Source organism: Hydrogenophaga taeniospiralis CCUG 15921, assembly GCF_001592305.1.
GTDB classification, from domain to species: domain Bacteria; phylum Pseudomonadota; class Gammaproteobacteria; order Burkholderiales; family Burkholderiaceae_C; genus Hydrogenophaga; species Hydrogenophaga taeniospiralis.
Window position 1 is genome coordinate 1 of the sequence record NZ_BCWR01000019.1, and the last position, 214,923, is coordinate 214,923.

The 214,923-nt window shown below is 67.5% G+C and carries 229 protein-coding genes and 5 tRNA genes; 129 read left to right on the plus strand and 105 right to left on the minus strand.

Translation table 11 applies throughout. The features are described from left to right. The first annotated feature begins 65 nt into the window (after positions 1–65). From rpsJ to HTA01S_RS20255, 12 genes are all read left to right on the plus strand, one after another. Entirely contained in the window at positions 66–380 is a 315-nt protein-coding gene (gene rpsJ / locus HTA01S_RS20200) for a 30S ribosomal protein S10 (protein WP_068174613.1), read from the plus strand. A gap of 226 nt (positions 381–606) precedes the next feature. Further along, positions 607–1,281 (plus strand): 50S ribosomal protein L3, encoded by a 675-nt coding sequence (gene rplC, locus HTA01S_RS20205; protein ID WP_068174615.1) that lies wholly within the window; start codon positions 607–609, stop codon positions 1,279–1,281. After that, entirely contained in the window at positions 1,281–1,901 is a 621-nt protein-coding gene (rplD, locus tag HTA01S_RS20210; protein ID WP_068174616.1) for a 50S ribosomal protein L4, read from the plus strand. The genes rplC and rplD overlap by 1 nt, the downstream gene beginning before the upstream one ends. Further along, entirely contained in the window at positions 1,898–2,212 is a 315-nt protein-coding gene (gene rplW / locus HTA01S_RS20215; protein WP_068174618.1) for a 50S ribosomal protein L23, read from the plus strand. The genes rplD and rplW overlap by 4 nt, the downstream gene beginning before the upstream one ends. A gap of 2 nt (positions 2,213–2,214) precedes the next feature. After that, positions 2,215–3,039 carry a 50S ribosomal protein L2 gene (gene rplB / locus HTA01S_RS20220; RefSeq protein WP_068174621.1) on the plus strand — a complete coding sequence of 275 codons (825 nt, stop codon included), beginning with the start codon at positions 2,215–2,217 and terminating at the stop codon, positions 3,037–3,039. 12 nt (positions 3,040–3,051) lie between these two features. Beyond that, positions 3,052–3,327, plus strand: coding sequence for a 30S ribosomal protein S19 (gene rpsS / locus HTA01S_RS20225; protein ID WP_068174623.1), 276 nt, complete (start codon positions 3,052–3,054; stop codon positions 3,325–3,327). A gap of 9 nt (positions 3,328–3,336) precedes the next feature. Continuing rightward, positions 3,337–3,672, plus strand: a complete 336-nt coding sequence (rplV, locus tag HTA01S_RS20230; RefSeq protein WP_068174624.1) for a 50S ribosomal protein L22 — start codon at positions 3,337–3,339, stop codon at positions 3,670–3,672. Between the two features lie 15 nt (positions 3,673–3,687). Next, a complete protein-coding gene (gene rpsC / locus HTA01S_RS20235; RefSeq protein WP_068174626.1) occupies positions 3,688–4,563 on the plus strand; it encodes a 30S ribosomal protein S3 in 876 nt (291 codons plus the stop codon). A gap of 2 nt (positions 4,564–4,565) precedes the next feature. After that, on the plus strand, positions 4,566–4,982 hold the full coding sequence (gene rplP / locus HTA01S_RS20240) for a 50S ribosomal protein L16 (RefSeq protein WP_068174628.1): 417 nt from the start codon (positions 4,566–4,568) through the stop codon (positions 4,980–4,982). 16 nt (positions 4,983–4,998) lie between these two features. After that, positions 4,999–5,205 carry a 50S ribosomal protein L29 gene (gene rpmC / locus HTA01S_RS20245; protein WP_068174629.1) on the plus strand — a complete coding sequence of 69 codons (207 nt, stop codon included), beginning with the start codon at positions 4,999–5,001 and terminating at the stop codon, positions 5,203–5,205. Positions 5,206–5,214: 9 nt separating this feature from the next. Next, positions 5,215–5,484, plus strand: a complete 270-nt coding sequence (rpsQ, locus tag HTA01S_RS20250; RefSeq protein WP_068174632.1) for a 30S ribosomal protein S17 — start codon at positions 5,215–5,217, stop codon at positions 5,482–5,484. A 137-nt stretch (positions 5,485–5,621) separates the two neighbouring features. Further along, entirely contained in the window at positions 5,622–6,134 is a 513-nt protein-coding gene (locus HTA01S_RS20255) for a peroxiredoxin (RefSeq protein WP_068174634.1), read from the plus strand. A 78-nt stretch (positions 6,135–6,212) separates the two neighbouring features. On the opposite strand, the gene HTA01S_RS20260 is transcribed toward HTA01S_RS20255, so the two are convergent. Then, on the minus strand, positions 6,213–6,710 hold the full coding sequence (locus HTA01S_RS20260; protein WP_068174636.1) for a GNAT family N-acetyltransferase: 498 nt from the start codon (positions 6,708–6,710) through the stop codon (positions 6,213–6,215). Positions 6,711–6,791: 81 nt separating this feature from the next. Continuing rightward, positions 6,792–7,466, minus strand: coding sequence for a cytochrome b/b6 domain-containing protein (locus tag HTA01S_RS20265; protein ID WP_068174638.1), 675 nt, complete (start codon positions 7,464–7,466; stop codon positions 6,792–6,794). Positions 7,467–7,615: 149 nt separating this feature from the next. Here HTA01S_RS20265 and HTA01S_RS20270 point away from each other — a divergent pair, with 149 nt between their 5' ends. Next, on the plus strand, positions 7,616–8,068 hold the full coding sequence (locus HTA01S_RS20270) for a c-type cytochrome (RefSeq protein WP_068174640.1): 453 nt from the start codon (positions 7,616–7,618) through the stop codon (positions 8,066–8,068). Between the two features lie 98 nt (positions 8,069–8,166). Here the strand turns inward: HTA01S_RS20270 and HTA01S_RS20275 are convergent, their stop codons facing one another. From HTA01S_RS20275 to HTA01S_RS20285, 3 genes are all read right to left on the minus strand, one after another. After that, positions 8,167–8,697: a TlpA family protein disulfide reductase gene (locus HTA01S_RS20275; protein WP_068174642.1), complete on the minus strand. Its 531-nt coding sequence runs from the start codon at positions 8,695–8,697 to the stop codon at positions 8,167–8,169. A 158-nt stretch (positions 8,698–8,855) separates the two neighbouring features. Then, on the minus strand, positions 8,856–9,323 hold the full coding sequence (locus HTA01S_RS25415; protein WP_245638160.1) for a thioredoxin fold domain-containing protein: 468 nt from the start codon (positions 9,321–9,323) through the stop codon (positions 8,856–8,858). A gap of 43 nt (positions 9,324–9,366) precedes the next feature. Next, on the minus strand, positions 9,367–10,632 hold the full coding sequence (locus HTA01S_RS20285) for a CaiB/BaiF CoA transferase family protein (RefSeq protein WP_068174644.1): 1,266 nt from the start codon (positions 10,630–10,632) through the stop codon (positions 9,367–9,369). A 69-nt stretch (positions 10,633–10,701) separates the two neighbouring features. Here HTA01S_RS20285 and HTA01S_RS20290 point away from each other — a divergent pair, with 69 nt between their 5' ends. The 6 genes from HTA01S_RS20290 (at position 10,702) to gloA2 (ending at position 15,542) form a co-directional block, all read left to right on the plus strand. Next, a complete protein-coding gene (locus HTA01S_RS20290) occupies positions 10,702–11,265 on the plus strand; it encodes a hypothetical protein (RefSeq protein WP_068174645.1) in 564 nt (187 codons plus the stop codon). An 89-nt stretch (positions 11,266–11,354) separates the two neighbouring features. Beyond that, positions 11,355–12,623, plus strand: coding sequence for an MFS transporter (locus HTA01S_RS20295; protein WP_068174647.1), 1,269 nt, complete (start codon positions 11,355–11,357; stop codon positions 12,621–12,623). 11 nt (positions 12,624–12,634) lie between these two features. Continuing rightward, positions 12,635–13,081: a PTS sugar transporter subunit IIA gene (locus tag HTA01S_RS20300; RefSeq protein ID WP_068174649.1), complete on the plus strand. Its 447-nt coding sequence runs from the start codon at positions 12,635–12,637 to the stop codon at positions 13,079–13,081. Continuing rightward, positions 13,050–13,319, plus strand: coding sequence for an HPr family phosphocarrier protein (locus HTA01S_RS20305; protein ID WP_068174652.1), 270 nt, complete (start codon positions 13,050–13,052; stop codon positions 13,317–13,319). The genes HTA01S_RS20300 and HTA01S_RS20305 overlap by 32 nt, the downstream gene beginning before the upstream one ends. Before the next feature lie 4 nt (positions 13,320–13,323). After that, entirely contained in the window at positions 13,324–15,090 is a 1,767-nt protein-coding gene (gene ptsP, locus HTA01S_RS20310; RefSeq protein ID WP_068174654.1) for a phosphoenolpyruvate--protein phosphotransferase, read from the plus strand. A 29-nt stretch (positions 15,091–15,119) separates the two neighbouring features. Further along, positions 15,120–15,542 (plus strand): SMU1112c/YaeR family gloxylase I-like metalloprotein, encoded by a 423-nt coding sequence (gloA2, locus tag HTA01S_RS20315; RefSeq protein ID WP_068174656.1) that lies wholly within the window; start codon positions 15,120–15,122, stop codon positions 15,540–15,542. Between the two features lie 56 nt (positions 15,543–15,598). On the opposite strand, the gene HTA01S_RS20320 is transcribed toward gloA2, so the two are convergent. The 7 genes from HTA01S_RS20320 to HTA01S_RS20350 form a co-directional block, all read right to left on the minus strand. Further along, a complete protein-coding gene (locus tag HTA01S_RS20320) occupies positions 15,599–16,816 on the minus strand; it encodes a DegT/DnrJ/EryC1/StrS family aminotransferase (RefSeq protein WP_245638161.1) in 1,218 nt (405 codons plus the stop codon). Beyond that, entirely contained in the window at positions 16,795–17,763 is a 969-nt protein-coding gene (locus HTA01S_RS20325; RefSeq protein WP_068174658.1) for a Gfo/Idh/MocA family protein, read from the minus strand. The genes HTA01S_RS20320 and HTA01S_RS20325 overlap by 22 nt, the downstream gene beginning before the upstream one ends. Positions 17,764–17,808: 45 nt before the next feature. After that, on the minus strand, positions 17,809–18,684 hold the full coding sequence (locus tag HTA01S_RS20330) for a sulfotransferase family protein (RefSeq protein WP_068174659.1): 876 nt from the start codon (positions 18,682–18,684) through the stop codon (positions 17,809–17,811). A gap of 17 nt (positions 18,685–18,701) precedes the next feature. Further along, positions 18,702–19,253 carry an adenylyl-sulfate kinase gene (cysC, locus tag HTA01S_RS20335; protein ID WP_407656126.1) on the minus strand — a complete coding sequence of 184 codons (552 nt, stop codon included), beginning with the start codon at positions 19,251–19,253 and terminating at the stop codon, positions 18,702–18,704. After that, positions 19,243–20,019, minus strand: coding sequence for a hypothetical protein (locus tag HTA01S_RS26070; protein ID WP_068174662.1), 777 nt, complete (start codon positions 20,017–20,019; stop codon positions 19,243–19,245). Before HTA01S_RS26070 ends, cysC begins: the two co-directional genes overlap by 11 nt. Then, positions 20,016–21,332 (minus strand): glycosyltransferase family 4 protein, encoded by a 1,317-nt coding sequence (locus HTA01S_RS20345; RefSeq protein WP_245638163.1) that lies wholly within the window; start codon positions 21,330–21,332, stop codon positions 20,016–20,018. Before HTA01S_RS20345 ends, HTA01S_RS26070 begins: the two co-directional genes overlap by 4 nt. Before the next feature lie 342 nt (positions 21,333–21,674). Beyond that, on the minus strand, positions 21,675–22,514 hold the full coding sequence (locus HTA01S_RS20350) for a DMT family transporter (RefSeq protein WP_068174668.1): 840 nt from the start codon (positions 22,512–22,514) through the stop codon (positions 21,675–21,677). 104 nt (positions 22,515–22,618) lie between these two features. On the opposite strand from HTA01S_RS20350, the gene HTA01S_RS20355 reads away from it, so the two are divergent. Beyond that, a complete protein-coding gene (locus tag HTA01S_RS20355) occupies positions 22,619–22,969 on the plus strand; it encodes a carboxymuconolactone decarboxylase family protein (RefSeq protein WP_068174669.1) in 351 nt (116 codons plus the stop codon). A gap of 125 nt (positions 22,970–23,094) precedes the next feature. Here the strand turns inward: HTA01S_RS20355 and HTA01S_RS20360 are convergent, their stop codons facing one another. From HTA01S_RS20360 to HTA01S_RS20380, 5 genes are read right to left on the minus strand one after another with little or no spacing between them, the layout of a single operon-like run. Continuing rightward, positions 23,095–23,778, minus strand: a complete 684-nt coding sequence (locus tag HTA01S_RS20360) for an AraC family transcriptional regulator (protein WP_068174671.1) — start codon at positions 23,776–23,778, stop codon at positions 23,095–23,097. Between the two features lie 2 nt (positions 23,779–23,780). After that, complete coding sequence (lipA, locus tag HTA01S_RS20365) at positions 23,781–24,809, minus strand: lipoyl synthase (protein ID WP_068174674.1); 1,029 nt, start codon at positions 24,807–24,809, stop codon at positions 23,781–23,783. Between the two features lie 38 nt (positions 24,810–24,847). Then, complete coding sequence (gene lipB, locus HTA01S_RS20370) at positions 24,848–25,540, minus strand: lipoyl(octanoyl) transferase LipB (RefSeq protein WP_068174675.1); 693 nt, start codon at positions 25,538–25,540, stop codon at positions 24,848–24,850. A gap of 2 nt (positions 25,541–25,542) precedes the next feature. Continuing rightward, entirely contained in the window at positions 25,543–25,827 is a 285-nt protein-coding gene (locus HTA01S_RS20375; RefSeq protein WP_068174677.1) for an HP0495 family protein, read from the minus strand. Between the two features lie 11 nt (positions 25,828–25,838). Next, positions 25,839–26,750 (minus strand): D-amino acid aminotransferase, encoded by a 912-nt coding sequence (locus tag HTA01S_RS20380; RefSeq protein ID WP_068174679.1) that lies wholly within the window; start codon positions 26,748–26,750, stop codon positions 25,839–25,841. A 134-nt stretch (positions 26,751–26,884) separates the two neighbouring features. On the opposite strand from HTA01S_RS20380, the gene HTA01S_RS20385 reads away from it, so the two are divergent. The 10 genes from HTA01S_RS20385 to HTA01S_RS20430 all read left to right on the plus strand — a co-directional run bounded on the left by HTA01S_RS20385 (position 26,885) and on the right by HTA01S_RS20430 (position 34,986). After that, complete coding sequence (locus HTA01S_RS20385) at positions 26,885–27,385, plus strand: ATP synthase subunit I (RefSeq protein ID WP_245638164.1); 501 nt, start codon at positions 26,885–26,887, stop codon at positions 27,383–27,385. 29 nt (positions 27,386–27,414) lie between these two features. Next, a complete protein-coding gene (gene atpB, locus HTA01S_RS20390) occupies positions 27,415–28,290 on the plus strand; it encodes a F0F1 ATP synthase subunit A (RefSeq protein WP_068174681.1) in 876 nt (291 codons plus the stop codon). 79 nt (positions 28,291–28,369) lie between these two features. Further along, on the plus strand, positions 28,370–28,615 hold the full coding sequence (atpE, locus tag HTA01S_RS20395) for a F0F1 ATP synthase subunit C (protein ID WP_068174683.1): 246 nt from the start codon (positions 28,370–28,372) through the stop codon (positions 28,613–28,615). A gap of 118 nt (positions 28,616–28,733) precedes the next feature. After that, entirely contained in the window at positions 28,734–29,204 is a 471-nt protein-coding gene (locus HTA01S_RS20400) for a F0F1 ATP synthase subunit B (RefSeq protein WP_068174685.1), read from the plus strand. 53 nt (positions 29,205–29,257) lie between these two features. After that, on the plus strand, positions 29,258–29,788 hold the full coding sequence (locus tag HTA01S_RS20405; protein ID WP_068174687.1) for a F0F1 ATP synthase subunit delta: 531 nt from the start codon (positions 29,258–29,260) through the stop codon (positions 29,786–29,788). A 62-nt stretch (positions 29,789–29,850) separates the two neighbouring features. After that, entirely contained in the window at positions 29,851–31,407 is a 1,557-nt protein-coding gene (gene atpA, locus HTA01S_RS20410) for a F0F1 ATP synthase subunit alpha (RefSeq protein WP_068174688.1), read from the plus strand. A 30-nt stretch (positions 31,408–31,437) separates the two neighbouring features. After that, entirely contained in the window at positions 31,438–32,304 is an 867-nt protein-coding gene (gene atpG / locus HTA01S_RS20415; RefSeq protein ID WP_068174691.1) for a F0F1 ATP synthase subunit gamma, read from the plus strand. Between the two features lie 44 nt (positions 32,305–32,348). Beyond that, positions 32,349–33,755 carry a F0F1 ATP synthase subunit beta gene (gene atpD, locus HTA01S_RS20420; RefSeq protein ID WP_068174694.1) on the plus strand — a complete coding sequence of 469 codons (1,407 nt, stop codon included), beginning with the start codon at positions 32,349–32,351 and terminating at the stop codon, positions 33,753–33,755. A gap of 121 nt (positions 33,756–33,876) precedes the next feature. Beyond that, positions 33,877–34,293 carry a F0F1 ATP synthase subunit epsilon gene (locus HTA01S_RS20425; protein ID WP_068174696.1) on the plus strand — a complete coding sequence of 139 codons (417 nt, stop codon included), beginning with the start codon at positions 33,877–33,879 and terminating at the stop codon, positions 34,291–34,293. Positions 34,294–34,413: 120 nt separating this feature from the next. After that, positions 34,414–34,986, plus strand: a complete 573-nt coding sequence (locus HTA01S_RS20430; RefSeq protein WP_068174698.1) for a cyclic nucleotide-binding domain-containing protein — start codon at positions 34,414–34,416, stop codon at positions 34,984–34,986. Positions 34,987–35,062: 76 nt separating this feature from the next. On the opposite strand, the gene HTA01S_RS20435 is transcribed toward HTA01S_RS20430, so the two are convergent. From HTA01S_RS20435 to HTA01S_RS20445, 3 genes are read right to left on the minus strand one after another with little or no spacing between them, the layout of a single operon-like run. Further along, positions 35,063–35,590 (minus strand): TPM domain-containing protein, encoded by a 528-nt coding sequence (locus HTA01S_RS20435; protein ID WP_068174700.1) that lies wholly within the window; start codon positions 35,588–35,590, stop codon positions 35,063–35,065. Between the two features lie 13 nt (positions 35,591–35,603). Further along, positions 35,604–36,509, minus strand: a complete 906-nt coding sequence (locus HTA01S_RS20440; RefSeq protein ID WP_068174702.1) for a TPM domain-containing protein — start codon at positions 36,507–36,509, stop codon at positions 35,604–35,606. Next, positions 36,506–37,114, minus strand: coding sequence for a LemA family protein (locus HTA01S_RS20445; RefSeq protein ID WP_068174703.1), 609 nt, complete (start codon positions 37,112–37,114; stop codon positions 36,506–36,508). The genes HTA01S_RS20440 and HTA01S_RS20445 overlap by 4 nt, the downstream gene beginning before the upstream one ends. Before the next feature lie 178 nt (positions 37,115–37,292). Here HTA01S_RS20445 and HTA01S_RS20450 point away from each other — a divergent pair, with 178 nt between their 5' ends. The 3 genes from HTA01S_RS20450 to HTA01S_RS20460 are packed head-to-tail and all read left to right on the plus strand — an operon-like array spanning position 37,293 to position 39,492. Further along, positions 37,293–37,730, plus strand: a complete 438-nt coding sequence (locus HTA01S_RS20450; protein WP_068174704.1) for a YybH family protein — start codon at positions 37,293–37,295, stop codon at positions 37,728–37,730. A gap of 15 nt (positions 37,731–37,745) precedes the next feature. Next, positions 37,746–38,882, plus strand: a complete 1,137-nt coding sequence (locus HTA01S_RS20455) for a YheT family hydrolase (RefSeq protein ID WP_245638165.1) — start codon at positions 37,746–37,748, stop codon at positions 38,880–38,882. Between the two features lie 34 nt (positions 38,883–38,916). Further along, on the plus strand, positions 38,917–39,492 hold the full coding sequence (locus HTA01S_RS20460; RefSeq protein ID WP_068174706.1) for a DUF2946 family protein: 576 nt from the start codon (positions 38,917–38,919) through the stop codon (positions 39,490–39,492). 67 nt (positions 39,493–39,559) lie between these two features. Here the strand turns inward: HTA01S_RS20460 and HTA01S_RS20465 are convergent, their stop codons facing one another. Next, positions 39,560–40,411 carry a c-type cytochrome gene (locus tag HTA01S_RS20465; RefSeq protein WP_068174708.1) on the minus strand — a complete coding sequence of 284 codons (852 nt, stop codon included), beginning with the start codon at positions 40,409–40,411 and terminating at the stop codon, positions 39,560–39,562. Between the two features lie 140 nt (positions 40,412–40,551). On the opposite strand from HTA01S_RS20465, the gene HTA01S_RS20470 reads away from it, so the two are divergent. Beyond that, positions 40,552–40,627, plus strand: a tRNA-Arg gene (locus tag HTA01S_RS20470). Positions 40,628–40,808: 181 nt separating this feature from the next. Here HTA01S_RS20470 and HTA01S_RS20475 read toward each other — a convergent pair. Continuing rightward, on the minus strand, positions 40,809–41,435 hold the full coding sequence (locus HTA01S_RS20475; protein WP_068174710.1) for a TetR/AcrR family transcriptional regulator: 627 nt from the start codon (positions 41,433–41,435) through the stop codon (positions 40,809–40,811). A gap of 109 nt (positions 41,436–41,544) precedes the next feature. Between HTA01S_RS20475 and HTA01S_RS20480 the strand changes: the two genes are divergently transcribed. From HTA01S_RS20480 to HTA01S_RS20510, 7 genes are all read left to right on the plus strand, one after another. Beyond that, positions 41,545–42,447 (plus strand): crotonase/enoyl-CoA hydratase family protein, encoded by a 903-nt coding sequence (locus HTA01S_RS20480; protein ID WP_068174712.1) that lies wholly within the window; start codon positions 41,545–41,547, stop codon positions 42,445–42,447. Positions 42,448–42,559: 112 nt separating this feature from the next. Beyond that, the gene (locus tag HTA01S_RS20485; RefSeq protein WP_084236373.1) at positions 42,560–43,549 is read left to right on the plus strand and encodes a 3'-5' exonuclease; all 990 of its coding nucleotides are present in this window, start codon (positions 42,560–42,562) and stop codon (positions 43,547–43,549) included. 166 nt (positions 43,550–43,715) lie between these two features. Next, on the plus strand, positions 43,716–44,954 hold the full coding sequence (locus tag HTA01S_RS20490; RefSeq protein ID WP_157572202.1) for an NnrS family protein: 1,239 nt from the start codon (positions 43,716–43,718) through the stop codon (positions 44,952–44,954). A gap of 17 nt (positions 44,955–44,971) precedes the next feature. Beyond that, positions 44,972–45,295, plus strand: coding sequence for a ferredoxin FdxA (gene fdxA / locus HTA01S_RS20495; RefSeq protein WP_068174714.1), 324 nt, complete (start codon positions 44,972–44,974; stop codon positions 45,293–45,295). 318 nt (positions 45,296–45,613) lie between these two features. Beyond that, positions 45,614–46,918, plus strand: coding sequence for a sugar phosphate nucleotidyltransferase (locus HTA01S_RS20500; protein WP_068174715.1), 1,305 nt, complete (start codon positions 45,614–45,616; stop codon positions 46,916–46,918). Positions 46,919–47,179: 261 nt separating this feature from the next. Further along, entirely contained in the window at positions 47,180–47,704 is a 525-nt protein-coding gene (locus HTA01S_RS20505) for a hypothetical protein (RefSeq protein WP_068174717.1), read from the plus strand. An 18-nt stretch (positions 47,705–47,722) separates the two neighbouring features. After that, on the plus strand, positions 47,723–48,400 hold the full coding sequence (locus HTA01S_RS20510) for a hypothetical protein (RefSeq protein WP_068174719.1): 678 nt from the start codon (positions 47,723–47,725) through the stop codon (positions 48,398–48,400). A 63-nt stretch (positions 48,401–48,463) separates the two neighbouring features. Here the strand turns inward: HTA01S_RS20510 and HTA01S_RS25420 are convergent, their stop codons facing one another. Further along, positions 48,464–48,604: a hypothetical protein gene (locus HTA01S_RS25420; RefSeq protein WP_157572203.1), complete on the minus strand. Its 141-nt coding sequence runs from the start codon at positions 48,602–48,604 to the stop codon at positions 48,464–48,466. A gap of 235 nt (positions 48,605–48,839) precedes the next feature. Here HTA01S_RS25420 and HTA01S_RS25725 point away from each other — a divergent pair, with 235 nt between their 5' ends. The 6 genes from HTA01S_RS25725 to HTA01S_RS20540 all read left to right on the plus strand — a co-directional run bounded on the left by HTA01S_RS25725 (position 48,840) and on the right by HTA01S_RS20540 (position 58,096). Further along, positions 48,840–51,089, plus strand: a complete 2,250-nt coding sequence (locus tag HTA01S_RS25725) for an autotransporter outer membrane beta-barrel domain-containing protein (RefSeq protein ID WP_176579531.1) — start codon at positions 48,840–48,842, stop codon at positions 51,087–51,089. A gap of 61 nt (positions 51,090–51,150) precedes the next feature. Then, positions 51,151–51,654 carry an OmpA family protein gene (locus HTA01S_RS20520; protein WP_068174721.1) on the plus strand — a complete coding sequence of 168 codons (504 nt, stop codon included), beginning with the start codon at positions 51,151–51,153 and terminating at the stop codon, positions 51,652–51,654. A 64-nt stretch (positions 51,655–51,718) separates the two neighbouring features. Then, a complete protein-coding gene (locus tag HTA01S_RS20525; protein WP_068174723.1) occupies positions 51,719–53,428 on the plus strand; it encodes a hypothetical protein in 1,710 nt (569 codons plus the stop codon). Further along, positions 53,425–55,260, plus strand: coding sequence for a peptidase domain-containing ABC transporter (locus tag HTA01S_RS20530; RefSeq protein ID WP_084236375.1), 1,836 nt, complete (start codon positions 53,425–53,427; stop codon positions 55,258–55,260). Before HTA01S_RS20525 ends, HTA01S_RS20530 begins: the two co-directional genes overlap by 4 nt. Next, positions 55,257–56,585: an HlyD family type I secretion periplasmic adaptor subunit gene (locus tag HTA01S_RS20535; RefSeq protein WP_068174725.1), complete on the plus strand. Its 1,329-nt coding sequence runs from the start codon at positions 55,257–55,259 to the stop codon at positions 56,583–56,585. Before HTA01S_RS20530 ends, HTA01S_RS20535 begins: the two co-directional genes overlap by 4 nt. A gap of 2 nt (positions 56,586–56,587) precedes the next feature. Next, entirely contained in the window at positions 56,588–58,096 is a 1,509-nt protein-coding gene (locus HTA01S_RS20540; RefSeq protein ID WP_068174727.1) for a TolC family protein, read from the plus strand. 114 nt (positions 58,097–58,210) lie between these two features. Here HTA01S_RS20540 and HTA01S_RS20545 read toward each other — a convergent pair whose 3' ends face one another. The 17 genes from HTA01S_RS20545 to HTA01S_RS20625 form a co-directional block, all read right to left on the minus strand. After that, positions 58,211–59,596, minus strand: a complete 1,386-nt coding sequence (locus tag HTA01S_RS20545; RefSeq protein WP_068174729.1) for a sigma 54-interacting transcriptional regulator — start codon at positions 59,594–59,596, stop codon at positions 58,211–58,213. A gap of 114 nt (positions 59,597–59,710) precedes the next feature. Further along, complete coding sequence (locus HTA01S_RS20550) at positions 59,711–61,387, minus strand: pilus assembly protein TadG-related protein (protein ID WP_068174732.1); 1,677 nt, start codon at positions 61,385–61,387, stop codon at positions 59,711–59,713. Between the two features lie 128 nt (positions 61,388–61,515). Continuing rightward, positions 61,516–62,013 carry a TadE/TadG family type IV pilus assembly protein gene (locus HTA01S_RS20555; RefSeq protein ID WP_157572204.1) on the minus strand — a complete coding sequence of 166 codons (498 nt, stop codon included), beginning with the start codon at positions 62,011–62,013 and terminating at the stop codon, positions 61,516–61,518. Positions 62,014–62,039: 26 nt separating this feature from the next. Continuing rightward, positions 62,040–62,561 carry a TadE/TadG family type IV pilus assembly protein gene (locus HTA01S_RS20560; RefSeq protein ID WP_068174736.1) on the minus strand — a complete coding sequence of 174 codons (522 nt, stop codon included), beginning with the start codon at positions 62,559–62,561 and terminating at the stop codon, positions 62,040–62,042. 5 nt (positions 62,562–62,566) lie between these two features. Further along, a complete protein-coding gene (locus HTA01S_RS20565) occupies positions 62,567–62,875 on the minus strand; it encodes a DUF3613 domain-containing protein (RefSeq protein ID WP_068174738.1) in 309 nt (102 codons plus the stop codon). Positions 62,876–62,921: 46 nt separating this feature from the next. Beyond that, on the minus strand, positions 62,922–63,710 hold the full coding sequence (locus HTA01S_RS20570) for a tetratricopeptide repeat protein (protein ID WP_068174740.1): 789 nt from the start codon (positions 63,708–63,710) through the stop codon (positions 62,922–62,924). Next, the gene (locus HTA01S_RS20575; RefSeq protein WP_068174742.1) at positions 63,707–64,654 is read right to left on the minus strand and encodes a type II secretion system F family protein; all 948 of its coding nucleotides are present in this window, start codon (positions 64,652–64,654) and stop codon (positions 63,707–63,709) included. Before HTA01S_RS20575 ends, HTA01S_RS20570 begins: the two co-directional genes overlap by 4 nt. Positions 64,655–64,659: 5 nt before the next feature. Beyond that, positions 64,660–65,601: a type II secretion system F family protein gene (locus HTA01S_RS20580; RefSeq protein ID WP_084236379.1), complete on the minus strand. Its 942-nt coding sequence runs from the start codon at positions 65,599–65,601 to the stop codon at positions 64,660–64,662. A 1-nt stretch (position 65,602) separates the two neighbouring features. Next, on the minus strand, positions 65,603–66,910 hold the full coding sequence (locus HTA01S_RS20585; RefSeq protein ID WP_068174744.1) for a CpaF family protein: 1,308 nt from the start codon (positions 66,908–66,910) through the stop codon (positions 65,603–65,605). Between the two features lie 12 nt (positions 66,911–66,922). Further along, positions 66,923–68,203 carry an AAA family ATPase gene (locus tag HTA01S_RS20590; protein WP_068174745.1) on the minus strand — a complete coding sequence of 427 codons (1,281 nt, stop codon included), beginning with the start codon at positions 68,201–68,203 and terminating at the stop codon, positions 66,923–66,925. A 22-nt stretch (positions 68,204–68,225) separates the two neighbouring features. Continuing rightward, positions 68,226–69,545 carry a type II and III secretion system protein family protein gene (locus HTA01S_RS20595; protein ID WP_084236381.1) on the minus strand — a complete coding sequence of 440 codons (1,320 nt, stop codon included), beginning with the start codon at positions 69,543–69,545 and terminating at the stop codon, positions 68,226–68,228. 35 nt (positions 69,546–69,580) lie between these two features. Then, complete coding sequence (gene cpaB, locus HTA01S_RS20600; protein WP_068174749.1) at positions 69,581–70,579, minus strand: Flp pilus assembly protein CpaB; 999 nt, start codon at positions 70,577–70,579, stop codon at positions 69,581–69,583. Positions 70,580–70,633: 54 nt separating this feature from the next. Then, positions 70,634–71,131 carry a prepilin peptidase gene (locus HTA01S_RS20605; protein ID WP_068174751.1) on the minus strand — a complete coding sequence of 166 codons (498 nt, stop codon included), beginning with the start codon at positions 71,129–71,131 and terminating at the stop codon, positions 70,634–70,636. A gap of 15 nt (positions 71,132–71,146) precedes the next feature. Next, positions 71,147–71,374: a Flp family type IVb pilin gene (locus HTA01S_RS20610; RefSeq protein ID WP_322788368.1), complete on the minus strand. Its 228-nt coding sequence runs from the start codon at positions 71,372–71,374 to the stop codon at positions 71,147–71,149. Between the two features lie 687 nt (positions 71,375–72,061). Beyond that, positions 72,062–73,744, minus strand: a complete 1,683-nt coding sequence (locus HTA01S_RS20615) for a SulP family inorganic anion transporter (RefSeq protein ID WP_174545211.1) — start codon at positions 73,742–73,744, stop codon at positions 72,062–72,064. A 246-nt stretch (positions 73,745–73,990) separates the two neighbouring features. Beyond that, positions 73,991–75,316 (minus strand): sulfatase family protein, encoded by a 1,326-nt coding sequence (locus tag HTA01S_RS20620; protein ID WP_068174754.1) that lies wholly within the window; start codon positions 75,314–75,316, stop codon positions 73,991–73,993. Between the two features lie 7 nt (positions 75,317–75,323). Next, positions 75,324–76,295, minus strand: coding sequence for a Bug family tripartite tricarboxylate transporter substrate binding protein (locus HTA01S_RS20625; protein WP_068174756.1), 972 nt, complete (start codon positions 76,293–76,295; stop codon positions 75,324–75,326). Positions 76,296–76,415: 120 nt separating this feature from the next. Between HTA01S_RS20625 and HTA01S_RS20630 the strand changes: the two genes are divergently transcribed. Further along, the gene (locus HTA01S_RS20630; RefSeq protein WP_068174758.1) at positions 76,416–76,919 is read left to right on the plus strand and encodes a MarR family winged helix-turn-helix transcriptional regulator; all 504 of its coding nucleotides are present in this window, start codon (positions 76,416–76,418) and stop codon (positions 76,917–76,919) included. A gap of 22 nt (positions 76,920–76,941) precedes the next feature. Here HTA01S_RS20630 and lhpI read toward each other — a convergent pair whose 3' ends face one another. From lhpI to HTA01S_RS20675, 9 genes are all read right to left on the minus strand, one after another. Then, on the minus strand, positions 76,942–77,901 hold the full coding sequence (gene lhpI / locus HTA01S_RS20635) for a bifunctional Delta(1)-pyrroline-2-carboxylate/Delta(1)-piperideine-2-carboxylate reductase (RefSeq protein ID WP_068175020.1): 960 nt from the start codon (positions 77,899–77,901) through the stop codon (positions 76,942–76,944). 53 nt (positions 77,902–77,954) lie between these two features. Next, the gene (locus tag HTA01S_RS20640) at positions 77,955–78,701 is read right to left on the minus strand and encodes an ABC transporter ATP-binding protein (protein WP_174545212.1); all 747 of its coding nucleotides are present in this window, start codon (positions 78,699–78,701) and stop codon (positions 77,955–77,957) included. Next, positions 78,698–79,888: an ABC transporter permease gene (locus tag HTA01S_RS20645; protein ID WP_068174762.1), complete on the minus strand. Its 1,191-nt coding sequence runs from the start codon at positions 79,886–79,888 to the stop codon at positions 78,698–78,700. Before HTA01S_RS20645 ends, HTA01S_RS20640 begins: the two co-directional genes overlap by 4 nt. Next, positions 79,885–81,096 carry an efflux RND transporter periplasmic adaptor subunit gene (locus HTA01S_RS20650; protein WP_068174764.1) on the minus strand — a complete coding sequence of 404 codons (1,212 nt, stop codon included), beginning with the start codon at positions 81,094–81,096 and terminating at the stop codon, positions 79,885–79,887. Before HTA01S_RS20650 ends, HTA01S_RS20645 begins: the two co-directional genes overlap by 4 nt. Further along, complete coding sequence (locus HTA01S_RS20655; RefSeq protein ID WP_068174765.1) at positions 81,093–81,725, minus strand: TetR/AcrR family transcriptional regulator; 633 nt, start codon at positions 81,723–81,725, stop codon at positions 81,093–81,095. The genes HTA01S_RS20650 and HTA01S_RS20655 overlap by 4 nt, the downstream gene beginning before the upstream one ends. A gap of 179 nt (positions 81,726–81,904) precedes the next feature. Further along, entirely contained in the window at positions 81,905–82,819 is a 915-nt protein-coding gene (locus tag HTA01S_RS20660; RefSeq protein WP_068174767.1) for an alpha/beta hydrolase, read from the minus strand. Positions 82,820–83,017: 198 nt separating this feature from the next. Further along, positions 83,018–84,112 carry a patatin-like phospholipase family protein gene (locus HTA01S_RS20665; protein ID WP_068174769.1) on the minus strand — a complete coding sequence of 365 codons (1,095 nt, stop codon included), beginning with the start codon at positions 84,110–84,112 and terminating at the stop codon, positions 83,018–83,020. Positions 84,113–84,167: 55 nt separating this feature from the next. Next, positions 84,168–86,570: a zeta toxin family protein gene (locus HTA01S_RS20670; RefSeq protein ID WP_068174771.1), complete on the minus strand. Its 2,403-nt coding sequence runs from the start codon at positions 86,568–86,570 to the stop codon at positions 84,168–84,170. Between the two features lie 18 nt (positions 86,571–86,588). After that, positions 86,589–86,933 (minus strand): hypothetical protein, encoded by a 345-nt coding sequence (locus HTA01S_RS20675; RefSeq protein WP_068174773.1) that lies wholly within the window; start codon positions 86,931–86,933, stop codon positions 86,589–86,591. Positions 86,934–87,142: 209 nt separating this feature from the next. Between HTA01S_RS20675 and dinG the strand changes: the two genes are divergently transcribed. From dinG to HTA01S_RS20700, 5 genes are all read left to right on the plus strand, one after another. Then, complete coding sequence (dinG, locus tag HTA01S_RS20680) at positions 87,143–89,524, plus strand: ATP-dependent DNA helicase DinG (RefSeq protein ID WP_068174775.1); 2,382 nt, start codon at positions 87,143–87,145, stop codon at positions 89,522–89,524. A 105-nt stretch (positions 89,525–89,629) separates the two neighbouring features. Then, positions 89,630–91,126: an MBOAT family O-acyltransferase gene (locus tag HTA01S_RS20685; RefSeq protein WP_068174777.1), complete on the plus strand. Its 1,497-nt coding sequence runs from the start codon at positions 89,630–89,632 to the stop codon at positions 91,124–91,126. A 134-nt stretch (positions 91,127–91,260) separates the two neighbouring features. Continuing rightward, positions 91,261–92,703 (plus strand): alginate O-acetyltransferase AlgX-related protein, encoded by a 1,443-nt coding sequence (locus tag HTA01S_RS20690; protein WP_407656128.1) that lies wholly within the window; start codon positions 91,261–91,263, stop codon positions 92,701–92,703. Positions 92,704–92,846: 143 nt separating this feature from the next. Beyond that, positions 92,847–93,317: a CopD family protein gene (locus HTA01S_RS20695; protein ID WP_068175023.1), complete on the plus strand. Its 471-nt coding sequence runs from the start codon at positions 92,847–92,849 to the stop codon at positions 93,315–93,317. Between the two features lie 96 nt (positions 93,318–93,413). Then, positions 93,414–94,028 carry a LysE family translocator gene (locus HTA01S_RS20700; protein ID WP_068174780.1) on the plus strand — a complete coding sequence of 205 codons (615 nt, stop codon included), beginning with the start codon at positions 93,414–93,416 and terminating at the stop codon, positions 94,026–94,028. Between the two features lie 22 nt (positions 94,029–94,050). On the opposite strand, the gene HTA01S_RS20705 is transcribed toward HTA01S_RS20700, so the two are convergent. Next, on the minus strand, positions 94,051–94,371 hold the full coding sequence (locus HTA01S_RS20705; protein ID WP_068174782.1) for an EthD family reductase: 321 nt from the start codon (positions 94,369–94,371) through the stop codon (positions 94,051–94,053). A gap of 130 nt (positions 94,372–94,501) precedes the next feature. Between HTA01S_RS20705 and HTA01S_RS20710 the strand changes: the two genes are divergently transcribed. Then, positions 94,502–95,044, plus strand: a complete 543-nt coding sequence (locus tag HTA01S_RS20710; RefSeq protein ID WP_068174784.1) for a cysteine hydrolase family protein — start codon at positions 94,502–94,504, stop codon at positions 95,042–95,044. 33 nt (positions 95,045–95,077) lie between these two features. Here HTA01S_RS20710 and HTA01S_RS20715 read toward each other — a convergent pair whose 3' ends face one another. The 4 genes from HTA01S_RS20715 to HTA01S_RS20730 all read right to left on the minus strand — a co-directional run bounded on the left by HTA01S_RS20715 (position 95,078) and on the right by HTA01S_RS20730 (position 100,387). Then, positions 95,078–96,163, minus strand: a complete 1,086-nt coding sequence (locus HTA01S_RS20715) for a metal-dependent hydrolase (protein WP_068174786.1) — start codon at positions 96,161–96,163, stop codon at positions 95,078–95,080. Positions 96,164–96,345: 182 nt separating this feature from the next. After that, positions 96,346–97,005 (minus strand): dioxygenase family protein, encoded by a 660-nt coding sequence (locus HTA01S_RS20720; protein WP_456318563.1) that lies wholly within the window; start codon positions 97,003–97,005, stop codon positions 96,346–96,348. 53 nt (positions 97,006–97,058) lie between these two features. Beyond that, a complete protein-coding gene (locus HTA01S_RS20725) occupies positions 97,059–99,755 on the minus strand; it encodes a bifunctional acetate--CoA ligase family protein/GNAT family N-acetyltransferase (protein ID WP_068174788.1) in 2,697 nt (898 codons plus the stop codon). Between the two features lie 20 nt (positions 99,756–99,775). Further along, positions 99,776–100,387 (minus strand): DUF502 domain-containing protein, encoded by a 612-nt coding sequence (locus tag HTA01S_RS20730; RefSeq protein ID WP_068174790.1) that lies wholly within the window; start codon positions 100,385–100,387, stop codon positions 99,776–99,778. Positions 100,388–100,593: 206 nt separating this feature from the next. On the opposite strand from HTA01S_RS20730, the gene HTA01S_RS20735 reads away from it, so the two are divergent. Beyond that, complete coding sequence (locus HTA01S_RS20735) at positions 100,594–100,953, plus strand: DUF485 domain-containing protein (protein WP_157572205.1); 360 nt, start codon at positions 100,594–100,596, stop codon at positions 100,951–100,953. A 40-nt stretch (positions 100,954–100,993) separates the two neighbouring features. Here HTA01S_RS20735 and rsmI read toward each other — a convergent pair whose 3' ends face one another. Beyond that, entirely contained in the window at positions 100,994–101,926 is a 933-nt protein-coding gene (gene rsmI / locus HTA01S_RS20740) for a 16S rRNA (cytidine(1402)-2'-O)-methyltransferase (RefSeq protein WP_068174793.1), read from the minus strand. On the opposite strand from rsmI, the gene HTA01S_RS20745 reads away from it, so the two are divergent. From HTA01S_RS20745 to HTA01S_RS20755, 3 genes are read left to right on the plus strand one after another with little or no spacing between them, the layout of a single operon-like run. Next, the gene (locus HTA01S_RS20745; protein ID WP_068174794.1) at positions 101,926–102,396 is read left to right on the plus strand and encodes a YraN family protein; all 471 of its coding nucleotides are present in this window, start codon (positions 101,926–101,928) and stop codon (positions 102,394–102,396) included. The genes rsmI and HTA01S_RS20745 overlap by 1 nt on opposite strands. A gap of 27 nt (positions 102,397–102,423) precedes the next feature. Next, positions 102,424–103,044, plus strand: a complete 621-nt coding sequence (locus tag HTA01S_RS20750; RefSeq protein ID WP_068174796.1) for an SIS domain-containing protein — start codon at positions 102,424–102,426, stop codon at positions 103,042–103,044. Continuing rightward, positions 103,041–103,688, plus strand: a complete 648-nt coding sequence (locus HTA01S_RS20755) for a BON domain-containing protein (protein WP_068174798.1) — start codon at positions 103,041–103,043, stop codon at positions 103,686–103,688. Before HTA01S_RS20750 ends, HTA01S_RS20755 begins: the two co-directional genes overlap by 4 nt. A gap of 130 nt (positions 103,689–103,818) precedes the next feature. Here the strand turns inward: HTA01S_RS20755 and HTA01S_RS20760 are convergent, their stop codons facing one another. The 3 genes from HTA01S_RS20760 to HTA01S_RS20770 form a co-directional block, all read right to left on the minus strand. Continuing rightward, the gene (locus HTA01S_RS20760) at positions 103,819–104,721 is read right to left on the minus strand and encodes an NAD(P)-dependent oxidoreductase (protein WP_068174800.1); all 903 of its coding nucleotides are present in this window, start codon (positions 104,719–104,721) and stop codon (positions 103,819–103,821) included. Positions 104,722–104,889: 168 nt separating this feature from the next. Next, entirely contained in the window at positions 104,890–106,026 is a 1,137-nt protein-coding gene (locus HTA01S_RS20765) for a PilT/PilU family type 4a pilus ATPase (protein ID WP_068174801.1), read from the minus strand. Between the two features lie 159 nt (positions 106,027–106,185). Beyond that, positions 106,186–107,229 (minus strand): type IV pilus twitching motility protein PilT, encoded by a 1,044-nt coding sequence (locus tag HTA01S_RS20770; protein ID WP_068174803.1) that lies wholly within the window; start codon positions 107,227–107,229, stop codon positions 106,186–106,188. A gap of 37 nt (positions 107,230–107,266) precedes the next feature. Between HTA01S_RS20770 and HTA01S_RS20775 the strand changes: the two genes are divergently transcribed. From HTA01S_RS20775 to HTA01S_RS20785, 3 genes are all read left to right on the plus strand, one after another. Then, positions 107,267–107,995 (plus strand): YggS family pyridoxal phosphate-dependent enzyme, encoded by a 729-nt coding sequence (locus tag HTA01S_RS20775; RefSeq protein ID WP_068174804.1) that lies wholly within the window; start codon positions 107,267–107,269, stop codon positions 107,993–107,995. Positions 107,996–108,105: 110 nt separating this feature from the next. Beyond that, positions 108,106–108,513, plus strand: a complete 408-nt coding sequence (locus tag HTA01S_RS20780; RefSeq protein ID WP_068174806.1) for a hypothetical protein — start codon at positions 108,106–108,108, stop codon at positions 108,511–108,513. Positions 108,514–108,521: 8 nt separating this feature from the next. Beyond that, a complete protein-coding gene (locus HTA01S_RS20785) occupies positions 108,522–110,069 on the plus strand; it encodes a phosphatase domain-containing protein (protein ID WP_068174808.1) in 1,548 nt (515 codons plus the stop codon). 19 nt (positions 110,070–110,088) lie between these two features. Here HTA01S_RS20785 and HTA01S_RS20790 read toward each other — a convergent pair whose 3' ends face one another. Together HTA01S_RS20790 and HTA01S_RS20795 are read right to left on the minus strand one after the other, a co-directional pair. After that, positions 110,089–110,646, minus strand: coding sequence for a DUF3617 domain-containing protein (locus HTA01S_RS20790; protein WP_068174810.1), 558 nt, complete (start codon positions 110,644–110,646; stop codon positions 110,089–110,091). Between the two features lie 47 nt (positions 110,647–110,693). Beyond that, positions 110,694–111,167 (minus strand): Lrp/AsnC ligand binding domain-containing protein, encoded by a 474-nt coding sequence (locus tag HTA01S_RS20795; RefSeq protein ID WP_068174812.1) that lies wholly within the window; start codon positions 111,165–111,167, stop codon positions 110,694–110,696. A gap of 105 nt (positions 111,168–111,272) precedes the next feature. Here HTA01S_RS20795 and HTA01S_RS20800 point away from each other — a divergent pair, with 105 nt between their 5' ends. Both HTA01S_RS20800 and HTA01S_RS20805 read left to right on the plus strand, forming a co-directional pair. Next, entirely contained in the window at positions 111,273–114,245 is a 2,973-nt protein-coding gene (locus HTA01S_RS20800) for an L-glutamate gamma-semialdehyde dehydrogenase (protein WP_068174814.1), read from the plus strand. An 83-nt stretch (positions 114,246–114,328) separates the two neighbouring features. After that, positions 114,329–116,158, plus strand: a complete 1,830-nt coding sequence (locus tag HTA01S_RS20805) for a carboxyl transferase domain-containing protein (RefSeq protein ID WP_322788369.1) — start codon at positions 114,329–114,331, stop codon at positions 116,156–116,158. A 37-nt stretch (positions 116,159–116,195) separates the two neighbouring features. On the opposite strand, the gene HTA01S_RS20810 is transcribed toward HTA01S_RS20805, so the two are convergent. From HTA01S_RS20810 to HTA01S_RS20820, 3 genes are read right to left on the minus strand one after another with little or no spacing between them, the layout of a single operon-like run. Further along, positions 116,196–116,681: a response regulator gene (locus tag HTA01S_RS20810; RefSeq protein WP_068174817.1), complete on the minus strand. Its 486-nt coding sequence runs from the start codon at positions 116,679–116,681 to the stop codon at positions 116,196–116,198. Further along, on the minus strand, positions 116,678–119,737 hold the full coding sequence (locus HTA01S_RS20815) for a PAS domain-containing sensor histidine kinase (RefSeq protein ID WP_068174819.1): 3,060 nt from the start codon (positions 119,735–119,737) through the stop codon (positions 116,678–116,680). Before HTA01S_RS20815 ends, HTA01S_RS20810 begins: the two co-directional genes overlap by 4 nt. Before the next feature lie 51 nt (positions 119,738–119,788). Continuing rightward, positions 119,789–121,291: an FAD-linked oxidase C-terminal domain-containing protein gene (locus HTA01S_RS20820; RefSeq protein ID WP_068174821.1), complete on the minus strand. Its 1,503-nt coding sequence runs from the start codon at positions 121,289–121,291 to the stop codon at positions 119,789–119,791. Between the two features lie 219 nt (positions 121,292–121,510). Here HTA01S_RS20820 and HTA01S_RS20825 point away from each other — a divergent pair, with 219 nt between their 5' ends. Further along, on the plus strand, positions 121,511–121,939 hold the full coding sequence (locus HTA01S_RS20825; protein WP_068174823.1) for an Hsp20/alpha crystallin family protein: 429 nt from the start codon (positions 121,511–121,513) through the stop codon (positions 121,937–121,939). 250 nt (positions 121,940–122,189) lie between these two features. Here the strand turns inward: HTA01S_RS20825 and HTA01S_RS20830 are convergent, their stop codons facing one another. The 5 genes from HTA01S_RS20830 to HTA01S_RS20850 all read right to left on the minus strand — a co-directional run bounded on the left by HTA01S_RS20830 (position 122,190) and on the right by HTA01S_RS20850 (position 126,045). Continuing rightward, positions 122,190–123,059 (minus strand): LysR substrate-binding domain-containing protein, encoded by an 870-nt coding sequence (locus tag HTA01S_RS20830; RefSeq protein ID WP_068174824.1) that lies wholly within the window; start codon positions 123,057–123,059, stop codon positions 122,190–122,192. A 210-nt stretch (positions 123,060–123,269) separates the two neighbouring features. Then, a complete protein-coding gene (gene purU, locus HTA01S_RS20835) occupies positions 123,270–124,118 on the minus strand; it encodes a formyltetrahydrofolate deformylase (protein WP_068174826.1) in 849 nt (282 codons plus the stop codon). A 61-nt stretch (positions 124,119–124,179) separates the two neighbouring features. Then, positions 124,180–124,914 carry an anti-sigma factor gene (locus tag HTA01S_RS20840; protein ID WP_068174827.1) on the minus strand — a complete coding sequence of 245 codons (735 nt, stop codon included), beginning with the start codon at positions 124,912–124,914 and terminating at the stop codon, positions 124,180–124,182. After that, positions 124,911–125,480: a sigma-70 family RNA polymerase sigma factor gene (locus HTA01S_RS20845; protein WP_084236392.1), complete on the minus strand. Its 570-nt coding sequence runs from the start codon at positions 125,478–125,480 to the stop codon at positions 124,911–124,913. Before HTA01S_RS20845 ends, HTA01S_RS20840 begins: the two co-directional genes overlap by 4 nt. Before the next feature lie 163 nt (positions 125,481–125,643). Next, positions 125,644–126,045 (minus strand): COG4315 family predicted lipoprotein, encoded by a 402-nt coding sequence (locus HTA01S_RS20850; RefSeq protein WP_068174831.1) that lies wholly within the window; start codon positions 126,043–126,045, stop codon positions 125,644–125,646. A gap of 259 nt (positions 126,046–126,304) precedes the next feature. Here HTA01S_RS20850 and HTA01S_RS20855 point away from each other — a divergent pair, with 259 nt between their 5' ends. Continuing rightward, positions 126,305–127,375 (plus strand): SPFH and helix-turn-helix domain-containing protein, encoded by a 1,071-nt coding sequence (locus HTA01S_RS20855; protein ID WP_068174834.1) that lies wholly within the window; start codon positions 126,305–126,307, stop codon positions 127,373–127,375. Positions 127,376–127,477: 102 nt separating this feature from the next. Then, complete coding sequence (locus HTA01S_RS20860; protein WP_068174837.1) at positions 127,478–128,536, plus strand: hypothetical protein; 1,059 nt, start codon at positions 127,478–127,480, stop codon at positions 128,534–128,536. Positions 128,537–128,544: 8 nt separating this feature from the next. Here HTA01S_RS20860 and HTA01S_RS20865 read toward each other — a convergent pair whose 3' ends face one another. Then, entirely contained in the window at positions 128,545–129,414 is an 870-nt protein-coding gene (locus tag HTA01S_RS20865) for a ChaN family lipoprotein (protein WP_068174840.1), read from the minus strand. A gap of 59 nt (positions 129,415–129,473) precedes the next feature. On the opposite strand from HTA01S_RS20865, the gene HTA01S_RS20870 reads away from it, so the two are divergent. After that, positions 129,474–130,556, plus strand: coding sequence for an AbrB family transcriptional regulator (locus HTA01S_RS20870; protein ID WP_068174842.1), 1,083 nt, complete (start codon positions 129,474–129,476; stop codon positions 130,554–130,556). Between the two features lie 138 nt (positions 130,557–130,694). Here HTA01S_RS20870 and HTA01S_RS20875 read toward each other — a convergent pair whose 3' ends face one another. The 3 genes from HTA01S_RS20875 to HTA01S_RS20885 all read right to left on the minus strand — a co-directional run bounded on the left by HTA01S_RS20875 (position 130,695) and on the right by HTA01S_RS20885 (position 133,337). Then, entirely contained in the window at positions 130,695–130,979 is a 285-nt protein-coding gene (locus HTA01S_RS20875) for a BTH_I0359 family protein (RefSeq protein ID WP_068174844.1), read from the minus strand. Between the two features lie 220 nt (positions 130,980–131,199). Continuing rightward, positions 131,200–132,396 carry a DUF3108 domain-containing protein gene (locus HTA01S_RS20880; RefSeq protein WP_068174846.1) on the minus strand — a complete coding sequence of 399 codons (1,197 nt, stop codon included), beginning with the start codon at positions 132,394–132,396 and terminating at the stop codon, positions 131,200–131,202. A gap of 32 nt (positions 132,397–132,428) precedes the next feature. Further along, positions 132,429–133,337: an IclR family transcriptional regulator gene (locus tag HTA01S_RS20885; protein ID WP_084236394.1), complete on the minus strand. Its 909-nt coding sequence runs from the start codon at positions 133,335–133,337 to the stop codon at positions 132,429–132,431. A 252-nt stretch (positions 133,338–133,589) separates the two neighbouring features. On the opposite strand from HTA01S_RS20885, the gene HTA01S_RS20890 reads away from it, so the two are divergent. Next, the gene (locus HTA01S_RS20890; protein ID WP_068174848.1) at positions 133,590–134,600 is read left to right on the plus strand and encodes a fumarylacetoacetate hydrolase family protein; all 1,011 of its coding nucleotides are present in this window, start codon (positions 133,590–133,592) and stop codon (positions 134,598–134,600) included. 48 nt (positions 134,601–134,648) lie between these two features. Here HTA01S_RS20890 and HTA01S_RS20895 read toward each other — a convergent pair whose 3' ends face one another. The 4 genes from HTA01S_RS20895 to HTA01S_RS20910 all read right to left on the minus strand — a co-directional run bounded on the left by HTA01S_RS20895 (position 134,649) and on the right by HTA01S_RS20910 (position 137,354). Further along, positions 134,649–135,806: an ABC transporter substrate-binding protein gene (locus HTA01S_RS20895; protein ID WP_068174849.1), complete on the minus strand. Its 1,158-nt coding sequence runs from the start codon at positions 135,804–135,806 to the stop codon at positions 134,649–134,651. Between the two features lie 173 nt (positions 135,807–135,979). Beyond that, entirely contained in the window at positions 135,980–136,423 is a 444-nt protein-coding gene (locus HTA01S_RS20900; protein ID WP_068174851.1) for a VOC family protein, read from the minus strand. Positions 136,424–136,493: 70 nt separating this feature from the next. Further along, positions 136,494–136,943, minus strand: coding sequence for a hypothetical protein (locus HTA01S_RS20905; RefSeq protein WP_068174853.1), 450 nt, complete (start codon positions 136,941–136,943; stop codon positions 136,494–136,496). Positions 136,944–136,994: 51 nt separating this feature from the next. Further along, entirely contained in the window at positions 136,995–137,354 is a 360-nt protein-coding gene (locus tag HTA01S_RS20910; protein WP_068174855.1) for a TraR/DksA family transcriptional regulator, read from the minus strand. Between the two features lie 267 nt (positions 137,355–137,621). Between HTA01S_RS20910 and HTA01S_RS20915 the strand changes: the two genes are divergently transcribed. Genes HTA01S_RS20915 through HTA01S_RS20925 form a run of 3 tightly spaced genes read left to right on the plus strand, consistent with a single transcriptional unit; the run spans position 137,622 to position 140,989 of the window. Then, entirely contained in the window at positions 137,622–138,461 is an 840-nt protein-coding gene (locus HTA01S_RS20915; RefSeq protein WP_218017374.1) for an enoyl-CoA hydratase/isomerase family protein, read from the plus strand. A gap of 34 nt (positions 138,462–138,495) precedes the next feature. Then, a complete protein-coding gene (locus HTA01S_RS20920; protein ID WP_084236396.1) occupies positions 138,496–139,641 on the plus strand; it encodes a PhaM family polyhydroxyalkanoate granule multifunctional regulatory protein in 1,146 nt (381 codons plus the stop codon). Positions 139,642–139,684: 43 nt separating this feature from the next. Beyond that, entirely contained in the window at positions 139,685–140,989 is a 1,305-nt protein-coding gene (locus HTA01S_RS20925) for an FIST signal transduction protein (RefSeq protein WP_068174857.1), read from the plus strand. A 128-nt stretch (positions 140,990–141,117) separates the two neighbouring features. Here the strand turns inward: HTA01S_RS20925 and HTA01S_RS20930 are convergent, their stop codons facing one another. From HTA01S_RS20930 to HTA01S_RS20940, 3 genes are all read right to left on the minus strand, one after another. After that, the gene (locus HTA01S_RS20930) at positions 141,118–142,386 is read right to left on the minus strand and encodes an MFS transporter (protein WP_068174859.1); all 1,269 of its coding nucleotides are present in this window, start codon (positions 142,384–142,386) and stop codon (positions 141,118–141,120) included. After that, positions 142,383–143,249 (minus strand): ProQ/FINO family protein, encoded by an 867-nt coding sequence (locus HTA01S_RS20935; protein WP_084236398.1) that lies wholly within the window; start codon positions 143,247–143,249, stop codon positions 142,383–142,385. Before HTA01S_RS20935 ends, HTA01S_RS20930 begins: the two co-directional genes overlap by 4 nt. Positions 143,250–143,537: 288 nt before the next feature. Next, entirely contained in the window at positions 143,538–144,269 is a 732-nt protein-coding gene (locus HTA01S_RS20940; protein ID WP_068174861.1) for a helix-turn-helix domain-containing protein, read from the minus strand. A gap of 171 nt (positions 144,270–144,440) precedes the next feature. Between HTA01S_RS20940 and HTA01S_RS20945 the strand changes: the two genes are divergently transcribed. The 12 genes from HTA01S_RS20945 (at position 144,441) to HTA01S_RS21000 (ending at position 156,567) form a co-directional block, all read left to right on the plus strand. Further along, positions 144,441–145,325, plus strand: coding sequence for a hypothetical protein (locus tag HTA01S_RS20945; protein WP_218017375.1), 885 nt, complete (start codon positions 144,441–144,443; stop codon positions 145,323–145,325). Positions 145,326–145,351: 26 nt separating this feature from the next. Beyond that, a complete protein-coding gene (locus HTA01S_RS20950; protein WP_068174865.1) occupies positions 145,352–147,322 on the plus strand; it encodes an MFS transporter in 1,971 nt (656 codons plus the stop codon). A gap of 31 nt (positions 147,323–147,353) precedes the next feature. Continuing rightward, positions 147,354–147,992, plus strand: coding sequence for a CDP-alcohol phosphatidyltransferase family protein (locus tag HTA01S_RS20955; protein WP_068174870.1), 639 nt, complete (start codon positions 147,354–147,356; stop codon positions 147,990–147,992). Beyond that, on the plus strand, positions 147,989–149,749 hold the full coding sequence (locus tag HTA01S_RS20960) for a bifunctional alpha/beta hydrolase/class I SAM-dependent methyltransferase (protein WP_068174872.1): 1,761 nt from the start codon (positions 147,989–147,991) through the stop codon (positions 149,747–149,749). Before HTA01S_RS20955 ends, HTA01S_RS20960 begins: the two co-directional genes overlap by 4 nt. After that, a complete protein-coding gene (locus tag HTA01S_RS20965; RefSeq protein ID WP_068174874.1) occupies positions 149,746–151,122 on the plus strand; it encodes a phosphatase PAP2/dual specificity phosphatase family protein in 1,377 nt (458 codons plus the stop codon). Before HTA01S_RS20960 ends, HTA01S_RS20965 begins: the two co-directional genes overlap by 4 nt. After that, positions 151,119–151,556: a hypothetical protein gene (locus HTA01S_RS20970; RefSeq protein WP_068174876.1), complete on the plus strand. Its 438-nt coding sequence runs from the start codon at positions 151,119–151,121 to the stop codon at positions 151,554–151,556. The genes HTA01S_RS20965 and HTA01S_RS20970 overlap by 4 nt, the downstream gene beginning before the upstream one ends. A gap of 55 nt (positions 151,557–151,611) precedes the next feature. Beyond that, entirely contained in the window at positions 151,612–152,352 is a 741-nt protein-coding gene (locus HTA01S_RS20975) for a lysophospholipid acyltransferase family protein (RefSeq protein WP_084236400.1), read from the plus strand. Beyond that, entirely contained in the window at positions 152,349–153,311 is a 963-nt protein-coding gene (locus tag HTA01S_RS20980) for a phosphatidate cytidylyltransferase (RefSeq protein ID WP_068174878.1), read from the plus strand. The genes HTA01S_RS20975 and HTA01S_RS20980 overlap by 4 nt, the downstream gene beginning before the upstream one ends. 151 nt (positions 153,312–153,462) lie before the next feature. Next, positions 153,463–153,963 (plus strand): YiaA/YiaB family inner membrane protein, encoded by a 501-nt coding sequence (locus HTA01S_RS20985; protein WP_068175032.1) that lies wholly within the window; start codon positions 153,463–153,465, stop codon positions 153,961–153,963. 57 nt (positions 153,964–154,020) lie between these two features. After that, positions 154,021–154,479 (plus strand): hypothetical protein, encoded by a 459-nt coding sequence (locus HTA01S_RS20990; protein ID WP_068174880.1) that lies wholly within the window; start codon positions 154,021–154,023, stop codon positions 154,477–154,479. Positions 154,480–154,608: 129 nt separating this feature from the next. Then, positions 154,609–155,415, plus strand: a complete 807-nt coding sequence (locus tag HTA01S_RS20995) for a DUF2145 domain-containing protein (RefSeq protein WP_068174882.1) — start codon at positions 154,609–154,611, stop codon at positions 155,413–155,415. Positions 155,416–155,460: 45 nt separating this feature from the next. Further along, on the plus strand, positions 155,461–156,567 hold the full coding sequence (locus HTA01S_RS21000; RefSeq protein ID WP_068174884.1) for a zinc ribbon domain-containing protein: 1,107 nt from the start codon (positions 155,461–155,463) through the stop codon (positions 156,565–156,567). Between the two features lie 24 nt (positions 156,568–156,591). Here the strand turns inward: HTA01S_RS21000 and yiaA are convergent, their stop codons facing one another. After that, the gene (yiaA, locus tag HTA01S_RS21005) at positions 156,592–157,035 is read right to left on the minus strand and encodes an inner membrane protein YiaA (RefSeq protein WP_068174886.1); all 444 of its coding nucleotides are present in this window, start codon (positions 157,033–157,035) and stop codon (positions 156,592–156,594) included. A 32-nt stretch (positions 157,036–157,067) separates the two neighbouring features. Further along, complete coding sequence (locus HTA01S_RS21010; protein WP_068174888.1) at positions 157,068–158,261, minus strand: MFS transporter; 1,194 nt, start codon at positions 158,259–158,261, stop codon at positions 157,068–157,070. 193 nt (positions 158,262–158,454) lie between these two features. Between HTA01S_RS21010 and HTA01S_RS21015 the strand changes: the two genes are divergently transcribed. Further along, the gene (locus HTA01S_RS21015) at positions 158,455–158,922 is read left to right on the plus strand and encodes a hypothetical protein (RefSeq protein ID WP_245638166.1); all 468 of its coding nucleotides are present in this window, start codon (positions 158,455–158,457) and stop codon (positions 158,920–158,922) included. A 24-nt stretch (positions 158,923–158,946) separates the two neighbouring features. Here HTA01S_RS21015 and HTA01S_RS21020 read toward each other — a convergent pair whose 3' ends face one another. From HTA01S_RS21020 to queA, 6 genes are all read right to left on the minus strand, one after another. After that, complete coding sequence (locus HTA01S_RS21020; RefSeq protein ID WP_068174891.1) at positions 158,947–159,732, minus strand: C40 family peptidase; 786 nt, start codon at positions 159,730–159,732, stop codon at positions 158,947–158,949. A gap of 31 nt (positions 159,733–159,763) precedes the next feature. Then, positions 159,764–160,930 (minus strand): tRNA guanosine(34) transglycosylase Tgt, encoded by a 1,167-nt coding sequence (tgt, locus tag HTA01S_RS21025; RefSeq protein ID WP_068174894.1) that lies wholly within the window; start codon positions 160,928–160,930, stop codon positions 159,764–159,766. Positions 160,931–161,088: 158 nt separating this feature from the next. Further along, positions 161,089–161,457, minus strand: a complete 369-nt coding sequence (locus HTA01S_RS21030; RefSeq protein ID WP_068174896.1) for a c-type cytochrome — start codon at positions 161,455–161,457, stop codon at positions 161,089–161,091. Positions 161,458–161,593: 136 nt separating this feature from the next. Then, positions 161,594–162,946: a PQQ-dependent sugar dehydrogenase gene (locus tag HTA01S_RS21035; RefSeq protein WP_157572206.1), complete on the minus strand. Its 1,353-nt coding sequence runs from the start codon at positions 162,944–162,946 to the stop codon at positions 161,594–161,596. A gap of 38 nt (positions 162,947–162,984) precedes the next feature. Continuing rightward, entirely contained in the window at positions 162,985–163,140 is a 156-nt protein-coding gene (locus HTA01S_RS25425) for a hypothetical protein (RefSeq protein ID WP_157572207.1), read from the minus strand. 86 nt (positions 163,141–163,226) lie between these two features. Next, entirely contained in the window at positions 163,227–164,348 is a 1,122-nt protein-coding gene (gene queA, locus HTA01S_RS21040; RefSeq protein ID WP_068174900.1) for a tRNA preQ1(34) S-adenosylmethionine ribosyltransferase-isomerase QueA, read from the minus strand. 79 nt (positions 164,349–164,427) lie between these two features. Here queA and recG point away from each other — a divergent pair, with 79 nt between their 5' ends. Next, positions 164,428–166,527 carry an ATP-dependent DNA helicase RecG gene (gene recG / locus HTA01S_RS21045; protein ID WP_068174903.1) on the plus strand — a complete coding sequence of 700 codons (2,100 nt, stop codon included), beginning with the start codon at positions 164,428–164,430 and terminating at the stop codon, positions 166,525–166,527. Positions 166,528–166,543: 16 nt separating this feature from the next. Here the strand turns inward: recG and HTA01S_RS21050 are convergent, their stop codons facing one another. The 3 genes from HTA01S_RS21050 to HTA01S_RS21060 form a co-directional block, all read right to left on the minus strand. Then, entirely contained in the window at positions 166,544–167,095 is a 552-nt protein-coding gene (locus HTA01S_RS21050) for a hypothetical protein (RefSeq protein ID WP_157572208.1), read from the minus strand. Positions 167,096–167,245: 150 nt separating this feature from the next. Continuing rightward, entirely contained in the window at positions 167,246–167,722 is a 477-nt protein-coding gene (locus tag HTA01S_RS21055; protein ID WP_068174906.1) for a hypothetical protein, read from the minus strand. A gap of 172 nt (positions 167,723–167,894) precedes the next feature. After that, complete coding sequence (locus HTA01S_RS21060; RefSeq protein ID WP_157572209.1) at positions 167,895–168,353, minus strand: hypothetical protein; 459 nt, start codon at positions 168,351–168,353, stop codon at positions 167,895–167,897. Positions 168,354–168,517: 164 nt separating this feature from the next. Between HTA01S_RS21060 and HTA01S_RS21065 the strand changes: the two genes are divergently transcribed. Further along, complete coding sequence (locus HTA01S_RS21065; protein WP_068174910.1) at positions 168,518–169,486, plus strand: hydrogen peroxide-inducible genes activator; 969 nt, start codon at positions 168,518–168,520, stop codon at positions 169,484–169,486. A 115-nt stretch (positions 169,487–169,601) separates the two neighbouring features. Beyond that, positions 169,602–170,537: a 4-hydroxybenzoate octaprenyltransferase gene (locus HTA01S_RS21070; protein ID WP_068174912.1), complete on the plus strand. Its 936-nt coding sequence runs from the start codon at positions 169,602–169,604 to the stop codon at positions 170,535–170,537. A 136-nt stretch (positions 170,538–170,673) separates the two neighbouring features. Here the strand turns inward: HTA01S_RS21070 and proC are convergent, their stop codons facing one another. The 3 genes from proC to HTA01S_RS21085 are packed head-to-tail and all read right to left on the minus strand — an operon-like array spanning position 170,674 to position 173,826. Continuing rightward, entirely contained in the window at positions 170,674–171,501 is an 828-nt protein-coding gene (gene proC / locus HTA01S_RS21075; protein ID WP_068174914.1) for a pyrroline-5-carboxylate reductase, read from the minus strand. Positions 171,502–171,523: 22 nt separating this feature from the next. Then, positions 171,524–173,017: a glycerol kinase GlpK gene (gene glpK / locus HTA01S_RS21080; protein WP_068174916.1), complete on the minus strand. Its 1,494-nt coding sequence runs from the start codon at positions 173,015–173,017 to the stop codon at positions 171,524–171,526. A 26-nt stretch (positions 173,018–173,043) separates the two neighbouring features. Further along, complete coding sequence (locus HTA01S_RS21085; RefSeq protein WP_068174917.1) at positions 173,044–173,826, minus strand: DeoR/GlpR family DNA-binding transcription regulator; 783 nt, start codon at positions 173,824–173,826, stop codon at positions 173,044–173,046. A 156-nt stretch (positions 173,827–173,982) separates the two neighbouring features. Here HTA01S_RS21085 and HTA01S_RS21090 point away from each other — a divergent pair, with 156 nt between their 5' ends. From HTA01S_RS21090 to HTA01S_RS21210, 26 genes are all read left to right on the plus strand, one after another. Next, entirely contained in the window at positions 173,983–175,065 is a 1,083-nt protein-coding gene (locus tag HTA01S_RS21090; protein ID WP_068174918.1) for an ABC transporter ATP-binding protein, read from the plus strand. After that, positions 175,062–176,132 carry an ABC transporter ATP-binding protein gene (locus HTA01S_RS21095; RefSeq protein WP_068174920.1) on the plus strand — a complete coding sequence of 357 codons (1,071 nt, stop codon included), beginning with the start codon at positions 175,062–175,064 and terminating at the stop codon, positions 176,130–176,132. Before HTA01S_RS21090 ends, HTA01S_RS21095 begins: the two co-directional genes overlap by 4 nt. Further along, the gene (locus HTA01S_RS21100) at positions 176,129–177,022 is read left to right on the plus strand and encodes a carbohydrate ABC transporter permease (protein WP_068174922.1); all 894 of its coding nucleotides are present in this window, start codon (positions 176,129–176,131) and stop codon (positions 177,020–177,022) included. Before HTA01S_RS21095 ends, HTA01S_RS21100 begins: the two co-directional genes overlap by 4 nt. Then, positions 177,015–177,827: a carbohydrate ABC transporter permease gene (locus HTA01S_RS21105; protein WP_068174926.1), complete on the plus strand. Its 813-nt coding sequence runs from the start codon at positions 177,015–177,017 to the stop codon at positions 177,825–177,827. Before HTA01S_RS21100 ends, HTA01S_RS21105 begins: the two co-directional genes overlap by 8 nt. A 120-nt stretch (positions 177,828–177,947) precedes the next feature. Then, positions 177,948–178,256: a DUF2160 domain-containing protein gene (locus HTA01S_RS21110; RefSeq protein WP_068174927.1), complete on the plus strand. Its 309-nt coding sequence runs from the start codon at positions 177,948–177,950 to the stop codon at positions 178,254–178,256. A 108-nt stretch (positions 178,257–178,364) separates the two neighbouring features. After that, a complete protein-coding gene (locus HTA01S_RS21115) occupies positions 178,365–180,098 on the plus strand; it encodes an ABC transporter substrate-binding protein (RefSeq protein WP_068174930.1) in 1,734 nt (577 codons plus the stop codon). 68 nt (positions 180,099–180,166) lie between these two features. Continuing rightward, complete coding sequence (locus HTA01S_RS21120) at positions 180,167–181,759, plus strand: glycerol-3-phosphate dehydrogenase/oxidase (RefSeq protein ID WP_068174932.1); 1,593 nt, start codon at positions 180,167–180,169, stop codon at positions 181,757–181,759. Positions 181,760–181,957: 198 nt separating this feature from the next. Then, on the plus strand, positions 181,958–182,326 hold the full coding sequence (gene rplN / locus HTA01S_RS21125) for a 50S ribosomal protein L14 (RefSeq protein WP_056268999.1): 369 nt from the start codon (positions 181,958–181,960) through the stop codon (positions 182,324–182,326). Between the two features lie 9 nt (positions 182,327–182,335). Beyond that, complete coding sequence (rplX, locus tag HTA01S_RS21130) at positions 182,336–182,656, plus strand: 50S ribosomal protein L24 (RefSeq protein WP_068174934.1); 321 nt, start codon at positions 182,336–182,338, stop codon at positions 182,654–182,656. 2 nt (positions 182,657–182,658) lie between these two features. Continuing rightward, on the plus strand, positions 182,659–183,198 hold the full coding sequence (gene rplE / locus HTA01S_RS21135; protein WP_068175034.1) for a 50S ribosomal protein L5: 540 nt from the start codon (positions 182,659–182,661) through the stop codon (positions 183,196–183,198). 8 nt (positions 183,199–183,206) lie between these two features. Beyond that, entirely contained in the window at positions 183,207–183,512 is a 306-nt protein-coding gene (gene rpsN / locus HTA01S_RS21140; protein ID WP_068174937.1) for a 30S ribosomal protein S14, read from the plus strand. 18 nt (positions 183,513–183,530) lie between these two features. Next, a complete protein-coding gene (rpsH, locus tag HTA01S_RS21145; RefSeq protein ID WP_068174940.1) occupies positions 183,531–183,926 on the plus strand; it encodes a 30S ribosomal protein S8 in 396 nt (131 codons plus the stop codon). A 23-nt stretch (positions 183,927–183,949) separates the two neighbouring features. Next, positions 183,950–184,483: a 50S ribosomal protein L6 gene (gene rplF, locus HTA01S_RS21150; protein ID WP_068174942.1), complete on the plus strand. Its 534-nt coding sequence runs from the start codon at positions 183,950–183,952 to the stop codon at positions 184,481–184,483. Between the two features lie 11 nt (positions 184,484–184,494). Beyond that, positions 184,495–184,860 (plus strand): 50S ribosomal protein L18, encoded by a 366-nt coding sequence (rplR, locus tag HTA01S_RS21155; protein ID WP_068174944.1) that lies wholly within the window; start codon positions 184,495–184,497, stop codon positions 184,858–184,860. An 18-nt stretch (positions 184,861–184,878) separates the two neighbouring features. After that, on the plus strand, positions 184,879–185,397 hold the full coding sequence (gene rpsE, locus HTA01S_RS21160; protein WP_068174947.1) for a 30S ribosomal protein S5: 519 nt from the start codon (positions 184,879–184,881) through the stop codon (positions 185,395–185,397). A gap of 11 nt (positions 185,398–185,408) precedes the next feature. Further along, positions 185,409–185,591, plus strand: a complete 183-nt coding sequence (gene rpmD, locus HTA01S_RS21165) for a 50S ribosomal protein L30 (protein WP_068174949.1) — start codon at positions 185,409–185,411, stop codon at positions 185,589–185,591. A gap of 16 nt (positions 185,592–185,607) precedes the next feature. Beyond that, positions 185,608–186,039 carry a 50S ribosomal protein L15 gene (gene rplO / locus HTA01S_RS21170; protein ID WP_068174950.1) on the plus strand — a complete coding sequence of 144 codons (432 nt, stop codon included), beginning with the start codon at positions 185,608–185,610 and terminating at the stop codon, positions 186,037–186,039. A gap of 23 nt (positions 186,040–186,062) precedes the next feature. Further along, positions 186,063–187,376: a preprotein translocase subunit SecY gene (gene secY, locus HTA01S_RS21175; protein ID WP_068174952.1), complete on the plus strand. Its 1,314-nt coding sequence runs from the start codon at positions 186,063–186,065 to the stop codon at positions 187,374–187,376. Positions 187,377–187,385: 9 nt separating this feature from the next. Next, a complete protein-coding gene (gene infA / locus HTA01S_RS21180; RefSeq protein WP_066267877.1) occupies positions 187,386–187,604 on the plus strand; it encodes a translation initiation factor IF-1 in 219 nt (72 codons plus the stop codon). A gap of 43 nt (positions 187,605–187,647) precedes the next feature. Continuing rightward, positions 187,648–187,761 (plus strand): 50S ribosomal protein L36, encoded by a 114-nt coding sequence (gene rpmJ / locus HTA01S_RS24885; protein WP_084236402.1) that lies wholly within the window; start codon positions 187,648–187,650, stop codon positions 187,759–187,761. Positions 187,762–187,783: 22 nt separating this feature from the next. Next, entirely contained in the window at positions 187,784–188,149 is a 366-nt protein-coding gene (gene rpsM / locus HTA01S_RS21185; RefSeq protein ID WP_068174954.1) for a 30S ribosomal protein S13, read from the plus strand. A gap of 18 nt (positions 188,150–188,167) precedes the next feature. After that, on the plus strand, positions 188,168–188,572 hold the full coding sequence (gene rpsK / locus HTA01S_RS21190) for a 30S ribosomal protein S11 (RefSeq protein ID WP_068174956.1): 405 nt from the start codon (positions 188,168–188,170) through the stop codon (positions 188,570–188,572). A gap of 163 nt (positions 188,573–188,735) precedes the next feature. After that, on the plus strand, positions 188,736–189,359 hold the full coding sequence (rpsD, locus tag HTA01S_RS21195) for a 30S ribosomal protein S4 (protein WP_068174959.1): 624 nt from the start codon (positions 188,736–188,738) through the stop codon (positions 189,357–189,359). A gap of 93 nt (positions 189,360–189,452) precedes the next feature. Next, the gene (locus tag HTA01S_RS21200; RefSeq protein ID WP_068174961.1) at positions 189,453–190,439 is read left to right on the plus strand and encodes a DNA-directed RNA polymerase subunit alpha; all 987 of its coding nucleotides are present in this window, start codon (positions 189,453–189,455) and stop codon (positions 190,437–190,439) included. Between the two features lie 74 nt (positions 190,440–190,513). After that, positions 190,514–190,909: a 50S ribosomal protein L17 gene (rplQ, locus tag HTA01S_RS21205; RefSeq protein WP_068174962.1), complete on the plus strand. Its 396-nt coding sequence runs from the start codon at positions 190,514–190,516 to the stop codon at positions 190,907–190,909. Positions 190,910–190,926: 17 nt separating this feature from the next. Beyond that, a tRNA-Met gene (locus tag HTA01S_RS21210) sits at positions 190,927–191,003 on the plus strand. Positions 191,004–191,100: 97 nt separating this feature from the next. On the opposite strand, the gene HTA01S_RS21215 is transcribed toward HTA01S_RS21210, so the two are convergent. After that, a complete protein-coding gene (locus HTA01S_RS21215; RefSeq protein WP_068174965.1) occupies positions 191,101–191,730 on the minus strand; it encodes a hypothetical protein in 630 nt (209 codons plus the stop codon). Positions 191,731–191,811: 81 nt separating this feature from the next. Beyond that, a complete protein-coding gene (locus tag HTA01S_RS21220) occupies positions 191,812–193,431 on the minus strand; it encodes an FMN-binding glutamate synthase family protein (RefSeq protein ID WP_068174967.1) in 1,620 nt (539 codons plus the stop codon). Between the two features lie 57 nt (positions 193,432–193,488). Between HTA01S_RS21220 and HTA01S_RS21225 the strand changes: the two genes are divergently transcribed. After that, positions 193,489–194,298 carry a UPF0149 family protein gene (locus HTA01S_RS21225; protein ID WP_068174969.1) on the plus strand — a complete coding sequence of 270 codons (810 nt, stop codon included), beginning with the start codon at positions 193,489–193,491 and terminating at the stop codon, positions 194,296–194,298. Between the two features lie 8 nt (positions 194,299–194,306). Here HTA01S_RS21225 and HTA01S_RS21230 read toward each other — a convergent pair whose 3' ends face one another. Together HTA01S_RS21230 and HTA01S_RS21235 are read right to left on the minus strand one after the other, a co-directional pair. Then, positions 194,307–194,972, minus strand: coding sequence for a glutathione S-transferase (locus HTA01S_RS21230; protein ID WP_068174972.1), 666 nt, complete (start codon positions 194,970–194,972; stop codon positions 194,307–194,309). Positions 194,973–195,004: 32 nt separating this feature from the next. Continuing rightward, entirely contained in the window at positions 195,005–195,895 is an 891-nt protein-coding gene (locus tag HTA01S_RS21235; protein ID WP_068174974.1) for a LysR family transcriptional regulator, read from the minus strand. Positions 195,896–195,998: 103 nt separating this feature from the next. On the opposite strand from HTA01S_RS21235, the gene HTA01S_RS21240 reads away from it, so the two are divergent. Further along, on the plus strand, positions 195,999–197,054 hold the full coding sequence (locus HTA01S_RS21240) for an NAD-dependent epimerase/dehydratase family protein (protein WP_068174976.1): 1,056 nt from the start codon (positions 195,999–196,001) through the stop codon (positions 197,052–197,054). Between the two features lie 32 nt (positions 197,055–197,086). Beyond that, positions 197,087–198,247: an Acg family FMN-binding oxidoreductase gene (locus tag HTA01S_RS21245; protein ID WP_068174979.1), complete on the plus strand. Its 1,161-nt coding sequence runs from the start codon at positions 197,087–197,089 to the stop codon at positions 198,245–198,247. Between the two features lie 19 nt (positions 198,248–198,266). Here the strand turns inward: HTA01S_RS21245 and HTA01S_RS21250 are convergent, their stop codons facing one another. The 7 genes from HTA01S_RS21250 to apaG all read right to left on the minus strand — a co-directional run bounded on the left by HTA01S_RS21250 (position 198,267) and on the right by apaG (position 205,105). Next, the gene (locus HTA01S_RS21250) at positions 198,267–199,184 is read right to left on the minus strand and encodes an alpha/beta fold hydrolase (protein ID WP_068174980.1); all 918 of its coding nucleotides are present in this window, start codon (positions 199,182–199,184) and stop codon (positions 198,267–198,269) included. A 10-nt stretch (positions 199,185–199,194) separates the two neighbouring features. Then, complete coding sequence (locus tag HTA01S_RS21255; protein WP_068174983.1) at positions 199,195–200,343, minus strand: DNA alkylation repair protein; 1,149 nt, start codon at positions 200,341–200,343, stop codon at positions 199,195–199,197. Between the two features lie 17 nt (positions 200,344–200,360). Next, entirely contained in the window at positions 200,361–200,855 is a 495-nt protein-coding gene (locus HTA01S_RS21260; protein WP_068174985.1) for a CinA family protein, read from the minus strand. A gap of 117 nt (positions 200,856–200,972) precedes the next feature. Beyond that, positions 200,973–201,515, minus strand: a complete 543-nt coding sequence (locus tag HTA01S_RS21265; RefSeq protein WP_068174988.1) for a phosphatidylglycerophosphatase A family protein — start codon at positions 201,513–201,515, stop codon at positions 200,973–200,975. 71 nt (positions 201,516–201,586) lie between these two features. After that, positions 201,587–202,561, minus strand: a complete 975-nt coding sequence (gene thiL, locus HTA01S_RS21270) for a thiamine-phosphate kinase (protein WP_068174989.1) — start codon at positions 202,559–202,561, stop codon at positions 201,587–201,589. Then, complete coding sequence (locus tag HTA01S_RS21275) at positions 202,554–204,656, minus strand: site-specific recombinase (RefSeq protein ID WP_084236404.1); 2,103 nt, start codon at positions 204,654–204,656, stop codon at positions 202,554–202,556. Before HTA01S_RS21275 ends, thiL begins: the two co-directional genes overlap by 8 nt. 47 nt (positions 204,657–204,703) lie before the next feature. Then, positions 204,704–205,105 carry a Co2+/Mg2+ efflux protein ApaG gene (apaG, locus tag HTA01S_RS21280; protein ID WP_068175035.1) on the minus strand — a complete coding sequence of 134 codons (402 nt, stop codon included), beginning with the start codon at positions 205,103–205,105 and terminating at the stop codon, positions 204,704–204,706. An 89-nt stretch (positions 205,106–205,194) separates the two neighbouring features. Between apaG and rpe the strand changes: the two genes are divergently transcribed. Together rpe and gph are read left to right on the plus strand one after the other, a co-directional pair. Next, positions 205,195–205,875 (plus strand): ribulose-phosphate 3-epimerase, encoded by a 681-nt coding sequence (gene rpe / locus HTA01S_RS21285; protein WP_068174991.1) that lies wholly within the window; start codon positions 205,195–205,197, stop codon positions 205,873–205,875. A gap of 105 nt (positions 205,876–205,980) precedes the next feature. Further along, positions 205,981–206,679, plus strand: a complete 699-nt coding sequence (gph, locus tag HTA01S_RS21290; RefSeq protein WP_068174993.1) for a phosphoglycolate phosphatase — start codon at positions 205,981–205,983, stop codon at positions 206,677–206,679. A 112-nt stretch (positions 206,680–206,791) separates the two neighbouring features. Here the strand turns inward: gph and HTA01S_RS21295 are convergent, their stop codons facing one another. Next, positions 206,792–207,319: a chalcone isomerase family protein gene (locus HTA01S_RS21295; RefSeq protein ID WP_245638167.1), complete on the minus strand. Its 528-nt coding sequence runs from the start codon at positions 207,317–207,319 to the stop codon at positions 206,792–206,794. Positions 207,320–207,804: 485 nt separating this feature from the next. Here HTA01S_RS21295 and trpE point away from each other — a divergent pair, with 485 nt between their 5' ends. The 11 genes from trpE (at position 207,805) to HTA01S_RS21345 (ending at position 214,885) form a co-directional block, all read left to right on the plus strand. Continuing rightward, positions 207,805–209,304 (plus strand): anthranilate synthase component I, encoded by a 1,500-nt coding sequence (gene trpE / locus HTA01S_RS21300; protein ID WP_068175039.1) that lies wholly within the window; start codon positions 207,805–207,807, stop codon positions 209,302–209,304. A gap of 5 nt (positions 209,305–209,309) precedes the next feature. Beyond that, entirely contained in the window at positions 209,310–209,903 is a 594-nt protein-coding gene (locus tag HTA01S_RS21305) for an anthranilate synthase component II (protein WP_084236418.1), read from the plus strand. Further along, positions 209,900–210,973, plus strand: coding sequence for a low-specificity L-threonine aldolase (gene ltaE / locus HTA01S_RS21310; RefSeq protein WP_068174994.1), 1,074 nt, complete (start codon positions 209,900–209,902; stop codon positions 210,971–210,973). The genes HTA01S_RS21305 and ltaE overlap by 4 nt, the downstream gene beginning before the upstream one ends. Before the next feature lie 20 nt (positions 210,974–210,993). Beyond that, complete coding sequence (locus HTA01S_RS21315; protein WP_068174996.1) at positions 210,994–211,644, plus strand: LysE family translocator; 651 nt, start codon at positions 210,994–210,996, stop codon at positions 211,642–211,644. 16 nt (positions 211,645–211,660) lie between these two features. After that, positions 211,661–212,728, plus strand: coding sequence for an anthranilate phosphoribosyltransferase (gene trpD, locus HTA01S_RS21320; protein WP_068174997.1), 1,068 nt, complete (start codon positions 211,661–211,663; stop codon positions 212,726–212,728). Between the two features lie 11 nt (positions 212,729–212,739). Next, a complete protein-coding gene (locus HTA01S_RS25585; RefSeq protein WP_169804797.1) occupies positions 212,740–212,901 on the plus strand; it encodes a hypothetical protein in 162 nt (53 codons plus the stop codon). Continuing rightward, positions 212,894–213,694, plus strand: coding sequence for an indole-3-glycerol phosphate synthase TrpC (gene trpC, locus HTA01S_RS21325; protein ID WP_068174999.1), 801 nt, complete (start codon positions 212,894–212,896; stop codon positions 213,692–213,694). The genes HTA01S_RS25585 and trpC overlap by 8 nt, the downstream gene beginning before the upstream one ends. Before the next feature lie 49 nt (positions 213,695–213,743). After that, positions 213,744–214,451, plus strand: a complete 708-nt coding sequence (locus tag HTA01S_RS21330) for a uracil-DNA glycosylase (protein ID WP_407656127.1) — start codon at positions 213,744–213,746, stop codon at positions 214,449–214,451. 61 nt (positions 214,452–214,512) lie between these two features. Continuing rightward, positions 214,513–214,598 (plus strand) — tRNA-Tyr (locus HTA01S_RS21335). A gap of 74 nt (positions 214,599–214,672) precedes the next feature. Further along, positions 214,673–214,746, plus strand: a tRNA-Gly gene (locus HTA01S_RS21340). A 64-nt stretch (positions 214,747–214,810) separates the two neighbouring features. Next, positions 214,811–214,885: transfer RNA gene (locus HTA01S_RS21345), tRNA-Thr, on the plus strand. Positions 214,886–214,923 lie beyond the last annotated feature (38 nt).

Consider the following 214,923-nt stretch of genomic DNA (forward strand, 5'->3'; position numbering starts at 1 on the left):
GATTTGTTTGCGGGACCGGGCCCTGGGCCTGGTCCACAAGCGATTGACCAAACAAAGGAATTACCATGTCTTCCAAGCAAAAAATCCGCATCCGCCTCAAGGCCTTCGACTACAAGCTGATCGACACCTCGGCCGCCGAGATCGTTGACACCGCCAAGCGCACCGGCGCCATCGTCAAGGGCCCCGTGCCCCTGCCGACGCGCATGAAGCGTTTCGACATCCTGCGTTCGCCGCACGTCAACAAGACCAGCCGCGATCAGCTCGAAATCCGCACCCACCAGCGTCTGATGGACATCGTGGATCCGACCGACAAAACGGTGGATGCCCTGATGAAGCTTGACCTGCCGGCCGGCGTGGACGTCGAAATCAAGCTGCAGTAAACACTCTGCGCGGTTCCGCTGGCAAATGCTGCCGGTGGACTTGCAAAAAAAAAGCCTGCTGGTTATACTGGCAGGCTTTTCAAGCTTTGGCTTGAGAGGTTCGGCTTTGCGCCGATGCGGCCTGTCAATTTTGCAGTTGCCGTATTCCTAAAACGTGTCGGTGCCCTCTGGGGCGGGCCGATGCACCATCAGCCCCGGCCAATTGAAGTCGGGAACGGAGAAAACAATGAGTCTTAGCAACTCCCTCGGGTTGTTGGGTCGCAAGGTGGGCATGATGCGCCTGTTCACCGATGACGGGGACGCAGTTCCTGTCACGGTGGTCGACGTGTCCAACAACCGTGTGACACAAGTCAAAACTCAAGCCAACGATGGCTACGATGCGCTGCAGGTCACCTTTGGTGTCCGCCGTGCTTCCCGCGTCACCAAGCCCGAAGCGGGCCACCTGGCGAAAGCCGGTGTTGAAGCGGGTGAGATCATCCAGGAATTCCGCGTCGCCTCCGACGTCGCTGCCCAGTACCAGCCTGGTGCCGTGGTGGCTGCCAATGCGATCTTCGCAGCGGGCCAGAAGGTGGACGTGCAAGGTACTTCGATCGGTAAAGGTTTTGCCGGCACCATCAAGCGCCACAACTTCAAATCCCAGCGCGCCTCGCACGGCAACAGCCGTTCGCACAACGTGCCGGGTTCGATCTCCATGGCCCAGGATCCGGGTCGCGTGTTTCCGGGCAAGAAGATGACCGGCCACATGGGCGATCAGACCAAGACCATCCAGAACCTGGACATCTTCCGCGTTGACGAAGCCCGCCAACTGCTGATGATCCGTGGCGCTGTGCCGGGCTCCAACGGCGGTTTCCTGACCGTTCGCCCCGCTGTCAAAGCCAAAGTCAACAAGGGAGCTAACTGATGCAAGTTGAACTCCTGAATGACCAGGGTCAAGCCTCGTCCAATGTGGACGTGCCCGAGACCGTGTTTGGTCGCGACTACAACGAAGCGCTGATTCACCAGCTGGTGGTGGCTTATCAAGCCAACGCCCGCCAGGGTACGCGTGCTCAAAAAGACCGTGAAATGGTCAAGCACTCGACGAAGAAGCCGTTCAAGCAAAAAGGCACGGGCCGCGCCCGCGCCGGTATGACGTCTTCCCCGCTGTGGCGCGGAGGCGGTCGCATTTTCCCGAACAGCCCCGACGAAAACTTCACCCAGAAGCTCAACAAGAAGATGTACCGCGCCGGCATGGCGTCCATCTTCTCGCAACTGGTGCGTGAAGGCCGCCTGGCCGTGGTCGATTCCATCAAGGTGGACTCGCCCAAGACCAAGCAGCTCGCCGACAAGTTCAAGGCCATGAACCTGAACCACGTTCTGGTGATCGCCGAAGAAATCGACGAAAACCTGTACCTGGCTTCGCGCAACCTGCCCAACGTGCTCGTCGTTGAGCCGCGTTACGCCGATCCGGTGTCGCTGGTGCACTACAAGAAGGTGATCGTCACCAAGGGTGCCATCGACCAGCTCAAGGAGATGTTCGCATGAGCGTCACGAAATACGACGAAGGCCGTCTGATGCAGGTTCTCGTGGCACCCATCGTGTCCGAGAAGGCCACTCAGGTCGCCGAGCAGACCAACGCCGTGATGTTCAAGGTGTTGCGCGATGCTTCCAAGCCCGAAATCAAGGCCGCTGTTGAACTGATGTTCAAGGTGCAGGTCAAGGGCGTTTCCGTGCTCAACCAGAAGGGCAAATCCAAGCGTTTTGGCAAGACCGTTGGTCGTCGCGACCACGTGCGCAAGGCCTACGTGACGCTGATGCCGGGTCAAGAGCTGAACTTCGGCGGAGAGGGCGTTTAATCATGGCAGTCATCAAGATGAAACCGACCTCACCAGGCCGTCGCGGCATGGTGAAGGTCACGCGTGACCACCTGCACAAGGGTGAAGGTTTTGCGCCGCTGCTGGAGCCCCAGTTCCAGAAGGCTGGCCGCAACAACAACGGTCACATCACCACCCGCCACAAAGGCGGTGGTCACAAGCACCACTACCGTGTGGTCGACTTCCGTCGCAACAAGGACGGCATTCCGGCCAAGGTCGAACGCATCGAATACGACCCGAACCGCACCGCCCACATTGCGCTGCTGTGCTACGCCGACGGCGAGCGTCGTTACATCATCGCCCCGCGTGGTGTTGAAATCGGTGCCACGCTGTTGTCCGGCTCGGAGTCGCCGATTCGTGTCGGCAACACCCTGCCGATCCGCAACATCCCGGTCGGTTCGACCATCCACTGCATCGAGCTGCAGGTTGGCAAGGGCGCGCAAATCGCCCGTTCCGCTGGCGCTTCGGCTGTGCTGCTGGCCCGCGAAGGCATCTACGCCCAGGTGCGCATGCGCTCGGGTGAAGTGCGCAAGGTCCACGTGGACTGCCGCGCCACCATCGGCGAAGTGTCCAACCAGGAGCACAGCCTGCGCCAGTTGGGCAAGGCCGGTGTGAAGCGTCACATGGGCATTCGTCCGACCGTTCGCGGTACCGCGATGAACCCGATCGACCACCCGCACGGTGGTGGTGAAGGCAAGACCGGCGAAGGCCGCGCGCCGGTGGATCCGTGGGGCAACCTGACCAAGGGCTATCGCACCCGCAACAACCGCCGCACGCAGTCGATGATCGTGTCGCGTCGCAAGAAGTAAAGGGTTGACAACATGACACGCTCACTCAAAAAAGGCCCCTTCGTTGACCATCACCTGATGGCCAAAGTGGAAAAGGCCGTGTCCAGCAAGGACAAAAAACCTGTCAAGACCTGGTCGCGTCGCTCCATGATCCTGCCCGATTTCATCGGACTGACCATCGCCGTTCACAACGGCAAGCAGCACGTGCCCGTGTACATCACCGATCAGATGGTTGGACACAAGCTCGGCGAGTTCTCGCTGACGCGCACGTTCAAAGGCCATCCGGCCGACAAAAAAGCGAAGAAGTAAGGACCAACCATGAGTACAGAAACCCGCTCTGTCGTTCGCGGCGTGCGCCTGTCGGTGGACAAAGGCCGACTGGTTGCCGACCTGATTCGCGGCAAAAAGGTCGACCAGGCCCTGAACATCCTGGCGTTCACGCAGAAGAAGGCCGCTGGCATCGTCAAGAAGGCCCTGGAGTCTGCCATCGCCAACGCTGAACACAACGATGGCGCCGACATCGACGAACTGAAGGTCACCACGATCTACGTCGAACAAGGTGCCACGCTCAAGCGCTTCTCGGCCCGCGCCAAAGGCCGCGGCAACCGCATCAGCAAACCCACGTGTCACATCTACGTGACGGTTGGCAACTGAAGAGGTCACAGGAATATGGGACAGAAAATCAACCCGACCGGGTTCCGCCTCGCAGTTTCCCGCAACTGGGCCAGCCGTTGGTATGCCAGCAACCGCGATTTCGCGGGCATGCTGGCCGAAGACATCAAGGTGCGTGAGTACCTGAAGGCCAAGCTGAAGAACGCCGCCGTCTCACGCGTCGTGATCGAGCGTCCTGCCAAGAACGCACGCATCACCATTTACTCGGCACGTCCGGGCGTGGTGATCGGCAAGAAGGGCGAAGACATCGAGAAGCTGAAGAAAGAACTGGCCGCCAAGCTGGGCGTGCCGGTTGCGGTCAACATCGAAGAAGTGCGCAAGCCTGAAATCGATGCCAAGCTGATCGCCGACAGCATCACGCAGCAGCTCGAAAAGCGCATCATGTTCCGCCGCGCCATGAAGCGCGCTATGCAGAACGCCATGCGTCTGGGTGCTCTGGGCATCAAGATCATGTCGTCCGGTCGTCTCAACGGTATCGAAATCGCTCGTTGCGAGTGGTACCGCGAAGGCCGCGTGCCGCTTCACACCCTGCGCGCCGACATCGACTACGGCACATCCGAAGCCAAGACCACCTACGGCATCATCGGTGTCAAGGTCTGGGTCTACAAGGGCGACACCCTGGGTCGCAACGATGCGCCCGTGGTCGCAGAAGCGCCGCGTGCCGAAGAAGAGCGCCGTCCGCGTGGTCCGCGCCGCGAGCGTCCGGCAGGTCCTCCTGCCCGCGCAGCGGTTCGCCGCCCTGGCGCCAATGCCGCCCCGGCCGATGGCAGCGACAAGCCTGCCGAAGCCACGGGTGGTGACACCAAACCCGCCGTTAAGCGCGTTCGTAAAGACGCACCCGCATCTGCAGCTGCGGACGGCAAAGGAGAATAAACATGTTGCAACCCGCTCGTCGCAAATACCGTAAAGAGCAAAAAGGACGCAACACGGGCGTCGCCACCAGTGGCGCCACCGTGGCGTTCGGTGACTTCGGTCTGAAGTCCACCGATCGCGGTCGTCTGACGGCCCGCCAGATCGAAGCCGCACGCCGTGCGATTTCCCGTCACGTCAAGCGTGGCGGCCGTATCTGGATCCGCGTGTTCCCGGACAAGCCGATTTCCCAGAAGCCTGCCGAAGTCCGTATGGGCAACGGCAAGGGCTCGGTGGAGTACTACGTGGCTGAAATCCAGCCTGGCAAGGTGCTCTACGAGATCGTGGGTGTGCCCGAGCAGCTGGCGCGCGAAGCGTTCACGCTGGCCGCCGCCAAGCTTCCGCTGCGCACCACGTTCGTGACGCGCCTGTTGGGTCAGTGATTCAGGAGAACACAAGATGAAAACTGCTGAACTGCGCCAAAAGGATGTGGCCGGCCTCGAAGCCGAAGTGAAATCGCTGCAAAAGGCCCACTTCGGTCTGCGTATGCAAAAAGCCACGCAACAACTCAACAACAACGCCACGCTGGGCGACACCCGTCGTGCGATTGCCCGTGCCAAGACCATCCTGTCCGAGAAGCAGCGTGCTGCGGCCGCGGCCAAATAAGGAGTGACCATGACGGAAGCTAAAACATCCCTCAAGCGCACCTTGGTTGGCAAGGTGGTCAGCGACAAGCGTGCCAAGACCGTGACGGTTCTGGTCGAGCGCCGTGTGAAGCACGAGCTGTACGACAAGATCGTTGCCAAGTCGAGCAAGTACCACGCACACGACGAAAACGGCGAATACAAGACGGGCGACGTGATCGAGATCACCGAAAGCCGTCCGCTGTCCAAGACGAAGAACTGGGTGGCCACGCGCCTGGTGCAGAAAGCCGCACTGGTGTAAGCCTCTTTGTGCTGCGCGCAGCACAGATCCGAAAAGCGACCGACAATTCGGTCGCTTTTTCTTTTTCCGATCCACTTTTCTGTGGGGCGGGACGGCTGGCCTTCGGGCCTTATCTACACATATACGAGGAGCAACACATGATCCAGGTGGGTGACAAGATTCCGGCGGCCACGCTGATGGAGTACATCGAGGTTGAAGGCAATGGTTGCAGCATCGGACCGAACCCGGTCGATACGCAGAAGGCCAGCGCGGGAAAGACGATCGCTGTGTTTGGTTTGCCCGGCGCATTCACGCCCACCTGCTCGGCCAAGCATGTGCCCGGCTATGTGGAGCAGTTCGACGCGTTCAAGGCGGCGGGCGTGGACGAAATCTGGTGCCTGAGCGTGAACGATGCGTTCGTGATGGGGGCTTGGGCGCGCGACCAGAAGACCGGCGACAAGGTTCGCATGCTCGGTGACGGTGATGCCGCCTTCGCCAAGGCCACCGGTCTGACGCTGGACCTGACGGGCAAGGGCCTCGGCCTGCGCAGCAACCGCTATTCGATGCTGCTCAAGGATGGCGTGGTGCAGACGCTGAACATCGAGGGGCCCGGCAAGTTCGAAGTGAGCGATGCCGCCACCCTGTTGGCACAGGCACGCGCAGCCGGCTGAATGGGCTGAAGAACCCCAAAAGAGGGGGCAGATCGCCATCGGCGGTCTGCCCCTTTTCTTTGTGATCGCGCCCGCGGGTCACAGCGCGACTTTGAGGTAGTGCGCCCCGGGCAATGGGTTGTGGTAGTAGGGCGGGACCTCAATGAATCCGGCTTCCTGGTAGAGCGCGCGTGCGGCTTCCATGTCGCTCAAGGTGTCGAGCAGCATGGTGGTGTAGCCGGCCAACTGCGCGCGCGACATGATCTGTTCGACCAGTTGCCGGCCCAGGCCAAAGCCCCGAAATGCGCGGCGGACAAACAGGCGCTTCATTTCGCAGGCGTTGAGGTGGTCGCTGTTGGCCAGTGGACGAAAAGCGCAGCAACCCGCTGGCGCGCCGTCCACCCGGGCCAGCATCAAGCCTCCCGCCGGTTCCGCGTAGTCGCCGGGCAGGTTGTCGAGCTCGGCCTCGAAACCCTGGAAACACAGATCAATGCCCAGATCGGCCTGATAGTCGAGGAAGAGTGCACGCGCGGCTTGCAGATCTTCCGGCGTCTGGGCCAGGTGCAGGGTGATCTCGGCGGAAACAGGCTCGGTCATGGACACGACAGGATGCGGCAGGGCATCGGCGGAAGTCAGTCGGCCTGTGACTATACGACAAGGCGCCGGGCGCGGGGTGGGTCAGAAGGTCGTGGCCGCACCGAGCCCGACCAACCGATTCACCGCCACCGCACACAGCACCAACACGCCCAAGGCGAACAGGCGGGTGCGCACCGTGTCCCGTGCGCTGGGCATGGGCGCCTGCACCTGCTTGTCGCCGTCGATCATGGGACGGACCAGCCGCTCCTTCTTGACCAGCTTGTAATAGCCGATGGCCAGCAGATGCAAGGCCACAAGCGCCACCACGAACAGCTTGCCAACACTCCTGTGGTAGGTGGTCGCCAGACCCACGGTGTCGCCCGAGACCAGGGCCACCAGCGGTCCGGAGAAGGCGATCTCGTCGTCGCTGAACAGGCCGCTGCCCACCTGGGCCAGCAGGATGGCCAGCAAGGCGAACACCGACAAGGCGCCCAGCGGGCTGTGGCCCACCCGGTGCTCGGGCCGGGCCTGGCCCCGGAGATATGCCAACACCGTTCCCGGCGCGTAGACAAAGCTGGAAAAGCGCGACCAGTGCCCGCCCACAAAACCCCAGACCAGTCGGAACAACAACAAGGTCAGCACGGCATAGCCCAGGCGCAGATGCCAGTTCATCCAGTTGCCGCCGACATTGGCGGTGATGATCTGTCCGATGACGCAGAGCACCAGGGCCCAGTGAAACAGGCGGGTCGGCAGATCCCAGACGCGTACGGTGTGCATGGCAGGACTCCAGACAATGGGTCGACGCCGATTATGGAGACGATCGCACGAATCCGGTTCCCGAGGAACCAAAGTGCCTGTGCCACACTCTGCGCGGTGTAGCGCTCAACGCCTACATCCTGTCAGATCCCCACCGCAAAGGAGTTCACATGAAGGCTCTCGCATCGCTTGCATTGGTCGTTCCCCTGGTTGGACTGTCTGCGCCGGCCATGGCGCAGTTCCAGAAAGCCGAGGACGCGGTCAAGTACCGCAAATCGGTCCTGACGGTCATGGGCCATCACTTTGGCCGGATCGGCGCCATGGCCAACGGACGGGTTCCGTTCGACGCCCAGGTGGCGGCCGACAACGCCGCGCTGGTGGAGACGCTGAGCAAGCTGCCATTCGTGGCCTTCGGCGAGGGGACCGACAAGGGCGAGACCCGGGCCAAGCCGGACATCTGGACCGACCAGGCCAAGTTCAAGCAGGCGGCCGAGAAAATGCAGGCCGAGGTGGCCAAGCTGTCGGCCGCGGCCAAGACCGGCAACCTGGACAGCGTGAAAGAGGCCTTTGGCGCCGCGGGAAAAAGCTGCAAGGCTTGCCACGACGCGTTCCGCAAGGACTGAGAGGCCCGGCGCTGGGCCAGGGCCAAGCCGGAAAATCAAAGAGGGGCTGACGCCGTTCAACGTCAGCCCCTCTTCTTTGGACGGCATGCTCCCCGGGGTCAGCTCTGGGCCAGCAGTTCCTCGATCAGACTGTGCAGGGCCGTGAAGTCGGGTTCGCCGACAAAGCGCTTCACGATGCGGCCTTGTTTGTCCAGCAGGTAGGTGGTGGGCGTGAGCCGGACGTCGCCCCAGCTTTTGGCCAGCTCACCCGTGTTGTCGAACGCCACCTTGAAGGGCAACTGCCGGGTCTGGGTGAAATTGAGCACCCAGGCGGGCGGGTCGTAGCTCATGGCCACCGCAACGGTGTCGTAGCCCTGACCCTTGTATTTGTTGTGGGTGTTGACCAGCGACGGCATTTCCTTCACGCAGGTCACACAGGTGGTGGCCCAGAAGTTCACCAGGGTCACCTTGCCCTTGAAGTCGGCGGTGGTGGTGGTCGTACCGTCGAGCAGCACGAAGGTGGACGCGGGGGCGTCCTCCCGAGCGGCGCAGCCGGTCAGCGCCAGCACTGCGGAGACGCTCAGGGCCAGCAGGACGGCAAAGAACGGGCGCCTGGAAGCCTGGAGGGGAAGGCGGAATGCGTGGATCATGGTGAGGCGGCGGCGGGGGGAAACGTGGAGCGATACCCGGCGGATCGGATGGGCGTCAAGAACGCACCGTTTTGAGATCGCGTTGCTCACCGGGAGTTCCATCCACGCTGTGGGCGTTGCAGTTTAACGAAACGGGCATCACCCGTGTCTGCGCCAGGTCAAGCTCGTTTCAGCGCCTGGCGGGCCGTGGTCAGTCGTGCGTCCAGGTAGTCGCCGTAGAAGTCGGGCACGGCAACGCCGACCAGGCGCTCGGCCAGTTCGCGACCGTCCGGGCCCAGGAACAACACCGTGGGCGCAAAACGCGCATTCCACCGCCGCGCCTGTTCGGCCGGGGTGGTGTTTTCCCCGCCAAAGCCCTGCAGGTTGCTGGTGCGGTCCCGGATGTCGATCTGCACCGCGTGCACCAGGCCGTCGCGCCGCATGGGCAGCAGGTGGTGGTTGCGCACCAGATCGCAGTACGGGCAGCCGGGCAATGTGGTCATGACCACCAGCGGCTCGCCCCGTGCGGCCGCGGCCTGGGCGGCCGCGCGCAGCGACGCGGGGCTGGGCAATGCGGCTTTGGTGTCCGACGCCGGGCGGGATGTGGGCTCCGTGGCGGGCGGGGCGGCGGTTGTGGGCGTGGTCATGGGCGGTCGGCTGGGTGGATGTGGGGCGGTTGCAGTGTCCCTTTCAGACGATGCCACGCCGTTGAAGTTCAGACAAGCGTTGCGGTGAATCGCCCAGCCAGTCGTTCAACACCTCGGCCGTGTGCTGGCCCAGCAGCGGTGGCGGTAGATCGTTGCGAACGGGGGTGGCGCTGAGTTTGAGCGGGCTTGCCACCAGGTCCAGCGTGTCGGCCAGCGGGTGCGCCCAGGTGTGGACCATGCCACGCGAGCGCACGTGTTCGTCGGCAAACACCTCGGCCAGGTTGTTGATCGGGCCGCAGGGCACCTTGGCCGCTTCAAGCGCGCCGAGCCAGTCGGCCTTGCCACGGGTCTTCATCAGCGACGCCAGCTCGGGCACCAGGGTGTCGCGGTGGCGCACGCGGTCCTGGTTGCGGGCGAAAAGCGCGTCGGCGGCCAGCTCGGGCCGACCGGCCACCTCGCAGAACTTGGCGAACTGGCCGTCGTTGCCCACGGCCAGGATGATGTGCTGTGGTGCGCCCTGGGCGTCGGGCGCCACCTCGAACACCTGGTACGGCACGATGTTGGCGTGCGCGTTGCCGGCGCGGCCCGGCACCTTGCCGTCTTCGCGGCCCCGCACCAGGTAGTTGGCGCCCAGGTTGGCCAGCATCGCCACCTGGGTGTCGAGCAGCGCCATGTCGATGTGCTGTCCTTCGCCGGTGCGCTCGGCGTGGCGCAGCGCGGCCTGGATCGCCACGGTGGCGTACAGGCCGGTGAACAGGTCGGCCACGGCCACACCCACCTTTTGCGGTCCGCCCCCGGGCAGGTCGTCGCGCTCGCCGGTCACGCTCATCAGGCCGCCCATGGCCTGGATCGCGAAGTCGTAGCCGGCGCGGTCCTGGTAGGGGCCGGTCTGGCCAAAACCGGTGATCGAGCAGTAGACCAGCCGGGGGTTGATCGCCCGCAGTCGCTCGTAGTCCAGCCCATAGCGCGCCATGTCGCCGACCTTGTAGTTCTCGACGAACACGTCGGCCTTGGCCGCCAGTTCGCGGATCAGGGCCTGGCCTTCGGGCTGGGCGATGTCGCAGGTGATGGAGCGCTTGTTGCGGTTGGCGCCCAGGTAGTAGGCGGCCTCGGCGGTGTCGGCACCGTCGTGCCCGCGCAGAAACGGCGGACCCCAGCCACGCGTGTCGTCGCCGCCGGGGTGTTGGGGGCCAGGCGGGCGCTCCACCTTCACCACATCGGCGCCCAGATCGGCCAGCGTTTGCGTGCACCAGGGGCCGGCGAGCACGCGCGACAAATCAAGTATGCGGATACCATCCAGAGCGTTCATTTCGCCATTGTGCGCGACCCGGCCTGCGCCGGCCGTCGCCGACGCAAGGCCGACTTCCGCTGGAATCCCATGCTGCTCCCTGTCCTGGCCGGTGTGCGTCGCGCGTGCCGTCGTCTGCCCCGTGTCGCCGGCCTGGCCGTGCTGGCTTTGTGTGCCTGCAGCCCCACGTTCAACTGGCGCGAATTGCGCCCTGAGGGCTCGCCCTTGCTGGCCCTCATGCCCTGCAAGCCCGAGAGCGCCGTGCGCGCCGTGCCGCTGGGTGGCGCGCCGACCGAGCTGCACATGCACAGCTGCGACACCGGCGGCCTGACCTTTGCCGTGGCTTGGGCCGACATGGGCGAGGGGGCCCATGTACCCGAGGCACTGGCGCAGTGGCGCGTGGCCACGCTGGCCTCGATGCGGGTGGACCCGGCACTCGCGGATGCGCCGCAGACGCAGTGGAGTGCTGCGGTGCCGGGGGCCGAGCGCGTGCAGGGGCTGGTGGCGGCTGGCACCGGCCACGACGGTCGGGTGGTGCACGCGCGGGCCCTGTATTTCGCGCGTGGGGCGCAGCTGTACCAGGCAGCGGTGTACGGCCCGACCCTGCCCGACGCCGTGGTCGACACCTTTTTCGAAGGGCTGCGCTTGCCGTGAAGCCACCGATCGAGCCAGACGTCGCCACCCCGCCGCACCGAGAGCCCGGGCCGGTGCGCTACCTGGCCACACCGCACGGTGTACCCCCATTGACCGCGCCGGATGTGTTGGGCGCGCGGGCGGCGGTGCTGGTGTTTCTCGCATTCGCGCTGGCCTACTTTCTTTCAGCGCTGGTGCGCGCGGTCACGGCCACGCTGTCACCCATCCTGAGCGTCGAACTCGCCCTGCAGGCCAGCGACCTGGGACTGCTGGCGGGCGGCTACTTTCTCGGTTTCGCGCTGACCCAGCTGCCGCTGGGCAACTGGCTGGACCGCCACGGACCGCGGCGGGTGATCCTGGGCTTTTTGGGCGTGGCGGTGCTGGGCTGCGTGGCGTTTGCGCTGGCCACCGGTTTTTCGGGCCTGCTGGCCGCGCGCGTGCTCACCGGCATGGGCGTGAGTGCCTGCCTGATGGCGCCGCTCACCGGCTACCGCCGCTGGCTCACACCCGCGACGCAGATGCGCACCAACTCCTGGATGCTCATGACCGGTTCGCTGGGCATGGTGGCGGCCACGCTGCCGGTGCAATGGTTGCTGCCGCTGACCGGCTGGCGTGGCCTGTTCTGGGCACTGGCGGCGCTGTTCGTGCTGGCCATGACCGGCATTGCGCTGGCGGTGCCTGCGTGGCGCAAGGCCGCCACCCTGTCGACACCGGAGGGGCCACGCGAGGCCGGCACGCCAGCGGGTTATGGCCTGGTCTGGCGCCATCCCTACTTCCAGCAGATGGTGCCGATCGGCTTCTTCAACTACGGCGGCATGGTGGCCGTGCAAACGCTCTGGGCCGGCCCCTGGATGGTCAAGGTTGCGGGCTATTCGCCCCAGCAGTCGGCGGCCGGCCTGTTCGGCATCAACCTGTCCATGCTTTGTGCGTTCTGGCTCTGGGGCATGATCAACCCGGGTCTGGCGCGGCGTGGCCTGCGCGCCGAGCGGCTGATCGCCTGGGGCTTGCCGCTGAGCCTGTGCGTGTTGCTGAGCATCGTCTGGCTGGGGGCCGGCGCGGGTTGGCTGCTGTGGGCGCTGTTTTGTGTCTGCAGCACCTTTGTGGCGCTGTCGCAGCCGGCGGTGGCGCTGGCGCTGCCGGCCGAAGCGGCCGGGCGGGCGCTCTCGGCCTACAACCTGATCATTTTCGCGGGGGTGTTCACCGTGCAATGGGGCGTGGGCTTGGCGATCGACGCGCTGGCCGTGTTCGGCTGGAGCGAACCCGACCGCTACCGGGGCGCGGTGGGCGTGTTCCTGGGGTGTTGCGTGCTGGCCTATCTGGCCTTTTTGCGCTTGTTGCTTCGTGCCCGAAGGCGTGGCGCGCTGCCCCAACACCGCTAAACTGCTCTGCTATGAACGGCATCCTCATCATTGCACACGCCCCGCTGGCTTCGGCCTTGCGCCAATGCGTGCTGCACGTGTTCCCCGACAGCGCGAACGCGGTGTCGGCGCTGGATGTCCAACCCAATGTACCGCCCGAAGAATCGCTGGCCCAGTCGCGCGCGCTGATGCGCCAGCTCGGCCTGCCCAACACCCTGGTCGTGACCGACGTGTTCGGCGCCACGCCCTGCAACGTGGCGCAGAGGCTGGTCGACGGCGTGAGCTCCAAGCTCATCACCGGCGTCAACCTGCCCATGCTGCTGCGTACCGTGTCCTACCGCCACGAGTCGCTCGATGCGCTCGTTTCGCGCGCCATGATCGGCGCCACGCAGGGTGTCATCCAGGTGGCGGTGACCGCTCCCCAGAACCAGGCCCGAAGAGCCACCCATGATCAAGACCACCGTGACCATCAGCAATAAGCTCGGGCTGCACGCACGCGCCTCGGCCAAACTCACCAAACTCGCGGCCAGCTTCGCCAGCGAAGTGTGGATGTCGCGCGGCGAGCGCCGTGTCAACGCCAAGAGCATCATGGGCGTCATGATGCTGGCCGCCGGCCTGGGCAGCACGGTTGAGATCGAGACCATCGGCAGCGACGAGCAGGTGGCCATGGACGCGCTGGTGGCGCTGGTGAACGACAGGTTCGGCGAAGGAGAGTGAGCGCATGAGCTTCACGGTCCACGGCCAGGCGGTCTCCCGGGGCATCGCCATCGGGCGGGCCGTCATCGTCGCCTCCAGCCGCGTGGATGTGGCGCACTACTTCGTCACGGCCGACCAGACCACCGCCGAAATCGAGCGACTGCGCCAGGCGCGCAACGCGGTGATGGAAGAGATCGTGCGTGTGCAGCAAGGTTTGGGTGAGCTCGGTTCCAACGACGCCCATCCCGAACTCAGCGCCTTGCTCGACGTGCATCTGATGCTGCTGCAGGACGAGCAGCTCATCAGCGGCGTCAAGCACTGGATCGTGGACCGGCACTACAACGCCGAGTGGGCACTGACGACCCAGCTGGAGGTGATCGCGCGCCAGTTCGACGAGATGGAAGACCCCTATCTGCGCGAGCGCAAGGCCGACCTGGAGCAGGTGGTCGAGCGCATGCTGCGGTTCATGCGTGGCGTGGCCTCGCCCATCATGGCGCCGGTACGGACCGAGGCCCGGCGCGATGCCGCGCACGACAGCGTGGTCGATGTGCCCCTGGTGCTGATCGCACACGACCTCTCGCCCGCCGACATGCTGCAGTTCAAGCAGAGCGTGTTCGCCGGCTTCGTGACCGACGTCGGGGGCAAGACCAGCCACACCGCCATCGTCGCGCGCAGCATGGACATCCCGGCGGTGGTCGGCGCGCGTTCGGCCAGCCACCTGGTCGAGCAGGACGACTGGGTCATCATCGACGGCGACGCCGGCGTGGTGCTGGTGGATCCTTCGCCCGTTCTGCTGGCCGAATACGGCTTCAAGCAGCGCCAGGGCGAGGTCGAGCGCGAGCGCCTCTCGCGCCTGAAGAACACCCCGGCCGTCACGCTCGACGGCCAGCGGATCGAACTGCAGGCCAATATCGAGCAACCCGACGATGCGGTGGCTGCCCTCAAGGCCGGCGCCGTGGGCGTGGGCCTGTTCCGCACCGAATTCCTGTTCATGGGCCGCAATGGCAAACTGCCCGACGAGGAAGAGCAGTACCAGGCCTACCGCCGCGCGGTCGAAGGCATGCAGGGCCTGCCGGTGACCATCCGCACGGTGGACGTGGGGGCCGACAAACCGCTGGACCGCACGCCGGTGCGCGCGGGCGAAGACCACCTCAACCCCGCGCTGGGTCTGCGCGCCATCCGCTGGAGCCTGGCCGACCCGGCGATGTTCCTCGCCCAGTTGCGCGCCATCCTGCGCGCGGCCGCGCACGGCTCGGTCAACCTGCTCATTCCCATGCTGGCCCACGCCAGCGAGATCCGCCAGACCCTGGTGCTGGTGGACCGGGCGCGCGAGCAGCTCAACACCCGCGGTCAGGTCTACGGCCCGGTGCGGCTGGGCGCGATGATCGAAATCCCCGCGGCGGCGCTGACCATCCCGCTGTTCCTGCGGCACTTCGACTTCCTGTCCATCGGCACCAACGACCTGATCCAGTACACCCTGGCGATCGACCGCGCCGACGAGGCCGTCGCCCATCTCTACGACCCGGTGCATCCGGCCGTGCTGCAACTGCTCGCGAGCACGATTGCGCAGTGCCGGGCGCAGGGCAAGGGGGTGAGCGTGTGCGGCGAAATGGCCGGTGACGTGACCATGACGCGTCTGCTGCTCGGGCTGGGTCTGCGCACGTTTTCCATGCATCCATCCCAGATTCTGGCGGTCAAGCAACAGATCCTGCGCAGCGACACCGCACGGCTGCAGGTCTGGGCGCAAAGCGTGCTGGTCGCCGAGGACCCGGCGGCCCTGATGGCCGACTGAGCGGCACAGAAGCCGAGGGCACCCGCGCCATGCTGCTGCGCATCCACCACGCCGCGATCATCTGCGCTGACTACGAGCGGTCCCGGCGCTTCTATACCGAGGTGCTGGGCCTGCGCGTGCTCGCTGAGCACTACCGCGAGCCGCGCCAGAGCTGGAAGCTTGATCTGGCCCTGGCCGACGGCTCGCAGATCGAGCTGTTTTCGTTCCCGAACCCGCCGCCAAGACCGTCTTTCCCGGAAGCGCAGGGCCTGCGGCATCTGGCCTTTGAGGTAGACGATGTGGCGCAGTGCAAGCAGGGGCTGGAAGCGATGGGGGTGGCGGTGGAACCGGTGCGTGTGGACGAATACACCGGCCGGCGTTTCGTGTTTTTCTCTGACCCCGATGGCTTGCCTCTGGAGCTGTACGAAGCAGCCCAGGGCGAAGAGGTGGCTGGTGGGTCTGAGATGGGCTAAAGCGCCGACGACAGGCACGACGGTCCGCCAGTTGTCGCAGGGCGCTGCGCGGAATGTCAGGATTCCGAGCGTGCGGTCATTGCCGCTGCCACCGTCGCGTGCCTCAACGCCATGGGAAGGATGTCGACGATCCGGTTGATTTCCCCCTCGTTCAGTGCCGGATACAGCGGCAGGGCCAGCGAACATTGCGCCAGGCGCTCGCTGTGTGGCAGCGAAGCGCCGCCGTGCACCGCGGCCAGCGCACGGTGGCGGTGCAGCGGTATCGAGTAGTAGACCCGGGTCGCGATGCCTTCCTGGGCCAGTGCGTCCGCCAGGGCATCGCGATGCACACCGGAGTCGAGCGTCACGACGAAGTAGTTCCACGCATGCCCCACGTGGTCGGGCGGCAGTGTCAGCCCCGGCACCGCGGCCCAGGCTGCGAGATAGCGCGAGGCGATCCGGCGGCGTCGCGCGAGTGCCTCGGGAAACGTCTCCAGCGCGATCTGCAGCAGGGCTGCCTGCAGTTCGTCCATGCGACTGTTGCGACCCAGGCACAGGTGTTCGTTGGCCTCGTGACCGTGGTTGCGAAGCAGGCGGGCCTGTCGCGCGTGCCGTGCGTCGGCAAACGCCAACGCACCCGCGTCCCCCGCGGCTCCCAGTGTTTTGGTGGGGTAGAAGCTCATCGCTGCCGCATCGCCCCAGGTGCCGGCCATGCGGGCCGGTTCGCCCGGTGCGGCGCAACTGGCGCCCAGGCACTGCGCGATGTCCTCGACCAGCCACAGCCGGTGCATGCGGCAGTAGGCGGCAAGCGCGGGCAGGCCCGAGGCGTCGCCGAACAGGCCGACCGCGAGCACGGCACGGGTACGCCCGCCATGGGCCGCGCGGTGCGCTTCCAGCGACGGCAAGAAGCCGCCCGCGCCACAGTCCACGAACACCGGTTGAGCGCCGGCGGCGAGCACGGCTTCGGCGCATGCCACGAAGGTGTAGGCGGGCAGCATGACTTCATCGTCGGCCCGGCCACCGCCGAGCGTGCCGACACCGAGTGCGGCGAGCGCCAGGCACAAGGCATCGGAGCCGGAACTGACGGCAACCACCTCGCGCGCGTCGAGCATCGCCGACAGCGACGCCTCGAAGGCGCGCACCTGCGGGCCGAGCACGTACACGCCGCTGCGCAGCACGTCCGCGCAGGCGCGGGTCATGCGCGCGGCCAGGTCGGGATCGTCGCAGAGCGGCGACAGGAAGAAGGGGATGGCGGCTCTCGCGGTGTAGGGTGTCATGCGTCGAGGATGCGGCATGCGCGGACCACGGCGGCCAGCCCGTCGCCTCCCGTGGCGACGGCGCTGGCCTCGCCACGGATGGCCCGGCTGAACGCCACGTATTGTCGGCACAGCGCGTCCATGTCGGCGTGGCGCCGGGCCTCGGGGCAGCGCAGATCGAGCGTCAGCGGACCGTCCTCTGCCTGCACCTGCATCACGGCTTCGGGCGCGGTGGCGCCAAACCCACTTTCGAAAACGGCCACCAGTCCACCGAGCTGCACACGCGCGCGCACCACGGTGGCGCTCACCCGGCGTTCGATCAGTTCCAGCGGAGCGTCGTTGGAGATGCCGCACAGCCAAGCCATGAGATCTATGTCGTGCACCATCAGGTCCAGCACGCTGTCCGTCGCGGCGCTTTGGCGCGAAGAGCTGCGCCGGAAATGCAGGAACGGGTCGCGTCGGCCCCGGTGACGTTGCGCGGCTTCTTGCAACGCGGCTCGGCGCGCGTCATGCAGCAACGGATTGAAGCGCTCGATGTGGCCGGTGCACAGCATCACTCCCTGTTGACGCGCGGCACGCAACATGCGGATGCCATCGGCCGCTGTCAGGCACAACGGCTTCTCGACCAGCACATGGCAGCCACGCGCCATCAGCGCGATGGCCACCTCGGCATGTGCTGTGTCGCTGGTGGCGACGGTCGCCGATGCGATGTCCGGAGGCAACTCGTCGACATGGCGCAGGAGCGGCAGCAAACCCAGGACGGGGTCCGGCGGCAGCGTTGCGGAGGGGTCGACCATGGCCCGAAGATGAAAGCCCGGCAGCCCGGCCAGCTTGCGTGCATGGGTACTGCCGAAGCGTCCCAGGCCGACGACCGCATGCGCCAGCGCGGTGGGGGCGGGAACCAAGGTGATGGCGGTCGCGGCATCGGCTTCGTTGCCTCTGGAAATCGCCAGATCTTCATTGAATGAAAGGGGCGTGGAACTCATTGCCGAGGCGTCTGGTACCACCGGCGCGCGATGCCTGAGGCCGGATCAGTGGTGGTTGTGCAGTTCATATCCCAGCTCGACAAGGAGGCCGCCCGCAACACGTTCGAAGTCCCGGACTTCTTCTTCGCTCAATTCTTCCCGCCAGGAACCGATGCGTTCAACGCCCGGTCGTTCCATTGTTCTGCGCTGCTGGCGCAGGCGCTGCGCATGGCTCGCGATGACCGTGCCATCCAGTGAGCGACGAGTCCGGTGTTCTTCCAGCCTCTGGGGTGCGCGCTCCTGGTGGTTCAGCAGCTGGTTCGACCAGGGCAGATCCAGGAAATCGCACAGTTGCCGCAATACGGCCTCCGGCCGCGCCACCAGATCTTCGTAGAAGATCTCGATGTAGTGGGTGCGGCCGAGGCCTGCGTTGCGGGCGGCCAGCACACGGTCCATCCAGGCACGCGCCAGGACTTCGGGTTCGTGGCCCGGCGAGAACCATTGCTGGCGCCATGACGCCACCACATCGCGGCCGTCGCGAATGAGATGGATGAACCGGGCCTCTGGCAACAGCGTGGCAATCGCGCCGATGTGCAGCGAATAGTCCGGCGTCTTTTCGCCCCAACGTGGCTTGCCGAAGCGTTGCGCGTAGAGCCGGTAAAAAGTCCGCAGTCCGTCAGCCACGGTGAAAGGTTCCAGGGCTTGCACGGCCTCGGCCAGTGCCTCGCGCGCGAGGCCGAAGTCCTCCCAGTTGGGGGCGTGGGGCGGATAGGCGGTGACCGTGTCGACAAAGCGTGCGCGAAGATCGTTCGTCGATCCGTTCAACGCCGAGGCGGCAACGACGAAACTCGTCTCGGGCGGGATCGCGAGGTCGGGATGGGCGTCGAGCATCAGCCGCAGCAGCGTCGTGCCCGAGCGAGGCGCGCCCACGATGATCGGCATGCGGAGATGGTGGTGGCTCATGGCGTCGTGTCCCCGATCAACGCGAGCAGTTCGCGCACGGCGGGCTGCAGCCCCATCCGCATGGGGTTGATTGCCAGGCGGGGTGCCTCCGGCGCCTCATAGGGCGCGCTGACGCCGGTGAACAAGGCGAGTTCGCCTCGCCGGGCCTGGCGATACAGGCCCTTGACGTCAGCGGCCTCGCACACTTCCAGCGGTGTGCTGACGTGGATTTCCAGGAAACGATGCGCCCCGATGATGGAACTGGCATGTGCCCGGTCGGCGCGCAAGGGCGAGATCAAGGTCGCAATGACGATCAGGCCGGCGTCGTTCATCAGCCGGGCGACCTCGGCGGCGCGGCGGATGTTCTCGCTGCGCTCGTGTGGGAGAAAACCAAGGTCCCGGTTCAGCCCGCGGCGCAGGGTGTCGCCGTCGAGCATGACGCATCGGCGGCCGCTGTCATTCAATGCCAGGGACAGTGTCCGGCCCAAGGTGGTCTTGCCCGCGCCGCTCAGGCCGGTGAGCCACAGGGTGAGGGGTAAATCGGCAGGCATCGATGCTTCAGCGAGCATGGCCTCGCAGATGCTCGGCCACAGCCTGCAGGTGGGCGCCCCGAATGACGTGCTTGTAGATGCCGGCCGCAACGCGCTCTTCGCCGGCACTCTCGAAGAAGGGCTTGGTAGCGGGCGCCTCGGCCTGCTCATAGCGCGTGGGTTGGGCCGTGAACAGGCACTCTCTGCCATAGGCTTCAGCGCCGAATTCCGCAATGAAGCCCTCAAACTCGCGCTGCAGTTGCCCGCCAAAGGAGCGGGTGTAGCCGTACAGGTCGTCCAGCTTGGATCGCCACTCCTGGACCCCCAGTTCGACCACGACATGCTCCTCGGCCGCGAGGCGTGCCGGCGGGCAGGGATGCCCGACGGTCGGGTAGCCGAAGCTGAGCACCGGATGGCCGTTCGCCTTTGCTTGGAGGGCGACCTGATTGGCCAGCACGCGGCACAAGTCGTGGGAGGGGTTGTAGTCCTCCGCTTCGTCCGCGACGATGCATTCGATGTTCTGTTCGATCACATGGGCTGTCAGCGCGTCGAGCCATCGCGCGAACATAGCCGTGTCGCCGTCCAGCAGGGCCTGGTAGATCGCCGTATCAGCCACCGGCGCGAGCACCTGCGGAAGCCAGCTGGCGCCTGCACGCTCCAGGTTGTCGACCGTGGAGCCCAACCGTGGCACGCCGTTCGATCCGGCGCCGTCGGTGAGCACCACCACCTGCGGTCGCTCTTTCCGAAGCCATTTCCACAGCAGCAACTCATGCCCTGGATGGGCAGCAATCAACAAGTGTTTCATGTGCGCTGACTTTTCGCCTGAAGGTAGGTGGAAATCCGCCGTAGCGGCGCAGTGAGGCGCCACGATCGGCTGGCATGGATCTCGCGCAACTGCGCGCGCATGCCGGTGATCTCGTCGTCCCACTGCGCGCGCACCTCGGTGACCTCGTTTCGCGCTTGCCGCTCGGCGTCAACCAGGCGCGAACTGGTCTCGTCGATCCGCGCGTGGAGCGCGGCGGCATGCTCGGTGAGCCGCTGAATTTCGGCGCGCCAGGCATCGGCCTGAACCTGATGCGCGCGCTGCTGATCGTTGAATGCCTGTTGCAATCCCGCGATGTGCTGGTGCAGCGCGGCAAGGCCCATGTGCGCGGTGGTGGCGTTGCCGCGCCGGATCCAGTCGTCCACGTAGCGCGCCATCTCCAGTGCGCGCTGCTCCGCCGGGACCAGGATGACTGCATGGGTGTCGATCATTCGGTGCACGCAGTGTTCCAGCGCGGACAGCGTGGTGTCCAGTCCGCAGTGCCTGCGGGCCCAGTCTGCGGCTTCGCGTGCATCCTTCGCATTGAACTTGTCGAGTTCGGCCATCACGTTTTGCCGCGTGATCGGCCGCGTCATGAGGGCTCTGCCAAAATTCCAGCGACGTGCATGCGCCACCGTGGCGGTTGTCACCATCTCCCCCATGCCCACGCTCGGATCGAGTGCCACCACCGCGTTGCCGGTGACCAGCGCCTCCGTGGCACAGCGCCCCTTGCCGAAAACGATGTCGTACCGCCCCAGCGCGGCGGCCGGGTCCGGCAGGTGGTTGCCGCTGCCGCTGCCTATCACGTCCAGCGCAAGACCTCGTTCGGTGCATGCGGCGCGAACCTCTTCGAGCTGGGCATCGTGCGATGCATAGTTGCTGAAAACCAGCGCCGTACGGGGCGTGGCTGGCAAGGGCGCGCGTGGCAGGAAGCGCGAGAGGTCGATCCCGTTCTGGATGAGTTCGATGCGCTGGCGCTCGATGCCGAACTCGTGCATCAACCGCTCGGCGCAGTTCTCGTCGACCGCAACATGACGCACCACCTGGGAGAACTGTGGCGGTCGGCCATGGTCCGCGCTGCGGTCGTGGCAGATCGACAGGACAGGGACATCATGGAAATGCAGCAGCGCGCGAACCGTTTCGTGGTGCGTATTGCCAATGATGACGTCGGGTCGCGCGGCCATGTCTGCGACGTCGGTGATGCACGCGATCGAAGCGTGGCGCAATTCGTCGGCCATGTCGCCAAAAGCGGTGGCGAAAACGGTCACCGCGTGGCCACGCCGACGCATCCAGAGCGCCAGGTCGCGCGTGAACATCTCGGCTCCCGTGCGATGCACGAGGTAGCACATCGCGATCAGGATGCGTAGAGGTGGCGCAGACATGGGGGTCAGGCGCCCGGCGGCAAATCGCTTGTCAATCTGTCGAACTTCATGAGAAAAATAGCTTGATTCATGGTTCGATTCCTGAAATTAACAGCAATTATTGTCGAAGTGAATGCGACCGCATGGACCGTCTCCACCCGTGCCGATGTCGAGTCTTCACTCAAAGACGATAAGTCCGATCTTGCTTGATTTCCACACTCAGGTCGAGCACTGCAAAGTCCAGCCGAGATCCTTCCCGGCGGGTGAACGCCTTGTAAGCAGTTCGTATGGGAGCCCTCAACGGCTCCGTGTGGCCATCACCGCCGCGCCGATGATCATCACCGCCGCCAGCGCCACCGAGGTGCTCGGCGTCTCGCCGCGCACCCAGAGCAGCGCGAGGGTGGACAGCAGCGGCGTCAGGAAGCTCAGCACCCCGATCTGCCGCGCATCACCCCGTTTGAGGGCGGCATCCCAGAGGAAAAACGCGCCGCCCAGCGGGCCCAGGCCCAGTACCACGATCAGGCCCCAGTCACGGGCCGACAGCGTGGTGGAGGGCTCCAGCCAGACATGGCACAACACTGAGAGCAGGCCCGATGCGAGTGCAAAGCTGCCGATGGCCGCGGTGGGGAAAGCCCGCACGCGTTGAGTCAGCAGCGAGTAGCTGGCCCAGATGAAGGCCGAGCCCAGCGCGGGGACGTAACCCCAGGCCCAGACCGCTTCGGTACCCGCGCCGCGCCCACCCAGGATGGCCAGCGCCGCGCCGGCAAAACCGATCAGCGCGGCCAGCACGTGGCGGGCGGTGAGCGACACACCAGGCAGAAACCAGGGCGCCATGGCCACGATGCCCAATGGCCAGAGGTAGTTCACCAGATTGGCCTGCACCGGCGGCGCGTGGCGCAGTGCGATGAATAGCAGGAAGTGGAACCCGAACAGGCCATAGACACCCAGCGCGAGCGTGGCGCTGGGCACACGCCACTGGCGGACATCCCAGCGCGACAGGGGCAGGGCGATCACGCTGCCCACCAGCAGGGCCAGCCCCGTGAGCAGGAAAGGGGGCACGTGCGACAGCGACACACCGAGCGCGGCCAGGGAGGCCCACAGCGCAATGGCGCCCAGCGCCAGCAGGTTGGCCGTCATGCGCTCACCCCGACGGGCGCGACCGGGCCTTGACCCATGACAAGGCGGGATGTCTGGCTCATGAGTGATACTCCACTGGGTATTATTTCTGCAAAGGACATTTCTTGAGCACGTTCAATCACAACGACCTGATGCGCGACATCAACGAGAACCTGGCGCCGTTCCGCAAGGCCCAGCCCACCGCCATGGCGGGCTTTGGCCAGTTGGCCAAAGCCGCCATCACCGATGGTGAGCTCAGCGCCAAACACAAGGAGCTGATCGCGCTGTCGATCGCGGTCACGCAGCGCTGCTCGGGTTGCATCGGTTTCCACGTCAAGGCCCTGGTCCAGTTGGGCTGCACGCGCGCCGAACTGGAAGAGATGCTGGCCGTGTGCGTGTACATGGGCGGGGGGCCGGCGCTGATGTACGCCGCCGAGGTGATCGCGGCCTGGGAAACGATGAGCGCCAAGGGCTGAGGGACCGAGGGCCAGGGGGGCCGCCGTGGGGGTGATCGCGGTGAGCCAGGACGCATGCGGCCAGCATAGCGGGCCGCATCGTCGGCGCACGCGGGTGGATCGTCGCGATCCGTGGGTCTTGGTCGTCAGTGGTCCGCTTGCTTGCGCAGGGCGGCGGTGAGCGCCGACGGCGAGCGGTAGCCCGTGCGCCGCGCTACCTCGGCCACGGGCAGGCCCTGGTTTCTCAACTGGCGTGCTTCGGCCAGCCGCAGCCCGCGCAGCCATGCCATGGGGCTTTGTCCCAGGTCTTCTCGGCAACGGGTGGTGAACTGAGCGGCACTCAGGTGCACGCGCGCCGCCAGGTCGTTCACCTGCAGGGCCTCATGACCGCGGGCCTGTGTCCAGGCGGTCAGTGCCACCCAGTCGATGGCGCGCCGTGCCCGCCGCACCACGGCGGGCGGTGTCCAGGCTTCCAGGAGAAGGGCCGGGCCGAGCAGCCGGGCGCGGGGCAGGGCGCTGTCGCAGGCAGCGGCGAGGTAGCTGGCCAGGGGGGCCAGCGTCCGTGGCTCGGGGCTGTGGTGGGCGTGTTGCCAGCGGGCGTCGCGGGAGTCCAGCACCAGGCAGCGCGCCGAGCCGCTGGCTTCGAAGTCGTGGCGATCCCCGGGGAAGATCACGGCGCCATCGCCGGCCGCGACGCGCCGGCCATGACCATCCACTTCCAGTTCCAGCACGCCGTCCAGCCCAAGCAGGATCTGGAAGTGGTCGTGCGCATGGCTGCCGTGCGAGGCGCCGTAGCACCGGACCGACAGGGCATCGGCCGGGCGGTTCATGCTCAGGCCTTGTTGGCGCTGAGCGCGTTGTGCGCCTGCTGGTCGGCGTGGTACGAGCTGCGCACCATCGCGCCCACGGCGGCGTGGGTGAAGCCCATCTTGTAGGCCTCGGCCTCGAACATCTTGAAGGTGTCCGGGTGCACGTAGCGGCGCACCGGCAGGTGGTGGCCGCTGGGGGCGAGGTATTGGCCGATGGTCAGCATCTCGATGTCGTGCGCGCGCATGTCGCGCATGACTTCGAGGATTTCCTCGTCGGTCTCGCCCAGGCCGACCATCAGGCCACTCTTGGTCGGTACGTGAGGGAACAAGGCCTTGAACTTCTTGAGCAGGTTCAGGCTGAACTGGTAGTCCGACCCAGGACGCGCTTCCTTGTACAGGCGTGGCGCGGTTTCCAGGTTGTGGTTCATCACGTCGGGTGGCGCGGCCTTCAGGATCTCCAGCGCTCGGTCGTCGCGGCCTCGGAAGTCGGGCACCAGCACCTCGATCTGCGTGCCCGGTGACAGCTCACGGGTCTTTTCGATGCAGGCCACGAAGTGGCCGGCGCCGCCGTCACGCAGGTCGTCGCGGTCCACGCTGGTGATCACCACGTACTTGAGCTTGAGCGCGGCGATCGTTTTGGCCAGGTTCTCGGGCTCGTTCACGTCGAGCGGGTCGGGGCGGCCGTGGCCCACGTCGCAGAACGGGCAGCGGCGGGTGCACTTGTCGCCCATGATCATGAAGGTGGCTGTGCCCTTGCCGAAGCATTCGCCGATGTTGGGGCAACTGGCCTCTTCGCACACGGTGACCAGCTTGTTGGCGCGCAGCACGTCCTTGATCTCGTAGAAGCGCGTGGTGGGCGAACCGGCCTTGACGCGGATCCATTCGGGCTTCTTCAGCACCTCGGCCGGCACGATCTTGATCGGAATGCGTGAGGTCTTGGCCTGGCTTTTCTGCTTCGCGGTGGCGTCGTAGCCGGCGGCGGGCTGGGCTTCGCGGACCGTGTTCGTGTCGGCGGCCGTGAGGCCAAGCGTGGAAGAAAGGGGGCTGGTCATGGCGTGGGCGCGGGTGGCGCAATGAATGAACGGGAGGTTCAGGGGCTGAGGATGGTGCCGAGCTTCTGGCTCAGGACCTGGGCCGCTTCATCCCATGAAACGGCGACTCCGATTGTAGAAAGGTCCACCGTTTGCAGTCCCGCATACCCACACGGGTTGATGCGCCAGTAGGGCTGCAGGTCCATGGCGACGTTGAGCGCCACGCCGTGGTAGGTGCAGTGGCGACTGACCTTGATGCCCAGTGCGGCGATCTTGCCCAGACCGGTGAAGTCGGGGTCGGCCGCAGGCTGGCCTTCCACCTTCTTTTGCGGTCGCTGGGGCAGCAGCGCATGGCTGGTCGGGTCGTCCAGCCTCACGTAGATGCCGGGCGCACCGGCCACGCGGTGGCCGGTCACGCCGAAGTGGTCCAGTGTGCGGATCACCGCCTCTTCGATGCGGTAGACGTATTCCTTGACGAAGTAACCGGCGCGCTGCAGATCGATCAGCGGGTAGGCCACCACCTGGCCCGGGCCGTGGTAGGTCACCTGGCCGCCCCGGTTGGTCTTGACCACCGGGATGTCGCCCGGCGCGAGCAGGTGGTCGTCCTTGCCGGCAATGCCTTGCGTGAACACGGGGGGGTGCTCGCAGACCCAGAGCTCATCGGGCGTGTCGGCGGTGCGCGCCTCGGTGAACGCCACCATGGCGTCGTGGGTGGGCGCGTACTCCACCCGGCCGAGGTTGCGGATCTGCATGCTCAGAGAACGATCTTGACCATGGGGTGCGTGGTCAGTGTGCGGTACAGCTCGTCGAGCTGCTCGCGGCTGGTCACGTACACCGACAGGGTGAGACCCATGTAGTTGCCGGCCTTGCTCGGGCGCAGTTCGATGGTCGAGGCGTCGAAGCTGGGGTCGAAGGCTTTGGCCACGTGTGTCATGGCCGTGACATAGCCGTCCACGTTGGCGCCCATCACCTTGATGGGGAAGTGGCAGGGGTATTCGATGAGCGATTGTTCGGGCGGGATCTCGCGGGGCAGGTCCATGGCGATGTTCCTCAGATCGATTGCGCGGCCTTGGCGCGCTGGTATCCGGCGTAAAGCCGTTCGTACACCGGACCGGGGCGGCCACGCTGCGCGCCATGCCCCACCGGCTGGCCGTCCAGCATGGTGATGGGCAACACCTCCTTGGTGGCCGATGACAGCATCAGTTCGTCGGCGTCCTGCACCTCGGTGCGGCCGATGCGGCGCAGCTCAAAGGGGATGCCCTGTTCCCGGCACAGGTCTTCGATCAGGTCGAAACGGATGCCTTCGAGCACCAGATGGTCCTTGGGAGGTCCCATGACCACACCGTTCTTCACCACCCAGACGTTGCTGGCGGCGGCCTCGCTGAGAAAGCCATCGCGGAACATCACGGTCTCCACGGCATCGGCGTCGGCGCTGATCTGGCGGGCCAACACCGCGCCCAGCAGGCTGGTGCTCTTGATGTGGGCCTTCTGCCAGCGGAAGTCGTCGGCGCTGACGCAGGACACGCCGAGTTGCCGTTGCTCCGGCGTCGCCAGCTTCATGTCGCCCGCCATGACAAACACCGTGGGCCGCAGGCCGGGTGGCATCACGTGGTCACGCACCGCGACCCCGCGGGTGACCTGAATGTAGACCAGTTGGTTGACTGCTCCGGTGGATTCCATCAGCGCCTGAATCAGACGGCGCGCAATGGCCAGCCACGCTTCGGAACTCAGAGGATTGGTGATGCGCAGTTCGCCCAGTGAGCGCTCCAGCCGGGCCATGTGCTGCTCGAAACGGAAGATCTTGCCGCCGTAGGCCGGCAACACTTCGTAGACACCGTCGCCGAAGATGAAGCCTCGGTCCAGCACACTCACCTTGGCGTCGCGCAGAGGGCCGAACTCGCCGTTGAGATAGCAGAGTGAGTCGGGCAGCACGGACGTGCTTGTTTCGGGGGGGGTGTTCATTTTTGAGATTATCGGACGCAGCGAGAGCTGCCTGCCGTGGTCCGGCCAGCAGTCTTGACGAGCCCATGGGGTTTCTACGTATAATCAACGGCTGTGCTCAATCGCATCCATCTGTAACCCGCCTGTAATTTGCCATGTCGACAATGCCTCCGGTCGGGTCGACGACGCAAGCCACTGATGCTTGGGAAGATGGGGCGAAGGAAGCCGATTTCAAGCCACTCACGCACGAAGAGGCGTTGCAGTGGCGGTCCAGCCAGCCGGCGCTGTCGGCTTGGCGTCTGGTGGGTGTGCAGTTGCTGGTCGGCCTGGCGGTCGGTGCGTTGACATGGTTGTTCACGCAGTCGGTGTCGCTGGCGTCGTCGGTTCTGTATGGCGCCGCTTCGGTGGTGATCCCGACGGCCCTGATGGCCTGGGGCATGACGTCGAGTGCCTTGTCCCGCCGGGCGGCGGGGCATGTGATCTCGATGTTCATGGGTTTTGTTTTGTGGGAGGGGGTCAAGATTCTGCTGTCGGTGGCCATGTTGTGGTCGGCGCCCAGAATCGTCCCTGACCTGAATTGGCTCGCCCTGGTGGTGGGCTTGGTGGTGGTACTCAAGGTGTACTGGTTTGGATTCTGGATCCAGACCCGGCGTTGAACTCAAACGGTTGATGGATACAAACGAACATGGCTGCTGAAGGACACACATTGACCCCGGGTGAATACATCCGGCACCATCTGGTTCACCTCAACAACACCGGCCACAAACAGGAGTCCATCGTGGACTTCTCCGTGATCAACCTCGACTCCGTGGTGATCAGCGTGCTGCTGGGGGCCTTTGTCTGTTTTCTGCTGTGGCGCGCCGCGCGGGCTGCGTCGGCGGGAGTCCCCGGGCGCTTTCAGGCGGCGGTGGAAATTCTCGTGGAGATGGTGGACAACCAGGCCAAATCGGTGATCCACAATGCCAACAGCCGCAAGCTCATCGCTCCGTTGGCGCTGACGGTGTTCGTCTGGATCTTCATGATGAACTTTATGGACATGCTGCCGGTCGATGCGCTGCCGGGCCTCTGGCACAAGGCTGGTCCGGCCCTGGGCTTTGCGGACTATCTGCGCGTGGTGCCCACCGCCGATCTGTCCACCACGCTGGGGATGTCGGTTTCGGTGTTGCTGCTCTGCCTGTTCTACAACATCAAGATCAAAGGCCTGGGCGGCTGGACCCACGAGCTGGTGACGGCGCCTTTTGGCACCAGTAAGAACCCCATCGCGGCACTGCTGCTGGGCGTGGTCAACTTTTCAATGCAGATGATCGAGTTCGTGGCCAAGACGGTTTCCCACGGCATGCGGTTGTTTGGCAACATGTTCGCGGGTGAGCTGGTGTTCATGCTGATCGCGTTGCTGGGTGGTTTTGCCGCCTTCTCGCTCAGTGGTGGATTGTTCTTCGTCGGACATGTGATCGCAGGCACGGTGTGGACCATCTTCCATATTTTGATCATCACCTTGCAGGCGTTCATTTTCATGATGCTGGCCCTGATTTACCTCGGGCAGGCGCATGACGCTCACTAAGCGGCGCGGTTCCACCTCGCTCTGAGTTTCGTTTCTCTCCCTTTCTTTCTCAACTTTCGTTCATCTCATAGGAGTCATCATGGAAAACGTTCTGGGTCTCGTCGCACTGGCTTGCGGTCTTATCGTCGGTCTGGGTGCCTTGGGCGCCTCTGTCGGCATCGGCATGATGGGCGGCAAATTCCTTGAATCCGGCGCGCGTCAGCCCGAGCTGATGAACGACCTGCAAACCAAGATGTTCCTGCTGGCCGGTCTGATCGACGCCGCCTTCCTGATCGGTGTGGCCATCGCCCTGCTGTTCGCGTTCGCCAACCCCTTCACGCTGTAATCGGGTTTGCTGCCCTGCGCAGCGCTGGTGATGGGGGCCTGGGGCTCAGTCACCGTGCGTGGCGCTTCGCGGCAGCAAGTGCGTCACCACCTTTGTTAACACACAGAAAGGCGTTGCGATGAATATCAATGCAACCCTCTTTGCGCAGGCCATCGTCTTTGCGATCCTGGTGTGGTTCACGATGAAATTCGTGTGGCCCCCCATCGCCAAGGCACTGGATGAGCGTGCGTTGAAGATCTCCGAAGGACTGGCTTCCGCCGAGAAAGCCAAGTCCGAACTGGCCGTGGCCAACAAACGTGTGGAAGAAGAGTTGAGCAAGTCGCGCAACGAATCCGCCACCCGTCTGGCCGATGCCGAACGCCGCGCCCAGATCGTGATTGAAGAGGCCAAGGCGCGAGCCACCGAAGAGGCTTCCAAGATCGTGGCCACCGCCCGTCAGGAAGCCGATCAGCAGGTCATCAAGGCGCGCGAATTGCTGCGAGAAGAAGTCGCTGCGCTGGCCGTCAAGGGTGCAGAGCAGATCCTCAAGCGCGAAGTCAACGCCGGCATCCATGCCGAGTTGCTGGGCCGTTTGAAGAGCGAACTCTGATCCGCCCCACGCTGACGCAACCAACGTTAACCGCAGGCATCCCAAGGTAGACCATGGCCGAAATCGCAACAATAGCCCGCCCTTACGCGGAAGCGCTGTTCAAAGTGGCAGGCGCGGACGCAGCCGGTGCAGCCGCATGGCTGGACGAATTGGCGGCCGTTGCTTCCAACGAGCAACTGCGCCAGTTCGCTGACAGTCCCAAGTCCTCGCCCGAGCAGGTGTTCGGCGTCATCTCCGGCGTGCTCAAGAGCAGCCTGCCCGCCATGGCGCAGAACTTTCTGCGCACGGTGATTGACAACGGACGCCTTGCCGCCTTGCCCGAAATTGCCAGTCAGTTTCGCGCATTGAAGAACGCGCAACTGGGCTCCTTCGACGCCATCGTGTACAGCGCTTTTGACATGGACAACGCTGCCTTGGCTGACCTCTCCGGTGTGCTGGAAAAGCGGTTTGGCCGCAAGCTCAACTTGCAGGTCACGCTGCAGCCGGAGCTGATCGGTGGTGTTCGCGTGGTGGTGGGTGACGAGGTGCTCGACACTTCGATCAAAGCCCGCCTGGAACAAATGAAAGTTGCCCTCACGGCCTGAAGGCCTTTTGGCTGACTGCACGGGCGCGCCCTCATCCCATTTAACGAAAGAAGGAAAGAGTCATGCAACTCAATCCCGCCGAAATCTCTGAACTGATCAAGTCCCGTATCGAGGGTCTGGGCGCATCGAGCGATGTGCGCAACCAGGGCACCGTGGTGTCGGTGACCGACGGTATCGTCCGCGTCCACGGCCTGTCCGATGTGATGCAGGGCGAAATGCTGGAATTCCCGGCCAACAAGGATGGCGTGCCCTCCTTTGGTCTGGCTCTGAACCTGGAGCGCGACTCCGTCGGCGCCGTGATTCTGGGTGAGTACGAGCACATCTCCGAAGGCGAGACCGTCAAGTGCACGGGCCAGATTCTGTCGGTGCCGGTCGGCCCCGAACTGATTGGCCGCGTGGTCAACGCCCTGGGCGCTCCGATCGACGGCAAAGGCCCGGTCAACGCCAAGATGACCGACGTGATCGAAAAGGTCGCTCCGGGCGTGATCGCCCGCAAATCGGTGGACCAGCCGGTGCAGACCGGTCTGAAGTCGATCGACTCGATGGTGCCCGTGGGCCGTGGTCAGCGCGAGCTGATCATCGGTGACCGCCAGACCGGCAAGACCGCCGTGGCCATCGACGCGATCATCAACCAGAAGGGTCAGAACATGACCTGCGTTTACGTCGCGATCGGCCAGAAGGCCTCGTCGATCAAGAACGTGGTGCGTGCCTTGGAGCAGGCCGGCGCGATGGAGTACACCATCGTTGTGGCGGCTTCGGCCTCTGAATCCGCTGCCATGCAGTACCTGTCGGCCTATTCCGGCTGCACCATGGGCGAGTACTTCCGCGACCGTGGTCAGGACGCGCTGATCGTGTACGACGACCTGTCCAAGCAGGCCGTGGCCTACCGCCAGGTTTCGCTGCTGCTGCGCCGCCCGCCAGGCCGCGAAGCCTACCCCGGCGACGTGTTCTATCTGCACAGCCGTCTGTTGGAGCGCGCTGCCCGTGTGAACGCCGACTACGTCGAAGCCTTCACCAAGGGTGAAGTCAAGGGCAAGACCGGTTCGCTGACTGCACTGCCCATCATCGAAACGCAGGCCGGCGACGTGTCCGCTTTCGTGCCGACCAACGTGATCTCGATCACCGACGGCCAGATCTTCCTGGAAACCAGCCTGTTCAACGCTGGTATCCGCCCCGCCATCAACGCCGGTATCTCGGTGTCCCGCGTCGGTGGTGCTGCGCAGACCAAGCTGATCAAGTCGCTGTCCGGTGGTATCCGTACCGACCTGGCCCAGTACCGTGAACTGGCTGCGTTCGCGCAGTTCGCTTCCGACCTCGACGAAGCCACCCGCAAGCAGCTGGACCGCGGTGCCCGCGTGACCGAACTGCTCAAGCAGGCCCAGTACTCGCCCCAGTCGATCGGTCTGATGGCCTCCACGCTGTTTGCCGTGAACAAGGGCTACCTCGACGACGTCGAAGTGAAGAAGGTGCTGTCGTTTGAAGCGGGCATGCACGCTTACTTGAAAGACAAGTACGCGGCCTTGCTGGCCAAGATGGAATCCGACAAGGCCATGGACAAGGACGCTGAAGCCCAGCTCGCCGCCGCCATCGCTGAGTTCAAGAAGACCGGCACGTACTGATCCGTCCATTGACCCGATAAAGGAGCAGCAATGGCAGTAGGCAAGGAAATACGCGGCAAGATCAAATCGGTGGAGAACACCAAGAAGATCACCAAAGCCATGGAAATGGTCGCCGCCTCCAAGATGCGCAAGGCGCAGGACCGCATGCGTGCGGCCCGGCCCTACGCAGAGAAAGTGCGCCAGATCACCGGCAACCTGAGTCGGGCCAACCCGGAGTACACGCACCCGTTCATGCAGATCAACACCGCCAAGGCCGCCGGCTTTGTCGTGGTGACGACCGACAAGGGTCTGTGCGGGGGCCTGAACACCAACGTGTTGCGCGCGGTGACCAACCAGCTCAAGGACCTCCAGTCCCAGGGCGTGAGCGCCGAAGCCGTGGCCATTGGCAACAAGGGTCTGGGCTTCCTCAACCGCATCGGCGCCAAGGTGGTGTCCAGCGTGACGGGTCTGGGCGACACGCCCCACCTCGACAAGCTGATCGGCCCGGTCAAGGTGTTGCTCGACGCCTATACCGAAGGCCGGATCAATGCGGTCTACGTCTGCTACACCAAGTTCATCAACACGATGAAGCAGGAGTCGGTGATCGAACAGCTGCTGCCGCTCAACGCGAGCACGCTGCAGGACGGTGCCGGTGGCCGCGACTGGGATTACATCTATGAACCCGATGCCCCTGCCGTGATCGACGAGCTGCTGCTGCGCTATGTGGAAGCCCAGGTGTACCAGGCGGTGGCCGAGAACATGGCTTCCGAGCAGTCCGCCCGCATGGTGGCCATGAAGGCCGCCACCGACAACGCCGGCAGCGTCATTGGTGAACTCAAGCTGGTCTACAACAAGACCCGCCAGGCCGCGATCACGAAAGAGCTTTCGGAAATCGTGGCCGGTGCCGCAGCGGTCTGAAGCAGCCGCCCAACAGAATCCAGAGAAAACAGAAGGTATCCATCATGTCTCAAGTACAAGGCAAGATCGTCCAGTGCATCGGCGCCGTCGTGGACGTGGAATTTCCGCGCAACCAGATGCCGCGCGTTTATGACGCCCTGAAAATGGAGGGCTCGGCCCTGACGCTGGAAGTCCAGCAGCAGCTCGGCGACGGCGTGGTGCGCACCATTGCGCTGGGCTCGTCCGACGGCCTGCGCCGTGGCATGGTGGTGTCCAACACCTCCAACCCCATCATGGTGCCGGTGGGCAAGGCCACGCTGGGCCGCATCATGGACGTGCTGGGCACGCCCATTGACGAACGTGGTCCGGTGGACCAGACCCTGACCGCTTCCATCCACCGCAAGGCTCCGGCCTACGACGAACTGTCCCCTTCGCAGGAACTGCTGGAAACCGGCATCAAGGTGATTGACCTGATCTGCCCGTTCGCCAAGGGCGGCAAGGTGGGTCTGTTCGGTGGCGCCGGTGTGGGCAAGACCGTGAACATGATGGAACTCATCAACAACATCGCCAAGGCCCACTCCGGTCTGTCGGTGTTCGCTGGTGTGGGCGAGCGTACCCGTGAGGGCAACGACTTCTACCACGAGATGGCCGATTCCAAGGTCGTGGACCTTGAGAACCTGCCCAACTCCAAAGTGGCCATGGTCTACGGCCAGATGAACGAACCCCCGGGCAACCGTCTGCGCGTGGCCTTGACCGGTCTGACCATTGCCGAGTCGTTCCGCGACGAAGGCCGTGACGTGCTGTTCTTCGTGGACAACATCTACCGTTTCACGCTGGCCGGTACCGAAGTGTCCGCCCTGCTGGGCCGCATGCCTTCCGCCGTGGGCTACCAGCCGACGCTGGCCGAAGAAATGGGCCGCCTGCAAGAGCGCATCACCTCCACCAAGGTCGGCTCGATCACCTCCATCCAGGCCGTGTACGTGCCGGCCGATGACTTGACCGACCCGTCGCCTGCCACTACCTTCGCCCACCTGGATTCCACCGTGGTGCTGTCGCGTGACATCGCTTCGCTGGGTATCTACCCCGCCGTGGATCCGCTGGACTCCACCAGCCGCCAGCTCGACCCGCTGGTCGTGGGCCAGGACCACTACGAAACCGCCCGCGCCGTGCAGAACACGCTGCAGCGCTACAAGGAACTGCGCGACATCATCGCCATCCTGGGCATGGACGAACTGGCACCGGAAGACAAGCTGGCCGTGGCCCGCGCCCGCAAGATCCAGCGTTTCCTGTCGCAGCCGTTCCACGTGGCCGAGGTGTTCACCGGTTCACCCGGCAAGTACGTGCCGCTGTCGGAAACCATCCGTGGTTTCAAGATGATCACCAACGGCGAGTGCGATCACCTGCCCGAGCAGTCGTTCTACATGGTCGGCACGATCGACGAAGCCTTCGAGAAGGCCAAAAAGGTGGCGTAAAGCAGCGCCTAGGGGCGTCTGGCGTTGTGGCCGTGTTCGCCGTACGCTGGTACGGTGCCACACGGTGTCTGGCCGGTCACCCCGCTGCTTGCTTTCACTCACCTTTTTTATTGGAGTAACTATGAGCACCATCCGCGTCGATGTGGTCAGCGCCGAAGAGTCCATCTTTTCGGGCGATGCCAAGTTCGTGGCGCTGCCGGGTGAAGCCGGTGAATTGGGCATTCTGCCCGGTCACATTCCGCTGATCACCCGCATCAAGCCCGGTGCCGTGCGCATCGAAAAAGCCGACGGCGGCGAAGAGTTCGTGTTTGTGGCGGGTGGCATTCTGGAAGTGCAGCCGAACCACATCACCGTGTTGTCCGATACCGCCATCCGCGGCAAGGATCTGGACGAGGCCAAGGCCACCGACGCGCGCAAGCAGGCCGAAGAAGCGGTCAAGAACGCCAAGAGCGATATCGATCTGGCCAAGGCCACCTCGGAACTCGCGGTCATGGCGGCCCAGATCGCAGCGCTGCGCAAGTACCGTCAGAAAAAGTGAAACGCCACGCTGTGGTGTTCCAAAAAAACCGGCTGCGGCCGGTTTTTTTTCGCCGGGGGTTTGCCGGGCGAACACTGCATGGGAAGATAGCGGACTCCATAACCACAATGAGCGCGCGGGATGTCGTCGATCTTTGAGAACCCCGATATGGCCCCCGAAGAAGTGGCGGCCCGGCTGCTGGTGACGGCGTCCGCTCTGGACGACCTGACACTGGCCGACGCCATGAAGGTGGTGGGATACATGCGGCCCAAGCGCATCAAGGCGGGGACCGTGTTCATCCACGAGGGCGAGGTGACGCACAACGACTACATGTTGCTGGTGCTCGAGGGCGACATCGCCGTGGCCAACGACCTGCCGGGACTGCACGAGAGCATCGTGGTCAACATCCTGGGCCCCGGGCACCTGATCGGTGAAATGGGGGTGCTCGACGGCGCACCCCGCTCGGCCACCTGCACCGCCACCACCGACATCGCCGCGGCGGTGCTCTCGCGTACCGCCTTGATGCGTCTGCTGCGGGACGAGCCTCGCGTGGGGGCGCGCTTGCTGCTCGCCATCTCCAAGCGCATGGCCGACCGTCTGCGCGACACCACACGCAAGCTCAGAACGTTTGCGCTGATGAACAAGGCGCTGCAGGAAGAGATGCAGGTGATCATGAACAGCCGCGTTCCGGTGCCCAAAAAAACCATCCGCTGAACCGGGCCGCCGTCCGGTGGCGTACCGCTCGGCCGCGAACCGAAAGTCTGCGGCAGGCGTCCGGATAGCGATGGTCCTAGACCCGCACCACGGTGTCGGCCAATTCGTTGGCGGACTGCGCGCCGGGCTCGGCCGGGAAGTGTTCCACCAGCAGGGCCGACACCTCTTCCAGGGCCTGGGTGAGTCCATCCTCGAACGCCCCTTCGTGCAGACGGGCGCCCAGGCGGTCGACGATGCCCTGCCACTGGGCGGCGCTCACGCGCTGGCTCAATGCCCGGTCGGCCACGAATTCGATCGCGTGTTCGGCCAGCAGCAGGTAGATCAGCACACCGTTGTTGCACTCGGTGTCCCACACGCGCAAGCGGCCAAACCAGGCCAGGGCGCGCTGGCGCGCCACCGCCTTCAAGGGGGTGGCGGCCTGGATGCGCCAGAGGTAGCTGGTGGGCAGGGCCGCCTCCACACACAGGCGTACCTCGCCGGTGTGGCGCAGTTCGCTCGCGGCCACACGCCGTGCGAGGCGGGCGGCCATGTCGTCCGGGATGGCGCGCAGCGTGTCGGCGCGGTCCCGCCAGCGGTGTTTGAGGATGCGAAGCAGTTTGTTCATGAGCGTGTCAGAATCACCAGCCACCGGAAGCGCCACCGCCGCCAAAGTTGCCCCCACCGCCGGACCCAAAGCCACCGCCCCCTGAACCGAAACCGCCACCCCCGAAACCACCAGTGCTTCCCCAGCCACCGTGTCCGCCCCGCCCGGACCGGGGCGTGGTGGGCAGGAACTGCATGAAGAGCGCCGCCAGCATGCCCAGCAGGCCGGCCCCGATCGCGATCCACACCACCGATGTGAGCAGCCAGGCCAGGCCCCCGGCACCCAGGCCGGTGAGCAGGCTGCCGAAGCGGTTGCCGAAGATGCCGCGCAACACGCTGGCGATGAGGGGCACGGCGAATACGATGAAGATCAACAGGTCCATCGGCTGGAATCCGTCCGCGGCGGACGCGGTCGCGTCGGGCAGTGGCAGGTCTTCGCCGGCAATGCGGGCCAGGATCTGGTCCACGCCGGCCTGGATGCCGCCGGCGTAATCGCCGGACCGGAACGCCGGCGTCACGGCCTGGTCCAGGATGCGCCGCGCCATCAGGTCGGGAATGGCACCTTCGAGCGTCTTGGCCGTGGCGATGCGCAGGCGCCGATCGTCCTTGGCGATGACGAACAGCACGCCGTCGCCCACCTCCTTGCGCCCGATCTTCCAGGCGTCACCCAGGCGCTGGGTGTAGTCGGCGATGTCTTCGGGGGCGGTGGTGGCCACCATCAGCACCACCACCTGCGAACCGCGCGACCTCTCGAAGGCCGCGAGCTTGGCTTCGATGGCGGCCAGGGCGGCGGCGTCCAGCGTGCCGGTCTGGTCCATCACCCGGGCCCGCAGCTCGGGCACCGGCTGCAGGCCCTGCGCAGTGGCCAGGCCGGCGCACAGCCAGAGCCCCAGCGCGGCGAGCCAGTGGCCGAGCCCGGTACGGGACCTTTGCAGACTCATTGCTTGTTGAAGTCCACCGTCGGCGGGGTCGAGATCGCCGCCTCGTTCTGCACCTGGAAGTTCGCCTTCGGCGCGTAGTTGAAGACCATGGCCGTGAGGTTGGTCGGGAAGCTGCGCGCGAGCACGTTGTACTCCTGTACCGCCTGGATGTAGCGGTTGCGCGCCACCGTGATGCGGTTTTCCGTGCCTTCGAGCTGCACGCGCAGATCGCTGAAGCCCTGGTTGGCCTTGAGGTTGGGGTACTGCTCCACCACCACCATCAGGCGGCTGAGCGCGCTGCCCACTTCGCCCTGGGCGGCCTGGAATTTCTGCATCGCGGCCGGGTCGTTGAGCATTTCGGGCGTCATCTGGATCGACGTGGCCTTGGCGCGCGCCTCGATCACCTTGGTGAGCGTTTCCTGCTCGAAGTTGGCCTCGCCCTTGACGGTGGCGACGATGTTGGGGATCAGGTCGGCGCGGCGCTGGTACTGGTTGAGCACCTCCGACCAGGCCGAGCGGCTCTGCTCGTCGAGCCGCTGGAAATCGTTGTAGCCACAGCCCGTGAGGCTGGCGCCGAGAAGCAGGGCCGTGGCCCAGGTGAGCAGGCGTCGGACGAATGGGGACATGAAGAACCTCCACAGGGCCGCAGGGGCCGGATGAACAAGACATGGGCCGTTGGCGCGACGCAAGCAAGCAAGATCGCAGACGCGCGCCTGAAATGCCCAAGGCACTATACCCCGGCGTCTGGTCGCCATGACGCGGACAAAGCACCATGGGAGCGGGGTGCACGGCAAAATAGCCCGCATGCGCAAACCCAAACTGCCCCCCAGCTCTGCGGACGACACCGAGACGGCTTTCTACGACGCCCTGCAGAACGCCGACATCGAACGGCTCATGGCCTGCTGGGCCGACGATGACGAGATCGTCTGCGTGCACCCGGGCGGCCCGAGGCTGGTCGGGCATGCGGCGGTGCGCGCGGCCTTCGAGGCCTTGTTTTCCAACGGCAGGGTGATGGCCCAGCCGGAAAAAGTGCGCCGGCTCGACGCCGGGGCCTGCAGCGTGCACAGTGTGGTCGAACGGGTCTCGGTGATGAGCGACGACGGCCCGCAGCACGCCTGGGTGGTCGCCACCAACGTCTACGCCAAAACCGCGCTGGGCTGGCGCATGGTGGCGCACCACGCCAGCCCGGGTTCCCGCTCAGAGCCCCTGGATGTGTTGACGGTGCAACCGGTCCTCCACTGAGACAGGGGGGGTGCCATGAAACGCGAAGACGCGGCCTGGATGGGCCACAGCATCCATACCGGGGGCTTCGACTACCGCTCGCCCTGGTGGCTGCCGGGGGGCAATGCCCAGACGCTGTGGGCCGCGCTGGCCGCGCGGCGCCACTTCGGCCCCGCGCCGCGCTGGCAGCGCAGCCGCTGGGCCACGCCCGATGGCGACTTCATCGACGTGGACCGGGCCGACCATCCCAGCGCGCCCGGGGCTCCCCTGCTGGTGCTGTTCCATGGTCTGGAGGGTTCGTCCCGCAGCCAGTATGCCGTGGCCTTTGCCGACTTTGCCGCGGCCAGGGGGCTGGCGCTGGCCGTGCCGCATTTCCGGGGCTGCTCGGGTGAACTCAACCTGGCCCCGCGCGCCTACCATTCGGGCGATTTCCGCGAGATCGACTGGGTGCTCAAGCGCTTTGCCCATGAACACCCCGACCGGCCCATGATCGCTGCCGGTGTGTCGCTGGGTGGCAATGCCCTGCTGCGCTGGGCGGGCGAAATGGGCACGGAGGCCGGCGCCGTGGTGCGGGCCGTCGCGGCGGTCTGCTCACCGCTGGACCTGGCGGCCGGGGGGCATGCCATCGGGCGCGGCTTCAATCGGCTGGTCTACACCCGCATGTTCCTCGCCAGCATGGTGCCCAAGGCCCTGAAGAAGCTGGAGCAGCACCCCGGCCTGTTCGACAGCGAGGCCCTGCTGGCCGCGCGCGACCTGTACGAGTTCGACAACCTGTTCACCGCGCCGCTGCACGGCTTTCTCAACACCGACGACTACTGGTCGCGTGCCTCGGCCAAGCCGCTGCTGTCCAGTATCCGCGTGCCGGCGCTGGCGCTCAACGCCCGCAACGATCCTTTCGTGCCCGCCGCCTCGCTGCCCACGGCGCACGAGGCCGGCCCCTGCGTCACGCTGTGGCAACCCGAGGGCGGTGGGCACGTCGGATTTCCCGTGTCGCACGGGCGCCTGGGCTGGCCTGGCCATGTGCGGGCCATGCCCGAGGCGGTGGGCGGCTGGTTGCTCCAGCACACCCCCGATGTGCCTTCGGCGCTTCCCCCTCAGGGGGCAACATCAGCGGCCCGGCAAAGCCGGTTCCGCGGTGTTCCCGGTGACTCCCCTTCAGCCACTACCCGGTGATAGCGGAAAAGAAAACCGGGGTGTAATCTGCGTCATGGACGACATCGTCAAAGCCGCTCTGGCCAAATGGCCCAACGTGCCGCACTGCTACGGCTGGCTCGGGCTGGACGCGCGGGGCCAGTGGTTCATGCGCGACGACCGCATCCAGGCCGCCGGGCCGTTTGCACCGACACCCGGCGAGACCAGCGCTGCCAACAAGGGCTCGCTGCTTCGGCACGACAAGCTGATCGAGTTCATCCACCGCAACTACGGCGCCGACGAAGCCGGTCAATGGTTCTTCCAGAACGGGCCGCAGCGGGTCTATGTGGAGCTGGAGTTCACGCCCTACATCTGGCGCCTGCAGCCCGACGGTACCGTGCGGGCCCACACCGGGCAGCCGGCCGGCGCCGTGCAGCGCTGCCTGCTGGACGAAGCGGGGCGCCTGTACCTGCAGACCGGGCTGGGGCTGGGGCTGGTGCACACCAGCGACATGGCGCTGGCCGCCGACGCGGTGGATGCGGGCACCTGGCACCCCGACGCCGTCGTCACCGCCGAGTTGCCCACGCGGTTTGGTTTCGTGCGGAGTCCGCAGGGCCGGTTGGCATCGGCCCGCGCTGTTGGCGAGGGGTGAAGCCAGGAATGGCGGACGAAAAAAAGCCGGTCAGTGACCGGCTTTTTTGTCTGAGGTCGTTGCGGCCTTACTTGACGGCGGCGACCATGTATTCCACGGCGGCCTTGATGTCGGCTTCCGAAGCGGTGCTGCCCCCCTTGGGCGGCATGGCGTTCTTGCCCTTGATGGCGCTGGCGGTGAGGCCATCCATGCCGAGCGTCAGGCGCGCAGCCCAGGCGGCCTTGTCGCCGAACTTGGGCGCACCGGCCACACCGGCCGCATGGCAGACCGCGCAGGTTTGCTTGTACAGAGCCTCGCCAGCACCGGCCGCCACCGTGGTGGCCGCAGCGGGAGCGGCAGCCGCTTGCGGTGCTGCGGCGGGCGCGGGGGCTGCTTCGGCTGCGGGCGCAGGCGCTGCGGCCGGTGCGGCAGCGGCATCCGCGGCGGCGGGCGCCTGGGGTTCTTCGAACTTGCCGCCAGCGGCGTTGGCCATGTGCACCACGGCACGGCCGATTTCCAGATCGCTGAAGGCGCCACCACCCTGGGCCGCCATCGCGTTCTTGCCCTTGAGCGCGGAGTTCAGCAGGGCCTCGTAGCCGGTGCCGATGCGGGGACCCCAGGCGGCGGCGTCGCCGAACTTGGGTGCACCCACCACACCGGTGGCGTGGCAGGCCGAGCACTGGGCCGTGTACACCGCTTCACCCGACTGCAGCGGGCGGTTGGCGTCGCGCAGTTCCACCGAGCCCACGCGCTGGATGCGCTGGGCCGTCGCGAGTTCCGGGTCCACCGAGCCGGCCGCGGGCTTGTCACCGGTGGTGACGTAGTACACCAGGCCAATGATGATGAAGATGGGAGCCACAAAGGCAAAGAACGACGTCCACAGCAGCTGGGCGGGCGTCTTGATCGGGCCGGTGTGAGATTCGTGCGCGTGGTCGCTCATGTTGTCCTCAAGGGTGCGGAACGGGGCCAGGATTGGGGGTTGGCGGGCCTGCACCGGGTGGGCAGACAGCCCGCGATTATAGCCAGCGGCCCCTTTGCACCCACCTGACAAGGGCCCCGCCTGCTAGAATCGTTCGAGTTGCGGCTGTAGCTCAGTGGATAGAGTATTGGCCTCCGAAGCCAAGGGTCGTGGGTTCGATCCCCGCCAGCCGCACCAAGTCTTGCGTTGCACGCAAGTGGTTGCCTCATCATCTGGGCAACACAACTCCCCCACTCATGTCCGTTGCTCCGGCGCGCTGCGCGCGTGCTGCGACGCATGCTGATCTCGCCGCACATCGGAGGCGTCCTTGGATGTCATCTACCCACGTTGCGCAGGCGCGTACCGGGTGGGCGTCGGTTCAGGGCAGCTGCTCCAGCAGGATGCGGGCCGCACGGATCCATTGCGCCAACAGCTGCTGGCGGCGCACGGGGCTGCGCAACACGCTCGACAGCGCCAGACCGCGCACGAACTCGTTGGTCAATGCCATCACGGTGGCGTTCGCCGGACGGTCGCTCGTCGCGGCGAACAGCGAGGACAGGACCCGCTCGCTCTCCTTGCGTGCCGTGCGTTCGGCCTGCAGCAGGGCCGCCCGGAGTTCGGCGTCGGTGCGCGCCACCGCCCACAGCTCCAGCTCGGCCAGGTAGGCGGGGCGGGTGGACGCGACCGCCAGCACGCGGATGGCGCGCTCGGTGGCGTCCTGCGTGCCTTCGAGCTTGGCCAGGCTGTCCTGCACCGCCCGCTCGTTGCGGCGCACGAGTTCCTCCACCGTCGCCGAGAGCAGGGCCGCGTGGGTCGGGAAGTGGTGCAGCAACGCCCCCCGGCTGACGTCGGCACGCTGCTGGACCTGCAGCGTGGTGGTGCGAGCGCTGCCTTGTTCGACGAGCAGCGCCACCGCCGTCTGCAGAATGTGCTGGCGGGTGGTCGGCGCCGCGGTGTCGGCCGTTGATGGCTTCCTGGCGAGGGTGGTTCGGACGGGTTTTGTCATGGGCGAATTGTAGTGACCGTCAGCATTGACGTTATGTCTCTCTCGTGACGCCAACAGTCAGCACTGACTGGTGAAATGGGCGACCTCCATACAGCCCCAAGGAACCGAGATGCCCCACTACAGCACCGTCCAGATCGAACAGGATGCGCAGTTTCCGCGCGTGGCCCGCCTGCTGCTGAACCGGCCCGAGCGCTTGAACGCCATCAACGAGCACATGCCCGCCGAGATCCGCGCCGCCGTCGAGTGGGCCAACACGAACGACGAGGTTCACGTGATCGTGGTGGAGGGGGCCGGCAAGGGCTTCTGTGGGGGCTACGACCTGGCCGACTTCGCCGAGCAGCACAAGGACCACCCCTGCCAGCAGGAAGGCCACCCCTGGGACCCGATGGTCGACTACGGGCAGATGAAGCATTACACCGACGACTTCATGAGCCTGTGGCGCAGCGCCAAGCCCACCATCGCCAAGGTGCATGGCGCGGCGGTGGCCGGTGGCAGCGACATCGCGCTGTGCTGCGACCTGCTGGTCATGGCGGAGGACGCGCGCATCGGCTACATGCCCACGCGTGTCTGGGGTTGCCCCACGACCGCCATGTGGACGTTCCGCCTGGGCCCCACGCGGGCCAAGCAGCTGATGTTCACCGGCGACGTGCTCGACGGCCGCACGGCGGCGGACTGGGGCCTGGCCAACACCGCCGTGCCCGCGGGGGAGCTGGAGTCGACCACCATGGCGTTGGCCAACCGCATCGCGGGTGTGCCGCGCAGCCACCTGGCGATGCACAAGCTCGTCGTCAATCAGGTCATGCTGAACATGGGGCTGGAGCAGACGCAGATGCTCGCGACGCTGTTCGACGGCATCACCCGCCACAACCCCGAGGGGCTGTGGTTCCGGCGGTATGCGCAAGAAGCGGGCTTCAAGGCCGCGGTGGCGTGGCGCGACAGCGGCCGCCCCATCCCGCAAGCCGACGAGGCGCGTGCCCTCATCGCGCAGATGGAATCCGGACCGCCGCGGTAGCCACCCGTGCGCAGGGGGCGCGCGCCTGTGCTCGACCGGGTCTCCGTCCAGCGGTGCCACGGAGATTGGGGCACACGGTCGTTCGTGCAACGCGCTCGGGTAGGCTTCACGGATGCAACAGTTCAGTTTCGAGTTTGACCCACCCCGCCCAGCGCAGCCGGCGGCCACCCCATCCACGGCTCCCGCGGCCGAGCCGAGCCTGGAGGCGATGGCGCAGCGGCTGGAGCAACACCCCGACTTTCGCGTCTTGCGCCGCCTCGTGCCCATCCTGGACTTCGGGCCCGCCGCGTCGCCCACCACCGCCCGCCAGCGCGTGCTGGTGCTCGACACCGAAACCACAGGGCTGTCGCACCCGACCGACCGGATCATCGAGCTGGCCATGCTGCTGGTGGAGGTGGACACGGCCAGTGGCTCGCCGGTGGGGCCGGTGGCCTGCTTCGAGGGCTTCGAAGACCCCGGCATGCCCATTCCGTCGGTGGCCCGGGAGGTGACGGGCATCACCGACGAGATGGTCAAGGGCCACCGCCTGGACGACCCGCAGGTGGAGGCGATGGTGGCCCAGGCCGACCTGATCGTGGCGCACAACGCGGGCTTCGACCGCCCCTTCGTGGAAGCCCGTTTTCCCTGCTTTGCCGGGAAGGCCTGGGCGTGTTCGTTCATGGACATCGACTGGAAGGCCGCCGGCGCGGGCTCGTCCAAGCTGAGCGCCCTGGCCAACGACCAGGGCTGGTTCTACGACGCCCATCGGGCCCTGGTGGACTGTCACGCCTTGCTGCAGGTGTTGGCCAGGCCGGTGGGCCACAGCGCCACCACGGGCCTGAGCCAGCTGATCGCCGCCGCCTCCAAGCCCAGCTTCAAACTGCGTGCGACGGGTTCGCCCTTCGAGTCCAAAGACAAGCTCAAGGGCCGGGGCTACCGATGGGATGCCGACGCCAAGGTCTGGACCTGCACGCTGGCCAGCCAGGAACAGCTGGATGCCGAACTGGCCTGGCTCAAGGCCGAGGTCTATGGGCGGCGCGCCGCGCGCCTGGAGATCGAGGTGCTGGACAGTCTGGTGCGCTATTCGGCGAGGCGGGGAGAGGCCGCCGACCGGAGCCTGTAGGGTCGCGCGGGGGGCAGCGGCGGGCCTCGCCCGCCGAGGCGCATCAAAGCCCTTGAAGAAGTGCGCGATAGCTTGATGTCGATCGGTATCGGCATTAAGATTCATGCAAAATGAATCTTATGAACGCCGAAACAGAAGCCCGACAGCGCTGAACCCTCGCCTCCCCATGCCCACCCCGACGCTCACCCCCATCTTGTCCCTCACCCCGGCCGGCCCGCCCGCGGCCCCCGGCGCACCGGCGCCCGAAGGCTGGCCGCTGCTGCGCCTGGGGTTCCGGCCGTTTTACCTGGGGGCCGCGTTGTATGCCCTGCTGGCGGTACCGCTGTGGACGGCCCTGTTCCTGGGGCAGGTGACGCTGGCGCTGGCGGTGCCCCCCTTGCTGTGGCATGCGCACGAAATGTTGTTCGGGTTCGCGGTGGCCGTCATCGTTGGCTTCCTGCTGACCGCGGCCAAGGTCTGGACCGGTCTGGCCATGCCGCGCGGCGCCCTGCTGGGTGCCCTGGTGGTGGTCTGGCTCTCGGCCCGCCTCGCGGCCGTGCTCGCACCTTACCCGGTGTACGCCGTGCTCGACCTGGCCTTGCTGCCGCTGGTGGCGGCCGTGCTGATCGAGCGGCTGCTGCGTGCGCGCAACCGCCGCAACCTGCCGTTGGCGGCCCTGCTGGTGCTGCTCTCGCTGGCCAACCTGGCCTTTCACCTGAGCGTGTCCGGCGCCATCGCGTGGCCACCCCTGAAGGCCCTGTACGCGGGTCTGGCGCTGATCGTGATGATCGAGTGTGTGATCGCCGGGCGGGTGGTCCCCGCGTTCACCATGAGCGCCACGCCGGGGCTGAAGCTGGTCGCCCGGCCGTGGCTGGAGCGCGCCACCCTGTCGATGACGGCGCTGGCCCTGGCGCTCTGGCTCTTCCTGCCGGCGGGGCCCACCACCGGCCTCGTCAGCGGCGGGCTGTTCGCGCTGGCCGCGGCCTTGCACCTGCGCCGGCAGTGGCACTGGAAACCGGGGACGACCCGGGGCCGGCCCATCCTGTGGATCCTGCACGCCGGCTACGCTTGGATACCGCTGGGCCTGGCGCTGCTGGCCCTGGCACAGGCCGGCTGGGTCGGCACCTCGGCGGGCGTGCACGCGCTGGCGGTCGGCGCCACCGGTGGCCTCATCATCGGCATGATCACGCGCACGGCCCGCGGCCACACCGGGCGGCCGCTGCAGGCGTCGAAGGCGGAAGTGGCGGCCTATGCCCTGGTGATGGCGGCCGCCACGCTGCGCGTGCTGCTGCCGCTGGTGGCGCCGCAATGGCTGCCGCTGGCCCTGGTGGGCGCGGCGCTCGCGTGGTGTGCCGCGTTCGCCATCTATCTCTTCATCTTTGCGCCGTGGCTGGCCCAGACCCGCCACGACGGCAAGGACGGCTGATCCACAGGAGCCCCGTCATGACCTTTGTCGTCACCGAAGCCTGCATACGCTGCAAGTACACCGACTGCGTGGACGTCTGCCCGGTCGATGCCTTTCGGGAAGGGCCGAACTTCCTCGCCATCGACCCCGATGAATGCATCGACTGCGCGGTGTGTGTGCCGGAATGCCCCGTGGCCGCCATCTATGCCGAGGGCGATGTGCCCGCGAACCAGCAGAGCTTCATCGCGCTGAACGCGGAACTCTCCCGCGAGTGGAAACCGATCACCCGCACCAAGCTGGCCCTGCCCGACGCCGACGAGTGGGCCAAAGTCGAGGCCAAGCTGGGCGAACTCAAACGCTGAGCCCGGGCGCGGCCGACCGGGCCGGCGCCGGTCAACGGTGGCACTTCGCCACCGCGTTCCCTTCCGCCGTTACGTGACGCGTCGCCTCGACCGGGTAACGCCGTCGCCTCGGTGCGCGGCCGGGCCGCCCCGCCTGCGGGCAATGCAGAGAAAAGTCTTTTCAAATCAAGCCCTTGATGTGGCCCGGGCGGGGCCCTGAGCGGCCCGGCGCGCGGCCGTGGCCGCTGGCGCGAAACCTGCACCGGCCCATGGCAGAAGCGGCAAACCTGCCTGCGGCACCTGCCCAGGCGCGTTGCCTCGCCCACCACCGGACGACCCATGACCATCATCCCCGTCATCTTGTGCGCAGGGGCCGGCGCCCAGCTATGGCCCCTGAGCCGGAGCAACCGGCCCGCGCCGTTCGTGCCACTGATCGACGGCCGCAGCCTGCTGCAGCTGACCCTGCAGCGCCTGGCCTGGTGCGGTGCGTCGGTGATCTGCGTGGCGGACGAGGCGCAGCGCTTCCTCGTGCAGGACGCGCTGCGCCAGGAGCGCCTGCACGGGCCGATCGTGCTGGGGCCGGATGGCGCCATGCCCGCGGTGGCCATGGCGCTGGCGGCGCTGCAGGTGCGCACCCTTGAGGGGGGCGACCCCTTGCTGCTGTTTTCCCCGGCCAACCACCATGTGCCCGACTGCGTGGCGTTTCGCGAGGCGGTGCTGGAGGGCGTGGAGGCCGCGATGTCGGGTGCCATCGTCCACCTCCGTGCCCGGCCCGGGCTGCCCGGCCCCGTCTGGCACCGCGGCGTGGTGCTGGCCCGGGCCAGCACCGTGCTGGCCGCGCTCTCGGCCCACGCGGAAGGCACCCTGCTCGCCTGCGCCAACGCCATGGTGGGGGTGGCGTGCGAAACCCCGGCGGGCGATGCGCGCATCCGGTTCGTGCGGCCCCAGCCGGTGGACCTGCGGTGTTGCCGCCAACAAGCGGGGGAGCGCGACTTCATGGCGCGGTACGCGCGGGTGGTGGAGCAAGCCTTCGCCGGGCCATGGACCCAGGTTGACGGCTGGAACGACGTGGCGGCGCTGCTGCCGGCCGACACCGCGGGCAACCACATCGCCGGCCCGGCATACACCGTGCACGCCAGCCGCAACCTGATCCACGCCCACGGCCGCACGGTGGTCGCGCTCGGTACCCAGGAACTGCTGATCGTCGATACCCGGGACGCCTTGCTGGTGGCGCGCCGCGACCAGGTGCACGCGATGGACGAGGCGCTGGCCCAGCTGCGCCACCAGCAGGCCTCGCTGACCGCCCGGCCTTCACAGGTGGTGGAGCAATGGGGGCAACTCAGCAGCGTGGACCAGGGGGAGCGCTTCGGGATCCACCACCACCGGGTCAAGCCGGGCGGCTGCCTGGGCCTGCGGCTGCACCACCACCGCTCGGAACACTGGATCGTGCTCCGGGGCACCGCGGAAATCACCCACGGCGAGCAGTGCCAGCTGTTGCACGAAAACCAGTCCACCCAGATCGCCGTGGGCCAGGCCTACCAGGTATGTAACCCCGGGAGCATCGAGCTGGAAATGATCGAGGTGCAGACCGGCAGCTTCATTGGAGACCAGGACGTGATCCACCTGGAAAGCGCCACGGGGTAGGGCGTTGCGTTTCCTGTTCCCGGTGCCGTGGGCCGAGGCGTTACGTAACGGCGGTGCCCCGGGGCCATTGAAAACCGTTCCCGGCCCGCTGCCTGCTGCTTTCAGATCGGGTTCCTGCGAAAGCAAGGCCTTGAATTCAAACGGAATTTTTCTATTTTGGGGTGATCGGCGATCGGTGGCACCCAATTTGCTTTGTTGTCACAAATTGTGTGCTTTGTGCAAGTCCGTGGCCGCAAGCCGGCGTGAATGGAGAAATCCGAAATGACCGAAAAGAACATGGTGATGGGTTACGTGGTGATTTCCCGTGTATTGGCGCTGTTGACCGATCATCGCGCCCCTGAAGAAACCCGAACTGAGGGTCTTCCAAGCGAATTGCATTGCCTGGACGATACCCAATTGGTTGAACTTTTTGGTTCCGTCATGGCGCGTGGATTCATCGGCATTCTGGATGTGTTCAGAAAAGCACAAAGCCTGGCCCATGCGGGAAAATTTCCGGTGATGGGATTGGTGTTGGATACCTCATTGAGCGCCAATGCCATGGAGCAGATGGAAATCTCTGGGGTGCTCAAGACATTGCTGTCAAAGAAATATGCGGTGGTGTTGGTGGGGGCCGGCGGGGTGCGAGTCGATTTGCACGAATTGAGCGAATGTTGCACCAACTACGATTTCGTCCACATGTACATGAGCGACATCTTTTCCAGTAGCAAACCCGCCGAGCGGCGCGGCAGCGAGGCGCGCAGCAGCTGGGTGGAGCAGGCCTGGAAACAGTCGGCCCAGCTCGCCTGAGCGGGTCCGGTCTGACCCATGCAGCCGGACCCGCCCGGGGCGATCATCTTTTCGGATGAGCTGAAAAAAGCCTACCCCTCCGAAGACGTCAAGGACCTCATCCGCTCGGGCAGCCTGCGGAAACTGGCCCGGGGTGCCTTCACCACCGAGCGCCACAAACCACTGGACGTGGTCGTGCTGGAGAACTGGTGGCGGCTCGCGGAGCGCTGGTTTCCGGGCGGCCTGGTCGTGCGGCGGTCGGCCGTGCCCGGGATCATCGAACGCGAGAAAGTGGTGTACCTGACGTTTGGCCGGATGAATGGCACCACCCTAATCCACGGATTCCGATTCACCGTTTCACCGGGGCGGCCACCGGTCAAAGGCATGAAAAACATGCTCAATGACCACCGGCTGGGCAAGCTGTTTGTGTCGTCGCGCGCGCGGGCCATGCTGGAAAACCTGGAATTCGATATTGACCACCCCGAAAGCATTCTCGGGTATGGCTGGGTGGAAGACGAATTGCGCAGGCTGTACCGCCATCAAGGGAATGCCGGGCTGGTGGCGTTGTGCATGGATGCAGGTGCATTGGCCAGCCATTTCGGCATGGAGAAATCCCGGGATGAATTGGCCCTCTGTGTGGAAAGGGTACTGGCCGCATCGGGGAATGGGCGTGCCTCGTTGCCCCGGCCGCCGGCCAGGCGTGGGACCGTTACGTAACGCGGAGCACACCGCTGGCGTAACGCCGGCGGGGCCGGAACCCGGTGACCCGCAGGGTGAGGCTCAGGAGTGTGAAGTTTTTCCGGAAATGCCGTTGAAATGCGGCATTTTTACCCATTTTTGGGGGTTGGCGGGGCGTTGTTGGGGCTTTGGAATGCCTGGCATGCAAGTTGCGATTTGAAGGGCGTTGAGCGATTGTTTCATGGGTATCCATTCCATTGACCGGGTCCATATACCGGAAATTGAATGGCCCGTGCATGGCATGGGCATTGGGCATGAATCCGGCGGAATTGTGCCGTGTGATGGCCTTTGGCGGCAATCGATGGGTGGTGTACTTTTAACTGGAGAGGGTGTTATGGCGACTGAAACTGTATTGAACCAAGGGGTGGCCGGTGCTGCGGCGAATTCGGCGTCTGCGTCGGTGGCGGAGCTGGGCGTCTTGTCCAACGCATCACCGGGGGTGGTGGTGGTCCGTGAGGGGCAGCGCATGGCCGTTCAGGACAGCGTGGCCCTGAAGGTGGGCGACCAGGTACTGGTGCCCCAGGGAGGCCAGGCTGCCGTGACATTCCCGGGTTCGGCCGCCAACCAGGCGCCCTTGCAGGGGACGCTGGTGGGCGGGACGGACGCCACCATCGGCGTCGCATCGCTGCCCAACGGCGCGCAGCAGGCGGTGATCGACCTCGCGGCGGGCGACTTTGTCCCCACGGGAGAGGGTGCCGCGGAAGCGGCCGTGCTGATGGTCAAGAAAGCCGCCCCGTCCTTGTTGGGTGGCGGCCTGGCCCTGGGCGAGTTTGCCCTCGGTGCCCTCGGCGTCGGGGCCGTCGCCGCGATGCTCAATGACGATGGCGATGACTCGGATGCCGATGCCGATGCCGATGCCGATGCCGATGCCGATGCCGATGCCGATGCCGATGCCGATGCCGACGCCGACGCCGATGCGGATGCTGATGCGGATGCAGACGCCGATGCCGATGCCGATGCCGATGCCGATGCCGACGCTGACGCCGACGCCGACGCCGATGCCGATGCCGATGCCGATGCCGATGCTGACGCCGATGCCGATGCTGACGCCGATGCCGATGCCGATGCCGATGCTGACGCCGATGCCGATGCCGATGCTGACGCCGATGCCGATGCCGACGCCGATGCCGATGCCGACGCCGATGCCGATGCCGATGCCGATGCTGACGCCGATGCCGATGCCGATGCCGATGCTGATGCTGATGCTGATGCCGATGCCGATGCCGACGCTGACGCTGACGCTGACTCCGATTCGGACGCGGACGGCGGCGACAAGCTGTTCGATCCGGGCAGCGACCTGGCCGACGGGACGGTGGATTCTCTCGACAGGACTTTCGTGCTTGAAGGGGTCCTGGACCCGGTGGCGTCCACGACGGGCGAGCTGACCGACACCCTGAGCGATGCCTTGGCGCCGCTGGTGGGTGACGAATTCACGGAGGACGATCCGAACGGTCTGGAGCCGGCCGACGACTTCGTGGACCAAGTGGCCGACACCGGTGAAAACCTGCTGGAGCCGGTCGTGGACGGCCTGCTCGGTGACGGGGCGACCGACATGCTGCTGGGCTCGACGGTGGGGCAGGTGGACTACCTCACGGATGCGGTCGGCAACCTGGTGGACGACGGCACGCTGGTCGGTGATGCGCTGGACGGCCTCGGCCTGGGCGGCCTCACCGACGGGCTGCTGGACGAAGGCGGTGTGGTCGATGGCGTGCTGGGCGCCACCGTGGGCGACGACGGTCTGGTGGGGGGCCTGCTGGCCGACGATGGTCTGGTGGGCGAGCTGCTGACCGACGACGGTCTGCTCGGTGGCTTGCTGGATGTGCAGGAGCCCACCACCGGCGACGCGCTGCTCGATCCGTCCGAAGGGCTGCTGGGCGGGGTGTTGGACGGCACGGACCTCCTGGGCCTGGGCGACACCCTGGCTCCGGTGGTGGACGTGGTTGACAACGTAACCGACACCACCAGCGGCCTGCTGGCCCCGGTGCTGGGCACCGATTTCGAGGCGGACGACCCCAACGCGCTGGACGGCGTGGATGGCGTGGTCGGCACCGTGACGGACACGGCGGGCGACCTGCTGGCACCCGTGACCGATGGCCTGCTGGGCGACGGTGCGCTGGACGGCACGCTGGGCGCCGTGGACACGCAGGTGGACTACGTGACCGACGGCGTCGTCAACGTGTTGGAGGGCGATCTGCTGGGAGGGGACCTGCTCGGTGGTGTGGTCGGCGGCGACTTGCTCGGCGGCCTGACCGAGGGCGATCTGCTGGGTGGCGTGGTCGGCGAGGACGGCCTGCTGGGTGGACTGACCGACGGCGATCTGTTGGGCGGCGTGACCGATGGCGACTTGCTAGGCGGCGTGGTCGGTGAAGACGGCTTGTTGGGTGGTCTGACCGACGGCGATCTGCTCGGTGGCGTGGTCGGTGAAGACGGCCTGCTGGGCAGCGTGACCGACGGCGACCTGCTCGGTGGCGTGGTCGGTGAGGACGGCCTGTTGGGCGGTGTGACCGAAGGCGATCTGCTCGATGGCGTGGTCGGCGACGACGGCCTGCTGGGCAGCGTGACCGACGGCGACCTGCTCGGCAGCACCCTGGAGCCTGTGACCAGCATGGCGCCGCTCGACGGGGCGCTCACGCCGGTGGTGGACCTGACCCAGGGCCTGCCGGTTTGATCCGATCCATCTCCACAACGGGCCTTCCCGGCGCTACCGCCGGGAAGGCGGGAGGAAACTCATGAAGACGCAGCTTTTTCTATGGACCTGTGTGGCCGCTTTCGCCAGCGGCTGCGCGACCCAGCCCCAGGAGGGCGCCACGCAGCAGGTGTATTACCAGGCCTACAAGCGGCAGGACGCCGCCGTGGTCCGGCGGGTGGAACCCGCGCCGGTGCCGAGCGTGCTGGGGCCGATGGGCGTGTCCGGCACGGTCTATTTCGGCTTCGACCAGTCGACCCTGCAGCCGCAGTACCTGCGCATCGTGGAACAACACGGTGAGTACCTGCGCCAGAACACCGGCCGCAAGGTGCAGCTCGACGGCCACACCGACGAGCGCGGGGGCACGGAATACAACATCGGGCTCGGCCAGCGCCGCGCCGAGACGGTCCGGCAAGCGCTGATGCGCATGGGCGTGGCCGACAGCCAGCTGGAGGCGGTGAGCTTCGGCAAGGAAAAGCCGGCCTCCCAGCTGCAGACCGAAGAAGGCCACCAGCTCAACCGGCGGGTGGAGTTCAGCTACCGATGAGCCGGGCCGCTGCGGGCCCGCCCGCACCGCGGCCTGCCCCGCCAGCCTTCACACCCATACCGCCATGACCCTCCAGGACCAGTTGAGCATGTGCCGGCAGCTGCTGCCGGCCGGGAACACGTCGGTGGGCCCCTGGCCCGCGCAGACCCTGTTCTTTTCGGTCAGCGACCGGCGGTCGCGGGCCCGAGTGTTCCACGTCAGCGCCACCAGCCTCGACGAGGCCTGGCAGCAGGGCGTGGACTGGGTGCAGGCCTGGAGCGCGGCGACCCAGCGCAGCGAGCCCATGTGGCTGCGGGTGGACGTGGTCACCTCGGTGCGGGCGATGGCCTGGAGCCAGTTCCAGGAACAGCTCCAGCAGGTCAAGCGCAACTACCTGCGCTACGGCCTCGCGCTCGACGAAGGCTTTCGCCACGCCTTCACCGAGCAGGAGATCAACGCCAACGCCATGGTGTACGGCGGGGCCGCCATCGCGCACGCCGAGGTCAACATGGGCCACCTCCAGCGCTACGGCCGGATCCGGTTTGGCGAAGACTTCGCGCCGGTCCTGCTGCCCTCGTCGCCGGTCTACCTGCTGACCACCGCCGGGGTGTTCTGCGACGAGCAGGGCCGCGCCCATACCCTCAGCGGCCAGGGGCCGGACGCCGGCCGGCGGGACCTGGCCGAGCTCGACGCCGCCACCGTGCGTGGCCTGGTGCGCTCGGGCGCCGAGTACCTGGCGCGCCAGGTGCAGGAAGACGGGCGCTTCATCTACGGCCGCTTTCCCTGCTTCGATCGCCGGATCGACACCTACAACGCCCTGCGCCACGCCAGCTCCACCTACGCCATGATCGAGTCGTGGGAGCTGATCGAGGGCGGAGAACTCAAGGCCGCGATCGATCGTGCCCTGGTGTACCTGGTGGAGCGCCTGATCCGCACCTGCCAGCTGCCCGACGGCCGGCGCGCCGCCTTCCTCGTGGACGAGGTGGGCCAGGAGATCAAGCTCGGCGGCAACGCGATGGCGATCCTGGCGCTGGTCAAGTACAGCGAGGTCATGGGCACCAGCGCCTGTGCCGACCTGCTGGAGCGCCTCGGCACCGGCATCGAGCTGATGCAGGACCCCCGCAGCGGCGCCTTCACCCACGTGCTCCATGCGCGCAACCTGAAGGTCAAGGAGCCGTTCCGCATCATCTACTACGAAGGCGAGGCCGCGTTCAGCCTGTGCCGGCTCTACGGCTTCAGTGGCAACCCGCGCTGGCTGGCCATGGCCGAGAAGGCGTTCGAACACTTCATCGCGTCGCGGCACTGGCAGCACCACGACCACTGGCTGAGCTACAGCGTCAACGAGCTGACCCGCTACCGCCCCGAGGAAAAGTACTTCCGCTTCGGCCTGCAGAACATCGAGGGCCACATCGGCTTCGTGCGCCACCGCCGGACCACTTTCCCCACCCTGCTGGAGCTGATGATGGCCTCCAGCCAGATGCTGCGCCGCCTGCAGGACCGCCCCGAGCTGGGCCACCTGCTGGCCGATCTGGACCAGGAGACCTTCCGCGAAGCGCTGGTGCACCGGGCCCACCACATGCTCAACGGCCATTTCTGGCCCGAGATGGCGATGTACTTCAAGCAGCCCGACAGCATCGTGGGCTCGTTCTTCATCCGCCATCACTCGTTCCGGGTCCGCATCGACGACGTGGAGCATTACCTGTCGGGCTACGTCGCCTACCACGCTTGGCTGATGCAGCAGCAGACCCAAGTGGCCGTGGAGGCCTGCACCCCCCTGCCGGAAGGTTGCCCATGATCAAACTCCTGCTTCCGCGCCAACTCGTGGCCAGGGCGCCCACCGACGGCACCGAGAGCCCCTTTGCGCAGGGCCTCACGAAGGCCTTCGACGACGCCTACCCCCTGCTCAAGCGGGCCGCGTTGTGGTCGCTGCCGATCAGCCTGTTTGGCTTGCTGCCTTCGGTGTTCGTGCTCCAGGTCTACGACCGGGTGATCTCGCGCAGCGGCACGGCCACGCTGGTGGCCCTGGTGGCCGGCATCTTCGTGTTCCTCGGCATCGAGTTCTGGCTGCGCACCCGGCGCTCGCGCGACCTGCGCAACGCCGGCGCCACCATCGACCACCACGTCTCCGAGTCGCTGATGGGCTCCATGCTCAAGCGGCCCCTGATGGCGCTGGAGGCGCGGCCCGCGTCGGCCTGGTTCATGCTGTTCCGCGACGTGGGCGCCGTGCGCGGCACGGTCACCGGCGGGCTGCTGGGCTCCATCTTCGATCTGCCCATGGCGCTGTTTGCCCTGGCCGTGATCGGCGTGGTGGCGCTGCCGGTGCTGCCGATCGTGGTGCTGTTCCTGGCGGTCATGGCCTTCCTGGCCTGGTGGTGGGCCGACGAGGTGCGCGCCGGCCGCGTGGAAGAAACGCAGCGCGCGCGCGACGTGGACCGCGTGGTCTCCGAGATCTGCCGCGCACGCGAAACCATCAAGACCCTGGGGCACGACGCGCCGGTGGTCCAGATGTGGCTGCAGGCCTACCGCAACTGGCTGGCCGAGAGCTTCCGCAAGAACGGCGAGCTGGAGACCGCGCGCGACAGCAGCACCGTGCTGCTCACGGTGTTCTCCGTGCTGGTGGTCACCGCCGGGGCCGTGGCCGTCACCCAGCAGCTGATGACGGTGGGTGGCCTGATGGCCGTCAACCTGCTGGCGATCAAGGCGCTGTCGCCGGTGGCGGGCATGGCCTCGGGCTGGCGTGGGCTGGCGCGCGCGGCCGAAGCGGCGCAGCGGCTGGAGAAGGTGCTGGCCGAGCCGGTGGAGCGCGCCGCCAGCGGCGTGGAGCTGACCAAGCCGCCCGGCCTGCTGCGCCTCACGGACGTGAGCTTCCGTTTCCCCGACGCGCCACGCCCGGTGTTTGAAAAGCTCAACCTGGAGATGGGGCCGGTGGGCCTGCACGTGATCGTGGGCAAGAACGGCGCCGGCAAATCGACCCTGGTGAAACTGTTGGGCGGGCTCTACAGCCCCAGCGAGGGCGCGATCCACATCGGCGGCTACGACCTGGCCCAGTTCTCGCGCGAGGAGCTGGTGGGCTGGATCAGCTGTCTGTCGCAAGAGGTGTACTGGTTCGGCGGCGCGCTGATCGAGTCGCTGCGCCGGGCCGCACCCGGCCAGAGCGACGAACAGATCGTCTCGGCCTGCCGGCTGTCGGGCGCGCACGAGTTCATCTCGCGCCTGCCCCAGGGCTACCGCACCGAGGTGGGCGAGGGCGGCATGGGCCTGTCGGTGGGCGAGCGGCGCAAGCTCGCGCTGGCCCAGCTGTTCCTGCGCAAGCCCGCGGTGCTGATCCTCGACGAACCCAGCAACGACCTGGACTACCAGAGCGAGACCCACCTGATGACCGCGCTGGGCGCCGTGGCCAAGCGCCGCAACGTGGTGGTCGTGACGCATTCGCTGCGCATGGTCTCCATCGCCACGCAGATCTATTACGTGGGCGGCGACGGCACGGTGCAGCAGGGCACGCCGGCCGAGATGGTGCCGCGGCTGTTCGGCGTGCAGCGCCCGGTGCCGGTGCCGACGCCGGCCCGCGAAGCGGTCGCCAGCGGCGGCTCGGTGGTGCATCTCAAAGGCATGGGGGTGGGCACATGAAACATCCGGACAACTCGCCCGACCTGCCCGATGTGCTGCGGCGCCGTCCGGGCGGCGCGGTGGCGGGGCAACCCGAGCGGCGCGGCGTCTACTGGATGCTGTGGAGCGCGGTGGCCGTGCTGGCGGTGGTGGGCCTGGGCTACCCGGTCGAGACCGTGGTGGTCGCGCCCGGGCGGGTGATCCCGTCGGACCGCGTCAAGTCCGTGCAGCACCTCGAAGGCGGCATCGTCGCCGCCGTGCTGGTGAAGGACGGCGAGCGCGTGCGCGAGGGCCAGCCCCTGGTCGAGATCGACCTGGGCGGCAACGGCCTGAACCTGGAAGAGCTCTCGGCGCGCTTCGCCTCGAACCAGGCCGCGCGCATCCGCCTCAAGGCCGAAAGCCTGGACCAGCCTCTGCTGCGCGAGATGTTCCCCGCCGCGCTGGACGCCGCCGTGGTGCAGGGCGAGATGGGCGCTTTCGAAGCCCGCATGCAGGAGCAGCGCGGGCTGCTGGTGGGCGCGGCTTCGCAGCTGGAGCAGGCCCGCAGCAAGGAACTGGAGCAGCAGGCCAAGGTGGTGGGCCTGCAGCAGCGGGTGCGGCTGTTCCAGAACGAGGTCGAGATCTCGAACCAGCTGCTGCAGGAAAAGCTGGTGGGGCAGCTGGAGGTGCTGCAAAAGCGCCGCGAGCACGAGGCCGCCCGCAGCGAGCTGCAGGTGGCCCAGCAGTCCCTGGTGTCGGCGCGCGCGGCCATCGCCGAGGCGCAGGCCAAGGTGGCCGAGGTCACGGGGCGCTTTCGCCGCCGCGCGTCGGAGGAACTGGCCGAGGTCGAGCGCGACATTGCCAGCCTCAACGAGAACCTGGCCCGGGCCCAGGCCCAGCGCGAGCGCACGGTGGTGCGCGCGCCCACCGAAGGCATCGTCAAGGGCTCGCGCAACCCGAGCCCGGGCTGGGTCATCAAGCCCGGCGAGCCCATCATGGAGATCGTGCCCGACGAGGAGGTGATCATGATCGAGGCCAAGCTCAGCCCGAACGACCGCGGCTTCGTCTCGCCGGGCCAGACCGCCCAGGTGAAGGTCACGGCCTACGACTTCCTGCGCTACGGCACCATCGACGGCACGGTGACCCTGGTCGCGGCCGACGCCGATCGCGATGCCACGACGCCCAACGCGCCGCCCTACTACCGCTTGCTGCTGAGCACCAGCCAGTCCTTCATCGGCTTTCCGCAGAACCGCGTGACCCCGGGCATGGAGGCCGAGATCGATCTCAAGGTCGGGCGCGATCCCTTCATCTGGTACCTGCTGCGCCCGGTGCTCAAGCTGCAGCGCGAAGCCTTCCGGGAGCCCTGACCATGACCCACCCCCGTGCCTGGCCCCTGGGCCTGCTGTTGTGCTGCGGCCTGAACGCCGGCCCGCATGCCGCCGAACCGCCGCCGCTGGCGCTGCGCTCCGCGCGCCAGGTCAACCTGGAGGTGCTGGGTGTGAGCACCCAGCTCGGCCACCTGCGCAGCGGCCTGCTGCAGGCGATGCAGGCCCACCCCGAGGTGCTCTCGGCCAAGGCCGCGGCGGACAGCAAGGCGATCGAGCTGGAGGCGGCGCAGTACGCGCGCTACCCCCGCTTCCAGCTGGGCACGGGCGCGGGCTCGTCGAGCTCGCAGGGGGACGGCGGGAGCGAGAGCTACCGCGTGGTGTCCGCCACCGCGCGCATGACCCTGCTGGACGGCGGCGTCATCAGCTCCCGGATCGACGCCACCCAGGCCAACAGCGTGGCCTTCGAGATGGCCATGAAGTCCACCTCGCAGAAGGTCGCGCTCGACGCCCTGACGGCCTACATGCAGGTGCTGCGTTTCGAGAACAAGCGCACCGTGGCGCAAAGCGCCGTCGCCGCGCTCGACGAGCTCTCGCGCCTGGAGCAGCGCAAGGTGGACCTGGGCGCCGTGGGCGAAAACGACCTGCGCATGACGCGCTCGCGCCGCGCCGCGTTCGCGGCCAAGCGGCAGGAGTTCGAGGTGCAGCTGGCCGACGCCACAGCGAAGTTCGAGAGCTATTTCGGCTTTGCGCCCCAGCCCTCGCGCCTGCCGGCGCTGGCGATCCCGGCGCAATGGAAGCCGGTGTCGCAGCAGGACCTGCTGGCCCGGGTAGAGGCGCAGAGCACCGAGCTGGCCGAGGCGCGCAGCCGCATCGAACACGCCCAGGCGCTGGTGCGCCAGCAGGAGGCCGCGCGCTTTCCGGCGGTGGAGGTCGTGGTGGCCAAGACCCGCGACCCGCGCGGCGTGGTCTACGCCGACTCGACGCGCACCGGGCTGGAGTTCAACTGGAATTTCGGCAATGGTTTCGACCTGCAGCTCAAGGTGAAGACCGCGCTGGCCGAGCTGGCGAACCAGGAGGCCAAGCTGGAGGCGGTGCGGCTCCAGCTGGCGCAGCTGAGCAACACGGCCTGGGGCCAGGCGCAGGCGGGTGAACAGAAGGTGTCCGAGCTGGCCGGGGCGGTGCGCGAAGCGGCCCTGCTGGTGCAGGGGCGCCGGCGCATGCTGGAGGTCGGCCGCGAGACCCTGCTCCAGGTGCTGGACGCGCAGGTGGAACACGATCTGCAACTGCTCGACTTCGTGGACGCCGTGGCCGACCTGCGCACCAACGAGCTGCGGCTGGCCCGGGTCAGTGGCCGCCTGGCGCTGGACGCGGCCAGCGATGCCGGCTGGGTCGGCCAGCTGTTCGCCCAGGGCGGCTCGTCGGGGTTGCTGTGGCTGGCGCAGGGCCGGTGCCCGGTGACGGCGGGCTGCCCCGTGCCCGAGGCACCGCAGGGTGGTGTGGCCGTGGCGGCTCTGCGCCTTCACTTGGAGCGCGAGCTCGCTGCGCGATGAAACACCCCCGCCGCGCTGCGCGCGACCCCCTCAAGGGGGCGACACTGGCCGTCCGGCAAAGCCGGCCCGGCGGTGTCCCCGGTTGGGCCGTTTCGTGTACCGCGGGCAGGGCCGCTACGCCACGTCGGGGATGTCGGGAATGCCAGGCTCGCCGTCGATGATCTGGTACTTGCGCATCTTTTCCCACAGCACCTTGCGGCTGATGCCCAGGTGCTGGGCCGTGTCCTGGCGCCGCCACTCGTGCTCCTGCAGCGCTTCGATGATGCGGTTGCGCTCGTCGCCGTTCCAGCGGCGCCGGTCGGGCCGGTCGGCGCCATTGCCCAGCACCACGAGGTCGCGCGAATGGCCCATGGCGCGCTGGATCAGGGCCTGGTCCCAGCGGCGCACCTGGCGCACCACCACCCCCACCCGCTCGGCGAGGTTGCGCAGCTGGCGCACATTGCCCGGGTACTCCATGCTGGCCACGGTCTCCACCAGCCAGTAGGGGATCTCGGGGTCCACGTCGTCCACCCCGTCGATCACCGAGAGCAGGATGCTCTTGAAGATGGCGATCTTGTCGATCTCGCCGCGCTGCTCCAGGTTGGGCACGTGCAGCTCGATCACCGCCAGCCGGTAGAACAGGTCGGAGCGGAACTCGCCCAGGCGCACCAGCTCGCGCAGGTCGCGGTTGGTGGCCGCGACCAGGCGGAAGTCCAGCTTGATCGAGGTGGTCGAGCCAATGCGCGTGACCGCGTTGTCTTCCAGCACCCGCAGCAGCTTGACCTGCTGGTAGCGCGGCAGATCGCCGATCTCGTCCAGGAACAGCGTGCCGCCCGTGGCCTGCTCGAAGTAGCCCTTGTGGGCCGCCACCGCGCCGGTGAACGAGCCCTTGGCGTGGCCGAAGAACAGCGACTCGAACAGCCCGTCGGGGATGGCGCCGCAGTTCACCGCCACGAACGGGCCCTTGGAATAGTCCTGGTGGCCGATGTGCAGCTGCTGCGCGATGCGCTCCTTGCCCACGCCGGTCTCGCCGCGGATGAGCACGTTGTGGTCGCAGTTGGCGAAGGTCTGCGTTTCCTCCAGCAGCGCGCGCATGCACTCGGAGTTGGCGATCAGGGTCTCGGGCTTGTCGGGCGAGGACCCGTGCGCCTGCAGCTGGCGGACCACCTTGGTGACCATGGTGCGCAGCTCGGCGCAGGTGAAGTCGTAGGGCAGCACGTGCAGGTATTCGGCGGGGTAGGTGTGCGTGTCGCGGTCGCGCGTGGCCGCGCCCACCCACACCACCGGGATGCCGCGCAACACCTCCGAGGCCATGGTCAGCAGGCCGCTTTCGATGGCGGTGACGCTGATCACGGCCACCGTCATGCGGTGGCGCAGCCGCTCCTCGGGAATCGGGTGGCCGTCGGCGCGCACGATCTCCACGTCGAAGGTGGACATGCACTGGGCCACGCGGTCGTAGATGTCGACCTTGCCCTCCCAGACATAGATCTCCAGATCGTCAAGGGTCAAAAGCTCTTTCATGAGGCGGTTCCTCTCCCACCGGGCAGAGCCCGCCACCGGGCCTCGGCGTGGGGGGCTGTGACAACAGGGACGCGACAGGCGATGCGTGGCATGGACGGGGGTTTCTTCATGGTTTCAATAGACCAGCTTGGCTTTGCCGCAGCTCACCGAGAGCACTTCGACGTCGGTCTCCCCCAGGTTCAGGCCGAGCACGTCGAGCAGGCTCTGCACCACGGCGTTGAGGATGGGGTCGAGCGTGGCGAGCACGTCGCCGAGGCCTTCGCCCAGCAGGGCATCGGTGATGCTGGAGACGGTCTGGCTCACGCCAAAGGAGGCTCCGCCCACCGTGGCCTGGTGCGTGCCATCGGGCGGGTCCGACGGCTCGTTGAGCGGCCCGGTGTCCACGGGGGCTTGCGACGACAGCAGTGGCAGGGCCACCCGCGCGGGGGGAACGATCGGGACGCCAAAAAGATCCAGCACCGACAGGATCTGGTGTTCCCGCACACCGGCGGACGCATCGGGAATCACGCCGCTGCCGTCGGCGACGCAGCGGTTGTTCTCGGAGAAGAAGTGAAGCAGGTTGCTGTCGCTCACGCTGGTCATGTCCTGGAAGCGGCCGATGCACAGCGCCACCGGCGCGGCGCTCACGGCGATGGACGCGTTCTGGCGCTCGGACTGGCAATCGACGGCGGTCAGCTCACCCGTGGACTGCACCAGCTCCAGGATCAGCGGCAGGTCCAGGCCCGTGCCGAGCAGGCCCAGCAGGCCACCGACCAGGGGGATTTCGTCGGTCTGGGCGCGCAGGTAGAGACGGATCTGGGCCGTGCGGGCCACCGTGCCAATGCCCCCGATGCCCACGGCCGGGGGCTCGACGACGCTGGCCCGGGCCTCCACGCCCAGCAGGGGAATGCTCAGCTCGGGCAGGGCGACCAGGTGGGTGCCGTTGGCCACGCTCAGCGCGGTGCCCGCCAGACTCAGCAGATTCACCTCGGCGTCGAGCGCCGAGGTCCCGGTGTTGTCCAGCCCGAGCAGCACGCCGGGGGTGTCGTCGTTCCCGAAGAGCGGGATCTGCGTGGCCAGCGCGTCGGCGCTGAGGTGCGCGATCAGGTGCGAGAGCAGCGCCACCTGGGCGTTGGCCGCGTTGCCCTGGGCCTGCAGCGCGGTCAGGCTGGCGTTGAGCAGCTTGCCCAGGCTGAGGTTCTGGATGTCGGCCAGCGCGTTGAGCGTGCCCACGTCCAGATCGGTGGTCACCGGGATGCCCAGGGCTTCGAGCAGGCCGGCGGGCGTGATGGACGCGTTGCTCAGCCCCTGGTAGCTCAGGATGTCGACGTCGCTCAGGCCAACCCCGAGCACCCCCAGGATGGAGGGCAGCAGGCTGCCCGCCTCCAGCCGCAACAGCCGCGAGCCCACGGTGAAGGCCGCGACCGGCGGGTCGATCGAGGCCACCGCCGTCACGGCGATGGTGCGGTCCATGTCCAGAGGCAGCAGCGCCGGCGGCGTGGCGCTGAAGCTCACACGCACGGCGTTGAACGCGGTCTCGTCTGCGTTGAAATGCGCGTCGACGGCATAGGCCGGGTCCCAGCGCCCGCAGACCACCGTGGGCGTGTAGCCCTCCAGGTTGTGCGTGACGTGTTCCAGCGCCACGGTCTGGGCGGACGCGCAACTGCTCGCCTGCACGTGCGGCGCCGCGGCCAGGGCCGCGAGGTCGGCGGTCTTTTGCAGCTCACGCTTCATGAAGAACAGATAGCCCAGATCGAGCCCGACCAGCAGGATGGCGGCGATGCCCAGCGTCATGGCCGCCTGGACCAGCACGGAGCCGGACTGGCGATGCGCGAGATGCCTTAACCGGGAACCCGGCGGAACCGGCTTTGCCGGGCCGCACCGGGTTGCCCCCTTGAGGGGGTAGCGCGAAGCGCTGCGGGGGGGTGTCATCTCCAGTGTCATCTCAACTCCAGCGCCACCGAGGCGCGGCCTTCCAGGGTGTCGGCCATCCAGAGGCTGGTGTCGAGCAGGGGCAGGGAGGGCAGCACCCGGTTTTCGCTGTAGGGGTAGCTCACCACCACGTCGGCCCGGGACGACGGTTGCCCCGGTTCGCCCACGAGCTGCAACTGCACGTCCACCGCGTCGTCGAGCCAGGCCTGGCGCAGCGCCGGGCTGCCGTTCTGTGCCGGGGGCGCGATCAGCGACTGCGCCAGCGACTCCAGCACCACGCTGCGCACCCGGGTCAGTCCCACCGGCTCCAGCGGCGAGGGCATGCCCGCGGCGCGCGCGCCGTCTTCGGCCGCGCGCGAGACCGCCTGCTGCGTGTAGAGCACGGCGCCGAAGGTGGCCAGGCCGTACAGGAAGAGCAGGAGCAGCAGCGCGATCAGGGCGAACTCGACCGCCGCCACGCCTCGGCAACGCAGGCGCGCCGAATGCAGGCGGCAACGCTGGCGCATGAGATGAAGGTGGGTGGGCCGGGTGATCACAGGGCCCTTCCATCGAGCAGCATGCTGGCCTGCCCCACCAGGGTCTCGGGCATGAAGATGCCGAACCCGGGCAGGGCGGGCGCCACCGGGTGGGTGGCGTAGGGGTAGGTCACGGTCACGGTCATCTGGCAGCCGCTGGTGATGTGCACGCCGCAGTCCAGCACGGTCAATCCGTCTTCGGTGCAGGCGCCACCGTCGATCCGGCACACGCTGGCGCTGACCTGCGGGGCTTCGGGCAGCCAGGTCACGAGGCTGGTGGCCAGGTTTTTTGCGGCGTCGATGCGGGCCGGCAGCTGGCTCCCGCTCCCCGCGACCTGGTAGCGCAGGCCGGCGCGCGCGCCTTCTTCGGCCGCGTTCTGCAGGCCCAGGCGCAGGCTGAAGACGATGCCGTAGCTCAGCAGCGCATAGAGCAGCGCGAAAAAGACCGGGAAGATCACGGCGAACTCCACCGCGTACGCGCCGCCCTGGCGCGGGCGGCTGCCGCGGGGCTGGTGCGAGGGGGGGACGCCAGCGGCCATGCGCCTTATTCCTTGGCCGAGCCGGCGGAGGCGTCGCCCAGGCGGGAGCCGAACCACAGCGGCAGCTCGGTCTGGAAGCTCTTGAGATAACGCTGGTGGCTGATCTCGGCCACGCTGCCGTCGATGGGGCGCGGCACGGGGGAGGCGTCGCTGCCCTCGCGCTGGCGCTGCAGCAGGCTGCGCGTGGCGTCGCCCACGGCCACCCGGCTGGCCGCTTCGCCCGGGGCGGGCGCGGTCGTGGGCGCGGCGGGTTGCGCCCACAGGGGCGTGCTGGCGAGCAGCAGGGTCAGGAGCAGGGGGCGGTGGGTGTTCATGCGGAAGGCCCTTCGTGTGGATGGGTACAAGCCGTTCGTTGGGGGGTCATTGAGGCTTTGTGGCCTGGGCTTCGGCCAGGCTGGCCTGGCTCAGGCGCTGCGCGCTTTTCAGCACCAGGCTGGACGAGGGCGCGGGCTGCGAGGCGCCGGGGCGCAGCACCAGCGCCAGTTGCTCGATGGCCTGGCGCGTGGCCGGGCTGAGCGCGCGCTGCGCCATCAACCGCCGCGCGTGCTCCGGCTGGCCGGTGCTCAGGTGGTACAGGGCCACGTTGCTCGCCACCCGGGGGTGGCTGGGCAGCAGCTCCGAGGCTTGCATGAGCGGCAGCCGGGCTTCTTCAAAGCGCTGCGCCAGCAGGTAGGCGTAGCCCAGGTCGTTGAGCACCAGGCCGTCGGTGGGCAGGAGCTGGCGCGCCTTCTCCAGCATCAGGATGGCGCGGGGGAAATCCTCCTGGCTTCCGGCGATCAGGCCCAGGCCCCGGTAGGCGGCGCCGCGCACCGGGGTGTCGAGCAGCTGCTCGTACAGGCGGCGGCTCGCGCTCCACTGCGCGGTCTGGCGCAGCGCCTCGGCCTTGAGCAGCCGGGAGTCGGGCGAGGCGCCCCACTTCTGCTCCAGCGCGTCGATGTGCGCCAGCGACGCAAACCACAGGCCGTTGCCCTGCATCTGCCGCACCAGGGACAGGTAGGTGGGCAGGTTGTCGAGCGTGGGGCCGGGGCCCGTGCCCGTGGGGGCGGCGGCGCCGTCGGCGCCCGGTTGCGGCGGCGTGGGCCGCGCGGCGCAGGCGCCGAGCAGCAGGGCCGCGCACAGGGGAAGGGTCCAAGACCAGCGAGGGTTCATTTCACCATGCTCCCGAGAGACCGGATGACCGCGAGGAAGCCCGGCCCCGCGACGATGATCAGCAGGGCGGGCAACAGCGTGGTCACCATGACCACGGTCATCTTCACCGTGATGACGCCCACCCGGGTCTTCATCTCGGCCTTGCGGTGCACCCGCAAGCGTTCGCTGAACTGGCGGATCGGCTCCTGGATGGCGCCGCCGTGTTTGTCCACCTGGATCAGCAGCGAGATCAGGTCGGTGAGGTGCTGGTTCTGGTGCAGATCGGCCATGCGCTGGAACGCGTGTTCGCGCGTGCGGCCCTGGTTGTACTGGCGGTTCGCCGTCGCCACGTCGTTGCCGAGGATGGGGATCACGCCCGTGAAGTCCTTGGCGATGATCTGCAGGCTCTGGTCCAGGCTGAGGCCCACGCTCTGGAGCAGGCCGAGCAGGTCCACGAACAGCGGCAGCTCGTGCGAGACGCGGATGCGGCGGCGCGCGGCCAGGCGCTGCAGCAGCCACTTGGGCAGCATGAAGCCCACCACGAAGGCCATGGCCAGCAGCAGGAAACCCTTGCGCGAGGTGTCGGACCCGTGCACGAACAGCGCGTCCACCAGCAGGGGCAGGCCCACCGCCAGCGCGGCGCGGGTCAGCAGCAGGGTGAGCTGGGCCCGCACCGAGGGGAAGCCGCACTGGCTGATCAGCTGGCGGTCTTCGTCAGCCACCAGCAGGCGGCCCAGCCGGGTGTCGAGCCAGTGCGCGGGCAACTGCTCGTCGCGGTTGGGCGCCGCCGCGGCCGGGCCGTCGCTCTCCCGCGGCTGGCCGGCCGCGCTGCGGTCCAGCGCGTTCTGGATCACCTCGGCGCCGCGCCGCTGCAGCCGCTGGCGGCGCAGCAGCAGCGCGGCCATCAGCACCAGGGCCAGGCTCAGCAAGGCCAGGGACAGCAGCAGGAGGGTGTGGGCCGTCATGGGGGTCACTCCAGCCGGGACAGGCGGTAGAGCAGGTAGACGCCCAGCGCCTGCAGGCCGGCCGCGCCCAGCACCAGCTGGCGCCCGGTGCCGTCGTCCCAGAGGCGGGCGAAATACGCGCCGTTGATGGTGATGATGGCCGCACCCACCACCAGGGGCAGCAGGCCCAGCACCCAGGCCGACATGCGGGTCTCGGCCGACATGGCCACCAGCTCGTGCTCCATCTCCTCGCGGTCGCGCATGAAGTGCGCGACCCGCTCCAGCAGCACGTCCGAGCGGCCGCCGTAGCGCACCCCCAGGCCCATGATGGACGCGAGCAGCTGCATCTCTTCGAAGCGCACCTTGTTCGCGACCTGCTGCAGCGCCTGGTCGATGTCCAGCCCGGCGCGCACCAGGCTCATGGCGTTGTCCATTTGCTGGCGCAGCGGGGGCTGCACGCTGGGGATCGCCATCTGGAAGGCGGCCTGGGTCGAGTTGCCGACCACGATCAGGCGGGCAATGATGTCCAGGAAACCGGGCAGCTGGCGGATCAGTTCGGTGCGGATTTTCTGCACCCGGGTCCAGAGATAGAACGCGCCCAGCGTGAGCAGCAGCGCCAGCAGGCCGGCCGCGCCGATCCAGCTGGAGAGCGTGCCCGCGACCACCACCGCCGCCACGATCAGCAGCCCGCCGGCCAGCAGCTGGCGGGACGAGAGCGCGCCCAGCAGCCACTCGGGCATGGGAAAGAGCTCGCGCTTGCGCGCCACCTGGGGAGGCTCTTCCAGGGCGGGCGGCGCGCCAAAGCGCAGCTCGGCGGCCAGGGCCGCGCCCTCCCGTGCCATCTTCTTCGCCAGGGTCTGGTTGGCGGTCTGGCGCCGGCGCTGGCGCGCCGCCATGTCCCACAGGAGCAGCAGCGCGCCGCCCAGGGCCAGGGTCAGGCTGAACAGCAATACCCAGGGGCCGGTCATGTCAGCTGTCCTTGTGCTGACGCTGCAGCACCTGCCGCAGGCGCACGATCTTGGGCGAGTGCGGGCTGATGCCCAGCGAGATCCAGCGGTCGCGCTCGTCTCCGTCGGGCAGGGGCTGCGGCTCGTAGCGGAACAGCTCCTGCATGGCGACCACGTTGTCGTTCAGGCCGGTGATCTCGCTGATCGAGATGATGCGGCGCCCGCCGTTGGGCAGGCGCCCGATCTGGATGATGAAGTCGATGGCGTTGGCGATCTGGCGCCGCAGGCTGACCTCGCTGCCCTGGTAGCCGGCAAAGCCCGCGAGCATCTCCAGCCGGTACAGGCACTCGCGCGGCGAGCTGGCGTGGATGGTGCCCATGGAGCCGTCGTGCCCGGTGTTCATGGCCTGCAGCATCTCGATCACTTCGGCGCCGCGCACCTCGCCGACGATGATGCGGTCCGGGCGCATGCGCAGGCTGTTGCGCAGCAGGTCGCGGATGCTCACGTTGCCGGCTCCGTCGTAGCTGCCGGGCCGGCTTTCCATGCGGACCACGTGCGGGTGGTTCAGGGCCAGCTCGGCCGTGTCTTCGATGGTGACCACGCGTTCGTTGTCGGGCACGAAGCTCGCCAGCGCGTTGAGCAGGGCGGTCTTGCCCGAGCTCGTGCCGCCGCTGATCAGGATGTTGCAGCGCGCGCGCACCGCCATCTCCAGCAGTTGCGCCATGGCCAGGTCGAAGGTGCCCAGCTTGAGCAGGTCTTCCGGCGTGAGCGGGTCCTTGCGGAACTTGCGGATCGACACCACCGGGCCGTTGATCACCAGCGGCTCGATCACCACGTTGATGCGCCCACCGTCGCTCAGCCGCGCGTCGACCATGGGGTTGGACTCGTCTAGCCGCCGGCCGATGGGCGCGAGGATGCGCCGCACGATGCGCATCAGGTGCGCGTTGTCGGCGAAGTTGAGCACCGCCTTCTGCAGCACCCCGTGCTTGGAGACGTAGATCTGCTTGCTGCCGTTGATCAGGATGTCTTCCACCGCCGGGTCGTTGAGCATGTCCTCCAGCGGGCCGAAGCCGGCGAACTCCTTGGTCAGGGCCTCGGCCAGGAGCTGGGTCTCCTGGCTGTTGATCGGCACCCGGTGCAGCCGCACCAGGCTCTCGCACTCCAGGTTGACGAACTGCTGGATCGAGCTGCGCGACCAGCGGCCGAACTCGGCCCCGAGCTCCTCGATCCGGTTGAGCAGGTGTTCGTGGATGAAGGCCTTGATGGTCTGGAACTCCTGCGAGTTCTGGAAGGTCTGCCTGTCGTCGGAAAACTCAACGTCCAAAGTCATGGTGGTGCTTCCTTAACTCTTCCACTTGCCGATCAGCTGGGCCATGTACCGCGCCCAGATGCCGGGGCCGGCCGAGGGGGACGGGGTGCCGCCGGGCCAGGGCCCGAGGCTGCGGATCATCCCGCCCAGGGCCGTGACGTAGGGGTCGTTGCGGGCCACCCGCGAGATCAGTTCGCCCTTGCTCGCGGCGATCAGCAGCGGGGTGCTGCGGTCGGGGATCACATGCCCCAGCGGGATGCCCAGCCGCGCGGCGATGTCGCTCGCCGGCAGGCCGATGCTGGGGCTGTACTTGTTGAGCACGAGGGCGAAGTGCTGGGTGTCCAGGCCGCGGTCGCGCAGCTCGCGCAGCAGCGTGGAGGTGGACACGATGCCGCCGATGCTCTGGTCGCAGACCACCCAGACCTTTTCGGCGTCGCGCACCGATTGCGCCACGAAGTCCACTGTGCTGAAGCCGCCCAGATCGGTGATCAGGAAGTCGTAGAAGTCGGAGAGCCGCCGGATCAGCGAGACCGACTCCGCGTGCGACACCTCCTTGATCTGCGCCAGGCTGGCCGGCAGCGGCAGCAGCGCCATGCCGCTGGGGTGGTGGGCCAGCGCCGTCTGCAGCAGGGTCTGGTCCAGCCGCTTGAGGTTGCGCACGCCGTCGACGAAGCTGAAGCTGCTCTCCTGTCCCAGGTAGAGCAGACCGTCGCGCGCGGGCAGCCCCAGGTCGAGCAGGACCACGCCCAGGCGCTGGGCCAGCCGGTTCGCCGCCTGCGGCTGCGCCTGCGCCGCGTTGCGCATTTCCTGCAGACTCACCGCGAGGTTGCTCGCCAGGGTGCTGACCCCCAGGCCGGGGCGCGCGCCCAGCAGCGCGATGGTGCGGCCGCGGGCCTTCTCGCGGTCGCTCAGCCGGCGCACCATGAGCGCCTGCATGACCGACTGCACCGCCTCGTTCGACGCGCTGACGAAGACGAAATCGTCGACCCCGCTGCGCAGCGCGAGCAGCGTGCACTGGGTGTCGGTCTCGCGGCCCGTGCCGATCAGCAGCACCTCGGGCCAGTCGCGGCGCAACAGGTCCACGATGCGGCCGGCGCGCGCGGCGTCGACGTCGCTGAAGTCGAGGAACACACACTGGGGGTGCAGCATCGCGACCCGCTCGCCGACGGTGTTTTCGTCGACCGCGACCGTGGTCACCGAGCCCAGGTCCGCCAGCGCGTGGGTCAGCCAGCTGATGTGCGGGCCCTGCACCGAGACGTACAGGTAGACGCTGTCGGCGACGCTGTGAAGAGGGGTGAATGGGGCGTTTTTCATCGTGGGCATGCCGCGGGCGGCCTCATTGGGAAAAACCGGGCAGGGCTTCGTCGGCGGTGGTGCCGATGAAGTGGCCGCGCCAGACCGCGGGGTCCCGGATCTCGCGGGCGCCGGGCAGCGCGCTCTGGAGGTCGGTGCCGCGCGCCAGCGGCCTGACCAGGGTCGGCGTCACCACGATGACCAGTTCGGTCTCGTTCTGCTGGTAGTTCTGCCGCTTGAAGAACGCGCCCAGCACCGGGATGTCGCCCAGGCCGGGCACCTTGTCCACGTTGGAGCTCGTGGTGCGGCTGACCAGGCCACCGATGACGAAGCTCTCGCCGTCGCCGAGTTCGATGGTGGTGTCGGCCCGCCGGGTGGAGATCGCGGGCACCGACATGCCGCTGAGCGTGACGGCGTTGGTGTAGTCCAGATCGCTCGCCTCGGGGGCCACCTTGAGCACGATGCGCTCGTTGGACAGCACCGTGGGCGAGACCGTGAGGCCGATGCCGAAGGGCTTGAACTCGATGGTGGAGGTGCCCAGGCCCTGCGCGACCGGCACCGGGATCTCGCCGCCGGCCAGGAAATTGGCGCTTTGCCCGGACAGCGCCACCAGCGTGGGTTCGGCCAGCACGCGCGCCAGCCCGTTGCTTTCGAGCAGGCCGAGATTGAGGCCGAGGTTGGCCTTGCCGAAGCTCATCACCAGACCGAAGGCCTGCGCCAGCGGCGAGATGGACTCGGTGGCGAGCTCCCCGTTGGCCCCCCAGGTGGCTTTGGTCAGAGAGCTGGGGGAAAAGACGCCGAAACTGAAGCCGCGCTGGTTGGGCGCGGTGCTGAACAGGTTCAGGCCGGCCTGTTTGAGCACGCGCTTGTTGAACTCCACCACCTTCACGTCCACCTGCACCGTGTGGCTCTTCACGTCCACCCGGGCCTGGTTGACCAGCAGCTCGTCCTTGCCGCGCGCGGCCTCGGCCGAGCGGGCGGCCTGCAGGTAGGCCTGGGTGCTGGGGTGGGTCTGGTCCAGCGTCTGCTCGCGGCGCCGCACCTCGATGGCGTAGCGCCTGGCGTCCTTCTCGCCCGTGACCCACAGCATCAGCGAGGTGCTGCCCGCGGCCTTGGCCGTGATCAGCACGCGCACCGCTTTGCCGTTCAGGCCGGCGCGCGACAGCGCCATGCTGGCGACCGCTTCGTCGGCGATGGCGATGCGCTCGATGCCCTGGTCGAACAGCAGCTCGTGCATCGTCCCCTGGGTCAGCGACAACACTTGCTGCGATGCGGCCGGCTGGGCGGCGAAGGCCGGGCCGGTGGCGAGCAGCGTGGACAGGACGCAGGGCCCCAGGAGGGTGTGGCGGTGCAAGGGCTTCATGGGGGCGCTCTTTCGGGTGGGGCGGTGCGGGCGGTTCATGGCAGGCGCACCGTGTTGACCTGGCCCGCGCGGATCACCTCGACGCTGGGTCCCGCGGGCGGCGGGGCGGGGGCGCCGGCCCGGCCGGCGGGTGGCGCGGCCTGGAAGCGCCGCACCCCGACCGCCCCACGCTGTGCCTGGGCGCCCTGGGCCAGGTTTTCCATGGCGAGGCCGCCGAGGGCGCGGTCCGTGCCCTGCAGTTCGGCGACCGGGGTTGCGTCCTTGGCGCCGCGGTGGATCGCGGGTTGCAGCACCGTGGGCCACGCCGCGTACAGGTCGGCGGTGGGCACGGCCGCGTCCGTCGGGTTGCGCAGCGTCAGCGACAGTCGGCCGTTGGCCTCGGCCAGCAGCACCGCGTTGACCTCTTCGACCCGGATCGCCAGCACCGCCGTGCGGGCCTGCTCGGTGGGCTTGGGCGCGGCTGCGGGCGCCGCCGCCTTGCCGTTGGGGGGCGCGGGGCCGTCCAGCGAGCCGGGGCCGTAGGCCAGGACCCGTTTGCGCGAGAGCAGCATGCGGGCCTGGCTGCGGTCGATCTCGCCGTTGTCGCGCTTGAGCGCGAAGAACACGTCGACGTAGTCGCCCGGGCGCACCCGGTTGCCCACGCTGCTGACTTCGTCCATCTTGAGCGCCACGGCCCGTTCGCCCGGCTCGATCAGCGTGGCGAGCCCGGCCGCCAGGTGCTGGGCCAGCACTGGCGTGTCCACGCCCAGGGGCAGGGTCGAGGTCTGGCCGACGATGCCCTGCGTGTCCTTGAACGCGCCCACCGGGTTGATGCCCAGCTGGACCGTGCGCAGGTCTTCCGGCTGGATGGGCTGGCCGGCCGCGATGGGCCGGGCGGCCACCACCACCGTGTGCTGGGGTGGCTGGGGCGCGGTGCGGGTGGCCGCGGCCCGGGCGGCCGGGTCAGGCTGGCGGCTGAGAACCCAGGCGTATCCCCCCAGGACCAGCGCGGCCAGCACCAGCAGGGCCGCCAGGATTCTTGTCAGGTTGAACATAGGGCTCCCATGGAATGAAAAATGAACCTTCCGGCGGGGCGCCACGGTGCGGGCTCACGGCGGCACCGGCAGGTGCCGCCAGAGCGTGAACGCCAGGGCGACGATCGACATATAGGCCGCCAGCGGGATCTTTCGTCCCGGTGATCTGGCGTCCGTTGGACCGGGTGGGGGCATCGGGGCCCGGTGACGCAGCGCGGACAGCGAGAGCACCAGCAGCGCGTGCAGCAGGGCCAGCAGGTTGGCCCCCAGCCAGGTGGCCAGCATCAGCTGTGGCCCCAGCCACAGGCCCAGCACCGCGCCCAGCTTGACGTCGCCCGCCGCCATCGACCCCAGGCCGTAGAAGGGCAGCAGCAGCGCCAGCGCCAACAGGCCGCCGAGCGCCGCGCGGGCCGCCGTGAGCTCAACCGGGTTCAGGTTCAGTGCCAGGGCGGCGAGGGCGCCCAGAGCGCCGGCCACCACCATCGCGTTGGGGGCTTTGCGGCGGGTGGCATCGAAAAAGACGGCCACCAGAAGAAACGCCACAAAGCCCGCGAGAACCAGGCCCGCGGTCACACGGAGCTGGTTCTGCTAGCCGCCGGCCGCAGGAACGACCAGCGCGGCACTGATGGCCTGAAAGATGAGGACAAGCTTGTCCCCGACAGAAGTAAGGGTCAGCAGAATGGCGACCGAAATCAGGCCCGCAATGAGGCCGTATTCAATGGCGGTGGCGCCCTCTTCGTCTTGCCAGAAAGTCAAAAGCTTATTTTTCATCATCAAGTCCCTGGAAAAAGTGAATGCACGTTGAAGAAAGAACATTCCAAATTGCCTTGCGACAACTTGTAACAACTCAAAGCACTTTTAATGCCAGCCGAATTCAGGGCGGTTGGGGCAGGGTCTGATAGACCCCATGAACCCGATCCGCACGGGCCGCGCTCGCAGAAAACGCAGCACGCCGCCCTTGTGGGGCGGCGCGTCGGGCTGGAGTGTTGTGTGTACGGCGATAAGTCATGGGATGTGTTCCTGGCCAACGTAACGGGGGCGTAACGAGCAATCGATTGGGAATGTTACGTAACGATGCGGGCTTTGACTGATCGAAAAATTGGAATTCGTGAGTTACTTTACATCCCGTCACAGGCGGATACGGTCGAAGGGTTTTCCGGAAATATTTCACGCTTTTTTGCGGAAATCGGGGTGATCTATAAGTCAATGGACTACGTGGCTTTGCCAGGCAATCGTTGGCATTTGGGGGTTAAATGAGTTCTTTCCCATTAATGAATTCCGGAGCAATCGTTGGCGTTTTTGCGCAACGCCCGGGACGCCCCCTGGGCGCCATTCGTTGGATATGGCAGCCCGATCCGGCCTGAACGGGCGCCAAAAAAATGAGGCCACCGCGCGACAGGTGGTGAATGTGCGCCGCTGCGAAACGGCTCGCGAAGGAGAAGGGGCCAGCCGCAGGGGCGGCTGGTGCCTTACCGTTGTGTCGCCAAAGCGAAAACCGGTTGCTCAGCCTGGTTGTGTGGCGGGGCTGTCCGCCGCTTCCCGCCAGGTCTCGCTGGCGTGCAGGGCCTCGGCTTCCGTGCGGTACAACTTGAGCCGGGGGCCTTCCTGCAGGTGGCCGGCGGTGCGCAGCAGGGTCTCCACCGGCAGCTTGATGCCCACCAGATGCAGGGTCACGCCCTGCTCGTGCAACTGGGCGCTCAGGCGGCCGAAGGCTTCCGCGCCGGTGGCGTCGATCCAGTTGATGGGGTGCGCGATCAGCATCACGTGGCGCGTGCCGGGGTGGGCGGCGAGGTGTTCCGTCACGGCGCGTTCAAAGGCGTTGGCGGTGGCGAAGTCGAGCGCCGCGTCCATGCGCAGAGCGTAGGTGGCCGGCGCCACGGGCGCCAGATGCCAGAGGTGGCGGTCGCGCAGGCTGCCGTCGGCGTGCAGCCCCACTTCGATGATGCGCGGGTGCAGCCGCAGGTACAGGAAATGGCTGAGCGCGATCATCACGCCGGTGATCACGCCCCAGTACAGGCGCGGCGCGCTCAGCACCGTCACCGCGAAGGTGGTGCCCGCCGTGACCGCCTCCACCCGCGAGATCGCCCACAGCCGCATGAAGGCGCGCGGCTTGATGAGCCCCATCACCGCCACCAGCACGATCGCCGCCAGCACCGCCAGCGGCACGTGGTGCAGCAGCGGCGTGAGCAGGAGCAGCGCGAGCAGCACGACGACCACCGAAAACACCGTGGCCCAGCCGGTCTGCGCGCCGGCGTAGAGGTTGAGCGCCGAGCGCGAGAACGAGGAACTGGTGGGGAAAGCGCCGCTCAGCCCCGAGGCCAGCTTGGCCAGCCCCTGGCCGATCAGGTCCTGGTCCTGGTCCCAGCGCTGCCCGCGTTTGCCGCTGTCCACCTTGGCGCTGGACGCGGTTTCCAGAAAGCTCACCAGGGTGATCACCAGGGTGGGCAGCAGCAGCTGGCCCAGCGTGGCCCAGCCGGGCCAGCCCGGCAGGTAGGGCGTGGGCAGGCCCTGGGGCAGGGTGCCGATCACCGCGCCACCGCCGGCCTCGAAGCCGGTGGCCATGCTGATGGCGGCGCTGCCCACCACCACCGCGAGCACGGTGGGAAAGCCCGGGCGCCAGCGGCGCGCCAGCAACAGCAGCACCAGGCTGCCCAGCCCGAAGGCCAGTGCCGGCCAGTGCGGGCGCGGCAGCTGGGTCCACAGGTCCTGCTGGGCCAGGCCCAGCAGCGCCGGCAGCTGCGAGCCGATGATGAGCACCGCCGCGGCCTGCGTGAAGGCCATGAGCACGGGCGAGTTCACCAGGTTGAGCAGCCAGCCAAACCGCACGAAACCCAGCACGATCTGCAGCAGGCCCGAGAGCAGCGCGAGCCAGACGGCCAGTTCGATCCACTGCACGCTGCCCGGCTCGGCCAGGCCAGTGAGCGAGGCGCTGACCAGCAGACAGGTGAGCGCGGTCGGCCCCACCGACAGCCGCACCGAGGCACTGAACAGCACCGCGATCAGCGCCGGCAGCATGGACGCGTAGATGCCGGTGATCAGCGGCATGCCCGCCAGCGCGGCATAGGCCACACCCTGCGGAATCACCATCAACCCCACCGTCAACCCCGCCATGGCCTCGCTGCGCAACAAGGCCACCGTGGGGCGCGGCCAGTTCAGGAAAGGAAGAAGGCGGTGCAGGCGGGACATGGGCAATTATTGGCGATGGCAAGCAAGGTGCAGCGAAGCGCCACCGGCGCGAAGTGCCCCACCCAGCATGCGGCGGGTTGACCCTGTGGCCACCGGCGCGAAGTGTCCCAACCCAGCACACGGTGGATTGACTCCGCGGCCGCCGGAGCGAAGTGCTCCAACCCAGCATGCGGTGGAACCGGCTCCGCCGGGCCACTCGCATGGCCCCCCTGGGGGGGTGACGCCGCAGGCGGCGCGGGGGGGAGCCTATCTCGCGGGCATGTCTTTCACGCTGTACCCCAGACTCACCGTCGCGTCCGCCGGGATCGGCGGCATGGTCGCGTCCCAGGCCAGCCACTGTTCGCGCAGGCGCGCCAGCCGCCCGGGCTCGCGCTTCGCCAGGTTGGCGCGCTCGCGGGCGTCGGCCGGGAGGTTGAACAGGTACTCGTGGCCGTCCACCATCAGGTATTTCCAGTCGCCCTCGCGCAGCGCGCGCTGGCCGCGATGGTTCATGCGCCAGTACATGGGCCGCTCGAAGCGCTGCGCCGGATCGCGCAGCAGGGCTTCGAGCGACACGCCGTCGAGCGGGTAATCGGGGTGTGGCTGACCGCCACCGAGCGCGAGCAGGGTGGCGGACCAGTCCATGGTCATGGCGTGTTGCGCGCTCACGCGGCCGGGCGGGACGACGGCGGGCCAGTGCGCGATCCAGGGCACGCGGATGCCGCCTTCGGTCAGGTCCATCTTGCCGCCCACCAGCGGCCAGTTGTCGGAAAAGCGCTCGCCGCCGTTGTCGCTGGTGAAGACGATCAGCGTGTTCTCCAGCAGGCCTTCTTCGCGCAGTGCGGCCACCAGCCAGCCGATGCCCTCGTCCATGTGGTGGATCATGCGGCGGTAGGCGTTCACGCTGCCGCCGTCCAGGTGGAACAGGTTCTTTGCCACCTCGGGCGCCACGTGCGCGTCGTCGCGCGTCTCCCAGGGCCAGTGCGGCGCGGTGTAGTGCAGGCTCAGGAAAAAGGGCGTGCCGCTGCGCGCCTCGGTCGCGCGCGCCTTCACGTGTTGCACCGCCTTGTTCGAGAACACGTCGGTCAGGTAGCCGACTTCCTTGTGCGTCTCATCATTGATGTAGAGGTCGTGGTCGCCGCTGGAAGAGCAGTGGGTGAAGTAGTCCACCCCGCCGGCCATGATGCCGAAAAATTCTTCGTAGCCCGAGCGCAGCGGGCCGAAGTGCGGCGGGTAGCCCAGGTGCCATTTGCCGACCAGTGCGGTGCGGTAGCCCGCGTCTTTCAGCAGCGAGGGCAGGGTGGGGATGTCGGGCGGCAGGCCCAGCGTGGCGCTGCCCTTGCTGCGGCTGTTGATGGGCTCTTCCAGCGCGCCACGCAGGCGGTACTGGTAGCGCATGGTGGCCATGGCGAAGCGCGTGGGCGAACACACGGGCGAGTTGGCGTAGCCCTCGGTGAGCTTGAGGCCGCCCGCGGCCAGCGCGTCGATGTTCGGCGAGACCGGGCCGTCCGGCCCGTCGCGGCCGCCGTAGCAGCCCAGGTCGGCGTAGCCCAGGTCGTCGCTGACGATGTAGATGATGTTGGGGCGTTGCATGCCGGGGTCAGTCCAGCTGGATGCCGGTGGCCTTGATCGGGCCTTCCCAGCGTTTCAGGTCGGCGGCCTGGGCGGCGGCCAGTTCGGCCGGGGTCGAGCCCACCGGATCGTAGCCTTGTTCGATCAGCTTGGCCTTGAGCGCGGGCGTGCGCACCGCCTTGGCCACGGCGGCGCTCAGCCAGTCGCGCAGCTCGGGTTTCAGGCCGGCCGGGCCGTACATGGCAAACCAGGCGGTGGCTTCCATGTCCACGCCCTGTTCCTTGAGCGTGGGCACCTCGGGCACCTGCGGGTCGCGCTGGGGGCCGGTCACGGCGATGATGCGCACCTTGCCCGCGCGGTGCAGCTCGGCGGTTTCGGTCACCACGTCGAACTTGTAGTGGATGTGGCCGCCCAGCAGCGCCGTGTTGGCCGGGCCGCCGCCCTGGAAGGGCACGTGCGTGAGTTCGGCGCCGGCCCGCTGGCCGAACAGCACGCCCATGAAGTGCGGCAGCGTGCCCTGGCCCGGCGTGCCGTAGGTGGCCTGGCCCGGGGCGGCCTTGGCCTTGGCCAGCATCTCGGCGACGTTCTTGACGCCCGCCGCCGGCCCGGCCACCACGCTGAACTGGAAGTGCGCCAGCAGCGAGATGGGGGTGAAGTCCGTCACCGCGTCGTAGTCCAGCTTCTTGTACACGTGCGGGAACAGCACCATCGGCCCGCTGGGCAGCAGCACCACGGTCTGGCCGTCGGCCGGCGCGCGCTTGACCAGGCCGAGCGCGATGCGCCCGCCCGCGCCGGGCTTGTTCTCCACGATCACCGAGGAGAAGTCGTTCTTCAGGCCTTCGGCCAACAGCCGGGCCAGCAGGTCGGCCGAGCCGCCGGGCGGGAAGCCCACCACGATCTTCAGCGGCGGTGCCGGGGGCTGGGCGAGGGCGGGGAGGGCCAGGGCGGCCGTGGCGGCCAGGGCCAGTGCGCTGGCGGCGGTGAAGGTGCGTCGTTGCATGCTTGTCTCCTGATTGATGTGCATCAAGCGGGTGTTTCCCCGCTGCAAGGCGCGATGCTAGGGATTCACAATCAATTGCAGAAATCAATCATTCCGGGTGTTTTCCCTGAGGCCGTGCCCATGACCCTTCCCGACCGGATCAGTGAGCCGCAGCGCCAGGGCGACCTGCTGCTGTACCGGATCCACCGCATCCAGACCACCGCCGGGCGGCTGGTGGTGCACCTGTGCGAAAGCGAGTTCGGCATCACGCGGCGCGAGTGGCGTGTGCTGTCGGTGCTGAACGACCACGAGGGTGTGTTGTCGTCCGTGCTGGCCGAGCACGCCATGCTCGACCGCGCCCGCACCTCGCGCGCACTCACCTCGCTGGCGGCCAAGAAGCTGGTCACGCGCCAGCCCCGCCCGTCGGACCGGCGCGAGGTGCATGTGTTTCTGACCGACGAAGGTCGGCAGATGCACGCGCAGATATTGCCGCGCGTGATGGCGATCAACCGCGAACTGGTGTCCGGTCTTTCGGCCCCGCAGCGCCAGCAGCTCGACCAGACCGTGGACGCCCTGCAGGCCCAGGCCAGTCGCATGCTGGCGGCGTCGAAGGCCCGACTGGCGCCGCTGGACGGGGGCGACTGAGGCGCCGCCGAGCGACGGACGCTCAGCCGCGCGCCGACTCGTAGACCAGCACGGCAGCGGCCAGGTCTTCCAGCGCCGAGCCGACCGACTTGAACACCGTGCGCTCGTGTTCTCCCTTACGGCCGGTGGCCACGCCCTTGGACAGCGTGGTCAGCGTGCCGCGCACGTCGTCGGCGCGCAGCACGCCGTGTTGCATGGGCACCAGCAGGTCGCCGCTTTTCTGCAGCGCTTCGTCGGTGTCCACGAACACGCGCGCGTCCTGGAAGCAGGCGTCGTCGGCCTCGCGCATGGCCGGGGTGAAGCTGCCGATCAGGTCCAGGTGCGAGCCCGGCGCCAGCCAGGCGCCGCGCACCAGTGGCTCGGTGGACAGCGTGGCGCAGCTCACGATGTCGGCCTCGCCGCAGGCGGCGGCCAGGTCGGTGCTGGCAAAGGCCGGCAGGCCCGCGGCGCGCACTTGGGCGGCCAGGGCCTGCGCCTCGCTGGCGCGGCGCGCCCACACCGTCACGCGCTCCAGCGGGCGCACCGCGCGGTAGGCGGCGGGCAGCAGTTGCGCCACGCGGCCCGCGCCCACCACCAGCAGGTGTTTGGCGTCGGCGCGCGCCAGGTACGAGGCCGCCAGCGCCGACGCCGCCGCGGTGCGGCGCTCGGTGATCTGGTCGCCGTCGATCTGCGCCAACGGCGCCCCGGTGCGCGCGTCGAACAGCAGGTAGCTGCTGTGCAGGCCGGGCAGGCCGCGTTTGGCGTTGCCGGGGGCGATGTTCACGATCTTCACGCCGTAGTACTTGCCCGGCAGCCAGGCCGGCATGATCAGCGAGGTCATGCGCCGGCTCGCGGCGTCGCCGCCCTCGCTGATGGGGCTGTTGATCTCGTGCACATGGCGCGGCGGGACTTCGCAGCCGCCGGCAAAACGCTCGCGCAGCGCGGCGATCAGGCGGTCAAAGGGCAGGGCGGCCCGGGTGGTGTTGGCATCGAACAATTGCATGCAGCGATGGTAGCGCCCGGCCATGGCGCCCGTCGGCGCCCGGTGCACGCTGGTCAGGCGTGGGCGCTGTCTTCCAGCGCACGCCCTTCGCCCGCTTCCTCGACCGTCTGGCCGTCGCGGATGTGGTAGATCCGCCGGAAGGTGGGAATGATCTTTTCGTCGTGCGTCACCACGATGATCGCGGTCTGCGCCTGGCGCGCCATCTGGTTCAGGATGCGCATCACCGCCAGCGCGCGTTCGCTGTCCAGCGGCGCGGTGGGCTCGTCGGCCAGGATCACGGGCGGCTTGTTCGCCAGCGCCCGGGCGATCGACACGCGCTGCTGCTCGCCGCCCGAGAGCTGCGAGGGCTCGGCCCGGGCGCGGTGCTGCACGTCCAGCGCGGTCAGCAACTCCAGCGCGCGGCTGCGCGCCTGGGCGTTGGGCAGGCCCGCCAGCATGGGCAGCAGGGCCACGTTGTCGGTCACGTCGAGGAACGGGATCAGGTAGGGCGCCTGGAACACGAAGCCGATGCGGTCGCGCCGCAGCGCGCGCAGGTCTTTCACTGTCCAGCCGTTGTCGTAGATCACTTCGTTGCCCAGGGTCATCTTGCCGCTGGTGGGCTCGATGATCGCGCCCAGGCATTTCAGCAGCGTGCTCTTGCCCGAGCCCGACGGCCCGACCAGGCCCACCACCTCGCCGGGCGCCACCTGCATGTTCACGTGTTTCAGCGCTTCCACGGCCGTGTCGCCGTGGCCATAGACCTTGCGCAGGCCTTCGATCAGGATGCCGCCTTGGGCTGGTGGGGTGTTCATGGGGTTCATCCGATCGCCGCGCCCGGGTCGACCTTGAGCGCCACCCGGATCGCCAGCGTGCTCGCCAGCGCGCACATCAGCAGCGTGGCCACCAGGCCGGCCACCGCGTCGCCCGGCAGCAGCAGCACGTATTTCGGGAACGCCGGCCCCCACACCGTGGCCGCCACCTTGCCCACGGCGAAGCCGATCAGGCCCAGGCCCAGCGCCTGCTGCAGGATCATGCCGGCGATGGTGCGGTCGCGCGTGCCGATGAGCTTGAGCACCGCGATCTCACGCAGTTTGCCCATGGTCATGGTGTAGATGATGAAAGCCACGATGGCCGCGCTCACGATGGCCAGGATCACGAGGAACATGCCGATCTGCTTGGCCGAGTTGGCGATCAGCTTCACCACCAGGATGTCTTCCATGCCGTCGCGCGTGTACACGCTCAGGTGCTTCCAGCGCCGTATCGGCGCGGCCACCTGCTCGGGCGTGAAGCCCGGCGCGGCCTGCACCAGCACCGCGTTCACGCTGCGGCTGCTGGTCTGCAGGGCTTGCACCGCCTCCAGCAGGCCGGGGCTGCCGGGGCGGTTGAAGGCCGGGTTGGCGGCGGTGCGCGCGCGCTCGTTCACGATGGCGTCGTTGTCTTTGAGGAACTGCGTTTCCTGCGCGTCCTTCAGCGGCACGAACAGCATCGGGTCGCCGCCCGACGACACCATGCGCTGGGTCAGCCCCACCACCGTGTAATCGTGCCGCCGGATGCGCACCGTCTCGCCGAGCTGAAAACCGGTCTTCACGTCGGCCACCGCCTCGTAGTGGCTGCGCGTGAGGTGCCGCCCGGCCACCAGGTAACCCGGCGCGCCGGGCAGGCCGGGCTCGATGCCGACCACCATCACGCGGTTGTCCACGCCGTGGCGCGCCACCTGCATGGTGAGGTAGGTCACGTTGGCCGCCGCCGCCACGCCCGGCATGCCGCGCACGCTCTTCACCACGTCGTCCTTGATGCTCGACGACTCGGCGTACGGCCCCTGCGTGTCTTTCTGCACCACCCACAGGTCGGCGCGGCTGTTGGCCAGCAGCGCGTGCGCGTCGTCCACCATGCCGCGGTACACGCCTGCCATCGTCAGCGTCACGCCGATCAAGAGGCCCAGGCCCAGCCCGGTCAGCACGTACTTGCTCCAGCCGTGCAGGATGTCGCGGCCCGCCAGGCTGATCACTTTGCCGCTCCCGCCGGCGGCGCCAGTTGCTCCACCACGCTGATGCGCGCATCGGGCTGGAGCGCCTTCTGGCTGTACAGCACCACCGTGTCGCCCTCGCGCAGGCCGCCGTCCTTCGGCCCCGTCACCTGCACCGTGCCGTCCAGCCCCTGCACGCCCGCCACCACCGGCACGAACCGCAGCCCGCCGTCTTGCAGCCGCCACACGCCGGTGGCGCCCTGGTGCTGCTGCAGCGCCGCGTTGGGCAGCAGCAGGCCCTCGGGCGTGGCCGGCAGGGCCAGCGTCACTTCGGCCATCTCGCCCACGGAAACGCCCGCGGGCAGGGCGTCCAGCGCCACCATCGCCAGCCGCTCCTCGGTCACGCTGTCGGCCAGCGGCTCCACGCGCACCACCTGGCCTGGCAGCACCTCGCCCGGGCGCGAGCGCAGCGCGATGCGCGCTGCGAGCCCCGGCGCCAGCCCGGCCGAGCGGCCCTGGTCCACCCGCAGCTTCACCCACAGGCTCGCCGGGTCCACCAGCCGCAGCACCGCCTGGCCCGCCACCACCGTGCTGCCGCCTTCGGCGTCGCGGCTGGCCACCAGCGCCGCGGCCGGGGCCACCAGTCTCAAATTGCCGCGCTGCTGCGCCAGCGCCGCGCGCTCGGCCCGCAGCCGAGTGATGTCCTGTGCGCTGCCGCCCAGGTTGGCCTGCGCCGCCTGCAGCCCCGCGTTGGCCGACGCCACTTCCTGCGAGCGCGCTTCCAGCGCCGCACCGCTGATGAAGTTCTGCCGCGCCAGGTCTTGGTTGCGTTTGAAATTCGCCGCCGCGAGCGCGCGCCGCGCCATCGCGTCGCCCACCTGCGCCTCGGCCGCCTGCCGCGCGCTCTGCGCGCGGGCCAGCGAGGCGTCCAGCGCCGCCAGCCGCTGGTCCAGGTCCACCGGGTCCATCTCGGCCAGCGCCTGGCCGGGCCGCACCGTGTCGCCCACGTCCACCTGCACCGAGCGCACCCGCCCGGCCACCGTGGGCCCCACCAGCCAGCTGCGCCGCGCCTCCACCTGGCCAATGCCGAAGATCTCCGGCGTCACGCGGCCGGTCTTCACCGCCGTCACCTGCACCTTCACCGGCGCCAGCGGCCCGGTGCGCAGCGCCACAAAGGCCAGCGCGGCCACCAGCGCCAGCGCCAGGCTGCCCAGCAGCAGGCGGCGTGTGTTCGTGGGTTTCATCGTCATGGGGAGCCTTCCGGGGAGGGGTCGGGCGGCGCGGTCCGTGCGGCCACGCCGTTGTGAAAAATGCGGTACACCTGCGGCGCCTGAGCGGCCATGCCCGCCACCTGGCCGCTCAGCAGCGACTGCATCACCAGCCCCTGCACCGAGCCAATGAACAGCACCGCCGCCGCCGCCAGGTCGGTGCCCGGCGCCAGCTGGCCCGCGGCCTGCGCGCGCTGCAGCAGGCCGGTGAGCAGCGCGCGGTAGGCCTGCATGAGCTGGCGCACCCGCGCCTTCAGCGGCGTGTCTTCGGGGTGCTGCAGCTCCTGAAAGATCACCCGCGGCACGCCGGGGTGCGCCACCACGAAATCCACATGCGCCAGAAACACCGCGCGCAGCGCCGCCAGCGGCTGCGCCTGCGCGTCGGCTGCGGCCTGCAGCCGGCCCAGCAGTTGCTGGTGGGCCAGGTCGATCACCGCGACCCAGATCGCTTCCTTGCTCTCGAAGTGGCGGAAAACCGCGCCCTGCGTGATGCCCACCGCCTGCGCCAGGTCGGCGGTCGTCACGGCGGCCGGGCTGCGCTCGGCGGCCAGCGCCAACGCGGCGGCCACCAGGGCGGCCTGGCGGGTTTCGGTGGGTTGTTTGTGCGGCATGTGGGCAATGTAATTGATTAATTACTTATATTCAATGGCCAGGAGGCGGGATGAGTGATGAGGGGGGCTTGACGCTGCGCACGGAGGGCTCCACCGCAAGGCGGTGACCGGCGGGGCTGACAAGACTATGGGTGGAGGTGGTCACAGACGGTGACCATCTCTCCTTCACAAAGATCAGATCAAGTTGCTGAGCTGCATCGCAAGAGGTGGTCGCGGTCTGCGGCCATCTCGGCTTCCAGAAAGTCCAGCACGGCCTGCGTGGCCTGCGCGGGTTCGGCAAAACCTTCGTGCGAACCCGCCAGTTCGAGCAGGGTGGCGCGGGCTTTGCCTTTGCTCGCGATGAGCTGGCGCGCATCGGTCAGCGGCACGGTGGCGTCTTGCGCGCCGTGCAGCAGCAACACCGGGCATTGCGCGAGCCGCAAGGTGGCCAGCGGTGCGATGCGGTCGAAGCGCGCGCCGATCACCGACTCCACGTACCGGTTCACCAGCCAGCCCAGCGGCCAGTAGGGCACGCGGTAGGCCGCAAGCCAGCGGCGCATGACCTGCTCGGGGTGGGCGAAGGCGGACACGCTGACCGCGGTGGCCAGGCCGGGGCGGCGCGAGGCCACGAGCAGCACGGCCGCGGCGCCCACCGAATGGCCGATGGCGGCCAGCCGCTGCGGGTCCACCCCGGGCTGGGCGGCGAGCCAGTCGAGTGCGTGCTCCAGGTCTTCGGCGAAGCGGGGCAGGGAGCTGTGGCCGGCGCGGCTGCTGCGGCCGTGGTTGCGCGATTCGGGCAGCAGCACGGCATGGCCCGCTTCGTGCAGCGCCTGCGCGGCGGGCAGGAGCGTGCTGGCGTTGCCGCCCCAACCGTGCAGCAGCACCACGGCGGGGGTGGGGTGCGGGGCCGATGCGGGCGCGGGCAGGTACCAGGCGAACAACTGCAGGCCCTGTGCGCCGTGGATGCGAACATCCTGCGCGCTCAGCCCCAGGGCGGCCGGTGTCGGGCCATCGGTGCTGGCGGCCGGAGCCAGGCCACGGTGCAGCAGGTGGCGCACGCCAAAAAGGGCGGCGACGAACAGGGCAAGCCCGAACCAGGGGGACAGGAAGGTCATCGTGTGGTGGGTGGGCAGGGTGTGCCGCCCAGGGCACCGCCGGGCCGGCTTTGCCGGACGGCCAGTGCGCCTTGCAGGCCGCAGCCTCGCCAGAGGCGAGGCTTCTTCGGGCCGTCCAAGCCTGCGCAGGCAGGCTCGGAGCCGCGGCCCTCAGCCCCCTGGAGGGGGTCGCGCGACGCGCGGCGGGGGTGTTTCATGCTAGCCGGTGTAGGCCGGTGGCAGCTCGAAGGTGGAGCGCTGGCCCAGGTGCTGGCCATTGGTGCGCAGCCAGGCGTCGGTCGTGGCTCGGCCGATGTCGTGCAACTGGGACAGGAAGGCCCAGCCGGTCTGCGTCTTGCTGGCGGCGCCGAACTGCGCGAGCTGGACTTCGGCGTCGAGCCGGTGCAGGCGCAGGTCGTCCACGCGCTGGAACAGCGGGCGCCGGTAGGCGCTGTCGGGGCGGCCGGCCTCCTGCAGCAGTTCCTTGAGCAGGCCGATGGTGCGCAGCTCTTTGAGCAGGCTGGCGTTGAAGGTGACTTCGCTGGCGCGGTCGAGGATGTCGCTGGCCTGGGTGGGCACGGCCTCGCGCCGGCTGGGGTTGATCTGCACCAGCAACAGGTCGTCGGCCGAGGTCTCGCTGATCAGCGGCAGCAGCGAGGGGTTGCCGGCGTAGCCACCGTCCCAGTAGGCCTCGCCGTCGATCTCGACCGCCTGGAACAGCAGGGGCAGGCAGGCCGAGGCCAGCACCATGTCGGCGGTGAGCTCGTTCTGGCGAAAGATGCGCAGGTCGCCGGTGGCCACGTGCGTGGCGGCCACGAAGAGCTGGGCGCGGTTGCAGGCGCGCACGCGCTCGAAGTCCACCGTGTCGGTCAGGATGTCGCGCAGCGGGTTCAGGTTCAGCGGGTTGAACTGGTAGGGCGAGAACTGGGTGCCGACGAGCTGCGCAAAGTTCTGCCACGGCGCGGCCAGCGCCTGCAGCCACGGATGGCCCAGGCCAAACAGCTGAGCCATCGGTCCGCCCGCCAGGGCGTGGAACGGCGAGGAATCGGCGACCCGTTTCCAGAAGCGGCGCAGGCAGGCGCGGGCACCTTCGCGGCCACCTTCCATCAGCCCGGCGGCCAGCGCCACCGCGTTCATGGCGCCCGCGCTGGTGCCACTGACGGCCGCGATCTCCAGCCACTCCTCTTCCAGCAGGCGGTCGAGCACGCCCCAGGTGAAGGCGCCGTGGGAGCCACCGCCTTGCAGGGCCAGGTCGATGCGCAGTTTCTGGTCGGTGGCGCGTGGCGCGGGCTGGGAGCGGGGGCGGGTGGTCATGGGCGGTCCTCGTGGACGGACCATTGTGCATGGCCGCTCCGGCTCCCGCTCCCGCTCAGGCCCGCAAACGCGCGGTTGCCGGGGCCGCCGGCTGAAGGCTTTGAGCCTGGGGTTGATCGCCCGCCTGGACCTGGGCCTGGGACTGCGCCAGCGCGTGGGCGCGCTCCAGGTGCTGGTCAGCACTCTGGTGCAGGGCGCTGTCGACCCGGAACTCGCTCATCGGCGCGCGCTCCTGCACCACCGCCACCAGCTGCGCGTCCCGGCTCAGGTGAAACGCCTGCACCGCCCCCCGGTGCGCGTGCTGCTGGGCGTGGGCCACGGCGGCCGCGCACACGCGCTCGATCTGCTCCGGGCCGTGCCCGCGCGCGGCCAGCTGCGGGCCGAGCTGGGCGTGGGCCAGCCCGGCGTGCTGCGCCTGCTGGGGCGACTGCGAATGGATCGCCGCGCCGGGTGGCTGGCTCCCGTCGGGGGCTGTTGCCGCTGGGCCGTGATCCTGGGGCTGTTGTTGCCGCGACGCGTCCTGCGCGGGCGTGGCCGGGCCGCCTTGCGCCGGGCTCTTCTGCAAGGCCTCGGGCAGCTCGGGGGCGGCGATGCCACGCTCCTTGAGCGCAGCCCGGATCGCCGAGACGTGGCCGGTGTCTTTCCAGAAACGGTTCAGCCCGTCCTGCACCCGCTGGGCCTGGCGCTGCTCGGCCAGCGCCTGGGGCCAGCCCGCGTCGAGGTGGTTGCGCGAATCCTTCTGGCCCGCGAGTTCCAGCACCCGTCGCTTGTCTTCCACCATCTGGGCCGTGTGGTGCTGGTGTTTCTCCAGCAGCTGTTCGCTGCCCATGGCGCGGTAGTTTTCCTGCGGCTGGTGCGGGCGCACGCGCGGGTATTTCTCGTGCAGCGCATCGCTGTAGGCGGCGCTGGCCGCCTCGCCCGGGCGCTTGCCGGCGTCGATGTGCCGGGCCAGCGCCTCGGTCACGTCGTCCTTGTCGAGCCGGGGGTACTGCGCATGGGTCTTCTCCCAGGCGTTTTCCACGCCGGTCTTGCCTTCGAAGAAGCGGCCATTGCGTTCGGCCTCGGTGGCGAACTTCTCGCTCGCTTCGCTCAGGCGGGTTTCCAGCTTCGCGCGTTGGGCCGGGTCGGTTTCGGCGGCCAGGTCTTCCCGCAGGCCGTTGACCTGGCGCAGCAGACGGCCTTCACGCGAAACATAGTCGTAGCCCAGCTGGCCCACTTCACGCCCCAGGGCTTTGCTGAACTGCTGCAGGCGGGAGTCTTCGTAGGCTTTGTCAGCCAGCACACCGGCCGCGCCGCCCACCACGATGCCGCCGGTGATGGGGCCGACCGGCCCGGTCACGGGGCTGGTGAGCACGCCACCGGCCGCGCCCAGGGCCCCGCCTCCCGCCCCGGCCAGACCCGTCACCGTGCCACGAGCCGCCACGTCGGCACCCGCCTCGCCGCCACGCACCCACTGCTCGCGGTTGGAGCGCGCCTGATCGATGGCGTCGCGGGTGTCGTTGACGCCCTGGTAGACGCCGTAGGCGGTGCCGGCGATGCCCAGCCCTTTGCCCATGCTGCGCGTGGCACCGGCCATGTTGGCGCTGCGCGCATCGGTGGCGAGGTTGCCCAGGCCCTTTTCGACGGCCTGCGCTTGCCGTTCCTGCAAGAGCGTGGTGGTGGTTTGAGCGTTGACTTTGGCGTTGGGCAAACGCTCTGGCAGCTCACTGTGCAGACGGCGCTGGTCGTGTATGGACCGCTCCAGCTCGGCCACGCGAATGAAGCCCATGCGGCCTTCCCGGGCCGCTTCCAGTGCCTGACTGGGCAGGACCTTGGGCTGGGTGCCCGAGTCGTGGTGCAGCTGTCCCTCCCGGTCATAGATCCGGATCGGTGTGCCGGTCTCCCGGGCCACCGCGTCGAGCTGACTCGGCAATTGCTGGTACACGTTGTCCCGGACGCCTGAGGGGACGTAGCGGCCGTAGCCCTCATCAAACAATTGCCTGGTGAATCTCTGATCCACACCCAGCTCGCTCTCAATCCGGTGGCTGGCGATGGCGCGCACCTCCACGTCGTAGCCTTTGGCCTGCAGGTCTTTGATGACATCGGTTCTGGGCGTGGTGGTGTCCAGGATGATGTTCTTGCGCTCGCCGATGGCGGCGTCTCTCAGCTCGGTGGCCCATTGACTGGCGTCGCCATGGGTCTGGCCCGACCAGGTGTAGGGGTGTTGCTGGCGCAAGCCATGGGCTCGCGGATGGAAGCCACGTAGCTCGTCGGGATCGACTGTGACAACGTTGCCTCCCAGCTCGGCGCTGGCTGCTTTGACCAGGCTTCCTTTGCCCGCTCCGGGCTGGCCCGCCATGATGATGGCGCGCGGGCGTTCTTGGGGCGTTACACCTTGGTAGTCAGAATCCTGCAGGATCTTGTCATTGAAGATCTGCTGATGCAGGGTCGGATCGATTTTTGGGTAGTCGTGTGCCATGGTGAGTGCCTTCTCGGATCACGCAAAGAAGCGCTCGAGTTCGTCCAGGCTGTCACGCAACCTGCCGCGTCGGCAACGAATCATCAGCATCTCTTTTTCTTTCGCCTTGGCGATCAGCGCAGCATCCCCCGTGGCCTCTGCTGCTTTGACCTCTTCCGCGGCATCGGACCAGTAGGTATCAAGGCGGCCCTCCAACAGCGCGATCGCGATCTCGAACTGGTCGTACCGCAGCGTCTTGCTCATGAAGAGCGTCAAGCCGGTCTTTGTCAGTGCTTCTCGCAGCCCCGCAATCAACTCGGGGTAGTCCTTCAGCGCGTCTTGCAAGACTTTGGGTACGGGCGGATGGTTTTTGTAGGTCTTCATGGCGGTGGCTTGGCTGGTGTCCCGAGGGAGTGACTTTTTGAGTACTTTCGATGGATTCGGCGCGCATCTTGGCACAGCCATCCCGAGGCCCCGCCAGGAGCCCTGTCAGATCGCCGCACGACCGCCGAACAGCCACCGCCGGACACCGGCCCTTCGCCCCGCCCAGGTGCCCACGGTCTGGGACAATCCCTGTTTGCCTGTCCTTCTGCATGAACCCGAGCGCCGAAACTCCCGAAGCCCCACCCGCCGAGCCTGATGTGTTGCCCGGCGGTCCGCTGGCGCGCGAGGCGCTGGCCCTGGCCGCGTTCGACCACATGGTCTCGCACGCCCCCGGCTTTCGCGCACGCCCCGGCCAGCGCGAGATGGCCGCGCTGATCGCGCAAACGCTCAGCGGGGTGCGTCTGGGGGACGGCTCGGTCAGCGGTGAGGCGGGCTTGCCCGATCGCGGCATCGCGGTGGTGCAGGCCGGCACCGGCGTGGGCAAATCGGCGGCCTACGCCTCCACCGTGATCCCGCTGGCCCTGGCGCAGCAAAAGCGCGTGATCATCTCCACCGCCACCGTGGCGCTGCAGGAGCAGTTGATCGCCAAGGACCTGCCCGCGCTGGCCGCCGCGCTGCCCGAGCCGTTCACGTTCGCGCTGGCCAAAGGGCGCGGGCGCTACGTGTGCCGCCTCAAGCTCGACCAGCTCAGCGGGGGCGACGCCGCCAGCGCCGACCTGTTCGAGAGCGACGACGCGCTCGGCGCCGCCGATGCCTCGCCCGCGGCGGTGGCCGCCAGCACCGTGGCCAACGCCGCCGCCAGCGCCCGCGCGGCCGAGCGCTGGAGCGAGCGGGCGAAGCAGTACGCGCAGTGGACGGCCTCGCTCGACGCCGGCAACTGGGACGGCGACCGCGACCGGCTCGACGAACCGCCCGAGGGCGAGCTGTGGAGCCCGGTGGCCGCCGAGCGCCACACCTGCACCGCGCGCCACTGCCCGAGCTACAACAGCTGCAGCTACTACCAGGCGCGCGCCCGGCTCGCGCAGTCGCAGGTGATCGTGGTCAACCACGACCTGCTGCTCTCCACGCTGGGCCTGCACGCGCTACCCGCGCCCGAAGACTGTTACCTCGTGTTCGACGAGGCGCACCACCTGGGCCCCGTCGCGCAGGGCCAGTTCACCGAAAGCATGGACCTGATGCGCAGCCAGTGGCTGGATCGCCTGCCCCGCGCGGTGGACGAAGTGGCCGGCGCGCTTCAGCACACACCGGGCGTGGACGTGGCCACGCTGGCGCGTGAACTGAAAGCCGCGCAGGGCGAACTGGCCCGCCTGGCCATGGCGCGCATCGGCGCGCTGCCCGAGTGGCTGGCGCTCACCGGGCGCGCTCGCACGCCCGAACCTGCCGAAGGGTTCAGAGGGTCGGCGCGCGGCGGGTTTCGACAGGCGGCCCCGCCCGAGCGGGGTTACCAGGCGCCACCGGTGGTCGATCGGTTCGAAGGCGGCGCGCTGCCGCCCGAGTGGCTGGAAACCGTGTTGCAGCTGCACAGCCGCGCCAGCGCGCTGCTGAAAGTGATGGAGGCGCTGGCCACCCAGCTCAAGGCCAACGCGCGCGACAACCCGGGCGACGCCGCGCGCTGCGCCAAGCTTTACAGCCGCCTGGGCGTGCTCGCGCCGCGCCTGCAGCACGCGCAGGCCACGGCCGAACTCTGGCTGCAGGACCCGGCTGCGGGCCAGGCGCCGCTGGCTAAGTGGCTCGAAGCCAGCATCCAGCACGGCCTGGTCACGCTCACCGCCCACGCCTGCCCGCTGCAGCCCGGCAGCCTGCTGCGCAACCAGCTCTGGAACAAGGTGCGCGCGGCCGTCGTCACCTCGGCCTCGCTCGTCACCTGCGGTGGCTTCGAGCACTTCCTGCACGAGTCCGGCCTGGCCTACGACGATGCCGTGGTCAGCCGCGAAGTGCAAAGCCCGTTCGACCACGCGCGCCAGGGCCGGCTGGTCGTGGTGCAGACCCGGGCCGACCCGAAAGACGTGGAGGCCTACACCCGCGAAATGCTGGACGCGCTCATGAGCGATCTGGCCGACGTGCGGCGCGGCGCGCTGGTGCTGTTCACCTCCAAGGCGCAGATGCGGCGCGCGCAGGAACTGCTGGAGCGTGGCCTGCACAGCGACCTGCGCGACAAGGTGCTGGCGCAGGGCGAAGCCTCGCGCACCCAGCTGCTGCGCCGCCACGCCGAGCGCGTGCAGGCCGGCGACCCGTCCCTCCTGTTCGGCCTGCAGTCCTTCGGCGAAGGGCTGGACCTGCCCGGTGAACTCTGCGAGTGGGTGTTCATCACCAAGCTGCCGTTCGCCTCGCCCAGCGACCCGGTGGGCCAGGCGCGCGCCGACTGGCTCAAGGCCCAGGGCCGCGACCCGTTCAGCGAACTCGTGGTGCCCGCCACCGGCGCGCGCCTGCTGCAGTGGACGGGCCGGGCCTTGCGCAGCGAGACCGACGAAGCGGTGGTGATTTGCTACGATGCCCGGCTGCTGCGCCAGTCGTACGGGCGGCGCATGCTCAAGGGCCTGCCACCGTACAAACTGCAGCGGCGCAGCGATGGCGTGCTGACCGACGTCTAACCCCGGATTTCCAACACTGGCTGCGCGACGGGCCGCGTTGCGCGTTTCTGCGGCCGATGGATGGCGCCCCGATCCGCACAGATATTAGATTAGATACAGACGTTCATGATCTTCAGCAGTTGGCAGTTCATCCTAGTGTTCCTGCCCGTGACCCTGTTGGGCTATTTCCTTCTGAACCGATCCAGAAAGCTGGTGCTGGGCAAAGTGTGGCTGGTGCTCGCGAGCTTGTTTTTTTATGCCTACTGGAATTGGACCCATCTGCCCTTGATTCTGGGATCCATTTTTCTGAATTACCAGTTGGGCCGTCGACTCTCGCTTGGGTACGAACTGGAAAAGGCTGGGAAAATCAGCGGATGGATTCGCCATCGCCGGGCCTGGCTGACCGCTGGGATAGCGTTGAATCTGGTGACGCTCGGGTACTACAAGTACACCAATTTCATGGTGGACAACCTGAATTGGTTTGCCGGAACGCACTTTCAGCTGAATGCCGTGGTGCTGCCATTGGCTGTCAGCTTTTTCACTTTCACCCAGATTGTCTATCTGATTGACAGCTACCGAGGCGAAACCAGTCAATACGATCTGTTGAATTATTCGCTGTTCGTCACTTTCTTTCCGCATTTGATCGCGGGCCCCATCGTTCAGCACAGCCAGATCATGCCGCAGTTTTCTTCGCGCTGGACTTGGCTGCCCAGGGAGTCTCATCTTGTCAAGGGGCTATTTTTGTTTTCGATCGGACTGTTCAAGAAACTGGTGATCGCTGACACCTTTGCCATTTGGGCGGATGCCGGATTTGATGGGAAGCAGGCGCTGGATTTCTATTCGGCCTGGGGCGCCAGTTTGTCCTACACCTTTCAGCTCTATTTTGACTTCAGTGGCTATTGTGATATGGCGGTGGGCATTTCCCTGCTGTTCAACATCTGGTTGCCCATCAATTTCAATTCGCCTTACAAGTCCTTCAATATTCAGGAGTTCTGGCGGCGCTGGCACATCACGCTCAGCCATTTTCTTCGGGACTATGTCTACATTCCATTGGGTGGAAATCGCCATGGTGAGTGGCGGACCCATGCCAATCTGGTGATCACCTTTGCCTTGGGGGGCCTGTGGCATGGCGCTTCGTGGATGTTTGTCATCTGGGGTCTGCTGCACGGTTTGGCCCTGGTGGTCCATCGCCTGTGGCAGGCCTCGGGATGGCGGATGCCCCGTTGGTTGGCGTGGACGATCACCTTCCTGTTCGTCAATGGGGCCTGGGTTTTCTTTCGCGCCAAGGATGGCGACAGTGCGCGCCGGATTTTCTCGGGCATGGGTGACATTTCCACTCTGGGATGGATTCCCTTGACGAGGCTGCCCGCTGACACGCTGGCGTGGGCGGGTTGGTTGGCCGACCCATTGCTGAGCCTGTTTCCGTCGTACCTGGTCGGCCAATTGCCTGTGCTGTTGATGCTGTCGCTGAGCTTCGTGCTGATCCGGCAGAAAAATGCCTTGCAGTGGGCGGCAGAAGGCGTGGATGGCCCGAAGTTGGCCTGCACCGTGTTTTTCCTGACCGTGTCGATCTACATGACGGTCGTGAGCACGAGCGCGGTCTTTCTGTACTTCAACTTCTGACCGCCATGAATCGACGCTCTTTGCGCGTGTTGCTGTGGACGGGCCTGGGTCTGTCGCTGGTGCCTCTGCTCAACCTGTTCTTCACGCCCACGCCGGTGGCCCAGCGGTGCTGCAGTGCCGCCCAGTTGTTCAATATGGACCTTGTGCTGCGTGGCGTGAGCGCGGGCCTGTACCGGTTGGGCATCAGCATCGATTCTCAAAACGCGGTGATCGGGCGCTCGAACTGGACGTTCCTGGGGGATCGTTTTGAGCGCTCTGTTTCGACCAACCGGCGCACAGGGAATGCAAACGACGTGAAACAAGGCGAAGCCTTTGCGGCCGAGGCGGCACGCTGGGACGCATTTTTCCGTCGCAACGGGGTCAAGACCTTCCAGATCATGGTCGCCCCGAACAAGGAGTCGATCTACCCCGAAAATCTCCCCGACTGGGCAGCGCCGGGTGTTCCCGGTGTCACCGACGCCTTGTTTCGTGGCATAGGGGACTCGGTGTTTCACGATTTCCGGCAACCACTTCTGGCCGCGAAACAGCGCGATCCCACCCACCTCTTTTACCAGCACGATACCCACTGGAACACCTGGGGCGCCTCCCAGGCGTTTCGTGCGTTTGCGGATCGCATGCGCTTCGAGTTGCCCGAGGTGAGGTGGCCACAGGATGAACACTATCGTCTTCTACGGGTAGAGCGCCGTACCGGCGGAGATCTGGCGGATTTCTTGAGACTGGGGTCTGGGTCGTCTCTGGATGAGGAGCCGATTCTCGGTGTCACAGGCTTGCCGCGCGAACTCGTGCAGACGGCGTATGGACTGAATCGGCCCGTGGATGCCGAACGCGTGGCCGATTCCCGCGTGGCGCTGGCCCACCCGGTGGAGACACGAAACGCCCTGGCGCTGAACAAGGCGCGGGTGCTCTGGTTGTCCGATTCGTTTGGTGGATCGATGGCCGATCTGATGCACGCGAGCTTTTCCGACGTTGTTCGCATGCACTGGCGCGATGCCTTCCGGGACGGGGGCAGCCTGGTGCGCTTGTTGGACGAGTGGCAGCCGGAGTACGTTTTCGTGACGACCGTAGAGCGCGCGTTTCGCGGCGCGACTTTCCCCAGTTTCCTGGGCTATGCACCCGTTGCGGAGTTGGCCTCAGTCATCGAGCGCGATCCACCAAACGCTTTCGTGGTTTCGGGAATGAGTGGCCTGGAGCGCGATCCGCACGATGACAGCTTTCGGGTGACCTCCAGATCCTCTTCGCTGATTCTGAGTGTGCCCACGGAGGTTCAGATGGGCGCACTGGCGCGGTTTACGCTGGCGCTCACCTGTCTGGACGGTTCGGTCTCGTTGCCAGTGCAGACGTTCTGGAAGAGCGCCGATGAAGCCAGGTTTCACAAGGATCACAGTGCAAGGTTCCTCCACGTGGGGCGGCGCACCGTGCTTGATCTGGATGGTGCGCCGGGTCTCCAGCTTCCGGCACGTGTGAAAGACATCCGGCTCGATCTTCGAGGACAGGGGTCTTGCGAGCGCTTCCGGCTGGATGGCCTGGACTATCGGCCCCTGAGCGCCGTGCCTGCGACAGTGGGTGCTCAGCACTGAGCATGTTCCCTTCTGGGGGCGAGCCCAGGGATACGCTTGCCGCTGAATGATGTCGCTGATCTGGCGCGGTGGTTTTCCCGCACGGTACAGTGAGCCCTGCGTCACCGATGGAAGGTGATGCCCGCCAACCCGAGACCCAAGCCATGATCTACGCCACACTCAAACTGGTTCACGTGCTCGCCATCATCGTGTGGGTCGGTGGCATGGTGTTCGCCCATTTCTTTCTGCGCCCGGCAGCGATGCAGCTGGAGCCGCCGCTGCGCGTGCGCCTGATGTACGCGACCCTGCAGCGCTTCTTCGCCGCCGTGCTGGTGGCTGTGCTGCTGGTGCTGGTCACGGGGCTGTGGATGATCGCCCGCCTGGCCAGGGAGTCGGCGCAGGCCGGGCTGGCCTTCAACATGCCGCTGGACTGGACGATCATGGCCACGCTCGGCCTCGTCATGATGGCCATCTTCGGCCACATCCGGTTCGCCTTGTTCAAACGCCTGAGCCGCGCCGTGCTGGCCAGCGACTGGCCCGCGGGCGGTGCCGCGCTGGCGTCGATCCGCACCTGGGTCGGCATCAACCTGGGGCTCGGGCTGGTGATCATCGTGTTCACCTTGATGATGGCGTGATGTGCAGGCTGCGCAGACGTTGACGATGCACTACACGACCCCCCGTTGTCTCGCCGTCCCTGGTCAACCCGGCCCAACACAGAGAAGGAACCACCCATGATCAGTCTCGAATTCCTCATCACCTCGCTCATCGTGGTGCTCATCCCCGGCACCGGGGTGATCTTCACCGTGTCCACCGCGCTGCTGCAAGGACGGCGCGCGGGCGTGCTGGCTTCGCTGGGTTGCACGCTGGGCATCGTGCCGCATCTGCTGGCCACGATCCTGGGGCTGGCGGCGGTCATGCACACCAGCGCGCTGGCGTTCGAGGTGCTGCGTTACGCCGGCGTGGCCTATCTGTTCTACGTCGCCTGGGCCACCTGGAAGGACCGTGGCGCGTTCGCCGTGGACGGGCAGGCCGCGCAGCGCTCGGGCCGGGGCATCGTGTTCAAGGCCTTTCTGCTCAACATCCTCAATCCCAAGCTGACCATCTTCTTCCTGGCCTTTCTGCCGCAGTTCGTGGACCCGGCGGCCGCCTCGCCGCTGGCGGCCCTGCTGATGCTGAGCGCCGTGTTCATGGCCATGACGTTTGCGGTGTTCGTGGCCTATGGCCTGCTGGCCCACGCGTTTCGCAAGGCCGTCATCGAGTCGGCGCGCGTGCAGGCCTGGCTGCGCCGGGGCTTTGCCGCGGCCTTCGCCGGGCTGGGCGCCCAGCTCGCGCTGCAGGAGCGCTGAGCGGCTTTCAACCGCTCAACGTTCAGGGTTTGGCGACCACCACTTCGCTGATTTGGATCACCGGCGCGATGTCGGTGTAGTTCGGGATGTCGCCCATGATCTCAGTGGTGTGCGGCCCGAACGAGGCCTGGAAGTCTTCAACACTGTCGAAGAACAGATGGCCGCTAGCGGCGTAGGTGGGTGCCGAACCGGGCGCACCGCCCGCCAGCCCTTTGTCCACGGTGTAGTACCTGAGGGGTGCGCCCAGGCGCGCCTTCACCAGCGGCATGTGTTTGTCGCGGTAGTAGTCGTGGTTGAAGTGCGTGCCGGGGGTGTTGGGGTACATCACGCTGACCTTGATCATGGCTTGTCTCCGTTGGGGTGAGGGGTGGAACGCGCAAGTCCGCCATCGTGCGCTTTTGAGCTGTTTCCGGCAACACCTCCGGCGCTTGGTCGAGGCCTCGGTTACGCTCGCATTTTTTCGGGAGTCTTCCATGGGCCAACAGGCTTTGCTGGTGATCGATGTGCAGCGCGGGCTGTGCGAGGGCCCGGACGCGGCGTTTGCGTCCGGACGGGTGATCGAGCACATCAACCAGCTGTCCCAACGGGCACGCGAGCACGGTGTGCCGGTGGTGTTTGTGCAGCACGAGGGCCGCGACGGCTACCTGGAGCACGGCAGCGCCGACTGGCAATTGCCCGACAAGCTGGTGTGCCTGGAGAGCGACCTGCGGGTGCGCAAGACCACGCCGGATGCGTTCCACGGGACCCCGCTCGCGGCGCTGTTGCAGGCACAGGGCGTGACGGCGCTGGTGGTCTGCGGCATGCACACCGAGTTCTGCGTCGACACCACGACGCGCCGGGCGATGGCGCTGGGTTTTCCGGTGACGCTGGTGTCGGATGCGCACACCACCGCAGGCAATGCGCATCTGACGCCACAGCAGGTGATCGACCACCACAACGCCACGCTGAGCAACATCAGCAGCTTCGGCCCGCGCACCACCGCGGTGGTCACGGCCGACGTGCGCTTTGGCGAATGAGTGCGGAGTCGCTACGCGGCGCCGCCCTGAGCGTTAGCCGGCGCGGTCGCCCTGCGTCACCCGCCAGGGCGGTGGGGTGTCGTGGCCCAGCAGCCGCTGCCACAGCCAGGGCAGGGCGGTGCCCAGGTCGGGGCGCAGGCCTTCGAGCGTGGGTGGATGGCCGCCATTGGCCCGTGCCGCGGCGCTGCCCAGGTTGAAGCGGAAGGTGTAGGCCGGCTCCTGGCCCATGCGCAGGTCGGTCACGAACAGGCGGCCGTCGGTTTCCGAGAGGCTGTAGAAACCGTGGGTGAACGCCGCCATGCGCGCCACCGCCGGCTCGCTGCCGTGCGCGGCGATCAGCGCGGCCCCTCGCTCGTGCGTGGTCCAGCGCAGGGTGGGCCGGGCGTCGAGCAGTGAGTAGTGGCCTTCGAAATACTGCGTGGGGGTGACGGCCACCAGCCGCCACAACACCGTGTTGAAGGGCGCGGGCGTGACGAGCAGGCCTTGTGACGCGATGCCGTTCTGCCGCAGCGAGTCGCGCGCGATGCGCTCCACGTGCTGCTGCGCGACCACGCCCCAGACCAGGTAGAGCGTGCTGAGCACCAGGCCTGCGGCGTTCCAGCGCAGGCCGCGTGCATTCTTCTGCCGCAGCGCCGCGATCACGCCCACGATCAGCGGCACGGTGTAGGCCGGGTCGATGATGAAGACGCTGCCCACGCCGTAGGGGTGGTCGGTGAAGGGCTGCAGCAGCTGCGTGCCATAGACCGTCATGGCGTCGAGCAGGGGGTGGGTGATGAGCGCCAGCCAGAGCGCCAGTGTCCAACGCCCCCAGGTTCCGCCGCTGCGCGGGTCGCTGTCCCCCGAGGGGGTGCGGTTCATGCTTGGGGCGGCCCGGCGGTCCAGGCGCGCCGCAGCCCAGGCCAGCGGCGGCGCGGCCAGCGTCAGGAAGAACAGCGCGTGGCTTTCGGCGCGGTGGCGCGTCATGTTGAGCATCGCGTCGCCGTGGTCGACGAAGGCGTCGAGGTCGGGCAGGGTGCCGGCCACGGCGCCCCAGAGCGCGGCCTTCCACACGGCGGTGTGGCGGCCCATCACGGCCACGCTCACGGCCGAACCGAGCGCAATCTGGGTCAGTGAATCCATGCGGGGAGCTTAGCGGCAGGCGGGAAGCCGCCTGCGTTGAGGGGGCATGAACGAGTAGCAGGAGCCTCGCCACCCAACAACTTTCCGGCGTGCCATGTCCGAACCCAGAACGCGGTGGAACCGGCTTTGCCGGGCCACTCGCGTTGCCCCTTGGGGGGTGACGCCGCAGGCGGCGCAGGGGGTCACCCTAAAACGATGGGAAATTCGGCGCGCAGGCCGTCAGCGCCCGCAGCGAAAGGGCGGGTCAGCGCGGCCTGGCCTTGTTCGCCCAGGCGACGCCACAGGAAGTCGCGCTCGTTGCCGGGATCGCCCGCCACGTAAAGCTGGGTGGTGAGCAGTTCCGCACGGTCCAGCTTCACCTTGACGTGGATGTGCGGCGTGCGTCCGCTGTAGGGCGCGGGCCGCAGGGTGCGGAAGCGGTAACGTCCGTCGCGGCCGACGCTGACCCGGCCAAAGCCCTGGAAGGCCGGGTCGGCCCGGCCGCCGTCGCCGGGGTGGTGGTAGTGGCCGGCCTGGTCGCACTGCCAGATCTCGACCACCGCGCCCGCCACCGGCACGCCTCGGGTGTCGGTCACGCTGCCTTCGACCCAGGCCGCCTGGCCCTCGTTGTAGCGCGCGCCGCCATTGCGCAGCAGATCGAAGTCGGTGTCGGCCGGCAGCGCCACGGGGTAGTAGGGGCCTTCGGTCTGGCTGGGCGTGGGGCGTAGCGCGGTCTGGGCCCGGGCGGGGCTGAGCCAGGCCGGCGCGGCGGTGGTGGCGATCATGCAGGCACCGCGCAGCAGCAGCGCGCGGCGGGAGGGTGGGTGGTTCAACAGCATCGCGGGCTCCTTGGATGGGGACATGCCTGCCGTTCAGGGCGCCGGTGAAAGCCGTGTGCGCCAGGGCCTGGGCAGGCTCAGCCCGAACGGTCGTCGGGGCTGACGGTGGGCTGCAGATCCAGCGAGACGAACCGCGTGTCGTGGTCGCCTGGATCGCTGGGACTGTCCGACTCTTGGAAGCCCAGCGTGTGCGCAAGTTCCAGCATGCCGCGGTTGATGCGCAGCACCGTGCCCACCAGGCGCTGCGTGCCGCGCGCGCGCAGGTACTGGATCATCTTGTTCATGAGCCGGTGGCCCAGGCCCGAGCCCTTGAGATCGGAGCGCACGATGACGCCAAACTCGGCGGTGTGGTCGTCCGGGTCCACCGTGGCGCGCACCGTGCCCAGGGTTTCCTCACCGCCCTCGGGCGTGGCGCGGGTGGCGATGAAGGCCATCTCGCGCGCGTAGTCGATCTGGGTGAGCCGCGCGAGCTCACTGTGTTCGATGCTGCGGCGGCTGTAGAACACGCGCAGGCGGATGTCCTCGGGGTCCAGCCGCTCCAGAAAGGCGCGGTGCTGGGCCTCGTCCTCCGGCCGGATGGGGCGCAGCACCACGGGCTGTTCGCGCCAGGTCCAGGTCTCGATCAGCTCGGCCGGGTAGGGCAGGATGGCGAAGTGCGCCGCGCCGGCCGGGCGCCGGGCCGAGAGGCGCACGCGCGCGTCCAGCGCCACCGCGCCCTCGTGGTTGGCCAGCAGCGGGTTGATGTCGAGCTCGGCCAGTTCGGGCACCTCGGCCAGCAGTTGCGACACGGCCACCAGCACCTGGGCGATGCCGTCGAGGTCGGCGGCGGGTTCGTCGCGGTAGCCGTTCAGCAGTTTCGCGATGCGTGTGCGGTGGATCTGCGCCAGCGCCAGCGGGGTGTTGAGCGGTGGCAGGGCCAGCGCGCGGTCGGCCAGCACCTCCACCGCCACGCCGCCGGCGCCGAACAGGATCACCGGGCCGAACACCGGGTCCACGCTGGCGCCGACGATGAGTTCGTGCGCGTGCTTCTTCCGCACCATGGGCTGCACGGTGAAGCCCTGCACGTCGGCGTCGGGTCGCAGCTCGCCCACGCGCGCGAGCATCGCCGCACAGGCCTCGGCCAGCTCGGCGGCGCTGCCGATGTTCAGGCGCACCCCGCCGACGTCGGACTTGTGCGTGATGGCGTGCGACAGGATCTTGAGCGCCACCGGGTAACCCATGGCCTCGGCCGCGGCCTGGGCTTCGGCCGCGTCGGCATCGACCACGCGCGTGGGCACCACCGGCAGGCCGGCGGCGGCGAGGAAGTCCTTGGCCTCGGGTTCGGTCAGCAGCTCGCGCCCGCTGGCGAGCACGCCGTCCACGAGGGCGCGGATGCGCGGCAGGTCCACCGCCCGGGTGGCGCTGCGGGCCACGGGGGTCTGCAGCAGCTCTTCCTGGTGCAGGCGGAAGGTGCGCAGGAATGAAAACGCGCGCACCCCTTCTTCGGGCGTGTTGAAGTCGGGCACGCCGGCGTCGCGAAAGGTCTGGCGCGCCGCTGCCACCGCCGTGTCGCCGAGCCAGCAGCCCAACACGCGCTGGGGCGTGGTGCCCACCTGTGGCAGCAGGGCCTGCGCGATCTCCAGGCTGGGCACGATGGCGGTGGGCGCGTGGATGAACAGCACCGCGCTCTCGCTGTCGTGCGAGAGTGCTTCGAGCGCGTCCACGTAGCGCTGGACCGGTGCGTCGCCGATGATGTCCACCGGGTTGGCGTGCGACCAGTGGGCGGGCAGCACGGCGTCCAGCCGCGCCAGCAACCCATTGTCCAGCGGGGTCAGCGGTATGTTGTCGGTGGCCGCTGCGTCGGCCGCCATCACGCCGGCGCCGCCGCCGTTGGTGAGCACGATGAGCCGGCCCGAGGGGCCGTCGCGGAAACGCGCCAGCGTCTCGGCCGCGAGGAACAGGTCGTGCAGCGTGTCCACGCGCAACATGCCGGCGCGGGCAATGGCCGCGTCGAACACGGCGTCGGAGCCCGCGAGCGCGCCGGTGTGCGAAGCCGCCGCGGCCTGGCCCGCGGTCGAACGCCCGGCCTTGACCACGATCACCGGCTTGTTGCGCGCCGCGGCGCGCGCGGCCGACATGAACTTGCGACTGTCTTCGACGCTTTCGATGTAGAGCAGGATGGAGCGGGTCTTCGGGTCGCTGCCGAGGTAGTCGAGCATGTCGCCAAAGTCCACGTCGGCGCGTTCGCCCAGCGAGACGAAGTGCGAGAAACCGATGCCGCGCGAGCCGGCCCAGTCCAGCATGGCCGTGACCAGCGCGCCCGATTGCGAGACGAAGGCCAGTTCGCCCTGGCGCGCGCCGATGTGCGCGAAGCTGGCGTTGAGCCCCAGGTGGGGCACCAGCATGCCGATGCAGTTGGGGCCGAGGATGCGCAGCGTGTGCACGCGCGCGGCCTCCAGCATGGCCTGCTTCTGCGCCGCGCTCAGGCCGGCCGTGACGACGATGGCCGCCCGCGTGCCACGCGCACCCAGCTCCTTGATCAGCCGCACCACCGTGGCCGCGGGCGTGCAGATCACGGCCAGATCGGGCGCCTGTGGCAGCGCCGCCACGCTGGCGTAGGTCTGGACGCCCTCAATCTCGGTGTACTTCGGATTGACCGGGTAGAGCGCGCCGGCAAAGCCGCCAATCAGCAGGTTGCGCCAGACGGTGGCGCCCACGCTGGCCGGGCGCATCGAGGCACCGAACACGGCCACCGAAGCTGGGTTGAAGAGGGCGTCGAGGTGGCGGATGCTCATGGTGTCTGTGCGGTTGGGCGTCAGGTGGCGGGAGGGGCGCCCGGCGGGGCGCTGCGGCTTGCGGCCATGAACGCGACCAGCGCCATGCGCATGGCCTCTTCGACCGACACGTCGATGGGCGTGGTCCAGCTGCGCGGCACGAACACGGTGTAGCCGCCGATCATGTAGCCCATGGGCAGGTACACGGCCACCTGGTCCAGCTCACCCAGGGGGGCGGGCAGCCCTTCCATCGACTGGCGCGTGACCAGTCCGACGATGCCCATTTCCTGGCCCGGCCACTTCAGCAGCACGACCTGCTGCGCGTCCTGCGCGTGCGGCGCGAAATAGTCGGCGAAGCTCTTGAGCGAGGTGTAGATGCTCTTGACCACCGGCAGGTTGGTGAACGGCAGTTCGATCCAGGACAGCAGCCGCGAGGTGATGGGTTTGGACACCAGCATGCCCAGCGCCAGGATCAGCAGTCCCCCCAGCGCGATGCCCAGGCCGGGCAGGTAGAAGTCGCCGATGACGGGCCGGATCAACCACATGGCGGTGCGTTCGGTCCAGGTCACGAACAGCACCAGCACATACACCGTGATGGCCAGGGGCAGGACCGTGATGAGGCCGCGAAAAAAGTATTGGGACAGGCGTTTCATGGGGATTGGGGGCGGGCCGGGGGGCGCCGCGGGCGCAGATGCGCGCCAGCATAGCAGCCGGGACGCCTGGCGTGTGTGTCAGCCGCCCGGCTTGCAAGCGGTGAAAATGCCCCCACCTGCGGTGGCATTGACCGATGCATGGCAGATTGACACGGCGGCGGGCGCCTGATCCCGGAACTCTCCAGGCCCGATGGGCTCACTGATACATGAATGGATTTGCTGACTTTCTGAGCCGCGTGCTGCGCGGCGTCCTCAAACTGGCGCTGGTGTTGGCCGCGGGCGTGTTCGTGCTCAGCTTCCTGCTGGCCGCCATCGTGGTCGTGCTCGGGGTGTCGCTGTGGTCGCTGCTGACCGGGCGCAAGCCCGCGCCGGTGGTGATGTTCAGCCGCATGCGCCAGAACTCGCAGCGCTACGCCCAGGGCGTGTGGCCGGGGCGCGGCGAACGGGCCATGGGTGGTGACGTGGTGGATGTGCAGGCCACCGAGGTGCCGGACGCGCCACTCGCACCGCCGGGCGCCAGCGGCGCCCGCAAAGGCCCGGACAGCATGTCCCGGGTTCCGCTCTGACGCGCTGAGCGGCGCTTCGGAGCCCCGGGCTTTCCGCCTCTCAGTCTTCGCCGTCGTCGTCGGCGGCCGGTTTGCGGCGCGCCAGCGCCGCGTTGTACAGCGCGTTGCGCGGCTGGCCGGTGATGTCCGCGCACAGGCGCACCGCGGTTTTCAGCGGCAGCTCGGCCAGCAGCAGGTCCAGCACGCGCAGCGCCGCCCCGTCCACCGCGCCTTCTTCGCCACCGGTGGCGGCCAGCGGGTGCAGCATCAGCACGAACTCGCCCCGTGTGCGGTGCGCGCCGGCTTGCAGCCAGGCGGGAAAGCCGCTCGCCGGCATCTGCGCCACCTCTTCGAACTGCTTGGTCAGCTCGCGGCCCACGGTCAGCCGCCGCTCGCCCAGCGCGGCCAGGTCCTTGGCCAGCGCCTCGATGCGGTGCGGCGCTTCGAGCAGCACGCAGGCGCGCTCGTCGGCGCCCATGCCCTGCACCTCGCGCTGCCGTTCGGCCGCCTTGGGTGAGAGAAAGCCGGCGAACACGAAGTGGCCGTTCCAGCCGCTGTGGCCGGCCACGCTGAGCAGCGCGGTGATGCTGCTGGCGCCGGGGATGGGCACGCTGCGCAGCCCGGCGTCGTGCACCGCGGCCACCAGCCGCGCACCCGGATCGCTCACGCCGGGGGTGCCGGCGTCGCTCACATAGGCCACCCGCTGGCCCTCGCGAAGCCGCTGCACGACCGTCTGCGCCGCCTCGGCCTCGTTGTGTTCGTGCAGCGCCAGCAGCGGTTTGTGCAGGCCATAGCCCTGCAGCAGCCCGGCGGTGTGGCGCGTGTCCTCGCAGGCCACGGTGTCGGCCAGCGAAAGGACCTGCAGCGCGCGCAGGCCGATGTCGGCCAGATTGCCGATCGGCGTGGCCACCATGTAGAGCGCGCCCTGCGGATAATGCTGGTGAGCGGCCGCTTCACGGGCGGCGGCCAACAGGGAGGGAGTGTGTGCAGACAATGTGGAATTTCCGGAAACAGGGTTCACCCACCCGGCCAGACCGCCCTGAGGCGGCGCCGACCACCACCAAGCAGCGTGGCGACGTGGCCGAGGACGCCGCGCTGGCGCATTTGCAGCGCCAGGGTTTGCGCCTGGTGCAGCGCAATTTCAAAACCCCTGGCCGTGGCGGGGGCGAACTCGATTTGATTATGCGCGAGGCCGATGGCACGCTGGTGTTCGTCGAGGTGCGCCAGCGCGCCAGCACCCGCCAGGGCGGTGCGGCGGCGAGCATCACCGCCACCAAACAGCGCCGCATCGTGTTCGCGGCGCGGCACTTTTTGCTGCGCTGGGGCTCTGAGCCCCCATGCCGTTTCGACGTGGTGCTGGTGCACGGCCGGCCGGCCCCGGCCGGCGAACGCCCAGACCCGGCCGCACCACCGGTTCGGCTCGAATGGTTGCGCGCCGCTTTTGATGCGTCCACTACCTTTTGATACCCGCCCCGCCGCTATGATCGCCCCATGCTTTTGCAACGTATCCAGCAACAATTCATCGACAGCGCCGACCTGAAGTACCAGTGCGCCCAGTCGCTCGCCCCGGTGGTCGAGGCCGCGACCACGGCCGTGCTCGCCAGCGTGACTGGTGGCGGCAAGGTGCTGACCTGCGGCAACGGGGCTTCGGCCGCGGCCGCGCAGCACTTCGCCGCCAGCTTCGTGGGCCGCTACGAGCGCGAACGCCCGGAGCTGGCCGCGTTCTCGCTCTCGTCCGACGCCGCGGTGCTCACCGGCATCGCCACCGATTTTGATGCCCGGTCCATCTTTGCCCGCCAGGTGCGCGCGCTGGGCCACGCCGGCGATGTGCTGCTGGCGCTGTCCACCAGCGGCAGCTCGGCCAACATGCTGGCGGCGGTAGAAGCGGCGCACGAACGCGACATGACGGTGGTGGCGCTCACCGGCGCGCGCGGCGGCCGCCTGGCCCAGTTGCTGCGCGACACCGACGTGCACGTGTGCGTGCCGCACGAGCTGCCGGCCCGGATTCTGGAGGTGCATCACATCGTGCTGCACTGCATTTGTGACGGTGTGGATGCCCAGTTGCTGGGCCTACCCGACGAGTTGAACAACGAACAGGAGAGTCCCTCATGAATCAGACGCAACAACAACCCCGCCGCAGCCGCCTCGCGGCCATCGCCCTGACCTCCGTGCTGCTGGGCGTCACTGTGTCGGCCTGCGCCCCCCTGATGATGGGCGGCGCCGCCGTGGGCAGTGCCCTGGTGGCCACCGACCGCCGCACCTCGGGTGCCCAACTGGACGATCAGACCATTGAACTGCGCGCCGCCAACCGGCTGCGCGACCAGATGGGCACACGGGCCCGGCTGGACGTGACCAGCTACAACCGCCGTGTGCTGCTGACCGGTGAAGTGGTGAGCGCGCGCGACAAGGAACTGGCGGGCCAGGTCGTCGCCCAGGTGGCCAATGTGGCCGGCGTGGTCAACGAACTCGATGTGGCCAACAGCCCGACGCTGCGCGAGCGCACGGCCGACTCCCTGCTGACCGGCCGGGTGAAGGCCGCTATGCTGGACGCCAAGGACCTGTCCGCCAACTCGTTCAAGGTGGTGACCAACCGCGGAACGGTGTTCCTGATGGGCCGCGTGACCCAGCGCGAAGCCGACCGTGCCACCGAGATCGTGCGCAACACCTCCAGCGTGCAGCGCGTGGTGCGGGTGCTGGAGATCATCAGCGACGAAGAGCTGTCGCGCCTGCAGCCGCAGTCTGCTCCAGCGAAATAACCAAGGTCGCGTCGCCAGCACGGTGCCTCCGGCGCGCGTCTTGATCCCAGGATGCCGTGGAACCGGCTTTGCCGGGCCACTGGCATCGCCCCCTTGAGGGGGTGGCGCCGCAGGCGACGTGGGGGTGGGCCTACCTCAAGCGCTTGATCAGGCTCGATGTGTCCAGTCGGTGGCCGCCCATGGCCTGCACGTCGGCGTAGAACTGGTCCACCAGCGCGGTCACCGGCAGCCGCGAGCCGTTGCGCTTGGCCTCGTCCAGCACCAGCCCCAGGTCCTTGCGCATCCAGTCCACGGCGAATCCGAAATCGAACTGGTCGGCCACCATGGTCTTGCCGCGGTTGTCGAGTTGCCAGCTCTGGGCGGCGCCCTTGCCGATCACGTCGAGCACCTGGGGCATGTTCAGGCCGGCCTTCTGGCCGAAGGCGATGGCCTCGGCCAGGGCCTGCACCAGTCCGGCGATGCAGATCTGGTTGACCATCTTGGTGAGTTGCCCGGCACCGCTGGCGCCCAGGAGCGTGAAGGCGCGGGAAAAGGCCATGGCCGCAGGCTGCACTTTCTCGAAAGCGGCCGCATCCCCCCCGCACATCACGGTCAGCATGCCGTTCTGCGCGCCCGCCTGCCCCCCGGAGACGGGCGCATCCACAAACGCGAGCCCCAGGTTCTTCGCGGCGGCGTACAGCTCGCGCGCCACATCGGCCGAGGCGGTCGTGTGGTCCACCAACACCGCGCCCGGCGCCATGCCGGCGAAGGCGCCATCGGCACCCAGGGTGATGGAGCGCAGATCATCGTCGTTGCCCACGCAGGAAAACACGATGTCGGCACCCGCGGCTGCCTCGCGTGGCGTGGCCTGGGCTGCACCTCCAAATTCAGCCACCCAGGCCTGCGCCTTGGCCGGGGAGCGGTTGTAGACCGTCACCGAATGCCCGGCCTTGGCCAGATGCCCAGCCATGGGGAAACCCATGACGCCCAGGCCGAGAAACGCCACGCGGCAAGCGGGAACGGTTTCGTAGGTTTTAGAGGCAATGCTGCTCATGAGTGGAATCCTGCAAGAGAGGTGAAGTGAATCGATAGGTGCCACCGAACCGGTGCATCCGGAGCGAGGGCACTTACACCAAGAACGCGGCGGAACCGGCTTCGCCGGGCCGCAACGCGTTGCCCCCTTGAGGGGGTGACGCGCCCTTGGGCGCGGCGCGGGGGTGGGTCAAACTATGGTCATGTGCTCGGTGCCCGCGGCCAGGTCCACCGATTTGCCGCGCTGGCTGTTGAGCTTGATCTGCAGGCGCAGGTCGTTGAGCGAATCGGCATTGCGCAGCGCGTCTTCGAACGTGATGAGGTTGGCCTCGAACGCGTTGAACAGCGCCTGGTCGAAGGTCTGCATGCCCATCTGGGTGCTCTTCTTCATGATCTCCTTGATCTCGGCGACATCGCCCTTGAAGATCAGGTCGGAGATGAGCGGCGAGTTGAGCATGATCTCGACCGCGGCATGGCGCCCCTTGTTGTCTTGCCGGGGTACCAGGCGCTGCGAAATCAGGGCGCGCAGGTTGAGCGAGAGGTCCATCAGCAGCTGTGGCCGGCGCTCTTCGGGGAAGAAGTTGATGATGCGGTCCAGCGCCTGGTTGGCGCTGTTGGCGTGCAGGGTGGCCAGACACAGGTGACCGGTTTCGGAAAACTGGATCGCGTGTTCCATGGTCTCGCGGTCGCGGATTTCGCCCATCAGGATCACGTCGGGCGCTTGGCGCAGCGTGTTCTTCAGCGCCGCTTCCCAGCTGTCGGTGTCCAGGCCCACCTCGCGCTGCGTGATCACGCAGTTCTTGTGCGGGTGCACGAATTCAACCGGGTCCTCAATAGTGATGATGTGACCGTGGGTGTTCTCGTTGCGCCAGTCCACCATGGCCGCCAGCGAGGTGGACTTGCCCGAGCCGGTGGAGCCCACCAGGATGCACAGGCCGCGCTTGGACAGCGCCACGTCTTTGAGCACCTGGGGCAGGCCGAGCTTGTCAATGGTGGGCAGCACGGCCGGAATGGTCCGCAACACCATGCCGATCTTGCCCTGCTGGATGAACGCGCTGACCCGGAAGCGCCCGATGGCCGGCGGCGCGATGGCGAAGTTGCATTCCTTGGTGCGCTCGAACTCGGCCGCCTGCTTGTCGTTCATGATGGCGCGCGCCAGCGCCAGCGTGTGGGTGGCGTTCAGCGGTTGCGGTGAGACTTTGACGACCTTGCCATCCACCTTGATCGCCGGCGGAAAGTCGGCCGTGATGAACAGGTCGCTGCCCCCGCGGCTGAGCATGAGCTTGAGCAGGTCGTTGATGAATTTGGATGCCTGATCGCGTTCCATGAGTGGACCTTTGGACGGACTGAGGTGAAAACGGTGGACGGAGGTGGCTTAAGCGTCGGAGTGCCGCGGAACCGGCTTTGCCGGGCCGCAGACGTTGCCCCTTTGAAGGGGGATGCGGCCACACGCAGTGGGCAAGCAACGGGGGTGGGGCATGTCGATCTACCCTGGAAAGTTTTCGGGGATCTTGGCTTTGCTACGCGCCTCGGCCGCGCTGATCACGTTGCGCTTGACGAGGTCGGACAGGTTCTGGTCCAGCGTCTGCATGCCCACGCTGTTGCCGGTCTGGATGGCCGAATACATCTGCGCAACCTTGGCCTCGCGGATCAGGTTGCGGATGGCGCTGGTGCCCAGCATGATTTCGTGCGCGGCCACCCGGCCGGAACCGTCCTTGGTCTTGCACAGCGTCTGCGAGATCACGGCTTGCAGCGACTCGGACAACATGGCGCGCACCATTTCTTTTTCCTCGGCCGGGAACACGTCGATGATGCGGTCGATGGTCTTGGCCGCGCTGGATGTGTGCAAGGTGCCGAACACCAGGTGGCCGGTTTCGGCCGCCGTCATGGCCAGGCGGATGGTTTCCAGGTCGCGCATTTCACCCACCAGGATCGCGTCCGGGTCTTCGCGCAGGGCCGAGCGCAGCGCGTTGGCAAAGCTCAGGGTGTGGGGCCCCACTTCGCGCTGGTTGACCAGGCATTTCTTGGACTCGTGCACGAATTCGACCGGGTCTTCCACCGTAAGGATGTGGCCGTACTCGGTTTCGTTGAGGTGGTTGACCATGCCCGCCAGGGTGGTCGACTTGCCCGAGCCGGTGGGGCCGGTCACCAGCACCAGACCGCGGGGCTTGAGCGCCAGGTCGCCAAAGATCTTGGGGGCGTTGAGTTGTTCGAGCGTGAGGATCTTGCTCGGGATGGTCCGGAACACGGCACCGGCGCCGCGGTTGTGGTTGAAGGCGTTGACGCGAAAACGCGACAGGCCCTCGATCTCGAACGAGAAGTCGCATTCCAGGAATTCCTCGTACTGCTTGCGCTGGCTGTCGTTCATGATGTCGTACACCATGCTGTGAACCATCTTGTGGTCCAGCGGCTCGACGTTGATGCGCCGCACGTCACCATGCACCCGTATCATGGGTGGCAGTCCGGCCGAGAGGTGAAGGTCGGACGCTTTGTTCTTGACGCTGAAGGCGAGCAGTTGGGTGATATCCATCCCGGGGTTCCGTGCTGTGGTGGTATGACGATGGATTATGACGACGATTTCAGACAATCTCCAACAAGTGAACGAGCGCCTGGCGCGGGCCTGTGCCCTGGCCGGGCGCGATGCGCGGACCGTTGCCCTGCTGGCGGTTTCCAAGACCTTTGGTCCCGACGCGGTGCAGCAGGCGCTGGCGGCGGGCCAGCGCGCTTTTGGTGAGAACTACATCCAGGAAGGGGTGGAGAAGATCCTGGCCCTGCGCGCGTCCCGGCCAGGCGCCGCGATCGAGTGGCACTGCATCGGCCCCATCCAGAGCAACAAGACGCGTCTGGTGGCGGCGCATTTCGACTGGGTGCAGTCGGTGGACCGGATCAAGATCGCCCAGCGTCTGAGCGAGCAGCGCCCCGCCGGCATGGCGCCGCTGCAGGTGTGCCTGCAGGTGAATGTGGATGGTGGGCCGACCAAGTCGGGCGTGGCACCCGCCGAGCTGCCCGCCTTGGCCGAGGCGGTGGCGCTCTTGCCCCAACTGCGCCTGCGCGGGCTGATGTGTATTCCCGAGCCCGCGGCCAGCTTTGAAGCCCAGCGGGTGGTGTTCCTGCAGGCCCGCACGCTGTTCGATGCGCTCAACGCCCGGGGCTTCGGGCTCGACACCCTGTCCATGGGCATGAGCGACGATCTGGAGGCCGCGGTGGCCGCCGGGTCCACCATGGTGCGCGTGGGGCGGGCGGTGTTTGGCAGCCGTACCGCGCTGCCAGAGCCGTCGAACCGTTCGTCCGTTTAGTTATACCTTGTATCGGTTTGGGGGTGTTCCCCAACATAGTGCACAGATGACGCTCGATCAAGTAGATACCCTACGGTGTTCTGTTTACTTGTATACAAGGGATTTCTTTCATGTCCACATTGGATCAGCAGCTGGCCACCGCATCCGCCGGCATCCCCGAGTGCGTCGCGGCGGGTTACGTCGACATTCAGTCCGGCATGTTGCTGGCGATCAAGACGGTGGATTCCCATCCGAGCGAGGTGATCGACCTCGTGGCCGCCGCCACCGGCGACCTGTTCGCGGGCAGCAATGTGACGGCCATCGAACAGATGTTCAACAAGTCCCGCGGACTGGCCAGCAGTGACCACCACTACTTCCAGGAAATCATCGTCAACAGCGACAACCTGATCCACGTGTTCATGCGCGGCAAGCGCTACTCGAACTATGTGGCGGTGTTCGTGTGCCGCAGATCCGCCAACCTGGGCATGGTGTTGACCAAGGCGCGCATGGCCATGCCCGAGCTGGAGTCCAAGGTCTGAGCCGGCCCATGGCGTCGAATTCACCGGCGCAGCCGGTGCCCAACACCAGCCTGTGCCTGCAGGGGTTTGGTCTGGCCTTCGGTTCCCGGGTCGTGCTGGCCGAGTGCGATCTGGCGCTGGCGTCCACGGGCATTGATGTGCTGATGGGGCCGGTCAAGACCGGCAAGTCCAGCTTGCTGCGCAGTCTGGCGGGGCAGTTCGACGGCCACGCCGTGCACCGCAGCTGGGGACATGCCTGGCTCCAGGGGCGTGCGCTGCAACAGGGATGCCGACCCCAACTGGTCGCTCAGCACGTTCGCAGCCCGGCGCGCACTGTGTTCGAGGTGCTGCGGGAAGCGCAGTCGGCGCAGGGGCCACGCAGTGGCATGCAGTGGCGGGCCTGGGCGCAGGACTGCCTGGAACGTTTCCAGGCGGTGGAGCTGGCAGGGTTGCTGGACCAGCCGATGATGGATTTGCCCTCGGCGCAGCAGCGGCGTGTGCGCGTGCTCGCCCTGGCGGCGGCCGGCCCCGAGATGCTCTTTGTAGACGAACCCACCTACGGGTTGGACCCGCGCGAAAGCGCCAGTCTGCTGGACTGGCTGCGTCATGTGGGCACGGGGCTGAAGCTGCTGGTGACCCTGCACAACCAGCAGCAGGCCCGCCTGCTGGCCGATTCGGTGGTCCTGCTCGGTGGCGGGCGGGTGCTGGCGCACCAGCCCACGGAGGCGTTTTTCACCCACCCGGCCAACGCCTGGGTCGAACAGTTCCTTCGCAGCGGCAGCCTGGATCTGCCCTCGCCCGACGCGCGCGCGGAAGATCTGGAGGCCGACGCGGTGGTGCCCGCTCCGCTGCCTCCCGCCGCGCTGGCCGCCTTGGCGGCTTCGCGGGAAGACGATGCCCACCGGCCCGAACCCTCGCCACCGGTTGGGGCCCAGGCCACCCCGGTGGCCCTCCCGGAGGCGACGGTGCGCTCCACGGCAAGGCCGCGGCCCGTGATCGAGCCAGCTGCGGAACCGGCACGCCGCCTCGCTGCGTTGCCCCCGACCTTGCCCGCTGGGGTGGAACTGGCCTCCATGGTGGGGCAGGTGGTGCTTGGGGGGCAGCAGGGGCCCCGGCGTTTCCGCTGGATCGTGCCGGGTGTTCTGGCGGGTTGCCCGCAGCCCGGCGTGGTGGCACCGATCGAATACGACCTGGACCTGCTGGGGGCGGTGGGCATCACCCACCTGATCACCCTGACCGAGCAGGATCTGCCGCAGGACCTGCTGCGCATACACGGGTTGGCCAACACGCACCTGCCGATCTTTGACCGGGAAGCCCCGTCCACCGGGCAGATGCAGATGCTGCTGGTGCGCATGCAGCGCCTGCTGCAGGCGGGCGAGGTGCTGGCCGTGCATTGCCTGGCCGGGTTGGGCCGCACCGGTCTGGTGTTGGCGGCCTGGCTGGTGCGCGATGGCGGCCTGAGCGCGGCCACCGCCATCGAACGCCTGCGCCGCATCGACCCGGCCTATGTGCAGACTGAGGCGCAGGAAGCGTTCCTGCAGCAGTTCGAAGACGATCTGCTGCGCCGTCTGCTCTGATGGATGCCGCGGGCGGGTGTCAGCGCTTGGGCACGGCCATCGGTTTGACGGTGCCGCAGTCCGCCGAGAGCCATTTGCCCTGGCCTTCCATGGTCATGGACGCCGGCTTGCCCTGGCGGGTGGTGTTCATGACCATCTTCATGGTGTAGGCGGTGTCGCCGCTGAAGGTGTAGGTGCCTTCGCCGGACGACGGCGGGTTCTTGCAGACGTAGCTCATCTTCAGTGCGCTGGCACTGCGCGAGTGGATGGTGGTGGTGCAGTCGCCCTCGGTCTGGCTGGGCAGCTCCTGGCGCGCCGCCATCTCCGGGGTGATGCAGATCTTCAGGGCCATGCCGCCGTTCTTGCCGGGCGCCATGCTCACGCCCTGCTGGCCCAGCATGGCCTCCATCTGCTTGCGCTGTTCCGGCGGCATGGACGCCAGTTGCTTCTGCATCTGGGCCATGGCCCGCTCCAGCTCCGGGTTGCCCCCCATCTTGTGTTCAACGGCCCACAGGCCCGGTCGGGTGCTCTGGGCCAGCGAGGCGGTGGCGCAGAGCGTCAGGGTGGCGAGCAGGGCGGCGGAGAGGGGTTTGATCATGGGTGCTCCAGAAATTGGGGTGCATTGTCGCCCCGGCCGCTGTCTTTTCAAAGCGGCAGCCGGGTGCTGTTCTTCACTTCTTCCATCACCGCGTAGGTGCGCGTCTCGCGCACGCCGGGCAGTTGCCAGAGCACGTTGCCGGCGAAGTCGCGGTAGGCGGCCATGTCGGCCATGCGGGTCTTGAGCAGGTAGTCGAAGCCGCCGGCCACCATGTGGCATTCCATGATCTCGTCGCGCACCTGCACCGCGGCCTTGAACTCGTTGAAGACGTTGGGCGTGGTGCGGTCCAGCAGCACCTCCACGAAGACCATCATCCCGCGCCCGAGCTTGAGCGGGTTCAGCCGCGCTTCAAAACCCAGGATGTAGCCATCGCGCTGCAGGCGCTGGGTGCGCGCGAGCACGGCCGTGGGCGACAGCGCCACGGCCTCGGCCAGCTTCAGGTTGGCGATGCGGCCGTCCGCCTGCAGGACATTCAGGATGCGCAGATCGATGCGGTCGAGTTCGTGGGTGGTCTCGGTCATGGGTGGTGAATTATCCAGTGAAAGGCAGAAAAACCATCAAAAATTCATCGAATGTGGCGGCACCATCACGGAATTCACCAACCTTGTGACTCTCCGGAGACTTTCATGCCCCGCACCACCGACCGCCTGCCCTTTCCCTACCGGCCCGAGACCGCCATCGTTGCCCAGCGCCTGGCCGCGCTGCAAGGCGCGCTGGACTGGGCCGCCGCCGCCACCGTGGCCGCGCCCTGGGTGCGTGCGGTGCGCGAGAACCCGCCGCCCTTCTGGGCGATGGAGAGTCTGCTCAAGGAATACCCGATTTCCAGCGCCGAAGGCCTGGCCCTGATGCGCCTGGCCGAGGCCCTGCTGCGCGTGCCGGACGCCGAGACCGCCATTGCCTTGACGGCCGACCAGTTGGGCCGGGCGGACTTTGACGGCTCTGCCGACTCGACGCTGGCGCGCCTGTCGTCCACCGCGATTGCCATGTCCAAGCACTTCCTCCCCGAAGCGGGCCATGAGCCCGGCCTGATGGCCAAGCTCGGAGCTAAGACCGTGGTGGCGGCCACGCTGCGCGCGGTGCAGTTGCTCGGTCGCCAGTTCGTGCTGGGCCAAACGATTGAAGAGGGAATGAAAGAAGCCGCTTCGGCGCGCAAGAAGCTGGATCAGTTGCGCTTCAGCTTCGACATGCTGGGCGAGGGCGCGCGCACCGACGCCGATGCGCTGCGTTACCTGGTGAGCTATCAGAACGCCATCGCCGCGATTGCGCGCACGGCCGATCCCAAGCGTTCGCCTGCCCACAACGACGGCATCTCCATCAAGCTCAGCGCCCTACACCCGCGCTACGAAGATGTGCAGCACGAGCGCGTGATAGACGAACTGGTGCCGCGCGTGTGGACGCTGTGCCGCGCGGCCGCAGCGGCCAACCTCAACCTCACCATCGACGCCGAAGAGGTGGATCGGCTCGAACTCTCGCTCGACGTGTTCGAAGCGCTGGCGCAGCTGGTGGCCGAACACTGCCCGCAATGGGCCGGCCTGGGCCTGGCGATGCAGGCCTACCAGACCCGCGCGGTCGAGCTGATCGAACACGTGGCCGCGCTGGCGCGCCAGTACAAGATCAAATTCATGTGCCGCCTCGTCAAGGGCGCCTACTGGGATGCCGAGATCAAGCGCGCGCAGGAACTGGGCTTGCCGACCTACCCGGTGTTCACCCACAAGCACCACACCGATGTGAGCTACCTGGCCTGCGCGCGTGCGCTGCTGGACGCGTCCGATGCGATCTACCCGCAATTCGCCACGCACAACGCGGGCACCATCGCGGCGATCCTGCAGATGTCGGCCCGTCAGGGCGTGCCTTTCGAACTTCAAAGACTGCACGGCATGGGCGAAGGCATCTACCGCGAGGTGCTGAAGAACCCGCTGGTGGCCTGCCGCGTCTACGCTCCGGTGGGCGCGCACCGCGACTTGCTGGCCTACCTGGTGCGCCGCCTGCTGGAGAACGGCGCCAACTCGTCCTTCGTGCACCAGCTGGCCGACGAGTCGGTGGGCATGGACGAGCTGCTGATCTCGCCGCTGCGCCTCGAACCCCAACCCTCTCTGCCACTGCCGGCCGATCTGTACGGCCCGAAGCGCGCCAACAGCCAGGGCCTGGATCTCGCGGTGGCCTCGATGCGCGAGCCCCTGCTGGCCGCGCTCGCCAGCACCCCGGTGCCCACGATGCCCGAGGCCAGCACGGCCGAGGCCGAGGCCGCATGCGCGAAAGCCGTGGCCGCCTTCGCCGGCTGGAACCACACGCCGGTGGCCGAGCGCGCAGCCACCTTGCGCCGCGCCGCCGATGCATTGCAACAGCAACTGCCGCGCTTCTGCGCCCTGCTGGTGAAAGAGGCGTACAAGACCTGGGGCGACGCGGTGTCCGAGGTGCGCGAGGCGGTGGACTTCCTGCGCTTCTACGCCAACGACGCGGAACGCGTGATGGCGCCGCAAACCCTGCCCGGCCCCACGGGCGAGAGCAACACCTTGCGCTTGGAAGGCCGCGGCGCCTGGGTCTGCATCAGCCCCTGGAACTTCCCGCTCGCCATCTTCATGGGCCAGGTCGCCGCTGCGCTGGCCACCGGCAATACCGTGCTGGCCAAGCCGGCCGAACAGACCCCGGCGGTGGCGCTCGAAGCCGTGAAGCTGCTGCACGCCGCCGGTGTGCCGGCCAATGCGCTGCAGTTGCTGCACGGCCCGGGCGAGACCGTGGGCGCGTCGCTGGTGGCGCAACCGGGCATCGCGGGCGTGGTGTTCACCGGCTCCACGCAGGTGGCCAAGATCATCCAGCGTGCGCTGGCCGCCAAGGACGGCGCCATCGTGCCGCTGATCGCCGAAACCGGCGGCATCAACGCCATGCTGGTGGACAGCACGGCCCTGCCCGAGCAGGTGGCCGACGCGGTGGTGCAGAGCGCCTTCCGCAGCGCGGGACAACGTTGCTCGGCCCTGCGCCTGCTGTGCCTGCACGAGGGCATTGCCGACCACGTGATCGAGATGATCCAGGGCGCGGCGAAAGAACTGGTGGCCGGCAGCCCGGCCGCGCTGGCCACCGACCTCGGCCCGGTGATCGACGCCGAAGCGTTTGAAGGTATCGGCCGTCACTTGACACGGTTGCACGCCGAGGCCAAGCCTCTGCTGCCCGCCGCCGCGCCGGCCACCACGCTGCCCAACCTGATCCCGCCGCAGATGTTCGAGGTGAAAGCCATCGCCGAGGTGAAGGCCGAAATCTTCGGCCCGGTGCTGCAGGTGGTGCGCTGGGGTGGCGATCCGATGGACGTGATCCGCCAGATCAACGCGCTGGGCTACGGCCTCACGCTGGGCATCCAGACCCGCATCGACAGCCGTGCCCAGGCGCTGGCCGCGGCGGCACGCGTGGGCAACGTCTACGTGAACCGCAACATGATCGGCGCCGTGGTGGGCGTGCAGCCCTTCGGCGGCGAGGGCCTCTCCGGCACCGGCCCGAAGGCGGGGGGGCCGAACTACCTGCTGCGGTTCTGCGCCGAACAGACCCTGACCATCAACACCACGGCGGCGGGCGGCAACGTGGCGCTGTTCGCCGGGCCGGCGCACTGAAGGGGCTGGCACCGCTGTCGCCCGCACGACCGGTGCCGGGTGCGTGAAAACGGCCCGGCCGCCAGAATGGCCGCATGAACACCGTGCGCTCCCCTCTGCAGGCCCAGATCGTGCAATGGCTCGTTGCCCCGGGCGACGCGGTGCAAGCTGGGGACCTGCTGCTGGTCCTGGAAGCCATGAAGATGGAGCACGAGCTGCGCGCCGACCGCGCCGGGCGCGTGAGCGAACGGTTCTTCGCCGAAGGGGAGACGGTGGATGCCGGGGCGGCGCTGTTACGCCTGGACCCGTTGGCCGCGCCGCAGGACGCAGGGGCGGGCGCCGGCAGTGCGGCTGTGGCGCCGGCCGCCCACGCGCAGCCACCCGGTCCGCGCGACGACCTGCGGCGGCTCCAGCAGCGGCTGGCGCACACGCTGGACGGTGCCCGCCCCGAGGCCGTGGCCAGGCGCCATGCCCTGGGCCTGCGCACCGCGCGCGAAAACATCGCCGACCTGTGCGACGACGGCAGCTTTCTCGAATACGGCGCGCTCGCGGTGGCCGCGCAACGCAGCCGCCGTTCGGAAGAAGACCTGATCGCGAACACGCCGGCCGACGGCATGGTGACCGGCATCGGTTCGGTCAACGGCCTGATCTTCGGCGCCGAGCCGTCACGCACCGTGGTCATGGCCTACGACGCCACCGTGCTGGCCGGCACGCAGGGCATGCGCAACCACGCCAAGACCGACCGCCTGCTGGGCATCGCGCTGGCCCAGCAACTGCCGGTGGTGCTGTTCGCCGAGGGCGGCGGCGGGCGCCCGGGCGACACCGACATGCCCATCGTGGCCGGCCTGCACGTGGGCAGCTTCGCCGCCTTCGCGCGATTGTCGGGGCAGGTGCCGGTGGTGGGCATCGCGGCGGGCCGCTGTTTTGCCGGCAACGCGGCCTTGCTGGGTTGCAGCGACGTGATCATCGCCACCCGTCAGAGCAACATCGGCATGGGCGGCCCGGCGATGGTGGAGGGCGGTGGGCTCGGCGTGTTCCGGCCCGAGGACATCGGCCCTTCCGCCGTGCAGCACGTCAACGGCGTGATCGACCTGCTGGTGGACGACGAGCCACAGGCCGTGGCCACCGCGCGCCACTACCTGTCGTTTTTCCAGGGACGCCTGCCGGACTGGATCGCGCCCAACCAGCAGGGGCTGCGCGACGTGGTACCCGAGAACCGTCTGCGGGTGTACGACACCCGCGCCGCGATGGACGGCTTGGTGGACCAGGGTAGCCTGCTGATGCTGCGCACGTGCTTCGGTATCGGCATCCACACCGCGCTGGCGCGCATCGAAGGCCGGCCCGTGGGGCTGATGGCCAACAACCCGCTGCACCTGGGCGGCGCCATCGACGCCGACGCGGCCGACAAGGCCGCGCGTTTCATGCAGCTGTGCAACGCGCACGGCCTGCCCCTGGTGAGCCTGGTGGACACGCCGGGCTTCATGGTCGGCCCCGCCATGGAGGAGCGGGCCCAGGTGCGGCATGTCAGCCGCCTGTTTGTGACCGCGGCCAGCCTGCGGGTGCCGTTCTTCAGCGTGGTGCTGCGCAAGGGCTACGGCCTGGGCGCCATGGGCATGACCGCCGGAGGCTTTCACGCGCCGGTGTTCACCGTGGCCTGGCCCAGCGGCGAGTTCGGCGCCATGGGGCTGGAGGGTGCTGTGCGCCTGGGCTACCGCAAGGAGCTGGAGGCGCTGCCCGAAGGGCCACAGCGCGAGGCCTTGTTCGAGTCGCTGCTGCAACGGCAGATCGCCAACGGCTCGGCGCAGCAGATGGCCACCACGCTGGAGATCGACGCGGTGATCGACCCGGTGCAGACCCGCGAGTGGCTGGCCCGGGGGCTGGCCAGCGCTCGCGTGGCCGAGCCCGCTGGGCCACGCTTCATCGATACCTGGTGAGGAAAAGGCCCGCCTTGTGCAGGGCGGGCCGGGGGGATCAGGCGAGCTCGCCGAACCCGGTATTGCGCATGCCCGAGGAGGTGGACTGCGGCGCGGACTGGTTGATGTTGATCCAGAACTCGCAGACGTGTTTCATGGCGCTGAGAAACTGCGAGAACTCGGTGGGCTTGGCGATGTAGGCGTTGGTGCCGGCGTCGTAGGCACGCTGCAGGTCGCTGGGTTCGGTCGAGGAGGTCAACACCACCACGGGGATGTTGTGCAGCATGTCCGAGCCCTTGATCTCGCGCAGCACGCCGATGCCATCGAGCAGCGGCATCTTCAGGTCCAGCAGCACCAGCACCGGGTTACCACCGCTGCGGTCGCTGTAGCGGTCGCGGCGGTAGAGGTAGTCCAGCGCCTGCATGCCATCGGAGACGTGGGTCACACGGCCATCCAGCCCATGGCGCGCCAACGCCAGCTTGGTCAGCTCGGCGTCGTCGGGGTTGTCCTCAACGAGCAGGATGGCTTCGGCATTCTTGTTCATGGTTCGAGCGCCGCGGGCATGGTGTCCCGCGAAAAATCAGTAGGACTGGCCCCCTCAAAAGGGAGCGAAAAATAAAACACACTGCCTTCACCCAACTGACTTTCTGCCCAGATGCTACCACCGTGCCTCTCCAGGATGCGTCGCGTCAGGGCGAGTCCGATGCCGGTTCCCTCGAATTCGGAAGCGCGGTGCAGGCGCTGGAACACGCCAAACAGCTTCTGCGAATACTTGGTGTCAAAGCCGACGCCGTTGTCCCGCACGTAGAAGGTGTAGCCCGCCACCGGGTCCACGCTCCAGCCCACTTCGATGCGGGCCCGTTCGCGTGGCCGGGTGTACTTGTAGGCGTTGCCCAGCAGGTTGGCCCAGACCTCGCGCAGCAGCAAGGCGTCGCCCTGGACCACGGGCAGGTCGGGCGCGACCACCCAGTCCACCACACGACCTTCGGTGTCGTGGGCCAGCTGGCTGACCACCGCATCCACCAGCAGGGTGAAGTCCACCGCCGTGAGGTTGACCGCCGAGCGGCCCAGGCGGGAGAACGCCAGCAGGCCGTCGATGAGCTGGCTCATGTGCCGCGCCGAACCACCGATGGTGCCGAGGTAGCGCCGCGTGGTCTCGTCGATCTGGTTGTCGAGGTGCTCTTCCAGCAGGCTGACGAAGCTGGAGATGTGGCGCAGCGGTGAGCGCAGGTCGTGCGAGACCGAATAGGAGAACGACTCCAGGTCCTTGTTGGCGGCCAGCAGCTGTTCCGTGCGCTCGGCCACCCGGTTCTCCAGCTCGTCGTTGATGTTGCGCATCAGGTCGTCGAGCCGCTTGGCATCGCTCATGTCGCGGTTGATCTTGGCAAAGCCGCGAAGTTCACCACCGTCGTCGCGCAGCGCGATCAGCAGCGAATGGGACCAGTACCGCGACCCGTCCTTGCGTTCGTGCCAGCTGTGCAGCTCGTGCTGCCCGCGCGAGGCGGCCAGCCGCAGCATCTGGTTGGCGCTGTCCATGGCATCGGCGGGGTCGTGCTGCCGGAACAGCACCGAATAGTGCCGGCCCAGAACCTGGGTGGGGGCATAGCCTTCCAGCCGCTGGGCGCTGTCGGTCCAGTCGGTGATGAGCCCGTCGGCATCCATGAAGAAGATGCAGTACTCGCGCAGGTTGTCCACCATGAGGCGGAAACGCTGCTCGCTCTCGAGCAGCTCCGCCGAGCGTTCCTGGATGCGCTGTTCGAGCTCGTCGTTGAGCTGGCGCACACGCTCCTCGATGCGTTTGCGCTCGGTGATGTCGATGGTCTGCACGAACACGCCCTGCACCCGTCCTTCGTGGATGTCGGGCAGGTACTTGGTGCTCACATAGACCGGTGTGCCGTCGATCATCTGACGCCAGGTCTCAAAACTCTGCGTCTGGCCGGCCAGCGCGGCGCGCAGGCGTGGGCCGATCTCGGTCCACAACTCGGCCGCGACGCACTCGCTGACGGGCCGTCCGACGATCCTGGCCGGATCCATGCCGTACATGCGCTGGTGTTCGGCGTTGGCGAAGCGGAAGCACAGGGACGCGTCGAGATAGGCGATCAGCCCGGGCACGTGGTCGGTGACGGTCTGCAGGAAGCGCTGGTTCTCGCGCAGGGCCTGTTCGGCCGCCTTGCGCTCGGTGATGTTGAGGAGGGTGCTGTTGGTGCGCAGGAAAGCGCCTGTTTCGTCGTACACGGCCGTGCTGGAGGCCAGCGCGATGAAGGGCCTGCCGTCGGGCATCTTGATGCCCACTTCCTCGGGTTCGAGCTGCCCGGTGTCGGAGAGCAGATGGCGGCGGGATTCCTGTTGCGCCAGGTATTCGGGTTGCACCAGATCGCGAAAGCTCAGGCGACCCACGACGTCCTCGCGCTTGAGTCCCAGCCACTGCAGCGCGGTCTGGTTGATCATCTGCACCACGCCCCGCTCGTCCAGCGAGTAGTAGCCGCACGGCGCCTGGTCGTACAGATCCTGGGCTTCGCGCAGGGTCCGGCTCAGCCGGGCGTTGGCGGCGGCCAGTTCCACGGTGCGTTCCCGCACGCGGTCCTCCAGCTCGGCGCTGAAGCGCTGGATCGCTTCCTGCTGCTGGTGCAGGTCGGTGATGTCGCGCGAGATCGCCAGCAGCATCACCGGACGGCCCTGCGCGTCGCGGATCGGTGACAAGGTGGTGTCCCACCATTTGGGCGTGCCCTTGAAGGTTTCGCCAAAGGCGACGAAACGGGCGTTTTCCCCCTGGCAGGCGGATCCGATCGCCGCGCGGGCGAGCGCTTGCCCGCCCTCGGGCCACCAGGTGGCCCAGTCGCTGCCACGCACCTGCTCGAAGTCGTCAACCTCCACCAGCCGGCAGCCCTGCGCGGTCATCTGCAGCACATGGCCCTGCAGGTCGAGCACCTTGGTGCAGTCCGGGCTGCTGGCGATGATCTGTCGGTTGAGCTCGTCCTTGAGGCGCGCGTCGGCCTCCAGGGTGCGCAGTTCGGTGATCTCCTGCACAAAACCCAGCTGGCTCAGGAAATGGCCTTCGGCGTCGTGCACCGGGACGTTGCGCATCGACAGGTGCACGACTTCGCCGTCCGGGCGCTGCAGACGGAATTCCATGCTCTGGCTCCGGGCCAGTGCAACCCCCTGGCTCCAGCAGGTCTTCACGTGCTCCAGGTCGTCGGGGTGCACGCGGCGCAGCCAGCCCTGTTGGAGGAAGTCCTGAGCGTCCAGACCGAAGATGCGCAACAGGGCGTCGTCCACGTGGGTGACGATGCCTGCGCCGTCGGTGCGGAAAATGCCGATCGGAAACGCGCTGGCCAAGGCTGCGAACAGCGCCTGGTATTCCAGTGGGTCGGGGGCCGCGTCGGTGGGGCTGTTGACCGGGGGCAGCGCCTGGTCGAGCGGCAGCAGAAGATCGGCTTCGGGGGGCACGCCCGGAGTGCCGGCCTGCAGATGGCGCAGGCGCTGGTTCTCGGCCCTCAGGACTTCGATTTCGCGCAGAAGCGCCTGCTCGCGCGCCGAACCGACCAGATCGCGGGGAGGCGCAGCCTGGCGTTGGTCTGACTCGGGGAAAGGCGCGCTCATTGCGCGTTACTGTACCTGAGCCCCCTCTGTTTGCATCGTCAAATTTGACAGTCAGAAACGGTCCAAATCGGGGTATGCCAACCGCCCGCCGCGCACCAGCATCTTGCCGTATTCGGCACAACGTTGCAGTGTCGGAATCACTTTGCCTGGGTTCAGTAGTTCTTTGGTATCAAAGGCTCTTTTGACACCGAACATCTGCGCGTTTTCCTCTGCAGAGAATTGCACACACATGCTGTTGAGTTTTTCCACGCCCACGCCGTGTTCACCGGTCACTGTGCCGCCCATGGCGACGCTGGTTTCCAGGATGTCGGCGCCGAACAGCTCGCAACGGCGCAGCTGGTCGGGGTCGTTGGCGTCGAACAGGATCAGCGGGTGCAGGTTCCCGTCGCCCGCGTGGAACACGTTGGCGCAGCGCAGGCCGTACTTCTGTTCCATCTCGCCGATGGCCAGCAGGATGTCGGCCAGGCGCTTGCGCGGGATGGTGGAGTCCATGCACATGTAGTCGGGGCTGATGCGCCCGCTGGCCGGGAACGCGTTCTTGCGCCCGCTCCAGAAGCGCAGGCGCTCGGCTTCATCGCGACTGACCGCGATGGCGGTAGCGCCGTGGTCGCGCAGCACGGCGCTCATGCGGCCGATCTCTTCTTCCACTTCCTCGGGGGTGCCGTCGCTCTCGCACAGCAGGATCGCGGCGGCGCTGAGGTCGTAACCAGCGTGCACGAAATCCTCGACGGCGGCGGTCATGGGCTTGTCCATCATCTCCAGGCCGGCCGGGATGATGCCGGCCGCGATCACGGCGGCCACCGCGTCGCCGGCCTTTCGGATGTCGTCGAAGCTTGCCATGATGCAGCGCGCCAGCAGGGGCCTGGGCACCAGCTTCACGGTGACTTCGGTGACCACGGCCAGCATGCCCTCACTGCCGATCACCAGCGAGAGCAGGTCCAGGCCGGGCACGTCGAGCGCTTCGCCGCCGAAGCTCACGGGGTCACCTTCCATCGTGAAGCCGCGCACCTGCAGCACGTTGTGCACGGTCAGGCCGTATTTCAGGCAGTGCACGCCGCCGGAGTTCTCGGCCACGTTGCCGCCGATGGTGCAGGCGATCTGGCTGCTCGGGTCGGGCGCGTAGTACAGGCCGTGGGGCGCGGCGGCTTCGCTGATGGCGAGGTTGCGCACGCCGGCCTGCACGAGGGCCGTGCGTGAGCGCGGATCGATGCGCAGGATGCGGTTGAACTTGGCCAGCGACATCGTCACGCCCATGGCGTGGGGCATGGCGCCCCCGGACAGGCCGGTGCCCGCGCCGCGCGCCACCACGGGCACGGCCAGCGCATGGCAGGTCTTGAGCACGGCGGCCACCTGGTCTTCGGTCTCGGGCAGGGCCACCACCAGCGGTCGCTGGCGGTAGGCTGTCAGGCCGTCGCATTCGTAGGGCGTGGTGTCCTCGTTGTGCCAGAGCAGGGCGTGGGCGGGCAGCACCGCCTGCAACGCGCGCACCACCTCCGCCTGGCGCGCGGCGCGTTCGATCTGGCTGACCTGGGCAGGGGTGGAGGGTGCGTTCATGGTGGGGCGGCGGGCAAGAAGCGGGAATTCAGTTTAGGCCAATCGGCCGCTCGGCGATTGAAGAAACTTGCAGCCACTTGTGAAGTTCGCGCAGCGCTCCGCCGGTCGGGGCCGGCGCATCAGGGGGCTTGAAAAATCGCGGGGTGGCATCCATTTTTCGGCAGGGAGGGGCACTGCCCGTGCTCCCTGATCCGCCAACGCTGAAAAAGGAGTTTTGCCATGAACCATCTGATCGCCCGTTCCGGTCTGTTCGACGACTTCTTCAAGGACGTCGCCCCCGGTTTTTACGTCCGTCCCTTGCACGGCGACTCGTTGCCCTCACCGTCCCAGATCAAGATCGATGTGAAGGAAACCCCGTCGGTCTACACCGTGGTGGCCGAGGTGCCCGGCGTGTCCAAGGAAGACATCCACGTGACGGTCGAAGGCAGCGTGGTGACGCTGCGCGCCGAGATCAAGCAGGAAGACAGCCAGAGCCAGGACGAAAAGGTGTTGCGCACCGAGCGCTACTACGGCGCGGTGTCGCGCAGCTTCCAACTGGCGACCGATATCGACAACGAGCGCGCCAAGGCCAAGTACGAAAACGGGGTGCTGACGATGACCCTGCCCAAGAAGGTGGCCCTGGCGGGCCAACGCCTGAATATCGAGTGAGCTGAGTGAGCTCCCCCTGCGCCGCTGACGCGCGCCTTGCAGGCCGCGACATCGCCAGAGGCGATGCCTCTTCGTCCCGTCCAAGCCTGCGCAGGCAGGCTTAGGAGCCGCGGTCCTCAGCCCCCTCTCTCGCCTGCGGCGGGAGGGGGACGCTCCCTGTGGCCCGGCGGAGCCGGTTCCACGGGAACTCTGGCGGGTGGTCATGCGCTCCGGCGCAAGGTTTGGGTGTCTCTGCCTCAAGGAGTCGTTTTCAGCTCAACGACTTTTTGAGCCACTCGGCAAAGGCCGCGCACTCCCAGCGGTCCATGGTGCCGGTGCGCCAGCACAGGTAGTGCGCGTGCGGGCTGGGCACATGGCGTTCGTACAGTGGCACAAGCGTGCCGTGTTCCAGCCAGGGTGCGGCCAGCTTGAGCCGCACCAGCGCCACCCCCATGCCGGCGGCGGCGCCGTCACACATGAGGCCGATGTCGTTGAACTGCGAGCCGTCCACCGGCTCGGGCCAGTCCAGGTCGTGCGCGGCGAACCAGGTGCGCCAGGGCTCCAGCGGGCTGCGCAGCAGGGGCACACCTTCCAGGTCTTCGGGGGCGTCGAACGGACCGTGCTCGCGCGCAAAGGCCGGTGAGGCCAGTGGCGTGATGTCGTCCTTCATCAGGCAGACGTGCTCCACGTCGGCGTAGCGGCCGGTGCCGAAGCGGATCATCAGGTCGGCGTCTTCGGCCACCACGTCCAGCAGCGGGATGCTCACCTGCAGCGTGAGGTCGATCTCCGGGTAGGCTTCGCTGAACTGCTTCAGGCGCGGCAGCAGGATGGAGCGCGCGAACGTGGGCGTGACCGCCAGCCGCAGCTTGCGCCGCCCGGGCGTGGCGGCGCTGCTCGGGAATTTCTGCAGCGTGGCCAGGCCCTCGCGCACGTGGGCCAGGTATTCGCTGCCCTCGGTGGTCAATGAAAAGTCGGCCCGGCCAAACAGCTTGGTCCCCAGGATCTGCTCCAGTTGCTTGATGCGGTGACTCACCGCGCTGGGCGTCACGCACAGCTCTTCGCTGGCCTGTGTGACGCTGCGCAGGCGCGCCAGGGCTTCGAAGGTCAGCAGGCACTGAATCGGCGGGATCCTGATCGTCATACGGTCACCTCACACGCTGCGCCAGAAGGGAAGGGGGTCAGGCACGACGCGCACGGCCGCCCCGAAGCGGATGTGCGCCCCCCAGTGGGGGGAAGCAGCCCGCAGGGCTGCATCGGGGGGCGTTCCAGGTTCCACGCGCACGGCCGCCCCGAAGCGGACGTGAGCCCCCCAGTGGGGGGTGGCAGCCTGCAGGGCTGCATCGGGGGGCGTTCATTTGAAAACCACCGTCTTGTGCCCGTTCAGCAGCACGCGGTGCTCGCTGTGCCACTTCACGGCGCGCGCCAGCACTTGGCTTTCGGTGTCGCGACCCCGCGCGGTGAGGTCTTCCACGTCGTCGGTGTGGTCCACGCGGGCCACGTCCTGTTCGATGATCGGGCCTTCGTCCAGATCGGCCGTCACGTAGTGGGCGGTGGCGCCGATCAGCTTCACGCCGCGGTCGTGCGCCTGGTAATAGGGCTTGGCGCCCTTGAAGCTGGGCAGGAAGCTGTGGTGGATGTTGATCGCCTTGCCCGAGAGTTCGCGGCACAGGTCGTTGCTCAGGATCTGCATGTAGCGCGCCAGCACCACCAGCTCGGCACCTTCGCTGCGGATCACTTCCAGCTGTTTCGCCTCGGCCTGCGCCTTGGTGGCGCCCGTCACCGGGATGTGGTGGAAGGGCACGTTGTAGCCGGCGGCGAGCTGGTAGAAGTCGCGGTGGTTGCTCACGATGGCGCGGATGTCCAGCCGCAGCAGGCCACTCTTCCAGCGGAACATCAGGTCGTTCAGGCAATGGCCTTCCTTGCTGACGAAGATCACAGTCTTCATGGGCTCGGCCAGCGGGTGCAGGCTGCAGCGCATGGCGAAGGGCTCGGCGAACAGCTTGAGATGCGTGCGCAGGTCGTCCTGCGTGAGCTGGCTGCAGGTGAACTGCACCCGCATGAAGAACAGACCGGTGTCGTGGTCGTTGTACTGCGCGGCTTCTTCGATGTTGCCGCCGCGCTCCAGCAGGAAGCCCGAGACGGCGTGCACGATGCCAGGGCGGTCCTGGCACGACAGGGTGAGAACGTAGGTGTGGTTCATGGTGGGCGATTGTCGCAGCACCAGTGGCTGGCCGGCGTCCCAGAGGTGGGGCGCCCAGCGCTCAGTTTGCCGGCAATTTCCAGAGCTTGCCGCACAGGCCGCGGTAGACGAAGGGGCCGGTCGGCTGCGGAGGCGCGGCGCCCACGGTTTCGATGGAGACCGCCAGCTCCACGGCGGGGAAGAAGGTGTCTTCGGCTGGTTGGCTCAGCGGAGCGCTGACAAATGCGCCACCCGGGATGGCGGAAACACCCTGCACCTGGCCGGCCTTGTCGATGGTCCAGAGGTACAGCGTCTTGCCCTCAGGCACCGTCACCGGACTCAGCTGCTTGAGGTCCACTGTCCGCCCCTTGCGCAGGCTGGAGACGATGAGGCCGGGCTTGCCTTCCGCGTTCGCCAGCACGCCGACATAGCTCTCCGGCAGTTGTGTGCTGCTGCGTGAGGCTTCCCACAGCGGCCCCAGCACGCTGCCGAGCAACAGCCCCAGAGCCAGGGCGCCCGCAGGAACGGGTGAGAGCCAACGCGCCCACCAGGCCGGTTGTCGCGTGGTGGGGCGGGTGTCCCCGAAGAGCCGGCGTTCCAGCTGTTGCCATCCGCCCGGGTCGACGGGCAGCGGCTTCTGTGCCGCCAGCACGCCGCCCAGCCGTTCGTGCCAGGACCACACGGCCTGCGCGACGTCAGGGCGCTGGGGCATCAGCGCCTCCATGCGCCGCCGCGCGGGTGCCGCCAGTGTGCCGAGCGCGTATTCGGCGGCCAGGCGGTCGACCGTTTCAGGGTGTTGGTGCCAGCAGGTCTTCATGCGATCGACCCCATGCACAGTTTGAGGGCCATCAGACTGCGGCGGGTCCAGGCCTTGATGGTGCCCAGCGGACGCTGCAGGCGCCCTGCAAGCTCCACGTGGGTCAGCCCCTCGACGTAGGCGAGCAGCACCGCCTGGCGGGGTTCGGGGTCGAGCTGCCCCAGGCAGCGTTGAAGGCGCTGCTGGTCCTGCTCGAAGCTCAGCTGTTCAAAGACGCCAGGTTGTTCACTCGCGGCGTCGTGGACGATCTCCTCGCCATCGTCAGCCTGCCCATGGATCGACACCTCGGTCGGGCGTTTGCGCAGGTGGTCCACCGCGCGGTTGCGTGTGACCACACACAACCAGGCCAGTGTTCTGGTCGATGGTGCGGTGGTTTCGGACGCCTTGTGCCACAAATGGGCGAACACCTCCTGCACCACATCCTCGGCCGCATGCCGGTCCTGGAGCACCCGTGCGGCGGTCGCCAGCAAAACGCCTGCCGTGAGTCCGTAGAGCGCTTTGAAAGCGGCGCGGTCACCCATGCCCACGCGGGCGAGCAACAACTCGACCTCTTGATGTGTTCCCATGAGACGCTGGATGGAGTGGGGAAAGGGCGGCGCCCCAAGGGCATGGGGCGCCGCCGACCTTTTGGCGTCAGTCAATGTATCGCAGATCGTTTGCGGCCAGCGAAGGCCGTTGTGCCCACCGGCATGGGCCGTCCAGCCGGCGTCTGAGGCGCTTTGAGGCGCCTCAGTACGTGTAGGCGGAGGGCGAGGGTGTGGCCGAGGCCGATGGGGCGGCGGGCTTGACGATGTGCCAGACACCGCCGCTGCCGTCGCCAGCCTTGTCGCCGGGCTGGGCGTCGCCGGCGAAGTAATAGAGCGGCTTGTGGTTCCAGGTCCATTGCCGGTTGTCCATGCGTGCGGCTTTGGGGTGCGCTTTGGCGCCGGCTGCGGCGTCCGCCACATAGGCTGGCCAGGCCTGCAGGCAGGCGCCTGCGCAGTTGCTCTTGTCGGCTTGGTCCTTGTCGAAAACGTAGAGCGTGCGACCGGCGGGGTCCGTGACGATCCCGCCCTGAAGCACCGGTTGTGCTTGTGCGGCGCCGATGCCCAGTGCCAGCAGCGTGGCGGCGAAAAGAGGGTGTTTTTGCATGAAATGCTCCGATGGTGTCGTTGAAAAAAAGCAGGCCGTTGGTGGTGACCTGATGGAAGAACGGCGGCAACGGCGATTTGGATGCAGGGGATGCGAAATATTTTTTCCGAACGGTGATGGGCCGCGCTTCCGCGCTCGAACGGTGCAGGCGTTCGAGCGCCATGCACGCCGTCAAGTTGGTACCATGGCCTGCCCGCCGGCAATGGTCCTGAACGACCGCGCCTGTGGCCTTGTGTGTGCTCAGCTCTGGAGAACTGAAATGGCCATCCTGGATTTTCTGAACCGCCAGTTCATCGACGTCATCGAGTGGGTGGACGACTCGCGCGACACGCTGTCGTTCCGCTTCCCGGACGACGACAAAGAGATCAAGAACGAGGCCCAGCTCATCGTGCGCGAGAGCCAGGTGGCGCAGTTCGTCTACGTGGGCCAGTTCGCCGACACCCTAGGCCCGGGGCGTCACACGCTCAAGACCGAGAACATTCCCATCCTGGGCGATCTGCTGGGCTGGAAATACAAGTTCCAGACGCCATTCAAGGCCGATGTCTATTTCGTCACCACCCGCGTTTTCGCGGGCAACAAGTGGGGCACGGCCAACCCGGTGATGATGCGCGACGCCGACTTCGGCGTGGTGCGCATGCGCGCCTTCGGCACCTACGACTTCAAGGTTGTGGACCCGGTGCTCTTCCTCAAGGAAGTGGCCGGCACCGACCACCAGTTCCGGCTCGACGAGTTCACCGACGTGATGCGCTCGCGCATCGTCAGCGTGTTCAGCGAAACCCTGGCCGCGGCCCGGGTGCCGGCACTGGACGTGGCCACGCGCTACGGCGAGCTCGGTGCGGCCCTGCTGGAGCCGCTCAACGCCGCGATGCGCAGCAAATACGGCCTGGAAATGACCGCGTTCGTGGTCGAGAACGTGTCGGTTCCGCCCGAGCTGGAGCAGGCCATCGACAAGCGCGGCGCCATGACCGCGATCGGCAACCTCAACGACTACGTCAAATACAACATGGGCAACGCGCTGGCCGAGGGCAAGGCCGGCACGGCCGGCATCGGCGCCGAACTGGCCGCCGGCCTGGCCATGGGGCAGTCGATGATGCAGGGCGGCGGCATGGGCGCGGCGGCCGCGCCGTCGATGCCCGGCTTCGTGCCTGGTGCCGCACCGGCCGCCACGGCGGCGGCACCCGAACTGCTCACACCCGAGCAGGTGGCGCAGGTGCTGTCGGTGTCGGTGGGCGACGTGTTGCAGGAGCTCGAAGCCGGCAACCTCAAGGGCCGCAAGATCGGCAGCCAGTGGCGCATCGGCCGCCCGGCACTGGACGAATTCCTGAAGTGACGCCCCCCTGCGCCGCTTCGCGTCTTCCCCCCGTGACGGGGGGACCACGCCCACGGCCTGGCGAAGCCAGTTCCGTGGCGTGTGCCGGCTGACGGGGCCCTCATGCCGTTGAAGGAAGTCGACGCGCAACAGAAGTTCGCCTGCCCGGCCTGTGGCGGCGAGGCCCAGTGGCACCCGGGCAAGCAGGCGCTGGTCTGTGCCTACTGCGGCACCGAGTCGCCCTACCGCATCGAGGCCGCTGGTGAGATCGTGGAGCACGATCTGGTGGCCGCGCTCAAGGCCGTGCCGCAGAGCGCGCGCGGCCTGCTGGAGCGCCGCCAGGTGCGCTGCCAGCACTGCCAGGCCATCAGCTTCTTCAGCGCCGAACAGCAGGGGCGGCGCTGCGACTTCTGCGGCTCCACCGCCCTGCTGCCGTTCGACGAGGGCCTGGACGTGATCCGCCCGCAAAGCCTGCTGCCCTTCAAGGTGGCCGAGCCCGAGGCGCGCAACCGCCTGCGCCAGTGGTACGGCAGCCGCTTCTGGGCGCCGAACGCGCTCAAGCGCCGGGCGCTCACCGACACCCTGCACGGCGTCTACCTGCCGTACTGGACTTTCGATGCCCACGGCAGCGCCCACTACACGGCCGAGGCCGGCACCTACTACCGCGACCACCAGAACAAGCAGCAGGTGCGCTGGCGACCGGTCAGTGGCCAGGTCGCGCAGAGGTTTGACGACACCCTGGTCTGCGGCTCGCGCGGGGTGCACCCGGCGCTGATGCGCGCCATCGAACCCTTTCCCACCACCTCCGAGCTGCAGCCCTACGATGCGGCCTACCTCAGCGGCTGGACCGTGGAGCGCTATGCCCTGGACCTCTCGGGCGCCGCGCAGCAGGGGCGCGAGCGCATGCTGCAGGCGCTGCGCCAGACCTGCGCGCAGGACATCGCCGCCGACACCCACCGCAACCTGCAACTGGACGCCCGCTTTGACGAACAGACCTTCAAACACGTGCTGCTGCCGGTCTGGCTGGTGAGCTACCAGTACGGCGACCGGAGCTTCCAGGCGGTGGTCAACGGTGTGTCGGGCCAGGTGGCCGGCGAGTACCCCAAGAGCTGGGTCAAGATCGCGCTGGCGATCTTGCTGGGGCTGGTGCTGCTGGCGGTGTTCGCTTATCTCGATCAGTAGCCGGGGCATCAGCGGCCCATGCTGCGTTTCATCTCGCCGCAATAGTCGCGCGGTGCGCGCGGCGGGCTGCTCCAGACCGCGTCGGAACCGGGCGAGGGTTCGCCGGACGGTGCCGCTTCAGCGTGCCCGGGCCGGGCCAGCGCCACCACGACGCGGTGTGCCAGACCCGTCGGCAGGTGCAGCGGCACGCCCAGATCGCGCTGCACGTGGTGGTTGCCCGCCACCAGCAGCACCGTCTGCCTGGGTCGTATGGCCGCGGCGGCGGTCCGGGCCATGGCCTGGTCGCGGGCGATCTGGATGCGTGTCATGGGCGTGATCTGTGGCGCAGGCAGCAGGCCGCAGTGGCCTTCCTGGATGGCCTTGCGCTGGCGCTCCAGGGCGGCGCTGGGCAGCAGCCCGTCCAGCGTGGTCTGGCCCATGGCCGCGCGCATCTCGGCGCGGGGCAGGTTGGCACCGAACACGGGCACGCCGGCGCGCACCGCCGCCATCACCACTGGCGCGTAGCTGGGCCAGGGCCAGCCGCCGTTGTCGGGTCCCCAGCGCAGGGCCTGCTGCACCTGGGCCTCGCTCGCATCGCGGGGCAGACCGGCGGTGCTCGCGCCGGATTCGGCCATTTCCACCACCAGCGCTGCCAGTTGCCCGCGTGTGGCCAGCTGCTGCACCAGTGCGCGCTGCAGCGCCTGGTGTTCGGGGGCGTCGTGTTGTTCGCCCACCAGCAGCAGTGGGGTGGGCAGCAAGCGCTTCAGCAGCGCGCCGGCCGATGCGTCCGGGTCGGATGGTGTTGCTGTGGATGCCGCGCAGCCGGACAGCAGCGCGGCGGCGGTGGCCCACACCGCAACCCACGCGGCCACCCGGATGACAGGGCTTCGACAGTTCATCCGCCGATACTACGGCCCCCGGGCCTTCCAGCCCCGTCTGTCTTTTCGCTCTCCGCGTGATGTCCTTTTTTTCGCTGCGGCCCGCGTCCTGGACGCGCACGGCCCTGACCCTGCAGCTGGCCAGCGCGGCGGCACAGCTGTGCGTGTGGCTGGGCACACCCATTCCCTGGATGATCGGCCCGCTGGTGGCCACGTCCCTGGTGTCGGTGCTGGGCGCGCCCACGGAAAGCTGGATTCCCCTGCGCAACGCGGGGCAGTGGGTCATCGGCACCGCGCTGGGTTTGTATTTCACGCCCGCTGTCGGTGCGCTGGTGGCGAGCCTGTGGTGGGGCATCGCGCTGGGCATCGTCTGGGCGCTGGCGCTCGGCCTGGGGTTCGGTGCCTGGATGCGCCGCGTGCACGCCGGGCACCTGAGCGGGCTCACGCCAGCACAGCTGCGCAGCACCACCTATTTCGCGGGGTCCATTGGCGGGGCGTCTGAAATGACCCTGATCGCCGAGCGCCAGGGCGCGCGCACCGATCTGGTGGCCGCCGCGCACAGCCTGCGTGTGCTGCTGGTGACGCTGACGGTTCCTTTTGCGATGCAGTTCTGGGGCGTGAGCGGTCTGGACGCCTTGCCGCCCGCCACGCGCGCGGTGCAAGTCAGCGGCCTGCTGTGGCTCGGCCTGCTCACGCTGGCGGGTGTGTTGCTGATGCGGCGGCTGCGCCGCGCCAACCCCTGGTTCATGGGGGCGTTGCTGGTCACCATGCTGCTCACGCTGTCCGACGTGACGCTGTCGGCCATCCCGGGCTGGCTCAGTGCGGCGGCCCAGCTCGTCATCGGCGTGAGCCTGGGCGTGCGTTTCAACCCGGCCTTCGTGCACACCGCGCCGCGCTGGCTGGCCTCGGTGGCGTTCGCCAGTGGGGTGATGATGGGCTTGTGCGCCGGCTTCGCCTGGCTGCTGGCGGTGCTCACCGGCCTGCACCCGGCCACGCTGGTGCTCGGCACGGCGCCCGGCGGCATCGCCGAAATGGCCATCACCGCCAAGGTGCTGCAGCTCGGCGTGCCGGTGGTGACCGCGTTTCAGGTCTGTCGCCTGGTGGCGGTACTGGTGCTGGCCGAGCCGGTGTACCGCTGGCTGAGCCGGAAAGACAAGGCCTGAAAAAACGAAGCCCGGTCAAAACCGGGCAAAACGCGAGAGGGGAAGTTTCCAAGGATGCCGCGGAACCGGCTCCGCCGGGCCGCAGGCATCGCCCCCCGGGGGGTGACGCGCCCCTAGGCGCGGCGCGGGGGGAGCGTTCTAGTGCATCACCACCGGCATCTGTGCCAGCGTGGCATAGCCTTCCAACGTGTCCTCCACCTCTTCCTGCGAAGGGGTGTTCTGTTGCCAGGCGGTGATCTGGATCTGGAACATTTCGGCCCAGGAGCCGTCCAGGTAGACCTCTTTGCCCGACCGTTTGTCCACGATTTCGAAACCGTGGCGCGGGATTTGCGGGCCCTGGTCCAGTTCGACCTCGCCCTCGATCTGGGCGTTGGCGAGGATGTGGACCACGGCAAAGGCATCCGAGTCGTAGAGCATGTGCATGACTGACATCCTTGAAAGAGAGAAACCTGTGTTCCTCATGAACCTTATATCGGCAATCGGCTGGACTTATGCAGTCCGTCTGGTGATTTAGATGGTCACGACCGGCGAAGATTCAAGAAGCGTGTCATTTTTGGCACACTTTCCGGGGCTCAAGGCGTGGATTGGTGATTTCAGTGTGTATGCACTCACTTGTTTGTGGCGCGCCCCGGGGCGTGCCGGCTCACTGCGGGGGCGGCGATGCGGCACCGGTTTCCGGCGGGGTACGCAACTGCAGGTCAAAGTAGTCCCCGTTGGGCTCGGTGACGCGCATGCGGACCGGCAGGTGGTGCAGGGCCGGGGCCAGCCAGACTTCGACCATGCGGTCGTAGGGCCGGCGCGGGCTGCGGGTCAGCTTGCGGACCTCGAAGTCACCCGCGGGCACGGTCAGCCGGGTCTGTGGTCCGACCTGGAACAACCAGATCTCCGACGCGTCCACGCCGCTGACCGGCAGGCGCAGGGTCTGGCCTTCGCGGAAGGCCGAGGGCTGGGCGTTGAACAGGGCGGCCAGTTGCAGGTTGACCGTGAGCCGGTCCTGGACCCCGGGCAGCAGGGGGGCGTCCGGGGCATTGTTGCTGTAGCGGATGCGTTGGGTGGCATGGTCAAAATGGGCCGCCCGTTCGCTGCGCTTGCGGTCGGTGAAGCGCTCGGGGACCAGGCCTTTGGCGTTGATCTGTCCTTCGCTGGTCTGCGTCAGGCTGCCCAGGAACAGCACACTGATTTCCATGCTGGTCTTGTAGCGCTGCCCGTCCTGTTCCCATTTCAGATGGCCCCGGGCCGAATACGGCATGCCCTTGGAGTCGGCGCTCACGTCGTAGCGCAGATCGGCGCTGGGCGGGACCTGCGCGTCCCGCAACGTGGCGTCGGTTTCACTCGCGCTCTCCTGGGCCGCACCGGTCGCTGCCGCGCTGGTGGCGGGTGTTTCGGGTGCGGGCTCCGGCGGCGGTGCGACCTCGGCCGGTGGGGTCGGCGTGGGTTCGGGCTCCTCCGGCGGTGGCTCCGGTGGCGCTTCCGCGATCTCGACCGGTGGCGGTTCTTCGGGTTCCGGCGCTGGAGGTGGCGGCTTCTTCACCACCTGGGGTTTGGGCTTGGGTGGTGGAGGCGGCGCCGGGGGCACGGGCTTGGGCACGATCCAGCGCACCGTGCTGGTGGTGACCGGGGGGGGCACGTCGGGTGGCGATGCGGCGGCCGTGTCGGGTGGGGTTGTCGGGTCCGCAGGCACGGGGGCCAGGCCGGCATTCGGCTCGGGGCTGTCCAGCAGATCCAGCGACCAGCTGGACACACCACCGCTCAACAGCAGCAGGTGCAGTGCCAGCACACCGGCGGCCAGACCCAGCAGCACGTGCCAGCGGGGCGAGGCGTCGAGACGGGAGCGGGGCATGGGGCGGGGCAAGGCGGAGAAAAAAGCCGGCTTCAGCGCGACGGGGTGTGGCCCAGATCGGCGCTGAGCTGGTGCGCGCAGCGCAGCAGGGCGGTGGCGGGTGCGCCGTCCCAGGCCGTGTCGAGCGTGGTCACCGAACCCAGCACCACCAGGCCCAGCGTCAGGTGGCCCTGGGCATCGAACACCGGGGCGCAAAAGCCCCCCACGCCGGGCAGCAGGCTGTGGATCACGCGCCCCAGGCCGTGGCGGCGGGTTTCCTCCAGCACGGCCTGCACGTCGGCCTGGCTCTGCGGCAGGTCGGCCGCCGCGAAGCCATTGCGTGGCAGTTTCTTCAGCCGCGCGAGCTCGTCGCGGATCATGGGCGCGATGCGCTGGGCATCGCGTCCTTCGTGGCCCATGAACGCGGCGAAGCAGCGGCCGGTGGCCGAGGTCAGCAGCGGCATCACATCGCCCAGGCGCAGCGTGACCGGCACCGTCTGGGGGGCCTCGGCCCAGTGCACCATGGTCGGGCCCTGGTTGCCCCAGACCGCGATGGCCAGGGTGTGACCGGTCTCCAGCAGCAGCGCCTCGACCCGCTCGCGCGCGAGCTTGACGCCATCGATCCGGCTCAGGCTGGCCAGGCCCAGGCGCAGGGCGGCGGGGCCGAGGTCGTAGCGGGTGGTGGCCGGATCCTGCATCACCAGGCCCATGCGCTGGAAGCTCACGAGGTAACGGTGCGCCTTGGCAGCGCTCATGCCGGCGGCCGCGGCCAGGTCGCGCAGCATCAGCGAACCCGGTGCGTTCGAGAGCGCGTTGAGCAGCTCGAAGCCGACCTCGACCGACTGGATGCCCGCGCGCAAGGGCTCGTCGTCATCGGTCGGTTCGGTGGCGGGCGCGGCCGTGCGCCGTGGTGCGCGGGCCGGTGCTACAGCGGTGGCGGGGGAGCGAGGGGCGGCGGGCATGGTGGGCGGGAGGGGAGGTCGGTTTTGCACGGTGGGACCGTGGGCGGGTTCCAGGGGGAATTCCGGGGTCATTGCATGCGCGTCGGGACTTTGTTCTAGAATCCGATTCTTACGGATAGGTTAACTGATTTCACTATTCGTAATTTCATGTGCATGATGGCTCCCGGGGAGCCACCCGGCGGTCGGTCGCGTGAGCGCTTGGCCGGGGGGCAGAATCATGGCACCTCAAAGAACCCGCAGCAGGAGACTTGCATGAAACTCGCCACTTACAAAGACGGCTCGCGCGACGGACAACTGGTGGTTGTTTCACGCGATCTGTCGACCGCTCATTATGCGACGGGCATCGCCCACAAGCTGCAGCAGGCACTGGACGACTGGAACTTCCACGCCCCCCAGTTGCACGACCTGTACGTCACGCTCAACCAGGGCAAGGCGCGCCACGCTTTCCCGTTTGACCCCGCCCAATGCATGGCGCCGCTGCCGCGCGCCTACCAGTGGGCCGACGGCTCGGCCTACATCAACCACGTGGAGCTGGTGCGCGCGGCGCGCAGCAGCGAGGTGCCATCTTCCTTCTACACCGATCCGCTGATGTACCAGGGCGGCAGCGACGACTTCATTGGCCCTTGCGACGACGTGGTCGTGCCCAGCGAAGACTTCGGCATCGACTTCGAGGCCGAGATCGCCGTGGTGACGGGCGACGTGGCCATGGGGGCCAGTCCCGAGCAGGCGCTTGATGGTGTGCGCCTGCTGATGCTGGTGAACGATGTGTCGCTGCGCAACCTGATCCCGGCCGAGCTGGCCAAGGGCTTCGGCTTCTTCCAGAGCAAACCCGCCAGCGCCTTCAGTCCGGTGGCGGTCACGCCCGACGAGCTGGGCGACGCCTGGGCCGGTGGCCGGGTGAACCTCACGCTGCAATCGACCTGGAACGGTCGCAAGGTCGGCATGTGCGATGCCGGACCGGAAATGACCTTCCACTTCGGCCAGCTGATCGCCCACATCTGCAAGACGCGCAACGTGCGCGCCGGCTCCATCGTGGGCTCGGGCACCGTGAGCAACAAGGCGATCGAGGTGGACGGGCGCAAGGAATGGCCCAAGGGCTACAGCTGCATCGCTGAAAAGCGCTGCATCGAAACCATCCTCGATGGCCAGCCGAGCACCGAATTCATGAAGTTCGGTGACACCATCCGCATCGAGATGAAAGGCAAGGACGGCCAGAGCATCTTCGGCGCCATCGACCAGAAGATCGCGCCGCTGGGTCGCTGACCACCGGTGCCGCGGTGGGCCCGCCCCGGCCCACCCCGGTTCAGGCGTTCAGGTGCGGATGCGCCCGTCGCCGGTGAGCATGGAGAGCTCCACGAACTTGGAGGCCACGTGGTTGTCGGGGCCGAACGACACGTTGAATCCGCCCATGGACAGGTCGCGGATGCTCTCCAGCCCTTCGATCAGGCTGTTGCGGGTCGGCCGGCCCGAACCACCACGGCGCAGGCCCTCGGTGAACAGCTTGGCCGCCATGAAACCTTCCATGCTGGAGAAGTTGGGCTGCACCTTGTTGCCGCCCTGGGCGATCATCGCCAGGAACTCACGGGTCAGCGGCCGGGACGAGCTGTACGGCGAAGGCACCACCTGCGTGACGGCCACGCCGGCGCCCTCTTTGCCCAAGGCATCGGCCAGGGCCTGCGTGCCCACGAAGGACACGTTGTAGAAGCTGCCGCCGAAGCCCGCCTTGCGCGCCGCGCGGATGTAGGCGGCGCAGGACGCGTAGGCGCTGATCTGCACCACCGCGTCGGGCTGGGCCGCGTTGAGGATCTTCACCGCTTCGGCCACGTCGACCGAGTTGCGCTCAACGGTGGCGGTCGCCACCGGCTTGAGCGACTGGGCCTCCAGTGCCAGGTTCACGCCACTCAGGCCGGCCTTGCCGTACGCATCGTTCTGGTAGAACACCGCGATCTTCTTCAGGCCCAGGTGGGTGAGCTGGCGCACGATCAGCGCGGTTTCGTCGTTGTACGACGCCCGCATGTGAAACGCCATGCGGTTGAACGGCTGGCGCAGCCCCATGGCGCCGGTGAAGGGGGCGAAGAACGGGGTCTGGGCCTTGATCGCCAGCGGCAGTGCCACCACGCTGGTGGGCGTACCGATGTAGCCAAACAGCGCGAACACCTCGTCGGCCAGCAGCTTGCTCGTGTTCTCGGCACAACGGTCGGGCTCGTAGCCGTCATCGAGCTGGCGCAACTCGATATGGGTCTGGTTCACACCCCCCTGGGCGTTGAGCTGGTCGAAATACAGCTTGGCACCCGCGTGGAACTGGATGCCCAACTGGGCGGCGGCGCCGGTGAACGCGGCCGACTGGCCCAGCACCAGACGGTTGCCCGACTGGGCCCTCAGGGTGGGCGCACCCAGCACGGCAGCGCCGGCGATCAAGCCATTGAAAGAGCGTCGCGAAAGACCGGAGGAAGAAGAGGATGAACGCATGACGACCTGGTGGGGAAATGGAGTGTTGTGGATGCAGTCTCGGGCGCTTGGTGCGTGCCTCTTGAGCGACGTTCAGGGGATCGATGCTAACGGCCAACAGACGCGCGCGTGGCGACGTCTAGCGCCGCGAACGGGCCGCTCATCGACCCACCGCATCGGTACCCGCGCCGCCATCATTGGGCATACACCTGCGCCAGCGAGGCAAAGCCCTTGATCTCGATAGGGTTGCCGAACGGGTCGCAGAAGAACATCGTCCACTGCTCCCCCGGCTGGCCTTCGAAGCGGACCTGCGGGCGCAACACGAAGTCCATGCCCGCGCGCTCCAGCCGCTCGGCCAAGGCCTGCCAGTCGGGCAGCAACAGCACCAGGCCAAAGTGCGGCATGGGCACCAGGTGGTCGCCCACACGGCCCGTGCGCGTGGTCTTGAACGGCTCGCCCAGGTGCAGCGAGATCTGGTGACTGAAAAAGTCGAAGTCCACCCAGGTGTCGGTGCTCCGGCCTTCGGCGCAACCCAGCACGCCACCGTAGAAGCGGCGCGCCACGTCGAGGTCGGTCACATGGAACGCCAGGTGGAACAGGCTGCGCGCGGGAAGGGTCTGGGGGCTGTGGGTCGGCATCGGGGCAGGATAGCCGCTCAGCGGATGTGCTGCTCTGGCGTAGGCGAAAAAACGCTGCCGCCACCGGGGCTCAGCGCTGCGTGGGGTCGCCGGCGTTCTGGTCGTGCTTCAGGAAATACTGGCGCGCCATGGCCACCAGCTGGCGGTCGGTGGGGTGGTCGGCAGACACCACATCGACGATGGCGCTGGCGATGTCCTTGTCGTGGTGCTGGCAATGGGCACGGAACTCGTCCTTGGCCTGCGCCGGGCCGGTCACCAGAATCTCGCGCACGCCCTGGAGCGCCTGCGCGACCTCGTGGTAGAAATTGTCGTCGGCCGAGTTGTGCCCGCCCTCGGGGGAATGGTTGCCACTGGCCGCGGGGCCGCGTCCATGCATCAACTGGTGCGAGCCCACATGGCCGCCGGTGGCCTTGTGGTGCGAGCGGGACTTGATGCTCTCGGACTCGACATGTTCACGATCGAACATCAACACATGGGCCTCGCGGCGGTCCATCCATACGACAGCGTGAAAAGTGGACATGGGAAAACCTCCGGAAAAAAAGAAAAGGCGCGCCGGTGGGCGTGCTCGGTGTCAGGCCTGCTCGGCCTTCTCCTGGCAGGCGACGCAGCGCAACGCGGTCGGGTTGGCGTGCAGCCGCGCGGTGGGGATGGCGACGCCGCAGTCGACGCACAGGCCGTAGCTGCCATCGGCGATGCGTTTGAGCGCCTCGTCGATGGCGACCAGCTCGGCGGATTCGCGCTCTTCCAGCCCGAAGGCCAGGTCGCGCTCGGTTTCGGCCTGCGCCCAGTCGTCGCTGCCGGCCTCGCGGGCGTCTGCGGCCGCCTCGGCACGGCTGATCTTGCCGCCCCGCTGGGCGCGCAACTGGCCCAGCAGCTCGGTGCGCATCTCGCGCAGCTGGTTGGCAAAAGTATCGGAAACGTTCTGACTCATGCAAGCTCTCCTCGGGGTTCTGGGAAGCGCCGCGGGCGATGGCTCGCGCCCGGCGCCATGACAGACATACTGCGCCTGTACCCTGACAGGGGCGTTGACACACGTCAAGTCCCGCCCGATGGGGCGCGGCCTGGGCCTGCGCCGGAGCGCCAGTCCGTGGCCTGGATTCCCGGCGAATCGGGCCAGTCCGGTCGGTCAAACGGGGCAGAATCGCCCGATCATTCCACCCAGCTCCCGGGGCGACGGACCCCGGCAACGGAGACAGCCATGACCCCTGTGGACTACAGCCGCTACCAGACCCTCGCTATCAGCCGCCGCGGCCCGCCCGTGGACGGCGTGCCCTCGGTGCTCGACATCCAGATGCGCGCCGACGGCCCCGGTGGCAACGGCAAACTGCCCACCGCCGGCCACGAAGGCCATTGGGAACTGAGCGAGATCTGGCGCGACGTGGGGCGCGACGACAGCGTGCGCTGCGCCGTGCTGCGCGGCAGCGGTCTGGGCTTTTCGGGCGGCGGCGATCTGGCCCTGGTGCAGGACATGGCGAGCGACTTCGAGGTGCGCACCCGGGTCTGGAAAGAGGCCCGCGACCTGGTCTACAACGTGATCAATTGCGACAAGCCCATCGTCAGTGCCATGCACGGCCCGGCCGTGGGTGCGGGCCTGGTGGCCGGCCTGCTGGCCGACATCTCCATCGCCGCGAAGAGCGCCAAGATCGTCGACGGCCACACCCGCCTGGGCGTGGCGGCGGGCGACCACGCGGCCATCGTCTGGCCGCTGCTGTGTGGCCTGGCCAAGGCCAAGTACTACCTGCTGCTGTGCGACCCCATCAGCGGCGAAGAGGCCGAGCGCATCGGCCTGGTGTCGCTCGCGGTGGATGACGACGCGTTGCTCGACAAGGCCTACGAGGTGGCCGACCGCCTGGCCTCGGGCAGCCAGACCGCGATCCGCTGGACCAAGTATTCGCTCAACAACTGGCTGCGCCAGGCCGGCCCGGCGTTCGACACCTCGCTGGCCCTGGAATTCATGGGTTTTGGCGGCCCCGACGTGCACGAAGGTGTGGCATCCTTGCGGGAACGGCGCGTGCCCCGCTATGGCGTGGACGGCTGAGAGCCACCGCGGAACGATCCATCAGGAGACCTTCATGAGCGACACATCGGGCAGCGGTTTCGGCAAATTCGTGCCGGGCTTCGAGTTCCTGCAGAACCTGGCCGGTCAAGCCGCCGGGGGCGTGGCGCAGGGCATCGGCAACAGCATTCCGCAGCTGCCCAACCTGGGCAACTGGGTCGCTCCCACGTTCAATGTGGAAGACCTGGAAAAACGCATCGAAGAGCTCAAGGCCGTGCATTTCTGGCTCGACCAGAATTCCAAGGCGCTGGGGGCCACCATCCAGGCGCTGGAAGTGCAGAAGATGACGCTGGCCACGCTGAAGAACATGAACTTCAGCCTGGGCGACGTGGCCAACGCGCTGAAGATCAAGGCCGCCGACACCGTGGCCAGCTTCACCGGCGGCGCGCCCGCCGCGGCTCCTGCCCACACCGCCTTCGCCGGCCTCGAAATCCCGCCCCGCACCTACGGCAACCCCCCAGCGGCGGAGGCGCAGGCCGACGAAGCTGACGACGAAGAAGACGAACCGGCGCCCCCACCCATGGCCCGGCCCCGCAAGACCCGGGCGCGGCCGGCGACCCCAGCCGCACAGGCTGCCGCACCCGCGGGTGGTGTGGTGGACCCCATGCAGTGGTGGGGCGCCCTGTCCCAGCAGTTCCAGACCATCGCGGCCTCCGCGCTGAAGGACGTGGCCAAACAGACCGCGCTCGACACCACCCGCCAGGTGGCCAGCGGCCTGACCGAGCAGGCCGTGAAAACCGCCACTGGCATGGCCGGCAAGGTCACGCGTGGCCTGAGCGACACCGTGGCACGCAACGTGGGCACCGCCGCCGGCCTGGGGCAGGCGGCGGCGCGGGCCGTGACCGGGCGCCAGCGCGCCGCCCCGCCCGTGGCGAAGAAAGCCGCCCCCCGCCCAGCCGCCCCCGCGCCAGCGGCCAAGAAGGCGCCCAGCCGCACACGCGCCGCCGCGGCGCCCGCCGCCCGCAAGGCGGCCCAGCCGATGTCCGCCGGTGACTGGCCGTTGCCCACCTCGTTTTTCCCCATGACCGGCTTCCAGCCCGCCCCGCCCGCCCAGGCCCCCAAACCCCGCGCGGTCGCGAAGAAGAAGGCGACCGCGAAGAAAGCCACGGTCAGGAAAGCCGCCACCGACAAGGCCGCGCGCAGCGGCACGCGCCAGCGTTGATCGGGCGGACTGAACCCGGCGCCAGCGGCGTGGTCCATACCCCATGAAACTCTTTCCCTACGCCCACGCCACCCACCCCCAGTGGCGCATGGCCGCCGCCCTGGTGCTGGCGCAGTTGCGCGCGCAGATGGCGCTGCCTGACCACGCCAAAGCGCCCGCGCTGGCGCTGCTCTATATCACCGACCACTACGCCAGCGAAGCCCAGGCCATCCTGGAACACCTCAGCGCCGAGCTGCCCGAGGTGACCGACTGGGCCGGCACGGTGGGCGTGGGGGTGTCGGCCAACAACGTCGAGTACTTCGACGAACCCGCGCTGGCCGTGATGCTGTGCGACCTCAGCCCCGACCAGTACCGCGTGTTCAGCGGTGTGGCCCCGCTCTCGGCCAGCGGGCGCGAGCCGGGGGCCGATGGCTTCGTGGCCCACACCGCCCTCGTGCACGCCGACAGCGGCACGCCCGAGCTGGCCGAGCTGATCGCCGAGGTGGCCGAGCGCACCGCCAGCGGTTATCTGTTCGGTGGTCTGGCGGGCAGCCGCGACGCCAGTGTGCAGTTCGCCTTCAGCAGCGCGGGCAATCTGCGCGGCCACGGCGCGGCCAGTGGGGTGTTTCACGGCGGCCTGAGCGGCGTGGCCTTCGGGCCCGACGTGGGGCTGGTGTCGCGCGTCACACAGGGCGCGCAACCGGTGGACCGGGAGCGCGGCATCACCGCCATCGAAGGCAACCTCGTGCTCTCGCTCGACGGCGAACCCGCGCTGGATGTGTTGCTGCGCTCCCTGGACATCACGCTGGAGCGGCCGCAGGAAGCGATCGACCGGCTGCGCACCACCCTGGTGGGCCTGACCCTGCCGCAGCACGCACTGGCCGACGCCGCCGGCCCGCGCGAGCGCCAGGCGCGTGGCCAGTTCGGCCCCGAAGTCCTGGTGCGCCACATCATCGGTCTGGACCCGGGGCGCCGGGGCATGGCCATTGCCGACACGCCCCCCGTGGGTACGCGGCTGGCGCTGTGCGAGCGCAACGCGCAGGCCGCGCGCGCCGACCTCACGCGGGTGTGTGCGGAGATTCGCGAGGAACTCGAACCCGAAGAGCTCAGCCTGCCGGTGGCCGCTGCGCTGGCCGCCCACGAGCTGGAGGCCGCGCCCCACCCGGCGCGCCGCATCGCGGGCGCGGTGTACGTGAGCTGCGCCGGCCGGGGTGGCCCGCACTTTGGCGCCCCCAGCGCCGAGCTGCAGATCGTGCGCCGGGCACTGGGCGACGTGCCCCTGGTGGGTTTTTTCGCAGGCGGCGAAATCGCGCACCACCGGCTCTATGGCTACACCGGCGTGCTGACCGTGTTCACCATGCCGGTGTAGGACGACACCCCCGCAGCGCTTCGCGCTACCCCCTCCAGGGGGCGGCACTGGCCGTCCGGCAGAGCCGGCCCGGCGGTGCCCTTGGGTTGGACCGCTTCACGCATTGCGGTCACGCGGAAGGCAAACGCTCAGATGGGAGCAACCCGGGCCCGGGCATGGCCTGCACCCGTGCCACGGGCCCGCTTGAGCAGGAACAGAACGATGCCGATGTTGAGCAGGTTGAAGGCGATGCCGTTGAGGAAGGCCGCCTGGTAGGAACCGGTCAGGTCGAAGATCGCGCCCGACATCCAGCCGCCCAGTGCCATGCCCAGCAGCGTGGCCATGAGCACCGTGCCCACGCGCGCGCCGGCCTGGGCGGGCGAGAAGTGTTCGCGGACGATCAGCGCGTAGCTCGGCACGATGCCGCCCTGGAACAGGCCAAACATTCCCGAGATCAGGTACAGCGGCACCAGGCCGTCGAAGGGCAGGAACATCAGCAGCGCCACACCCTGCAGCACCGAGCCCAGCAGCAGGGTGCGCAGGCCGCCGATGTGGTCCGAGATCCAGCCCGAGATCAGCCGGCTCGCGATGCCCATGCCCAGCATCACCGACAGCATCTCCGCACCGCGCGCTGCGCCAAAACCCAGATCGGTGCAGTAGGCCACGATGTGCACCTGCGGCATCGACATCGCCACGCAGCACGACACGCCGGCCACGCACAGCAGGGCCTGCAGCGTGCCGGGCGAGAGGCCGAGCGGGCGTTCGCCCTGGGCGGCGGCGGGGTGGTGGATGTCCTTGGCCGCGGGTTCAGGACCCGGCTGCGCGGGCGGGCGGCGCCGCAGCACCAGCGCCAGCGGCAACATCACCAGCAGACAGAACGCGCCGATGCCGGTGTAGGCCTGGCGCCAGCCGCCGTGGTCGATGAAATACTGGATCACCGGCGGCCAGACGGCGCCGGCCAGGTAGTTGCCGCTCATGCAGATCGCCAGCGCGATGCCGCGGCGCCGGGTGAACCAGCGCGAGGTGTCGGCCACCAGTGGCGCAAACGTGGCCGAGGTGCCCAGCAGGCCGATCAGGAGGCCCTGCGCCAGGCTGAACTGCCACAGGCTCTGGGCCGCGCCCGCGGCGATGAAACCCAGGCCCAGACCCACCGCGCCGCCCAGCACCGGCACCATCACGCCGAACCGGTCCGACAGCCGGCCCATGAGGATGCCGCCGAGGCCGAAGCCCACCATGGTCAGCGTGTAGGGCAGCGAGGCGTCGCCGCGCGCCACGTCGAAGTCGGCCTGGATGCGTGGCAGCACCACCGTGACCGCATACATGCCCGCGCCGCCCAGCGTCATCAGCGCCAGCGACACCACCAGCCGGAACCACGCGTAGGGCGATTCGGCGGTGGCGGCGGGCGGGGCCGGGTTCATGGGGCGGGGGAGGGGGCGCCGGGTTCGGCCGCGGTTGCGTCGCTGTCTGCGTCGCTGTCTGCGTCGGGCGTTGCGCCGGTGGTTGCAGCGGGGGCCTCGGCGGCCGGCGTGGCGGCGCGGTTCAGGCGGGCCCGGGCACGCTCCAGCGTGCGGTTGGCGTCCAGCACGTGCAGACCGTACATGTCGGCGAATTCGGCGAGGGTCTTTCCGCTGGCCTCGAAGGTGCGCAGCAGGGCCTCTTCGCGCGCGGCCTGGCGGGCGGCTTCGGCCAGCGCGTCGCGGGTCAGCTGGTTCACTTCCTCGTCGCGGCCGTGCACGCGTTCGGCGTATTCGTCGCGTTCCAGGCCGGAGGCTTCAAACGCTTTCAGAATGCGCTGGCGCAGTTTGGGCCGCAGGTCTTCGCGGCTGCGCGCGCCACGGCGGCGAAACACCTCGATCAGCGCGTGGTGCACCTGCTCGGGCGTGAGGTCTTCGACCGGCTCGCCGGCCAGGTTGTGGCGCGGCAGGCCGGAGGCCACCACCGTCAGGTAGCGCGTGGAGCGCGTGTGCAGCGCGAGCGCTGCTTTGAGCCCGTCCTTGTCCAGGGCGTCGGGCTGTGCGGCCAGCAGGTCCTGATAGATGCCGCGCTTGAGGGGCAGCAGCACCTCGCCGAACAGCACCGGGTAGAGCGTGGCCAACTGGTCCAGCACCGGGTGCTGGCGCGCGGGCGCCGGGCCCGCGGGACGCTCGGCGGCCGGGCGTTGCGGGCGGCGGCCACGGTTCGGCCGCTGGCCGCGTGGCGCGGCGCCGGTGGGCGCCGAGGCGCGGGCTTCAGCGGGGGCCGCAGCGGTGTGGTCGGGCGAGTCGTTGGCGGGTGCGTTCATGAGTGCGTGCGGAGCAGGAAAAGAAGTGGGCCCGCTGTCGGGCAAGCCCGACATCATGCCAGCGCTTGGGGCGACGCGTTTGTGGGAAGCCCAACCATCCGCTAGGGGCCGAGCCTGTCGAAGCCCGGATGGGTGTTGAGCCAGGCCTGCGACCCCATGAACAAGGCGTTGTTTCCAGGGCGCCGCCTCAGAGGGGGAGCCAACCCCAGGGCACCGCGGAACCGGCTCCGCCGGGCCGCCAGTGCCGCCCCCCTTTGGGGGGTGACGCGAAGCGGCGCGGGGGGGCCTTCACCGACGAAGTCGACTGAAGGCTTCAAATTCCCATCCCCGCATCGCCAGCACCAGCGTGTAGCCCCCGCGGTCCTTCTCGGCCAGCTTCTGGTCGGTCTGGTGCTGCTGGGCAAAGTCCTGCGCCACGCGCTGCAGCCGCTCCACGAAGATCGGCGCGAGCGCGCGGCTGATCGAGCCGTGCACCAGCAGCAGGCCCTCGCCCGAGCCGTCGAAGCCGCCCGCGAAATAGTCGAGCAGGGCGTGGTCGCGGAAGTAGTTCATCACCGGGCCGTGCGGCCGCCAGCGAAAGGTCTTGGCGAGCTTGAGGCGGTAGCGGTTGAGCGGGCGCAGCTCGATGATGCCGATGCGGTCGAGCTGCGCCAGGCAGCTCACGCACTCGGCCTCGCTGAGCCGGTAGGCCGCGGTGATCTGCTCCAGCGTCCACTGGCTGAGCACACAGATCGCGACCAGCAGCAGCTTCTTGTCGGCCACCACGGCGCGCTCCTGTTCGGCCGTCATCTCGCGCAGCAGCGGCTGGGCGTCGGCCACGCGGCGCGCCAGGTCGGCGAAGTCCAGCTTGAGCGCGCGGCAGATCTCGTCCACGCGAGAGAGCGACATGTCGCCCTTGGCCAGCATGCGTTTCACGCTCGACTCCGCCATGCCCATGGCCCGCGCCAGATCGGCGTAGGTCATCTGCGCGGTCTTGAGTTCCTTCTTCAGGGCGGTGACCAGATCCTGGGTGGTGCTCATGAGGAATGCCTTCGTGCGGATCGGGTATCGGATATCGATACCTCTGGTTGGAAGTGGGTGCACTGTATCGGAAGTTGACCCGTCTGGACGCGGGCCACTCAGACACTGCGCCCCGGTCTCACCCCCTGTCCTGTTTGTTTCACCCGGCCCATGCGCCACCGGAGTGCCCTCATGTCCTTGTCCGTCAGGTCTGCCACCTCCCGCCCCACCACCCCGTGTGTGCTGCGATCCATGCCCTTGTCACCCGTCGGGCAGCGGCTGGTGACCCTGGGCACCGCGCTGCTGGTGCTCTGGCTGCTGGCGGTGATCGCCGGGCCGGCCTGGCTGGCGCACAGCGGCCTGGCGCTCAATGCCCATGGCCATGCCGCGCTGCATGCCCATGGCCATCCGTTCGTGGACGCCCGAAGCCTCTGGGGCGTGCCCAACTTCATGGACGTCTGGACCAACCTGGCGTTGGGGGTCGCGGGTCTGCTGGGCGGGTGGATGCTGCTGCGCGATGGCCCCTGGGCGCCGGGCACCCGGCTGGCCCTGGCCGTGTTCTTCGGTGGCCTGTTGGCCACGGGTTTCGGCTCGGCCTGGTACCACTGGGCGCCCGATGCCCACGGCCTGGTGCTCGACCGCATGGGCATGGCGGTCACCTTTGCCGGTGCGCTGGCGCTGGCGGTGGCCGAGCGCGTGGGGCAGAAGCCGGCGGCGTGCGTGATGCGCCTGACGCTGGTGGTGGCGCTGCTCTCGGCCGTGATGCCGCTCACCCACGGCAATGTGCTGCCTTGGGCCGTGGTGCAGTTCGGCGGCATGGCGCTCATGGTCTGGCTCGCGCTGTACCCGCCCCGGGCCGGCGCCCTGGGGGTGCGCCTCGGCGTGCTGATCGGCCTGTATGCGCTGGCCAAGCTGCTGGAGCTGGGCGACGAAGCGGTGTTCCACGCCACGGGCGAGGTGGTGTCGGGCCACAGCCTCAAGCACCTGGTGGCCGGTCTGGCCGCCTGGCCGGTGCTGCGGGCCATGCGGCAGAATGCGCGGGCAACGGGCCGCGGCGCGGCGCCCTCGGAACGATGATCACAACACCTCTGGAGGAGATCCGCATGAGCAGCCCAGCCACCACGTCCGCCGCGCTTCCCACGGCGAGCAACGCCCACGCCAGCGCCCACGAGGGCGGCCAGTTCGCCCTGCTCACGCAGCGCCGCTTCGGCCCCTTCTTCTGGGTGCAGTTCTTCGGCGCCGGCAACGACAACATCTTCAAGTTCGCCTTCACCGTGCTGGTCACTTACCAGCTGCAGGTGAGCTGGCTGCCGCCGGCCATGGCGGGCCTGGTGATCGGCGCGCTGTTCATCTTCCCGTACCTGATCTTCTCGGCCACCAGCGGCCAACTGGCCGACAAGTACCCCAAGGAGGTGCTGATCCGCTTCGTGAAGAACCTCGAAATCGCCATCATGCTGCTGGCCGGCTGGGGCTTCATGCAGCAGAACGTGCAGGTGCTGCTGGGTAGCGTGTTCCTCATGGGTCTGCACAGCACGCTGTTTGGCCCGGTGAAATTCGCCTACCTGCCGCAGCACCTGAGCGAGCGCGAGCTCACCGGCGGCAACGGCATGGTCGAGATGGGCACGTTTGTCGCCATCCTGCTCGGCAACGTGGCGGGCGGCCTGCTGATCGCCATGCCGCTCGTGGGCCCGACCTACGTGGCCGTCGCCTGCCTGCTGCTCGCCGTGATCGGCCGCGCGCTGGCGCAGGCCGTGCCCGTGTCGCCCGCCACCGACCCGCAACTGCGGATCAACTGGAACCCCATCACCGAGACCTGGCGGAACCTGAAGCTCGCGCACGGCAACACCGTGGTCTTCCGCTCGCTGCTGGGCATCAGCTGGATGTGGTTCTTCGGCGCCGTGTTCCTGAGCCAGTTCCCCAGCTTCGCGCGCGACGTGCTGCACGGCAACGAGCAGGTGGCCTCGCTGCTGCTGGTGGTGTTTTCCATCGGCATCGGCATCGGCGCGCTGCTGTGCGAAATGCTGAGCCGCCGCCACGTGGAGGTCGGCCTCGTGCCGCTGGGCGCCATCGGCATGAGCGTGTTTTCCATCGACCTGTATTTCGCCTCCCACAGCCTGCCGCCGTCTACCATCGCGCTCACGCTCGGCCAGTTCATGGCCGAGGCCGCGCATTGGCGCGTGCTGGCCGATCTGGCGCTGCTCTCGCTGTTCGCCGGCATCTACAGCGTGCCCATGTACGCGCTGATCCAGATGCGCAGCCAACCCACGCACCGCGCCCGCATCATCGCGGCGAACAACATCCTCAACGCGCTGTTCATGATCGGCAGCTCGGTGCTGGCGGGCGCGCTGCTCGGCGCCGGGGTGAGCGTCCCGCAGCTGTTCCTGCTGGTGGGCCTGGCCAACGCCGTGGTCGCGTTCTACATCTTCATGCTGGTGCCCGAATACCTGCTGCGCTTCGTGGCCTGGATCGCGTCGCGCTTCGTCTACCGCTTCCGGGTGGCGGGCGACGAACACATCCCCACCCAGGGCGCGGCCGTCATCGTCTGCAACCACGTGAGCTTTGTCGACGCCGTGCTGCTCATGGCCGCCAGCCCGCGGCCCATGCGCTTCCTCATGGACCACCGCATCTTCAAAGTGCCGGTGCTGGGCTGGCTGTTCAAGCTGGCCAAGGCCATTCCGATCGCGCCACAGAAAGAAGACCCGGCCGCCTACGAAGCCGCGTTCGACGCCGCCGCCGCCGTGCTGCGCGAAGGCGATCTGCTGGCCATCTTCCCCGAGGGCGGCATCACACGCGACGGCACGCTGCAACCTTTCAAGGCCGGCGTCATGAAGATCCTGGAACGCGCCCAGGCCGACGGCGTGGCGGTGAACGTCATTCCCATGGCGCTGACCCATCTCTGGGGCTCGTTCTTCAGCCGCGTCGAGCTCGCCGGCGGCGAGCCCACCGCAATGGTCAAGCCCTTCCGGCGCGGCCTGTTCAACCGCGTGGGGCTGAACGTGGGGGAGCCGCTGCGGGCCGAGGCGGTGACGCCGGAGGGGCTGCGTGAGCGGGTGGCGGGCTTGCTCGAAGCCTGATGGCCCGCGTGTTTTTCCAGGGGAGCTTGGTGTGTCGATCTATCAGTTGAAACCTGCGTTTCAGAACCTGCTGCGCCCGGGCGTGGTGCGCCTGCACGCCTGGGGCGTGACGGCCAACCAGGTCACGGTGCTGGCCTGTGTGATCTCGGTCGCGCTCGGGCTGGGCCTGTTCTTCCTGGCGCCATCGCCGCAGGCCTTTGCGCTCATTCCGCTGTGGATGTTCGTGCGCATGGCGTTCAACGCGGTCGACGGCATGTTGGCGCGCGAACACGGGCAGCAGACGCCGCTGGGTACCTTTCTCAACGAGCTCACCGACGTGGTGTCCGACGCCGCGCTGTACCTGCCCTTTGCGCTGGTGCTGCCAGGCAGCCCCTTTTGGCTCGGGCTGGTGATCGTGCTGGCCGGGCTGTCGGAGTTTGCGGGCGCGCTGGGCAGCACCGTGGGAGCCAGCCGCCGCTACGAAGGCCCCATGGGCAAGAGCGATCGGGCCTTCGTGTTTGGTGCGCTGGGCCTGGCGCTCGCGCTGGAACTGTCCATGCCCGGCTGGACGGCGCTGCTGATGCCTTTGCTGGCCTTCCTCATTGCGCTCACCACCGTGCGCCGCGTTCGTTCGGCCCTGGCCGAGCGCGCCGTCTCGTCTTCGTCATCCACAACAAAAGGGAGTCCATGAACACCAGCCGCACAGCGCAGGAGCGCCAGTTTTCCACCCACGACGGGGTCTCGCTGTTCTACCGGCACTGGCCGGCCACGGCGGCACAGCGGCGGGGCGCGGTGCTGCTGTTTCACCGCGGGCACGAGCACGGCGCACGCATGGCCCATCTGGTGGACGAACTCAACCTGCCCGAATTCGACTTCTTCGCCTGGGATGCGCGCGGCCACGGCCGCTCGCCGGGCCAGCGCGGTCACAGCCCCAGCTTCGCCACCTCGGTGCGCGACGTGCAGACCTTTGTGGACCACATCGCTTCTGAGCACGGCGTGGCACAGACCGATCAATACGTCATCGCGCAAAGCGTGGGCGCGGTGCTGGTGTCAACTTGGGCACACGATTACGCCCCCACCATCCGCGGCATGACGCTGGCCTCGCCCGCGTTCAAGGTGAAGCTGTACGTGCCCTTCGCGCGCGCTGGCCTGGCACTGATGCACAAGCTGCGCGGGCTGTTCTTCGTGAACAGCTATGTGAAGGCCAAGTTCCTCACCCACGATCCCGAGCGCATTGCCAGCTACGAGGCCGACCCGCTGATCTCGCGCCCGATCGCGGTCAACATCCTGCTGGACCTGTACACCGCAGCCGAGCGCGTGGTGGCGGATGCACAGGCCATCGTGGTGCCCACGCAGTTGCTCATCTCGGGCGCCGACTGGGTGGTGCACCACCCGCCGCAACACCGGTTCTTCGAACGCCTAGGCAGTGCGGTGAAAGAGAAGCTCGAACTGCCGGGTTTCTTCCACGACACCCTGGGTGAGCGCGACCGCGCCAGCGCCCTGCTGGCCCTGCGCGGCTTTCTGCTCAAACAGTTCGAGGCCCCCGCCGCCCCGGTCAACCTGCTGCAGGCCGACCAGCGTGGCGCCACGGCGGACGAGGCGCGCGCGCTCGCCGAGCCGCTCTCGCCGCTGTCCCCGCGCGGTCTGTACTGGGCCGGCACGCGTGCCGGTCTCAAGCTGGGTGGCCTGTTGTCCGACGGCGTTCGCCTGGGCCATGAAACCGGTTTCGACTCCGGCAGCACGCTGGACTACGTGTACCGCAACCAGGCCAAGGGCGCGCCGCTGGTGGGCGCCCTGATCGACCGCGCCTACCTGGACTCCATCGGCTGGCGCGGCATCCGCCAGCGCAAGCTGCACGTCGAAGAACTGCTGCGCGAGGCCATGCAGCGCTTGGCCGATGCCGGTCGCGAGGTGCGGCTGATGGACATCGCCGCCGGGCACGGCCGCTACGTGCTCGATGCCGTGGCCAGCAGCCCGGTGCCGGTGGCCTCGGTGCTGCTGCGCGACTACAGCGACATCAACGTGCGCGACGGCCAGACGCTGATCGCGCAGCGTGGCCTGCAGTCCACCGCCCGGTTTGAGAAGGCCGACGCCTTCGACCGCGCCCAGGTGGCCAGTGCCACGCCGCGCCCCACGCTGGCCACGGTCTCGGGCCTGTACGAGCTGTTCCCCGACAACGCCATGGTCGCCCGCTCGTTGGCCGGGGTGGCCGACGCGGTGGAGCCGGGCGGTTATTTGGTCTACACCGGCCAGCCCTGGCACCCGCAGCTGGAGATGATCGCGCGCGCGCTCACCAGCCACCGCCAGGGCCAGGCCTGGGTGATGCGCCGCCGCACGCAGGCCGAGATGGACCAGCTCGTGGCCGCGGCGGGCTTCCGGAAGATCACGCAGCGTATCGACGAGCGGGGCATTTTCACGGTGTCGCTGGCGGTGCGCGAGGCGGCATGACTGCGGGCGGTCCTGTGAACCACAGCGCGCCTGCGCCCTGGCCGTGGCGGCGCTCGCTCGCCTGGCTGGCCCTGCTGGCGCCACTGTTCTACCTGACCTATGGCCTGGCCAACTGGTGGGCCGTGCAGCGCTGGGCCGCGGGGCAGGTGCCCACGGCGGTGTTTCACTGGGAGCACCACATCCCGTTCTGGGACTGGACGGTGTTCCCCTACTGGTCGATCAATGCCTTCTACGGCCTGTCGCTGTTCCTGAGCCGCAGCAAGCACCGCATCGACCGCCACGCGGCCCGCCTGCTCACGGCGCAGTTCATCGCCGTGGCCTGCTTTGTGGCGTGGCCGCTGCATTTCAGCTTCGGGCAGCCCGAGGCCCACGGCGCCGCCGGCTTTCTGTTTGCGGCCCTGCGCGGTTTTGACCAGCCCTTCAACCAGGCCCCTTCGCTGCACATCGCGCTGGCCGTCATCCTGTGGGACTGGTACCGCCCGCTGATGCGCAGCCCCTGGCAGCGGGTGCTGCTGCACGTCTGGACCTTCGCCATCTGCGCTTCGGTGCTCACCACCTACCAGCACCACTTCATCGACATCCCCACCGGCGCATTGCTCGGTTTGCTGTGCGTGTGGCTGTGGCCGCTGGAGCGCGAGGTGTCCTTGCCCTCTGCGTGGCGGCTGAGCCGCGAGCCGCAGCGGCTGAAGCTGGCCGCGCTGTACTCCGCTGGGGCTGCCGGCTTGCTGGCGCTGGCGCTCTGGTGGGGCGGCGTGGCGCTCTGGCTGGCCTGGCCGGCCGCGTCGCTGGCCGTGGTGGCCTTGAACTACCTGGGCTTTGGCGCGCGCGGGTTCCGCATGGACCGCTCGGGCCGCATGCACTGGTCGGCACGCTGGCTGCTGGCGCCGTACCTTTGGGCCGCGGCCTTCAACGCCTGGGCCTGGACGCGCGGGCTGCCGCCCCGCGTCGAGGTCGTGCCCGGCGTCTGGCTGGGGCGACGCCCGCGCCACGCCGAATGGCTGGCCGCTGGCCAGCCCGCGCTGGTGAGCCTGTGCGCGGAACTGCCCTTGCACGCTGCGGCGCAGCCAGTGAGCCGCTGCCTGCCGCTGCTGGACCTGGTGGTGCCCAGCCCGGCCCGCCTGCAGCGCGCGGCGCACCTGGTGCAGGCGCAGCGCGGCGCCCGCCAGGGCGGGCCGGTGTGGGTGTGCTGTGCGCTGGGTTTTTCGCGCAGCGCCGCGGCGGTGGTGGCCTGGCAGTTGCTGCAGGGCACGTCCGATCTGGCCCAGGCCGAAGCCCGCACCCGCCAGGCCCGGCCTCAACTGGTGCTGGGGCCGGGTTGGCTGGGGGCCTTGAAGCAACTGGTTTTGCCGGCCGCTGGTGGAGGCGGCCGGTGAGCGCGTTACCCATCAGCGAACAGGAGCGCGCCGATGCGCTGGCGCTCTCCGCCCTGCTGCGCGCCAGCCTGCGCACCCTGGGCACCTGGTCGCAGGGCTTGAGCCTGCTGGCCGTCGTGGTGGGCGTGGCCTGGCCGCCGCCGTCCCTTGCGGGGGCCGGTCTGTGGGCGCTGGTGTTGCTGTGTGGTCTGATGGAGCGGTACCTCGCGTTCCGGCTGGCACTGGACGAGCGCCTGTTTCACCAGCTGGGCCATGGCCACATGCCCAGCCTGCAAGCGCTGGACACCTCATTGGCCCGGCTCAGGTTGCGCCAAAGCGTCTTGCCCGAGCGCCTGTGGAGCGACCGCCTGCGTGGTACCCGCCACCTTCTCCAGCGGCATCTGGCTCTCGTGCTTCTGCAAACCGCCGCAGCGCTGGCTTCCTTGTTTTTTTAGGTTTGTTGTGAACCCAGACCCCTCTCCTTCCACGCGCCCACAAGCCCTCCCGCCCATGGAGCCCGAGGGTTCCGCGCCCCGCCGGTTGCTGGCCGCGCTGGCCCGGTTGACCATCGTCACCGGGGCGGGCCTGATCACCGGGTTGCGCTCGCTGTGGATCCGCACCGGGCCCACGGCCAATCAGACCGTGTACTTCGCCAACCACACCAGCCACGGCGACTTCGTGCTGCTCTGGGCTGCCCTGCCGCCCGACCTGCGCACGCTCACCCGCCCCGTGGCGGGCGAGGACTACTGGAACACGTCGGCGCTGCGCCGCTTCATCGGCCGCGACGTGTTCAACGCCCTCATGATCCGGCGCGACGCCAGCGCTGCCGGCCCCAGCAGCGGCGACCCGCTGGCGCAGATGGGCGCCGCGCTCACCGCCGGTGACTCGCTCATCATCTTTCCCGAAGGCACGCGCAACACCGGCGAAGCGGTGCTGCTGCCGCTCAAGAGCGGCATCTACCACCTCTCCCGCTCGTTCGGCCATGTGCGCTTCGTGCCGGTGTGGATCGAAAACCTGAAACGTGTGCTGCCCAAAGGCGCTCTGCTGCCCGTGCCGCTGGCCTGCAGCGTGCGCTTTGGCGAGCCGCTGACCCTGATTCCGCAAGAAGACAAACAGCGGTTCCTGCAGCGCGCGCGCCAGGCCCTGCTGGATCTGCGACCCGAATACGACCGCGAGGCCGACCCCGCGCCCCCGGCGCCACCCTCAGAGCCATCGAGCCGCGAAACCCAGACACCCGGGAGCGGCGCATGAACGCAGACACCTTCTTTGCGCTCTTCACGCCCACGGGCTGGCTGTTCGTCGGCGTCACGGGCGTGCTCGTGCTCGCCTCCAGCATCGCCGCCGTGCTCAAGTGGCGCGTGGCCCACGGCGCGCCGCACGCCGTCATCGACAACCTCACCTCGCGCATCAACGCCTGGTGGATCATGGTGGGTGCCATTGGCATCGCCTTTCTGTTCGGCAAGAACGGCGTGGTCGTGCTGTTCTTCCTGATCTCGTTCCACGCGCTGCGCGAATTCCTGAGCCTGGCCTACACCCGACGCGGCGACCACACCGCCATGGCCGCGGCCTTCTACGTGGCCCTGCCCATGCAGTATTTCCTGGTGTGGACCGAGTGGTACGGCATGTATTCCATCTTCATCCCGGTCTACGCCTTCCTGCTGCTGCCCATCCTGGCGGCCACGGGCGGCGACACCCAGCGCTTCCTGGAGCGCGCCTCCAAGGTGCAGTGGGGCCTGATGGTCAGCGTGTTCTGCATCAGCCATGTGCCCGCCTTGCTCACGCTGCCCGTGATCGGTTTTGAAGGCAAGAACATGCTGCTCATCGCCTTCTTGGTGATCGTGGTGCAGGGCAGCGACGTGCTGCAGTACATCTGGGGCAAGCTGCTGGGCAAACACAAGGTGGCGCCCGTGCTGTCGCCCTCCAAGACCTGGGAAGGCCTCATCGGCGGCGTGGCCAGCGCCACCCTGCTGGGCGCGGCCCTGCACGGCATCACGCCTTTTTCACCGCTGCAGGCCGCCGGCATGGCGCTGCTGATCTGCCTCATGGGATTTTTCGGTGGCTTGGTGATGTCCGCCATCAAACGCGACCGCGGCGTGAAAGACTGGGGCAGCATGATCGAAGGCCACGGCGGCATGCTCGACCGCACCGACTCCGTGATCTTCGCCGCCCCGGTGTTTTTTCATGCGGTGCGGTACTGGTGGGTGCCTTGAGGCGCGCCGAAGAGTGGTGTCGGTCGCATAGAAAGTCTTGAAAATCGATACCGACCGGCCGACCTGATCAATCCGGTAAGAAAGTGTGGCTCCAGAATCTGGAGTCACACCCACCATCCGCGCCATGTTCAACAACCTTCCGAGGTTTCACATGGCAAGTCCCCGTTCCCCCCTCATCGTGATGCGCGACACCCGCGCCTGGCAGCTCCAGGTCTGGGTGTCGTTCGGCCTTGCGGTCTTTCTCTGTGCCACCGGGCTGGCCTATCTGCCGGGGCAGGCGCTGGACCGCGCGTTCATGGTGATGGGCTATGTGTTCTGCCTGTCCACGGTGTTCGTGTTGTCCAAGGCGGTGCGCGACACGCAGAAGGCCAGTCTCACGGGTGAGGCCGAGACGCCGATGTGGCGCGTCGTGGTCTGGGGTGGTTTTGCGGTGGCGATGGGGCTCACGCTCTGGGGCCTGCTGCGCATGCAGATCGACGAGACCTACAAGGCCTACCTGGGCGTGAGCTGGCTGTACCTGGTGACCTCGGCGTTCACGCTGGCCAAGACGCTGCGCGACCGCCACGAGGCGGACCTGGCCGAAGCCCATGTGGCGGGCCGCCAGCAGGCGCTGGCCGAACGCGCGGCCGCCACGACGCAGGTGGCGGCCTGAAGCGGCTTCTCTGTCCCCTCTTTCTATTGACCCAGTTTCCTTTTCAGGAGCAATGACATGACACGTTCTTTTCTGACCCAGACTTTTCTCGCCGCCGGTCTGGCGCTGGCTTTGGCCGCCGGCCCGGCGCGGGCGCAGAGCGAGGCTTCGCTGGTGCTGTCGGCTTTGCCGGTGGCGTCGGTGGTGGGTGTGGCGGGCAGTGCCGCGGCGGGCGCGGTGGCGGTCAGCGCGCTGCCGGTGGCGCTCACGGTGAGTGGCGCGGTGCTGGTGGTGAAGACGGTGGAGGTGTCGGCACGCGGCACGGTGATCGTGCTGGAGCGGGCGTCCGACGGCGCGCGGGCCAGTGTGGAGCTGACGGGGCGCGCCGCCTCGGGCGTGGCGGCCAGTGTGGGCACGGCGGTGGCGGTAAGCGTGATCAGCACGGGTGTGCTGCTCTCGGCGGCGGGCGAGGTGCTGTGCTTCATCCCCAACGAGATAGGGCGCGCTCTTCTCCACAACGAAAGAATCACGTACTGACCCCCGCAGCGCCTGCGGCGCTTCCCCCTTTCAGGGGGCAACACCAGCGGCCCGGCAAAGCCGGTTCCGCGGTGTTTCCCGGTTGGGGCTTCCTCATTCGAGGCGTATCTCCTTTTTGCGAGGTATCTGATGAAAACCTTTTTGAGATTGTGGGTCGTGTCCTGCGGGTCGGCACTTCTGCTGATGGCCCCCGCCGCACACGCCGGCCGCTCGTGTGAGCAGCGGCCCATGACGCCGCAGACACTGACGCAGGGCCTGGCGCTCGCGCAGCAGACGGCGCAGGCGCTGGACGCGGAGTTCGCCCGCAGCGGCGCGCGCGTGGTGGTGCTGGGCCGCGCGGGGCAGGACCTGGGCAAGTACCAGTTGCGTTACTCGCACCTAGGCTGGGCCTACAAGACGGCCGAAGGGCCGTGGCGCGTGCTGCACAAGCTCAACCAGTGCGGCACCGGCACCGGTTCGATCTACCGCCAGGGCCTGGGCGAGTTCTTCCTGGACGACCTCTGGCGCCACGAGGCGGTGTGGTCGGTACCCGCGCCCGCGTTGCAGGCGCCGCTGCTCGCGCTGTTGACCGACCCGGCGCGCAGTATCCGCCTGCATCAGCGCGACTACAACATGGTGGCCTACGCCTGGGGCACGCGCTACCAGCAGTCCAACCAGTGGGCGCTGGAAACCCTCGCCATGGCCGCCGAGCCGGGCCTCACCACGCGCCAGCAGGCACAGGCCTGGCTGGGCTTCAAGGGCTACCAGCCGAGCACGCTGCGTCTGGGCGCGCTCACGCGCCTGGGCGCGAGCGCCAGCTCCGCGCACATCCGCTTCGACGACCACCCGAACGCCAAACGCTTCTCCGATCGCATCGAAACCGTGACGGTGGATTCGGTGCTGGACTGGCTGGCGCGCACCGGCCTGGGCACTGCGGCGCAGCGGATCGCGCTGTGAGCGGGTTCACAATGGCCCCAACCAACAGCTTCTGAGGGAAACAACATGAGCAAGACCCTGCGTCTGTCCGAGAAGTGGTTCCACCGCGGCCTGTGGCTGGTGGCGTTCCTGTTTGCCTGGTTCCTGACCGGGCTGGGCAGCACCATCGTGGGCGATCTGCCGCGGGTGGAGCAGCGCCAGTCGCTGGAAGACTTCATGGACCCGCAGCGCACGCCCGCGCTCAAGGAATCCATCAAGACGGCGGAGCGCGCGGCCGAAGAAGCGCAGGCCGAGCTGGAGCAGGCGCAGCTCAAGCTGCAGACGGCACGCGCCAACAACCGTGCCGCGCGCGAAACCTTCGACAACTGGCTGGCCACGCGCCGCGTGACGCAACGCGCGGAGCAGGACGAGGAGTTGCTGCAGCGCACCCGGGAGCTGGACGGCCTGCGGCAGGCCGAGCGCACGGCGTTCTCGGCGGTGGAGCAGCAGCAACAGGCCGCGCTGGACGCGCGCCAGGCGCAGGAACGCGCCCAGGCCGAGCTGCGAGGCCTGCAGGACCAGGCCCGCGACGCGTACGTGGACGCGCAGCGCGCGCAGGAGTTGCGGGTGTTCGGCTACCGGCTGGCGCTCACGCTGCCGCTGCTGGTGCTGGCCGGTTACCTGTTCAAGAAGCACCGCAAGGGCTCGTCGTGGCCCTTCGTCTGGGGCTTCATCTTCTTCGCGCTGTTCGCGTTCTTCGTGGAGCTGGTGCCCTACCTGCCGAGCTACGGCGGCTATGTGCGCTACATCGTCGGCATCGTGCTCACGGTGATCGGTGGGCGCTACGCGATCCAGGCGCTGCAGCGTTACCTGGAGCGGCAGAAACAGGCCGAGGCGCAGCCGGCCCAGACCCGCCAGCGTGAGATGGACTACGACCAGGCGCAGGCGCGCATGACGAAGAACATCTGCCCGGGCTGCGAGCGCACGGTGGACATGAAAGACGGCAAGACCGACTTCTGCCCGCACTGCGGCCTGTGCCTGTTCGACCACTGCGGGCACTGCAGCACGCGCAAGAACGCGTTTGCGCGCTACTGCTTCTCGTGTGGGGCGTCGGCGAAGGAGCCGGTGGCTGAGCCGGCGAAAGCCACGGCGGGCCTGCCGCCGCAGGAACCCGAAGGCGCCGCTGCCGCCTGACGGCAGCGCAGCGGCTGTGCCGGTTTATTCGGCCGCTGCGCCGTCGATCTCGGGGTGGGCGCTGCGGAACTGGGCCACGTCGCGGATGTTCTTCTGCACCGCGACCGCGCCAAACAGCGACAGCAGGAAGGCCATGGCGTAGAAGCCTTTTTCGCTGGCGGCCAGCGTCGCGTTCCACAGACCTACGGTCAGCAGCGCCACCGACAGACCCAGCGACACCCAGCACAGGCCATAGTAGATGCCGGTGACGGGGATGCCCTCGATGCGGTCACGCACCGACTTCTGCAGCGACACGGCGGAGAACAGGCCGTACATCAGCAGCGTGAAGTAGTAGCCCTTTTCGTTGAGCTGCATCTGTGCGTTCCACAAGCCCATGAGGTAGACCACGGCGCCGACCATCAGGGCCGCCCATGACGCGGCGATGAAGGCTCCGGTGGGGCGTTGGGCGGCGTAGGCGGGAGCGGGCATGGGAATCCTCCAGGTTTGTTGGTGGCCGGACTTTACCGGAAGCCTGTAACTTTTTGTCGCTCCTCACGCACCAGCCGCCCCATGGCCCACAGGCCCAGTGCCGGGCCGAGCGCCAGCCAGGGCAGCAGTACGCCCAGGCTCACCGCCTGCGACAGCGAGACGAACAGCAGGATGCTCACGATGGAGATGCCGAAACCGATGCTGTTGGTGAGCGTGAGCACACTGCCCACGGCCTGCGGCGGCGCGTTGCGTGCGGTGAGGGTGGAGAACTGCGGCGAGTCGCCCGAGACGGTGATGCCCCAGAGCAGCAGCCAGCCGTAGAACAGCGGTGCGGTGGCGTCGATCACCAAGGGCGTGGCCAGGCAACACAGGCCGCTGATCGCCAGCTGCACCGAAGCCACGCGCGCGCTGCCCCAGCGCTGCGCCACCCAGCCGCCGCCGGCGCAGCCGATGGCGCCCGCGCCCAGCACCCAGAACGCTGCCCACGACAGATCGGCGCCCTGCAACCGGGTGGCCAGCACCAGCGGCACCATGACCCACATGGTGTAGAGCTCCCACATGTGGCCGAAGTAGCCGAGCACCGAGGCGCGCACGCGTCCATCGGTCCACACGGTGGCGAGCGCGCGCCATTGCAACGTGGTCACGCGGGCGTGCGCGTGCGGCGCGTCGTGGGTGGTGAAAAACAGCAGCAGCCCACCCGCGGCCGCGAGCGCGGCCACGCCCAGCATCAGCGTGGGCCAGGGCAGGGTGCCGCTGAGCGCGCGCAGCGCGTGGGCGCTGGCCGAGCCGAGCACCAGCGCACCGATCAGCAGGCCGAGCGCCCCACCCAGGCCGCGCGTGTACCACTGCGCCGCGATCTTCATGCCCACCGGGTAGATGCCGGCGAGAAACACACCGGTGAGAAAGCGCCAGACCAGCAGGGCCTCGTACTGCGTGACCATGGCCCAGGCGCCCACGGTGCAAGCTGCGCCCGCGAGCGCACAGAACAGGAACACACGGCGCGGCGCGAAGCGGTCGGCGATGGCGAGCAGGGCAAAGACCAGGGTGCCGACGATGAAGCCGAACTGCAGCGACGACGTGAGCGGCCCCACCGCGCTGGCCGGCCAGCCCAGCTCGCGCTGCAGGTCGGGCATGACCGCGTTGACCGCGAACCAGAGGGACGTGCCGGCGAACTGCGCGGTCACCAGCACGGGCAGGATGTGGCGGGGCACGGCGGGCTGAGTCATGGCCGAACTCTAGGCGGAAAACGCGGCGGTCCACGGTCCCGATGCCGACAGTCACGCCCGTTCCCGGGTTCAAAGTACCCTTTGGATCGACTCAGGGTTCTACAAAACGGTTCTTTGCCCGAGGATCGATGTTTTTTTGACGACGCCAGCGAGGATCGCGGCACAAGCATGTGCTTGGGCCTTGAGGATCCCTATGGATGTCTTTTCCGCTGTTCGTTCGACCCGTCGCGGGGTTGCTGTGCTGGGGTTGGCCGCCACGGTCGCCACATTGGCGGGTTGTTATGTCGTGCCGATCGACCCGCGCACCGGGCAGGCGGTGCCGCCGCCTCATGCCGTGGTGGTTGCCGCGCCCGCGCTGCCGCTGACCTTTCCTGCCCGCCTCTACCCGGCCAACGATCTGGCCAGCGCTTACGGCGTCATCAACGCCACGGTGACGAACGATCTGCACGGGCGCGGTAGCTTCAACACCTCCATCAACGGTGAAACGTTCACAGGCGAGGCCACGCGCAAGGCCGGCTCGTCACGCGATGGCGTGGCCAACGGCGCGGGCAACCGGGGCAGCTACCTGAGTTGCCAGTACACGATGAACTCGGCCACGTTGGGCTCGGGGACCTGCCGTCTGAACACCGGTGCAGTGTTCACGATGCACGTGGGGAACTGACGCCGTCGAGAGTCTGCCTTCCGATCAGTTGTCAGCGCCCGCCGCCATCTCCACCTCGGTGGCCGCGACCCCGGATTTGAGGTGCCCGACATACAACAAGGCCTGCTCGGTGCGCACCGAGGGCACATCGCCTTCGCGCATGTGCAGCAGGTCGGCCGGGCTGATGAGCCGGGGGTCGGCGGTGGTCAGTGGCAGCTGGGCGTGGCGGTAGGCTTCGAGCACGAACTGCGAGCAGAAGAATCGGTCGTTCTTGACCGCGCCCAGCTGGATCGCTGCGAGGCCGCGGATGCAGAAGTCCCGCACCAGGCCGGGGATCAGCGGCAGTTCGCAGTACTGCCGCCCGATGCTGAACGGCGCCTGCAGCACGATGCCGGCGGTGTTGTATTTCTTGCCCACGTGCAGGCGGGAAAACGCGTTGAGCGCGCCCACCTGGGGCTCGGCGATGCCCGGGTGGCGAAAGGCCACGATAGTGGATTCGCCGTCCATGTACTCCTGCGTGCTGCGCGTGCGCACGCCCGCGCCGACCGCCTCGACGAAGGTGCCGTCGCCCAGGTAGAGCGCGGCGTGGCTGACGGGCGCGAGCGTGATCAGGCGCACGCCCATGGACACCACGCTGTGGGTGGAACTGAGCACGATGTCGCCCGGGCGCAGGTCTTCGGGGGTGATGCGCAACCCGCCGTTGCTCGGTGTGAGCAGCAAGCGCTGTTGCATGCGCAGGGCGGGCTGGCCGGGTTCGGGTGCGAAGTCCACCCGGGTGGCGCAGCCGGCCACGATCACCAGGCTGGACGCCGCGGCCAGCCGGCGCGCCATGGTGGTGAACTTCCTCGTCACCGCGCAGGCCTCAGATGCCTCGCGCCCGGTCGGCCTTGAACTGCGTGCGGAAGGCCTCGAAGCGACCGGCATCCAGCGCCTCGCGCACCTCGCGCATGAGGTTCAGGTAATAGTGCAGGTTGTGCACGGTGGCGAGCATGGGGCTGAGCATTTCGCCGCAGCGGTCCAGGTGGTGCAGGTAGGCGCGGCTGAAGCCGTCGCGCCCGCCGTCGTCCCAGCTCACGCCGCTCTTGCCCGCGCAGGCATAGCAGGTGCAGGTGCTGTCCAGCGGCTGGTGGTCGGTCTTGTGGCGCGCGTTGCGGATCTTGAGATCGCCGAAGCGGGTGAACAGCGTGCCGTTGCGCGCGTTGCGCGTGGGCATGACGCAGTCGAACATGTCCACGCCACAGGCCACGCCTTCCACCAGGTCTTCGGGCGTGCCCACACCCATCAGGTAGCGCGGCTTGTGCGCCGGCAGGCGGTGCGGCGTGTGCGCCATGATCTGCAGCATCTGTTCCTTGGGCTCGCCCACGCTCACGCCGCCGATGGCGTAGCCGGGGAAGTCCATTTCCACCAGCGCCTCCAGCGACTCCTGGCGCAGGTGCTCGAACATGCCGCCTTGCACGATGCCGAACAGCGCGTTGGGGTTTTCGAGCCGCGCGAACTCGTCCTTGGAGCGCACGGCCCAGCGGCGGCTCATCTCCATGCTCTTGCGCGCCTCGGCCTCGGTGGTGAGGTGGCCGTTGGTCTCGTAGGGTGTGCACTCGTCGAGCTGCATCACGATGTCGCTGTTCAGCCCGGTCTGGATCTGCATGCTCACTTCGGGCGACATGAAGAGCTTGTCGCCGTTCACGGGGCTGGCGAAGTGCACGCCTTCTTCGGTGATCTTGCGCATGGCCCCCAGGCTCCAGACCTGGAAGCCGCCGGAGTCGGTGAGGATGGGCTTGTGCCACTGCTCGAAGGCGTGCAGGCCGCCGAAGCTTTGCATCACCTCGCGGCCCGGGCGCATCCAGAGGTGGAAGGTGTTGCCCAGGATGATCTGGGCGCCCATGTCTTCGAGGCTGGCGGGCATGACACCCTTGACCGTGCCGTAGGTGCCCACGGGCATGAAGATGGGGGTTTCAACCACGCCGTGGTTGAGGGTGAGGCGGCCACGGCGGGCGTGGCCTTCGGTCTTGAGCAGTTCGAACTGGAGCATGGGGGCGATTGTCGCCGAGCACGGGGTGAGCAATGCCGCCACTGACGTGCCGCTGGCGCACGGTGCCTCCACCCGGCACACGCCGCGGAACCGGCTTCGCCGGGCCGCCAGCGTGGTCCCCCCTTCCAGGGGGAAGCCGCGTCAGCGGCGCAGGGGGGTCACTCCAGCGCCAGGATCCAGGCCACCAGCCTGGCGGCATCGGCCTCGGACACCACCACCTTGTTGGGCGGCATGGCCAGGCCGCTGACCTTGCCCTTCCAGTGGCTCTCATAAGGGCTGGAGCCGGCCATCACGGTGGCGGTGAGCTGCTGCTGCGCGCCTTTCTGGCTCTTGTATTTGGCCGCAACCTCGCGCCAGGCCGGGCCGATGGGGGGCAGACCGTTCGGGCCCTTGCCGCCGGGCTCGATGTGGTGGCAGGTCATGCAGCCCGCGTTGTTGGCGAGTTTCAGGACCTCGTCGTCACCCGGTGCGGCCCAGGCTTGGGCGGCCAGCAGGGCGGTGGTCAGTGCAATCAAGAGGCGGTTCATGGGGCATTTCTCCGTGGGTTTGCTGGGAATGTTTTCAGGCTAGCAGTCGGCCCCGGCGCGGGATTGATCTTTGTCAAGGCGCGCGGTGTCCGTCTCAATCCGAAACAGTCGCGCCACCCCGGCGCGGCGGGAGCCGTCAGCGGACGGCCGCAGCCGGCGCCACCACCAGCACGGTGTGGTTGCGGTCTTCCACCACCCACAGGCGGCCTTGCGAGTCCACCGTGGCACCGGCCGGATTGCCCAGCGGTCGCAGGCTTGGTGCGGCGGACCAACCCGAGGCGATGTTCTCGCGCGGGCCCTGTGGCCTGCCGTCGGCCCCCAGCCGCCAGGCCACGATGCGCTGGCCCTGGGCGCGGTAGCCGTGCCAGACCGCCAGCAGCCGCCCGCTCCAGGGCGCCGCGGCCTGCCCGGCGCCGGCCGGGGGCACCACCAGCAACTGCAGCGGCGCCACGTGCGCGGGCCAAGCCTGGTGTGGCGGACGGTGCGCGGGGCCGCTGCAACGCGCCCGGCCTTCGTAGCCGCGCGCGACCACGCTGCGGGCGCGTGCGTCGCTCACGCAATACGGCCAGCCGAAGTGGGCGCCGTCCGCCAGCTCGTTGAGCTCTTCGGCCGGGGCTTTGGCATCGCTGTAGTCCACCGAGTTTTCGGCCTGCCAGAGCCGCGCCGGCTGGCGCCCGCGGGCCGGCACCACGGCCAGTCCCAGCGAGTTGCGCAAGCCGGTGGCGTAAGGCCGCAGCGATTGCAGCGTGAAGCCGGGGCCGCCGAGCACCGCTTCGTACACCGCCGCGCGGGGCTGCGCACCCTTGGTTTCGGGGCAGGGCTGGGGTTGGCGCTGCTGCTCGTCGCGGCAGGCGTCGGTGGACGAGCCCATATTGATATAGAGCCGGCCGTCGGCGCCAAACGCGAGTTCCTTGAGCGGGTGCGCGCCGTCGGCGGGCAGGCCGGTGATCAGGTCTTCGCGCTGCACCGTCTCGCCCACGGGCGTGCGCCAGATGCTGCCGGCCTCGCCGATGTAGACCTTGCCGTCGGGCCCGCGCACCAGGGCGTGTGGCCGGTCCAGCCCGCTGGCCAGGGTGCGCAGCCGCCCGGGTTCGCCGGGCTGCCCGGCGGTGCGCAATTCGAGCAGCCGGCCCCGGCGCGGCTCCCAGCTGCCCATGTCCACGATCCAGAACCGGCCCGGCGCCACCTCCAGCAGGCGGCGCGGCATGCGCAGGCCGTCGCGGGCGTCGGCCACCAGGCCCGCGCACCAGCCCGCCGGCACGGTGAGCGCCACGCCGGGGTGGCCGGCGCACTGGCCTTGCGGGGTGTAGAGCGGTGTGGGGGCTGCTTGGGCCAGGGGCGCCAGACCCGGAGCGGCCAGGCCCCACACGGCCAGGGCGCGCCAGAGGCCCAACCGCCACGACACGGAGCCAGCGCCCGAGGCTGGCGTGGGGCAGGGGGCGTGCAGGTGGTGGGGAAGCGGGTGGGCCGGGTGCCCTGGGGAGTGCATCGGCCGATTCTATGGAGCCCGGCGCGCGGGCGGCCGGCTCAGCGCAGCGGCGCGATGGAAGTGTCGGCGCCGAGCTGGAGGGTGTCGTTCAGCGACGCGTTGCGGTCCGAGCTGTCCCAGCCCCAGGCCAGCAGCACGGCGAGTCCGAGCGAGACGATCAGGGCCAGGCCCAGGCGGAGAAAGATTTCGATCACGTGGCCACTCGGTGCGGGTTGGGGATGTTGGGGGGCGATTGTGCCGGGTGGGTTTGTCACCGCATGGGGAAAAGTGCGAGCAAATGTTACGAAGCGGGCCGGCCAAGTATCGGAGTCTTCTGCAGCAGCATCGCGTCGCCGTAGCTGAAAAAGCGGTAACCCTGCGCCACCGCGTGGCGGTAGAGCGCCATCACGTGCTCGTGGCCGGCGAAGGCGCTCACCAGCATCATCAGCGTGCTCTTGGGCAGGTGGAAGTTGGTCACCAGCACGTCCACCACCTGGAAAGCGAAGCCGGGCGTGATGAAGATGTTGGTGTCGCCCGTGGTCTGGCCCGAGCGTGCCCAGCTCTCCAGCGTGCGCACGGTCGTGGTCCCCACCGCCACCACGCGCCCGCCGCGCGCGCGGCAGTCGGCGATGGCTTGCAGGGTCTCGGTCGGGATCGCGTAGCGCTCGTGGTGCATCACGTGCTCTTCGATGCGCTCGGTCTTCATCGGCGCAAACGTGCCCGCGCCCACGTGCAGCGTTACGTTGGCGCGCCGCACGCCGCGGGCTTCGAGCGCGGCCAACACGCCGTCGTCGAAATGCAGCGCCGCGGTGGGTGCGGCCACGGCGCCGGGCACGCGGGCAAACACGGTCTGGTAGCGGCGCTCGTCGTCGGCGTTGTCCGCGTGGGTGATGTAGGGCGGCAGCGGCACGTGGCCGTGGCGCGCCATCAGCTCGTAGGGCGTTTCGCCGGCCGGCCCGGTCAGGCGCAGGCGGAACAGCTGGCCCTGCTCATCGGGCCAGCGGCCGAGGAACACCGCATCAAAACCGCCGCCCCGCAGGCCGCCCGCCAGGTGCAGCAGGCCGCCGGGCTGCGGCTTCTTGCTCACGCGGATGTGCGCCACCACCTCCTGCCCCGAACCGTCCAGCGCCTCGTGCGGCAGCAGCACGCGCTCGATCAGGATCTCGAACTTGCCACCCGAGGCTTTCTCGCCGAAGAGTCGGGCCTTGACCACCTGCGTGTCGTTGAACACCAGCAGGTCGCCCGGCTGCAGCAGGCCGGGCAGTTCGCGGAAGATGCGGTCCACCGGCACCGCCCCGGTGCCGTCGAGCAGGCGCGAGGCGCTGCGTTCGGCGGCGGGGTGCTGGGCGATGAGTTCGTCGGGGAGCGCGAAATCGAAATCGGCGACGGTGAATGTGCGCGCCGCAAGGGAAGAAGCGTTCATGCTGCTTGAGGGCCGGACAAGGCCCGTTCCAAGTGAAAGTGGCGAGAGGGGTGGATAAAAAGACAGGCAGAATTGTCCCATGCCCGACGCCCAGCCCGCCCCCGCCAAGGCGCTTTCTGCCCCGCAGAAAGCCCTGCACAAGCTGGGGCTCAGGCGCGACATCGACCTGGCGCTGCACCTGCCGCTGCGCTACGAAGACGAAACCCGCGTGGTGCGCCTGAGCGATGCGCGCGACGGGCAGACCGTGCAGGTGGAAGGCACGGTCACGCATCAGGAGATCACGATGCGCCCGCGCCGCCAACTGCTGGTGACGCTGGACGACGGCAGCGACACCTGCACCCTGCGCTTCTTCAGCTTCTACCCCTCGCACCAGAAGGCGCTGGCCGTGGGCGCTCGCGTGCGGGTGCGCGGTGAGGTCCGTGGCGGTTTCATGGGCCGCACCATGGTGCACCCGGCGTTTCACGCGGCCGGCGGTGAACTGCCCGACGCGCTCACGCCGGTGTACCCGACCAGCGCCCAACTGCCCCAGGCCTACCTGCGCAAGGTGGTGGCCAGTGGCCTGGCGCGCGCCGACCTGAGCGAAACCCTGCCCCCCGAGTTGCTGGACGGCCTGAAGGCGGTGGTGCACGGCACCTGGACGCTGCGCGACGCCCTGCGCTATCTGCACCACCCGGGGCCGGACGTGTCGCTCGACGCGCTCGAAGACCGCAGCCACCCGGCCTGGCAGCGCCTGAAGGCCGAAGAGTTGCTGGCCCAGCAGCTGTCGCAGCTGACGGCCAAACGCGAGCGCGATGCCCTGCGCGCGCCGGCCTTGCGCACGGCGCCGGGTGGCCTGCACGAACAGCTGCTCGCCGTGTTGCCCTTCGCGCTGACGGGCGCGCAGCGCCGCGTGGGCGAGGAGATCGCGCGCGATCTGGCGCGATCCGTGCCCATGCACCGCCTGCTGCAGGGCGACGTGGGCTCGGGCAAGACGGTGGTGGCCGCGCTGGCCGCCGCCATCGCCATCGACTCGGGCTGGCAGTGCGCGCTGATGGCGCCCACCGAGATCCTGGCCGAACAGCATTTCGCCAAGCTCATTGGCTGGCTGGAGCCGCTGCTCGCACCGCTGGGCAAACGCGTGGCCTGGCTCACCGGTGGCCAGAAAAAGAAGCAGCGCAGCGAGATGCTGGCGCTGATCGCCAGCGGCGAAGCCGCGCTGGTGGTGGGCACGCACGCCGTGATCCAGGACCAGGTGGTGTTTCAGAACCTGGCGCTGGCCATCATCGACGAGCAGCACCGGTTTGGCGTGGCGCAGCGGCTGGCCTTGAGGTCCAAGACGACCGAGGGCGACGATGGGCAATCGCGTGAGCCCCACATGCTCATGATGACGGCGACGCCGATCCCTCGCACGCTCGCCATGAGCTACTACGCCGACCTCGACGTCTCCACCATCGACGAGCTGCCGCCCGGGCGCACGCCCATCGTCACCAAGGTCGTGTCCGACCAGCGCCGCCACGAGGTGATCGAACGCATCCGCGCTCAGGTGGCGCAGGGCCGGCAGGTCTACTGGGTGTGTCCGCTGATCGAAGAGAGCGAGGCGCTGGACCTGTCGAATGCCACGGCAACCCACGCCGAACTCAGCACCTCACTGCAAGGCGTGCTGGTCGGCCTGCTGCATTCGCGCATGCCGGTGGCCGAGAAGAAGGCGGTGATGTCGCTCTTCACCAGCGGCCACATGGGCGTGCTGGTGTCCACCACGGTGATCGAGGTCGGGGTGGACGTGCCCAACGCCTCGCTGATGGTGATCGAACACGCCGAACGCTTCGGCCTGAGCCAGTTGCACCAGCTGCGCGGCCGGGTGGGGCGCGGCGCGGCGGCCTCGGCCTGCGTGCTGCTCTACACCCCGCCCGAGGGCGGGCGCCTGGGTGAAACCGCGCGCGAGCGCCTCAAGGCCATGGCGGAAACCAACGATGGTTTTGAAATTGCCCGCCGAGACCTGGAGATCCGCGGCCCGGGCGAATTCTTGGGTGCCCGCCAGTCGGGTGCCACGATGCTGCGCTTCGCCGATCTGGCCACCGACGGCCACCTGCTCGACTGGGCCCGGGGCGCCGCTGCAGAAATGCTGGCGCAGCACCCGGCGGCGGCCGAAAAGCACATCGCCCGCTGGCTCGGCAGCAAAGCCGAATACCTGAAGGCATGAGCCTTCGAGATTCGATTTACAGAGCGGTCCAGGGTTCGTCGAAGGCAAATGCGTCCGGGAACCCCTCTGCATCGAGCTTGCTTTTGTCTCCGAAATAGAGCTTGCCGCCTTTGATTAGCAGCAGGGTCTTGAAAGGAGCACCCACACCCTCGACGATGGCTGCTTTCTCGCCCTCGTCATCACCGATGGTCTTCGGGCCCTGTAGGACATAGGTGTAGCTGACGTACGGTCTGATAGAAAGACCCAGGTCCTTGCAGTCGGGGCTGGAGCCGGAGTAGCTCACGGGGGTCATCTTCAACGTCGAGTTGTCGATCTTCTCGACCGTTACGATCGTCGCTAACGCCAAGCCGGAAGCGCTGCTGGGTGGGCTGCACTTCAGCCAGGTGCCAACATAGGGTTCGGTTGTTGAGGTTTCGTCCGAGCCGCCGCAGGCGCTCAGCAGCAGGGGCGTGGCGAGGGCGAGCGCCCAAAAGTGTTTTTTCATATTCATGCCCTCCGTAAGGGGTTTTTTGGTGTTTTTACCGCCGCTTGTACGGTCGGCCAGACCGTATCTCAGCAACGTGCTCACGTTGTGCCGCGATGGCCGGTGTACCTGACGCTGACTGAACGCAAAAATACCGTGGCCGTGGCGCGCGAACGCCTCAAGGTCGTGACCGAAAAGCACATCGCCCGCTGGTTGGGCGGGCGATGTGGGTTTTTCAAGGCCTGAGCCCGATGATCAACGTCTGACGGTGGCGCGGCTCATGTCAAGCGTGGTCGGGAACCCTTCGGCATCCACTGGAGAGCCTTCGGGGGATTCGAACCAGCGGTCGCCCTCGACGTAGTGGATGTCCTTTTCAGCGTCGTTGCCGAGCGTCGCGGTGACTTTGTCGACCGTCTTGCCGCTGACGGAGCCCGTGCCATGAATGGTCAAGGAGGCGGGAAGTGTCTCACTGGAAGAGGGTGCGCCCGAGCAATTTGCATTGGCGAAAACACGCAAAGTCAGCGTCCCGGATACGAGGTTGTCGTTGGACTTGTTCAGGGTGACTTCGCCCGCGGCTGACGACGAGCCGTCAGCCTCGCACGGAATGTCCCAGACGCCCACGTACTTGCCGGCCGGCGAGCTGTCTACTGGGTCATCACCACTAGGGCCGCAGGCGCTCAGCAGCAGGGGCGTGGCGAGGGCGAGCGCCCAGAAGTGTTTTTTCGTGTTCATCTTTGATAGGGTTGATGTTGTGGAGCTGTTTCAGTGGCGCTTCGCTGATCCGGCGACGGGCATGTGTTTGCGGGCATGCTGGCACAGTACCTTGCGGTGGCCGAACAACACATCTCCCGAGGTGGGCGGTCGAAGCGAATTCTTGAAGACCTGGCAGCCTTCGGTGACAGGGTTATTTGCGTCGCAGCACGAAATCACTGCCCACGGTGGTCGGGTAGCCTTCGGCATCGCGCGCACCGCTGGAGCGCATATGAATCTCGGCACCCTGCACCAGCCAGAGCTCCTTGGTCTGTGTTGCGCCCAGATGGGCGCTCACCCGGTCCGCACCCGCCGTTTGCCCGTTGATGGACATGGAGCCCTGCACATGGTTGCCTGGGGAGCCTTTGCCGCTGCAGGTCGATCCCGAGTGCACTGTGCCGTCCGCATCGATGGTCAGGTTGGCCGCACCGGTCTTGGTGAATGTCCAGTCCTGCAAGACAGAAGATCCATTGCCCAGATTCACGCAGGGCGCCGCCCAGACACCCACGTACTTGTCGGCCGGTGAGCTGTCCGCGGGGGCGTCGCTGCCGCCGCCGCAGGCGCTCAGCAGCAGGGGCGTGGCGAGGGCGAGCGCCCAGAAGTGTTTTTTCATGTTCATGTCCTCCGTGAGGGTTTTTGGTGTGGTGGAGCCGTTCCAGCGGCCCGGTTCTGGGCGTGTGCGGCACGGGAATATAACAATTTGTCACCAAACGCCTGTTGATCGAGCACAAGTTCGATCATGGGGGCGGGGTGTGGAGTCGGCGCAAAATACCGGCCATGACGCTGACCGAACTCAAATACATCGTGGCCGTGGCGCGCGAGAGGCACTTTGGCCGGGCGGCCGAGGCCTGCTACGTGTCGCAACCCACGCTCTCGGTGGCCATCAAGAAGCTGGAAGAAGAGCTGGAGCTCAAGATCTTCGAGCGCAACGCCAGTGAAATCAGCGTGACACCGCTGGGTGAAGAAATCGTGCGCCAGGCGCAGACCGTGCTGGAGCAGGCCGCGTCGATCAAGGAGATTGCCAAGCGTGGCAAGGACCCGCTGGCCGGCCCGCTGCGCCTGGGGGTGATCTACACCATTGGCCCGTACCTGCTGCCCAACCTCGTGCGCCAGGTGATCGAGCGCACGCCGCAGATGCCGCAGATGCCGCTGATGCTGCAGGAGAACTTCACCGTCAAGCTGCTGGAGCAGCTGCGCCTGGGCGAGATCGACTGCGCGATCCTGGCCGAACCCTTCCCGGACACCAATCTGGCGATCGCCCCGCTGTACGACGAGCCCTTCCTGGCCGCGGTGCCGGTGAACCACCCGCTGGCGCGCCAGAGCTGTGTCACCTCCGAGCAGCTCAAGCGCGAGACCATGCTGCTGCTGGGCACGGGCCACTGCTTTCGCGATCACGTGCTGGAGGTGTGCCCGGAGTTCGCCCGTTTCTCCAACGACACCGAAGGCATCCGCAAGAGCTTCGAAGGCTCGTCGCTGGAAACCATCAAGCACATGGTGGCTGCCGGCATGGGCGTGACCCTGGTGCCGCGCCTGTCCGTGCCCAGCTCGGCGCTGGACGGCGCGCCCAACGCCGGCCAGGATTTCGGTGACTCGTCCTATGTGCGCTACCTGCCGTTTGAAGGCGAGGCGCCCACGCGCCGCGTGGTGCTGGCCTGGCGGCGCAGCTTCACGCGCTACGAGGCCATCGCCGAACTGCGCAATGCGATCTACGCCTGCGAACTGCCGGGCGTGAAACGACTGTCTTGACCCCCCTTGCGCCGCTTCGGATCTTCTCCCCAAGGGGGACCACACCTGCGGCACGTCCTGCGTTTGTCGAAGGGCGGTTCTGCGGTGTGCCGGATTCCCGGGCGCGCCCATCTGAATGCTGAGTCCTGCTGTGTTTGATCGTCTGAATCTCTACCTGGATCTGATCCGCTGGAACCGCCCCGCCGGCTGGCTGCTGCTGCTCTGGCCTTCGCTGTCGGCCCTCTGGGTGGCGGCAGGCGGTTTCCCGGGGCTGCACCTGCTGCTGGTGTTCGTGGCCGGCACCATCCTCATGCGCAGCGCCGGCTGCTGCGTCAACGACGTGGCCGACCGCGAGTTCGACAGACACGTCAAGCGCACCGCGCAGCGCCCGGTGACCAGCGGGCGCGTGGGCGTGAAAGAAGCGCTGGGCGTGGGCGCCGTGCTCGCTTTCGTGGCCTTCCTGCTGGTGCTCACGACCAACGTCGCCACCATCACCTGGTCGGTGCTGGGCCTGGTGCTGTCGCTGGTCTATCCCTATGCCAAGCGGTATGTGTCCATGCCGCAGGCGGTGCTGGGCGTGGCGTTCAGCTTCGGCATTCCCATGGCGTTCGCGGCGGTGAACGGCGGTCCGGCGCTGGAGCTGTTCAGCGGCGCGGCGCCCTGGAGCGAAGCCGGCTTCTGGTCGGGCGTCTGGCACAGCGTGCCGCCCGTGGCCTGGGTGCTGATGGCGGGCAACCTGTTCTGGGTGCTGGCCTACGACACCGAATACGCCATGGTGGACCGCGACGACGACCTGCGCATCGGCATGAAGACCTCGGCCATCACGCTGGGCGACGCCGACGTGCCGGCCGTCACCGCGTTTTACCTGGTCTTCCTGGGCATCTGGACCGCCGCGCTGTGGTCCGTGGTGAATCCCTGGGTCTGGGGCGCCATGCTGGTTGTGGCATTGACCCAGGTGGCCTGGCATTTCCACCTGATCAAGGACCGCACCCGGGACGGTTGCTTCAAGGCCTTCCGCCTCAACCACTGGTTGGGCTTCACGGTGTTCGTGGGAGTGGTGCTGGGCGTGTGAAGGCGCGTTGCGGGTGTGATCACTTTCCCGCGTGACGTGCCCCAACCCAGCATGCGGCGGAACCGGCTTTGCCGGGCCGCTCGCATGGTCCCCTTGAGGGGGTGACGCGCTGAAAGCGCGGCGCGGGGGTGAGCCTCTACTTGCCGAATTCGGCGCCGAGCTCCGCTGCGCGCTTCTGCGCCGCGAACAGGGCGTCCGCGAATTTCGCTTTCACACCGCTCGCGTCCATTGACGTGATCGCCGCGTAGGTGGTGCCGCCCTTGGACGTGACGCGCTCGCGCAGCGTCTGCAGCGGTTCGCTGGAACGTTGTGCCAGGGTGGCCGCGCCGATGAAGGTGCCGATGGCGAGTTGCTGCGCCACCTCGGGCGCGAGGCCCATGCGGGCACCGGCATCGCGCATGGCTTCGAGGAAATAGAACACATAGGCCGGGCCCGAGCCGGAGAGGGCGGTCACGGCGTCCAGGTCCGACTCCACGTTCACCCACACCAGCTCGCCGGTGGTGCGCACCACGCGCTCCACCAGGGCCCGGTCGGCGTCCGACACGGCGGCGCGGGCCATCAGCCCGGTCATGCCCAGGCCGACCAGGGCGGGCGTGTTGGGCATGGCGCGCACGATGCGCTGCGTCTGCAGCCAGCCGGCCATGCTCTCGCTGGTGATGCCGGCGGCCACACTCAGGTGCAGGGCATCGCCGAGGAAGGGTCCTGCGGCCAGCGCGGCGTCCTTGAAGGTCTGCGGCTTCACCGCCCAGACCACGAGATCGGAGGACTTCAACTCAGCACTCGCGGCGGGCAGCATGGTCATGCCCGGGAACTGTTGCGCCAGCCTGGCGCGCTGCTCGTCCCAGGGCTCGACCACCTGCAGGGCGCTGGTGGGGTGGCCCTGGCGGACCAGGCCGCCGATGATGGCGCTGGCCATGTTGCCGCCGCCGATGAAGGTGATGATGGGGTGGGTGGACGTGTTCATGCGGCGATTGTCGCTGCGGCGGCTACGCCGCCGTCGTCTGCCTCACCGCGTGTTCCCACTGCGCCATCTTTTCCGCCGCCCGTTCGCGCGACAGCGTGGGGTGGAAGGTGCGCTCGGCGCGCCACTGTTTGGACAGTTCGTCCAGCCCGGCGTACAGCCCGCTGTGCAGGCCGGCCAGGTAGGCTGCGCCCAGCGCGGTGGTCTCGATCACCGCCGGGCGCACCACCGGGATGCCCAGCAGGTCGGCCTGGAACTGCATCAGCAGGTCGTTGACGCAGGCGCCGCCGTCCACCCGCAACTCGCTCACCGGCACGCCGCCGGCCGCGATCGCGTCGCGGCTCATGGCGTCGAGCAGGGCCGCGCTCTGGAACGCGATGCTCTCCAGCGCCGCGCGTGCGATGTGGGCCATGGTGGTGCCGCGCGTCAGGCCGTTGATGCTGCCGCGCGCGTCGGCCTGCCAGTAGGGCGCGCCCAGCCCGGTGAAGGCGGGCACCAGCACCACGCCGCCTGCGTCGGGCACGCTCTCGGCCAGGGCCTGCACCTCGCTGCTGGACTCGATGGCGCGCAGCCCGTCGCGCAGCCACTGCACCACGGCGCCGCCGATGAACACGCTGCCTTCCAGTGCATACTGTGGCGCGCCGGGGGGCTGGGCCGTGGCGGTGGTGATCAGGCCGTTCTGGCTGGTCTGGAACCGTTCGCCGGTGTGCATGAGCATGAAGCAGCCGGTGCCGTAGGTGTTCTTGGCCATGCCGGCCGAGAAGCAGGCCTGGCCGAACAGGGCGCTTTGTTGGTCGCCGGCCACGCCGCCGATCGCCAGCGGCGCGCCCAGCCATTCGGCCTGGATGTCGCCGAAGTGGGCGCTGGACGGCAGGGTTTCGGGCATCAGGCTGGGCGGGATGTTGAGCAGGGCCAGCAGCTCGTCGTCCCAGCGCTGGCTGTGCACGTTGAACAGCATGGTGCGCGAGGCGTTGCTGATGTCGGTGACGTGGCGCGCGCCGCCCGTGAGCTGCCAGATCAGCCAGCTGTCGACCGTGCCGAAGGCCAGCTCGCCGCGTTCAGCCTGAGCGCGCGCGCCGGGCACGTGGTCGAGCATCCACTGGAGCTTGGTGCCGGAGAAATAGGCGTCGATGCGCAGGCCGGTCTTCTGCAACACGGTGTCGCTCAGGCCGCGCTCGCGCAGTTCGGCGCAGGCGGCTTCGGCGCGCCGGTCCTGCCAGACGATGGCGTTGTACACCGGTGCGCCGGTGCGCCGGTTCCACAGCAGGGTGGTCTCGCGCTGGTTGGTGATGCCCACGGCGCGGATGTCGCTCGCTTTCAGGCCGGCCTGGGCCAGCGCCTCGCGGGCGGTTTCCAGCTGTGTGGTCCAGAGGTCGCGCGGGTCGTGTTCCACCCAGCCCGGCTGGGGGTAGATCTGGCGGAACTCGCGCTGCGCCATGGCCACCACGTGGCCGTCGCGGTCGAACACGATGCTGCGCGAACTGGAAGTGCCCTGGTCCAGGGCGAGCAGGTAGGTCATGGCTTGTCTCGAAAAGGTTGTGGGGATCAGGCGGGGTCGTCCGAACGGTCGGCCACCACGCATTCGACGTGGCCCTGCGCCATCAGTTCGCCGAAGGGTGGGGGCGGCGGCGCGTCGGTGAACATCACGTCGATCTCGTCGAGCCGCGCCAGTTCCACCATGGCGGGCCGGTTGAACTTGCTGTGGTCGGCGGCGAGCCAGACCTCGCGCGACTGCTCAACGATGGTGCGCGCCACCTTCACCTCGCGGTAGTCGAAGTCGCGCAGCGTGCCGTCGGACTCGATGCCGCTGATGCCGATCAGGCCGATGTCCACCTTGAACTGGCGCATGAAGTCCACCGTGGCCTCGCCCACGATGCCCTGGTCGGCGCCGCGCACCAGGCCGCCGGCCACGATCACCTCGCAGTCGGGGTTGGTGCTCATCAGCGCGGCGATGTGCAGGTTGTTGGTGATCACGCGCAGGCCGCGGTGGCGCAGCAGCTCGTGGCCCACCGCCTCGATCGTGGTGCCGATGTTCAGGATCAGCGAACAGCCGTTGGGCACCCGCTGCGCGATGGCCCGCGCGATGGCGCGCTTGGCGTCGGACTGCATGGCCTGGCGCTGCCGGTAGGCGATGTTTTCGGTGGTCGAACTCGGCAGGCGCACGCCGCCATGAAAACGCGAAAGCAGGCCGGCCTCGGCGAGGCGCTGCACGTCGCGGCGCACGGTCTGCAGCGTCACACCAAAGCGTTCGGCCAGGGCTTCGATGGTCTGCGGGCCGCGGGCGCGCACGTCTTCGAGCAGCTGGGTGTGTCGGGGCGCGAGGTTCATGCGGACGGATTCTTGAAACAGGACAACCCGAACATAACGGAAAAAATATTTTTGCTCTTAAGGGTAAATACCGAATAAAAAAGAACATAAACGAACAATAGAATCGCCGAAACGAAAACGCCCGACCCGGGTGACTGGCCTTCTTCTGGACCTGAAATGCAGCTCTCTCTGGAATACGTGGGGAAAACGGTCGGACCATCGGTCCACCTCTATCCCCAGAGCCTGACCCCGGTGCCCGGCGCGGTCACGGTCTTGCTGGGCGCGACCCAGGCCGGCAAGACCAGCTTGATGCGCCTCATGGCCGGGCTGGACGTGCCCAGCACCGGCCGGGTGCTGGTGGACGGCGTTGACGTGACCGGTGTGCCAGTGCGCGAACGCAACGTGGCCATGGTCTACCAGCAGTTCATCAACTACCCCTCGATGACGGTGGCCGACAACATCGCCTCGCCGCTGAAACTGCGCGGCCTGCCGCGCGCCGCGATCGACTCCCAGGTGCGGCAGCTCGCCGAGCGTCTGCACATCGACATCTTTCTGGACCGCCTGCCGGCCGAGCTCTCCGGTGGCCAGCAGCAGCGCGTGGCGCTGGCCCGCGCCCTGGCCAAGAACGCGCCCCTGATGCTGCTGGACGAGCCGCTGGTGAACCTGGACTACAAGCTGCGCGAAGAGCTGCGCGAGGAACTGACCCAGCTCTTCGCGGCCGGCGACTCCACCGTGGTCTACGCCACCACCGAGCCCGGCGAAGCGCTGCTGCTGGGTGGCTACACGGCGGTGATGGACGCGGGCGAGCTGCTGCAATACGGGCCGACCGCCGAGGTCTTTCATGTCCCCAAATCGATCCGCGTGGCGCGAGCCTTCAGCGACCCGCCGATGAACCTGCTGGCGGCCGAGGCGGTGGACGGTGGCGTGCAGCTGGGTGGCGGGCCGCGCCTGGCCGTGAACCTGCCCGAGCGCGCCACCCGCGCGCTGACGGTGGGCGTGCGCGCCAGCGCCCTGCGGGTGCATCCGCGCGAGGGCGATGTGACTCTGCCCGGCACCGTGGAGCTGGCCGAAATCTCGGGTTCCGACACCTTTGTGCACGTGCACGCCGGTGTGGGCGAGGTGGTGGCCCAGCTCACCGGCGTGCACGACTTTGAACTCGGCAGCGCCATCACCCTGCACCTGAACCCGGCGCAAGTCTATGTGTTCGACCAGGCGGGCGACCTGCTGGTCGCGCCCGAGCGCAAGGGAGCATCTCAATGAGCCGTATCGATCTGGATCTCGCGCACTCGTACAAGCCGAACCCGAAAGAGGACGGTGACTACGCGCTGCTGCCACTGAAGATGAGCTTCGAAGATGGCGGCGCCTACGCCTTGCTCGGTCCCTCGGGCTGCGGCAAGACGACCATGCTCAACATCATGTCCGGCCTGCTGGTGCCGTCGCACGGCAGCGTCAAGTTCGACGGCCAGGACATGACCCGCGCCACGCCGCAGCAGCGCAACATCGCCCAGGTGTTCCAGTTCCCGGTCATCTACGACACCATGACCGTGGCGGAGAACCTGGCCTTCCCGCTGAAGAACCGCAAGGTGCCGGCGCATCAGATCCAGGCCCGCGTGGGCCAGATCGCCGAGATGCTGGAGATGAGCCACCAGCTCGACATGCGCGCCGCCGGCCTGAGCGCCGACCAGAAGCAGAAGATCTCGCTGGGCCGTGGTCTGGTGCGGCCCGACGTGTCGGCTGTGCTGTTCGACGAGCCGCTGACCGTGATCGACCCGCACCTGAAGTGGCAGCTGCGCCGCAAGCTCAAGCAGATCCACCACGAGCTCAAGCTGACCCTGATCTACGTGACGCACGACCAGGTGGAGGCGCTGACCTTTGCCGACCAGGTGGTGGTGATGACGCGTGGCAAGGTGGTGCAGATGGGCACGCCCGAGGCCTTGTTCGAGCAGCCGGCCCACACCTTCGTGGGTCACTTCATCGGCTCGCCGGGCATGAACTTCCTGCCCGCGAACGTGACCGACGGTGCGCTCAGCGTGGGCGGCCTCGGCCTGAGCGCGGACCGCGAGCTGCCCGCGGGCGATCTCAAGCTGGGCATTCGGCCCGAATACCTGCGGCTGGTGCCGGTCGGCGCGATCGGCGCCTTGCCGGCCACCGTGCGCCAGGTGCAGGACATCGGCACCTACCTGCTGGTGACCTGCGACGTGGCCGGCCAGACCCTCAAGGCGCGGCTTGCACCCGACACCACGCCGCCCGCGGTGGGCGACCGCGTGGGGCTGCAGGTGCTGGGCGAACACACCTGCTATTACAAGAACGAGGAGCTCATGGCATGAGCGTGACCACCAAACCCGTGAACCAGAAAGCCTGGTTCCTGATCCTGCCGGTCTTCATCTGCGTGGCCTTCTCGGCCATCCTGCCGCTGATGACGGTGGTGAACTACTCGGTGCAGGACATCATCTCGCCCGAGCGGCGCGTCTTCGTCGGCACCGAATGGTTCGCCGCCGTGATGCGCGACGAAGACCTGCACGCCGCGCTCTGGAACCAGCTGAAGTTCTCGGGCGCCGTGCTGCTGGTGGAGATACCGCTGGGCATCGCGCTGGCGCTGTCCATGCCGGCCGCGGGCTGGAAGGCCTCGGCCACGCTGGTGATCGTGGCGCTGTCGCTGCTGATTCCCTGGAACGTGGTCGGCACCATCTGGCAGATCTTCGGCCGCGCCGACATAGGCCTGATGGGCGCCACCCTGCAGCGGCTGGGCATCGAATACAGCTACACCGGCGACGCGCTGCACGCCTGGTTGACCGTGCTGCTGATGGACATCTGGCACTGGACGCCGCTGGTGGCGCTGCTGGCCTACGCCGGCCTGCGCAGCATCCCCGACGCCTACTACCAGGCCGCGCGCATCGACGGTGCCAGCAAGTTCGCGGTGTTCCGCTACATCCAGCTGCCCAAGATGCGCGGCGTGCTGATGATTGCGGTGCTGCTGCGCTTCATGGACTCTTTCATGATTTACACCGAGCCCTTCGTGCTCACCGGTGGCGGCCCCGGCAACGCCACCACCTTCCTCAGCCAGTACCTGACGCAGAAGGCGGTCGGCCAGTTCGACCTCGGCCCGGCGGCGGCGTTCTCGCTGATCTATTTCCTCATCATCCTGCTGTTCTGCTTCGTGCTCTACAACTGGATGCAACGCCTGGGACAAACCGAGAAGGAGGGCGGTCATGCATGAGCGTCGATTGAAGAAACGCACGATCTTCCTGATCGCCTACCTGGTCTTCGCCCTGTTGCCCATCTACTGGATGGTCAACATGAGCTTCAAGACCAACCAGGAAATCCTCTCCAGCTTCAGCCTGCTGCCGCAGGCCTTCACCTGGGACAACTACAAGACCATCTTCACCGACGAGTCCTGGTACTCGGGCTACATCAACAGCCTGATCTACGTGGCGATCAACACCACGATCTCCCTCACGGTGGCGCTGCCCGCGGCCTATGCCTTCAGTCGCTACAGCTTCCTGGGCGACAAGCACGTGTTCTTCTGGCTGCTGACCAACCGCATGACGCCGCCCGCGGTGTTCCTGCTGCCGTTCTTCCAGCTCTACACCACGGTCGGCCTGATGGACACCCACCTGGCCGTGGCGCTGGCCCACCTGCTGTTCAACGTGCCGCTGGCGGTGTGGATTCTCGAAGGCTTCATGAGCGGCATCCCGCGCGAGATCGACGAGACCGCCTACATCGACGGCTACAGCTTCCCGCGCTTCTTCCTCACCATCTTCCTGCCGCTGATCAAGGCAGGGGTGGGCGTGGCAGCCTTCTTCTGCTTCATGTTCAGCTGGGTCGAACTGCTGCTCGCCCGCACGCTCACCAGCGTCAACGCCAAACCCATCGTGGCCACGATGACCCGGACCGTGAGCGCGAGCGGCATGGACTGGGCCACGCTGGCCGCCGCAGGGGTGCTGACGATCGTGCCCGGCGCGATCGTGATCTGGTTCGTGCGCCACTACATAGCCAAAGGCTTCGCCATGGGACGGGTATGAGAACCCCCCGCGCGCCCATGGCGCTACCCCCCAAGGGGCGCCGCTGGCGGCCCGGCAAAGCCGGTTCCGCGGCGGCCTGGGTTGGGCGGCACTTCGCTCGCAACAAATTGGAGATATCGCATGTTTGAGTGGATGGCGTGGACCACGCCCGTGGCCATATTTTTCACCTGCATCGTGCTGATGCTCGTCGGCATGACGGTGTGGGAACTCAAGTCGCCCACGACGATGCGCAAGGGCTTTCTGCCCATGGCCACCACGCGCGGTGACCGCCTGTTCATCGGGCTGCTCGGGGCGGCCTACATCAACCTCGCCTTCGTCGGCTTGGCCGGGTGGCTCACCGAGTGGATGTCGCTGGAGCAGGAGCCCAGCATCTGGATCTCGTTCGTGGTGTCCATGGTCTGGCTGGTCTGGACCCTGCGCAAGGGCTGAACCCGATCTGGGATCGTTTTTCCTTTCCGTTGAATTCGGCCCATTGCTTCCCCGGGGCCGAGCCGTTCAGCGTCAACACCGGGGAAGCACATTGCTAGAGGAGACAACATGAAATTTCGTCATACCGCACTGGCCGTCGCGGCCATCGCGGCCCTGGGATGCAATCTGGCCTGGGCCGATGCGGCCGCGGCCAAAAAATGGATCGACAGCGAGTTCCAGCCCTCCACCCTGAGCAAGGACCAGCAGGCCGCCGAGATGAAATGGTTCATCGATGCCGCCGCCAAGCTCAAGGCCAAGGGCGTGAACGAAATCTCGGTGGTGTCCGAGACCATCACGACGCACGAATACGAGAGCAAGACGCTGGCCAAGGCCTTCAGCGAGATCACCGGCATCAACGTCAAGCACGACCTGATCCAGGAAGGCGACGTGGTTGAAAAACTGCAGACCTCCATGCAGTCGGGCAAATCGATCTACGACGGCTGGATCTCCGACTCCGACCTGATCGGTACGCACTACCGCTACGGCAAGATCATGAACCTGACCGACTACATGGCCGGCAAGGGCAAGGAATACACCAACCCCGGTCTGGACCTCAAGGACTTCATCGGCACCAGCTTCACCACCGGCCCTGACAAGAAGCTCTACCAGCTGCCCGATCAGCAGTTCGCCAACCTGTACTGGTTCCGTGCCGACCTGTTCGCACGCCAGGACCTGAAGGACAAGTTCAAGGCCAAGTACGGTTACGACCTGGGCGTGCCGCTGAACTGGAGCGCCTACGAAGACATCGCCGCCTTCTTCAGCGAAGACGTGAAGACCATCGACGGCAAGCCGATTTATGGCCACATGGACTACGGCAAGAAAGACCCGTCACTGGGCTGGCGTTTCACCGACGCCTGGCTGTCGATGGCCGGCACCGCCGACATCGGCATCCCCAACGGCAAGCCGGTCGACGAATGGGGCATCCGTGCCTCGGCCGACGGCTGCACGCCGCTGGGTGCGAGCGTCTCGCGCGGTGGTGCCACCAACTCGCCGGCCGCCGTTTACGCGCTGACGAAGTACGTGGACTGGATGAAGAAGTACGCGCCGAAAGAAGCCAGCGGCATGACCTTTGGCGAAGCTGGCCCCGTGCCGGCCCAGGGCCAGATCGCCCAGCAGATCTTCTGGTACACCGCCTTCACCGCTGACATGACCAAGAAGGGTCTGCCGGTGGTGAACGAGGACGGCACGCCCAAGTGGCGCATGGCCCCCGGCCCCAACGGTCCGTACTGGAAGCAGGGCATGCAGAACGGCTACCAGGACGTGGGCTCGTGGACCTTCTTCGAGAAGCACGACGAGAACCGGACTGCGGCCGCCTGGCTCTACGCGCAGTTCGTGACGGCCAAGACCACTTCGCTCAAGAAGACGATCGTCGGTCTGACCCCGATCCGCGAGTCCGACATCCAGAGCAAGGCCATGACCGACATGGCGCCCAAGCTCGGTGGCCTGGTCGAGTTCTACCGCAGCCCGGCACGCGTGGCCTGGACGCCCACCGGCACCAACGTGCCCGACTACCCCAAGCTGGCCCAGCTCTGGTGGCAGAACGTGGCCCAGGCCGTGACCGCCGAGAAAACGCCCCAGCAGGCCATGGACAACCTGGCCGAACAGATGGACCAGGTGATGGCCCGTCTGGAACGCGCCGGCATGGACCGCTGCGCGCCCAAGCTCAACAAGAAGGAAGACCCGAAGAAGTGGTTGAGCGACAAGGGGGCGCCGTGGGCGAAGCTGGCCAACGAGAAGCCCAAGGGTGAAACCATCGCCTACGACCAGCTGCTCAACGCCTGGAAGAATGGCAAGGTCCGCTGAGGACGCCTGAACGATCGAGTCGCAACCGCCCCTTGCGCCAACCGGCGCAAGGGGCCACCCCAAACACCATGAAACGCGCAGAACTGCTCCAATCGCTGTCCGGTACCCCCCTGTTTGATCTGGCGGTGGTGGGCGGCGGCGCCACCGGCCTCGGGGTGGCGCTGGATGCCGCGCTGCGCGGTTTCTCCGTGGTGCTGCTGGAGTCGCACGACTTCGCCGGCGGCACCTCGTCCCGTTCCACCAAGCTGCTGCACGGCGGTGTGCGTTACCTGGCGCAGGGCAATGTGGCCCTGGTGCGCGAGGCGCTGGCCGAGCGCGCCACGGTGCTGCGCATCGCGCCCCACCTGGCGCAGCCGCTGCCCTTTGTCATGCCGTCCTACGGCTGGTGGCAGACCCCGTTCTACGGCGTGGGGCTCAAGCTGTACGACCTGATGGCCGGGCGCGCCGGGCTGGGCCGCACCGCGTTCCTGAACCGCCGGCAGACCCTGGAGGCCTTGCCGGGGGTGAATCCCCAGGGGCTGCACGGCGGCGTGCAGTACTGGGACGGCCAGTTCGACGACGCCCGGCTGGCCCTGGCCCTGGCGCGCACCGCCGAAGCCGCGGGCGCGCTGGTGCTGAACTACGCCCGGGTCACCGCAGTGCGTCGCCTGGACGACGCCGGCCACCCGGTCTCCGAGCTCGATGTGAGCGATCGCTTTTCTGAAGCGCTTTACAAAGTGCGGGCCCGATGCGTGGTCAATGCCACCGGCGTCTGGGTCGACGAGCTGCGTGCCCATTCCAGCGGCGCCAGCGCCCAGGACGCGCCCAAGCGCATGGTCAGCCCGAGCCAGGGTGTGCACGTGGTGGTGGACCGCGAGTTCCTGCCCGGTGATCAGGCGCTGCTGGTGCCCAAGACGCGCGATGGCCGCGTGCTGTTTGCCGTGCCCTGGTTGGGCAAACTGGTGCTCGGTACCACCGACACGCCGCGCCAGGACCTGCCGCGCGAACCCGATGCCTTCGCCGAGGAACTGGATTTCATCCTGAGCGAGGCCGGTCACGTGCTGAGCCGCCCGGTCACCAAGGCGGACATCCGCAGCATCTGGGTGGGATTGCGCCCGCTGGTGGCGCCCCCGGAAACCTCCGAAGGAGGCACCAAGGTTCTGTCGCGCGAGCACACCATCGTGGTGGATGCCAATGGCCTCGTCACCGTCACAGGTGGCAAATGGACCACCTACCGGGCCATGGCCGAGGATGTGCTGGACCGCTGTTTCGCCAGCGCCTTGCTGCCCCGGCGTCCTGGCGGTCTGAGCGAACGCCACACCCTGCTGGGCGCCCCTGCGGCCGAGGCGCCGGCCACGCCCATCTATGCCCCGCCGGGCCTGCACCTGTATGGAACGGAGCGTCAGCGGGTGCTGGACTGCCCGGGGAACGACCGTCCCCTGGGCATGGGGTTGACCGAGGCCATGGTGCGGTACGCCGCCCGCCACGAGCACGCCCACACGGTGGAAGATGTGCTGGCCCGGCGTTGGCGGGCCCTGTTCCTGGACGCGCGGGCCGCGGCGGGCATGGCGCCCGATGTCGCGGCCATCCTGACCCAGGAACAGGCCGCGGACCCCGAACTCGACCACTTTCTGTCGCTGTGCGACCACTATCTGCCGGCGCACGCCGCTGTCCGCACATAAAAGCCGGTTGACAATCCAAAGACGCAGTGCAATAATCTGCGGCTTCGCTGTAAAAAGGCGAAGTTATCCGCCCACCGACGCGGGTTGTGTCCAGTCTGCAGCAGGCCTGCAGGGTTGATACGGCTGGCAACGACGGGCCCAAGACTGATCACTCCCGGCCGTGGTGGCTGGGGGGATTCAAGTTGGGACTTAAATCAAATGATCCAAACGCAATCTCGACTCGATGTTGCTGACAACACGGGCGCCAAGTCCGTGATGTGCATCAAGGTGCTCGGTGGCTCCAAGCGCCGCTACGCCAGCGTGGGTGACGTCATCAAAGTCACCATCAAGGAAGCAGCGCCCCGTGGCCGCGTCAAAAAAGGCGAGGTTTACAACGCTGTGGTGGTTCGCACCGCCAAGGGCATCCGCCGTCAGGACGGCGCCCTGATCAAATTCGACGGCAACGCGGCAGTGTTGCTCAATGCCAAGCTGGAGCCCATCGGCACCCGCATCTTCGGACCGGTCACGCGCGAGCTGCGTACCGAGAAGTTCATGAAGATCGTGTCGCTGGCACCCGAGGTTCTCTGAGGAATCATCATGAACAAGATTCGTAGTGGCGATGAAGTCATCGTGATTGCCGGCCGCGACAAAGGCAAGCGCGGCAAGGTTGTGCTGCGCGCCGACGACAGCAAGCTGGTGGTTGAGGGCGTGAACATCGTCAAGAAGCACGCCAAGCCGAACCCCATGAAGGGCGTGACCGGCGGCATCGTTGAAAAGACCATGCCGATTCACCAGTCCAATGTGGCCATCTTCAATGGCGCCACGGGCAAGGCGGATCGTGTGGGCATCAAGCTCCTGGCTGACGGCAAGAAAGTGCGCGTCTTCAAGTCCAGCGGCGAAGAAATCAAGGTGGCATGACCATGGCACGTTTGCAAGAAATCTACCGCGACAAGATCGCCCCCAGCCTGATCGAAAAGTTCGGCTACAAGTCGGTCATGGAGGTGCCTCGCATCACCAAGATCACGCTGAACATGGGTGTGAGTGAAGCTGTTGCCGACAAGAAGGTCATGGACAACGCTGTGGGCGACCTGACCAAGATCGCTGGCCAGAAGCCGGTGGTCACCAAGGCCCGCAAGGCCATCGCGGGCTTCAAGATTCGCGAGCAGCAGCCCATCGGTTGCATGGTGACCCTGCGCGGCGCCCGCATGTACGAATTCCTCGATCGCTTCGTGACCGTGGCGCTGCCCCGGGTGCGCGACTTCCGTGGTATCTCCGGCCGTTCGTTCGATGGTCGCGGCAACTACAACGTTGGCGTCAAAGAGCAGATCATTTTCCCTGAGATCGAGTACGACAAGGTCGATGCCTTGCGCGGTCTCAACATCAGCATCACGACGACCGCCAAGAACGATGAAGAGTGCAAGGCTCTTCTGGCTGGTTTCCGTTTCCCGTTCAAGAACTGAGGTGGCGCGTGGCTAAACAAGCACTACTCCAACGTGAACTCAAGCGCGAGAAACTCGCCGCCAAGTTCGCCAAGAAATACACCGAGTTGAAGGCAATCGCCAACGACGCCAAGAAGAGCGACGAAGAGCGCGATGCAGCCCGTCTGGGTCTGCAGAAGCTGCCCCGCAATTCGAACCCGACCCGTCAGCGCAACCGCTGCGAGATCACCGGTCGTCCGCGCGGTACCTTCGCCCACTTCGGCCTGGCCCGTGCCAAGGTCCGCGAAATGGCGTTCGCCGGTGAGATTCCCGGTGTCACCAAAGCCAGCTGGTAAGCCCTAGGAGAACCACAAATGAGCATGAGTGATCCTATCGCCGACATGTTGACCCGCATCCGCAACGCGCAGATGGTCGAGAAGGCCAGCGTGACGATGCCGGCCTCGAAGGTCAAAACCGCGATCGCCCAGGTCCTGAAGGACGAGGGCTACATCGACGGGTTCCAGGTCAAGAGCAACGACGGCAAGAACGAGCTTGAGATCGCTCTCAAGTATTACGCCGGCCGTCCCGTGATCGAACGCATCGAGCGCGTCAGCCGTCCTGGCCTGCGTGTTTACCGCGGCCGCAACGCCATCCCCCAGGTCCAGAACGGTCTGGGTGTGGCCATCGTCACCACGCCCCAGGGTGTGATGACCGACCGCAAGGCGCGCGCCACCGGTGTCGGTGGTGAAGTCCTGTGTTACGTCGCCTGATGCGGGCATTGAGGAGCAACTGAATGTCACGTATTGGAAAACTGCCGGTCTCCATCCCTGCTGGGGTGGAAGTGGCTGTCAAAGACAACCTGATCAACGTCAAGGGGGCCCTGGGCGCCCTGGCGCTGGCGCAGAGCGCCCTGGTCAAGGTGGAAAACAACGCTGGTTCGCTTTCGTTCACCCCGGTGAACGAATCCCGCGAAGCCAATGCCATGTCCGGCACCATGCGCCAGCTGGTGAACAACATGGTCAACGGTGTGAGCAAGGGCTTCGAAAAGAAGCTGACGCTCCTCGGTGTGGGCTACAAGGCCCAGGCCCAGGGCACCAAGCTCAACCTGACGGTTGGCTATTCCCACCCCGTGGTGATGGACATGCCCGCCGGTATCAAGGTGGAAACCCCGACGCCGACCGAAATCCTGATCAAGGGTTCCGACCGCCAGCGCGTGGGGCAGATCGCTTCCGAGGTGCGCGCTGTGCGCCCCCCCGAGCCCTACAAGGGCAAGGGCATCCGCTATGCGGATGAAAAGGTCGTGATCAAGGAAACCAAGAAGAAATAAGGATCAGGATCATGTTGACCAAAAAAGAGCAACGTCTCCGTCGGGCCCGCCAGACGCGCATCCGCATTGCGCAGCAAGGTGCCGTCCGCCTGACCGTGAACCGCACCAACCTGCACATCTACGCCAACGTTATTTCCGACGATGGCACCCGTGTGCTGGCTTCTGCCTCCACGGCCGAAGCCGAGGTGCGTGCCCAGATCGGTGGCGCTGGCAAGGGTGGCAACACCGCTGCTGCGCAACTGGTGGGCAAGCGCATCGCTGAAAAGGCCAAGGCCGCCGGCATCGAGAAGGTGGCGTTTGACCGTTCCGGTTTTGCCTACCATGGCCGGGTGAAAGCCCTGGCAGACGCGGCCCGCGAGGCCGGTCTGCAGTTCTGATCAGACGGAATACACAAAATGGCTAAATTTACGGCAAACATCAAGAACGAAGCGAACGACGACGGTTTGCGCGAGAAGATGATCGCGATCAACCGCGTGACCAAGGTGGTCAAGGGCGGTCGCATTCTCGGTTTCGCAGCACTGACCGTGGTCGGTGATGGCGACGGCCGCGTCGGCATGGGCAAGGGCAAGGCACGTGAAGTGCCGGTGGCCGTGCAGAAGGCCATGGAACAGGCCCGCCGCAACATGATCAAGGTGTCGCTCAAGAACGGTTCGCTGCACCACAGCGTGCATGGTGAGCACGGTGCCTCCAACGTCATGATGCTGCCCGCTTCCAAGGGTACCGGCATCATCGCGGGCGGCCCGATGCGCGCCGTGTTTGAGGTGCTGGGCATCACCGACGTCGTGGCCAAGAGCCATGGCTCGAGCAATCCCTACAACCTGGTGCGTGCCACGCTGGACGCACTGAAGAATTCGACCACGCCCTCCGACGTGGCTGCCAAGCGCGGCAAGTCGGTTGAAGACATCCTGGGCTGATTGGAGCGATCATGACCACACAAAACACCGTCAAGGTCCAACTGGTGCGCAGCCCCATTGGTACCAAGCAGTCACACCGCGACACCGTGCGTGGCCTGGGCCTGCGCAAGCTCAACAGCATCAGCGAGCTGCAGGACACGCCCGCCGTGCGCGGCATGATCAACAAGATCAGCTACCTGGTCAAAGTACTCTGAACCGGAGTCGCAAGACATGGAACTCAATAGCATCAAGCCCCAAGAAGGCGCCAAGCACGCCAAGCGCCGTGTCGGCCGTGGCATCGGCTCCGGCCTGGGTAAAACCGCTGGCCGTGGTCACAAAGGCCAGAAATCGCGTTCGGGTGGCTACCACAAGGTGGGCTTCGAAGGCGGTCAAATGCCTCTGCAGCGTCGCCTGCCCAAGCGTGGCTTCAAATCCGCGCAACTGCAGTTCAACGCCGAAGTGACCCTGGCCGACATCAACGCGCTGGAAGCGGCCGAGATCGACCTGCTGGTGCTCAAGCAGGCTGGCCTCGTGGCCCACCTCGCACGCCGCGTGAAGGTCATCAAGACCGGTGAGATCACGCGCGCCGTGACGCTCAAGAGCATCGGTGCCACCGCAGCGGCCAAGTCGGCGATCGAAGCCGCTGGCGGTTCGTTGGCCTGATCGGACACCAGCGGAAGCAATCTGTGGCAACTGGATCCACGACTCTGGCCAAAACGGGCAAGTTCGGCGACCTGCGTCGCCGACTGGTGTTCCTGTTGTTGGCGCTGGTGGTTTACCGTATCGGGGCACACATCCCCGTGCCCGGCATCGACCCTGCGCAGCTGGAACAGCTGTTCAAGGGCCAGGCCGGCGGTATTCTCAGCCTCTTCAACATGTTCTCGGGCGGGGCGCTGTCGCGCTTCACCGTGTTTGCGTTGGGCATCATGCCGTACATCTCGGCGTCGATCATCATGCAGTTGATGACCTATGTGGTGCCCACGTTCGAGCAGCTGAAGAAGGAAGGCGAAGCCGGTCGTCGCAAGATCACGTCCTACACCCGTTACGGTACGCTGGCCCTGGCCATCTTCCAGTCCATGGGCATTGCCCTGGCTCTGGAAGGTCAGCAGGGGCTCGTGATCGATCCCGGCATGGGCTTTCGCCTGACCGCCGTGGTCAGCCTGGTGGCGGGAACCATGTTCCTGATGTGGCTGGGCGAGCAGATCACCGAGCGCGGCCTGGGCAACGGGATCTCGATCCTGATCTTCGCGGGTATCGCGGCGGGTCTGCCGAGTGCCATCGGTGGCTTGCTCGAGCTGGTGCGCACCGGTGCCATGAACATCCTGGTGTCGATCTTCATCATCGCACTGGTGATTCTGGTCACCTACTTCGTGGTGTTCGTCGAACGTGGTCAGCGCAAGATTCTGGTGAACTATGCTCGGCGTCAGGTGGGCAACAAGGTGTATGGCGGTCAGTCATCGCATCTGCCGCTCAAACTGAACATGGCCGGCGTGATCCCGCCGATCTTCGCCTCCAGCATCATCCTGTTGCCCACCACGGTGGTGAGCTGGGTGAGCACGGGTGAATCGACCCGCTGGCTGCGCGACATCGCTTCGGCCTTGTCGCCGGGTCAACCGATCTACGTGGCGTTGTACGCCGCGGCCATTGTTTTCTTCTGCTTCTTCTACACGGCATTGGTTTTCAACAGCCGCGAAACGGCCGACAACCTGAAGAAGAGCGGTGCGTTCATTCCCGGTATTCGTCCTGGGGATCAGACCGCCCGCTACATCGACAAGATCCTGCTGCGACTGACCCTGGCGGGTGCGATCTACATCACCGCCGTCTGCCTGTTGCCCGAGTTTCTGATCCTGAAGTACAACGTGCCCTTCTATTTCGGTGGCACATCCCTGTTGATCATCGTGGTGGTCACCATGGATTTCATGGCCCAGGTGCAGAACTACATGATGTCGCAGCAATACGAATCGCTGCTTAAAAAGGCCAATTTCAAAACATCCCTTTGAGCTTTGCTTATGGCCAAGGACGACGTGATCGAAATGCAGGGCGAGGTGGTTGAGAACCTGCCCAATGCGACTTTCAGGGTCAAGCTCGAAAATGGTCATGTGGTTTTGGGACACATCTCCGGCAAGATGAGGATGCATTACATCCGCATCCTGCCGGGTGACAAGGTCAAGGTAGAACTCACGCCCTACGACCTCACCCGGGCGCGGATTGTGTTTCGCTCGAAGTGAGCGGTGGCTGGTTGAATATTTTTGGAATATCTAGGAGAAGACTATGAGAGTTTCGGCTTCGGTCAAAAAAATGTGCCGCAACTGTAAGATCATCAAGCGGCATGGCATCGTGCGAGTGATTTGCACCGATCCCCGCCACAAACAGCGTCAAGGCTGATTCGGAAGTTCAGAGGACCAACATGGCTCGTATTGCAGGCATCAACATTCCGCCGCACAAGCACGCCGAAATCGGCTTGACGGCAATTTTTGGCATTGGCCGTACCCGTGCTCGCAAGATCTGCGAAGCCTGCGGTATCGACTACACCAAGAAAATCAAGGACCTGAGCGACGCGGAACTTGAAAAAGTCCGTGACCAGGTCGGTGTGTTCACGATCGAGGGTGACCTGCGCCGTGAAACCACCATGAACATCAAGCGTTTGATGGACATTGGTTGCTACCGTGGTTTCCGCCACCGTCGTGGTCTGCCGGTCCGTGGTCAGCGTACGAAGACCAACGCCCGCACGCGCAAAGGTCCCCGCAAGGCGGCCCAGTCGCTGAAGAAGTAATCGGTTTGAAGGATCCTCATGGCTAAGTCTCCCTCCAGCAGCGCATCTGCCCGCGTCCGCAAAAAAGTCCGCAAGAACATTGCCGACGGCATTGCCCACGTGCACGCGTCGTTCAACAACACCATCATCACCATCACCGACCGTCAGGGCAATGCACTGTCCTGGGCGTCTTCGGGTGGTCAGGGCTTCAAGGGTTCGCGCAAGTCGACGCCTTTTGCTGCTCAGGTGGCTTCGGAAGTCGCGGGTCGTGCCGCGATCGAGCAGGGCATCAAGAATCTGGACGTCGAGATCAAGGGTCCGGGCCCGGGTCGTGAGTCCTCGGTGCGTGCTCTGGGTGCTTTGGGCATCCGGATCAACTCGATTGCCGACGTGACGCCTGTGCCGCACAACGGTTGCCGTCCGCAGAAGCGCCGTCGCATCTGAACCGTCTGTTTGAGGCGGTGCCGCCAGCGCGGTACAATCAAAAGCTTTTTTTCGAGCGCCACCGCAGTCGCCTGCGGTGGCATTTTTGCTAAGCCCACCGCCCCCGTCCAACGGGTGGCTCCCGCAACATCGGGTTGCGGCAGTGTGATTCAAGGAAACCAACGTGGCACGTTACCTCGGCCCCAAGGCCAAACTCTCCCGCCGTGAAGGCTCGGACCTGTTGCTCAAGAGCGCACGCCGCTCGATCAGCGACAAGGCCAAATTCGACTCCAAGCCTGGCCAACATGGCCGCACCTCCGGTCAGCGCACCTCCGACTTTGGTCTGCAGCTGCGTGAAAAGCAGAAAGTCAAGCGCACCTATGGCGTGCTGGAACGCCAGTTCCGCCGCTATTTCGCCGAGGCGGACCGTCGCCGTGGCAATACCGGCGCCAACCTGTTGTTCCTGCTGGAAGCACGCCTGGACAACGTCGTGTTCCGCATGGGTTTTGCATCCACCCGCGCTGAAGCCCGCCAGATCGTGTCGCACAAGGCGATCACGGTCAACGGCAAGTCGGTCAACATCCCCTCGTACTCGGTCAAGGCCGGTGATGTGGTGGCGGTGCGTGAAAAGTCCAAGAAACAGGCCCGCGTGATCGAAGCGTTGGAACTCGCCAAGCAGATTGGCTTCCCCGCCTGGGTCGACGTGGCCGTGGACAAGGCCGAAGGCGTGTTCAAGAAGTCGCCCGACCGTGATGAGTTCGGTGCCGACATCAACGAATCGCTGATCGTCGAACTGTATTCCCGTTAATTTCGTTCCCGGCCTGCACCTGCACGGTGTGGTCGGGCCATGCTCCGTCTGCCTTATCGGTGTAACGAGCCGAGGGTACTGAAGGAAGTTTGAATGCTGAACAATCTGCTGAAGCCCAAAACCATCAACGTCGAGCAACTGTCGACCAATCGCGCCAAAGTGACGCTGGAGCCCTTCGAACGCGGCTACGGTCACACGCTGGGCAATGCCCTGCGCCGGGTGTTGCTGTCCTCGATGACCGGGCACGCGCCGACCGAGGTCACCATTGCCGGTGTGGTTCACGAATACTCCTCCATCGATGGTGTGCAGGAAGATGTCGTGAACATGTTGCTGAACCTCAAGGGTGTGGTCTTCAAGTTGCACAACCGCGACGAAGTCACCCTGAGCCTGCGCAAGGATGGTGAAGGCCTGGTCACGGCGGCCGACATTCAGACGCCGCACGACGTGGAAATCGTCAACCCTGGCCATGTGATCGCCACGCTGTCTGCCGGCGCCAAGCTGGATATGCAGATCAAGGTTGAAAAAGGTCGTGGTTATGTGCCCGGTAGCCTGCGCCGCAACGATGACCAGTCGCGTTCGATTGGTCGCATCGTGCTCGACGCTTCGTTCTCGCCGGTCAAGCGCGTGAGCTACACCGTTGAAAGCGCTCGTGTGGAGCAGCGTACCGATCTGGACAAGCTGGTGCTTGAAATCGAGACCAACGGTTCGATCGGTCCGGAAGAAGCCGTGCGCGCCTCTGCCAAGATCCTGGTGGAACAGCTCGCGGTGTTTGCCCAACTCGAAGGCGTGGAGCTGTCGGCGTTCGACCAGCCTGCCCAGCGCAGCTCCCAGCAGTTCGACCCGATCCTGCTGCGTCCTGTGGACGAGCTCGAACTCACCGTGCGTTCGGCCAACTGCCTCAAGGCCGAAAACATCTATTACATCGGGGACCTGATCCAGCGCACTGAGAACGAGTTGCTGAAGACCCCCAACCTGGGTCGCAAGTCGCTCAACGAGATCAAGGAAGTGCTCGCCTCGCGCGGCCTGACCTTGGGTATGAAGCTCGAAAACTGGCCGCCGGCCGGTCTCGACAAACACTGATCCCGGCGATCAAACGTCTGACGAACCTCCAGTACCTGATACGGCTGGAGGCAAAACACTGAAAGGAAATCACCATGCGTCACGGACACGGACTTCGTAAACTCAATCGCACCAGCGAGCACCGCCTCGCGATGCTGCGCAACATGATGAACTCGCTGCTTACGCACGAAGTCATCAAGACCACGCTGCCCAAGGCCAAAGAGCTGCGCCGCGTTGTCGAACCCATGATCACCCTGGCCAAGGTCGCGACCGTGGCCAACCGTCGTCTGGCTTTTGACCGCCTGCGCGACCGCGATGTGGTCGTCAAGCTCTTCAACGAACTGGGCCCGCGCTTCGCAGCCCGTCCGGGTGGCTATACCCGCATCCTGAAGATGGGCTACCGGGTGGGCGACAATGCACCCATGGCGCTGGTCGAACTGGTGGATCGCGCAGAAGATGCCGCTCCAGCGGCTGACGACGCGAAAGCGTGATAGAATACAAGGCTTGACGCGGAGTGGAGCAGCCTGGTAGCTCGTTGGGCTCATAACCCAAAGGTCGCAAGTTCAAATCTTGCCTCCGCAACCAAACCAATCAAGCATTGCGCTTGTCATTGAAGCCCACGGTAACGTGGGCTTTTTTGTTGGTGCGTCCCGGTTCGGCGCCGGTCCGATCGCGCTCACGGTCAGCCGCTGGCCAGTTGGCTGGACATCCGCTCCGGAAGCCGGCGCTCGACAAACAGTTCACCCACCTCCTTGAGGCTGAGGTATCGGCCTGTTTTGCCTTGCTTGCCCATCACCTTCAGCAGGATGGGCCACTCGCCATCCATCAGTTTTCTGTCGATGCTGCGTCTGTGGCCCGCCGCACGCTCGAAGTTGGCGTCCATCATGCGCTGCAGTTCGTCCAGGTCGAGTCCGGGTTCGGCGTGGCCATCGGCATCGGTTTTCTCGCTCGCAAACTCCTCCAGCCGTGCGAGTTCCTTCGGATCGACTTTGGCCTTGGCATCCAGAATGCGCGAACCGGCGCCCTTCTTGTCCAAAGGCCCGTTCCTCAGTTCGTTCAGTCGCAGGCCTCCGAAGCCGTTGCGTGCCATCTGCAGCGGGGTGAGCCCGTTCGCGACCAGTGCAATGGCCCGGATCGCCGCAGCGGGGAGTTCGGGTTGCCCATCGCCCGCGTTCGCCACCTTGACGATGGTGCTGGTGATTGTCCCAAGACTCACCACGTCGTCGGCCAGCAGGCCCTGCGCCACCAGCGCCCTCAGGAAGGGGCAGGGGTTGTTGGGGGAGACCTTTGGCGAGCGGGGCGTGGACGGCATGTCTTTTCCTGGGTGGAGAAACGGGTGGGACTGGAGGCACTCAGACCTTGCGTTGCATCGGCGACGGATGCGGCGCGAGGATCAGGTCAGACCGAACCGGTCGGCCCGTGCCTGCTCCCAGTAGGTGGTGAACACCGCATGCTGGCCTTCGGAGCCGCGCAGCAGGGCGCCGGGCTGGGTGGTGGGCAGCAGGTTGGCCAGCAGGCGCACTTCGTTTTCGTTCACGCGGCGCACGATGTGCTGCGCCGTGATGTCGCCTGGGTGCTGCAGGCCGCCGGCCTGCACCAGTTCCTGCAGCGCCTTCAGTGTCTGCTGATGGAAATTGAACACCCGCGTGGCCTTGTCGGGCACCACCAGCGCCTGCTGGCGCACCGGGTCCTGGGTGGAGACGCCGGTGGGGCACTGGCCTGTGTGGCAGGTCTGGGCCTGGATGCAGCCCAGGGCAAACATGAAACCGCGTGCGCTGTTGCACCAGTCGGCACCAATGGCCAGACAGCGTGCGATGTCGAAGGCGCTCACCACCTTGCCCGAGGCGCCGATCTTGATGCGATCACGCAGGTTCACACCCACCAGCGTGTTGTGCACCAGGCGCAGGCCTTCCTGCAGCGGCGCCCCCACGTGGTCGGTGAACTCCAGCGGTGCCGCGCCGGTGCCGCCCTCGGCGCCATCGACCACGATGAAGTCGGGCGTGATGCCGGTCTCCAGCATCGCCTTGACGATGGCGAACCACTCCCAGGGGTGGCCGATGCAGAGTTTGAAGCCGGTCGGCTTGCCACCCGAGAGCTCGCGCAGCCGCGCGACGAACTGCAGCAGCTCCATCGGGGTCGAGAAGGCGCTGTGCGCGGCCGGAGACACGCAGTCCACGCCCACCGGCACGCCGCGTGCCGCAGCGATCTCGGGCGTCACCTTGGCGCCCGGCAACACGCCGCCGTGGCCCGGCTTGGCCCCCTGGCTGAGCTTGATCTCGATCATCCTGACCTGGGCGTCGAGGGCGTTGGCCTTGAACTTGTCCTCGTTGAACAGGCCGTCGTCGCCGCGGCAGCCGAAGTAGCCCGAGCCGATTTCCCAGATCAGGTCGCCGCCGTTGAGCCGGTGCCAGGCCGAGATGGAGCCTTCGCCGGTGTCGTGGGCGAAGCCGCCACGTTGGGCGCCCGCGTTGAGCGCCTGGATGGCGTTGGCCGACAGCGCGCCAAAGCTCATGGCCGAGATGTTGAACACGCTGGCCGCGTAGGGCTGGGTGCAGGTGGGGCCGCCGATGGTGACGCGAAAGTCATGCGAGTCCAGTGCGGTGGGTGCGAGCGAGTGGTTGAGCCATTCGTGTCCGACGGCGCGCAGGTCGCGCTGGGTGCCGAACGGGCGCTTGTCGGTCTCGCCCTTGGCGCGCGCATAGGCCAGGCTGCGCTGGCTGCGCGAAAACGGTGTGGCCTCGGTGTCGCTCTCCAGAAAATACTGACGGATCTCGGGCCGGATCTTTTCCAGCATGAAGCGGAAATGGCCGATGACCGGGTAATTGCGCAGCACCGAGCTCTTGGTCTGGCGCAGGTCCCAGAACCCCAGCGCCGAAAGGCCTGCGGACAGCACGAAAACCAGCCCACCGACACCAAAGGCCACCAGCGTGAACAGGCTGAGCAGCGCGCAAAGAACGCACAGGGCGAGCGCGGTGTAGCGCACCGGATAAATGGCGTTGAGGCGTTCGAGCATGGGTTCCTTGGGGGCTTACACTGCCCAGCATCATAAAACCCGCCCCCGCTTTCCCCCATGAACACCGATACCACGCCCGTCCCCATGGACAACGACGATTTTGATGCGCTCGACGCCATCCTGGACGACCTGCGCACGCGCGGCGAGGACGTGCCGCAGTGGGAGTTCTGCGAGGGCGCCATGGCCGCGCTGCTGTGCACGCGACGCCTCATCATGCCCAGCGAGTACTTCCCGGTGCTGCTCGGCACCGGAGACAGCGAACCGGGCGTGCCCGGCAGCGATCCCGAGGACACGCACTTCGCCGATGCGGCGCAGTTCACGCGTTTCATGGAGCTGTGGACGCGGCGCTGGAACGAGGTGGCCACGGCGCTGGGGGCTCCGGTCGAAACGCTCGAAGACGAACGCAGCTACCACCCCGAGGTGATGGACGTGCGCGGTGCGGTGGCCAGCCTGCCCGAGGAAGCGCGCGCCGACATGGGTGATCAGGTCTTGCCGGCGTTCGGCCAGGTCTGGGCCCTGGGCTTCATGTTCGTGGTGGAGAGCTGGCCCGAGGAATGGGCCGCCCCGCGCGACAAGGAAGCGGCCGGCTGGCTCAACGACGCGCTCGACGCCATCGTGGCGCTGACCGAGGACGACACCGATCCACCCACGGTCTGCATGCACAGCGAAGACGGCGCGCCCAGTGTGAGCGACGAGCGACTGAACGCGTTTGGCGCCGCCATCTGGGCGGTGTACGACCTGCGCCAGCTCTGGCAAAGCCTGGGTCCGCGCGTCGAGTCCGCGCGCAAGGCCGACACTCCGGGGCGCAACGATCCCTGCTGGTGCGGCAGCGGCAAGAAATACAAGAAGTGCCACGGCATGGGGTGAGTCGCCGATCAGGCCATCAGCTCGAACGGGCCGCCCTGTTCGATGGCGCGCTGGTAGGCAGGCCGGGCGTGGATGCGGCCCAGCCAGTCCATCAGCTTGGGGCGGCTCTGGTCCAGCCCCGCGCGCGCGGCCGCGGCCTCTACCGGAAAGCTCATCTGCACGTCGGCGGCGCTGAACGAGCGCCCGGCAAACCAGGGTGAACTGGCCAGCTCGGCCTCCAGGAAATCCAGGTGTTGCGTGAGGTTGGGGGTGATGAAGCGGCGCTTGACCGTGGCCGAGATCGCCTTGGCCACCGGGCGCACCAGCAGTGGCGCTCGTTCCACCTGATCGAACACCAGCTTGAGCAGCAGGGGCGGCATGAGCGAGCCCTCTGCGTAGTGCAGCCAGTAGCGGTAGCGCTGAAACGCGGGCGTGCCCGCCTCGGGCGCGAGGCGGCCCTCGCCATAGGTCTCCACCAGGTACTCGATGATGGCGCCCGACTCCGCCAGCGTGGCCCGGCCGTCGGTCACCACCGGTGATTTGCCCAGGGGGTGCACCTTGCGCAGCGAGGGCGGCGCCAGCATGGTCTCGGGGTCGCGCTCATAGCGCTGGATCTCGTAGGGCACGCCCAGTTCTTCGAGCAGCCAGAGCACGCGCTGCGAGCGCGAGTTGTTGAGGTGGTGGACGGTGAGCATCGGATTTCCTTGGGTGAGAGGAGTGACAGCGCTCAGCTTAGCGCCTGCGGCAACGCCCGCGCGAGGAAGTCCCACACGGCACGGATGCGCGGGTTGCTGCGGATCTCGCGGTGCACCGCCAGCCACACGGGCAGCGGCGGTATGGGCAGCATGGGCAGCAGCGGCACCAGGTCCGGGTTCTGGCGCGCCACGTAGCGGGCCAGAAAGCCCACACCCAGCCCTGCGCTTACCGCGGCCTGGTAGGCGTTGAGGTCGTCGGTGCGCACTGCGAAGCGTTCGCGCTCGATCGGGTAGCCCATGCGGGCGAAGCCCTGCACGATATCGGTGTTGCGGTCGTAGCCGATCAGGTCGTGCACCAGCAGGTCCTCGGGCATCTGCGGCGTGCCGCGTCGGCGCAGGTAGTCGCGGTGCGCATAGGCGCCGATGGCGACCTGCCCCACACGCTTGGTCACCAAAGAGCCTTGGTCGGGCCGCACCATGCGCAGCGCGATGTCGGCCTCGCGCTGCAGCAGGTTGCTCACCGCGTTGCTCGACACCAGCTCGATCTGGATGTCGGGCAGGGCCTGGCGCATCTGCAGCAGCACCGGCGGCAACAGCACGCAGGTGACGGGCTGGCTCGCCGTGATGCGCACCGAGCCCCGCGGGTCGACCTGCGCGCCCGAGGCCTGGCGCGCGAGCTGATCGGCCGCGACCGACATGGCGCGCGCCGCGTCGGCCAGCCGCAGCGCGTGGGCGGTGGGCACCAGGCCGCGGCCCGTGCGCTCAAACAGCACCACGCCCAGCTGCGTTTCCAGCTCCCCGATGTGCCGGCCCACTGTGGGCTGGCTGGTGGCCAGGGCGCGCGCGGCCGCCATCAGGCTGCCGTGGTCCAGCGCGGCCAGAAACGAGCGGATCAGGGTCCAGTTGAAGTCTCCGGTATGCATATGTGTATGTCTGGTGTCCGGTTTCAGGCAATTGTGTATGGGGGCCGATGTTTCCACAATCGATCCCATGGTGCCGGTGGTCGGCGCCCCATGGAGTTTCCTCATGCATGAGCTGTCTTCTTCCCACCCCGCCGAGACGGTGCTGGTCCTGGGCGGCCGTGGCCGTTTCGGCCTGGCCGCGGCCCAGGCCTTTGCGCGTGGCGGCTGGCGCGTGCTGGCCCAGATGCGACCCGGCGCCGCAGCCCCCGAGGTGGCCGGCGTCACGTGGCTGGCGCAGGCGCTGGACACGCCGCAGGCTGTCGAGGCACTGGTCGCGCAGGTGCGTCGCAGCGGCGGGGCCTCGGTGGTGGTGCATGCGCTCAACCCCAACCGCTACACGCGCCAGGCCTGGAAGCGCGAAGCCTGGCCGCTGCTGCAGTCTGGCATGGCGGTGGCGCAGGCGCTGGGGGCCACGATCATGCTGCCCGGCAATGTGTACAACTATGGCGAGGCCATGCCGGGCGTGCTGCTCGAAGACACCCCGCAGCGCCCCAGCATGGCCATGGGGCGCATCCGCACCGACATGGAGGCGCGGCTGGAGCAGGCCACCCGCCAGGGCCGGCTGCGCGCGGTGATCGTGCGCGCCGGCAACTTCTATGGCCGGGGGCGCGGCACCTGGCTCGACCTGGCCATGCTCACCGGCATCCGGCGTGGCAAGCTGGTGCTTCCCGGTCCGCTGGACGTGCGCACGCCCTGGGCCTACCTGCCCGACCTGGCCCGGACCTTCGTGGCGGTGGCCGGCGCGCGCGCGGCGATGGCGCCGTTCGAGTCGCTGCATTTCAGCGGCCACGATCTGTCGGGCCAGGACTGGGTCGATGTCTTGCAGCCGCTGGCCCGCCAGCAGGGCTGGCTGAGCGAGCAGGCGACCCTGCGCGTGGGCGGCCTGCCGTGGCCTTTGTTCTCCCTGCTGGGGCCCCTGGTGCCGAGCTGGGCCACGCTGGTGGCGCTGCGCTACCTCTGGAACCGGCCGCACCGGCTGGACAACCGCCGCCTGCGGGCCCTGATCGGCAGCGAGCCGCACACGCCCTGGCCGCTGGCGCTGGAACACACCCTGCGGGACTTGGGCATGCTGCCCGCGGCCGCCGAGCCGCCGGTGCACTCTGGAACCGCGCGGGCCTGATCCGACGCGACCGTTCACCCACAGGAGGAACCATGCAACGCCGACGTTTTTTGCGCATCGCCGGAGGCGGCGTGGTGGTGGCCGCCACCGCGGGCGGCCTGGTGGCCTGCAGCAGCGCGCTGCCGCCCGAGGCCATCGCGGCCTGGCAGGGACCGGGCAACGAACCCGACCCGCGCCGCTGGGTGCTGGCCCATGCCATCCTGGCGCCGCATTCGCACAATCTGCAGTCCTGGCTGGTGGATCTGCGCGAGCCCGAAGCGATCACCTTGTTCATCGACCGCAGCCGCCTGCTGTCCGAGACCGACCCGTTCTCGCGCCAGATGATGATGAGCCAAGGCACCTTCCTGGAGCTGCTGGACTTGGCCGCGCGCCAGCGCGGTCTGCGCGCCGAGATCGCGCTGTTTCCGCAAGGCGCCTTTGGCCCGCAGGCGCTGGACGCGCGGCCCACGGCCCACATCCGGTTGCTGCCCGACGCCTCGCTGCGTCCCGACCCGCTGTTTGCGCAGATCTTCCGGCGCCACACCAACCGCGAAGCGTACGAGGCGCGCGAGCCCGACTCGGCCGCGCTGCAGGCCATCGCCGCCAGCCTGGCGCCCCACGCGGTGCGGGCCGGCTTTGTGGGCGCGGCGCAGGCCGAGGCACTGGCGCAGCACCGCCGCATTGCCATGGAGGCCTGGCGCATCGAACTGGAAACGCCGCGCACCATGCTCGAATCGCTGCGGGTGCTGCGCATCGGGCCGAAGGAGATTGCCGAGCACCGCGATGGCCTCTCGATCAACGATCCGCTGGTGCGCGCGCTCACCGCCGTGGGCCTGTTCGACCGCAGCCGTGCGCCCCAGCCGGGGGACGCCGCCATCACGCGCCAGATCGAGGATTTCAACGCGAAGATCGCCGCGACGCCGGCGTTCTTCTGGATGGTGACCGAGGGCAATGACCGCGCGACGCAGGTGAACGCCGGCCGTGCCTACGCCCGCGCGCAGCTCGCCGCCACGGCTGCGGGTCTGTCCATGCACCCCTTGCAGCAGGCCCTGCAGGAATACCCCGAGCAGGCCGGGCCTTACGCGGACATCCACCGGCTGCTGGAGGCCCCTTCACCGGGACACACGGTGCAGATGTGGGTGCGCCTGGGTTATGCGCCTGCGGTCGGTCCGGCGCCGCGGCGCGGGCTGGACGCGCACATCCTCCCGGGCTGATGGCGGCTGACCCGCGCGTTCAGGGTCGCATGAACCCGGCCAGGGCCGCCGCGGTCTCAGTGGGCAGTTCTTCGGGAATGAAGTGGCCGGCCGGCAAGGCCTGCCCGCTGATGCTCGCCGCGCAGCGCGCCTGCCAGAGCGCCAGCGGATCGAAAAAGCGCTGCACCACGCCCTTGGCGCCCCAGAGCACCAGGGTGTCGCAGGCGATGGTTTCACCGCGCTCGCGGCCCAGCCGGTCGTGCTCCAGGTCGATGTCGGCGCTGGCGCGGTAGTCCTCGCAGGCGCTGTGGATGGCGTCGGGCCGGCAGAAGCAGCGCTCGTATTCGGCCAGTGCCTCGGGCTCGATGTGGCCCAGGCCGCCCGCGCCCCAGCCGCCGAGCTTGGCGTGCAGATAGGCCAGCGCCGCGCCGCCGATCATGGTCTCCGGCAGGGGCGCTGGCTGGATCAGGTGGAACCAGTGGTAATAAGCACGGGCAAAGTCCATGTCGGTGCGCGCGTACATGTCCAGCGTGGGCGCGATGTCGATCACGCCGAGCTTCCGCACGCGCTGCGGGAAGTCCAGCGCCACACGGTGCGCCACGCGGGCGCCGCGGTCGTGGCCGCAGAGGAAAAACCGGTCCACACCCAGCGCGTCGAGCACGGCCACCACGTCGCTGGCCATGGCACGCTTGCTGGCCTGTTCGTGGCGCGGCGCGTCCGCCGGTGCGGGCGAGTCGCCGTAGCCGCGCAGGTCCGGCATGACGATCCGGTAGGCGCCGCGCAGCCGCTGGGCCACGCGCTGCCACATCACGTGCGTCTGCGGAAAACCGTGCAGCAGCACCAGCACCGGGCCCTGCGCAAGTCCACCCACGCGCAGCGTGACGTGACGGGGCGCGCCGGCGGTGCCCAGCGGTATCTCGCGCCGCTCGAATCCGTCAAACCAGGGTGTGTCGGTCATGGGGCCTCCTTCACGGCAAGAGCTCGAAGTGGGCGCTGGCACAGGCCTGGCCGTTGACCAGCAGATCGATGCGGTGGCTGCCCGGGTAGAGCGTGCGCGTGGTCACGGGGCGCAGGCTGTGGCGTTTTTCCAGGAGGCGCAGCTCACCCGGGCCCAGCGCCAGCTTCCAGCCCTTGAACACCTTGGGGCTGGTGCCGCCGTTGGCGCGCACGTGGTGCACCGCATAGTCCACCACCAGCGGCTGGGTCGTTCGCGCCGTCGAGCGCAGCGTGACGTGCAGCCCGATATCATCCCCCACCGCCGCGTGGTCGGTGGACAGGCTCAGACCGGCCTCGCCCTGCAGGCCCAGCCCGAGTCCCCAGGCGGCCAGCGTGGGCGCGTGGCCCTGCTTGATCAGGCTGCGGCTGGCGTGGCGCAGCAGGGCCGTGCGTTGCGGCGCCGCGCCGCGCAGGTGCTCGTCCACCCAGCGGGCCACCAGATCGGGGTGGTCCTTGGCGATGTCGTTCAGGTGGTTGGCCACGCTGCGGCGCACATAGGCGCTGACGTCGTCCTGCAACACACGCAGCAGAGGCAGGGTGGGTGCGGGGTCGGCCACCAGGGCCTGCAGCCGCAGGCCCCAGGGCAGGCGTGGGCGCGAACCCTCGCTCACCAGCCGGCGCACGTGCGCGCTCGGGTCGCTCGCCCACTCGGCCAGGGTGGGCAGCACCACGCCGGGGTGTTGCTGGATCAGCGGGCGGATCGCGAATTCGGCCGAGAACCGCTGGGTGAGCGCGTGCAGGCAGGCCAGCGCGCGCGGCACATCACCGTTCACACCCCGGCGCGCCACGAACTCGCCCATGGACCACACCACCCAGCCGGCCAGGCCCTCGTCCTGCCGGTCGGCCGCCAGGGCGATGGGCTCGCCCTGCGCGTCCAGTGGCAGCGGCGGCGCCAGGCTGGCTTCGAGCAGGTCGCAGGCGGTGGCGAAGTCGCTCGGCAGGGTGGCCTCCAGCGCATCGGCCAGCTGCATGGCGCGCGCCTTGAACTCCAGCGCGTCCAGCCCGTGGCCGGCCTGCCGCTCGAAGCGCTGGCACTCGAAACCGGGCCACACGCGCTGCAGGTGTGCGCCCGCGTGCGCCACGGTGCGGGGGTTGATGAGGTTCTTGAAGGGTTCGGCCATGGCGGCGGGCGTTCCCGTCAGCGCAGGCGCTGCAGCAGCCCTGCCAGCGCGTGGCGCACTGCGGCCTGGCGCACGGCGGCACGGTCGCCGTCGAAGCGCTGGTGTTCGGTGCTCACGCCTTCGGGCGTGGCCCAGCCGAACCACACCGTGCCCACCGGCTTGTCGGCGCTGCCGCCGGTGGGTCCGGCGATGCCGGTGACCGCCACCGACCAGTGCGCATGGGCGTTGACCACCGCCCCGGCGGCCATGGCGCGCGCCACGGCCTCGCTCACCGCGCCGTGCTCCTCGATCAGCGCCGCGGGCACACCCAGCAGCTCGGACTTGGCGGCGTTGGAGTAGGTGACGAAGCCGCGCTCGAACCAGTCGCTCGATCCGCTGAGCTCGGTGCAGGCGCTGGCGATCAGGCCACCGGTGCAGCTCTCGGCCGTGGCCAGGAACTGGCCGCGCGCTTTGAGTTCGGTGGCCAGTTGTTCAACCAGTGAGGCGGTGGGCGGCGGGTTCGTGGAGGTCATGGTCGTGAGTGAGGGGGAGTGGTCAGGAACACCGCGGAACGGGCTTCGCCCGGCCGCAGGTGTTGCCCCTTGAGGGGCGGAGCGGCTACGCGCAGCGAGCAAGCGACGGGGGTGGGCTTAAAACCTCCAGGCAGCGATCACGAGCAGGGTGCAGCCGGCCGCGGCGAAGTCGTCGAGCAGGATGCCGAAACCTCCGCGCGGACCAAAGCCCTTGAAGCGCTGGTCGGCCCAGGCCATGGGCCCGATCTTCACCGCGTCGAACAGGCGGAACAGCACGAAGGCGTAGAGCTGGCCCCAGAAGCTGGTGGGTGAGACCAGCCACAGCACGAGCCAGAAAGCCAGGATTTCATCGACCACGATGTGGCCCGAGTCGGCGATGCGCATGTGCTGCGCCGTGACCGTGCTGGCCCACCAGCCCACCAGCGTGCCCACGCCGATCAGCAACGCCCAGCCCAGGTCGGGCAGCCGGGGCTGCAACAGCACGAAGACCACCCAGGCCCAGAGCGTGCCCGCTGTGCCGGGGGCGAAACGGGGCAGGCCCGAACCCGCGCCGAGGGCAATGAAATGGGCCGGGTGGGCGAACAGAAAGGCCCAGGTCGGGCGGATCACGGGCGCTGCGCTGGCGGCCCAACGGCCGGACGGATCGGGGGAGTCAACCATGGTGGAGCGATTATGAGTCGGTACAGCCCGGTGCCCGTGCCCCGCCCGGAACGCCACGGGGGTGCTCCATCTCACTTGAAGTGGTCAAAGCCGCGCGTGCTGAACGCCACCGGCTGGCCGGCGGCGTTCAGCACGCGCAGGCCCGGTTCGGCGCGGATGCGGCCCACGCGGTGCACGGGGGTCTGGCTGGTGCGGGCCGCGGCCTCGATGGCGGCGCGCGCGTCGGGCGGCGCGCTGAACAGCAGCTCGTAGTCGTCGCCGCCGTTGAGCAGGCAGTCCAGGCGCTGGGCTTCGGGCAGGGCCTGCAGGTCGGGCGCCAGCGGCAACTCGGCCAGCGCCAGCTCGGCGCCCACACCGCTGGCCTGCAGGATGTGACCGAGGTCGCCGGCCAGGCCGTCGCTCAGGTCGATCGCCGCGTGCGTCAGCCCTGCAAGCGCCTGGCCCAGCGCGAGGCGGGGTACCGGCCTCTCCAGCCGCGCGCGCAACCGGGGCAGGGCGTCCGGCGGGGTGTGGGCAATGGCCCAGCCGGTGCCGAGCAGCAGCTCCAGCGCCAGCCGCGCCTCGCCGGTGCGCCCGCTCAGGTAGAGGTCGTCGCCGGCCCGGGCCGCGTCGCGTCGCAGCGCCTGGCCAGCGCGCACCTCGCCCAACACCGTGATGCAGATGTTGAGCGGGCCGCGTGTCGTGTCACCGCCCACCAGGGGACAGGCGTGCGCATCGGCCAGCGCGAACAGGCCCTGGGCGAAGGCGGTGAGCCAGGCCTCGTCGGCCGCGGGCAGCGCCAGCGCCAGCGTGAAGCCCAGCGGCCGCGCACCCATGGCGGCGAGATCGCTCAGGTTGACCGCGAGCACTTTGTGGCCCAGCGCCTGGGGCGCCACGTCGGGGAAAAAATGCCGGCTTTCGACCAGCATGTCGGTGGACACCGCGAGCTGAAAACCGGGCGCCGGCTGCAGCAGCGCGCAGTCGTCGCCGATGCCCAGGGGCACGTTGCCCGGCAGCGCCACGCCGGGGCGCTGAAAATGCCGGCGGATCAACTCGAATTCACCCATGGCTGCGTTGGGCGTCGGCGTCCATGACCGAGGTCGGACCGTCGGGGTCGAGGGGCGCGTCCTCCGGCTCGTCCTCGGGCAGATGCCGCGGGGGCCACAGGAAGCTCAGGGGCGCGCGCCGGATGCGATGGCGGATCGACGCGCGGATGCGTGCGCGGTTCACCTCGCTGATGTTCTGCGCGCGCAGCGCCAGCCGGAAGGCGAGGTAGAAGCTCACGGCCAGGTTGATCGGCCCGACCACCAGCACACCGGCCACCGCCCACCAGAAGCCCGGCTCCCGCAGCACGCCCAGGCCCAGCGAGGCCGCTGCCGCAGCCACCTGGCCGGCCGAGAGCGTGACGTGGCGCACGTCCAGACCCAGGCCGAAAAACGCCGCGAACGCGGGCACCAGGCCGAGCATGAAGCCGAGCGAGATGTTGGCCGACAGGCCCGAGATGTTCTGCCGCAGGAAGCTGGCCCAGCGTGCGGCGCGCGCCGGGCCGAGCGCCCGCGTGAAGCGCGGGTTGTGCCGCACGGCCGAGTCCAGCTTGTGAAACACGAACCAGTTTTCCACCCAGCCCGCCACGATGCTGGAGGCGAACAGCAGCACCCCCGTGAGCGCGGCAAACAGCAGGGTGGGGCCGAGCAGGTGCAGATCGTGCAGCACGTGCCGGGCCTGGTCGGCGTCGATCATGGGCGCGCCGGTGACGAACCGCAGCGCCAGGCTGAGCAGCAGCACCACCGGAATCACCAGGCCGACGTTGCCCGCGATGGCGGCGATCTGCGAGCGGAACAGGTTGGCCACCTCGTCCACAAAGCGGCGCACGGCGCCGGGCTGGCGGATGTCCCGCAGCTTGGCCACCATGGCCGGCGCGGTCACGGCGGGCTGTTTGGTGGCCACCGTGAGGTGCAGCAACTGGATCACCACAAAAAAGAACGCGTAGTTGAGCCCGGCGGCAAAGCCGGCCCAGAACGCCGACAGCCCCAGCGCGTAGAGCGTGAACTTGACCCAGGTCGTCAGGCCCAGCACCGCGCCGCCGCCTGCGGCCTTGCCCAGCATCTGGCGGTACTCGGCGGCGTCGCGCGTGATGTAGGACTCGCCGCTCTCGGCGCTGCGCTCGGCCACCTTCTCCGCCGTCAGGTGCGAGCTGCTGGCGATCAGCGCGCGGATGCTGCGGTTGTCCTGGCTCATCTGCGCCAGGTCGGCCAGCAGCGCCACCGTGGCACGCTCGGGCTGGCTGGACTGCAGGCAGTCCAGCAGCTGTTTGATGCGCACGATGCGCTCGCGCAGCTGGCGCAGCCGGAACACGATGCCCACCGACACGCCGTGGGTTTCGAGGTGCGAATACACGGTGTAGGCCGCGTGGCGGCAGGCGTCGAGCTGGGCGCGCAGCAGTGTGGCCGCCTCCAGCGCCTGGGCGCTGTGGGGCCCATGCTGCTGGACCGCCTGGCGCATCACCTCGAAAGACGACGGCAGTTCGTGGAACGGGCGCGAGACCTGGGCCTCGGCGGACATGCGGACCCGGATTTCCGAGGCAAACCCGGTGGCGCTGACCTGGCTCACGCAGAACACCAGCGCGTCCATCAGGGCGGTCTGCCAAAAGGCGGTGGGTGGGGCGCTGGCGGCTTCGGCCGCTGCCAGCGCTGGCGCCGATGCGGTATCGCCGGGTGCGTCGGCTGACGCGATCAGCAGGGCGTGCAACCGTTGCAGCGTGGCGCTGTCCAGTGCCTTGAGCCAGCGCACGTCGAAACGGCTGGGCAGCAGCAGTCCGAACAGCTCGGCCAGATCGGTGGTCTCGGGCGTGCCGGGCAGGATTTTGCGGCGCAGCCGGTGGCCGAACTCGCTGAGGAAGGCGGTGCGGGGCGCGAAACCGTAGTCGGCCAGCAGTGGGGTGGCGTCCACGCTGCCGGTGAACACCCTCCACCAGTCGTGCCAGCGCGCCAGCCATTCGGGGCGTGTCTGCACGGTGTCGAGCAGCAGGCGTACCCGCGCCACGCTGGCCTGGGGGTCTTCGGCTTCGCCGCGCACCCAGCGCAGCAGTTCGATCAGCCACAGATGGCGTTGCGCCATCGGGGCCCGCGCATCCAGCGCGTCCAGCAGGGCGGGCAGTTCCATGCCTTGGACTGGGAGGGGGAGCACGCCGCGCGCGTGGGCGAGCCGGCTCAATGCAGGACGCGCGCGGGTCCGTCGCCGGCGCCGGAGGCGTCGGCCTGGAGCGCGAACTCGGGCACCAGGGCCTCGAACCGTTCGCCGTCTTCCGCCACGCAGAAATAGCTGCCGCGCATGCTGCCCGAAGGCGTGCGCAGCCGCGTGCCGCTGGTGTACTGGAAGGATTCGCCGGGACGCAGCAGCGGCTGGTTGCCCACCACGCCCAGGCCCTTGACCTCTTCGGTGTGGCCCTGCGCGTCGTCGATGATCCAGTGGCGCGCGATCAGCTGCGCCGTCACATCGCCGGTGTTGGTGATGGTGATGGTGTAGGCGAAGGCATACAGGTCCTCCTCGGGCGCGGATTGCTCGCTGAGGTACTGGGGCTCGACCTCGCAGGTGAACTGGTATTTCGACATGAGCGGCATGTTACCGCGCCAGGGCGGCATCTGCCGGGCCTGCGAAAATGCGGGGAATCGCGATTCTTCATCCTTCTCCCGCCCACCCCATGCCCACTCCCTACCGCATCGCCCCGTCCATCCTGGCCGCCGACTTCGCCCGTCTGGGCGAGGAAGTGAAAAACGTCATCGCCGCCGGCGCCGACTGGATCCACTTCGACGTCATGGACAACCACTACGTGCCCAACCTGACTTTCGGCCCCATGGTCTGCCAGGCCCTGAAGCCGCACGCCAAGAAGCCCGACGGCACGCCGGTGCCGATCGACGTGCACCTGATGATCCAGCCGGTGGACGCGCTCGCGGGCGCCTTCATCGACGCCGGGGCCGACCTGGTGAGCTTCCATCCCGACGCGAGCGCCCACGTGCACCGCAGCGTGCAGGCGATCAAGGCCAAGGGCTGCAAGGCCGGCCTCACCTTCAACCCGGCCGAGCCGCTGGACGTGCTGGACTGGACCATCGACGACATCGACCTGATCCTGATCATGAGCGTGAACCCCGGCTTTGGTGGCCAGAGCTTCATCGACTCGGCCCTGCGCAAGATCGAAGCCGCCCGCAAGCGCATCGAAGCCAGCGGGCGGGACATCCGGCTGGAGGTGGATGGCGGCATCAAGGCCGACAACATCCGCCGCGTGGCCGACGCGGGCGCCGACACCTTCGTGGCCGGCAGCGCGATCTTCGGCAAGCCCGACTACAAGGCGGTCATCGACAGCATGAGGACGGCTCTCGCCTGACCCCCCCCTGCTTCGCGTCACCCCCCCCGGGGGGGCGATGCCTGAGGCCCGGCGAAGCCGGTTCCTTGGCATCCTGGGTTTGGACACTTTCTCCGGAGCAACCTCTTGAAATTTTCGGACATCCGGTCCGTCATCGTGGATCTGGACGGCACGATGGTGGACACGCTGGGCGACTTCGTGGTCGCGCTTAACCACACGCTGGACGACCTGCGCCTGCCGCCGGTGGCGCGCGACCTGGTCGAGCGCACGGTGGGCAAGGGCTCGGAGCACCTGGTGCGCACGGTGCTGGCGCACCAACTGGCCCTGCCCGAGGTGGCCGCGTCCGGGGCCGTGGCCCTGAGCTGGCCACGCGACCAGGTGGACGAGCTGGCGTTGCAGCGCTACCAGCACCACTACCTGTTCATCAACGGCCAGCACGCGGACGTGTACCCCGGCGTCGTCGAAGGCCTGCAGCGTCTGCGGGCGTCCGGGCGGGCGCTGGCCTGTCTGACCAACAAACCGCGGGCTTTCGCGCAGGCCCTGCTGGAGATCAAGGGTCTGGCGGGTTACTTCAGCCAGGTGTTTGGTGGCGACAGTTTCGAGCGCAAGAAACCCGACCCGCTGCCCCTGCTGAAAACCTGCGAGGCCCTGGGGACCACCCCGGCTCAGACCTTGATGGTGGGCGATTCGCAGAACGACGGTATCGCCGCACGCGCCGCGGGCTGCCCGGTGGCGCTCGTGACCTATGGCTACAACCACGGCGACCCGATCGCCGAAGCGCCGCACGACCTGTTGATCGGGTCGTTGGCCGAACTGTTGGACTGAGCGCGACCCGCGCAGCGTGGGGGCCGGCGATCCGCCGCCGGGCCGTTCCCAAGGCGGATCAGCCCCCTCGGGGGGCAGCGACCCGCGCAGCGGCGGAGCGTGGGGGCAGGGGTTACTTTTTCTTGCCCAGCAGCGCGTCCTTGAGCTGCCAGTCCACCGGCTTGGGGCCGAGCCAGATGCGCAACAGCGCGTTGAAGAACTCAGGTTCCTTGAAGGGTTCACCCTCGATCTGGCCCTTGATGGTGAGCACCGTGCCGGTGCCGGGGATCCAGTCCAGCACGAAGGTCTCGCCTTCCTTGAGCTTCTTGTGGTCGCTGAACACCTGGCTCATGCGCATCACGCCGGGAATCAGCTTGGAAAACGCGCTGCGTTCCATGTTGTCCGACATGCCGCGAGAGAACAGCTTGCCGAGTTCTGCCGAATCAATCTCCCGCAGCATGGTGATGGTCATGCGCTTGGGGCCGGGCGCGGCCAGCACCTCGTCGGGCGTGCTGGCCTTCTGGCCCAGGTACAGCCCGGCGGTGTAGACCTTGAACACTGCCTTGTAGCGCACGCCAGCGCCGTTGAGTTGCAGCGAGCTGCCCGCCAGGCTCACCCGATCTTCCAGCGTGACGCCGCTGAGCTCGACCGTGGCAGCCATGGCCTGCAGCGTTCCCAGGCAGAGACACAGCCCCAGCAGAGGGCCAGCCATGGAGCGCGTGATGCGGCGATGGGGGATTTTCATGGCGTGGGGTCCAACAGAGGTGTTGAAAAAAGAACGGTCGTTCTAAAAAGAATTGTCGACACGCCCACGACCGAACGCAACAGGGTTTCACCGGAGAACCCGGACATTGGTCACGTTTTGCCGGTCGGGGCCGAACAGCTTTGCTACACTTTGGCCCCATGTTCAACACACGCACATCCCTCACGGGCAATCTGCCGAGCCGCAAGGGCCGGGGAGCCTGGCCCTGGCGCAAGCCAGCGTAAACGTGCACCTCCCCCCGGGGTGCGCGGGTCTCGGTCCGGTTTTTCGGCCCCCGCCTGCGCCACTCCACTCCCCGAACCCGGCAGGCCATCTGACCGGGCGCCTCAAAAACACGGTTCCAATCGCTGCGACGCAGCAAGGCGCCGATGGAGTGTCTGAACATGATCACCGAACTTGAATTCAAGAGCCTCGCGCAACAGGGCTACAACCGCATCCCGCTCATGGTCGAGGCCTTCGCGGACCTCGAAACCCCGCTCTCGCTGTACCTCAAGCTCGCCCACGGGCGCGGCGATGGCAAATACAGCTTCCTGCTCGAATCCGTCGTCGGTGGCGAGCGCTTCGGTCGCTACAGCTTCATCGGTCTGCCCGCGCGTACCCTGCTGCGCGCCAGCGGTTTTGGCGCTGAGGCCACCACCGAGGTGGTGCGCGACGGCCTGGTGGTCGAGACGAACCATGGCAATCCGCTCGATTTCATCGCGGCCTACCAGCAGCGCTTCAAGGTGGCGCTGCGCCCCGGCCTGCCGCGGTTCTGTGGCGGTCTGGCCGGGTACTTCGGCTACGACGCGGTGCGCTACATCGAGAAAAAGCTGGAAAACACCTGCCCGCCCGACACCCTGGGCTGCCCCGACATCCTGCTGCTGCAGTGCGAAGAGCTGGCCGTCATCGACAACCTCTCGGGCAAGCTCTACCTGATCGTCTACGCCGACCCGGCCGCCCCCGAGGCCTACGCCAACGCCAAGAAGCGCGTGCGCGAACTGAAGGAGGCGCTGAAATACTCGGTGAGCGCGCCGGTGGTGAAACCCAGCCAGGGGCATCCGGCCGAGCGCGATTTCGCCAAGGCAGATTACCTGGCCGCGGTGGAGCGCGCCAAGGAGCTGATCGCCGGCGGAGACTTCATGCAGGTGCAGGTGGGCCAGCGCATCCGGAAGCGCTACACCGAGTCGCCGCTCTCGCTCTACCGCGCGCTGCGCTCGCTCAACCCCAGCCCCTACATGTACTACTACCACTTCGGGGATTTCCACGTGGTGGGGGCTTCGCCGGAGATCCTGGTGCGCCAGGAGCAGGTCGACGATGGCCAAAAAGTGATCATCCGGCCGCTCGCCGGCACGCGCCCGCGCGGCGCCACGCCCGAGAAGGACAAGGCGACCGAAGTCGAGCTGGTCAACGATCCGAAAGAGCGCGCCGAACACGTGATGCTGATCGACCTGGCGCGCAACGACATCGGCCGCATCGCCAAGATCGGCAGCGTGAAAGTGACCGAAGCCTTTGCCGTGGAGCGCTACAGCCATGTGATGCACATCGTGAGCAACGTCGAAGGCACGCTGGTGGACGGCATGACCAACATGGACGTGCTCAAGGCCACCTTCCCGGCCGGCACGCTGACCGGCGCACCCAAGGTGCACGCCATGGAGCTGATCGATCAGTTGGAACCGACCAAGCGCGGCCTCTACGGCGGCGCCTGCGGCTACCTGAGCTACGCCGGCGACATGGACGTGGCCATCGCCATCCGCACCGGCATCATCAAGGACCAGATGCTCTACGTGCAGGCTGCGGCCGGGGTGGTGGCCGACTCCATTCCCGAGATGGAATGGAGGGAAACCGAACACAAGGCCCGCGCGCTCCTGCGTGCGGCCGAACTGGTGGAAGAAGGGCTGGAGTGAACACCATGACAAAGAAAATTCAGCTCCTGATGGTCGACAACTACGACTCCTTCACCTACAACATCGTGCAGTACTTCGGTGAACTCGGGGCCGACGTGACCGTGGTGCGCAACGATGAGATCACGGTGGACGAGATTCAGCGCCGCGTGGACGCCGGCCAGATCGACCGCCTGGTCATCTCGCCCGGCCCCTGCTCGCCGGCCGAAGCCGGCATCTCGGTGCCGGCGATCCAGCACTTTGCAGGCAAGCTGCCCATCCTGGGTGTGTGCCTGGGCCACCAGAGCATTGGCGCGGCCTTCGGCGGCAAGATCATCCGGGCGCAGGAACTCATGCACGGCAAGACCAGCGTCATCACCACCACGCAGGAGGGCGTGTTTGCCGGTCTGCCCAAGCAATTCACGGTGAATCGCTACCACTCGCTGGCCATCGAGCGCGAGACTTGCCCCGACTGCCTGAAGGTCACGGCCTGGACGGACGATGGCGAGATCATGGGTGTGAAGCACAAGACCTTGCCTATCGAGGGCGTGCAGTTTCATCCCGAGAGCATCCTCACCGAGCACGGCCACGCCATGCTCAAGAACTTCCTGGAACAAGCATGAAAATCGTTGACCTCAGAAGCGATACGGTCACGCAGCCGACGGCGGCCATGCGCGCCGCCATGATGGCCGCCCCGTTGGGCGACGACGTGTTCGGTGACGATCCCACGGTGAACGCCTTGCAGGATCGCATCGCGGCCATCACTGGCAAAGAGGCCGCGCTCTTCATGCCTTCGGGCACACAGAGCAACCTCTGCGGCATCCTGGCGCATTGCGGCCGGGGCGATGAGTACATCGTCGGCCAACTGGCCCACACCTACCGCTACGAAGGCGGCGGTGCGGCGGTGTTCGGCAGCGTGCAACCGCAGCCGCTGGTACAGGACGCGGCGGGCTGCATGGCGCTAAGCGACATAGCCGCCGCCATCAAGCCCGACGACCCGCACTTCGCGCGCACCCGGCTGCTGTGTCTGGAAAATACCTGGAACGGCCATGTGATGCCCGACGACTACCTGCGGGACGCGACGGAGCTGGCGCGCGCGCACGGGCTGGCCACGCACCTGGACGGCGCGCGGGTGTTCAATGCCGCCGTGGCCTCGGCCGCGATGGGGCAGGGCGCCACCGACCGCCTGCGCGAGATCGCCGACCATTTCGACAGCCTTTCGGTCTGTTTCAGCAAAGGGCTGGGCGCGCCGGTAGGTTCCGCGCTGTGCGGCTCGCGGGAGCTGATCCAGAGTGCCCGCCGCATCCGCAAGATGGCCGGCGGTGGCCTGCGTCAGGCGGGGCTGCTGGCCGCTTGCGCCTTGCACGCGCTGGACCACCATGTGGACCGGCTCGCCGACGACCACGCCAACGCACGCCGCCTGGCTGAAGGCCTGAGCGGCATCGAGGGACTGACCGTGAAATCGGCCCAGACCAACATCGTCTTCGTCGACGTGGCCGATGGCCGGGGCCCGGGGCTGCTGGATTTCCTGAAAGCGAACGGCGTGCTCGCCACCGGCCTGATTGGCCTGCGCTTCGTGACCCACCTCGATGTGGATGCGGCGGGCATCGATCATGCGCTGGCTTGTGTCCACCGCTTCTTCGCCGAGGCGCCCACGGGTGAGACCAACGCCTCTCGCTCCGGCCCATACTGAACACACGACTGGAGAGCGCCATGCCCGATACCCCGCAACTCCTGGTGTTCATCGCGGCGGGCTGGCTGCTCAATCTCACGCCCGGCCCCGATGTGCTCTACATCGTGACGAACGCCCTCAAGAGCGGCGTACGCGCCGGCATCGTGGCCGCGCTGGGCATCGTCAGCGGCTGCTTTGTCCATGTGCTTGCTGCAGCGCTCGGCGTGAGCGCGCTGCTCGCCACCTCGGCCATGGCGTTCATCGCGCTCAAGTGGATCGGTGCCGCCTACCTGGTGTGGATGGGCATCAGGCTGCTGCTGGCCAAGGGGGGTTCGTCGGTGGTGCCAGCCGATGCCGCTCAGATCAAAGTCCCGGCCGACTTTCGCCGCATCTACCTGAGAGGCTTCCTCACCAACGTGCTCAACCCCAAAGTCGCGTTGTTCTTCCTGGCGTTCGTGCCGCAGTTCATCGCGCCCGGTACGCCGGACAAGGTGACGGCCTTCCTGCTGCTGGGCCTGCTGTTCAACCTCAACTCGCTGCCGATCAACTTCGGTTACGCCTGGCTCGCCGGCTGGGCCGCGGGTCGCGTGAGCGCCGTGCAGCGCACCATGCACTGGCTGGACCGCGCGGCGGGCGCCATGTTCGTCGGCTTTGGCCTGAAGCTGGCCATGTCGGACAATCCCGCTCAATAAGCCATTGGAGACACCCATGCCCCACAGCCACAAGATCACCCCTCAGGAGGCCCTGCAGCGCACCATCGAGCATCGCGAGATCTTTCACGACGAGATGCTGCACCTGATGCGACTGATCATGAGCGGCGAGATGTCGCCCGTGATGATGGCGGCCTTCATCACCGGTCTGCGCGTGAAGAAGGAGACCATCGGCGAAATCACCGCCGCCGCGCAGGTGATGCGCGAGTTCTCGACCAAGGTGAACGTGGCCGACAAGACCCACCTGGTGGACATCGTGGGCACCGGCGGCGACGGCTCGCACACCTTCAACATCTCCACCTGCTCCATGTTCGTGGCCGCGGCCGCGGGCGCCAAGGTCAGCAAACACGGCGGGCGCAGTGTCTCCAGCAAGAGCGGCAGCGCCGACGTGCTGGAGAGCCTGGGCGTCAACATCAACCTGCCGCCCGACGCCATTGCGCGCTGCATCGAACAGGTGGGCGTGGGCTTCATGTTCGCGCCCAACCACCACCCGGCCATGAAGAACGTGGCGCCGGTGCGCCGCGAGCTCGGCATCAAGACCATCTTCAACATCCTCGGCCCGCTCACCAACCCCGCGTCGGCGCCCAACATCCTCATGGGCGTGTTCCACCCTGATCTGGTGGGCATCCAGGTGCGTGCGCTGCAGCGCCTGGGCGCCGACCATGCCGTGGTGGTCTATGGTCGCGACGGCATGGACGAGGTCTCGCTGGGCGCCGCCACCATGGTGGGTGAGCTGAAGAATGGCGAGATCACCGAATACGAAATCCACCCCGAGGACTTTGGCCTCACCATGGCGAGCAGCCGCGCGCTGCGCGTGGAGACGCCCGAAGACTCCAAGGCCATGCTGCTGGGCGTGCTGGACAACCGCGATGAGCCTGCGCTCAAGGCGGCGCGCGACATCGTGGCGCTCAATGCCGGCGCGGCGCTGTACGCCGCCAATGTCTGCGACGACATGGGGCAGGGCATTGCCCTGGCACGGCGCACTATCGAATCGGGCGCCGCGGCCGCCAAGCTCGCCGAGCTGCAGGCCTTCACCCAGACCGCGACCGCCGGCAACGGCCCCTGACGGAGCGAGGCATGCCCGTCTGGTTGCAGAACGAAGGCGCCTGGATCGCCATCGGCATCTCGGTGCTGTTCGTGGTGGCGGGTCTGGTCATGCACCGCGTGTTCCTGCGCGTGTTACGGGCGCCCGCGCCCACCCCTTCTGAAAACCCCTCCGAGACCGACTCCCATGAGTGACATCCTGAACAAGATCGTGGCCGTCAAGCACGAGGAAATTGCCACCGCTCGCAAAAAGAAGCCGCTGGACTTGGTGCGCTTCGACGCCGAAAGCCGGGTGCTGACGCGCGATTTCGAGGGCGCGCTGCGCGCCAAGATCGACGCAGGCCAGGCCGCGGTGATCGCCGAAATCAAGAAAGCCAGCCCGAGCAAAGGCGTGTTGCGGGAAGATTTCATCCCGGCCGACATTGCCCAGAGCTACGCCGAAGGCAATGGCAAGGTCAGCGCGGCCTGCCTGTCGGTGCTGACCGACCGCCAGTTTTTCCAGGGCAGCGCCGACTACCTGAAGCAGGCCCGCGCCAGCTGCGACCTGCCGGTGTTGCGCAAGGACTTTATGGTGGACCCCTACCAGGTCTACGAAGCCCGCGCCATGGGCGCCGACGCCATCCTGCTGATCGCCGCCTGCCTGGACGACGCGCAGATGGCCGATCTGGAAGCGTTGGCGTTGGGGCTGAACATGGCGGTGCTGGTCGAGGTGCACGACCGCGACGAACTGCAGCGCGCGCTCAGGCTCAAGACCCCGCTGGTGGGCATCAACAACCGCAACCTGCGCACTTTCGACGTCACGCTGCAGACCACGCTGGACATGCTGCCCGATGTGCCAGTCGACCGCCTGCTGGTCACCGAGTCGGGGATCCTGGGGCGTGAGGACGTGATGAGAATGCGCGCGGCCGGCGTGCACGCCTTCCTGGTCGGTGAGGCCTTCATGCGCGCGCCCGAGCCGGGCCTGGCGCTGGCCGAGTTGTTTGCCTGAGCGCTGGCCGATGCAAGGCGCACTGGATTGGGGGGATGCCGGGGTCTCCGTGGACGCCCCGGCTCGGCAGTTGCAGCTGGCCGACCCGGAGCGCTGGCCGGTATCGGCCGACTGGTCACCGCTGACCGACGACTTCTGGGCGTCTACCGCTGGACAATCTCTGCTGGGTTTTTTGCGCCAGCGACTGGCTTTGGGGGCTCTCATTTACCCGCCGCAACCGTTGCGGGCGCTGGAGCTGACGCCGTTGGCGCAGGTTCGGGTGGTGATTCTGGGTCAGGACCCCTACCACGGCCCGGGGCAGGCCGAGGGGCTGGCGTTTTCCGTGGCGCCCGGCGTGAGGATTCCGCCCAGCCTGCGCAATATGTTCAAGGAACTGCAGCGCGATCTGGGGCTGCAGACGCCCGCCCATGGCTCGCTGGTGCGCTGGGCACAGCAAGGGGTGCTGCTGCTCAACACCTGTCTGACGGTGGAAGACGGTCAGCCCGCCAGCCACGCTGGGCAGGGCTGGGAGGTGCTGACCGATGCGGTCATCCGCCGTTGCAGCGAGTCCGGGCCGCCCAAGGTGTTTCTGCTCTGGGGCGCGCACGCTCAAAAAAAGCTGGGGCTGATCGATGGCGACCGCCACCGGGTGCTGTGTGCCAACCACCCTTCGCCCTTGTCCGCCAGTCGGGGCCCTGTGCCGTTCATCGGGTCCGGCCATTTCAGGGCCGTGAACCACTGGCTGACCGCTCAAGGCGGGTCGGCGATTGATTGGTGAACAACGAACAATGTTGCTGACATGGGCCAAAAAACCGTGGCATAATGCTGGGCTGCGCTATGGAGGGGTGGCCGAGTGGTTAAAGGCAGCAGACTGTAAATCTGCCCGCTTACGCGTACGCTGGTTCGAATCCAGCCCCCTCCACCAGCAATGGATGTGATCAAGAGCGATTGGGATGTCGCGCTCAAAGTGTTCCGGGTCGTTGGGCTTGGTTTCTTCGGGCGGGAGTAGTTCAATGGTAGAACCCCAGCCTTCCAAGCTGATGACGCGGGTTCGATTCCCGTCTCCCGCTCCAGATTGCTTCGGTTGTTGATGGTGCGAACAGTTTTCTGAGATGTCCGGGTTGTCCGGGTGTCTTGGCCCTTGTGGCTCAGTGGTAGAGCACTCCCTTGGTAAGGGAGAGGTCGCGGGTCCGATTCCCGCCAAGGGCACCATATTTGTTCTGGTGTTTCGGCAATTTTGATTTTGGAGC

What these genes read in the sequence shown, in the direction of transcription:
- HTA01S_RS20385 (WP_245638164.1), top strand. Translation starts at nt 26,885, where the DNA reads ATGTCGACAATGCCTCCGGTCGGGTCGACGACGCAAGCCACTGATGCT.
- HTA01S_RS20795 (WP_068174812.1), bottom strand. Translation starts at nt 111,167, where the DNA reads ATGACCGAGACCACCCACGAACTCGACCGCATCGATCTGCGCATCCTG.
- HTA01S_RS20475 (WP_068174710.1), bottom strand. Translation starts at nt 41,435, where the DNA reads ATGACAAAACCCGTCCGAACCACCCTCGCCAGGAAGCCATCAACGGCC.
- atpG (WP_068174691.1), top strand. Translation starts at nt 31,438, where the DNA reads ATGGCAGTAGGCAAGGAAATACGCGGCAAGATCAAATCGGTGGAGAAC.
- purU (WP_068174826.1), bottom strand. Translation starts at nt 124,118, where the DNA reads ATGAACCACACCTACGTTCTCACCCTGTCGTGCCAGGACCGCCCTGGC.
- HTA01S_RS21095 (WP_068174920.1), top strand. Translation starts at nt 175,062, where the DNA reads ATGAGCCGTATCGATCTGGATCTCGCGCACTCGTACAAGCCGAACCCG.
- HTA01S_RS21235 (WP_068174974.1), bottom strand. Translation starts at nt 195,895, where the DNA reads ATGCATACCGGAGACTTCAACTGGACCCTGATCCGCTCGTTTCTGGCC.
- HTA01S_RS26070 (WP_068174662.1), bottom strand. Translation starts at nt 20,019, where the DNA reads ATGAAACACTTGTTGATTGCTGCCCATCCAGGGCATGAGTTGCTGCTG.
- HTA01S_RS20545 (WP_068174729.1), bottom strand. Translation starts at nt 59,596, where the DNA reads ATGAAAGAGCTTTTGACCCTTGACGATCTGGAGATCTATGTCTGGGAG.
- HTA01S_RS20800 (WP_068174814.1), top strand. Translation starts at nt 111,273, where the DNA reads ATGCCCCGCACCACCGACCGCCTGCCCTTTCCCTACCGGCCCGAGACC.
- HTA01S_RS21120 (WP_068174932.1), top strand. Translation starts at nt 180,167, where the DNA reads ATGAAACGCGCAGAACTGCTCCAATCGCTGTCCGGTACCCCCCTGTTT.
- HTA01S_RS20400 (WP_068174685.1), top strand. Translation starts at nt 28,734, where the DNA reads ATGAATATCAATGCAACCCTCTTTGCGCAGGCCATCGTCTTTGCGATC.
- HTA01S_RS20660 (WP_068174767.1), bottom strand. Translation starts at nt 82,819, where the DNA reads ATGACCTTCCTGTCCCCCTGGTTCGGGCTTGCCCTGTTCGTCGCCGCC.
- HTA01S_RS21070 (WP_068174912.1), top strand. Translation starts at nt 169,602, where the DNA reads ATGCTGAGTCCTGCTGTGTTTGATCGTCTGAATCTCTACCTGGATCTG.
- rplP (WP_068174628.1), top strand. Translation starts at nt 4,566, where the DNA reads ATGTTGCAACCCGCTCGTCGCAAATACCGTAAAGAGCAAAAAGGACGC.
- cysC (WP_407656126.1), bottom strand. Translation starts at nt 19,253, where the DNA reads ATGCTCGCTGAAGCATCGATGCCTGCCGATTTACCCCTCACCCTGTGG.
- HTA01S_RS20905 (WP_068174853.1), bottom strand. Translation starts at nt 136,943, where the DNA reads ATGTCCACTTTTCACGCTGTCGTATGGATGGACCGCCGCGAGGCCCAT.
- HTA01S_RS20290 (WP_068174645.1), top strand. Translation starts at nt 10,702, where the DNA reads ATGCTGCTCCCTGTCCTGGCCGGTGTGCGTCGCGCGTGCCGTCGTCTG.
- HTA01S_RS20820 (WP_068174821.1), bottom strand. Translation starts at nt 121,291, where the DNA reads ATGAACGCACCCTCCACCCCTGCCCAGGTCAGCCAGATCGAACGCGCC.
- atpD (WP_068174694.1), top strand. Translation starts at nt 32,349, where the DNA reads ATGTCTCAAGTACAAGGCAAGATCGTCCAGTGCATCGGCGCCGTCGTG.
- HTA01S_RS21260 (WP_068174985.1), bottom strand. Translation starts at nt 200,855, where the DNA reads ATGACCTCCACGAACCCGCCGCCCACCGCCTCACTGGTTGAACAACTG.
- HTA01S_RS20360 (WP_068174671.1), bottom strand. Translation starts at nt 23,778, where the DNA reads ATGAACCGCCCGGCCGATGCCCTGTCGGTCCGGTGCTACGGCGCCTCG.
- lipB (WP_068174675.1), bottom strand. Translation starts at nt 25,540, where the DNA reads ATGCAGATCCGCAACCTCGGCCGGGTGGAGTACGCGCCCACCCACGAC.
- HTA01S_RS21065 (WP_068174910.1), top strand. Translation starts at nt 168,518, where the DNA reads ATGACGCTGACCGAACTCAAATACATCGTGGCCGTGGCGCGCGAGAGG.
- rpsC (WP_068174626.1), top strand. Translation starts at nt 3,688, where the DNA reads ATGGGACAGAAAATCAACCCGACCGGGTTCCGCCTCGCAGTTTCCCGC.
- HTA01S_RS20855 (WP_068174834.1), top strand. Translation starts at nt 126,305, where the DNA reads ATGGCCATCCTGGATTTTCTGAACCGCCAGTTCATCGACGTCATCGAG.
- HTA01S_RS20845 (WP_084236392.1), bottom strand. Translation starts at nt 125,480, where the DNA reads ATGGGAACACATCAAGAGGTCGAGTTGTTGCTCGCCCGCGTGGGCATG.
- HTA01S_RS20505 (WP_068174717.1), top strand. Translation starts at nt 47,180, where the DNA reads ATGACCGAAAAGAACATGGTGATGGGTTACGTGGTGATTTCCCGTGTA.
- HTA01S_RS20900 (WP_068174851.1), bottom strand. Translation starts at nt 136,423, where the DNA reads ATGCCGACCCACAGCCCCCAGACCCTTCCCGCGCGCAGCCTGTTCCAC.
- ptsP (WP_068174654.1), top strand. Translation starts at nt 13,324, where the DNA reads ATGAGCTTCACGGTCCACGGCCAGGCGGTCTCCCGGGGCATCGCCATC.
- HTA01S_RS20720 (WP_456318563.1), bottom strand. Translation starts at nt 97,005, where the DNA reads ATGTCCCCATCCAAGGAGCCCGCGATGCTGTTGAACCACCCACCCTCC.
- HTA01S_RS20440 (WP_068174702.1), bottom strand. Translation starts at nt 36,509, where the DNA reads ATGAGTCTGCAAAGGTCCCGTACCGGGCTCGGCCACTGGCTCGCCGCG.
- rpsK (WP_068174956.1), top strand. Translation starts at nt 188,168, where the DNA reads ATGGCTAAGTCTCCCTCCAGCAGCGCATCTGCCCGCGTCCGCAAAAAA.
- HTA01S_RS20950 (WP_068174865.1), top strand. Translation starts at nt 145,352, where the DNA reads ATGAGCAGCCCAGCCACCACGTCCGCCGCGCTTCCCACGGCGAGCAAC.
- HTA01S_RS20330 (WP_068174659.1), bottom strand. Translation starts at nt 18,684, where the DNA reads ATGCCGATCATCGTGGGCGCGCCTCGCTCGGGCACGACGCTGCTGCGG.
- HTA01S_RS21055 (WP_068174906.1), bottom strand. Translation starts at nt 167,722, where the DNA reads ATGAACACGAAAAAACACTTCTGGGCGCTCGCCCTCGCCACGCCCCTG.
- HTA01S_RS20930 (WP_068174859.1), bottom strand. Translation starts at nt 142,386, where the DNA reads ATGAACCCGGCCCCGCCCGCCGCCACCGCCGAATCGCCCTACGCGTGG.
- HTA01S_RS20480 (WP_068174712.1), top strand. Translation starts at nt 41,545, where the DNA reads ATGCCCCACTACAGCACCGTCCAGATCGAACAGGATGCGCAGTTTCCG.
- ltaE (WP_068174994.1), top strand. Translation starts at nt 209,900, where the DNA reads ATGAAAATCGTTGACCTCAGAAGCGATACGGTCACGCAGCCGACGGCG.
- lipA (WP_068174674.1), bottom strand. Translation starts at nt 24,809, where the DNA reads ATGACCAGCCCCCTTTCTTCCACGCTTGGCCTCACGGCCGCCGACACG.
- HTA01S_RS20980 (WP_068174878.1), top strand. Translation starts at nt 152,349, where the DNA reads ATGAACGCAGACACCTTCTTTGCGCTCTTCACGCCCACGGGCTGGCTG.
- HTA01S_RS20765 (WP_068174801.1), bottom strand. Translation starts at nt 106,026, where the DNA reads ATGGAACGCGATCAGGCATCCAAATTCATCAACGACCTGCTCAAGCTC.
- HTA01S_RS20285 (WP_068174644.1), bottom strand. Translation starts at nt 10,632, where the DNA reads ATGAACGCTCTGGATGGTATCCGCATACTTGATTTGTCGCGCGTGCTC.
- HTA01S_RS20275 (WP_068174642.1), bottom strand. Translation starts at nt 8,697, where the DNA reads ATGATCCACGCATTCCGCCTTCCCCTCCAGGCTTCCAGGCGCCCGTTC.
- rplQ (WP_068174962.1), top strand. Translation starts at nt 190,514, where the DNA reads ATGCGTCACGGACACGGACTTCGTAAACTCAATCGCACCAGCGAGCAC.
- HTA01S_RS21010 (WP_068174888.1), bottom strand. Translation starts at nt 158,261, where the DNA reads ATGACTCAGCCCGCCGTGCCCCGCCACATCCTGCCCGTGCTGGTGACC.
- HTA01S_RS20665 (WP_068174769.1), bottom strand. Translation starts at nt 84,112, where the DNA reads ATGACCACCCGCCCCCGCTCCCAGCCCGCGCCACGCGCCACCGACCAG.
- HTA01S_RS20490 (WP_157572202.1), top strand. Translation starts at nt 43,716, where the DNA reads ATGCCCACCCCGACGCTCACCCCCATCTTGTCCCTCACCCCGGCCGGC.
- rplN (WP_056268999.1), top strand. Translation starts at nt 181,958, where the DNA reads ATGATCCAAACGCAATCTCGACTCGATGTTGCTGACAACACGGGCGCC.
- infA (WP_066267877.1), top strand. Translation starts at nt 187,386, where the DNA reads ATGGCCAAGGACGACGTGATCGAAATGCAGGGCGAGGTGGTTGAGAAC.
- HTA01S_RS21315 (WP_068174996.1), top strand. Translation starts at nt 210,994, where the DNA reads ATGCCCGATACCCCGCAACTCCTGGTGTTCATCGCGGCGGGCTGGCTG.
- HTA01S_RS21020 (WP_068174891.1), bottom strand. Translation starts at nt 159,732, where the DNA reads ATGGCGCGCCGGCTGGCCGCGGCGTCCAGCCTGGTGATCGTGGCCGGC.
- HTA01S_RS21110 (WP_068174927.1), top strand. Translation starts at nt 177,948, where the DNA reads ATGTTTGAGTGGATGGCGTGGACCACGCCCGTGGCCATATTTTTCACC.
- rplD (WP_068174616.1), top strand. Translation starts at nt 1,281, where the DNA reads ATGCAAGTTGAACTCCTGAATGACCAGGGTCAAGCCTCGTCCAATGTG.
- HTA01S_RS20840 (WP_068174827.1), bottom strand. Translation starts at nt 124,914, where the DNA reads ATGAAGACCTGCTGGCACCAACACCCTGAAACGGTCGACCGCCTGGCC.
- HTA01S_RS20430 (WP_068174698.1), top strand. Translation starts at nt 34,414, where the DNA reads ATGTCGTCGATCTTTGAGAACCCCGATATGGCCCCCGAAGAAGTGGCG.
- HTA01S_RS20435 (WP_068174700.1), bottom strand. Translation starts at nt 35,590, where the DNA reads ATGAACAAACTGCTTCGCATCCTCAAACACCGCTGGCGGGACCGCGCC.
- HTA01S_RS20380 (WP_068174679.1), bottom strand. Translation starts at nt 26,750, where the DNA reads ATGAACACCCCCCCCGAAACAAGCACGTCCGTGCTGCCCGACTCACTC.
- HTA01S_RS21275 (WP_084236404.1), bottom strand. Translation starts at nt 204,656, where the DNA reads ATGGAACTGCCCGCCCTGCTGGACGCGCTGGATGCGCGGGCCCCGATG.
- HTA01S_RS20565 (WP_068174738.1), bottom strand. Translation starts at nt 62,875, where the DNA reads ATGAACACCCACCGCCCCCTGCTCCTGACCCTGCTGCTCGCCAGCACG.
- HTA01S_RS20825 (WP_068174823.1), top strand. Translation starts at nt 121,511, where the DNA reads ATGAACCATCTGATCGCCCGTTCCGGTCTGTTCGACGACTTCTTCAAG.
- gloA2 (WP_068174656.1), top strand. Translation starts at nt 15,120, where the DNA reads ATGCTGCTGCGCATCCACCACGCCGCGATCATCTGCGCTGACTACGAG.
- HTA01S_RS20945 (WP_218017375.1), top strand. Translation starts at nt 144,441, where the DNA reads ATGTCCTTGTCCGTCAGGTCTGCCACCTCCCGCCCCACCACCCCGTGT.
- HTA01S_RS21200 (WP_068174961.1), top strand. Translation starts at nt 189,453, where the DNA reads ATGCTGAACAATCTGCTGAAGCCCAAAACCATCAACGTCGAGCAACTG.
- HTA01S_RS21030 (WP_068174896.1), bottom strand. Translation starts at nt 161,457, where the DNA reads ATGAACCGCCTCTTGATTGCACTGACCACCGCCCTGCTGGCCGCCCAA.
- HTA01S_RS20465 (WP_068174708.1), bottom strand. Translation starts at nt 40,411, where the DNA reads ATGAGCGACCACGCGCACGAATCTCACACCGGCCCGATCAAGACGCCC.
- HTA01S_RS20790 (WP_068174810.1), bottom strand. Translation starts at nt 110,646, where the DNA reads ATGATCAAACCCCTCTCCGCCGCCCTGCTCGCCACCCTGACGCTCTGC.
- rpe (WP_068174991.1), top strand. Translation starts at nt 205,195, where the DNA reads ATGCCCACTCCCTACCGCATCGCCCCGTCCATCCTGGCCGCCGACTTC.
- HTA01S_RS20935 (WP_084236398.1), bottom strand. Translation starts at nt 143,249, where the DNA reads ATGAACGCACCCGCCAACGACTCGCCCGACCACACCGCTGCGGCCCCC.
- HTA01S_RS20985 (WP_068175032.1), top strand. Translation starts at nt 153,463, where the DNA reads ATGGCAAGTCCCCGTTCCCCCCTCATCGTGATGCGCGACACCCGCGCC.
- HTA01S_RS20595 (WP_084236381.1), bottom strand. Translation starts at nt 69,545, where the DNA reads ATGAAGCCCTTGCACCGCCACACCCTCCTGGGGCCCTGCGTCCTGTCC.
- HTA01S_RS20925 (WP_068174857.1), top strand. Translation starts at nt 139,685, where the DNA reads ATGAAACTCTTTCCCTACGCCCACGCCACCCACCCCCAGTGGCGCATG.
- HTA01S_RS20770 (WP_068174803.1), bottom strand. Translation starts at nt 107,229, where the DNA reads ATGGATATCACCCAACTGCTCGCCTTCAGCGTCAAGAACAAAGCGTCC.
- HTA01S_RS25585 (WP_169804797.1), top strand. Translation starts at nt 212,740, where the DNA reads ATGCCCGTCTGGTTGCAGAACGAAGGCGCCTGGATCGCCATCGGCATC.
- HTA01S_RS20965 (WP_068174874.1), top strand. Translation starts at nt 149,746, where the DNA reads ATGACTGCGGGCGGTCCTGTGAACCACAGCGCGCCTGCGCCCTGGCCG.
- atpB (WP_068174681.1), top strand. Translation starts at nt 27,415, where the DNA reads ATGGCTGCTGAAGGACACACATTGACCCCGGGTGAATACATCCGGCAC.
- HTA01S_RS20320 (WP_245638161.1), bottom strand. Translation starts at nt 16,816, where the DNA reads ATGCCGCATCCTCGACGCATGACACCCTACACCGCGAGAGCCGCCATC.
- rpsQ (WP_068174632.1), top strand. Translation starts at nt 5,215, where the DNA reads ATGACGGAAGCTAAAACATCCCTCAAGCGCACCTTGGTTGGCAAGGTG.
- HTA01S_RS20695 (WP_068175023.1), top strand. Translation starts at nt 92,847, where the DNA reads ATGATCTACGCCACACTCAAACTGGTTCACGTGCTCGCCATCATCGTG.
- yiaA (WP_068174886.1), bottom strand. Translation starts at nt 157,035, where the DNA reads ATGCCCGCTCCCGCCTACGCCGCCCAACGCCCCACCGGAGCCTTCATC.
- HTA01S_RS20450 (WP_068174704.1), top strand. Translation starts at nt 37,293, where the DNA reads ATGCGCAAACCCAAACTGCCCCCCAGCTCTGCGGACGACACCGAGACG.
- HTA01S_RS20745 (WP_068174794.1), top strand. Translation starts at nt 101,926, where the DNA reads ATGTGGAATTTCCGGAAACAGGGTTCACCCACCCGGCCAGACCGCCCT.
- HTA01S_RS20780 (WP_068174806.1), top strand. Translation starts at nt 108,106, where the DNA reads ATGTCCACATTGGATCAGCAGCTGGCCACCGCATCCGCCGGCATCCCC.
- HTA01S_RS20850 (WP_068174831.1), bottom strand. Translation starts at nt 126,045, where the DNA reads ATGCAAAAACACCCTCTTTTCGCCGCCACGCTGCTGGCACTGGGCATC.
- HTA01S_RS21245 (WP_068174979.1), top strand. Translation starts at nt 197,087, where the DNA reads ATGCAACGCCGACGTTTTTTGCGCATCGCCGGAGGCGGCGTGGTGGTG.
- rplV (WP_068174624.1), top strand. Translation starts at nt 3,337, where the DNA reads ATGAGTACAGAAACCCGCTCTGTCGTTCGCGGCGTGCGCCTGTCGGTG.
- HTA01S_RS20865 (WP_068174840.1), bottom strand. Translation starts at nt 129,414, where the DNA reads ATGAACTGTCGAAGCCCTGTCATCCGGGTGGCCGCGTGGGTTGCGGTG.
- HTA01S_RS20405 (WP_068174687.1), top strand. Translation starts at nt 29,258, where the DNA reads ATGGCCGAAATCGCAACAATAGCCCGCCCTTACGCGGAAGCGCTGTTC.
- HTA01S_RS20375 (WP_068174677.1), bottom strand. Translation starts at nt 25,827, where the DNA reads ATGGACCTGCCCCGCGAGATCCCGCCCGAACAATCGCTCATCGAATAC.
- HTA01S_RS21305 (WP_084236418.1), top strand. Translation starts at nt 209,310, where the DNA reads ATGACAAAGAAAATTCAGCTCCTGATGGTCGACAACTACGACTCCTTC.
- HTA01S_RS20875 (WP_068174844.1), bottom strand. Translation starts at nt 130,979, where the DNA reads ATGCACATGCTCTACGACTCGGATGCCTTTGCCGTGGTCCACATCCTC.
- HTA01S_RS20725 (WP_068174788.1), bottom strand. Translation starts at nt 99,755, where the DNA reads ATGAGCATCCGCCACCTCGACGCCCTCTTCAACCCAGCTTCGGTGGCC.
- HTA01S_RS25420 (WP_157572203.1), bottom strand. Translation starts at nt 48,604, where the DNA reads ATGAAACAATCGCTCAACGCCCTTCAAATCGCAACTTGCATGCCAGGC.
- HTA01S_RS20860 (WP_068174837.1), top strand. Translation starts at nt 127,478, where the DNA reads ATGCCGTTGAAGGAAGTCGACGCGCAACAGAAGTTCGCCTGCCCGGCC.
- HTA01S_RS20510 (WP_068174719.1), top strand. Translation starts at nt 47,723, where the DNA reads ATGCAGCCGGACCCGCCCGGGGCGATCATCTTTTCGGATGAGCTGAAA.
- HTA01S_RS20640 (WP_174545212.1), bottom strand. Translation starts at nt 78,701, where the DNA reads ATGAACCCCATGAACACCCCACCAGCCCAAGGCGGCATCCTGATCGAA.
- HTA01S_RS20750 (WP_068174796.1), top strand. Translation starts at nt 102,424, where the DNA reads ATGCTTTTGCAACGTATCCAGCAACAATTCATCGACAGCGCCGACCTG.
- HTA01S_RS20870 (WP_068174842.1), top strand. Translation starts at nt 129,474, where the DNA reads ATGTCCTTTTTTTCGCTGCGGCCCGCGTCCTGGACGCGCACGGCCCTG.
- HTA01S_RS20270 (WP_068174640.1), top strand. Translation starts at nt 7,616, where the DNA reads ATGAAGGCTCTCGCATCGCTTGCATTGGTCGTTCCCCTGGTTGGACTG.
- HTA01S_RS20700 (WP_068174780.1), top strand. Translation starts at nt 93,414, where the DNA reads ATGATCAGTCTCGAATTCCTCATCACCTCGCTCATCGTGGTGCTCATC.
- recG (WP_068174903.1), top strand. Translation starts at nt 164,428, where the DNA reads ATGCCCGACGCCCAGCCCGCCCCCGCCAAGGCGCTTTCTGCCCCGCAG.
- rpsM (WP_068174954.1), top strand. Translation starts at nt 187,784, where the DNA reads ATGGCTCGTATTGCAGGCATCAACATTCCGCCGCACAAGCACGCCGAA.
- HTA01S_RS20630 (WP_068174758.1), top strand. Translation starts at nt 76,416, where the DNA reads ATGACCCTTCCCGACCGGATCAGTGAGCCGCAGCGCCAGGGCGACCTG.
- HTA01S_RS21220 (WP_068174967.1), bottom strand. Translation starts at nt 193,431, where the DNA reads ATGCTCGAACGCCTCAACGCCATTTATCCGGTGCGCTACACCGCGCTC.
- rpsH (WP_068174940.1), top strand. Translation starts at nt 183,531, where the DNA reads ATGAGCATGAGTGATCCTATCGCCGACATGTTGACCCGCATCCGCAAC.
- rpmC (WP_068174629.1), top strand. Translation starts at nt 4,999, where the DNA reads ATGAAAACTGCTGAACTGCGCCAAAAGGATGTGGCCGGCCTCGAAGCC.
- HTA01S_RS20260 (WP_068174636.1), bottom strand. Translation starts at nt 6,710, where the DNA reads ATGACCGAGCCTGTTTCCGCCGAGATCACCCTGCACCTGGCCCAGACG.
- atpE (WP_068174683.1), top strand. Translation starts at nt 28,370, where the DNA reads ATGGAAAACGTTCTGGGTCTCGTCGCACTGGCTTGCGGTCTTATCGTC.
- HTA01S_RS20910 (WP_068174855.1), bottom strand. Translation starts at nt 137,354, where the DNA reads ATGAGTCAGAACGTTTCCGATACTTTTGCCAACCAGCTGCGCGAGATG.
- queA (WP_068174900.1), bottom strand. Translation starts at nt 164,348, where the DNA reads ATGAACGCTTCTTCCCTTGCGGCGCGCACATTCACCGTCGCCGATTTC.
- trpD (WP_068174997.1), top strand. Translation starts at nt 211,661, where the DNA reads ATGCCCCACAGCCACAAGATCACCCCTCAGGAGGCCCTGCAGCGCACC.
- HTA01S_RS20560 (WP_068174736.1), bottom strand. Translation starts at nt 62,561, where the DNA reads ATGGCCGCTGGCGTCCCCCCCTCGCACCAGCCCCGCGGCAGCCGCCCG.
- HTA01S_RS20705 (WP_068174782.1), bottom strand. Translation starts at nt 94,371, where the DNA reads ATGATCAAGGTCAGCGTGATGTACCCCAACACCCCCGGCACGCACTTC.
- lhpI (WP_068175020.1), bottom strand. Translation starts at nt 77,901, where the DNA reads ATGCAATTGTTCGATGCCAACACCACCCGGGCCGCCCTGCCCTTTGAC.
- HTA01S_RS20265 (WP_068174638.1), bottom strand. Translation starts at nt 7,466, where the DNA reads ATGCACACCGTACGCGTCTGGGATCTGCCGACCCGCCTGTTTCACTGG.
- HTA01S_RS20990 (WP_068174880.1), top strand. Translation starts at nt 154,021, where the DNA reads ATGACACGTTCTTTTCTGACCCAGACTTTTCTCGCCGCCGGTCTGGCG.
- HTA01S_RS20775 (WP_068174804.1), top strand. Translation starts at nt 107,267, where the DNA reads ATGACGACGATTTCAGACAATCTCCAACAAGTGAACGAGCGCCTGGCG.
- HTA01S_RS20300 (WP_068174649.1), top strand. Translation starts at nt 12,635, where the DNA reads ATGAACGGCATCCTCATCATTGCACACGCCCCGCTGGCTTCGGCCTTG.
- HTA01S_RS20570 (WP_068174740.1), bottom strand. Translation starts at nt 63,710, where the DNA reads ATGAACCCTCGCTGGTCTTGGACCCTTCCCCTGTGCGCGGCCCTGCTG.
- HTA01S_RS20810 (WP_068174817.1), bottom strand. Translation starts at nt 116,681, where the DNA reads ATGAACAAGAATGCCGAAGCCATCCTGCTCGTTGAGGACAACCCCGAC.
- HTA01S_RS20890 (WP_068174848.1), top strand. Translation starts at nt 133,590, where the DNA reads ATGAAACTCGCCACTTACAAAGACGGCTCGCGCGACGGACAACTGGTG.
- HTA01S_RS20255 (WP_068174634.1), top strand. Translation starts at nt 5,622, where the DNA reads ATGATCCAGGTGGGTGACAAGATTCCGGCGGCCACGCTGATGGAGTAC.
- HTA01S_RS20620 (WP_068174754.1), bottom strand. Translation starts at nt 75,316, where the DNA reads ATGCAACGCCCCAACATCATCTACATCGTCAGCGACGACCTGGGCTAC.
- dinG (WP_068174775.1), top strand. Translation starts at nt 87,143, where the DNA reads ATGAACCCGAGCGCCGAAACTCCCGAAGCCCCACCCGCCGAGCCTGAT.
- trpC (WP_068174999.1), top strand. Translation starts at nt 212,894, where the DNA reads ATGAGTGACATCCTGAACAAGATCGTGGCCGTCAAGCACGAGGAAATT.
- rplE (WP_068175034.1), top strand. Translation starts at nt 182,659, where the DNA reads ATGGCACGTTTGCAAGAAATCTACCGCGACAAGATCGCCCCCAGCCTG.
- glpK (WP_068174916.1), bottom strand. Translation starts at nt 173,017, where the DNA reads ATGACCTACCTGCTCGCCCTGGACCAGGGCACTTCCAGTTCGCGCAGC.
- tgt (WP_068174894.1), bottom strand. Translation starts at nt 160,930, where the DNA reads ATGCTCCAGTTCGAACTGCTCAAGACCGAAGGCCACGCCCGCCGTGGC.
- HTA01S_RS21090 (WP_068174918.1), top strand. Translation starts at nt 173,983, where the DNA reads ATGCAGCTCTCTCTGGAATACGTGGGGAAAACGGTCGGACCATCGGTC.
- HTA01S_RS21115 (WP_068174930.1), top strand. Translation starts at nt 178,365, where the DNA reads ATGAAATTTCGTCATACCGCACTGGCCGTCGCGGCCATCGCGGCCCTG.
- HTA01S_RS20615 (WP_174545211.1), bottom strand. Translation starts at nt 73,744, where the DNA reads ATGTCCCGCCTGCACCGCCTTCTTCCTTTCCTGAACTGGCCGCGCCCC.
- HTA01S_RS21060 (WP_157572209.1), bottom strand. Translation starts at nt 168,353, where the DNA reads ATGAAAAAACACTTCTGGGCGCTCGCCCTCGCCACGCCCCTGCTGCTG.
- HTA01S_RS21105 (WP_068174926.1), top strand. Translation starts at nt 177,015, where the DNA reads ATGCATGAGCGTCGATTGAAGAAACGCACGATCTTCCTGATCGCCTAC.
- HTA01S_RS20610 (WP_322788368.1), bottom strand. Translation starts at nt 71,374, where the DNA reads ATGTTCTTTCTTCAACGTGCATTCACTTTTTCCAGGGACTTGATGATG.
- rplB (WP_068174621.1), top strand. Translation starts at nt 2,215, where the DNA reads ATGGCAGTCATCAAGATGAAACCGACCTCACCAGGCCGTCGCGGCATG.
- HTA01S_RS20940 (WP_068174861.1), bottom strand. Translation starts at nt 144,269, where the DNA reads ATGAGCACCACCCAGGATCTGGTCACCGCCCTGAAGAAGGAACTCAAG.
- HTA01S_RS20425 (WP_068174696.1), top strand. Translation starts at nt 33,877, where the DNA reads ATGAGCACCATCCGCGTCGATGTGGTCAGCGCCGAAGAGTCCATCTTT.
- HTA01S_RS21035 (WP_157572206.1), bottom strand. Translation starts at nt 162,946, where the DNA reads ATGCACTCCCCAGGGCACCCGGCCCACCCGCTTCCCCACCACCTGCAC.
- HTA01S_RS20485 (WP_084236373.1), top strand. Translation starts at nt 42,560, where the DNA reads ATGCAACAGTTCAGTTTCGAGTTTGACCCACCCCGCCCAGCGCAGCCG.
- HTA01S_RS20460 (WP_068174706.1), top strand. Translation starts at nt 38,917, where the DNA reads ATGGACGACATCGTCAAAGCCGCTCTGGCCAAATGGCCCAACGTGCCG.
- HTA01S_RS20915 (WP_218017374.1), top strand. Translation starts at nt 137,622, where the DNA reads ATGACCCCTGTGGACTACAGCCGCTACCAGACCCTCGCTATCAGCCGC.
- HTA01S_RS20710 (WP_068174784.1), top strand. Translation starts at nt 94,502, where the DNA reads ATGGGCCAACAGGCTTTGCTGGTGATCGATGTGCAGCGCGGGCTGTGC.
- HTA01S_RS20585 (WP_068174744.1), bottom strand. Translation starts at nt 66,910, where the DNA reads ATGACTTTGGACGTTGAGTTTTCCGACGACAGGCAGACCTTCCAGAAC.
- HTA01S_RS20555 (WP_157572204.1), bottom strand. Translation starts at nt 62,013, where the DNA reads ATGCGCCAGCGTTGCCGCCTGCATTCGGCGCGCCTGCGTTGCCGAGGC.
- rpsJ (WP_068174613.1), top strand. Translation starts at nt 66, where the DNA reads ATGTCTTCCAAGCAAAAAATCCGCATCCGCCTCAAGGCCTTCGACTAC.
- thiL (WP_068174989.1), bottom strand. Translation starts at nt 202,561, where the DNA reads ATGGGTGAATTCGAGTTGATCCGCCGGCATTTTCAGCGCCCCGGCGTG.
- rpsE (WP_068174947.1), top strand. Translation starts at nt 184,879, where the DNA reads ATGGCTAAATTTACGGCAAACATCAAGAACGAAGCGAACGACGACGGT.
- cpaB (WP_068174749.1), bottom strand. Translation starts at nt 70,579, where the DNA reads ATGTTCAACCTGACAAGAATCCTGGCGGCCCTGCTGGTGCTGGCCGCG.
- rplW (WP_068174618.1), top strand. Translation starts at nt 1,898, where the DNA reads ATGAGCGTCACGAAATACGACGAAGGCCGTCTGATGCAGGTTCTCGTG.
- rplR (WP_068174944.1), top strand. Translation starts at nt 184,495, where the DNA reads ATGTTGACCAAAAAAGAGCAACGTCTCCGTCGGGCCCGCCAGACGCGC.
- rplO (WP_068174950.1), top strand. Translation starts at nt 185,608, where the DNA reads ATGGAACTCAATAGCATCAAGCCCCAAGAAGGCGCCAAGCACGCCAAG.
- HTA01S_RS20345 (WP_245638163.1), bottom strand. Translation starts at nt 21,332, where the DNA reads ATGTTCACGCGCGACCTGGCGCTCTGGATGCGTCGGCGTGGCCACGCG.
- HTA01S_RS20755 (WP_068174798.1), top strand. Translation starts at nt 103,041, where the DNA reads ATGAATCAGACGCAACAACAACCCCGCCGCAGCCGCCTCGCGGCCATC.
- HTA01S_RS21015 (WP_245638166.1), top strand. Translation starts at nt 158,455, where the DNA reads ATGGATGTCTTTTCCGCTGTTCGTTCGACCCGTCGCGGGGTTGCTGTG.
- HTA01S_RS20540 (WP_068174727.1), top strand. Translation starts at nt 56,588, where the DNA reads ATGACCCACCCCCGTGCCTGGCCCCTGGGCCTGCTGTTGTGCTGCGGC.
- rplX (WP_068174934.1), top strand. Translation starts at nt 182,336, where the DNA reads ATGAACAAGATTCGTAGTGGCGATGAAGTCATCGTGATTGCCGGCCGC.
- HTA01S_RS20325 (WP_068174658.1), bottom strand. Translation starts at nt 17,763, where the DNA reads ATGAGTTCCACGCCCCTTTCATTCAATGAAGATCTGGCGATTTCCAGA.
- HTA01S_RS20670 (WP_068174771.1), bottom strand. Translation starts at nt 86,570, where the DNA reads ATGGCACACGACTACCCAAAAATCGATCCGACCCTGCATCAGCAGATC.
- rplC (WP_068174615.1), top strand. Translation starts at nt 607, where the DNA reads ATGAGTCTTAGCAACTCCCTCGGGTTGTTGGGTCGCAAGGTGGGCATG.
- HTA01S_RS20575 (WP_068174742.1), bottom strand. Translation starts at nt 64,654, where the DNA reads ATGACGGCCCACACCCTCCTGCTGCTGTCCCTGGCCTTGCTGAGCCTG.
- HTA01S_RS20580 (WP_084236379.1), bottom strand. Translation starts at nt 65,601, where the DNA reads ATGACCGGCCCCTGGGTATTGCTGTTCAGCCTGACCCTGGCCCTGGGC.
- HTA01S_RS20445 (WP_068174703.1), bottom strand. Translation starts at nt 37,114, where the DNA reads ATGTCCCCATTCGTCCGACGCCTGCTCACCTGGGCCACGGCCCTGCTT.
- HTA01S_RS20350 (WP_068174668.1), bottom strand. Translation starts at nt 22,514, where the DNA reads ATGACGGCCAACCTGCTGGCGCTGGGCGCCATTGCGCTGTGGGCCTCC.
- HTA01S_RS21250 (WP_068174980.1), bottom strand. Translation starts at nt 199,184, where the DNA reads ATGACCGACACACCCTGGTTTGACGGATTCGAGCGGCGCGAGATACCG.
- HTA01S_RS21085 (WP_068174917.1), bottom strand. Translation starts at nt 173,826, where the DNA reads ATGAACCTCGCGCCCCGACACACCCAGCTGCTCGAAGACGTGCGCGCC.
- trpE (WP_068175039.1), top strand. Translation starts at nt 207,805, where the DNA reads ATGATCACCGAACTTGAATTCAAGAGCCTCGCGCAACAGGGCTACAAC.
- HTA01S_RS20535 (WP_068174725.1), top strand. Translation starts at nt 55,257, where the DNA reads ATGAAACATCCGGACAACTCGCCCGACCTGCCCGATGTGCTGCGGCGC.
- HTA01S_RS20675 (WP_068174773.1), bottom strand. Translation starts at nt 86,933, where the DNA reads ATGAAGACCTACAAAAACCATCCGCCCGTACCCAAAGTCTTGCAAGAC.
- HTA01S_RS21230 (WP_068174972.1), bottom strand. Translation starts at nt 194,972, where the DNA reads ATGCTCACCGTCCACCACCTCAACAACTCGCGCTCGCAGCGCGTGCTC.
- HTA01S_RS20885 (WP_084236394.1), bottom strand. Translation starts at nt 133,337, where the DNA reads ATGCCCGCCGCCCCTCGCTCCCCCGCCACCGCTGTAGCACCGGCCCGC.
- HTA01S_RS20715 (WP_068174786.1), bottom strand. Translation starts at nt 96,163, where the DNA reads ATGGATTCACTGACCCAGATTGCGCTCGGTTCGGCCGTGAGCGTGGCC.
- HTA01S_RS20530 (WP_084236375.1), top strand. Translation starts at nt 53,425, where the DNA reads ATGATCAAACTCCTGCTTCCGCGCCAACTCGTGGCCAGGGCGCCCACC.
- proC (WP_068174914.1), bottom strand. Translation starts at nt 171,501, where the DNA reads ATGAACACGTCCACCCACCCCATCATCACCTTCATCGGCGGCGGCAAC.
- HTA01S_RS20920 (WP_084236396.1), top strand. Translation starts at nt 138,496, where the DNA reads ATGAGCGACACATCGGGCAGCGGTTTCGGCAAATTCGTGCCGGGCTTC.
- rpmD (WP_068174949.1), top strand. Translation starts at nt 185,409, where the DNA reads ATGACCACACAAAACACCGTCAAGGTCCAACTGGTGCGCAGCCCCATT.
- HTA01S_RS21240 (WP_068174976.1), top strand. Translation starts at nt 195,999, where the DNA reads ATGCATGAGCTGTCTTCTTCCCACCCCGCCGAGACGGTGCTGGTCCTG.
- HTA01S_RS25415 (WP_245638160.1), bottom strand. Translation starts at nt 9,323, where the DNA reads ATGACCACGCCCACAACCGCCGCCCCGCCCGCCACGGAGCCCACATCC.
- apaG (WP_068175035.1), bottom strand. Translation starts at nt 205,105, where the DNA reads ATGTCGAAATACCAGTTCACCTGCGAGGTCGAGCCCCAGTACCTCAGC.
- HTA01S_RS21215 (WP_068174965.1), bottom strand. Translation starts at nt 191,730, where the DNA reads ATGCCGTCCACGCCCCGCTCGCCAAAGGTCTCCCCCAACAACCCCTGC.
- rpmJ (WP_084236402.1), top strand. Translation starts at nt 187,648, where the DNA reads ATGAGAGTTTCGGCTTCGGTCAAAAAAATGTGCCGCAACTGTAAGATC.
- HTA01S_RS21225 (WP_068174969.1), top strand. Translation starts at nt 193,489, where the DNA reads ATGAACACCGATACCACGCCCGTCCCCATGGACAACGACGATTTTGAT.
- HTA01S_RS20655 (WP_068174765.1), bottom strand. Translation starts at nt 81,725, where the DNA reads ATGCCGCACAAACAACCCACCGAAACCCGCCAGGCCGCCCTGGTGGCC.
- HTA01S_RS20760 (WP_068174800.1), bottom strand. Translation starts at nt 104,721, where the DNA reads ATGAGCAGCATTGCCTCTAAAACCTACGAAACCGTTCCCGCTTGCCGC.
- HTA01S_RS20590 (WP_068174745.1), bottom strand. Translation starts at nt 68,203, where the DNA reads ATGAAAAACGCCCCATTCACCCCTCTTCACAGCGTCGCCGACAGCGTC.
- HTA01S_RS20830 (WP_068174824.1), bottom strand. Translation starts at nt 123,059, where the DNA reads ATGACGATCAGGATCCCGCCGATTCAGTGCCTGCTGACCTTCGAAGCC.
- HTA01S_RS20685 (WP_068174777.1), top strand. Translation starts at nt 89,630, where the DNA reads ATGATCTTCAGCAGTTGGCAGTTCATCCTAGTGTTCCTGCCCGTGACC.
- HTA01S_RS20895 (WP_068174849.1), bottom strand. Translation starts at nt 135,806, where the DNA reads ATGCGTTCATCCTCTTCTTCCTCCGGTCTTTCGCGACGCTCTTTCAAT.
- atpA (WP_068174688.1), top strand. Translation starts at nt 29,851, where the DNA reads ATGCAACTCAATCCCGCCGAAATCTCTGAACTGATCAAGTCCCGTATC.
- HTA01S_RS21000 (WP_068174884.1), top strand. Translation starts at nt 155,461, where the DNA reads ATGAGCAAGACCCTGCGTCTGTCCGAGAAGTGGTTCCACCGCGGCCTG.
- HTA01S_RS21255 (WP_068174983.1), bottom strand. Translation starts at nt 200,343, where the DNA reads ATGGCCGAACCCTTCAAGAACCTCATCAACCCCCGCACCGTGGCGCAC.
- HTA01S_RS20625 (WP_068174756.1), bottom strand. Translation starts at nt 76,295, where the DNA reads ATGCAACGACGCACCTTCACCGCCGCCAGCGCACTGGCCCTGGCCGCC.
- fdxA (WP_068174714.1), top strand. Translation starts at nt 44,972, where the DNA reads ATGACCTTTGTCGTCACCGAAGCCTGCATACGCTGCAAGTACACCGAC.
- rpsS (WP_068174623.1), top strand. Translation starts at nt 3,052, where the DNA reads ATGACACGCTCACTCAAAAAAGGCCCCTTCGTTGACCATCACCTGATG.
- HTA01S_RS20500 (WP_068174715.1), top strand. Translation starts at nt 45,614, where the DNA reads ATGACCATCATCCCCGTCATCTTGTGCGCAGGGGCCGGCGCCCAGCTA.
- HTA01S_RS20690 (WP_407656128.1), top strand. Translation starts at nt 91,261, where the DNA reads ATGGACCTTGTGCTGCGTGGCGTGAGCGCGGGCCTGTACCGGTTGGGC.
- HTA01S_RS20305 (WP_068174652.1), top strand. Translation starts at nt 13,050, where the DNA reads ATGATCAAGACCACCGTGACCATCAGCAATAAGCTCGGGCTGCACGCA.
- HTA01S_RS20525 (WP_068174723.1), top strand. Translation starts at nt 51,719, where the DNA reads ATGACCCTCCAGGACCAGTTGAGCATGTGCCGGCAGCTGCTGCCGGCC.
- HTA01S_RS20520 (WP_068174721.1), top strand. Translation starts at nt 51,151, where the DNA reads ATGAAGACGCAGCTTTTTCTATGGACCTGTGTGGCCGCTTTCGCCAGC.
- HTA01S_RS20455 (WP_245638165.1), top strand. Translation starts at nt 37,746, where the DNA reads ATGAAACGCGAAGACGCGGCCTGGATGGGCCACAGCATCCATACCGGG.
- HTA01S_RS21295 (WP_245638167.1), bottom strand. Translation starts at nt 207,319, where the DNA reads ATGGCTGCCACGGTCGAGCTCAGCGGCGTCACGCTGGAAGATCGGGTG.
- HTA01S_RS21265 (WP_068174988.1), bottom strand. Translation starts at nt 201,515, where the DNA reads ATGGTTGACTCCCCCGATCCGTCCGGCCGTTGGGCCGCCAGCGCAGCG.
- HTA01S_RS20975 (WP_084236400.1), top strand. Translation starts at nt 151,612, where the DNA reads ATGGAGCCCGAGGGTTCCGCGCCCCGCCGGTTGCTGGCCGCGCTGGCC.
- HTA01S_RS20785 (WP_068174808.1), top strand. Translation starts at nt 108,522, where the DNA reads ATGGCGTCGAATTCACCGGCGCAGCCGGTGCCCAACACCAGCCTGTGC.
- HTA01S_RS21100 (WP_068174922.1), top strand. Translation starts at nt 176,129, where the DNA reads ATGAGCGTGACCACCAAACCCGTGAACCAGAAAGCCTGGTTCCTGATC.
- HTA01S_RS20880 (WP_068174846.1), bottom strand. Translation starts at nt 132,396, where the DNA reads ATGCCCCGCTCCCGTCTCGACGCCTCGCCCCGCTGGCACGTGCTGCTG.
- HTA01S_RS20650 (WP_068174764.1), bottom strand. Translation starts at nt 81,096, where the DNA reads ATGACGATGAAACCCACGAACACACGCCGCCTGCTGCTGGGCAGCCTG.
- HTA01S_RS20815 (WP_068174819.1), bottom strand. Translation starts at nt 119,737, where the DNA reads ATGAGCGCGCCTTTCCCCGAGTCAGACCAACGCCAGGCTGCGCCTCCC.
- HTA01S_RS20730 (WP_068174790.1), bottom strand. Translation starts at nt 100,387, where the DNA reads ATGAAACGCCTGTCCCAATACTTTTTTCGCGGCCTCATCACGGTCCTG.
- rplF (WP_068174942.1), top strand. Translation starts at nt 183,950, where the DNA reads ATGTCACGTATTGGAAAACTGCCGGTCTCCATCCCTGCTGGGGTGGAA.
- HTA01S_RS20995 (WP_068174882.1), top strand. Translation starts at nt 154,609, where the DNA reads ATGAAAACCTTTTTGAGATTGTGGGTCGTGTCCTGCGGGTCGGCACTT.
- HTA01S_RS20735 (WP_157572205.1), top strand. Translation starts at nt 100,594, where the DNA reads ATGAATGGATTTGCTGACTTTCTGAGCCGCGTGCTGCGCGGCGTCCTC.
- HTA01S_RS20960 (WP_068174872.1), top strand. Translation starts at nt 147,989, where the DNA reads ATGAACACCAGCCGCACAGCGCAGGAGCGCCAGTTTTCCACCCACGAC.